Genomic DNA, 230,686 nt, shown 5'->3' with positions numbered 1-230,686 from the left:
CGGGTACTGGTGTCGGTCTCCGCCATCATCGCACCGGATATCTCGGTGCGAGCGGTGGCCCAGGAGGGTCAGCATCTGGCCTACCCCAATGAAACCTGGGCGGGCAAACCGGGTAAGGACGGTCGAGGGATGTCCGCAGTGATCGGCATCCGCACCGACCCTCAGGGGATCGTCTGGATACTCGATATGGGCGGACCGGGCCTACAGCCGCGCCTCATCGCCTGGAATGATCGAGAAGATCGCCTGCACCGCCTGATCGTGCTGCCGCAGAACGTGCTTCGCCCAAGTTCCTTCACTCAGGACTTCGTGATCGATTGGCGGCGTCAGCGCATTTACATCGCCGACATGACGATGAACCCCAGAGGTGAAAGCGACTATCCGGCCATTGTCGTGGTCGACCTCCAAACAGGTCTTTCATGGCGATCGCTTGAGTGCTACCCGGGGTTGATGCCTGGAGATGTACCGCTGATGATCGGTGGAAAAGCCCTTTCGCTGCGTACGCCAGAAGGCGAAATCATTCCTTACCGCTACGGCCTCAATCCCATCGCGATCGACCCGTTGGGCCGCTGGGTCTATTTCGGTTCGATGTCCGCTCGCAAGGTCTATCGGGTATCAACCGAAGTCCTCGCGGAACCTGCAGGCATCGCACCGCTGAGCGAGGCCGTTGAGTACTGGTGCGACAAGCCTCATTGCGACGGGTTTGATGTCGACGCAGAGGGCAACGTCTATGTGACCGACATCGCGAATAATGCGATTGGGCTAGCGTCGCCTGCCGGCTACCGCATTCTTGCACAGGACGATCAATTACTCGCCTGGCCGGACGGCGTTGAGCTCGATGCCCAGGGGGAATGGCTCTACATCACAGCCAACCAACTGCACCGCCACCCACTGCTCAATGCTGGTGAGGACGACAGCCAGCCGCCGTTCCATGTATTGCGGTTGCGGGTGGATGCACCGATGGGTTCGAGCGAAACACCATGAGCTATAGCCGTGTTGCGTTCGTTGTCATTGCACTGCTGCTCACGGCCAGCGCCATAGGCTTGGCGCTGGCCGAAGGTGACGCCGGTCTCGGCGTCTGGATATACGCCGTGGTGGCTATCGCCGCAATACCGTTTTCGCGAGCCAGGCCAGACTTTTGGCCCGGCCGCCTGTTCGAGGCGTCGAGCCCTTCACGGATTTCGCTGGCCCATCGTCTGCTGACCCAGATAGCGGCTCTGGTGTGTCTGCTGGCCGCCCATGCTTTGAGCGGGAAAGTATCGGCAATTCTCTCGGTTGCTGGCCTGCTGCTGTTCATTCATACCCTAGTGCTGGCGCGTCTGCCCCGACTTGCCCGATCACAAAGGACCCAATGACCGATGACAACAAAGACTTCGTTGTCGGAACACCCCGGAATGCGTGCCGTCCCACCATCGCCTATGCCTGGACGCCTTTCGCTGCTGATGGGACCCGGACTGTTGATTGCAGTGGGTTACATGGATCCTGGCAACTGGGCCACCGGTATCGCTGCTGGCGCTCAGTTCGGTTACAGCCTGCTATTCATGGTGGTGCTGTCGAGTCTAGCGGCCATGCTTTTGCAAACACTCGCCTTGCGTCTCGGCGTCGTCACAGGTCAGGATCTTGCCCAGACCTGTCGTCTTCGCTACGGCCGACCAGCCACACTCGCGCACTGGGCAATGGCGGAGATTGCCATCATTGCCACCGATATTGCCGAGGTCCTGGGCGCGGCGTTGGCGTTCAAATTACTATTCAACTTGCCAATGGCCCTAGGCATCGTGCTGACGGCTGTCAGCACACTGGTCATCCTGGGCTTGAAGGGTGCCGCCAATGGCCGAGTGCAGAAGATCGTCCTGGCCCTGGTGGCGACCATTGTCCTGTGCTTCGCCATTGAGCTGGCATTGATCACGCTCGATGTAAACGCCATGCTTCGGGGGTTCATTCCTTCATTGGACACGCTGGCTCAGCCAGGGGCACTGTTCATCGCGGTAGGTATCATCGGCGCCACCGTCATGCCCCACAATCTGTACCTGCATTCATCACTGGCCCGGTCCAATAGCGTCACACATGACGGAGAGCAGGTAAAACGGTCCCTGCGCCGGGGTTCCAAAGATACGATCCGCGCGCTTTCAATTGCGGCCGCCGTGCAAGTTGCCATTTTGTTGGTGGCCGCCGCCGTCTTCCACGACAGCGGGCACACTGAGATTGGCGGGATCGAGCAGGCCCATCAATTGCTGATCCCCCTGACAGGTGTGGCCAGCTCTGCCGTGCTGTTCGCCCTGGCACTGCTCGCCTCGGGCCAAAGCGCGACGTTGACCGGCACCCTCGCCGGTCAGGTCGTGCTCGAAGGGTTCTTGAAGCTCAAAGTTTCATTGTGGAAACAGCGCGTCGTCACCCGCCTGCTGGCCATGGTGCCAGCGCTGTGCGGGATTCTCTGGCTGGGCGACGCCGCGGTAGGTGATCTGTTGGTGTTTTCTCAGGTGGTGTTGTCAGTGCAACTGCCGTTTGCAGTGTATCCGTTGATTCGTTTCACCAGCGATAAAACGCTGATGGGTGATTTTGCTATCTCACGCCCGGTCGCCGTCATGGCCTGGTGTGTTTTCCTGCTGATCAGCGCCGCCAATCTCTGGTTGGTTACATCAGTCATTCTTTGATTATTGTCGAGTCGTCGAATCCACTGACTGACGACGGCACGCCGCTCACCCCCGATTCATAAACGCTTGCAGACGCGGCACCATAAAGTCGAGGAACGTTCGGATCCGCTGGGGCACATGCTGTCCTCCCTGATACAGCGCATGAACTTCCTCGCAGTCATGGCCAGTTTGCGCGAGCACCTCGATCAACCGGCCAGCGGCGAGATCCTCATCGATGTGAAAGTCTGCTAATCGGGCAATCCCCACACCCGCGATGGCCATACGTCGAACGGTCTCGCCATTGTTGGCTTGCAGGTTACCCTGGACGATTCGATCAACAATGCGGCCACTCCGATGCATGGGCCACACTGGACTAGAACGCCGAAAGTTGAAGCTCAAACAATTATGTTCGGCGAGGTCTTCGAGCGTTTTGGGGACTCCGTATTTTTCCAGATAAGCCGGGGATGCAACCATCTTACGCCGAGCAATACCGATCTTCCTCGCTCGTAGCGTTGAATCATTTAATGCACCTACCCGGAAGGCAATGTCCGTTCGATCCAGGTACATGTCGACGATGTCATCGCACAACGACAGGTTTATCTGAATGTTTGGATGGGCTTCCCAAAAGGCCGGTAAATTGGGTTCAATCGCCAGCGTGCCAAACGCTACCGATGCATTTATTCGCACTGTTCCGCGTGCTTTCTGTGCGCCTTGTGCCAACACTCTTTCGACATCATCGAGTTCTGCCAGCAAAGCGTTACTGCGTTCGTAGTAAATACGTCCTTCATCGGTCAACGACAGCTTACGTGTCGAGCGCTCCAGCAAACGGACGCCCAGACGCAACTCCAGACGAACAATCAGTTTACTGACTGTTGATGGCGTCATAAGCATCTGACGCGCCGCTTGCGAAAAGCTGCCAGCATCGACGACCCGCACAAATACCAGCATCTCGCCCGCTCTGTTATCCACGTCTTTCTCCCACTTATGATTAGTGAAAAAATATCATGAGCGGCACACGACGATGCGCATTAAAAATAGGTTTATTGGTCATTTAACCTGTGAACAAAATTCATAACCCAACAAGCTGCCGATATACTTTTTAACTTATGAAATTGCCTCACAGATCATTTTCGAGCACGTCGGATTATCATCCAGCATCAATACGCCTACCCTCTTGAGCAACATCAGGAAAGGACGGGAGCCCATGAACTCATTATTTGAACCCTGCCGAGTCGGCGCGCTTACACTGCGCAATCGCATCGCAATGGCGCCTATGACCCGGGCGCGCGCGCCGGATGGCGTTGCCAACGACCTCACTGCGCTTTACTACAGCCAACGAGCCAGCGCTGGATTGATCATTACTGAGGGCACTCCGATTTCGCGTTCGGCCGAAGGGTTTCTAGCCATCCCCGGCATTTACACCTCGCCACAGATCAATGGCTGGAGAAAAGTGACTCAGGCGGTTCACGACGCCGGCGGCGTTATCTTCACGCAGCTATGGCATGTGGGTCGAGTCTCCCATGTCAGCATTCAACCAGACGGTATTGCGCCGGTCAGTTCGACCTCTCAGATTGCCCGCAACTCCCAAGCTTGGGGCATGACTGAACGTGGCGAACCCGGGCCAGTCGATGTCTCCAAACCCCGCGCCCTCAGTACACACGAAGTCAAAGAAGTGATCCGTGACTTTGCCAAGGCAGCAGAGAACTCCATTGATGCCGGCTTCGATGGCATCGAACTGCATGGAGCTAACGGCTATCTGATCGAGCAGTTCCTCAATCCGCTGGTCAATGACCGCACGGACGAGTACCGCAGCGATACCATCGAAAACCGCTCACGCTTCTTGTTAGAAGTGGTCGATAGCGTCATTGATCGAATTGGTGCGCAACGCACGGCCATACGCCTGTCGCCCTTTGGTGGCCTGTTCGACATGGGGCTATACGAGGATGTCGAAGAGACCTACCTGTATGTCGCCGACCAACTTTCCAAGCGTGGATTGGCCTACGTCCACTTCATGGATCAGCTGTCGCGTGGCAGTTCGCCGATACCAGGCGACTTTTTGAAAAAATTTCGCAGCCACTACCATGGGATGCTGGTTCTTGCAGGGGGCATGACCAAAGAACGTGCGGAGCAATTCTTGCGCGATGGGTTGATCGATATCGCAGCGTTTGGAGAGCCCTTCATCGCGAACCCTGATCTGGTTGAACGCCTGGAAAATAACTGGCCGCTATTAAAACCAGACCGGGCACTGAGCTATGGTGGCGGAGCCAGCGGTTATACCGACTATCCTAACTACTCGATCATTTGAAGTTACTTGAGAGGTGTGCTGGATTGGTCAGCCACCTCTCGTGTCAGGAATTCGATCAGCGCCCGCGCCGTCGCCGATAATTGGCGATGGGGCGGATAAATTACCGAGAACGGTCCCCCCCCGCCCGCTGCTGGGAATCATAATGGCACACAGGCATGCGCTGCCAGATCCTCCACGCTGCGCGGTGTTCCCGGCCTGGACAGGTAATCCGGCGAGGCGACCAAGCAAAAACGGGCGTCCCCAAGTTTGCGTCCAATCAAGCCACTGTCGCCCGACTTGCCACTGACGGGTTGGTCGCCAGACATTCAGCCCCAGCGTTCAACGGGCCCGTCTCCAGCACGATGACAAAGACCTCGACGTCAGCAAGATAATCGAATCTGCGGTCCACCTTTGCCTCCGAAGAACATGTGATTTCTTCTTGAGCTAGTTTATCGCCTGACCAGGTATGAATAAAGTTGTGTCAACGGTCCGGCGCTTGCCTATCGATCACACACTCCATACGGAAATCCCATGCGTCCTATCACCAAACTCGCCCTTGCAATCACCATTTCCGCCTCGGCCTTCAACGTACAGGCAGGCAATGTATTGATTGTGCTTTCAGATTCGGACCACCTCGATCTCAAGGACCAGAAGGTCTTCGCTACCGGGTTCTACCTGAACGAATTGATGCAGCCGGTGAAACTCCTGCTCGATGCCGGGCATTCGGTGACCTTTGCGACTCCGACGGGCAAAGCGCCGACGCTGGATAAGTCGTCCACCGATAAAATGTATTTCAGCAATGACATTGCTGCGCTGCAGGAGCACAAGGCACTACTGGACCGACTAAAAATCACCTTGCCAGGCGAGTCGCCGGTTATCAGCCTGTCACGCGTCGAACAGATCGGCTACGAGCATTTCGATGCCGTCTACGTACCCGGCGGCCACGCGCCGATGGAGGATCTTCTGCATAGCGCCAACTTGGGGAAACTGCTGAACAACTTCCATGACAATGGCAAGACAACCGCCCTCGTTTGTCATGGGCCGATTGCCCTGCTGTCTACTCTGTCCGACTCGAACGCCTTCACTCGGCAACTCGAAACCGGCGGAAAAACCGCACCGCATGGCTGGACTTACGCAGGCTACAAATTCACGGTCATCAGCAATCAGGAAGAGGAACTGGCCAAGGGGTTGTTGAATGGAGGCACCATGAAATTTTATCCACAAACGGCGCTGGAACAAGCCGGGGGCGTATACAGCAGCAACACTTCACCGTGGACCAGTCATGTCGTCATCGACCGTGAACTGGTGACAGGTCAAAACCCTGGTTCAGCGCTAGACCTGGGTAAAGTGATACTCGAACGCCTCAAGACCCAAAGCCAAGCGAAAGGCTGATCGATTCAAAATCACTGCTTTGCACGGGCAGTGCATTGCAATAGGGCCTCGCTTCAGATCGCCGCTAGCGCAACGTATAGGCGGTGGTCTGAAGCGCTTCCATTTATGAATGGAGGAACAAATGAAGTGCGAGGACTAGGGCTACGCGGTCAAGCATTCATTTACCCCTAAAAAGCTTACGACTCTAAGGGCGCGTTGGCAGACAAGCGCAGCATCTCCCGGCTTTTCGTCCAAAAATAACACTGAATCTCGAGGGATAATAATGAGTACGGAATGGATTGCCAGCCTTGTCATCGCTGTAGTTGCCCTGGTTACTCTGCTGTCCAGACGCCTCAAAATTGCCGAGCCAATTCTCTTGACGGTTGCCGGTGTCGGCCTGGCGCTACTGCCTGGCTTACCGGCGATTCAAGTTGATCCGGATATTCTGCTGCTGGCGGTTTTGCCCCCTATGCTGTTCTGGCATGCCTTTATCGTGACCCCTAGAGAAATCAAAGCCAACGCTGCGGCCATCAGCCTGACGTCTGTGGTTCTGGTGGCTATCACCGCGTTCGCCGTCGCCGCTGTATTACATTGCATCACCGGGCTACCCTGGGCGGTAGCGATAGTTATTGGCGCTATTGTCGCCCCCACCGACCCCGTAGCTTTTCTAACTGTAGCCCGCCAATTGAATGTCTCCCCGCGTCTGGTGGGATTGCTCGACGGTGAAAACCTGATCAACGACTTCACGGCGCTGGTTCTTTATCTGACCGCAATTGATGCAGTGCTCCACGGTTCATTCTCGACCTTCAGCGCAGTGGGAAACTTTATGCTCACCGCAGCCGGAGGCGTGATGATTGGCTTCGCCGTGGGTCGATTGGTATCGTGGATCAACGCCCGGGTTGCTGACCCGCTGGTTGCGCCCATCATCACTTTAGCCGGTGCCTACCTTGCTTTCTTGCCAGCCGAAGCACTGCATGTATCAGCTATTCTCGCGGCGGGCGTAGCCGGCCGAGTAGTCGGTTCACGTTCTGCAATGGTTGACCGCCCACAAACCCGATTAGGCGGTTATGGGTTTTGGAACACCTGGATCTTTTTACTGTCCGCCGTGCTGTTCGTTCTTGTTGGGTTGCAACTGCCACAAGTACTGGAAAAAATATCAGCGCTACCGGGTATTGCTTATGCCTGTGCAGGTGCTATTGCGGCTGTGATGGTGACTCGTGTCCTGTTCTGCATGGGCATCGGTCTGGGCATCCCCCATATTGCGCGTCGCATGCGCATGGACGGCGCGCGCTGGCCTTGGGCTGACAGTCTGGTGGCTGGCTGGTCCGGCATGCGCGGCGGTTTGTCTCTGGTGATGGTGTTGGCGCTTCCGGAGGATTTCCCGTTTCGGGATATCGCCCTGATCGTCACGTTTTCAGTGATTCTGGTGACCCTAGTGGTTCAGGGCATCAGCATGCCATGGCTTATCAAAAACCTTCCCGTTGAACGCGATACCTTCACAAAACATGAGATTACCCAAGCCCATCGCACTGCCACTGACGCCGCCCTGAGTAAGCTGGAGGAAATTGGAGCGCTTCAAGCTATTGATGCCGAGCATCGTGCCTATCTTCAACAAGCCTATCGAATCAGATATGAGCAGATTGCCGGTGAAGAGAGGATTTCGAGGATCGAGGGCCACCTCATTGATGTTGAACGCAAGGCCATCATTGAACTGCGTCATCAAGGGACCATCAGTGATGAGGTACTGCGAGAAGTAGAACAGGCCTTGGACATGCGCGATGTACTCAGGAAAGTGTAGGGTTCAAAACCACCCGATTATTCAGAGCGTTACGTTCCTGCTCGTCTAAGCAAGATTCGAAACGCCGTACTTAAGTACCAGGCGTAGTCGCAGCCATACCCAAACACGCAGGTGGGTGATGGGGGCAATACAAACCGATGAAGGTTTCGCCAACATGGCGAGCCGCTTGATGAGCACAGGCACAACTCAGTCATGGGGTGACAGGGTTTCCCTACCTCACCACACATTCAGCAGAGAAAGGGTTCAAGACTTCATCGGCATCGACGTGGCCAAGGCACGGTGTGACGCAATGAATTTCGCAAATTTTCCTAAAAATGAGGAAGCTTTGAAGGTTTTGCTACATCACTTGGAGGTTTGGCTTGGAATAAGAGAAGGCGATCCCTTTGATTTTCAAAGGTCTTGATCCGAGTAAGGAGCATCTGACCGGGACGCGACAGCGTTTACTGCGAGGATTGCAACATCGCGCCCATCAATACCGCCGAATTGGGGCACAAGGCACGGGACCTTGGGCTGGTCGAGACTTAGAGGTGGTCAACATTACCCCTTGGCACACCAAAATGATAATAAAGAGAAGCCGTGAAGTGACGGAGCAATCCCAATGTTGCACTGGCTATATGGACAAATTTAAGGATCAGGCTTGAGCATTGCGGAGAATACCCCACCATTGCTGAATAAAACTCAACACTGCATCAATAACTTACAGGCTAATCATTAAAAGATTGAAGATTGCTCTGTAAAATATTCCTCCATACCGACAACAAAATCACCCAAGATATCGAGTAGGCATTTATTCATGCCCTTCTAGACCATCTCGCGTCGTCCATAGAAACAATAACGCCCCCTAAGCAAATACCCTATTAGGCTTTAACATCTTGCTTAACACTTTCCTTACTTAACAGCTCAGAACAAATTTATAGCTATTTTAGGACCTCCAATGAACCTTGCAAAAATTACCGCTACAATCATATTAATTACCGGACTGGCTGGCTGTGGGACTGCGCCTCCGGTGCTTGAAGATGGCGAATCCATTGTCAGACTTCACGAGCAGGTCACCGATGAAATGCTGGCCAGACGCCTGGATATGCAGCGCGCCGAGAACCTAACCTATTTCAAAGTATCGCCAGGGGCGCATACGATGGAGCTTGGGGTTGTGACGAAGGGCTACCAGGAAAGCCAAAACCGCTGTGTTGCCACCATTTCTTATGACAATTTTGTACCGAATGAACATTACACCTTGATGCAAAGCAGTGCGGGAAGAGAGGTAAAGATTCAACTTATGGACAGCAAAGGTAACACCTTGGCTCAAACTGACAAAATTCCCTGTTTGTAATCCCGCAAAGCGACTGACCGCGAGGCGCATCAAAATAAATTATTTATTACAACCTCACTAGCCGCTATAACAAAAACGCCCGACCTATCGTCGGGCGTTTTTGTTTAGTCATCGACCTCAGAGTGCTTTCACAGCTCGCTCGCTCCATCCGCCACCGAGTGCACGATACAAATTCACTTCCGATTGTAACTGTGCAAGGCGATCGTTGATCAGCCTTTGTTGGTTGCTGAATAACGAGCGTTGCGCATCCAGAAAGGTCAGGTTGCTGTCCACGCCAATTCGATAGCGACGCTCGGCAAGCCGATAGTAATCTTGGCTGGCGTTGACGAGATCATTCTGTGCCTGCAATTGATCGACGTAAGTTTTACGTGCGGTCAATCCATCGGAGACTTCCTGGAAAGCAGTCTGGATAGCTTTCTCGTAGTTGGCCACGCCGATGTCTTTCTGGATCTTCGAGTAATCCAGGCTGGCGCGTAAAGCGCCAGCGTTGAAAATTGGCAGGCTAATATTAGGGCTGAACACCCAGCTACCAGAACCACTCTTGAATAACCCATCCAGGTTCGTGCTGGAGGTGCCCGCGTTGGCCGTGAGACTGATGGTCGGGAAAAACGCTGCACGCGCGGCGCCGATGTTGGCGTTGGCGGCCATAAGCGAATGCTCGGCGGCAAGGATATCCGGGCGACGCGTGAGCAAATCACTCGGCAGACCCGCCGGCACTTTGGCGAGCAGGTCGCTGGCCAGTGACTGTGGCGCTGGCAAATCGACAGGCAGGCCTGTACCAAGGAGAAGGGCTAGCGCATTTTGATCTTCCGCGACTCGCCGCTGGTAGGTTGCTAGGCTCGCCCGCGCACCTTCCACGGAGGTACGCGACTGCGAGAGATCAAGCGCCGAAGCCACACCCACTTGGTTACTACGGGTGGTCAGACGCAGGCTTTCCTCATAGGCGACGAGGGTGTTCTCGGTAAGCTTGAGCAGTTCGCGGTCAGCCTGCCAGGTGAGGTAGGCAGTGGCTACGCTAGACACCAGACTGATCTGTGTAGAGCGACGGGCCTCAGCAGTGGACAGGTAAGTTTCCAAGGCCTGCTGGCTAAGACTTTGGATGCGTCCAAACAGATCCAACTCGTAAGAGCTGGCGCCCAGGTTAACGCCATATTGGCTAGAAATACCGGTTTGGCCAGACTGCGACAAATCGCTTAGCAGTCGCTGACGTGTTCCGTTGGCATTGGCGCCAACCGCCGGAAACAAGTCTGCCCTCTGGATACGGTATTGCGACTGATAAGCCCCAACGTTGAGGGCTGCAACCCGCAGATCGCGATTGTTGATCAAGGCTGTCTGGATCAACTGTTGCAATGCCGGATCGTGAAAGAACTCGCGCCAGCCTTGCTCGGCGGCGGCTTGGTCGGCAGCGTTGGCCGCCTGATAGGCAGAGCCTTGCGGGTATTGCGCCGCCACCGGTGCCTGTGGCCGATTGTACTCAGGAATTAGCGAGCAACCACTGACAAATGCTGCAGTGATCGCCAGACTCATAAGGGGCTTGGTCATTGGCCTGCCTCATCAGGTGAAGTCGATTCGTCCTGCTGCTTACGACTGCCTTTAAACAGGGATGAAACCGAAACGAAGAATAGCGGGACCCAAAAAATCGCCAGAACGGTGGCCGTAATCATGCCGCCGATCACGCCAGTACCGATGGCGTGCTGACTGCCTGAGCCCGCGCCGCTGGAGATGGTCAGAGGCAGCACGCCGAGGATAAATGCCAAGGATGTCATCACGATCGGACGCAGACGCATGCGGCAAGCCTCAACAGTTGCTTCAAGCAAAGGCTTACCCTTCTCGTTTAGCTCCTTGGCAAACTCGACGATTAGGATCGCGTTCTTCGCCGCCAACCCCACCGTCACTAACAGCCCCACTTGGAAGAACACGTCGTTGGACAATCCCCGCAAGGCAGTGGCCATCAACGCGCCAATAACCCCCAGCGGCACAACCAAAATGACAGCGATCGGGATTGACCAGCTTTCATACAGTGCCGCCAGGCATAGAAACACCACCAGAATTGACAATGCGTACAAGGCCGGTGCCTGCGAACCAGAAAGTCGTTCCTCATACGATAACCCGGTGAAAGAAATGCCTACACCGGGTGGCAGTTGGGCTGCGATTCGCTCGACTTCGGCCATCGCCTGGCCAGAGCTGTAACCCGGGGCGGGAGTGCCGAGAATTTGCTCGGCAGGAACGCCGTTGTAGCGCGACAGTTTTGGCGAGCCAAAGACCCACTCGGCACTCGCAAACGCCGAGAACGGGACCATCTGACCCTGGCTGTTACGCACGTACCATTTACTCAAGTCCTCTGCGGTACTGCGCGAGTCAGGCTGCCCCTGTACGTAAACCCGTTTAACCCGGCCGCGGTCAACGAAATCGTTCACATAGCTACTGCCGTATGCCACCGACAACGTGGTGTTGATATCGGTCAGAGAAATGCCCATCGCTCGCGCGCGCTCGTCGTCGATGGTTAGGTGATACTGCGGCTCGTCGGCCAAGCCATTTGGGCGAACACCGGCGAGGACCGGGCTCTGGGCGGCCAGCTCAAGAAACTTGCCACGTGCCTCCATGAGCTTTTGATGGCCCACGCTATCCTGGTCCTGCAGATAGAAGTCGAAGCCGGTGGCATTACCCAATTCCAGTACCGACGGAGGAACCACTGCGTACACCATGGCGTCGCGGTACTTCAGGAACTCTTGCTGGGCACGCTGTGCAATTTTGAACACCGTATTGTCACTGTCTCGCTCATCCCATGGCTTCAAGTTGACGAAAGCGATCCCTGAATTCTGCCCGCGGCCCGCAAAGTTGAAACCGGTAACGGTGAAAACTGTAGCAACGGCTTTACCTTCCCCTTGCTCTTTGTCCAGCAAGTATTGAGTCATGCGATCAAGCGCTTTTTGAGTGCTCTCGGCCGAGCTGTTGGCCGGCGTCTGCACCTGCGTAAAAATCAAACCTTGATCTTCATCGGGCAGGAACGAGGTCGGTATCCGGGCGAACATCCAAATCATGCCGGCGACAATTACCAGGTAAACCACGAAGCCCGGCACCTTATGCCGAATGATCTGGCCCACGCGGTATTCATATCCGTTGATGCAGGCATCGAACCTTCTGTTGAACCAGCCAAAAAAACCGCGTTTGGGCTGGCCGTGTTTTGTCGGATCGATTGGCTTGAGTAGCGTGGCGCAAAGCGCCGGGGTGAATACCAAGGCAACAAATACCGATAGCGCCATGGCCGATACGATAGTGATCGAGAACTGCCGATAGATCACGCCGGTGGAACCACCAAAGAAAGCCATAGGCAACAGCACCGCCGAGAGCACCAAGGCAATACCTACCAGTGCTCCCTGGATCTGCCCCATCGATTTGCGCGTTGCCTCCCTGGGTGACAGGTGTTCCTCCGCCATCACCCGTTCGACGTTTTCAACCACCACAATCGCATCGTCGACGAGTAGCCCAATGGCCAGAATCATGCCGAACATGGTCAAGGTATTGATAGAGAAGCCGGCCGCTGCAAGGACGCCGAAGGTACCTAACAACACAACGGGCACTGTCAAAGTCGTAATGATGGTGGCGCGCAGATTTTGCAAAAACAGCAGCATGACCAGAAAGACCAGGACCACCGCCTCGCCCAGGGTATGCAACACCCCACTGATGGATTCGGTGACCACCGGCGTCGTGTCATATGGGTACACCGCTTCAACCCCAGCCGGGAAGAAGGGTTTCAAACGGTCCACCGTGGCGCGAATCGCCTTGGCGGTATCAAGGGCGTTGGCGCCTGTGGCCAAGCGAATGGCGATACCCGAAGCAGGCTTGCCATTGGCTTGGGCATTGATGCTGTAGTTTTCGCCGCCCAAGCTTATATCAGCCACATCACTCAGGCGCACCTGAGAGCCATCGCTATTGACCTTAAGCAGAATGTCACCAAATTGCTCGGAGGTCTGCAATCGCGTCTTACCGATGATAGTTGCAGTAAACACTGTACCTTTGCGCGCCGGAAGGCCACCAATCGTGCCCGAAGCCACCTGTATGTTCTGCTCCTCAATCGCCTCGGTCACGTCGACTGGCGTCAACTGGAACTGGTTCAGTTTGGCCGGATCCAGCCATACTCGCATTGCGTATTGCGTGCCCCAAATCTGAAAGTCACCGACACCTGAAGTCCTCGAAATCGGGTCCTGAATGTTTGAGACTATGTAGTTGGATAGGTCCTCCTTGGTGTGTTTTCCATCAGTTGAAACCAGACCGATGAACATCATGAAATTCTGTTGGAATTTTGTGACGCGCAGCCCTTGCTGCTGCACTTCCCGCGGCAACAGCGGCGTGGCAAGGTTCAGCTTGTTCTGCACCTGAACCTGGGCAATATCAGGGTTGGTGCCTTGGTTGAAGGTAACAATGATTCGCATGCTGCCATCGGCGTTACTCTCCGAAGAGATATAGCGCAAATTATCGATGCCGTTCATCTGCTGCTCGATCACTTGCACTACCGTATCTTGCACTGTCTGCGCGGAAGCACCGGGATAAGAGACCTGAATCGCGACAGCGGGTGGTGCTATGTTAGGGTATTGATTGATCGGCAAATTGAAGATCGACAATGCCCCAATGAGCATGATGATCAGTGCAAGCACCCACGCGAAGATCGGTCTATCAATAAAATACTTCGACATGATCTACTCCGACTTAGCGCTGGTGTTTGCCGCTACAGGGGCGCTACTCGCCTCATCAGTCATTGCTTCCTGAGCGACCACAGTGTTCCCTGGCTTAATGAACTGAAGCCCTTCGATGATGATTTTGTCTCCGGCGCTCAAGCCGCTTTCCACCAGTACATTCGCACCGACGGTGCGGCCAACTTTGAGCTGACGTTGCTCGACTTTGTTATCAGCGGTAACGACCAGAGCGGTGGGGGTGCCTTTTAGGTCCCGGGTCACGCCAATCTGGGGTGCAAGAATGGCCTGCTCGGCAACACCCTCCTGCAATCGCGCATGTACAAAAACCCCGGGCAGCAGCACGTGATCTGGGTTGGGAAATACGGCGCGCAGGGTGACCGAGCCGGTTGCTTCGTCTACCGAAACTTCTGAAAACTCCAGCGACCCCTGCAGCGGATACTGGCTACCGTCCTCCAGTGTCAGGTTAACTCTCGCAGCCTTGTCAGCAGACTTCTGCAACTGCCCGCCTTCAAGAGCCCGACGCAGCTTGAGCACTTCGCCATAAGGCTGAGTGACATCGACATATATGGGATCGAGCTGCTGGATAATCGCAAGTGGGGTTGCCTGGCCATTAGAAACAAGCGCACCTTCGGTCACAGCAGAACGTCCAATTCGTCCACTGATGGGCGCGAACATTTTGGTATATCTCAGATTGATCTGGGCGCCCTTGACTTGTGCCTCCGCCCGCATTTGCTGAGATCGAGCGGTGTCATACTCCTGCTTGCTCACCGCCTCCTCATCTATCAGTTGCCGATACCGGGTGGTCAGCGAGCGAGATTGTTCCAAACTGGCTTGCGCAATGGCGAGTGTCACCTCGTAGGTTGATGGATCGATCTGATAGAGCTGCTGACCAGCTTTGATATCTGCGCCTTCCTTGAACAAGCGTTTCAGGACGATGCCATCTACCTGCGGCCGAACCTCGGCAAGACGGTAAGCACTGGTACGCCCGGGCAGATCGTTGGACAAGGTCACAGCCTGAGGTTTGAGGGTCACGACGCTAACTTGGGGGGCTTGCGCCGGGGTAGAAGCAGCCTGCTCCTGGTTGCACCCACTGAGCATTGTGGCGAAAGCAATGGCGGCTACCAAAGCGGGAAAGATGGGCTTGAATGGCATAAAGTCCTCGAACACAGCGCTGAGAAATGCGCGCATGAGTTTGCAAACTGCCGTATCACAGGCTGAAAACCCGTGCTGACGGGAATGGGGAAAATAGTTCGGCAAGGGACGCGCAGGGACGCGGTGCGAACATAAGCTTATAGATCGGGTTAGTCAGTCCGACAATCCAATGCGCTGCGCATTGAATTGTCATGCAGGTATGCTAACAATCGAGAAGGCCGGGGATTAGCCCAACTTCACTCAAATCACCAATGAGGAATATTCAGCAATAAAATGGTTTCAGGGTTTTTCAGAGTTGTCACAGTACTCTATATCAAAGATCTTCTAGAAGTGGCATCAAATAATTTTACTAGATCGATTTTCACCTATAACAACCTGAACTTTATATAGGTTCCAGCCAAACTGACAGACCCCAAAATTCTCTGTTTGAGTATTTTAATCCTTAGCAAAAAGCTTTACGACGCTGGTCATATTGAGTTCACCAAGACCCTGGTCGTTTGCTGCACTGAACACTCGACGCGCAGCTTCGATGGTAGGTGCAACAACTGGATCACCAGCCAAATTCATAGCGTAAGAAAAATCTTTTTCAATCAGGGAAACCGGGAACTGAGGTGCAAAATTACCCGCAACCATTGAGGTAGCACTGCGTTGAGCGGCTACGCTAAAAACCGGAGTCGCAGCTAGAGCCTCAAACGCCTTAGCCAGATTCACACCATTTGAACTGAGTATTCCAACGAGCTCGGCAAGCGTCGTTACCTGAACACCCAGCAACGCGTTAGTAGCCAGTTTGACTAACGCTCCCGCACCAAGTGAGCCTATATGATGCAGCGAGGATCCCATAGCCATCAGAACCGCTCGTGAGGACTCAACAGCTTCAGCCTCTCCACCAACCAAGAACACGAGTTCTCCGGCTTCGGCCTGTGGCCGTGAACCTGAAACTGGAGCATCAATCACGGTAAAACCTTGCTCATTCGCCAACTGGCCAAGTCTCAAAATCCACTCATACGACACCGTGGAGCATTCGATAGCAATGCTTGAAGGTCTCATTCCGCAAAGAGCTCCATGCTCAGAGTTCAGCCATACCTCACGCGACGCCGCGTCGTCTCTAACCATACTCAATACGAAATCCGCCCCATTCGCCGCCTCTTTCGGAGTCGGAGCGACCGAAGCACCCGCAGCAATAAGTTCGTCCAACCCCCTTGGGGTACGATTCCAAACAATCACGGAATGTCCTGCTCGCAAGAGATTAAACGCCATGCGTGATCCCATTGCCCCAAGACCCAATATAGCGATCGTTGTCATTACTTTTTCTCCATTCCTAGGTTCCACTCACTTGCAACATAGGATTAAAATTCGAGAGAAGAACCTGTTAGCCCAATCATCCTCTGAATAGAGCTTCACGGCTGGCGAGTTTTTTGCGTAACCTAATAACAAATTAGTAAAGGCTCGCGAAAGCATGAAAGTCATGACCCACCCTCCGCTAGAAAGGTAACTGGCAAGCGCGAATGCGCTCGCTTAAAATATATTTATATTCTCAGCGAAGATAAACTATCTTTAGCGAACAATACTTGTTCTTTGTAAGGCAAGATTGAAACATGACCCTTCCTGCCGCTGAAGTTGGGAAGACTAGCAGTTGCTGTTATCGTGAGCGTAGCGGTCAGATCCTCGAATTCCTTTTTGTGTTGGCGCTGATTGAAAACTGACCCACGTGCCGACTCAAGCCTGATCCACTTCCGGATCGGCACAAACCCAGCACAAGCAATGGTTCGCAAGGAATCAGACTGGGTGAGTGACATCTCGGCAACTGGGTCAATTTGGCGTCAGCGCTAACACAAATCAGCCTGCTTGCTGATTAACTTGGCGATGTCAGGTTTGTTACGCGCGTTTGCGACGACTTCAAGACCTGCGACTTCCACTGCTTTTTTGTATTCGGATAAACTTTTTCCGACGGCTTCAAGGCCTTGCAGTTCGAGTTGAGCAGACTGGTGCTCCTGATAAATGCTGGCCAGCTTGTCGAAGGAGAGCCAACAAAAAGGAAGCATGAACACCGTGAAAATCAGCGAAAACTTTTGGGCGTATCGTGCACGGTTCATCAAAGCCAGAACGGGTCTGAACATCACTGCTCCTACACATGTAGATCATTGATTGCGGCAATTGCACGTCAAAAGGCCAACACTCCTTGTCGGCCTTCTTCTTTTCGCTTAACCGATGGTCATCAGACTTGCGTTACCACCCGCTGCTGCGGTATTGACGCTCACTGCCCGTTCGATAACCAATCTTTCCAGTGGAATGTCAGATTCACCGGGAGACAAGCCATGAACACTGATAATTGCCCCTGACCTAGAGGCGATCAGTTGGCACAAATGCCGCAATTGATCCGAATGCCCATGATGAAGAACCGCGTCGAACTCAGCAGTCCCGCTGTTCCAGTCAGCGGCGATGCAAATAGTGCGCTGCACGGCCTCGGGAAGCTTATTGAACAGCGCCTTGGTTCGCGGACTTTCGACCCAAAGGACTTGACTGCCTACAGCAAGCACTGCCGCCAGTTGCGTCAATAGATCCGCCTCTGTATCGCCGATGCAAAGCACCCGAGCCCGGGGCAGTATCGTGTATGTATTTCGCTCTCCCGTAGGTCCAGTCAGCAAGCGTGTCGTGCCGCTTTGAGATTCGGTTTCGAATGCATTGCACAGCGCGTACAGCATGCTTTTTTGATTGGCATTTGCCCAATCGGCCAAGGACTTCAACGGTAAAAGTAAACTTTCCCGAGCACTCTTTTCTGGAATGCTTTGACCGTCAAACTCGACAAATGCCTTTGACAAGGCCTGCTCCGGTCTTGTCGACAGAAGGCGGTACATGTACAGCGGCCCGCCGGCTTTCGGGCCGGTACCCGATAACCCCTCCCCTCCGAATGGCTGCACACCCACAACCGCCCCGACGATGTTCCGGTTCACGTAGACGTTGCCTGCATGAACATTGCCAATGACTTTGGCAATGGTCTCGTCGATACGAGTGTGCACACCCAGCGTCAGCCCGTACCCTGAACCGTTGATGTGGTGGATGAGTTGATCGAGATTCTTGCGGCTGTAACGGACGACGTGGAGTACAGGACCGAAGATTTCCCGCTCGAGTTCGTCGATACTTTCCAATTCGATCAGTGTGGGCTGTACAAACGTACCTCGCCTCACATCCTCACCTGACATGATTGAGGTCTGGAAAACCGAGCGACCTTTGGCGCGCATGCTTTCAATGTGTTTGTCGATGCCGGCTTTCGCCTCTGCATCGATGACCGGCCCGATATCCACACATAGTCGGTCCGGGTTGCCTTGCCTGCATTCAGCCATCGCCCCCTTCAACATCTCGATCACTCGATCCGCCGAGTCGTCCTGAAGGCACAACACCCTCAAAGCGGAGCATCGCTGGCCAGCGCTGTCGAACGCAGAGGCCACAACGTCAATGACAACTTGTTCGGTCAGCGCGGATGAATCGACGATCATTGCGTTCTGTCCACCCGTTTCCGCAATCAACGGAACCGGACGACCTAGGGCATCGAGGCGCCCGGCGATATTTTTTTGTAATAGACGGGCGACCTCCGTCGACCCGGTAAACATGACCCCCTTGACCCGGTCATCACTGATCAGCGCGGAGCCAATCACGCTGCCACGGCCTGGCAAAAGTTGCAGTACTCCACTTGGAATACCGGCTTCGAGCAAAATGCGCACAGCTTGTGCGGCGATCAATGAGGTTTGCTCTGCCGGCTTGGCCAGCACCGGATTGCCGGCCGCCAATGCGGCAGCAACCTGTCCGGTAAAAATTGCCAGCGGGAAGTTCCAGGGGCTGATGCAGACTACCGGACCCAATGGCCGATGGGCATCGTTGGTAAAGTCCTTGCGCGCTTGCGCGGCGTAATACCGAAGAAAGTCGACCGCTTCACGCACCTCGGCAATGGCATTTGCGAAGGTTTTACCGGCCTCTCGCACCAACAGCCCCATGAGCGGTTGAATGTCAGCCTCCATCAGATCTGCTGCCCGCTCCAGTATTCGGGCCCGCTCACTGACAGGCGTTGCCTGCCAGATGGGGGCGGCGCTGATGGCATATCCAAGAGCCTGCTCGACATCCTCAAGATCAGCCGGCTGAACGTGACCGACTACATCACGCAAGTCTGAGGGATTGCAGACCGGCTTTGCCTCACCGGAGTGGGCAACTCCGCCCAACATCGGCCCGGCTTTCCACTCAGTGTTCGCGGTGGCGAGCAACGCACAGGAAAGTGAGGCCAGGCGATGTTCATTCGCCAAGTCGATCCCGGCGGAGTTGGCTCGGTCAGCACCATACAAATCCCGTGGCAACGAAATTTTTGGATGAGGCAAGCCGTAAGCTCCGTCCTCAAAAGCCATCGCATCTACCGTCAGCACTGGATCTGCTATCAATTCCTGGATGGTGATCGAATGGTCAGCAATACGATTGACGAATGAAGTGTTCGCTCCATTTTCGAGTAGGCGACGAACCAAATACGCCAAAAGCGTTTCGTGCGTGCCTACTGGGGCATAGACGCGACACGGCCGGTTCAGTTTGCCTTCGGAAATTTTGCCGACGACCTGCTCATAGAGAGGTTCGCCCATGCCGTGAAGGCATTGGAACTCGTACTGCCCCGGGTAATAGTTTTGGCCCGCAATGTGATAAATCGCTGAAAGCGTATGGGCATTATGCGTCGCAAATTGCGGATAAATGACTTCAGGGACCGCCAGTAGTTTACGTGCACACGCGATGTAGGAAACGTCGGTATACACCTTGCGTGTATAGACGGGATACCCTTCAAGTCCCTCGACTTGAGCACGCTTGATTTCACTGTCCCAGTACGCGCCTTTCACCAGACGGATCATCAGACGATGGCGGCTTCGGCGTGCCAGATCGATCACACAGTCGATCACATAGGGACAGCGTTTCTGATACGCCTGAATGACAAAACCGATGCCGTTCCAACCTGCCAATTCCGGTTCGAAGCAAAGCCGCTCAAGCAAGTCCAGCGACAGCTCCAGGCGATCGGCCTCTTCGGCGTCGATGTTCAAACCGATGTCGTAACGCTTAGCCAACAGCGTCAACGAAAGCAGGCGCGGATAAAGCTCGGCCATAACACGATCGTATTGCGCGCGGCTGTAGCGCGGATGCAGTGCTGAGAGCTTGATGGAGATGCCTGGCCCTTCGTAGATTCCCCGCCCATGAGAAGCCTTGCCGATGGCATGGATGGCTTGGGTGTAGGACGCCAGGTACTTTTGTGCGTCATGCTCGGTCAGGGCGGCTTCGCCCAGCATGTCGTAGGAATAGCGAAAACCTTTGGACTCGAATCGTGTGGCATTGGCCAACGCCTGGGCGATGGTTTCGCCGGTGACAAACTGCTCGCCCATGACCCGCATCGCCATGTCCACGCCTTTGCGAATCAACGGCTCCCCACCTTTGCCGATAATGCGCGTGAGCGTTGAAGTCATGCCGGTTTCGCTATGCGTAGAGACCAGTTTCCCGGTCAACAAAAGCCCCCACGTCGCCGCGTTCACGAACAGCGAGCCGCTTTTACCGATATGCGTCTGCCAGTTGCCATTGCTGACTTTGTCGCGGATCAACGCATCCCGCGTGCCCTTGTCCGGAATGCGCAACAGCGCTTCGGCAAGGCACATGAGGGCGACGCCTTCCTGCGATGACAGCGAAAACTCTTGAAGCAAACCTTGCACGAGTCCCGCCCGCCCGCTGGCGTTCTTTTGATTGCGCAGCTTTTCGGCAATACCAGCGGCTAGTTTGATGGTCGATGTAGCCGTTTCTGCAGGCAGTCGTGCTTGTTCAAGCAGCATCGGCACCATCTCTTCTTCAGGTCGCCGATAGGCTGAAGTGATCGCCGCTCTGAGCACTGACTGCGGATGGATGTTTTCCGCCAGATCCAGAAAAGGCTGACAGGCCGTCTCCACCACCAGTTCACCCTGTTCTTCCGGATCGCCGAGATGCGTGCCCAGCAGCTCATCCAGCGTAATGCCGCTTTCCAGCTTTTCCAGGCAATTGAAGAGCGCCTGCTTGATCAACCAGTGCGGGGTTCGATCAATCGATGCAGCGGCAGATTTGAGACGCTCACGGGTCAGGTCGTCGAGTTTCACACCGAGGGTAGTCGCCATTATTAGAGCCCAGCCAAGGAAACCATTAAAAGGAAAATGGAGCGGTCATCGACCGAGTTGAAGACGCGCAAATGCGACACTCCTGGCAACTTCGGCGTGCTCACAGGCAACGGTTGCAACCAGGTAAAATAACGCTCTACGCGCCACCACCGCGGTTACCGTATCAACCGGTAAACGCGGTGTTCGCCGCTCTCATTGCAAGAGCGCGATCTTCAGAGTACCGAGCGTAAAAAGTCTGCTGTTTCAGCTTTTTCCGGATGGTCGAAGATCTGTTCGGGCGTTCCTAACTCGTGGATCAGCCCTTTATGGAAATACGCCACACGATCCGACACCTCGCGGGCAAAGCGCATTTCATGGGTAACCACGATCATCGTCATTCCTTCATGGGACAACATGCGCAAGGTATCCAGCACCTCACCCACCAGTTGCGGGTCCAGCGCAGATGTCACCTCGTCGAACAACATGTAGTCCGGAGACATAGCCAGCGCGCGTGCGATCGCCATCCGCTGTTGTTGTCCGCCCGACAGACGCGCCGGAAACGTCGTCAGCTTTTCACCCAGGCCTACGTGCCTGAGTTTTTCGACAGCGATCGCCTCGGCTTCCTGCTTCGACTTGCCCAGGACTTTTCGCGGGGCAAGCATCACATTCTCGAGAACTGTCATATGGGGAAAGGCATTCCATTGCTGAAACACGATTCCAATCTTTTGCCGAAGTTTATTAAGGTCGGTTTTTTTCGAATGGACATGAATGCCATCGACACTGATACGACCTTGCTGGATGTCTTCCAGTCCATTGATACACATCAACATGGTCGACTTGCCGGAACCCGAGCCACCGATCATCGATAACACTTCGCCTTTATTTACGCTCAGGCTGACACCCTTGAGAACATACAAGGCGCCAAAATTTTTATGTACGTCTTCAATTTTAATCATTGTATTTGCCACCTTTTCTCAAGACGAGCGCCAAGTCTCGCAATGGGGAAGCTCATTAAGAAGTAAATCACACCGGTAATTGCCAGAATGGTCAGCGGTTCCTGGATTCGGGTTGTGACAATCTGCGAGCTGCGTAGCAGTTCGATAATGCCGATCCATAACACCAGCGATGTATCTTTCATGATGCCGAGGGCCAGACCGATCCAGCTAGGGAACACGATCCTGGTGGCAATAGGCAACGTGATCGAGACAACTTCCTGACGCCAGGTCAAACCCAGCGATCGTGCTGCGCGGCGGGTCGTCGTTGGTACTGCCGCCACCCCGCTCCTGACGATTTCGGTACACAGTGCGGCGGCATAAACCCCGAGGCAAATACACGCAACCACATAAGTTGGCCAATTCAGGCGAAACATGCTGTTGAACGAATTGAATATGACCAATTGAATCAACAGTGGCACCGAACGGAAGATATCCAGTACCCAGCCGAGGGGAGAACTTATCCACCACGCAGCACCAGCCCTGATCACACCGAACAGCGTGCCGAACAAAGTGCCTATACCGACCGCTGCCAAAGTAATAGCGATTGTGACAACAGCACCCTTCAATAAAAACAGGATGTCGCTCCACGCTAATGTCCCTTCAAAAAACATGGCGCACCTCTTAATAACGAAACAGGCGCCAAGCGAATAGCCGCGCGCAAATCGTGAATATTTTCGATATCAGGTAGTACAGGCAAGCGGCGACGAAGAAGTACTCGAATGTCCGATAAGTCATGACATTAAGTTGCTGAGTAACACCCGTCAGGTCACTCGTCAGGCCAACGATGGTTCCTAGAGACGTCATCAGAATTGACCAGACCATCTGGTTGGTCATGGCATGGAACACCGCACGCAACATCTGCGGAAGCACGATGTGCCATAGCGTCTGAACCGCCCCCATGCCTAACGAACGAGCCGCCCGAACTTGCGTTTCCGGGACGGCAGAGAAACCGCCCCGGAAAGTTTCTGCCAGGTAGCCTGCGTTGTTGAACGTAATACCGAGCAAGAGTGCATAGTACGAGTCGATACCCACTCCAATGGAGCCCAGCCCGAAATAGACCATGTAAATCTGAAACAGCGCCGGGGTGTTACGCGCCGTCTCAATCCACACACTGGCCAGACCTGAAAGGGATTTGTTACCCGATCGTTTTGCAAGCGCCAACAGGACTGCTATCACCGTACCAATTGCCATCGCAAGGGTGGCAATCTCCAAGGTGACTATCGCTCCCGACAACATCTCCGGAAGCGACTCCAGAACCGGGCGCCACTGGAAGGTATAAGACATACGATTACCTTTTTTTACGCGAAAGGTTTTTGTTTTTCCGGAACGAGTGCTCCGTCTTCCTTAACGATAGGTACCTTTGACAGTCAGATCCGGAGCCGGCCCGCCTTCTGTTCCCACCCATTTCGCATAGAGTTCGGCATATCGACCGGAGCGAACCTGGCGGTTGAGGAAAAGATTCACGTAGTTGAGCAGTCCCTGTTCCTGGCGTTGCACGAGAAATGCACAGTAGTCCGGGTCGACAGGAGCATCACCGACGATTTTCAGACCTGGGTATTTACCCGACTTGATGACGTGAGCGGCGATAGTCGCGGTGGTGTACGTCGCATCGATCTTCTTCTGGCTGAGCGCAAGGAAGCTGTCCGATTGGGATTGGAAGGTCAGCATCTTGGTTGCCGGATCATTGATCTTTTGCACCGTCTCTTTCAGAGCGGACGTTTCGTAGGCCCCTGCCGGGCCGCCCACCGTATGTCCCTTGAAATCGGCGGCGCCATTAATACCGGAGTCTTCGCGCGCAAGAATGATCGTGTTGAAGACGAAATAGGGAATCGAGAATCCGATCGTTCTCGCACGTTCAAGCGTGTCGGAAGCCACGGCGATGCCCACATCCGCACGCCCAGACAGAACCGCAGGGATACGATCCGGATCCGGGGTGTCGACGATTTCAGCCTTCACGCCAAGGGCGGCTGCCAGATCGTTGCAATAATCCACGTCAAAGCCGATCGGCTTGTTGTCCTTGTCGCGGGAGCCGTTAGGCGGAAAGTCGAGCTCCACCGCACAGCGGAGCTTGCCCGACGAAATGATGTCGTCCAACTGGTCTGCATGAACGGCGGTAGTACCCAAAGCAGCAAAGGCCGCGGCCAGGATGAGTTGGTTGATGCGCATTTTTTGTTCCCCTCGTTTGTTGGCTGAACTCAGAAACAAGATACGCTGATTTTAGCGTATCTTGGATATCGTATACGTATTATCGGGGCAGTAAAATTACAGCTGTTAGATCGTTATTGTTGGTCTCACTGCACTAGAAAGCCGTAGGTAAGAGGATCTGTCTCGTCGATGACCCAGTTGGCGTAGCCACAGATATGGGCCTTTCCGCTCACTTCAGGAATTACCGCGTCCAATGTGCCGACCTTGGATTCGCTCAGCACCCGACCTTTGAACACCGTACCGATGATGGACTCGTTGATTAATGCATCGGAAGCCGACAGTTCGCCACGCAGATAAAGTTGTGCAACTCGGCCAGCAGTGCCCGATCCAGTCGGCGACCGGTCAATTGCACGATCTGCATATACACAGCAGTTGGCTTGAGTTGACCCCTCATGGCGCGGATCCCCGTAAACCATGACGCCATACACGTCATTGAATTCTGGAATTTCAGGGTGAATGTAGGAACCCCGCGCATTAATGGCGGTTTTGATCTCATAGCCAAATTGGGTAATCGTCGACAGATCTTTCTCGCGGATGGCGATGTTGTGCGGCCTGCCATCCACGTAAAAATAAGTCGCGCCGCCATAGGCAATATCACCCGTAACGCTGCCAAAAGTCGGCGTGGTTACCGTCACGTCGCGCTCAAAGATGAATGACGCCACGTTGACGAATCGTACGACTCCTGTCCGCGTGCCATCCCACTCGACAAACGCCTCGATGAACCCGCATGGCGCGTCGATACCTACGCGAGTCTCAGGGGATTTGCGTTCAATCCAACCTAACTCTACGGCAGCCGTAGCCAACGCGATGACACCGTGACCGCAGTGGGGGCTGTAGCCCATGTTGTTGAGGAAAATGATGCCGAAATCGGCGTCTTCACTCACTGGCTCGGTGAGAAACCCACCATACAGATCTTTGTGACCACGAGGCTCAAGCATCAGAGCTCGCCGGTAATGGTCGGCGTTCTGTTGCAGCCAAGTACTGCGCTCGACGATGGTCGAACCAGGCACTCTGGGTAATCCCTGGGTAACAAGACGGAATGTCTCCCCACTCGTGTGCAGCTCAACCGTGGCAAATGATCGTTCGTACTGCATTCGTGTTCTCCATATCTCAGGGTTGCGAAAGCTAGAAATGGCTGGGACAGATCGCCATTTCAGATATGGTATACGATAAACGATACTCGTCAACTGTCAATGGGTCGTTCTTGTTACACGGAGACGACCAGAGCACACGCTCACAAAAGGGCTTCGAATGGAAGAAAAGCGCTAAGCCGCGGACTGTCAGCATCTCGTTGACATGGGCGATAAGGTATACGATATTCGATTAAAACATCAGGTAGTAGATGTATGACCCACTCAGATATCAATTCCCCGGCAGTGATCGGCTACGTAACACCGCTGAGCGCGCAGCCCGGGGAACTACTCGAATTTAAAATTTCCTCGACGGGTGATCAGGACATTCGCGCCAGAGTTGTCCGGCTGGATTGCTGCGACCCCAATCCAGAGGGCCCAGGCTTAAAAAGCCCTGAAATAGATTTCGGCCTGGTCGAAAGCTATCGCGCGACCGAGCAAAAGACTTATTTGGGATCATGCGCAATCGCCCCTTTGCCGGTTATCCCGGAAGCGCACAGCCTGAAACTGTCGCTACTGATCAAACCCACATTATTCAGCGCCACCGACCAGGTGATCTTTTCAATACAGGATGAGACTGGGACGTCCGGCTTCGCGTTAAGCCTCAACGAAGGCACGCTGATCTTAAAAGGGTTGGGGACGCACACCCGCCAGGAGCTCGACCTTCGCCCGGAGATCAACCGATGGAGTGAACTGGAAATCAGCTTCGCCTGGGATACGGTTATCCTCCACTCGACACTTTTGCGCACTGGACACACTGTCGAGTCCAACGTACCGATGATGGGGCTCCTAGACACACTCAAAAACACTAGCCACTTGTGTCTTGCAGCAACCTGGTGCGGCCATCCGGAAGATTGCTTTAACGGCTCCATCGAAGCGCCCTGCCTGAGCAGTTCCCCGCTTTCCTCCACAACTGATTCTGATGTGCTTGCGCGCTGGTCTTTCGCCAACGATGCGTACAGCCAGACGATCAAAGACGACATTGATCCCTCGCGCACTCTCACCCTGGTCAATATGCCAATGCGCGGCGTGCGCTCTTCGGGTTGGACCGGCCGCAATATGGACTGGAAAACAGCGCCTGACGAATATGCAGCTATCACTTTCCATGCCGATGACCTGAGTGACTGCCAGTGGAACACGACGCTTACGGTTCAAGTGCCTAAAGGTGTGCCATCAGGTATTTACGGACTGGTTGTCGACAACCGTTCAGGCACCGACACCATTCCGTTCTATGTTTTGCCTGGCGCAGATTCGCCTCGCCGAAAAATCCTCTTTCTGGCCCCTACATTTACCTACCAGGCCTACGCGAACCATACGCGAGGAACATTCGCGGGCGCGTTGCAGGAGCGTGTCAGAGAGTGGAATGCCTATCCGCATAATCCGGATGTCATCGGCGCCTTTGGATACTCAAACTACAACCGTCATCCCGATGGTTCCGGGATTACCCTTTCGTCCCGTCTGCGGCCAATCATGACCATGCGCCCGGCCTATCTGGTCTACCTCGATGAGCATGGTTCGGGGATGCGTGGCTTCGCTTCAGACTCGCATTTGACCGACTGGTTGAATGCCAGGGGCTTCGAGTTCGATGTCATCACCGATGAGGACCTCGATCGTGAAGGTATTGAAGCCCTGGCGCATTACGATGTCGTGATGACTGGTACTCAGCCTGAATACCACACGCGCCGTACGCTGGAAGCATTGATTGCCTATCGCGAAGGCGGCGGGAAATTGATGTACCTCGGCGGCAATGGGTTCTACTGGAAAATCGGCCGCGATCCACAGCACCCTCATATGATCGAAGTGCGTCGGGCAGAGGGCGGCATGCGTGTCTGGGCCTGCCAGCCCGGCGAGTATTACCACCAACTCGATGGCGAGTACGGGGGCTTGTGGCGCCGCAACGGCATCGCACCCCAACAAGTCGCCGGCGTGGGCTTCACCGCCGAAGGTGCGTTCGAAGGGACGTACTATGTCCGCACCCGGGAATCGTTTCACAGTGAACTAGCCTTCCTATTCGAAGGTATCCCTTCAGACCAGAAAATCGGCGACTTCGGACTTTCAGGAGGCGGCGCTGCCGGATTCGAGATTGACCAGGTCTGTTCGGACCTGGGAACTCCGGACTTCGTGACAGTAATTGCCGCCTCCGAAGGTCACGGCCCGACCTTTGAAACCACCTTCGAAGAGCTTCTGCTTCCGGGCATTTTTGACGGTGGCCCGCGACCTTACGGTGGCATCTGCTCAAACATCGTCTACGGCATAGATGAGAACGGCGGCGGTCTGTTTTCGGTTGGGTCGATCACTTTTTGCGGCAGCCTCTCGCACAACCACTACGACAACAACGTGTCGCGCCTGCTGGAAAACTGTTTGCGTAAATTTCTCGAACTCTCATACAGCTCCGATGAGCTGGTGCAAAACCTATCTCACTCCACCACCACCTCAAATGATGAATAACGCCATGACAGATAAACTTCCTGCCGTGCGCATGGACTTCGACGAGCTTGTTGTGTTGCTGAGGAAAATCTTCATCAGCTACGGGACATCCCCTTTCGTCGCCGACATCCTGGCTACCAACTGTGCAGGCTGCGAGCAAGATGGGGCACTCAGTCATGGCATCTTCCGCATGCCAGGATATGTCGCCTCACTAAAAACAGGCTGGGTGGATGGGCGAGCTGATGCGAAGGTGAGCGTTGTAAGTCCCTCGTTCATCCGTATTGATGCCTGCAACGGATTCGCCCAACCAGCGCTGGCCGCCGCTGCGGGCGCCATTGATGAGGCAATCGAACGCACCGGCGTAGCCGTCGTCGCCATCCGTAACTCCCACCATTTCAGCGCGCTCTGGCCAGACGTTGAACCGTTCGCACGCAAAGGCCTGGTCGCGATCAGCTTCGTCAACGGCCTGGCCAATGTCGTCCCGCATGGCGGACACACAGCGGTTTTCGGCACCAACCCGATTGCCTTCGCAACGCCGGTTGCCGACGCCGAACCGCTTGTGGTGGATCAGGCGACCAGCGTCATGGCCAACGGCGAAGTGCGGCTTCATGCGCTGGACAACCAACCACTTCCGCTTGGTACTGGCGTCGACAGCTCAGGCGCCGCCACTACCGACCCACATGCGGTGCTGGCTGGCGGAGCATTGAATACATTCGGCGGGTACAAGGGTTCTTCTATCGCACTCATGGTCGAACTGTTGGCTGGCGCATTGACCGGAGGGCAATTGTCGTTCGAGAACGACTTCGGCCATTGCGTTGGTGCGCAGACGCCAAAGGCCGGGCAGCTATTGATTGTTATCGACCCGGATCGCGGCGGATCGACCGACTTCAGTCAGCGCGCAGCACTTCTGTGCAAACACCTGGTGGAGGCTGGTCAAGACCGAATGCCAGGCGCCCGACGTTACATAAATCGGCACACCACACAAACCTACGGCATTCCCATTGCAAAAAAGGCCTTATCGGAGCTGCTTCAAATGGCTGCGGGCGATGCCGCACCGTCGTCTTGACCGTGATTACAGACACATTCATCCCAACTCAATGCAATATCTGGAAGAGACATGAGCAACCTATCTCGTGACACCAATAAGCTGGAACTCCATCGATCGCTGACGCCTTCGCACATCGATCAATTGGTGGAGTTGTTTCAAACCGAATGGTGGACCAAGGGACGCATCAAAGCAGATGTGGAAAAGCTGGTGCAATCAAGCGGTCCGCTCTTCGCTTTCATCGACCCACAAAATGATGAACTCGTCGCATTCGCTCGGGCGATGACCGACGGCGTCTACAAAGCGATGATCTTCGACATCATCGTCAAGGAGACGTGGCGAGGAACCGGTCTTGGCGGAGTCTTGATGAAGACCGTACTAAACGACCCGGCACTAGTCGACATTAAACATCGCGAACTTTACTGTCTGGATGACATGGTTCCCTTTTATGAGAAATGGGGCTTTGCCACCGCCGCGGCCGGTCTGAATTTCATGCGCAAGTCAGAGGGATAACCCCGGCTCCGCCGCGTTACCGTTACAGTGAAAAACGCTTGGCGCTGAAGGGTGCCAGATTCTGCACAGGCGTGCGGCCGGAAACCATTTGCGCAATGAGTCGTCCGGTCGTGGCACCCAATGTCAGGCCAAGCTGTCCATGCCCTATCGCCATGAAAACATTCGATAACCCGGTACTTCGGTCAATCACTGGCTTGGTATCGGGCAGGTAAGGACGGTACCCGACACCGTATTCGAGATTATCCAATTGCAGCCCGGGAAGGATCTTGCGCGCCTTTTCAAGAATGATTTCGGCGCGTTTGAAATTCGGCTCGGCATTGGGTCGGGCAAACTCCATGGTGCCCCCGATTTGCAGGCCCCGAGTCATGGGGCTGATGCAAAAACCGCCATCGGGAAAAATGACCGAGTGGCGAATCGTCTCTCCAGACATTGGCAGAAGTACTTGATACCCCGCAATCCCGACTAACGGAATCCGTACTCCAAGTTGATCAAAAAACTGCCGCGAACCAACGCCTGCTGCAATCACCACGTGGTCAGCCGCGATGCGTTCACCATTGGCTAGCGTGACACCGCTGGCGTGATCAGCCACCTCGTCCAACCTTTTGACCGAACCGCGCACCCGAATACCACCATGATCGATAAAACTACGCGTCAGCGCCGTGATGAAACCCTCGGTGTCGCTGACCGAACGCCAGTCAGGAAACAGCAAGCCATGACTGAATTTGCCGGCTAACGACGGTTCGAGATCGGCAATCGCGGCAGCATCGAGCTCTTCAGCCTTGAAGCCTAGGTCCGTGCGAAACGCCAAATGGGGACGTTCCTGCTCCAGCCCAATGGCGCAATCGAAAAGCTTGATCACCGGTCTATCGCGCAACAATGCCCGCTCGGTGCAGGCCTGCAACAGCGGTATGTAGTCCGCCTGGGAATGATGTGTAAGGCTGGCGATGTCTCGGGCAATTTCTTCCGTTTTCGATTGCTTGGCACATGCCAGAAACCTCAGAAACCATGGCAACATGCCTGGCAATGCGTTTGCTCTCAACGCCAAGGGGCCTTTCTGATCGAGCAACCAACCAGGAATTTTCTGCATTACCCCTGGCCTGGACAGCGGAATTACCTCTCCGATAGCTATTTGGCCGCAGCTCCATTTGGCCGTGCTGTCGCCTGCCGCGGCGGGGTCGATCAGCATCACCGCATAACCTTCGCGTTGGAGGTACAGCGCGCAACAAACTCCTACGATCCCGCCACCTACGACAACGACCCTTTCTGAAAACAAGCGAAAGTGCTCGGAAGAATGAACAGGTGTCATGTATCCCCCTTAAAAGCTGCGTTGAATCAAGGTTTTTTCAGATATGGTATACGAAGATTAATAAAAAAGTCGCCGTAGCGAGGCTACGGCGATCCACGGCCAATATCGCTTGGGTTTTACTTACGAATATTGGTCAGAAGCGACTCGCAGGCCTTAGTTATGTGCTGCCAAAGCAACTCGGCGGCCTCATCGGCATCTCCCTTGCGACACGCCGCCAGGATTTGTCGATGTTCGCGATCATCCACCCCGGTCCCCCCTGAAAGCGTCAGCTGAATTCTCAAGTAGCGCTCGATACGGTCATTGACCGAGCGGATGAGATTCATCAGAAACGGCCGATTCGCATCCTCATAAAGGCAGGAATGGAACTGCCAGTTAAGCTCCGCCCAGCGCGCTACGTTCGTCTCTTGTGCGAACTCATCGCAATATTGTTCAGCTCTTTTGAAGGTAGTTTCGGTCATCAGTGGCACGGACAGTTTCAGCGCACTGGACTCCAGCATCGCCCGAACTTCAAAAATCTGAGCAATTTCCGGCTCCGAAATACTTTTGACGACAGCACCGCGATTGCGTTGAAACTCGACCAGGCCTTCGGCTTCGAGCCGTTTAAGTGCTTCACGCACCGGAATCTTACTGACATCGAAAAGCTTGGCGACGTCGTCCTGACGAATCGGTTCGCCTTCGTCAAAGTCGCCAGTGATGATCGCTTCTCGAATGTGATTGGCAATGATATCGGACGCAGTTGGCGCGGAACCAAGTGACGGCAGATCTGCAGGACTTAGAGGCAATTGGAACTCCATGGGTGCAATCGGGAAGCCACGATCGAATAACGTATTCTATATCACATCGAGGCTTACCATCGGCCGGTCTGTCAGGTGATACAGCCTAATGAGGGTGGCTGACACCTGATATCAAATCCTAAAAACCCGTTGACATCATCTCAAGCGTATACGATATTCAATCTAGAGTTTGGCTAACCCGGTGTCAAGCGGCGTGCCTCAGGGTTTGCGCTGCATCGCTTTCAATAAAAACAACAGGAGAAGCCCTGCATGCAAAACCTGAAAAGAAAAGTCGCCCTCCGAGCGCTGGCAGGCAGAGGCTCTGGCGAATCTGCCGTCCGTCAGCGTCGCGCTCAAAAGTCGGAAAAGCATGGAGATTTCCGATCGTTTATCCGCGATCTGATGTGGATTCCCAGTTCTCCCGAACACATGCTCATTCTTTGATATGGGTATATCGCAACCCGCCTCTAAGTCGCATAGCTCGAGCACTCAGGAGAACCCGGAATGCCGTTAGTAAAAATCGAAATGCTCGCTGGACGTCCTGGTGAGAAAAAACACGAACTAGCGCGTGAAATAACCGCTGCCTTTACCAGGATCCTGGGGTCCGCTCCGAAAGACGTCACCATCACCTTTACGGATGTGGCGGCTTGCGACTGGGTGATAGCCGGAGAGCCCCTCAGTGCTTCAGTCGTTGCCCCCACGCCTGCACCCCATAGTTAAACGTCACACCAAATGGCGTTTTCGGATTGAGCGCGATCAATCCCGAAAGCGCTTTGCTTACTTTCATCCAATGTCGAGTGTTGCTCATGTATTTGAATGCCCAACAACTGGCCGATGCACTGCCTTGGGACGCCCTAATGGGTGCGTTGTCCGATATCTTCACCCGCACCGTGCACTCCCCTGTTCGTCATCACCACAAAATCGAAGTGCCAGGCGATCCCGCCGCCATGCTGCTGCTGATGCCGGCCTGGATCGAAGGTGAGTACCTGGGAGTCAAGCAAGTCACCGTGTTCCCCGGCAACAATGCGAAAGGCCAACCGGGACTCAGCAGCCACTATCTTCTGAGTTGCGCAAAAACCGGCCTGCCGCTGGGTCAGTTTGACGGGAATGAGCTGACGGCCCGACGCACGGCCGCCGCTTCTGCTCTCGCCTCTCGCTATCTATCTCGTGCCGACTCGAAACGCTTGTTGATGGTTGGGGCCGGCCGCATGAGCCGCTATCTCGTCAGTGCGCACCGTTCGGTGCGCGAACTGCAAGAGGTGCTTGTTTATGACCTCAACATTGACGCCGCAAAAGCATTCGCGAACGACATTCGCGCACAGGGACTCCAGGCAAAAGCCGTCACTCTTCAGGAACTACCCGCAGCAGCCGCGGACGCCGACATCATCAGCTGTGCAACATTAGCCACAGAACCGGTCATCCAGGGCCAGTGGCTGAAACCGGGTGTGCATCTAGATCTGGTCGGCAGCTTCACCCCAGTTATGCGCGAAGTCGATGACGATGCAGTAGCGCGCTGCAACATTTTCGTCGACACCCGTGAAGGGGCTCTCGCAGAGACCGGCGACTTGATCCAGCCGATTCGCAACGGTGTCATCGCAGCAAGCGATGTCATCGCAGAGTTCAGCGAACTCTGTGCTGGCAAACATACCGGGCGTACTGCGCTGAAGAATCCGGATCAGGCCATGACAATGTTCAAGTCGGTTGGCGCGTCAGTTGAAGACCTGGCGGCAGCGATCCTGGCTTATCAGCGGACCTCGGCTTGCCACTGATTCCTGACGCTTTCAATTTCTTGCACTTTCAATACTGCCTGGGCGGTATACGCCCATGAGATCCCGGAGGAAATAACATGCGATCATCCAAAGTCATCCACGTCGTCAGTTGCCATGCAGCGGGTGAAGTGGGAGATGTCATTGTCGGTGGCGTCGCGCCTCCTCCGGGTGAAACTATCTGGGACCAACGCCACTTCATCGAGACCGATCAGACCCTGCGCAATTTTGTCTTGAACGAACCCCGTGGTGGGGTGTTCCGGCATGTCAATTTGCTGGTGCCGCCCAAGCACCCAAAAGCACACATTGGTTGGATAATCATGGAACCGTGCGACACACCGCCGATGTCCGGGTCCAACTCGATGTGCGTGGCGACTGTACTGTTAGAGACAGGGATCATACCCATGGTCGAACCGGAAACCCGCATTTTCCTTGAACCGCCTGGAGGATTGATCGAGGTAGTTGCAACTTGCCGTAATGGCAAGGCTGAACGCATTAGCGTGCGAAACGTGCCGTCGTTCGCCGACAAGCTCGATGTCACTATTGAAGTGCCGGGGATTGGTACGCTGCTGGTCGACACGGCTTATGGCGGCGACAGTTTCGTCATCACCGATGCTAAAAAACTGGGTTTCTCCCTCACCCCGGACGAGGCCCGGGAGATTGCCGACTACGGCATGAAAATCACCCAGGCTGCCAACGAGCAGTTAGGTTTTGCTCATCCGGAAAACGATGATTGGAAGCATATTTCCTTCTGTCAGATCGCTAACCCGGTCGAGATGAAAAACGGCGTGCTGACCGCAGCCAATGCCGTGGCTATCCGCCCTGGAAAAGTCGACCGCTCTCCATGCGGCACAGGATGTTCGGCCCGCATGGCGGTACTGCTTGCCAAAGGCCAAATGAAGGTGGGTGACCGCTATATCGGTAAGTCGATTTTGGGTACCGAATTTGATTGCCGAATCGACTCAGAATTGTCAGTGGGTGGCCGGCCCGGTATCAGTCCGATCATCTCCGGCCAAGCCTGGATCACCGGCACTCATCAACACACCCTGGACCCGACAGACCCGTTCCCAGCGGGCTATCGTCTGTCCGACACTTGGCCTGTTGAGGGCCGGTGATAGCCGCATACTCAGTGATAACGGTAATCTCGCGCCCAGTTCCTGCGGCGCGGCATAACCCGCCCGGTAATCACCGCGGAATTTCATGACCAAGGATCTTGATGACCACCTCTATCGCGATCATCGGTACCGGGCTTGGCGGATTGACCCTCGCCAGGGTGCTTCATTTCCACGGCATCGCGGTAACGGTTTACGAGGCGGAAACCTCGGCCAGCTCACGTGCGCAAGGCGGCCTGCTTGAGATCCATGAAGACAGCGATCAGCTCGCGCTCAAGGCGGCCGGGTTGTTCGAGAGGTTTCTAGAGACCATCATCGTCGGTACCGATGGCAATCGAATCTGTGACAAGGACGGAAAGATCCTACTCGATTAGCCAACCACCGATGACGATGGTCGCCCGGAGGTAGAGCGGGGCGAACGGCGCAGAATCCCGCTGGAATCCCTGCCCGCCGACGCCATTCGCTGGGGTCACAAGCTGACTGCTGTTTCCTCGCTCGGCGGTGAACTGCACAGCCAGGCGTTCTCTGACGGTTCAACCGCAACTGCTGACCTTGTTGTAGGCGCCGACGGTGCCTGGTCACTCTTCGCCAGTTGTTTTTTGAGGTGAAACTTACCTGCGCCGCCAACTCTTTCATCGAAACATTTCTTTGACTCCGAACATCGGTATTCGACCAGTGCCGAAGTGATGGGAGACGGTACGCTTATGGCGGTCGTGCCTAACAAAGGCTGTTTACTGGATACCAGCCCATACCCAAGTGCGACTGTTCGCCAATGACCGCTTTTGGCCGATTCTGTTGAAAAAGTCGGATTTTCAAATGGCCTGAACTCAGGCACGACCACCACCGGAGAATCTACTCACCACATAGAGTGGTTTTTCGGCCCTTCGTTGACCTTTGCTGCTCTGTTATTGGGTTAATTTGAGGTTTTTTACTTGGTGCGGGCGCACCTATCCCGTGACCGGTGGCCCTTGAGATGAAAATTTGGCCAGCCGTCGCAGGTTCTGCACCGCGGCCGCCAGCGTGAACTCATCGGACGCGCCACTCATGCCACGTAGTCGCAAGCGATCCAGTTTCAGGATGCGCTTGAGGTGGGCAAACAACATTTCGACCTTTTTACGTTCGTGGCGAGAGCGCTGATATGCCGGCGTTGCTGCAATGCGCCGAGCCACATCGCGAGCGGCTTCATGGACGCTGCGAGCGATCTTGCGGAACGCTGTGTTCGGGCAGCACTTGGCTTTCATCGGACACGTAGCGCAGTCGGTCTGCCGGGATCGGAAGATGATGGTGTTGGCTTTGGTGACGTGCGAACGCTCGTTCTTGAAAGCTCGCCATTCGCTGCGTAATACGTTGCCGGCTGGGCAGCGGTATTCCTCAGCCTCTTCATTCCAGTGGAAATCGTTACTCGAAAAGCTGTCGTTCTTGCGCTCGGTTTTGTCCCATACCGGCACATGCGGTTCGATGTCTTTTTCCTCCACCATCCAGGCCAGCATCGGCGCTGTACCGTAAGCGGTGTCGCCAATGAGGCGTTCCGGCTTGATGTCGAACTGCGCTTCGACCCGATCGATCATCGTCTTGGTGCTCTCGACTTCTGCGGTTCGATGAGCCGGTGTGGATTCCACGTCCAAGATCACGCCGTGCTCGGTATCGATCAGATAATTCGTGGAGTAAGCGTAGAACGCTGGGCCGCCTGGAGCAGCTGTCCAGCGAGCCTGAGGATCAGTCAGTGATAAACGCTTCGGTAGCGTTTCGGCCAAAGCCTCTTCATCGAGGGCTTCAAGGTACTCACGCACGGCGCGGGTGCTCAGGGCCGGATCGCTCCAGTTGACCTGTTCATCATCCGGTACGCCGCGCTGCCGACTCGCATCCGCTTTGATGATGCTGGCGTCCACGGCGAAGCCTTCGCCCTTGACCAACCCCGCGTCCATGCAGCGGCGCAACACCTCATTGAACAACCAGCGAAACAGATCGCTGCCCCGAAAACGGCCGTGCCGATTCTTGGAAAAGGTCGAGTGATTAGGGACTTCGTCTTCAAGGCTCAACCGGCAGAACCAGCGATACGCCAAGTTCAGATGGGTTTCTTCGCACAGCCGCCGTTCTGAGCGAATGCCGTAGCAATAGCCCACGATCAGCATGCGGATCATCAGCTCAGGATCAATCGAAGGACGCCCAATTGGGCTGTAGAAGTCGGCTAGGTAATGGCGCAGGTCGCTCAGATCGAGACACCGATCAATGCTGCGCAAAAGGTGATTGGCTGGAATGTGATCTTCAAGGTTGAACGAGTAAAACAGCCGCTCCTGCCCACTCGATAACTGTCCCATCATGCTGCGTGCTTCCCTGCTGACCAATGCCGAGATTTTGCCGCAGGCCAGACAAGGGAGCTACTTTTTCAACAGAATCGGCCGTTCTCTGTCGGTCGTAAACATCCCTTTGGATATCCGCTGATACCGACGTTTTTCAAAATCTGTACCTGCCCTGGATAGGACTTCACTCGTGAGTCTGTGGCGAAATATCAGGGTAGGGAATGTGGCAGACCGGGGATTTCCAGCACCGTGTGGGTCGGGCTTAAGAGCCATTTCCGTGCCACCTCGATACCATAGGCTACGAATTCAAAATATCGCAGGCCATAGAAAAGCCCCAAACTTGGCGGGGCGTACAGAGTGGGTCAGGCCTTGTTCCAGTGTCGTTTGACTGTAGCGATGCCGATCTTCAGGACAGCTGCTACCTCTGCCTGCGTCATATTCAATGCCTTGTGATGAAACACTGCTTTTGTAGTGCCAGTCGCCTCTGGTCTTCCCAGCTTCTTCCCTTCCGCCTTAGCACGAATCAAGCCCTGTTGAGTACGCTCGATCAGCAAGTCACGCTCAAACTCCGCGACGGCACCGAGAACTTGCATGGTCATTTTGCCTGCTGCACTGGTGAGGTCCACACCGCCAAGTGCGAGACAGTGAACACGGATGCCAGCAGATGCCAAGTGTTCAACCGTTAGGCGTACATCCATCGCGTTACGGCCAAGCCTGTCCAGTTTGGTCACGATCAGGACGTCACCTGACTCCATCCGCTCCAGCAGCTTCTGGAAGCCGGGGCGTTCCTTTGCAGTGATGCTACCTGAGATTGTTTCCTCTACTACCCGGCTCGCCTGCACGTCGAAGCCAGCAGACTTCACTTCTTGCACTTGGTTTTCTGTGAACTGGCCGGATGTGCTGACGCGGCAATAAAGGAAGGTGCGGGACATGGCGGGTGACTCCACTGGTATCGCTTAAGGTGGTATCAGTGTATCAAGGCATCATCAAACGCTTAAGTCTATTTTAATGATGCCTTGCGCCGTCCGTCCGGAGGGTATCGTTTAACAGTCGTTTGTTGGTACCAAAGGGGGATAGCGGTTGAAAGGATCTGGCGTTGGCTGGGGGCTGCCATGGAAGCCGACTTTCTAGCCGGGCTCTTGCTTGAGCAATTTTGCTTACACACTGCATGGGGAATGGGTAATAGCATGGGATTTGCCCACCCATTTGCTCGTGGACATGATCGGCAGAGTACGACCCAGGCTGTGTGAAAACGCGCTAAATACGTCGGAAACTGAGAGGCGCGAGGATTGCCTATGAAATCATCGGGCGGAAGCGCGAATTACCTTAGTCAGCTACATAGACGTTCGTAATGCCGTTTGGGCCGCTTACGCGGCCCAAACGGCGACTAAAGGGCGAACCAAGTGGCTGGATTCACGCCCTGATCGCCTCAAACAGTCCTGCGATGCCGAAGATGGTCATCATTCGTTTGAGGTTGTAGGCGAGCACATGAAGGCTCATCTCAGTGCTCACCCTCGGCAGGGTTTTGGTCAGGAAGGGGTACTTCCTGAATCGCTGTTAGCTGATGCATGAGAATCGCTGCCTTCAGAAATTGTCATACTTTTTGATGTTTCCGCACTTACGGACGGCCCTATCCAATCACGGCGAACAGAGCCGAAAGAACGAGCAAGCCTTCTTTTCGTCACGAATCAAACCATTATGGTTTTATATCTACCAATATGGTTTATATTCGCCCGTGTGTGCCGAATCGCTCGCGTACACCTACCTTGACGAACACTGGAGAATCAAAACTGTGAAGGCAATTTTTGTACTTTTCTCGCTTTTACTGCTTACGGCTTGCGTTACTGATCAGTTGAATAGTGGCTTCGAGCGCATTCGGGGACAGCCGCTTTCTGCGGCTATAGACAGGCTTGGCGTGCCGAGCAACGAACGAACACTTGCCGGTCGTCACGTCTACACCTGGACGACTTCGCAGCTCGTTTCGACCTACCAGCCGACGAGTAACTTCACAACAGGGAGTATTCCTGACGGCCCCGGCAAAACCCGTTACACCGGCACCTCCGTTGGCGGCACAACTGTGCAGACGAAGGCTACCTGCAAGATCGAGATAGAGGTCGATAGCCAAGAAGTCATTAGACATGGCTCATACGACGGAGACGTCGGCGCCTGCGGCAAGTATGCGCAGGCTCTGAGCCGCTGAGCCGATCCACTGAACTGATCTGGTCTCAAAAATCCAGACGGTAATGAGTGTAGGTGTCTCAGTACGGATATCTCTTTTGGGGAAATTTCCGCGGCACCCGGTTCCGACATACAACGCAAAAGTCGCCACTTCGCAGCCTATAGCCAGGCGGCGATGTGGCGAACTCACAAGTACCTAGTACACATACAAAGCTCGGTGTCCGCCCTATACAGGCAGGGTTAAGATAGCGCCCTATCGTAAGGGTCGGAGATTTTGGGGGCTACATTTCGGTTCGCAAATTGGTAGGAGCCGACGTGTCATTTTTGCGGGTTGAGAAGAACCGCCATCGACAGAAACAAAGACAACTAATTAGACCGATTTGGACGGAACCCGCGCCTGGCGCTCCACCACAGTACTCCGACCAGGCGGTTTTTAAATTGTGAAAATATTGCCGCCTCCGCTATCCGTCATGGCGTAAAATTCTTACTCCAACAGTTGCGAATTCGGCCGACCAATCACGATACGGCACAAGTAGCGCTGAGTTTTTATCAATAAAAAAGGCCCCGCGGGGCCTTCTGTACTATATAAGCTTTATTTTTTTAGCCACGACTCCACGGTATCGGCGCCGTGTCTAGTCTTCCACTCTTTGAGAGTTTTGTTATTTTCGCTTTTAGTTTCGACACGTTCACCTGTGTGAGGATTCCTATACACCCTTACTTGGCGGCGTCTACGCAAGCCAGCTTTGGCTACGATAGCTCCAGCGCTACGAGTTCTCTGCGGGTCCAGAAGATTGATGATGTCTTTTAAGCTATAGCCATAATTTGCTAGCAAGTCACGAAGCTTAGTCTCAAACTCTATTTCTTTTTTCAGATCAGCGTCACCCTTCAAGGATTCGAGTACCAGGAGCTGTTCAGTTAAATGCTTTTCGAGTTGGCGAAATTGTGCCAGCTTGGACATTGGATACTCCTAATGGTATGAAGAATGAGTAAAAAATACTAACCGAGTCAGTTTTTCAAGCCATCTATAACTTGATTATAAAGGCTCATTTACCTATGACCGAGCGCTTCCATTGCTATCTGAGCAATATAACTGCGCCACTCCCGTTTGAGATCTAAACGTGCAGAAAGTGCCGCTGTAACCCCAAGGCCAGAAAATGCGCTCGTTACTCGAATGATTCTCTCTAAATCTACAGTCGCCAGATCGATACCTAGTGCCGCGTACATGATTAAGCCCATCTCAGTCAGAATAGGCTCGACATTCTGCTCATTTTCAGCGAGGCGATTTCCAAATGCTGCCATTCCAGGCCAATCGAGCGTGTGCTGGATCGTCGCCTCGACGACAGCCCGATCGCGTTCAATGCCTACAGGAATGTCTTCGACGCTGGCGAGAAGCGACTTCAGTTGTTCGATACTTGTACTAAGGACTTTCTCATAGATCGCCTTCTTGCTCGGGTAGTGGTGAAGCAGGCCGGCTTTGGAGTAGTTGACGGCATTTGCGATCTGCTGAAGGGAGGTATTTTCGAAACCATGCTTGGAAAAAAGCCCAGCGGCTCTATCAATGATCTCGGCGTCAATCTCAATTTTGGTCGGTCTGGGCATTATTTTGAGCTATAGATTCTAGGAAGATGCTGCCCATCTTGCGATTTTCTTAGGGATTAAGGAAGAACGGCATAAAATAAATAACCTCAATGCCTTCGTAGAAAGCTCCAATCAAAAGCATCAAAACCACCAGCGAGTAAAGGCCATAGGTTGAAAGGTAACCAGCCTTGTACCCCTCCAGGTGTGAATCGAGCCCGTATCGTCTCGGCCAAAAAAGCATCCGACCTTGAACGTACGCTGCAAATGCGGCCAGGACGTAGGCCTGCCCCTCAATCAAAAGGGTCAACGAATGAGGAATCAAAATCGCGGAATTTGGACCGACGGGAGCAAACATTACGCCCCATAGTGCAGCACGGTGGAAGACGGCAAGAATTCCCACAAACGGGATGATAAAGGATGGCAGAGTGGTCATACCCAGTGTTACGGCTAAATTGAGGAAAAAGGTGAGACTGATTGCAATCAATAAATTTTGGCTTCCGAAGGCGGAAGCGGCCATTCTTAGCAGTCCCGGTTGATTATAGGCCTGATCGATTTCCGGTTTTACATAACCTTGTAGTTCAGGATTGATCATCGTAACGAAGAAACTGAGCGCAAAAGTCCCGTAGAAGGCAAAATTAAGAGCGAGGAATACCTTACAGTGCTGCTTTATAATTGAAAAGGCGTTTCGAAAATAACTCAAAGCTATCTCCTTATTTATAATCGACGAGTAAAAAAACAGGTCAGACGTCAGAAAGCCTGGCTTTCCCGGTAACGTTGAAGGATCGTTTTTTATTCACAGATCCAAAGATTGTAAATCTGGTGACCATTTAACGTGGAAAAACAAGTTGTCCTCGGGTCCTATAATAAAAGAAAAAACGAAAACATATTCCGCTCAACAATAAAACGGGTAACAATGCTAGGTGGTTTTATCTAAATAAGCGAAGCTAGAAAAACACTTTAAGCTTACGGCCGATGCTAGCGCGCTCTTCTACTGAGGTAGCATCACTGTCGTCCTCCAACCACGGCAAATCCCCTGGCGGCCCAAAAATATACCCCCCCTGAATATAGAACTGGCCATCCTTCTTAGGACCCAATATATAAAAAGGTCCAAACTTTTTCGGATCGTAACCTAATTGCAGATAATAAACGCCACCGCGTTTTGGACCGTATATGTATCGGTTATGTATATAATACTTCCCCGACATTTTTGATCCATAAATGTACCCACTTTGGATGTAATACTGCCCTACGTTACGCTGTACCTCCTCCTCACTGCCAAAAACCGACAGACAACTGGTAAGTAGTAAAGCTGTACTCAACGTTAGTGAAGCGACTAATGACCTAAAGCGCATGCGGCCTCCATTTTTACAGGTACAAAGAGTCACGGGGCGCGCACTTTGACGTACCTGTCTCAGGTGAATCAATTTGTAGGAGGTCGATAATACACCAAATCGGTTCTATTTCTACCATTTTGGTCGTTAAATTTGTTGCAGCCATTTTTGGGCTGCTCCAATCAAGAAATGCGGACTGGGGAAACCACTGCGCCAACTGTCCGCTGAAAGCATAATGCTGCGGTGCCCAGAACGGACATACCTCACGTCAGGCTTACGAAGTAGCATCTGTCACCAGGTTACAGCTGCGAAGCTCATCCACTGACCGTATTAACTGACCAAAGCAGTCGTCAGCACAGCTCATGGCCGCGTTGGTTTAAAGCTGACCCGCCTGAGGTGAGGAGCTGATCCGATGAGGGCTTCAGTGCCGTTTCCTCGCGGACCAAAAAAGTAAGCGCTTGGACGTTTACTTTTTTTACGGCTGAGTGCTAGGAATGGGCAGCGTCCGCTAATGGCCGATTCTGTTGAAAAAGTAGCTCCCCTGTCTCGCCTGCGGCAAAATTGCTTCATTGGCCGGCGGGGGATCACACTGCATGATGGGACAGTTATCGAGTGGGCAGGAGCGACTGTTTTACTCGTTCAACCTTGAAGATCACATCCCCGCCAATCACCTTCTGCGCAGCATTGATCGGTGTCTCGATCTGAGCGATTTGCGCCATCACCTCGCCGACTTCTACAGCCCGATTGGGCGCCCGTCGATTGATCCTGAATTGATGATCCGCATGTTGATCGTGGGCTATTGCTACGGCATTCGCTCAGAGCGGCGGTTGTGCGAAGAGGCCCATTTGAACTTGGCGTATCGCTGGTTCTGCCGATTGAGCCTTGAAGATGAAGTCCCCAATCACTCGACCTTTTCCAAAAACCGACACGGCCGCTTTCGGGACAGCGATCTGTTTCGCTGGCTGTTCAATGAAGTGCTGCGTCGTTGCATGGACGCCGGCCTGGTCAAGGGCGAAGGCTTTGCCGTGGACGCCAGCATCATCAAAGCGGATGCCAGCCGGCAGCGCGGTGTACCGGGTGATGAACCGGTCAACTGGAGCGATCCGGCCCTGAGCACCCGCGCCGTGCGTGAGTATCTTGAGGCACTCGATGAAGAGGCTCTGGCCGAAACGCTACCGAAGCGTCTATCGCTGACTGATCCTCAAGCCCGCTGGACCGCAGCTCCAGGTGGCCCAGCGTTCTACGCTTACTCCACGAATTATCTGATCGATACCGAGCACGGCGTGATCATGGATGTGGAACCCACACCGGCTCATCGAACCGCAGAAGTCGAGAGCACCAAGACGATGATCGATCGGGTCGAAGCGCAGTTCGACATCAAGCCGGAACGCCTCATTGGCGACACTGCTTACGGCACCGCGCCGATGCTGGCCTGGATGGTGGAGGAAAAAGACATCGAGCCGCATGTGCCGGTGTGGGACAAAACCGAACGCAAGAACGACAGTTTTCGAGCAACGATTTCCGCTGGAATGAAGAGACTGAGGAATACTGCTGCCCGGCTGGCAATGCATTACGTAGCGAATGGCGAGCCTTCAAGAACGAGCGTTCGCACGTCACCAAAGCCAACACCATCATCTTCCGATCTAGACAGACTGACTGCGCGACGTGTCCGATGAAAGCCAAGTGCTGCCCGAACACGTCGTTTCGCAAGATCGCTCGCAGCGTTCATGAAGCCGCTCGTGATGTCTCTCGACGCATCGCGGCGACGCCGGAGTACGTGCGCTCTCGCCACGAACGTAAGAAGGTCGAAATGTTGTTTGCCCACCTCAAGCGCATCCTGAAAATGGATCGCTTGCGACTACGGGGCATGAGTGGCGCGACCGATGAGTTCACGCTGGCGGCTGCGGTACAGAGCCTGCGTCGACTGGCCAAACTTACATCTCAAGGGCCGCCTGCCCCGGTATAGGTGCGCCTGCACTAAGCCAAAAACCTCAAATTAACCCAATAACAAAGCAACAATGGTCAACGAAGGGCCGAGAAACCACTCAATGTGGTGAGTAGGTTCTCTGGTGGTGGCCGTGCCTGAGTTCAGGTGATCTGAAAATCCGACTTTTTCAACAGAATCGGCCGTTTTCTGCCTGTCGCGACGGGTGAAAAACGATACAAAGCTGCCATTCCTGTCAAACGCACATCGCCCGATGGAATGAATTACTGACCTGATTGCACACGCTATATAGCTTCGAGAAGCTGGCCGTCGAAGTATTCGGTTACATCACGTTCCTGCTCTTTCATGCGACGGGTTGCTTCTAGACATCTCCGGTCTCACCGAAACGGCTATTGATCGTTCAGGTCATCCCGTAACACGGGACCTCGACAAATGCTGAAGCCGTTTACCCTTTATGCAGTACTAGTTCTGGGTAATGGCCTTTCACCGATCATGGTTAGTATTGGCGGTTACTCGACACTTGAGCACAGGAAGGGTTCGGTCAGTCGGTCGACCCTTCGCTCTTCGAGCTGCCCGGCCAAGAGGATCTCGTTTGCAAGGGGATAATGCCGTAACAGCTGACGGGCCTGACGGCGAATGGATTCTGAAAGCGCAGAATCTGCTGCAAGCTCCACTAAAAATTCTCGAGTCTGGATGAACGCTCGTGTGCGCTCGCTCGGCATCGTCATGGTGTCCTCCTTTCACGAACCGTGCACGGTCTAGCCGCGCTGAGCCTGATTCGTGCCGAAAAAGTTTTTTGTACCATCAACCACTCAAAGCGTACACCCAAAACTAGATAGCACATCGTCACAATCATTCGGATCCGCCTTGGATTGTCGTGATCACCCCCTCTCTCTTCCTCGGCGTACCGTCGATCGCGCCTCTGTGTGCCAAAAACGCCCTGGGGTTTGAGAATCTTGCTTTCTCAAACCTGTTAAATCGCTCATTTCAAGCGCCAATCAGTCATCTTGTACAGCTGTAATAACATAGGCCGTAACTCAGTACGAAATCGTCTCCACATAGTCATTTTGACCCGCCAGGTTCGCGCCGCCAGTCACCAAAGGCTTCACCGGCGTCTACATAACGCAGGGCGCTGTGCACATCGCGCCAGCCGACATATTCCATCAAGGCTTTGGGGCTCCATTGATTGCGTGTGGCCCAGGTGGCAAAACCGCGGCGCAGCGAATGGCCGCTGTAGCGCTCGCCTGTGACGCCTGCACGCGTCAGAGCCCGGCGCACCACCCGTGCCACGCTGTATGGGTGTAGGGCCTCGCTGGACAGATGGCCCCAGCGGTCGATGCTGCAAAATACCGGTCCTTCCTGCAGTTGACTGAGGCTAAGCCACTCCTCATACGCCTGCACCGGGCACAGGCGTTTCAACGCCGGCACACTGACAGTACGACCCTGATGCTCACGGTCGGTTTTGCAACTGGAGAGAAATAGGGTCAGCCCTTCGCCGGGTACGAGTTGATTAGTTTCAATGCGCAGACGGCACAAATCGTCGCTGCGAAAGGCGCGCCAAAAGCCCAGCAACAACAAGGCCCGGTCGCGGCTGGCGCGCAGACGCACGACCTGCTCCACCGACGCTGCCTCGACTTGTAACGTGGCCACGCACTGCTCCAGCTCGCGCAGTTGCAACGGTTCGGCCTGCCGCACCTGCCGCGGGTGCAGCGCCTGAATGCCGCGCAACACGTCCCGTACCTGCGGCGCTTTGGTTGGGTCGACAAAGCCGTGGTTCAGATGCCAACGCGCCAGGGCTGCCAAGTTACCGCGCAAGGTGCTGATCGACAGGGCGTCAGCGTGCTCGGCGAGGTAACGCACAATGCTGTCACTTGAGGCTGGGAGAAATCCACCCCAACCCACCTCATAATGCGCCACGGCCTGCTGGTAGCGGCGCGTAGTGCTTTCCCGGCGCGCCGCCTGCAGATACCGCTCCGCGGCAGTGGTCATCCCCTACCCTCCTCGCCCTGAGGGCTCGTTCCAGTGCGGAATAAACAGACTGTCGTCCTGATCATTAACCAGGCAAGTCAAATGGCATGCGTCATACTGCATAAGATCCGGGAATCCTACAGGAGCTCCTGACATGGCCCGTGGCGGTATCAACAAAGCCCTGGTGCACGCTGCACGTGACGCCTTGATCGGCCGTGGACTGCATCCAAGCATAGATCTGGTCCGCGTTGAGCTGGGTAATACCGGTTCAAAGAGTACGATCCAGCGCTACCTGAAAGAACTTAGCGGCAGCCTGGCCGCCAACCACGCGTCGCCGCCCACCCTCAGTGAAAAACTGAGTACCTTCGTGAGCAGTCTAGCCGAGCAACTGAAGCAGGAGGCGCGAGAAGCCGTAGCCGACGAACAAAAGCAGCTTGAGCGGCAGCAGGCCAGCTATGCGCAGGAACGCGCTCAGCTACGCGAGCGGTTGGAGCAATCGCTAACCAGCGTCACCCACCTGACTGGCGAATTGGAACAGCAGCGGCTGTGCGAACGTATGCTGCGCGAACAGCTACAAGACAGTGAGGGTGAACGCCAGCAATTGCGACAGTTAGTGGCGGGCCAGCAACAGATCCTCGAAGAACGGGCTCAGCAGCTGCAATCACTGGAGGACAAACATCAGCATGCTCGGGAGGGACTTGAGCACTATCGACAGGAACAACTGAGCCAGCGCGGGCAAGAGCTGCGTCGACACGACGAGCAGACCAATCAGTTACGTCAGGAACTGCGGTCCTTGCAGAACGTGCAACTGGCTAAACAGGAAGAGCTGGTCCAGGTGTATCGCGAGCAGGAACGCTTGCTCAATGAGCATCGGGCACTGCAGGCGGAGTTGCGTCAACAAACCCAGACCCTACGCAGCACCCAGCAGGCCCACGACGCCTTGGCTACACAGCTGCAACTATTGAAGACTGAGCATACCGTATTACGAGAGCGGTTCAATCCGTACTTGCTGCGCCATCGCGAACATCGTCAGCAGTTGCGCGAGCAAGCACGGCAAATTGAGACACTGCAAACGCTTTTGCGTCAAATGACTCCGACTGCCTAGGCGGTGTTTGGCCAGTAAGCTGTCTCCGCATCGTCAGGCAGATAGCGCAACATTGTCGAGTCAGCCCCGGCGTCAATCAATCAGCTTAATTAAAGTTTCACTGTGTTTTGTGAGAGTTGAGCGCACACGCTGCAAAATCCCTCGCGGACAATCGTTTGGGCCTTGATCCAATCGCGAAGTAATTAACTGAAGATCTGCCATTACATGCCAGAGCATCGTCACACCAAAGGCGTCCCATTCATGTAACCAGTTTTTTCTTTCCAGAATGCCCCACAACAGTTTGTGTCGCTCCAATGCTTCGTTGAAGGCTTGCAGGTTCATCGGCCAGCGGTCCACTTTACCAAGCTGGCCGAGAAGATAGAGCTCATGCAACCGTCTATAGAGTTCTGAGCTACAGGCACAGCACGGCGTCGTCAAACACACGAGCTTTACATAACAGGAAAAATTCTTGCGCAGCCATAACCGGTGGATCAGGTATTGCATATCGCGCGTGCGCAACAGCGCAACCAGGTAAGCCAGCCGTGTCCAATCGGGGCAACCGCAAAGGGCCTCCATACCCTTTTCGCTGAAAGGAAAAAGCGGCAAGCCGTTCATACGCACCCGCTGAATGAACATGTCTGCCGTATCGGAGTCCTCCCAGGCAAGTACCGTCCATAGCGGATTGTCCTCAACGACCCTCAATGCGGGAAAGTCTTTCTTCAGGTCACGGCGCCATGGGTCGCGTGGCCAGGCTCCTTTCAATAGATCAAACCACTTGCTGTTGGGTTTGGATCGGGCCGATAGATAGGGATGTCGCGCTCGCCACCAGCGATCACACCACATGGCAAAGTCACGGTTCGACTCATATCCAGCGATGGAAAAAAGCGTATAGCCAAAGACCATCGCCTTGAGTTTCTGGATCTCACGAAGAAATGGATGGCGCATGTCACACCCTCCGACATTCCACTGGACGAGTTAAGTCCAGCTTAATTTAGTGACCTAAAACTCCCGAGTCCCCACACGCCCGGAGCGTTTACTGAAAGCATGCACAAACTTTTTCCCTCACGAAGTGCGATTCTAGAGCCATCTTAAGAATAGTTTATGACCTTCAAGCCGAACCCAATTTTTCGGTAAAAAAGCTCAATATATATCGGACTTACCACCGACCTTATTAGGTAATAACTACATTTCTACAATATATAACGATGAGCTCTAAGGCTCGTAGGAATGGCTGATTCGTAACCTTCAGGAAAACAACCGTCCTCCTCACGTATACGGGAGTGCCTGCAATGAACACGATCCATGATTTTCACCTTTGTGATCACACCATCCTTGGCGAGGGCGTGATCACTAGCGACACGCAGTTGCTGCGTTTCAAGAACAACAAAGCCTCCGCTGACCTTTCTGTGGCAATTCATACTGCTTCTAGAAATAGACTGAGCCGGAAGCTGGCGTTCCGTTCAGTGACCTCTCCACCTTTGCTACGGGCTTTCCACACTTTGAGCATCATCGAAAGGCATTTTGGCAATCGCGGCCCCAGCTACATCTTGGACGCCGGGCTGGAGATTAGGATAATCGGTGATCCGCTGAAACGTTACGGTGTGGATGTGCAATTCCGCAACTCAATGCATTACCTGCAGAAGGTACATGTTGAACGGTTTTTTAGAGAAATGAATCGATCTGAAGTAGAAGAGTTAAAGACAAGCAATACGGACCGGTCTGCGAGAGTTTCTTCGACTTTAGCTTCGCTACGTAAGCTACTCACGTACTGGTTTCAGTTCTTTCACAATCGCACCTCGTTACATCAGCCCGCCGCCAAGACATTCAATCGTCAAGTAAGCCCGCTCTCCCCTCGTAACCGGAACCGAGAATGGCTTAATAACCTTCATCTCCAAGATTGTAAACGCGCCCATCGGCAGAACGATCCGCAGCGAGGCAGGAGTTTGAAAGATGATCATTACATCCGGTGAAATGAAACTCGAAGACGGACCGGCACAGCGATCCCTTCCATGGCGTCGCCAAAAATTCATCATAGACGTTCTATCGCTGAAAATGGCCGCTCGATGGAGTGCGAGGCGGTGCTGGAGTCCGTCTACTGCATCTGGTTGGAACACGACCCTCAGGTCGAGAAGCACTACACACCGGGAGACGGATATGACTAATAGGGACGACAAAAGCAGTACTTGCTGCGACGTCTACGGGCCTCAGCAGCAATTGCATACGGTGTTATATGGATCGCACATCGGGCGACGAAGATGGCAACGACTACAAGTCATGCTGATGACAGTCGCGCTCACCTCTGATCCTGTTGAACAAGAACACCTTCCCGTCCCGGCCAATGATGCTACATGAAGTTCGAAACAAGCATGGTGATAAGCACCGGCAGAGTATGCACTTTACCTGGCACACAGCAATGGTCGGCGTACTGGAGCTGACTCTACTCGATCGCATCACGGCACGCCCAAGGAATGTGCTGCGGGACGCAGTTGCGACGGTTGTACCTTTATCTGCCGAGAGCATGAGTAGGCCCTCTTATTTAAGTTTAAAAAGTCGTCACCTGAGCTTCGATAGGTTTTCTGTCATGGAAACACGCCATGACCCGCAACGTCGGGACGCAACACCCCATTAGCCGGGACCTGCCGCGCACGGTTGTACCAGAAGCGAAGGCAGCCACTCTCGATGGAGGTACGCGATGGACCACCAAACAGCGCTGCACAGGCCAGCCGTCAATGCCGCCTTCGGCAAGCACCTGTTGTTCTTCCCTTCTCGCAAAATCCATGGACAAGTCGTCTGCCACAGTACGCTTGAAGCTGACTACTGTATTCATCTGGAGTACGACCCGGCGGTCGTCCGATATTGCAGCCAGCCCGGAGAGCTGGAGCTGCGTATTGATGGGCGGTTGCATCGCTACCATCCCGACTTTCTGGTGGAGACCTCGGAGGAGCATTACTACACCGAGGTCAAAGTCGACTTCTCGCAAATGTCCAAGCTGTGGAAGGCTAAGCTGCGCGCCGCCCAGCAGCAGCTGAGCGAAACCAACAGTTACCTGGCACGGGCCGATCTCGCCAGCATCCGCCCGCCGTCGCGCTTAAGAAATCTGAAATTTTTGTATTTCCACTCCTTCAACGTGAGCGCCGATGAGTATGGCGGCTGCCTGCGGCTGTTACCGACCCTGTCCTACCCGGTGACCCTGCGGGAGCTGCTCGCTCATCCCTCCGAGGTTCGCGAACGGGCACTCTACAAAGCGTTGTTTGATCGGCAGCTGAGTTTTGATCTGAACCAACGCTTGACCATAAACACGCCCATTGTGGGAGGCGGCCATGCACATCAGTGAACCTAAAGTCGGCGCGCAATACAAACTCGACAGCCAGGTCTACGAGATCATCAGCATTAACGCTGGATACATCGCCATGTGCTCGTTGATTCACAAGTACCGGCGCTTTCTCGATCACAACTTGTTTGCCTCCTTGGAACAACGCGGCCAGTTGGTACTGCATCAACGCGCAGCTATCGACATCAGTCCGGCGGCGCAGCTGACGTCCCTGACCGGTGCCCAGCGGAGCAAGTTTCAACACCGCCTGGCCTACGTCCAGGCGAACTTGCAGCAACTGGGTGGCAGGCTACCGCGCATCGCAGCGAAGGCCATGATTCGCCAAGTCGCGGCGAAAATTGGCGATGAACACCCACCGGGCGTCACCACCTTATGGCAGTGGAAACAACGCTACCTACGCAGCAACCATAACCCGCTGGCGCTGCTAAGGAAGCCGTTGCGCGCGCGTCGAAAACGGATGGCCGAAACCACCGAGGAGCTCATTCGGCATTACATCAAGACGGTGTACCTCCGGCGTGAGCGGCCGTCGCTTATGCACGCCTACAAACTGCTCAGAGGGCACATTGCCAAGGAAAACCAAGAGCGCCATCACTTCGATGCGCCCCCCATCAGCATGCCGTCATACGCTACCTTCCGGCGCCGGGTGTTGTGCATGGACCGCTACTATGTCGCGCGAGAGCGTGAAGGGGCCAAAGCCGCTAAACGGCTAAACAAGTTCAGCGGTCACCTGTATGTTGACGATGATCCCTACGCCTGCACCCTGTTCGACAGCCAGGAAATGGACGTAATACTCGTAGACTCCACCGGCGACCCCGCCGGTCGCCCCATCTTGTCTGCGCATTTAGTCCCCGCCGATCGGGAGTGTTCCGGCTGGGATATTGCCTTCGGGGCACCCTGCGCGGAGAAGATGATGCGCGCCACCATCCGTGCCATCGTCAAAAACGGCAAAATGGCCGGAATCGTGACGGACCGTGGTTCGGAGGTTCTCAACACCTGGGCCATTACTACGTTCGAGTCGTTGGGCATCGACCCCGATTACGTGCCCGTCGGTGATCCCGACGCCAAAGCTATAATGGAGCGTTTTTTCGGCACGGTGAACACCGGCTTTTGTCACAACCTGCCGGGCACCACCAAAAGCTCACCACGCGAGCGCGGTGACTACCCATCGATATTGCGCGCCTGCCTTACCTTGGAGCAGTTTCGTAACGCCTTTGCCCAGTGGCTGGACGCTTACCATGCCACCCGCCACGACGAACTGCACACCAGTCCTGCGGAGAAAAAAGCGCAGCTTAGCGCCCTCGCCCCGCCGGCCGAGCGGTACAGCGAAGAGGAGTTAAACCAGCGATGCCTGAGCGTCTGGCGGCTGAGGATCGACGGCGGCCGTGTGACGAAGTCGCATTTGACCTGGTTTGGCCCTGGACTACCCGAAGTTCGCCAACGGCTCGCACCCAAGCAACAAGCCCTTGTTTATTTCAACCCCTGTGACCTGGGAACCGTTTGGGTCGCGCACCCAAATACGCCACAGGATTGGCACCCAGCCATTGCAACCCGGCCTGACTACCAGAATGGCCTGTCCCTCAGCGAGCATGAACTCGTGGTGGAACAACTCAACGCTGAAAAGCGCCGATTCGATGGCGATATTGCATGCATCAAACTGTACGCGCTCAACGAATACATCGAAGCCTGCAAACAATCACACAAGGGTAAAGCGACTGCCAAACATTCCAAGGCCCACCCCGAATGCATAGCGCAGGAAGACAGCTCGGTGCTGCCCGGGCCGGAGTCGTTAGACAGCAGCGACTTCTCGACCTATTCACTCAGGTCAGGAGACGATGATGATTTCGAATAATGAGCTGAAGCTCAAGCAGTTCAAGGGCTTCACGGTGATCCATTCGCTGTACAGCGAGGCGCTGGACACACTCCACCGTTCAATCAAGGCGACGCGCATCCTGGGAGCGGACAGCGGGGCAATATTACTGGGCCTTTCAGGCACGGGAAAAACTCGCCTATGTAGCCACCTCATGTCAGAGTTCCCTGCTGCCAGCAGCATCAAGCTAGAGGACGGTATCCACGAAATAAAGCCAGTCATTTACTGTCGCGTGCCTCGGGACGCAACGGTCAAAGCCCTCACGACCCGGTTGCTGAGGGAATTCTGCGTGCTCCCCCCGCGGCAATCCCAAGAGGCCTTGGAATATCAGCTCTTTAAAGTGCTTGAAAGTTGCCAAACCGAACTTCTCGTGCTTGATGAGTGGCCGCACCTGTTCCGAAGCGGTTCGGATACTGCCATCAATAACGCAGCGAATTTCGTAAAGATCCTGACCGATGTATTCAAACAAGCAGTCCTTCTGATCGGAGACCCCGATTGTGAAGCGATCATCAACCAGCGCGCTGCTTTATCGGATCGCTTTCCCTACCGTGCACGCCTACGACCGTTCTCATTGGCTACCCCGGAAGGCTGGAACGAGTACACGCGCGTACTTCGTGCCTTTGCCACTGAGCTCAAAACCACAATGGGCTTCAACGATATACCCCCGGTGACCGATGAAAAAATGGTTCTTGCGTTCTACCTGCAGACGGAGGGGAATTTTAGAGCCTTGGCAAACACATTGTGTGCGGCGTTGGCGAATGCGCTGCAGCGCGACGATCGCCTATTGCTGCTTTCGGACTTTGTCATCGCCGCTAAGCAGGTGAAAACGTCGAAACTGGTCACCTTGAATCCCTTCGAGATGTCCACCAGCGCCTTAAAAAAAAGCCTCGCCGACGCCGCGAAGCGGAAAGAAAAGAAGAAGGAAAATGCACGATGAACAAGCTCGTCTTTTTCCCCCTACCCAAACCTAGGGAAAGTGTCATTTCTCTGCTATTTCGCTGCGCAACCGGCAATGGATTTCAGACGCTGCGCGTTTTCTCTGCGTGGACACATCTCAAGCTGCGCAATTTCGTCAATCCCCAATGTAAAGACTCCTCCGTCTGCAAGTTGCTCAGCAATCACTCTTTACTCGAACCAGATGAGAAGGCGGACCTTCTAAACAGCTTCCACCACCCCGTTCTGTATGGAACGCGCACCCATGTCGAAATTGCCGGAGTCGCCTTTCCCCAGGCAGTACTAAGAGACCGCTTGGCACTGTGTCCCGGGTGCGCCCGTGATGGGTTCCTAGACCGTCTGCATGCCTTTCGTTTTTCTGACACTTGTCCGGTACACGGCGAACGGTATCTCGAGCACTGCCCCCAATGCAGGGAACCAATCGACTGGCTTCGGTTACACGACTATCACTGTCCATGCACATTTGACTTACGGCAAGCTCCTTTGAACTTGTCGAGCAAACGCTCGAGCGAGTTACTCAGCCGCGCTTTGGACGAAGGAAACCAGGAATTTTTCCAGTTGTTGTTAGCCAGTATTCAAGCTGTGCGTTTCGGCCGCGCCCCCGAATCTTGTTCACAACTCATAGCGAGCTGCGTCAATATTGCGACCGGCAATAAGGCAGCTTTTTTTCTTGAAATGGAAAAGTTGCAAGGGCAGCTCCCGAGCCTGCACCGGCGGGCGCTTTTGGCGCCTTTTCTCTTGAGTCCGGACCCCACGTTGAGCAGGTTCGCTCAAGAGTACTTTTACAATACCTGCCAGTCCAAACCCTACAGCCATGCCGCAGACTGCCGCTGCGGAGAATTGAGATTCAGCGCCCGCGAACTCAACTTCATTTTCACCTCGGGGGAACGTGCCGCGTTGCTGCGAAGTGATCACCGTTGCATTCGCTCCCCACATCTGGATCCCACCGTGAGGCAACGGGCTTACCAATGCCCCGACCTCTGCAGATCATTATATACATTCCCGCATATCCAGTGGGAAACGGTGGATGAGCCGCCTGTACCACAACTCGAATTTGAGTTAATGAGCCACCAGAACGCTGCGGAAATACTTCAAACCACACCCCAAACCATTCGACGCCTTATTAGTACTGGGCTATTGAAAGGCTTCAAGTTCAACACTCCCGTCGGGCTCGCTACTACATTAGAATCAATCAAAGCCTTTAATGACAAGTACGTTTTGAGAGAGGAGATTGCGAGAAGAAGCGGATTAAAAAACGCCAAAAAATTGCGTAACCTGCTTTACGGCCTAGTGCACATTGTTGTACGTACAACACTCTATGCCCGCGGTTTGTTGGTATATCAACGCAAGCACCTTTCGGAAGAGCTACGCAGCCTCTTGGATAGGCAGGCGGTTTCTATCATCAAGGCAACGGGAGATTTCGGCGACCATGTGACTTTTGGGGAGGCGGCGAGACAACTAAACGTCGACGTCAAGGATGTTAGAGCCCTTCGTAACTTGGGAATACTGGAATTTGTAGTTGTACCGCCGAAGCAAATACGAAATAGCGCAGGCAGGCCATATTGCACCACCAAAAGCCTGCGGGAGGCAATCGCTTGGCGTACAGGATATGTCTCGGTTCAGGAAGTGAAGGCAGCAACTGGATGCGATACCCATTTGATACACTCGCAATTCATCAAGACCGGGTTTGTCCCAAGCGTATCGTTGTACAACACTTACGTTACTGTCGAAGCGGCCACAATTATCGACAGACATTTTAAGAAGTACACCACACTGAACCTTCTTTCTTCGACGAAGCACGTATCGGTAACCGTCATTTCAGAACTACTGGAGCTTGGGAAAATCCAGCCATTGGCAGCCGACCACCCGGACTATATTAGTGGCGTAGCAGTGGTCGAAAGAGAAGAGGGAGATAATGCGATCGCTAACTACATACGCGAACGACCTGTGAGGCTTTACCGGACCTACAGTTCTGGGATCCTTTAAACGTTGGATCTTACGAAAGCTTAACAGTTAACGCAGTGGGTTAACTATCCCATAATACAGCGTGCTTCCCTTCTGGCCGATGGAGAGATTTTGCTGCAGGCCAGACAGAGTAGGTTCTTTTTCAACAGAATTGGCCGACAGTCGTCCGTGGACACGAGTTCTATGCTACTAGTCGTAATGATAGCTATACGCGGTACTGCGTTGGGCAGCGCTTCGGTCGACGGAGAACCTACGGTGAATGCTTGCTCCGGTTGCGTAATGGGAGGTAGCGATGAAAATTACCGGAAGGGTCGAACTGGTGGCCGTCACTGACGTCCTTTGTGATGTTTGCCAATGCTCCACACGAGTGAGAAGTGACGGGCGTCAGTTTGCAACGCTTCGAGCACATTGGGGTTATGACAGCACCCACGATGGGGAGCGCTATGAGCTGCACCTATGTGAAGATTGCATCTTACAAACAGTGGCGTACCTCAAGCTGGAGCGGCGAACTCAATATTTGTTCAACGAGGATATTCATACCGCTAGAATCGACGGTAGCCTCGGCCTGGACATCAAGGACGATTATTTCGGTGCTCCGGCGATTAATAGATAATTACCTCGATTATGAAAGCTCAAAAACACTTGACCTGACGAAGTACGGCAAGTAGGTGACTTGGCCAGCCGTTTACGCTGAAAAAGAGACTCCCTGAGCAGGGCTAGAAAAAGCAGCGAAGACCCAAGCCTGGTCGACAAGATCACTGGAGGCGAGCCATTGATGGCGCTTGAGATGCAGACGTTACGCCGCTACCACGATACGCAAAAAAAGCAGCCTGCAGAGGTGGATAGGCTACGTCTCGAAGCAACGGTGTTGCTTGCATCTGTTTATGAATATCAACACCAAACCCTCGGTGGGCGTAAACCTCAGTTGCATTGAACGAAATCCCTGTACGGCAAAAACAGCAATCCTGCCTGCACATCACAATCGATGGTGGTTTATGGCCCGCCTTGCCCTACACTCCCGCAGCCCTTTTCGAGACGCCGTCCTGCAGCTTCAGTGACGTTTCGCGAATCGACATAATTGAGAAACACCGCTCTGAAAACATACTGGGACACCGGTAACATAAACCCCTGAAGTGCCAACCTTTGGGGTTATGCTTTTATTTCACCGGCTATTGTCTTAAATGCGGCTCAGCTCTTCAAGCAGCACCTTGTAAACGCGCGGAATCTACCATCCGCGGCATTACCTTTGCCTGCAAACTCGATCAACATCCCCCCGGAATCAAGTGCCTGCCTGCTTGTCTAGGACATGGCAATCGCCGATCATCGCCTTGATCTTAGTTGATGCATTGTCACTGTCGATGGCGGCAATGTCGGCAATGTCGGCAATGTCGGCAATGTCGGCATCACCGATCATCAAAACGGTTTTGGTGATTAGGTTGGGAACTCGTAGATCATTCGCTGGGTAAGGATCATGTCGGAGATGAGGTCGAGTTCCACGCCACTCGTTTGTGCCCTGGTCGCAGGTTTAGCCCGGCCAGCATGTCTATCCAACTATTGCACTCAGATTTCCAGCGACCGCCGTAATAGGTGCTCTGCTCGTACTTGCGGATACCATTGATCGTGAACTTGAGATCGAGATCGACGCTGCGCCATGGCGCACCTCCCTCCACATGCCCGAACAACTGGGTCCGGTAGGGATAAGCCTCGCATAGGCACTTTTTCTACAGGGCCTAATTCGTACTTCAGTGACCTACGCGGCTAAAATTCCTATTTCAACGACAAAAAAATCTCGGCGCTAAAGAAAAATCCTCTCTAACCCCTTATATTACCGTACCCTTAATTCAATTTTCAGAGCAATTCCACGACCCTGCACACGGCCGTTGACTGTTTTCCCATGCGCAAACTTCTGTACCTGACTTTCTCCATGGCGTTACTCGCCGCCCTGACAACCTACGCCATGTGGGCCGCAGACCGCCCGGTGGGTCATTACCTGTCGGACCTGCGGATCGACCTAGCCGTCGATCAGGGCCAGCCCGCCGACCGGGGTAACCTGCTGGGCATCCAGCCCGAGCTGTTTCCCACCGATTATCAAAGTCCCGAGCGCCTGCATCGCAAGCTCGCCGCTTATCTGCAAAAGGCCCGGGAGCAAGGTTTGCTGAACGAGAAAACTATCGTCGTGCTGCCGGAGCATGTCGGCACCTGGCTGATGGTCAGCGGTGAAAAAGACGAGTTGTACCAAGCCACCACACTCAAGGAAGCCATGAACTGGCTGGCCGTGAGCAATCCGCTGAAGTTCGTCCGTGCACTGATCGGCGCCGAAGGCGGCAGCCGTCTGGACGACGCGCACTTGCGGATGAAAGCCAAAGGCATGGCCAAGGACTACCAGGCGCTGTTCGGCGGGTTGGCGAAAGAATTCGACGTGACACTGGTGGCCGGCACCATCGTCCTTCCCGAACCGAGCATCATCGACGGCACGCTGAAAATCGGCCGCGGCGCGTTATACAACAGCAGCGTGGTATTCGGCCGCGACGGTTTGCCCATCGGTCAACCACAGCGCCAAATGCACCCGGTCTTTGAGCAACAGGACTTCATCAAGGCCAACGGCGAGCGCACGCTCAACGTCGTCGATACCCCGGCCGGGCGCTTGGGCGTGCTGATCGGCAGCGACAGCTGGTACCCGGACAACTACCGCAAACTCGACGCTGAACAGGCGCGACTGGTCGCCGTCCCCGCTTTCGTTATCGGCCGCGGCACCTGGGATCAACCGTGGCGCGGCTACACGGGCTCGTCAACACCCGGTTCCGTCAGCCTCAAGCCCGGAGAGCTGAGCGAAGGCCAGGCCTGGCACCGCCTGACCCTCACCACCCAAGCCCCTTCAAGCCAGGCCATCGCCGGTATGAGCGTGTTTTTGCGCGGTCAGTTCTGGGATCAACCCAGCGCCGGGCAAAGTTTCCTCAGCAGTAACGGCCAGCACTTCGCCGATGGCAATGCCCGCGGTGCACGCCTCCTGAACCTCTGGTTGTAAACCATGAAACCGCTGCCGATGCGTCTTGGCGATTTGTCGGTGGGCTTCGTCCATAGCCTGGCCGATGCCGTGCGCAGCCACGGCTCAGACCCGCAACCGCTACTCGAACAATACGGCCTGGACGCGGCCCGGCTGAGTGAAGCCGGTGCCCGTCTTTCGATCCCGCGCTACATGCGCCTGGGTCATGGTGCCATTCAGTTGACCGGCAACCCGGCACTCGGCCTGCGCATGGGTTTGCACAGCCGTCTGAGTCAAGCCGGGCTGGCCGGGGTTACCGCCGCTCAAGCGCCGACGGTACGCGAGGCGGCGCGCTGCCTGATTCGATTCGAAGCCCTGTATGGCTCCAACTATCGCGGGCAATCGAGCTTTCATGAGGATGCCCAAGGGGCTTGGCTGCGGTTCTACTCCATCAGCCCTTACAACGGCTACAACCGCTTCGTGGTGGATTCGATCATCGCCGGCTGGTTACAGCAATTGTCCAGCGTGAGCCCTGCCGCGCTGAAGGCCGAACGCATCGAGATTGAATTCGAAGAACCGGACTACAGCACCGCCTACCACGTGCTGGGCGACTGCCCGGTACTGTTCGGCGCCGAACACAATCAATTGCGCCTGAGCCTGGCCAGCCTCGCCCAGCGCAACCCGGAGCACTGCCCGAGCACCTGGCGTCACTTGTTGAGTTTGTGTGAACGGGAACTGGAGCAACTGACACGCACCCGCAGCCTGCGTGAACGCATCACACAGTTACTGGGGCCGTTGCTCAATGGTGGTCGGGAGCCCGACCTGGAAGAAGTGGCGGCACGCCTGAAGCTGCCTACCTGGACTTTGCGCCGCAAACTCGCTGAGGAAGGCACGCAATTTCGCGCCATTCTCAACGACACGCGCCGCGACCTGGCCATGACCTACATTCGCGATACCGAACTGGCGTTCGGAGAAATCGCCTACCTGCTGGGTTTCGCATCTGCCGAAGCGTTTCAACGCGCTTTCAAACGCTGGACCGGCCAGACACCCGGCGAGTTTCGCCGCAGTCATCGACAATCAGCGTGAAGCGTTAATCCTCAACGGTTACAGCTCGGTAGCGTCTTCAGCCGGTTCCAGCGGGTCCAGTTCAAATGCCTGGTACTCGAGCAACTCTTCTTGATAATCGTCCATTTTTGAATCCCCCACAGCCTGTTGAATAAACGTCTGATGCAGTGATCAGCGACTCTGAGGTTAAGGCGCCCGTGTGAAAGAAAAATGACGCGGGCACGACACTTCGTCGCTACTGAATAAAACGTAGCAGGGCGTCAGGAATTTATCAGCGATTTTTATGATTCAGGCCGCAGAACAGCGGCCTGGGTTGATGCGGGTCAATGTTTGCAAATATTACTGACCCGTCAAGGCATGGCTTGAATCGGCTCACTTGGTGCAGGTATGTCGCTGGGGTTGGCCGGCGGCGTGATGGTTTCCGTCGCTGGGGCAGGTTCCGACACTGGCGCTGTGGTGAACGGTGCGGCCTCAGGTGGCGGTGCGACCGGCTCAGAGGCGGCAGGCGACACTTCGGCAGGCTTTGCCGCATCTGTTGCAGGTGCCGGTGCTGCGCCAGCCTCAGGGGCCAATGGTGCCGGTGCAGCCTTGGGCTCAGGGACGCCGAGATCGGTTTTCGGTTTCTCGGTGATGTGCGCCGCTTCCTTCACTTCTTTGGGCAGGAACAGTTCGACCAGGGCGAAGAAACGCTCGTAGAACTTGGCTGAGGTAACGGTTTCGCTCGCGACCTTGACCATCGAGTCGTCCGACGAACCGATCGGCATCGACACCGAACCCAGCACACCGACACCCAGGCTGGCAGAGTTGTTGGTTTTCTTCAGGGCGTACTGGTCTTGCAAAGCGTTGGCGAACACGGTGGCGTGATGCCCAGCGCTGCCGTCTTCGGCACAGACCACACTGAAACTGATTTCCATGTGGGTCTCGCCAGTCTGCTGGAAGCTCTTGTGGCCGCTAACCAGTTTCGGATCACTGCTGGTGATGATGTAGCCCTGACTGAGCAAAGCCCGACGAGCGGCCTCGCAAGACGCCGAATCAGTCACCGGATAATTACGGGAAAACGTACCGGAATCGTCGAAGTTCTCATGCTCATAGATGGCGGTTTTCTTCGACGAACAACCGGCAGCAGCGGCCAGCAACAAAGCCAGCCCGACAACCCGCATGGGAAATGATTTAAACATTGAACATCCTGAGAGAAACGGTTCGGGGCGTATTGTGCAACAGATCGATGCTTAGCGGCGCAACGATTGTGTCTTAAAACAGTTACAGCTGTGTTGACTGCAATATTTGGCAAAAGTCCCACGCGGATGTCATTGCACCTGTAACAAAAAACCCCGGCCTTTGGGGCCGGGGTTCTTGTGACACTCAACTCAGTCGGACATCAGAAACGCTTGATGTCCGCTTCGCTTTCCAGCTGCTTGCGATAAGCGGCGAAGTCTTGCTGACCTACGCGCGACGCGAGGAAGCGACGGTATTGAGCCTTCTCTTCTTCAGTCGGCGTTGCGGCTTCGTTCACACCATTGAGGCGCACGATCACCAGGCTACCATCCGCCAGGGTCACGCTGCTGAACGTCGGCTTGTCTTTGCCTGCTGGCTTGGGCATGCGGAACAGCGCTTGCAGCACAGTCGGGTCTACACCTTCCTGAGCGCGGGTCGCCGCTTCGGTGACTTTCCAGTTCTGACCGTCAATCGCCTTGTCCAGCGGCGTCTTGCCATCGCGCAGGCTGGCAATCAACTCTTCAGCCTTTGTCTTGGCAGCAGCACTGGCGTGCTCCTTGGCCAATTGCACACGAATGGCCGCAGATACTTTCTCCAGCGGCAGTTGCGCAGGCTTGAGGTGTTCCTTGGCACGCAGGACGATCACGGTTTCCGGATCAAGCTCAATCGCGGTGCTGTTGGCACCCTCATCCAGCACTTCCGGGCTGAATGCCGCTGTGATCACGGCACGGTTGGCCGCGATGCCTTCGCCACCTTCACGGCCGAATGGCGCGGAGGTGTGAACGGTCAACTTCAAGTCCTGGGCTGGCTGAGCCAGATCGGATGCTTCAAACGAAGCGTCTTCCAGTTGCTTGGTTGCCTCGACGAAACGCTGCTCAACCTGTGCAGCCTTCAGCTCACGGGTCAGCTTGTCTTTCAGGCTGGCGAGTGTCGGCACTTCAGGCGCTTCCACGCCCAACAGCTTGATCAGGTGGAAACCGAAATCGGTACGAACCGGCTCGGAAACCTGATCCTTATTCAGCGAATACAGCGCTTTTTCGAACGCTGGATCGTAGACGCCAGGACCGGCATAACCCAGGTCACCGCCGTTGTTCGCCGACCCCGGATCCTGAGAGAACTCCTTGGCCAGGGCTTCGAACTTCTCACCCTTGTTCAGGCGTGCCTGGATCTCGTCGATCTTGGTCTTGGCCTGTGCTTCGGTGGTCTTGTCGTTCACTTCGATCAGAATGTGCGCAGCCCGGCGTTGCTCGGCCAGGTTGGCGATTTCTTTCTGATACGCCGCTTGCAGGTCTTCGTCCTTGACGCTGACCTGATCAAAGAAGGAAGCCTTCTTCAACTCCAGGTAATCGATGACCACCTGATCCGGCGTCATGAATTCCTTGGCGTGTTCGTCGTAGTAGGCTTTGACTTCATCATCAGTCAGCTTCACCGAAGTCGGGTCAGCCTTGATGTTCAGGGAGGCGAAGTCGCGGGTCTGCTTTTCCAGACGGGCGAAAGCCAGTACCTGTGCATCGGTGACGAAACCGCTGCCCGCCAGACCGGCGCGCAACTGACCAATCAGCATTTCCTGAGCCAGCATCTGGCGGAATTGCATACGGCTGTAGCCCAGTTGGCGAATGACCTGATCGAAACGCTCAGGACTGAACTTGCCATCCACCTGGAATTCAGGGGTTTGCAGGATGACCTGGTCCAGAGCCGCTTCGGAGAAAGCGAATTTGGAGTTCTGTGCGCCTTGCAGCAGCAACTTGCGATCGATCAGGCCTTTGAGAGCCGATTCGCGCAGCATTTTTTCGTCGAGCAAGGAAGCATCGAAATCCTTGCCCAGCTGTTGCATGAGTTGACGGCGTTGCATATCGACCGCCTGGCTCAGCTCGTTCTGGCTGATTTCTTCGCCATTGACCTTCGCCGCGTCATTTTTGTGCGTCGTGGCCTGAAAAATCGCGTCGAAACCGGTCAAAGCCATCAGTGCAACGATGACCCCGATAATGGTCTTGGCAATCCAGCCTTGTGAATTGTCCCTGATATTCTGCAGCATGCGTCCCCCATAAACGGTTGAACTTCAAAATTAGGCAACCGTGGAGCGTGGGTAGAATCCGGATAGAAGAAAGGCGCATCCGAGGATGCGCCTTCTCGTAACTGACGGAGCGGACCGATGACTCGAACTTGCGAGCCTCGGTGTCTCGGACCGGCGACCTGCCGACTGGACTACCGCTCCGCTGCCAGGTCAGGTATGACCCCGACCCGGATAGGCAAAAACCTGAATCGAACTTAGTTGACAGCTTCTTTCAGCGCTTTACCGGCTTTGAAACCTGGTTTTTTAGCTGCTGCGATTTCCAGTGTCTTACCGGTCTGTGGGTTACGACCGATGCGAGCTGGACGATCAGTGACGGAGAAAGTACCGAAACCAACCAGAACAACAGAGTCGCCAGCCTTGAGAGCGCCAGTGACGGATTCGATTACAGCGTCCAGCGCACGGCCAGCAGCAGCTTTCGGGATATCAGCGGATGCAGCGATAGCATCAATCAGTTCCGACTTGTTCACTCTAAGTCCCCTTATATCTATTTGAGTTTGATTCTAAGTTTTTTTGGTGAAAGCAAAAACGAGTGCTGAATGGCCTACAGACACTTAAGAGCCGCTTTATAACAAGGGCTCTAAAAAGCTGTCAAGGAAGCCCCCCAGGCAAATACGTACTAATGCGTGCTAATTCTTTCCTTAGAATCGGACTCGCGTTTTTCATCCTTCGCGACAATCTCCGGAGCTACATCCGGCAAGGGCTCCGGCGCGTATTGCAGCGCAATTTGCAGGACCTCGTCAATCCATTTAACCGGTTTAATCTGTAGATCCTGCTTGATATTGTCAGGAATTTCCTTCAAATCGCGAACATTCTCTTCAGGAATGATCACGGTCTTGATTCCGCCACGGTGAGCAGCGAGCAGTTTTTCTTTCAAACCACCGATTGCCAGCACCTGACCACGCAAGGTGATTTCACCCGTCATGGCCACATCCGCACGCACCGGAATCCCGGTCAATGCCGACACCAGTGCCGTGCACATGCCTACACCGGCGCTAGGGCCGTCTTTCGGCGTTGCCCCTTCCGGCATGTGGATGTGCGTGTCACGCTTCTCGTGGAAGTCCAGGGGAATCCCCAGGCTCTTCGCACGGCTGCGCACAACGGTCAGGGCTGCGGTGATCGATTCGACCATCACGTCCCCCAGGGAACCGGTCTTGATCAACTGGCCTTTACCCGGTACGACAGCGGCTTCGATGGTCAGCAATTCGCCGCCCACTTGCGTCCACGCCAGCCCGGTCACCTGACCGATCTGATCCTGCTGCTCTGCCAGGCCGTAGCGGAATTTACGCACGCCCAGGTAGTGTTCCAGATCGTCCGCAGTGACCTTCACCGAGAAACGTTTTTCCAGTGCATGCTCTTTGACCGCCTTGCGGCAGACCTTGGCAATCTGGCGCTCCAGCCCACGCACACCGGCTTCGCGAGTGTAGTAGCGAATGATGTCGCGGATCGCTTCTTCGTCGAATTCGAGCTCGCCTTTCTTCAAACCGTTGGCAGTGATCTGCTTCGGCGAAAGATACTTCACGGCGATATTGATCTTCTCGTCTTCGGTGTAGCCAGGCAGGCGAATCACTTCCATCCGGTCCAGCAACGCCGGCGGAATGTTCATGGAGTTCGAGGTGCACAGGAACATCACATCGGACAGGTCGTAGTCGACTTCCAGATAGTGATCGTTGAAGTTGTGGTTCTGTTCCGGATCGAGCACTTCAAGCAATGCCGAGGCCGGATCGCCACGCATGTCGCTGCCCATTTTGTCGATTTCATCGAGCAGGAACAATGGGTTGCGAACACCGACTTTCGTCATCTTTTGAATCAATCTTCCTGGCATCGAACCGATGTACGTCCGGCGATGACCACGAATTTCCGCTTCATCACGTACACCGCCCAAGGCCATGCGTACGAATTTGCGGTTGGTGGCGTGTGCAATCGACTCCGCCAGCGAGGTTTTACCCACACCCGGAGGACCGACCAGGCACAACACCGGGCCACGAATTTTCTTCACGCGTTTTTGCACGGCGAGGTATTCGAGAATCCGCTCTTTGACTTCTTCCAGACCATAGTGGTCGGCATCCAGAATGTCTTCTGCACGCGCCAGATCCAGTCGCACTTTGCTCTGGGCCTTCCAAGGCACCTGAACCAGCCAGTCGATGTACGAACGCACCACGGTCGCTTCCGCGGACATTGGCGACATTTGCTTGAGCTTGTTCAGTTCGGCCGTCGCCTTGGCGAGCGCGTCTTTCGGCAGGCCGGCGGCGTCGATACGCTTTTTCAGCTCTTCGACTTCGTTGTGCCCTTCGTCGCTGTCGCCGAGCTCTTTCTGAATGGCCTTCATCTGCTCATTCAGGTAGTACTCGCGCTGACTGCGCTCCATTTGCTTTTTGACGCGACCGCGAATGCGTTTTTCGACTTGCAGCAGATCGATCTCGGCATCCAGCAGCGCCAGAACGTGTTCGACCCGGGCCGACAAATCGATGATTTCGAGGATTTCCTGCTTCTGCTCGATTTTCAGCGCCATGTGCGCGGCCATGGTGTCGACCAGGCGCCCAGGCTCATCGATGCTGTTAAGCGAAGACAGGACTTCAGCCGGGACTTTCTTGCCCAGCTGTACATATTGTTCGAACTGCGACAGCAGGCTGCGGACAAACACTTCCGACTCGCGCTCTGGCGCATCAACTTCGTCGATCAACGAGACTTCGGCACGGCAATGGCCGTCCACTTCGCTGAAGCGCTCCACGGCGCCCCGCTGCTCGCCTTCGACCAGAACCTTGACCGTGCCATCAGGCAGCTTGAGCAGCTGCAGGACGGTAGCAATCGTACCCACGCGATAAAGCGCGTCTTCACCGGGATCGTCGTCAGCAGGGTTTCTCTGAGCCAGCAGAAGGATCTGCTTGTCGCCCGTCATCGCTGCCTCGAGAGCCTCGATGGATTTCTCGCGCCCCACGAACAGCGGGATAACCATGTGCGGATACACAACGACATCACGCAATGGCAGGAGAGGCAATTCGATGGTTGTCTTCATGATTTCGCCTCTACGGCGGCCATATGGCCGGAAACAGATGGAAGTAAGCTTGAAACCAAGATGGGGGCAGCCTTCAAAAAAAACAAGCACAAAGACTGTGTAAAAACCTGGAAAAAGCAAAGGGGCCCGAAGGCCCCTTCTTTCTACCGACTGCGTGACGCTTAAGCGTCTGGCGCGGCCTTGGCAGCAGGCTCACTGTTTTCGTAGATATACAGTGGCTTGGACTTGCCTTCTATAACGCTTTCATCGATCACTACTTTACTCACCTCAGACTGCGAGGGGATTTCATACATAGTGTCGAGCAACACACCTTCGAGAATCGAGCGCAACCCACGAGCGCCGGTCTTGCGTTCCAGCGCGCGCTTGGCAACCGACTTGAGCGCGTCGGTACGGAACTCCAGGTCTACACCTTCCATCTCGAACAGCTTGGCGTATTGCTTGGTCAGGGCATTTTTCGGCTCGGTAAGGATCTGCATCAGAGCAGCCTCATCAAGCTCGTCCAGCGTAGCCAGGACCGGCAGACGGCCAACGAATTCCGGGATCAGACCGAACTTGACCAGATCGTCAGGCTCGACTTCACGCAGGGATTCACCGACTTTCTTGCCTTCTTCCTTGCTGCGCACTTCCGCGTTGAAACCGATGCCGCCCTTGGTGGAACGGTTTTGAATAACCTTTTCCAGACCAGAGAACGCACCACCGCAGATGAACAGGATGTTACGGGTGTCGACCTGCAGGAATTCCTGCTGCGGATGCTTGCGACCACCTTGTGGCGGAACGGAAGCGACCGTGCCTTCGATCAACTTGAGCAGGGCCTGCTGCACGCCTTCACCGGAAACATCCCGGGTGATGGACGGGTTGTCAGACTTGCGCGAAATCTTGTCGATTTCATCGATGTAGACGATGCCCATCTGGGCCTTTTCCACGTCGTAATCGCACTTCTGCAACAGCTTCTGAATGATGTTCTCGACATCTTCACCCACGTAACCCGCCTCGGTGAGGGTGGTTGCGTCGGCGATGGTGAACGGAACGTTCAGCAAGCGGGCCAGTGTTTCGGCAAGCAGGGTTTTACCCGAGCCTGTCGGGCCGATCAGCAAGATGTTGCTCTTGCCGAGTTCGACGTCGTCATTCTTTTTGTCACGCTGGTTCAGGCGCTTGTAGTGGTTGTACACCGCTACGGCCAGAACCTTTTTCGCACGTTCCTGACCGATTACATACTGATCAAGGATGCCGCTGATTTCTTTAGGCGAAGGCAATTTATGCGCGCTGCTCTCTGCCTGTGCTTCCTGCACCTCCTCGCGGATGATGTCATTGCACAGGTCAACGCACTCGTCGCAGATAAAGACCGAGGGGCCGGCAATCAATTTGCGCACTTCATGCTGGCTTTTGCCACAGAAGGAGCAATAGAGCAGCTTGCCGTTGTCCTCGCCGTTGCGGGTGTCAGTCATTCGTTCGATCCAAATCCGATAGGCTTGCAACACAAGATGAAGGCTATTGCGGGCTTTTTCAAGCCCGCCGGTGATCGGACGTGCCGACCCACCTTATTTTGAGCTGCTTATTTTAAGCGGGGCGCTGGTTGATCACTTCATCGATCAGCCCGTATTCACGCGCGGCTTCTGCACTCATGAAATTGTCGCGATTGGTGTCGCGCTCGATTTCTTCAAGGGTGCGCCCGCTGTGCTTGGCCATCAACGAGTTGAGACGCTCACGAATGAAGAGGATTTCCTTGGCATGGATTTCGATATCCGAAGCCTGGCCCTGGAAACCGCCCAGTGGCTGGTGAATCATTACACGCGAGTTAGGCAGGCAGAAACGCTTGCCAGGAGCACCAGCCGTCAGCAGGAAAGCGCCCATGCTGCACGCCTGACCGATACAGGTGGTCGACACGTTGGGTTTGATGAACTGCATGGTGTCGTAGATCGACATGCCAGCCGTTACCGAACCGCCCGGGGAGTTGATATAGAGATGGATGTCCTTGTCCGGGTTTTCCGCTTCAAGGAACAGCAGTTGCGCACAGATCAGGTTGGCCATGTAGTCCTCTACCGGACCAACCAGAAAGATCACTCGCTCCTTGAGGAGACGCGAGTAGATGTCGTAGGCGCGCTCGCCACGAGCGGACTGCTCGACAACCATCGGGACCAGGCCGCCTGCGGCCTGGATATCAGAGTTCTGCTGAATATACGAATTACGGAACATGCTCTGCAGTCACTCCCAAATAGTTATGTCTTGAATACGCATAAGCCAGCTCGAGAGCTGGCTTATGGTGTGTGCTTCTTACCGCAAAAACGATCAGTCGGCTTGTGGAGCTTCTACCGGCTTGACTGCTTCTTCGTAAGAGACCGATTTGTCGGTCACGCTAGCTTTCTGCAGAACAGTATCCACAACTTGCTCTTCCAGCACAACCGAGCGAACTTCGTTCAGTTGCTGGTCGTTCTTGTAGTACCAGGACACAACCTGCTCAGGCTCTTGGTAAGCCGAAGCCATTTCCTGAATCATCTCGCGAACGCGGGTTTCGTCAGGCTTGAGGTCGAATTGCTTAACCACTTCAGCCACGATCAGACCCAGCACTACACGGCGCTTGGCTTGCTCTTCGAACAGTTCGGCCGGCAGTTGGTCAGGCTTGATGTTGCCACCGAACTGCTGAACAGCCTGCACGCGCAGACGGTCAACTTCGTTGGACAGCAGAGCCTTAGGCACTTCGATCGGGTTGGTGGCCAGCAGACCGTCCATTACCTGATTCTTGACCTTGGATTTGATCGCCTGGCGCAGTTCACGCTCCATGTTCTTGCGAACTTCGGTGCGGAAGCCTTCCAGACCGGTTTCCTTGATGCCGAATTGAGCGAAGAATTCTTCGGTCAGCTCTGGCAGTTTTGGCTCGGAAACGGTGTTTACAGTAACGGTGAACTCGGCGGTTTTGCCAGCCAGGTCCAGGTTCTGATAGTCCTCTGGGAAGGTCAGGTTCAGAACGCGCTCTTCGCCGGCCTTAGCACCAACCAGACCGTCTTCGAAACCAGGGATCATGCGGCCGGAACCCAGAACCAGCTGAGTACCTTTGGCGGAACCGCCAGCGAACACTTCACCGTCGACCTTGCCAACGAAATCGATGTTCAGCTGGTCTTCGTTCTGGGCAGCGCGATCGGCCACTTCGAAACGGGTGTTCTGCTTGCGCAGGATGTCCAGCATCTTGTCCAGATCGGCATCAGTCACGTCAGCGCTCAGGCGCTCTACGGTGATACCTTCGAAACCGGCAACGGTGAACTCAGGGAACACTTCGAATACGGCTACGTATTCCAGGTCCTTGCCTGCTTCCAGGGATTTTGGCTCGATCGAAGGCGAACCAGCCGGGTTCAGCTTTTGCTCGACAACAGCTTCGTAGAAGGAAGACTGGATTACGTCGCCTACCGCTTCCTGGCGAGCTTCAGCGCCGAAACGACGCTTGATTTCGCTCATTGGCACTTTGCCTGGACGGAAGCCAGCAATCTTGGCCTTTTGGGCAGTCTGCTGCAGACGCTTGTTGACCTGAGTCTCGATGCGCTCAGCCGGCACGGTGATGCTCATGCGGCGCTCAAGAGCAGAAGTATTTTCAACAGAAACTTGCATGGATATTCCTCGTTGCACAGACGTTAGCCGGCCGTTTCCGACCCCAGAATCAAGGGCATGCATTCTAGTGGGTCAAACTCAAGAAGTCACCCCACTGAAAACGGGTAAAAAAGCAGCAGGCAATTTATAGGTGCGAATGCACGAATGCACTTCGCCCCAGTGGCAAATACAGCCAATCACGCCAAGGCTCTGCGCCAACCCTTCCTTATATAGAAGAGGTTGCCAGGCATCCCCCTGACAGCCGATCTTGCAAGCAAGGTCGGCGGGCACTGCGGCATCATCGAGAAATACAAATACGACGAAACGCCCTGCCCTGCGACCCACAACCTGCAGCCGCTGGATACTCAAACCGCTGAAACAAAAAAGGCGCCAGACTATTAATCTGGCGCCTTTTCGAAATATGGGGTGGACGATGGGGATCGAACCCACGACAACGGGAGTCACAATCCCGTGCTCTACCAACTGAGCTACGCCCACCATATTGCGTAACAAAGAAGCCAAACAACTTCTTCGTTGAACTCCAACCTTGCCAATCGACAGGACTGAAGCTTTATTTGGTGCGGATGAAGAGACTCGAACTCTTACGCCTCGCGGCGCTGGAACCTAAATCCAGTGTGTCTACCAATTCCACCACATCCGCGGAGTGAAGCTTTTAAAGCAAAGGCGCCAGACTGTTAATCTGGCGCCTTTCGAAATATGGGGTGGACGATGGGGATCGAACCCACGACAACGGGAGTCACAATCCCGTGCTCTACCAACTGAGCTACGCCCACCATATTGCGCTACTTGTGCCAAAGCTGCCTAATGGCGCACCCGGCAGGACTCGAACCTGCGACCATCCGCTTAGAAGGCGGATGCTCTATCCAGCTGAGCTACGGGCGCCTTGTTAGCTGTACCCTTGAAGGACTACAAACTAAGTGCTTTTCAGTCTTGCAGAACCGTGATTCCGCTCGACCTTCTTAACCAGTGCTAGGCTGTGCCCGACAAGTGCGACGAATAGTATAGAGCCCCCCGGAGGTCGTCAAATCCTTTTTAAAAAAAATTCATTTAATTAAAGGGGTTAGAGGAATTTGCAGACCAAGCGCCTTTGCCCTCACCTCATGACATGCGAGAATGCGTTCTCTTTTTTCCCCCTCTCGATGGTTAATCACGCGCAATGACTGCACAACTAATCGACGGCAAATCGATCGCCGCCAGCCTGCGCCAGCAGATCGCCCAACGCGTCACCGAGCGTCGCCAGCAAGGTCTGCGCACGCCGGGCCTCGCGGTGATCCTGGTCGGCAGCGATCCTGCCTCTCAGGTTTATGTCTCGCACAAGCGTAAAGACTGTGAAGAGGTCGGCTTCCTTTCCCAAGCCTACGACCTGCCTTCCGAAACCACTCAAGAAGCGCTGGCCGATCTGATCGATCGCCTGAATGACGATCCCGCCATTGATGGCGTGCTGTTGCAGCTTCCTCTACCAGAGCATCTGGACGCGTCCAAATTGCTGGAGCGCATCCGCCCGGACAAAGACGTCGACGGTTTCCACCCTTATAACGTCGGCCGCCTGGCCCAGCGTATTCCGCTGCTGCGCCCGTGCACCCCAAAAGGCATCATGACCCTGCTGGAAAGCACCGGAGCCGATCTGTACGGAATGGATGCCGTGGTCGTTGGCGCCTCCAACATCGTTGGCCGTCCGATGGCGATGGAATTGCTGCTGGCCGGTTGCACCGTGACCGTGACCCACCGCTTCACCAAGGATCTGGCAGGCCACGTCGGTCGTGCCGACCTGGTCGTCGTTGCCGCCGGTAAACCTGGCCTGGTCAAGGGTGAATGGATCAAGGAAGGCGCGATCGTCATCGACGTCGGCATCAACCGCCAGGAAGACGGCAAGCTGGTTGGTGACGTGATCTACGAAACCGCCCTGCCCCGTGCCGGCTGGATCACTCCAGTGCCGGGCGGCGTCGGCCCGATGACCCGCGCCTGCCTGCTGGAAAACACGCTGTACGCCGCCGAAACCCTGCATGGCTGAGTGTTCACTGCGCAGGTAAAACGCGACTCAAGGAACCCCGCCCATGGCGGGGTTCTTTTTGCCCGCAACAAAGGGCGACCATCCGCCGGAAAATAACTTTTTTTTCATGTTTACCGGCACTTTCACCTGTTCATTGAACAACCATCGACAGTTATTCAGCCATACTCCAGAATGTCGCGCTTTTTAGGTAATAGCCCGTTACAAAACGGCTTATCAACACTTTATGAGTCTGCCAGCGTGAAAATCCGTCTTTCCATCCTGAGCCTAGTTTTTGCAGTTACAGGGACTTTCATCACGCCAATCGCCAGCGCTGGCGAAACCACCGCCGCGCCTCGAGACACCTCGCAACTCAAACTCGCCTCCGGCAGCTCTTTATTGCTGGATATGCAGACCAACAAAGTTATCTACGCCAGCAATCCGGACGTAGTCGTCCCCATCGCTTCGGTCAGTAAACTGATGACTGGCCTGGTCGTGGTTGAAGCCCGGCAAAACATGGATGAATACATCAACATCAACATCAGCGACACACCGGAAATGAAAGGTGTGTACTCGCGAGTAAAACTCAAGAGTGAACTGCCGCGCCGGGAAATGCTGCTGATTGCCCTGATGTCATCGGAAAACCGCGCCGCCGCGAGCCTCGCCCACCACTATCCGGGTGGCTACGCCGCGTTCATTGCAGCGATGAACGCCAAGGCTCGGGCTCTGGGCATGACCAACACCCATTTCGTCGAGCCCACGGGCCTCTCGGCGCGCAATGTTTCGACCGCTCGCGACTTGAGTAAACTGTTGATCGCCGCGCACAAGTACCCGCTGTTGACCGAATTGAGCACGACCAAGGAAAAAACCGTTACGTTCCGCAAACCCGTCTACAGCCTGGGCTTCCGCAACACCGACCACTTGGTCCGCAAGCCGGATTGGGATATCCAGCTGACAAAAACCGGTTTCACCAACGAAGCAGGTCACTGCCTGGTCCTGGTGACGCGCATGAGTAACCGTCCGGTGGCTTTGGTGATCCTTGACGCCTATGGCAAGTACACCCACTTTGCCGATGCCACGCGCATGCGTAACTGGGTAGAAAGCGGCAAGAGCGCGGATGTGCCTTCCGTAGCCTTGCAGTACAAGGCCGACAAGAACCTCAAGCAGCGCCAGAGCGGCGTGGTTGAAGCGTCGAAGTAACTTTGCTGTGAACACATGAAAAAGCCCCGAACATTCGGGGCTTTTCTGCATTGACGATCAGATCCGTCCTTTCAACATTGCCGCATTCATTCGTAGCAGCTGGCGAAGCCTGCGGCTACAGGTATCGGGTGCTGCGGAACTGGACAGCGCCGTCAGTCGTTAGGCAGAGGCATCTGGTCATCGTCGGGAATGCCATCGCCTTTGCTCGGATCACGCCAGCCCTGTGGGTGTCCGGTTGGCGTCACGGTGGGACGAGCCAACGGATCTCGCATCGGACTGTCCGGGTCCATTACCGGATCAATTTCATCTTCCGGAGTCGTGGGCACTGTTTCCGGACGTTTGTCGTTGAAACTCGAATCGGTAGACATACGCACCTCCATGAGACCTAGGGTTTCAGATCGCCAAGTGGATCGTAGGGCTTAGCGGGAGCCTTGGGGTTATCGCCCGGCTTCACGTCTTTCGGCGCCTTGGCCGGTCCGATGGGGTCGACCTGAGGGTCGGCGAGGTCCGGAGAATCGGGGTCGAACCCTAACTCATCGCCGGACGAATGCTCAGACGAGTGAGGGCCGGCGGGAGTATTGGAATGTGCCATGAACGCCTCCTGATCGCGCGATCGCGGCCCGAAATGTCCGGGCCTTGATTATCAGAGGACGCTGATGTGTGGGGGTGCCCGGCAGATGACGAACGGGCTTATTGGGCGCTCAACGCTTTTCTGGCTGTCGCGGCAGCCTGCTCCTGGCCCGCTTGGGCAAGATCGTCCGCCGCCTTGAGCCAGCGCTGCTGATCGACCTGGGCGGGCACCTGCTTCGGGTTCTGAATCAGCACCGCCCAGCCCCCGGCGTCCTTGAAGGCAGACTCGAAGGAACTGAAACCCATCAACGCGCGCTGTTCCATGCCAGCACGCAACAACACGGTCTGCTTCTGCCGGTTGTACCCTGTGAGGATGGCATAACGCGGTTCAGACCAGAGCGCCGAGCCTTCCGTGAAGCGCACCATCACCGGGTACCCGGCGGCCACTTGAGTCAACAAGGCCGGCAAGTTGCTATCCAGCGGATAAACCACCATCCCGTATTCCCGGGCGAGGCTCTGCATGTTCTGCTGCAACTGGGCTTCGGCACCTGGTAAACGCAACGGTTTGTCGAGCAAGCCCGGGGTTATCACAATGCCTTGCTGAGACAACATGCTCGCCAGCACTTGCGGCCCACTTTGATTGGCTACGCCCTTGTAGAACCGGCCACTGAGTTCGACCCGTTCCGGCAGACGCTTGATTTCAGGCGCCACGCTTCCCGCGCAACCCGCCAGACCGACGACGCAACCCACAATCAATGCCGCCGAAAGCATTCGAGAAATTACCCGCACCATCATCACTCTCTCGTTCAGACGCCGGGCTATCCGCTTCCCGGCTTGGCCGTCGATCATAGGACGCCACGCGGCGTCGGTATAGCTTTAACCGGTAGTTGTTTGCGCTGCATAGAGCGAACTGGTTGATGACAGTCGACCTTCGGTCAATAGCCTGAAACACGACAGCGGCTAGACTGTCACTTGCATAGCGTGTCTGCCCGCTGCAGGGCAAAGAGGAGGCATCGATGAGCCTGACTATGACAATCGTAATGTTGATTTCCGGCTGGCTGGCCGTCGCCGCCGCCATGTTGTGGGGCGTTCTGCGCATTACCCGTCGACACCATCACCACCCTGTTCAATCGGCAAAACCCACCGACACACCAAGTCGTCCCGTCAGCGCCCATTGACATCCGCAAATAAAAACGCCTGAACTGACTGTAGGAGCTGCCGGAGGCTGCGATCTTCTGATCTTGAATCAAAGGATCGCAGCCTTCGGCAACTCCTGCAGTTCGTTCAGGCGGCCGTTTCGTTTAGCGACGGTTAAACTTCAGCGGCAATGCGCTTCTGCCTTGCCCGACGCGACATCATGTTCAGCACTTCAATGGCAGCCGAGAACGCCATGGCGGCATAAACATAGCCTTTCGGTACGTGGGCGCCGAAGCCTTCAGCGATCAGCGTCATACCGATCATGATCAGGAAGCCCAGAGCCAACATGACCACGGTCGGGTTGTCGTTGATGAACTTGGCCAACGGATCAGCCGCCAGCAACATCACCAGTACCGACACCACCACGGCGATGATCATGATCGGCAAATGCTCGGTCATGCCGACAGCGGTAATGATGCTGTCGATGGAGAACACCATGTCCAGCATCAGGATCTGACCGATTGCAGCAGCGAAGCCGAGGGTCACAGTCGAGGTGGCCGACTTCGGATCTTCCGGGGCCGGGTCCATGCTGCCGATGGTGCTCATGGTGGTCGCCTTCCACAACAGGAACAGGCCACCGGCAATCAGGATCATGTCTTTCCAGGAGAACGCGTGGCCGAGAATCTCGATTACCGGTGCGGTCAACTGAACGATGAAGGCAATGGTGCTCAGCAAGCCCAGACGCAGGATCAACGCCATGCCGATACCAATACGGCGCGCCTTCTGCCGGTGCTGCTCGGGCAGTTTGTTGGTCAGGATCGAGATGAAGATCAGGTTATCGATGCCGAGCACGATTTCCATCACCACCAGGGTGGCCAGGGCAACCCAGGCTGTGGGGCTGGCGGCTAGCTGTAAAAGGTATTCCATGGGTCAGTCCTGACTCTTTGTAAGACGGTTTAGATTTCCTGGGAGGAAGATTCGGTTTTTTCCGAGTCTTTTTCCGATGATTCTTTTTTGCTGATCATCCCACCGGTGGCGTCACTAAGCGCTTGCTCTGCGGCTTTATGGGTATCGTCGATGGCCTGCTTTGCGCTTTCGGCGGCTTTGCCCATCAATTGCTGGGCACTTTTCTCGGCCTGGTCGCAACCGGCCAATACCAGTAAAGATGTGATCAACAATGCCGTGGCTTTAATTTTCATGATGCTTCCCTCGATATAACGAACGGGACCGAAACGATGGCCCGTTGATAGCGAGGCATTCTAGGGAAGCGGATACTTCAGGAAAATTCGTATTTTTGCCATGTATACTTCGGTTTTTACGAATGTAGGAGCTGTCGGAGGCTGCGATCTTTCGTTTTTGTTTTTAACGGGCAGATCAAAGATCGCAGCCTCGTTTCACTCGACAGCTCCTACAGGGGACCGTGTATGTTGAACTATCGGCAATTGCATTACTTTTGGGTGGTGGCCAAAACGGGCAGCATCGTGCGCGCCTGTGAACAGCTGAACCTCACGCCACAGACCATCAGCGGGCAGATTTCGCTGCTTGAACAAACCTACGGCATCGAGCTGTTTCGTCGGGTGGGTCGGCAATTGGAACTCACCGAGGCAGGTCGACAGACTTTGCCCTACGCCGAACAGATGTTTCAGCTGGGCGGTGAACTGGAACTGATGCTGCGTGCGCAACCCAATGAACAACAGATTCTGTTCCGGGTCGGTGTGGCCGATGTGGTGCCCAAATCCATCGTCTATCGCCTGATCGCACCGACCATGGAATTGAGCGAACCGCTGCGCATCACTTGTCGCGAAGACAAGCTTGAGCGTTTGTTGGCCGACCTGGCGATCCAGCGGCTGGACCTGGTGATCTCCGACAGCCCCATGCCATCGCATCTGGACATCAAGGGCTACAGCCAGAAGCTCGGTGAATGCGGGATCAGTTTTTTCGCTACGCCTGAGCTGGCGGCACGCTACGGCGAGGATTTCCCGCGCAACCTGCACGGTGCGCCGTTGCTGATTCCGGGGCCGGAAACCGTGGTGCGCAGCCGTTTGCAACGCTGGTTCGCCGAACAGCAGATCCAGCCGCAAATCGTTGGCGAGTTCGACGACAGTGCCTTGATGCAGGCTTTCGGCCAATCCGGCAGCGGGATTTTCATCGGCCCGAGCGTGATCGCCGATGAGGTGAAACGCCAATGCGGCGTGGAGGTGATTGGCCAGACCGACGCGGTGAGCGAGTCGTTCTACGCCATCTCAGTGGAACGCAAGGTCAAGCACCCCGGCATTGTCGCCATTACCGAAGGTGCCCGACGCGAGCTGTTTACAGCGCTGTGATTTCTTCGCGCGGCTTGAAGGTCATCAGGGCGATGGCCAACAGGATCGAGGCGAGAATGAAAGCCGCGGCCGCAAAGCCAAGACCTTGCAGGCCGACGCTGTCGATCACCCGACCGCCGATCATCGCGCCAAGGCCAATACCGAGGTTAGCCCCGGCGATGTTCAACGACGCGGCAAACGCCGGTGCTTCGGGTGCCGCTTTCATCAAGCGCACGTGACTGACCAAAAACAACGCCGCCTGGGTCACGCCCCAGATGCCCATCGCCGCCGCCAGACCAAGCGGCGAATGGATGTTCGGCACCAGCGCCACCAGGCCGGCAATCATGAACGCACAGAACATCATCGATGCCATTAGCGGATGACGATCCACCGCCCGGCCGCCCAACGAGTTGCCGATCAACCCAACCGCGCCGAAGCCCATCAGACACCAACCGACGACGGTGCCGTTGAAGCCGGCCAGTCGCTCAAGAATGTCCGCCAGATAGGTGTACGCGGTGAACATGCCGCTGAACACGATCACCGACAGCAAGACGTGACCAATCATCAAAGGGCTGCGCAGAATCTTGAACTGCGAGCGGAAGTTCACCTGATGCTGGTGCAGGTTGGTTTTCGGTAGATAGATAAACAGGAGCAACGCCTTGGCAAACGCGATGACCGCCAGAATCGCAAAGGCACTGCGCCAGCCGAAAGCATCGGAAATCAATGTACCTACCGGAATGCCGAACACCGTGGCGCAAACAATGCCGAAGCCGATCTTGGCGACGGCGCGCCCGGCGTAATCAGGCCCGACAATGTCAACGGCTGTTTCACTGGCCAGGGACCAGTACACCGGCAACCCCAGGGCCGGAATCAGCCGCGCGAACGCCATCACCCAAATGTTCGGCGCCATCGCTGCCAGCAAGTTGGCCAGACCGAACATGATCAACACCGAGATAAACAGCTTGCGCCGCTCAAAGCGGGCGAAATATGCGGTGAGGAATGGCCCGAATGCGGCCACAGTGAAGGCGAACAGTGTCACCAGCAAACCGGCCTGCGGGATGCTGACCTCCAGGTCCCGGGCAATCGCCGGTAACAGGCCGACGATGATGAACTCCGTGGTCAGCACCGTGAACCCGGCGGCAGACAACAGAAGAATGGGTAACAGCATGCAAAACTCCAGAAAACGAAAACACCAGCGATAGCCCGAAGGCCCACTGGCAAATATGAAAATGAGGATGGCGAATCTTAACAGAGTGTTTCCGGATGCGGTTGCACGAACCTGCAATTTGCGTTGAATACCGGGGTGTCAGTTCGTCACAGGTCTGAAAGATCGCGCCTACCCTGTGATAAAGTCCGCGCCCTGAAAAACGTACACCCAGTGGTTAATGCCAATCGGTTAATCGACAAGACCTGTGGGAGCGAGCCTGCTCGCGATGGCGGACTGTCAGACAACGCAGTGTCGACTGTGCCATCGTCATCGCGAGCAGGCTCGCTCCCACAAGGATTGCGGCGTTCTACACCCTGTGTTTCCTTCTCGGTTTCCTGCCTGCGGCCTGCCCTGTTTGTTGCTGCGCACCTGCGAAACCATGCACTTATAAAAAATCAGAGATGCCGTTTTATGACTGCTTCATCCCCTTCTCTATTGCAACGCCTTAAACGCCTGAGCCTGGTCACGCAAATCGTGATCGGCCTGCTTGCCGGTATTGCCCTGGCCCTATTCGCGCCTGACGCGGCGAAGTCCACGGCGTTCATCGGCAAAGTGTTTGTCTCGGCGCTGAAAGCCGTCGCGCCGATTCTGGTGTTCGTGCTCGTCATGGCGTCGATTGCCAACCACAAGCATGGCCAGGAAACCCATATCCGGCCGATTCTGTTCCTGTACCTGCTGGGCACTTTCGCCGCGGCCGTGGTCGCGGTGATTGCCAGCATGGCGTTCCCGTCGAGCCTGGTGCTGTCGACCCAGGACGTCGCGGTTTCGGCGCCGGGCGGGATTGGCGAAGTGTTGCAAAGCCTGTTGCTGAGCGTGGTCGATAATCCGGTCAGCGCCCTGATGAATGCCAACTTCATCGGCATCCTGGCCTGGGCCATCGGTATGGGCATCGCCATCCGCCACGCCGGCGACACCACCCGTGAAGTGCTGGGCGACCTGTCCAACGGCGTGACGGTGATCGTGCGTCTGGTGATCAGCTTCGCCCCGCTGGGCATTTTCGGCCTGGTGGCCTCGACCCTGGCCACCTCCGGTTTCGGCGCCCTGATCGGGTATGCGCACCTGCTGGCCGTATTGCTGGGCTGCATGCTGTTCGTGGCGCTGGTGATGAACCCGCTGATCGTGTTCTGGAAATTGCGTCGCAACCCGTATCCGCTAGTGCTGACCTGCCTGCGCGAAAGCGGCATCACCGCATTCTTCACCCGTAGCTCGGCGGCGAACATTCCAGTCAACCTGGAATTGAGCAAGCGTCTGGGCCTGCACGAAGACACCTACTCGGTATCGATCCCACTGGGCGCGACCATCAACATGGCCGGCGCGGCGATCACCATCACCGTGCTGACTCTGGCGGCCGTGCACACGCTGGGCATCGCCGTGGACATTCCCACCGCGATCCTGCTGAGCGTCGTCGCGGCCATCTGTGCCTGCGGTGCTTCGGGTGTGGCCGGTGGTTCGCTGTTGCTGATTCCCCTGGCGTGCAGCCTGTTCGGCATCCCGAGCGAAATCGCCATGCAGGTGGTAGCAGTCGGTTTCATCATCGGTGTGTTGCAGGACTCGGCGGAAACCGCCCTGAACTCGTCCACCGATGTGCTGTTCACCGCGGCGGCTTGCCTGGGTGAAGAGGCAAAAGCAGAACGCCTGGCCTAACGAAGATCAAAAGATCGCAGCCTGCGGCAGCTCCTACATTGGCTCGCCGTACACCCTGTAGGAGCTGCCGCAGGCTGCGATCTCTTGCTCCACCAACGAAAAAGCCCGCCAAGGCGTAAACCTTGGCGGGCTTTTTTGTACCTGGGCGGTTTAGAACGCGCCCATGTAGTCGCGCTTGCCCACTTCCACGCCGTTGTGGCGCAGCAGTGCGTAAGTGGTGGTGACGTGGAAGAAGAACTGCGGCAGGCCGTAGGTCAGCAGGTAGGACTGTCCGCTGAATCGCTTCTCTTTAGGCGTGCCCGGACGGGTCACGATCTCGATGCCTTCCTTGCCATTGATCTGCTCTGGCGTGAACTCGCCGATGTAGGCCAGAACCTTGGCGATCAATGCTTGCAGCTCGGCGAAGGTGGTTTCAGTGTCGTCGTACTTCGGCAGTTCGACTTCGGCCAGACGCGAAGAAATGCCTTTGGCGAAATCAACGGCGATCTGCACCTGGCGTACCAGCGGGAACATGTCCGGGAACAGGCGTGCTTGCAGGAAGGCGTTCGGGTCGATGTTTTTTTCGGTGGCGTGGGCTTCGGCCTTTTTCAGCACGCCGCTGAGGGCGTTGAGCATTTGCTGGAGAACAGGGATGGAAGCGTCGTACAGGGAAATGGTCATGGCAGTCTCGTGTGATGACAGGAGGAAACGTGGGGCCGATTATAGCCACCCGCGCCCTCCCGAGACCGTTCTTTTTCAGCTGCCGTAAACCTTCGCCGCCGGAATGGCCTGAGTCATCAGCTGCGCAATCGCTTCGCCCATCTCGCCAACCGCCCAGCGCCCCTGGCGATCCAGTTGCGGACCACGGCGCCAGCCGTCAGCGATCGACAACTTGCCACCCTCGACTTCGAACATCTGCCCGGTCACCCCGGCGGAAGCCTCGGAGCCCAGCCACACCACCAGCGGCGCGACGTTTTCCGGGGCGAAGTAATCGAAGCCTTCTTCAGGCTTTTTCATGGTGTCGGCGAACACTTGCTCGGTCATCCCGGTGCGCGCGGCCGGCGCCAGGGCATTGGCGGTGATCCCGTAGCGGCGCAGTTCAGCCGCCTGCACCAGCGTCAGCGAAGCAATCCCACCCTTGGCCGCCGCATAGTTGGACTGGCCGATGGAGCCCTGCAACCCGGCGCCGGAGCTGGTGTTGATGATCCGCGCATCGACCTTGGCGCCACCCTTGGCCTGCTCGCGCCAGTACTTCACGGCGTGACTGGAAATGCAGAAGTGGCCCTTCAGATGCACGGCTACCACGGCATCCCAGTCGGCTTCGGTCAGGCTGGCGAACATGCGGTCGCGGCAAATGCCGGCGTTGTTGACCACCACGTTCAGCCCACCGAAGGTTTCGATGGCCTGGCGCACGATCAGCCCTGCCGAGTCATAGCGGGTGATGTCGTCGCTGTTGGCCACGGCGCTACCGCCCTGCCCGAGGATTTCGCCGACCACGGCCAGCGCCGCTTCGCGGTTGATGTCGTTGACCAGCACTTTCGCGCCTTCAGCGGCGAAGGCCAATGCGTAGGCGCGGCCCAACCCACCGCCGGCTCCGGTGATGATCACTACGCGGTTTTCACAGATCTTCATGTTTTACATCCTTCAAATTCATGTGGGAGCTGGCCTGCCAGCGATGGGATCACTGCGGTCCGCCTGAGACACCGCGGCGCCTGCATCGCTGGCAGGCCAGCTCCCACAGGGGGTCGATGTACATCCTGGTTTACAAACGTTCGATAATCGTCACGTTGGCCTGCCCACCGCCTTCGCACATGGTCTGCATGCCGAAGCGTCCGCCGCTGCGTTCCAATTCATGCAACAAGGTGCACATCAAACGGGTGCCGGTAGCGCCCAATGGATGGCCGAGGGCAATCGCGCCGCCGTTGACGTTGGTTTGTTCATGGGGATAACCGGTCTCTTTCAACCAGGCCATGGCCACCGAGGCGAAGGCTTCGTTGATTTCCACGCGGTCGATATCTTCCAGCTTCATGCCGGCACGCTTGAGTGCGTAGGCGGTGGCCGGGATCGGCGCGGTGAGCATCCAGATCGGGTCTTCGGCGCGCACGCTCAGGTGATGGATGCGTGCCCGTGGCGTCAGGCCGTAACGCTTGAGCGCCGCTTCCGAAACGATCAGCATCGCGCTGGCCGCATCACAGGTCTGGCTCGACACCGCGGCGGTCACCCGGTCGCAGCCGAACAGGAATTCCAGCTCGGCCATTTTTTCCAGGCTGGTCTGGCGCGGGGTTTCGTCGTGCAGCACACCGGCCAGTGGCACGATCTCGCGATTGAAGCGGCCTTGCTCGATGGCCTGCAAGGCACGTCGATGGGACTCCAGCGAATAGGCTTCAAGCTGCGCCCGGGACAGGTCCCATTTTTCCGCGATCATCTGCGCCGAACGGAACTGCGTTGGCGGTTGCGCGCCATAGCGCCGCACCCAGCCTTCGGAACCGCTGAACGGATCGGTGAAGCCCAAGGGTTCGGCAGCGATCATCGCCGAGGAAATCGGGATCTGGGTCATGGTCTGCACGCCACCGGCGACGACCACGTCCTGGGTGCCGCTCATCACCGCTTGCGCCGCGAAGTGCACCGCTTGCTGGGACGAACCGCACTGGCGATCGATGGTGGTGCCCGGCACCGCTTGCGCCAGGCCGGCCGCCAGCCAGCTAGTGCGAGCGATGTCACCAGCCAGCGGGCCGATGGTGTCGACACAGCCGAAGATCACGTCGTCGTAATCCTCGTCGGGAATGGCGTTGCGCTCAACCAGCGCGCGCAATACATGGGCGCCCAGGTCGGCGGCGTGGATCTGGCTCAGACCACCCTTGCGCCGCCCGGTGGGCGTGCGCAGGGCGTCGACGATATAGGCTTCAGGCATGGTCTACCTCGGTGAAAAAATTATGATCAGGCACCGATAACCTGTGGGAGCGTGGCTTGCCCGCGATAGCGGTGGGTCAAACAACATTGATGTAGCTGACACTCCGCCATCGCGGGCAAGCCACGCTCCCACAGGAATTTCGTCACCCTTACTGACGGGTTAAAACGTACTGCCCGCACCCAGCGCGGGTGTGCCGTCAAACAGCGCCGCGCGAATCCGTCCTTTGTGCAGGCCGCGATCACCCCAGACCTTGTCCAGCGCCCAGGCGCGTTTCATGAACAGGTGCAGGTCGACTTCCCAGGTGTACCCCATGGCGCCGTGGGCCTGGATGGTGTTTTTCGCCGCGAGCATCGCCGCTTCCGCGGTCGCCAATTTGGCGTGGGACACAAACACGTCCTGCCCCGGTTGTTGCTCGGCCAGCGCATAAGCGGCGCGGTACAGCGGGCCTTTGGCGAACTCGATCTGCACCGCGACGTTGGCCATCAGATGCTTGACCGCCTGGAACGAACCCACCGGTTTGCCAAACTGCTTGCGTTCGAAGGTGTAGTCCACCGCCAGGTCGACCATGCGCTTGGCCAGCCCCAGCAGTTGCGCGGCACTGGCGAGGGCGCCACGGTTGAAGGCGGCCGCCCACAGGCGTTGGCCCTGCTCGCCGCTGGCGACGCAAGTGGCGGGGGTTGGTGTCCACTCGACCTGGAACAGCTGCCGGCTCGGGTCCACCGACTCGTTGCGCGTCAGGCGCACGGCATTACGCTCCAGCGCATGCACCTCGTCGCCATTGGCCAGCAACAGCAGATCGGCGACATGGGCATCGCTGACCAGCGGATTACCTGGCTCGGAAACCGCAAGACGCGCACGCCCCTCGGCCACTCGCGAAAGCCAATTTTGTTTGAGTGCCGTGTGTTGCTCATCCAGAGCGGCGAGCAATGGCACGCCGATCAACATGGTGTCCACCAACGGTTCGGGCAAACCGGCATAACCGCATTCCTGAGCGATCAGCACGAAGTCCAGCTCATTCATGCCCATGCCATCCTGCGCCTCGGGCACGGTCAGCGCAGTCAGGCCCAACTCCACCAGTTGCGTCCAGAGCTGATCGCTGCGGCCAGTGTCGCTCTGCCACAGTTCGCGAATGCGCTCCGGGGTGACTTCGTTGATCAGGAAGCTGCGGACGTTGTCCTGAAACAGCAGTTGGTCGCGGCTGAAACTAAAGTCCATGGTCTATTCCTCAGGCACGCGGCATGCCGAGCATGCGTTCGGCAATGATGTTGCGCTGGATCTCGTTGGTGCCGGCGTAGATCGGCCCGGCCTGGGCAAACAGGAAACCCTCCAGCCAATGGTCGACGTCACCGGCGGCCGGGGCTTGCGGCAGCAGTTCGCCACGCAATCCGAGAATGCTCATGGCGGTGTCGTGCATGCGCTGGTCAAGTTCCGACCAGAAGATCTTGTTGGTCGACGACTCCGGCCCGATCTTGCCGCCCTGCACCAGTTGCGAGGCGGTCATGTAGGTGCTCAAGGTGTAGGCCTCGGCATCGAGCCAGGCGCGCATCACCGCTTCGCCTATGGCCGGGTCGCGGTCGGCGTGCTCACGATTGGCCTGGTACAACTGCACCAGACGCTTGGCGGTTTCCTGGAAGCGCGCCGGTGAGCGCAGCAACAAACCACGTTCGAAACCAGCGGTGGACATCGCCACATGCCAGCCCATGCCTTCGCCACCGAGGGCGTTCTCTACCGGCACCTTGACGTCGTCGAAGAAAATTTCGGCGAAGCCCGGCAGACCGTTGAGCTGCGGAATCGGCCGCACCGTGATGCCCGGCGTGTCCAGCGGCAGCAGGATGAAGGTCAGGCCGTGATGACGCTGGGACTGCGCGTCGGTACGGAAAATACCGAACGCCCAATCCGCCCACACCGCGCGGGTCGACCAGGTTTTCTGGCCGTTGATCACGTAATGGTCGCCCACCCGTTCAGCCTTGGAACGGATCGCCGCCATGTCGGAACCGGCGCCCGGCTCCGACCAGGCCTGGGCCCAGATGTCTTCGCCTGTGGCCATGCGCGGCAGGAATCGCGCTTTCTGCTCTTCGCTGCCGTACTCCATCAAGGTCGGGCCGAGCAGGAAAATGCCGTTCTGGTTGACCCGTGCCGGCGCCCCGGAACGGTAGTATTCCTCTTCGAAAATCAGCCACTCGATCAGGTCGCAGCCACGGCCGCCGAGTTCGGTCGGCCAGGTGACCATGCCCCAACGGCCTTCGTTGAGCTTGGCTTCCCACGTCCGGTGCTGGGCAAAGCCTTGTTCGGTGTCGAACGATTGCAGCGGTTCACTCGGTACATTGGCCGCCAGCCAGGTCCGTGCCTCGGCACGAAAGGCCTGCTGGGCCGGGGTATAGGTCAGGTCCATGGATATGCCTTCAGCCGTTGAATCGGGCATCGCGTTTCTCGACGAACGAGTCGCGTGCTTCCTGAGAGTCCAGTGAGCGGTAAGCTTCGAGGGTGAAGCCCTGCTCCCAGCGGTATTTGTCTTCGAGATTGCCGTCTTCGATGCCGCTCAACGCCTCCTTGGCCAGGCTGATCATGCCGGGGCTCTTGGCGGCGATGGTGCGGGCGATCTGCAACGCCGCGTCGCGCAAGTCTTCGCGCTTGACCACCCGCTCCACCGCGCCCAGGCGGTAAGCCTCGGCGGCGTCGATGGCTTCGCCGGTGAAGTACATGTGGCGGACTTTCTGCACCGGGAACAGGCGCTGCAAATGCGCGCCGCCGCCCATGGCCCCGCGATCCACTTCCGGCACGCCGAAGGTGGCGCACTCGGACGCGACGATGATGTCGGCCGCGCCGCAGATACCGATGCCACCACCGAGCACGAAGCCGTGCACGGCGACGATCACCGGTTTCGGGTTGCGATGGATCGCCTTGAAGCTGTCGTAGTTGCCCTTGTTCACGGCGACGATCAGGTTGCCGTCGGCGGCCAGTTCCTTGATGTCGACACCGGCGCAGAAGCCGCGACCTTCGGCACGGATCACGATCACCCGCACGTCACTGTTGCGGCCCAGGCCCTCGATCTCGCTGGCGATATCGGCCCAGCCCTGGTTGTTGAAGGCGTTGACCGGTGGCCGGTTGAACACCAGTTCGGCAATGCCGTGTTCGATGCTGACGCTAAATGGTTTCATGTCTTTCCTCTCACGACACACGGCGGCACAGCTCGCCGAGGCGCGCTTCGGCGTCGCGGACGATCTGTTCAATCAATTGGGCGCAGCTGGGCAAGCTGTCGATGGATGCGGCGATCTGCCCGGCGGGCAACACGCCCGAGGCCGGTTGCCCGTCGACCATGGCTTTCTGGATCACCATCGGCGCATTGGCGGCCATGATGCTTTGCGCGGCGGTCAACTCTCCGGCACCGCGCATTTTCAAGGCACTGCCCAGCAACTGGATCAGGCTCGTTCCGGTATGGCGGCGGTACGCCAGACCACTCTGCACTGCCAGCAACAGGCGCTTGAGGCCGCCGCTGCTTTCCAGTTGGTTGAGCAATTCGTTGCGGATCATCCGTTGCGGCATACCGTCGATGGCGCGGCTGACGATGATCGCGGCCGGGTCTTTCACGGCCAGGTATCGGGCCAGCGTCTCTCGCGGCACCGGACTGTCGGCGCACATCAAAAAGCGTGTGCCCATGGCGATGCCTTCAGCACCGTAGGCCAGGGCCGACACCAGGCCCCTGCCATCCTTGAATCCGCCGGCCGCCACCACGGGCACCGACACGGCATTGACCACTTGATCAAGCAGCAACGAAGTCGGCACGGAACCGGTGTGTCCCCCGCCCTCGCCGCCCTGCACGGTCACCGCATCGGCGCCCATTTCCACGGCTTTCTGCGCGTGCTTGAGCGCGCCGACCGTGGGAATGCACACCACGCCGGCATCTTTCAGACGGCTGATCATTTGCTTGCCCGGCGAACGGCTGTAGCTGACCGCCCGGACTTTGTGGCGCAACACCAGCTCGACGATCTCGCCGGCATTGGCCTGGTACATATGGAAATTCACGCCGAACGGCTGATCGGTCAGGCGCCGGGTTTCGATAATCGCCGCTTCCATCTGCTGCGGTTCGATGGTCGCCCCGGCGAGAAAACCGAAACCACCGGCATTGCCCGTGGCCGCCACCAGTTTCGGGTCAGCGACCCAGCCCATGGCGGTCTGGATGATCGGGTAGCGGCACCCGAGCAACTCGGTCAAACGGGTATTCAACGAGATCGCCATGCTCACGCCTCACCCGTTTTGCGCTGGGAACTGGCCATGGCCTTGGCGTCGTAGCCGCCGAGACGGTCGCCGGACACCAGCTCATTGTGGGCATGAGCGAAGTGATGCAGGCCGAAGACCATGTCCATGGTCGCGCGCTTGCCCATCAGGTCTTCGGCGTTGTTCACCGCTTGCTTGCTCAGTTGCAGGCCCAGGCGCGGCATCTGTGCAATGCGCCCGGCGATATCGAAGGTTTGTTGCTCCAGTTCGTCACGAGCAACCACCCGGTTGAGCATGCCCATCTGATAGGCACGCGGTGCCGGCATGCGTTCGCCGAGGAACAGGAACTCCTTGGCGATGCGCGGATTGAGCTCATGCACATGGGCGAAATACTCCACACCGGGAATGCCCATGCGCACCACCGGATCGGCGAAATACGCATCCTCGCTGGCGACGATCAAGTCACAGACCCAGGCCAGCATCAAACCACCGGCAATGCACGCGCCCTGGACCATGGCGATGGTCGGCTTGGGCATCTCGCGCCAGCGACGGCACATGCCCAGATAGACTTCCTGCTCGCGGGCATACAAAAACTCGCCGCCCGGTTTGTTCACATGGTCGTACCACAGGCTGGCGCGGTCGAAGGTTTTGTCGACGTCGCGGCCCGGGGTGCCGATGTCATGCCCGGCGGAGAAATGCTTGCCGGCGCCACGCAGCACAATGACCTTCACTTCATCGTCACCGCAGGCCCGGCGAAACGCCGCATCCAGCGCATAGGTCATCTGCGAGTTCTGCGCGTTGTGGAACTCGGGGCGGTTCATGGTCACCAGCGCCACCGCGCCACGCACCTCGTACAGCACCACCTCGGCCTGATTGTTATCGTTATGTTCAGCCATCACTTTTCTCCGCAACGCGTTGCTCAGCGTTGGCCTGGCGGGTTGTCTTTGAGTTGCAGGGCGCGCAGGTTGTGCGGGTCCAGACGCTGGATCAGCTGCAACTGCTCGGCCGTCGGTGCCGCCGTGGTCGGGCAGTCATCCGGCACGTGCAGCTCGAAGCCGGTGTTGTCCTGGACTTGCGCCGCCGTCACGCCGGGGTGCAGCGAACGGATGCGCATCTGCCGCTGCGGGCCCTGGAAGTCCAGGACGCAGAGGTCGGTGATGATCAGGCGGATATCGATGTCGTCCAACGACCAGCCCCGCGCCAGGCGGGCCGGGTTGTAGCCGACCGAGGCGACCATATCGACCTCGCCTTCGACGAACACTCGGCGGTTATGGCTCGGCACGCAAAACGAGTTGGCGTGGCTGATCGAGTTGCCGGGGAAACCGCGTACGCCAAGCATCTGCGCCTTGGGTTTGGCGTAGTCGCCGATGCAGGAAATGTTGGCTTGACCGTAACGGTCGATCTGGGTCGGGCCGACCAGCGCATGGCGCTTGCCGCCCCAGACGTTGTCGAAAATCCGCGAGAAACCCATCCAGCTGTCGCGCTTGGGCTCGTAGCCCTTGCGTGCGCCCAAGGGCACCGGTTCGGCAACCATGTAGGCTTCGGAATCGGTCATCAGTAGTTGCGGGTTGCTGGTCAACATGGCCAGCGATGCCGCCAGGCGCGGGATCACGCCGATGCCGGAGGCCAATATTTCGCCGTCTTCGCGCCAGGCTTCGGAGGCCGCGCAGATCATCAACTCAGCGAGGCTGAAATCAGTAGTGCTCATCGAAAGGCTCCTTAGAAAATCGGCAATGGCAGTTCACGGATCGCAGCCAGGCCGCCGACCTTTTCCAGATACTGTTCGTGGGTGCAGTCGACGTAGTCGCGCACATAACCTTCCCAGCCATCGGCCGCCTGGACCGTGGCGTTGTAGGCTTTGAAGTGCGCAACATCGAAACCGTACAGCGGCGCGCACGACGACGGATGCGCCCCGCCCGGCACGTGGGCCACGGCGGTGGTCAGGTTGCGTTCCCAGAACACTTGATGTGCGTGGGTGCTGTCCTGATGGAAATACTCGCTGTCGACCAGTTCATCGCAGGTCACGTAGCTGTGGGTCGCGGCCCGCACGAACAGGTCGTCCATGTAGTGATCGGGACCGCTGATCTGGCACACGCCACGTTTGTCGGCGCGGTCGACATGCACCAGCGCCGCGTCGAGCTTGAGCGCCGGCATCGCCACCCAGTCCTTGCCATCGGCGTACGGCGAGGCAATCAACTTGATCTGGCGGTTGTGGCGCAGCACGTCAGTGCCCAGGCCCACCGCTGTCGGAATGAACGGCACATTCATCGCCGCCGCCCGCAGGCCGAGCAGCAGCATGCCTTCGTCGATCTCCATCACTTCCAGCGCCGCTTCCTGGCGCGCCTTGCGGAAGTACGGCTCCAGCGGAATGAAGTCCAGGGAAACGAAGGCGAACACCAGTTTCTTGATCTTGCCGGCCGCGCAGAGCATGCCGACGTCCGCACCGCCGTAGGCAACCACGGTCAGGTCCTTGAGGTCCGAACGCAGAATCTCGCGCACCAGCGCCATCGGCTTGCGGCGCGGGCCCCAGCCACCGATACCGATGGTCATGCCGTCACGCAGTTGGCCGACAATCTCGGCGGTGCTCATTTGCTTGTCCATCGTCTTGTTCCTCATTGGCGACCGACACTGAAGTCGTGGCCCCAGTGGCTGACCACGGTGCTTTCGAACGGCGTGTGGCGGTCCCAGTCGACCACCAGGCCATCGCAGCCGTATTCCAGGTCAAACCCGGACGGGGTCTTGATATAGAAAGAAATCATCTGGTCGTTGGTGTGCTGGCCGAGGGTGGCCGACAGCTTCACGCCGTTGGCATGAACGCGATCCAGGGCGCGGCCGACTTCGTCCAGCGCGTTGACCTCGACCATCATGTGCACGCAGCCGTGGGGCATCGGGCACTCGAAAATCGCCAGCGAGTGGTGGCGGCCGTTGTTGCAGTGCAGGAAGTGAATGCGCTTTTGCGGCTCGGCCGGGTCCGGGGTGAAGCGGACTTTCATCAAGTCCGACAGGCCGAAACCCATCACCTGCTCGTAGAAGTCGCGGCAGCGTTCGAAGGCCGGGGCTGGCAGTACGACGTGGCCCATGCCGAGGTCGTTGGTGACAAAACCTTTGACGCCCACCGGCGAGACAAAACGGGCGAAATCCTGCAACGGGCCCCAGAAAATTTCGTGGCGATTGCCATCTGGGTCGCTGAAGTGCACCAGTTCCTGGACCTTGCGCAGTTCCGCTTCGGCGGCGGTGCCACGGATCACTTGCACATCGGCCTGCTGCAACTCGCTGACCGCCTGCTCCAGCGCCGCCTTGCCGGCCACTTCCCAGCCGCAGGCACCGAAGCTGTTCTCGGCGTTCTTCTGCACCAGGATGCGGTAGTGGCGCTCGTCCATTTTCAGGTACAGGTGCTCGTCGTCATCGTTGCCGATGACCATCATGCCCAACACCTGGCTTGCGTAGTGGCGCCATTGCGCCAGGTCGCTGGACAGCAGGGTGACGTAACCCAGACCACGGATATCCATGGATGCACTCCTCGTTTTTTCAGGCCGTGCCGCCCTTCGGCTGGTGCCGGGGGAGACTTTATGTACGGCCTATTCAAACGGGTTCGGGGAGGGGCAACATCGTCCAATGGGACTAGCGCAAAACCGGCAGAACGCAATCCCTGTAGGAGCTGCCGCAGGCTGCGATCTTTTGATTTTGTTTTTCAGATCAAGATCAAAAGATCGCAGCCTGCGGCAGCTCCTACGGGGGATGGTCTGAAATATCTGAGGCATAAAAAAACGGGCCTTGGGGACCCGTTGGAAAGTTGGCCCGGCGTCCGTGCCTGGCCTGAAAAAATGAGGCATTGGGGCATGACACTGAACCTGTGGGAGCGGGCTTGCCCGCGATGGCGGTGTGTCAGCCAACAGAGATGTTGAATGTGAAGCCCTCATCGCTGGCAAGCCAGCTCCCACAGGTAATGAGGCGTGAGCGGGCTGTTCTTCAACCCTTGCGGAAATGCGGAATCACCTTCTCGCCAATGTTCTTCAACGTTTCCAGCTGCGCCCACTGCGGCACGGTGCCCATCTGGCAGATGAACAGGATTTCGTCGGCGCCGGCGTCGATCAGGCGTTGCACGTAGTTGATGCAATCCTCGACGGTGCCATAGGCGTGGTTCGGGTTCATCATGGCCATGGTCGGGTCGGAGAAGTCGACGCTGACTTCTTCGGAGGCGAAGCGCGACTTGATCACGCTCTGGCCGTTGCCGTCGACGAAGGTGTCGTCTTTCCACTTCTCCGGGTCCGGACGCTCGCCGCCGCCGTACCAGTAACCCAGGGATTCCATGAAGTAACGCTGGCCACGGATACCGATGCGGCGCGCTTCTGCGTTGTCGTCCAGCACGATGGCCGGGCACAGCGCGGCGATGTGACGGTTAGGACGGAAGCCCACTTGCTTCTTCACATCGCGATTATCGTAGGCCTCGTGATACACCTCGACCTTCTTGGCGATTTCTTCCGGGCCACCGAAGCCCAGCACCAGAGCGCCCATGCCACGACCGCCGGCATTCTTCAGCGACTCGGTGTTGGTGCACGCCAGGTACATCGGCGGGTGCGGATCCTGGTAAGGCTTTGGATGGATCGGGCGCTTGGGGATCTGCACGAAGTCGCCGTTGTGCTCGATCTCGTCCTGCACGAACATTTTCGGGATCAGGTACATCATCTCGTCGATCTGCGGCTGCAAGGTCGCCAGGTCGTAGCCGAAGGTGCCAGCCTCCTGCTGGGTGCCGCCCTTGCCCACGCCAAAGTGCACACGGCCCTTGGACAGCAGGTCGAGGGTGGCGATGCGCTCGGCGACTTTCACTGGATGGTTCATCGCCGGCGGCAGGCAGACCACACCGTGGCCGATGCCGATGCGCTCGGTTTTACCGGCCACGAACGCCAGCATGGTTTCCGGCGCGGACATGTGCGAGTAGTTGCTCAGCGCGGTGTGTTCCACGCACCAGAAGGTGTCGAAGCCGAGCTTGTCGGCGAGTACGGCCTGTTCAACGGTGTCTTCGAAAATCTTGCGGTCGCCTTCGCGGCTGGAGTCCACCGTCTGGGCTTCGTAAATCAGGGAAAATTTCATGGTTGATCCTTGTGCTTATTTGGATGCGCAGTCGGCGCCGTAGACCTTCGCCTTACCGTCAATGCTCGTGCATCGACGGGGCGCTCGAATCACGCAAACGGACTAGCCGATTTGATGAAAAGCGTCAGAGGAAAAAGTCGTTGCTGTCCTGGCCCATGCTCACGCCGCCAAGGTTCCAGGCGTACTTGGCCGGGCTGTTGGCAACGTGGGCGCGACCGGTGTGAATGTCGCGGAAGGCGCGGTTGATCGGATGGCTGCGGAAGATCGTCGAAGCACCGCTGTTGAACATCAGGTCGCCAACGGCCTTGGCGCACTTGTCGGCCACCAGCGCCGAGTCGTAACGCATCTTCACCCGCTCGGGCATGCTCAACGGCTCGCCCTTCTGCGCGCGCTCCAGCATCAGGGCGAAGTTGCGATGCAGCACGGTCTTGCACTCGTCGACGCAGACCATGGCATTGGCCAGTGACGTTTGCGCAGCCGGGTCCTGGACCATCTTGCGACCGTCATTGACCCCGACCCGGGCGCGGTTGTGCTCGACAAACTGATCCACCGCGCCTTGCAGGGCACCGATGGCCGAGGACGACACCGCGCGCACGAAAATCTGCCCGAACGGCAGGCGGAACAACGGTGCTGTGTTCACCTCGTTGCCCGGACTGTTCTGCATGAAACCGTCGAATGCGCGATGGGTGCGGTACTCGGGAACGAAGGCGTTTTCCACCAGGATGTCGTGGGAACCGGTGGCTTCCAGGCCCATGACGTTCCAGTTGTCGAGAATCTGGTAGTCGCTGCGCGGCACCAGGAACGTCCGGTAGTCCGGCGCCCCGCCCGCCTCTGCCGGCGGCACCAGCGCACCGAGGAACACCCAGTCGCAATGCTTGCTGCCGGAAGAAAAGCCCCAGCGGCCGCTCAACTTGAAGCCACCGTCGACCCGCTCGACCTTGCCCACCGGCATATAGGAAGAGGAGATCAGCACGCTGGAGTCGCTACCCCAGACATCCTGCGCGGCGCGGTCGTCGAACAACGCCAGTTGCCAGTTGTGGATCGCCACCACTCCCAGTACCCAGGCCGAGGACATGCAGCCTTCGGCGAGGGTCATCTGCACGTCGAAGAAGTCCTTGGGCTCCAATTCATAGCCTTCCCAGCGCGATGGCTGAAGGATGCGGAAGAACCCGGCGTCGTGGAAATCCTTCAGGGTTTCTTCAGGCAACTGGCCTGCTTGCGCAGCGTTCAGGGCGCGTTCACGCAGGATCGGCACCAACTCACGGGCACGTTGGCTCAGACGCTGGCGAATCAGGTCTTGGTTGAGCATTTTTATTGTTCTCCTTTGTTCACCCCATCCGCCGGGGCGCGCGTGCAACGGGGCGGGTGTAGCGCCCCTACACTGGCATTCAAACAATGGAGAACAGTGTGGGCATCCCTCAAACGGACCATGTGATTTTTGGGGATTAGTTACCGGGGGTACATCTGGAAGAGGTGTGTTGGCTGTCAGGCAGCCATCGCCAGCAGGCTGGCTCCCACATTGGGTCTGCGGTTTTATTTGGGATTTGTGGCCACTGAAGATCCCCTGTGGGAGCTAGCCTGCTAGCGATGGCTTTGTGTCAGCCGACGAGTATTTTGTGGGAGTACATATCCGTTTCTGCGGTAACGGCCACTCAGGGTTCCGCTCTTACAGCGGGTCACTTGGAAAAGCCCCAAGTAACCAAGGGCTCCTGCCCCTTTCATTCGGCCTCGCGAGGGTGCAAGAAGATCAAAAGCCAAAGCAAAAGCGAGGCGGCCTACCGGCCGGCCTGGTCCTTAGTTCGTTCGCATTTTTGTGTAGGAGCTGTCGAGTGCAACGAGGCTGCGATCTTTTGGCGTGAGACACCCACAAAATCAGGTCGGCTGTCAGGCAGCCATCGCCAGCAGGCTGGCTCCCACAGGGGAGCGGCGTACACCCACGCTTCTCACCACTCATCAGGCCGAGCGTTAGCTCGCCTGCAGCTTTTGATCTTGATCCACCCGCCCCCTCGGCAGGCTGAGTGGAGGCGTTTATCCGGGGGTGGGCGCGTAGCGCCGTGCGGCGAAGCCGCACACATCGAGAGGAGGTCGTCGCGAAGCAGACCGGAGGCGATGCCCCCGGATGAATGCCGGAGCGAAGGAACCCCGAGCTCTAGCGAGGGGCCGTACGTAAGGGGCGAGACCTTTTGGTTCCTTTTGTGTCGTTTGACAAAAGGGACTCGCCGTAAGGGCGAAACCATAAGCCGCCGTTACCGCAGCAACGGATATGTACTCAATCAACCCATAAGCCTGGTCGGCCCAGAGGCCGCCAAGGCCTAGTCCCCTCGGACGATGCCCCAGACCAGAGCCAGAGCAAGAATCCATCGCACTCCACCCCAACAAAAAAGGCCCAGTGCGATGAACGACGCCAACCTCAAAGCCGACATGCTCCAGGCCATGCGCCGCCTGGCCAAGTCAGTCACCATTATCAGCACCAGCAACGGCTCCGAACGCTTCGCCATGGCCGCCACCGCGGTCGACTCCCTGAGCACCGAGCCGCCATCGCTGCTGATCTGCGTCAACAAGACCGCCTCGCCCCACGCCGCACTGGCGACCGGCGCCGACTTCTGCGTCAACATCCTCGGCGTCGAACAACAAGACCTGGCCAACCTGTGCAGCGGCGCGATCAAGGGCGAAGCGCGCTTCGACCGCGGCAACTGGCTGACCAGCCCCGGCGGCATTCCTTACCTGGGTGACGCACAGTCGGCGATCCTCTGCCGCCAGGACGGCCACTTCAGCTACGGCACCCACACCGTGTTCATCGGGCGCATCCTGCAGATCCACACCACCGCCGAAATCACCCCGCTGGTCTACCTCGACGGCAGCTACACCACCACCGCCAAACCCGCACCTTCTCTCGCTGTTGCTGGCTGAGGCCCAAACATGGACAGCCTGAACCGGTTGACGGCGTTGCGAGTGAACAGCGCCGACCAGTTGCCATGGAATGACCGCTGCGACTTGCTGATCGTCGGGTTTGGCGGTGCCGGCGCCTGTGCCGCCATCGAGGCCAGCACTCGCGGTCTGTCGGTGCTCGCCCTGGATCGCTTCGAAGGCGGCGGCGCCACAGCGCTCAGTGGCGGCGTGGTGTACGCTGGTGGCGGCACGCCGTATCAACGTCAGGCTGGCTACGAAGACACCAGCGGCGCCATGTTCAACTACCTGCGCAAGGAAGTCGGCGACGCCGTCAGCCTCGAAACCTTGAAGGATTTCTGCGACGGCAGCCGCGAGCAACTGGCCTGGCTGGAGCGACAAGGCGCAGCGTTCGAGGCCAGCGTGCCACCGCACAAGACCTCGTACCCGAGTGACCAGTACTACCTCTATTACTCCGGCAACGAAGCCGTGCCGGCCTATGCCGCCAGCGCCAAGCCGGCGCCCCGTGGCCACCGCACCAAAGGCCCGGGCATGTCTGGAGCCAGCCTGTTCGCCCCGCTCAAGGCCAGCGCCTTGCGCCAAGGCGCACGCCTGCGCAGCCAGTGCGAAGTGCGGCGACTGGTGCTTGACCTCGACGACAAGGTCATCGGCGTCGAAGCCTGGCAACTACCGTCAGGTAGCCGTGCCGCCAAACAACATGCGCGTCTGTCGCGCTGGACTGCCGCCATTCATATGTACGCTCCGGCATTGGCCGACCGCTTGCGCGCCCGTCAGCGCCGCATCGAACAGACCAGCGCCATTCGCCAATTGATTCGCGCCGAACAGGCGGTGCTATTGAGCAGCGGCGGCTTCATCTTCAATCGCGATCTGGTGCGCCAACACGCGCCGCATTACCTGGCTGGTCTGCCGCTGGGCGCTACCGGGTGCAATGGCAGCGGCATCGCCCTCGGCCAGAGCGCCGGTGGCAGTGTGGCGCGGATGGACAAGGTCAGCGCCTGGCGTTTCATCAACCCGCCACTGGCCTGGGCTCGCGGGCTGATCGTCAATGCTCGCGGACAGCGTTACGCCAACGAAGAAGTCTACGGCGCGACCCTCGGCCACGCCATGGTCGAAGAACAGGAAGGTCGCGCCATTCTGATTCTCAATCGGGCGCTGGTTCGAGAAGCACTCGGTCAGGTCGGCCCCGGCAAAGTCTGGAATTTCCAGCGCCTGCCGGTGCTGCTCAACCTGCTGTTCAACGCCAAGCGCAGCAACAGCCTGGCCGGGTTGGCCAAACGCTGCAACCTGCCGCCGGAGCTGCTGCGCCAGAGTGTCGAACGCTATTCCCGAGCAGCACGCGGTGAGGTCGCCGACGAGTTCGGCAAATCCGCCGCGATGCTCGCCAACCTCGACCAAGGCCCGTGGTACGCCCTCGACCTGTCCTTCGACAGCAAACTTTTCCCCTGCCCGGTCATCACCCTGGGCGGGCTGAAGGTCTGTGAGGACAGCGGTCGGGTACTGGACCACACCGGCCAGCCAATAGACAGCCTGTACAGCGCCGGCCGCAATGCGGTCGGGGTCGCGTCCAACCTGTATGTCTCCGGCCTGTCCCTGGCCGATTGCATTTATTCCGGTCGCCGGGCTGCCGCCCATGTGGCCGACCAAGTCGCACTTCAACCCGCACGATCAGGAGAACAACAATGCAACGTGTAGAAGGCAAAGTCTGCATCATCACCGGCGCCGCCAGCGGCATCGGTCGCGAAGACGCAATGCTGCTGGCCCGTGAAGGCGCCAAAGTGGTACTGACCGATCTCAACGAAGAAGCGGGCCGTCAGGTTGCCGCCGAGATCGGCAGCAACGCGCTGTTCATCCGCCACGACATTGCCAGCGAAAGCGATTGGCAAAACGTGGTGAAAACTACTGTTGAACACTTCGGCCGTCTCGACGTGCTGGTCAACAACGCCGCGATCCTTGCCCTGGGCAGCATCGAAGACACCACGCTGGAGCTGTGGCAGAAGGTGCAGAAGATCAACGGTGACGGCTACTTCCTCGGCTGCAAGTACGCGATCCAGGCGATGAAGGAAACCGGTGGCGGCTCGATCATCAACATGTCGTCAGTCGCGGCCTTGGGCGCGATGCCGATGTTCTGCGCTTACTCGGCGTCCAAAGGCGCGGTGGCGGCGATGACCCGTTCCATTGCGCTGCACTGCAAGCAGCAGGGCTACCGCATTCGCTGCAACAGCGTGCACCCGGATGGCGTGAACACGCCGATGACCCAGGCCCTGGCCGGTGGTCAACCAATCCCGCAGGTAGCCCTCGACCAGGACCCGATGAACCGCATGGCCGCGCCGCGGGACATTGCCAACGTGGTGCTGTTCCTCGCCACCGACGAGTCGCGATTCGTCAACGGTGCCGAAATCCGCGTCGACAATGCGCAACTGATCAGCGGGCTCTGAGGCCGAGGTGAACATGGGCACGCAACAACAGAACCTGACCCCGGCCGAACACACGACGGCAAGCGTCTCATTGCAAGTGTGCGCGGTGATCGACGAGACCGCTGACGCGCGCTCGCTGGTGCTGGACATACCGCCCAATCTGCGTGAGCGCTTTCGCTACAAACCGGGCCAGTTCCTGAGTTTTCGCGTGCCCTTGGCCGGCAAACTGTTGACCCGCTGCTATTCCATGGCCAGCTCGCCCCTCGCGGACGCGCTGCCCAAGGTCACGGTGAAACGGGTCGAGGGCGGCCGGGTGTCGAACTGGATGAACGACGTCCAGGTCGGCGACTGGCTGGAAGTGCTGCCACCGGCCGGGCTGTTCTGCCTGGACCCGCAGGCGGACACCGAAAAGCCCCTGGTCCTGTTCGGGGGCGGTTCGGGCATCACTCCGGTGTTTTCCATTCTCAAATCGGTGCTGCACAGCAGTCGGCGGCCGATCAAGTTGGTCTACGCCAACCGTGATGAAGCTTCGGTGATTTTCAAGGACGAGCTGTGCCGCTTGATCAAGGCGCATCCTGATCAACTGCACGTGGTGCACGTCCTCGATTCTGTGCAGGGTTTCCTGACGGAGCATCAGGTCCGTCATCTGCTGCGCGGGTCGGCCGGCGGCGAGTACTTCATCTGCGGGCCGGGACCGTTCATGGACACCGTGGAGCGTACGCTGCTGGCACTGGGCGAAGCGGCCGAACGCATTCATGTCGAGCGTTTCGTCTCGCCACCGGACCCGGACGAGCTGCTGGCCGAAGAAGCCGTGGCACGAGCGGCGGCCATGGATTCGCAGTGCGAAGCGCTGATCGTCGAACTCGATGGCCAGCAACACGAAGTTGCCTGCCAACCCGGCGACACCCTGCTGCAAAGTTGCAAGGCCGCCGGCCTGGATGTGCCGTCGTCCTGTGAAGAAGGTTTCTGCGGCGCGTGCATGTGTGTGGTCAAGGAAGGTGAAATCCAATTGGCGCGCAACGACGTGTTGAGCGCAAAAGAACTCGCGGACGGCTGGACACTGGCCTGCCAGAGCCGACCGACCGGTGCCCGCGTACGCCTGAAATTCCCCGATTGAGGCTACACCTGCCCCTGTAGGAGCTGCCGCAGGCTGCGATCTTTTGATTTTTCAGAAGCAAGATCAAAAGATCGCAGCCTGCGGCAGCTCCTACAGGGGACGTGCGTTCATTTGCGATCAGGTCGATTGAGGCGCTCTGTCGCCATAGTCTCAACGGACGATCATGTCCGGCCCGGTCTGCGGTTAGACTCGGCCACAGCATTAGCCCACAACAATAAAGAGGTGCAGTTATGGCTCGTTTGCAGAATAAGGTCGCGGTGGTCACCGGCGGCGCTTCGGGGATCGGTCTGGCTTGCGTGCGCCGTTTCGCGGCCGAAGGTGCGCAAGTGGTCGGGCTGGACATCGGCAGCGCACCGGCAGACTTTCCCGGCCTGTTCATGACCCTGGACGTGCGCGACGAAGCGCAGGTACAGCAGGTCATGCAAGAAGTCATCAGCCACTTCGGACGCATCGACGTACTGGTCAACGCCGCCGGCGTCGCCGACCAGGGCAGCGTAACCCAGACCACCACCGCCAACTGGCAACGGGTGATGGACATCAACCTGACCGGCAGCATGCTCACCAGCAAATACGCGCTGGCGTCGATGGTTGAACAACGCAATGGCTCGATCATCAACGTCGGTTCGATCTTCGGCCTGCAAGGCTGCGACGGCAACGTGGCGTACAACGTGTCCAAGGGCGGGATCAATCAGCTGACCCGTTCGATGGCCATCGACTACGGCTATGCCAACATTCGCGTCAACGGCCTGTGCCCGGGCCTGATCGAAACGCCGATGACCAGCATGGTCCGTGACAATGACGCGTTCCACGCTTTCTTCGCCTCCCAGCACATGCTCAGCCGCTCCGGGCAGCCGGAAGAGGTGGCCAACGTCGCACTGTTCCTGGCCTCAGACGAAGCGTCCTTTGTCAGCGGCCAGATGATCGCCGTGGACGGTGGCTTCTCCGCCGGTCGCCGTTTCGCCCCGCCCGCCCAGTAATTCGTTATACGGCCGGGCGCCCTGCCCGGCCCTCTCCCTTCATTTCGTCAATGTCTTCTAACCGGGGAGGCCCCATGCCGCCTGTCGCCACCGCACTGACCATCGCTCAACTGTTCGCCAACGCTGCCCAGGCCTACGGCGACCGCCCGGCCATCGAGGACGCGGGTCACGTCATCAGCTATCGACAACTGGACCAACTGCGGCGCCAAGCTGCCCGCGCACTGCTGGCCCTTGACGTACAGGTCGGGGACCGCGTGGCGATCTGGGCGCCCAACGTGTGGGAATGGATCGTCGCCGCCAGCGCTCTGCAAAGTGTCGGCGCTGCCTTGGTGCCGCTCAATACCCGGATGAAAGGCAGCGAGGCCGGCTACATCCTGCGCGAAAGTGGCACCTGCGTACTGTTTGTCATCGGCGAATTCCTCGGCGCGGACTACCCCGGCATGCTGGCGGCGGAAGACCTGCCTGAGCTGCGCCACATCGTCAGCTTGCGCAGCGCCAACTCGGGCACCCTGGCCTGGGAACGGTTTATGGATCTGGGCGTCGACGTGCCGCACCTGGCCTTGCGCACCCGCGAACAGAACGTTGGCCCGCAGGCCCTGTCCGACGTGCTGTTCACCTCGGGCACTACCGGCAAACCCAAAGGCGTGATGACCAGCCACGGCCAGAACCTGCGCATCGTGCGCGACTGGAGCGATATCGTCGGTTTGCGCGAGGGCGATCGCTACCTGATCGTCAATCCGTTCTTCCACTCGTTCGGCTACAAGGCCGGTTGGCTGGCGGCGCTGATGCGCGGCTGCACGATCCTGCCGCAGCAAGTGTTCGATGTGCAGGCGGTACTCGAGTGTGTGCAGCGCGAGCGCGTCACCGTGCTGCCAGGGCCGCCGACGCTGTATCAATCGTTGCTGGCCCATCCGCAACGCAGTGAATTCGACCTGAGCTCATTGCGGGTAGCAGTGACCGGGGCGGCAGCGATTCCCGTGGAGATGATCCACCGCATGCGCGACGAACTGGGATTCGCCACCATCGTCACCGCGTATGGCCTGACGGAAGTCTGCGGTTTCGCCACGATCTGCCGCTCCGGTGATTCCGCGGAACTGGTCGCCAATACCAGCGGCCGGGCCATGCCTGGCGTAGAAGTGCGCTGTGTCGGCAACAACGGTCGCAGCCAGCCGGCGAACATTCCCGGTGAAGTGCAAATTCGCGGCTACAACCTGATGCAGGGTTATCTCAACAACCCCGAAGCCAGCCAGGAGATTCTTGATGCCGACGGCTGGCTGCACACCGGCGACATCGGCATGCTCGATGAACAGGGGTATTTGCGCATCACTGATCGCCTCAAGGACATGTTCATCACCGGCGGTTTCAATGTGTACCCGGCGGAGATCGAACAGTGCCTGCTGACCTATCCGGGCGTGGCCCAGGCAGCGGTGATCGGTATTCCCGATGAGCGCATGGGTGAGGTGGCGATGGCGTTCCTGTTGCCCGCGCCCGGCGTCGAGATCGAGCAGGTGCGGTTCCTTGCCTGGTGCCGTGAGCAGATGGCCAACTACAAGGTGCCGCGCCGGGTTCGGGTGTTGGAGAAGATGCCGATCAATGCGGCGGGCAAAGTGACCAAGAATGTGTTGCGCGAGTGGGCGTTGCAGCCAGTCAATTAAGACCGGGGCCTCAAAAAAGATCGCAGCCTTCGGCAGCTCCTACAGGGGTGCCGAAGGCTGCGATCTTTTGCTTGTTTCAGACCACCCGCGATGGATGCTGCTGACGCGGGTCACCTAACATGGCGCGGTGGGACGGTGGCTGGCGCCCTTCGGCTTCGCAGACGCCGTAAGCCGGTGCGATTTCGGCGGTGATCAGGGTCTGCCCGGACAACGCCATCAACTGCGGATCATTGAGCAACGCATGAATTATCCGCCCGTTGAACTGCGGGGTTTCAGCGTCGGCCAGAAACGCCTGGTACTGCTCCCCATGGACCTCACCGGCAATCTTCGTACGCTCAGTCAATTGTGGGCCGAGCCACAGCGACAACGCCGCCACTCCGTGCCCTTCGAAATCGATCGCCATGTCGGCGGCCAGCTTGTCGACGCCGGCCTTCTGCGCGCCGTACGCCGGGCCGTGCATGTAGCACCCGGCACCGAACGAAGAGGTAAAGCAAATCAGCCCCTGATCACTTTTCAGCAACAACGGTGCCGCGTAGAAACTGGCGATGTAGGCCGAGCGCAGACCGACGTCAAGAATGCGCACCAACTCCAGCGGCTTGCCCCAAAACGGCCCTGGCTCAATCAACCGGTCATGGATGAACGCCGCGTTGTTCACCAACAAATCCAGATGCCCGCACTCGGCTTCTATTCGGGCAAACAGCGTCTGAACCTGCGCATCATCGGCGTGATCACAGACCACTGCGATACCGCGCCCACCGGCAGCGGTGATTGCGGCAGCGGTGTCCTCCAGCGAACCGTTCAAGGCATGCCCGTATAAATTCGACCCACCCCGCTCCGGTGCGCGGCCGGTGATATACACCGTCATGTCCGCCGCCCCCAAGGCCAGGGCGATGCCTCGCCCTACCCCACGACTGGCGCCGGTAACGACAGCAATTTGTTGACGTGGCTGATTCATTCAACACTCCCGAACAAGGTTTTTGCCGAAGCGGTTTCGCTCTGACGCTTGATGTGATTCGCCGCCAGGTAACCGAAGGTCATGGCCGGACCAATGGTCGAACCGGCGCCCGGATAGGTACGCCCCATCATCGACGCGGCGCTGTTGCCGATGGCGTACAGCCCATTGATTGGCTCTCCGTCTTCATGCAACACACGGGCATGCACGTCGGTCAGCAAACCACCCTTGGTGCCGATGTCGCCGGCATCGATGCGCACGGCGTAGAACGGCCCCTTGAGTAGCGGCGCAAGGCACGGATTGGGTTGCACGTTCGGGTCGCCGTAGTAGCGGTCGAACAGCGACTCGCCCTTGTGGAAATCCAAGTCGGCGCCCTGCACGGCCATGCCGTTGAAGCGCTGCACGGTGCGCACCAGCCCGCCAGAGTCGACGCCGATCTTCGTCGCCAGCTCTTCCAGGCTCGACGCCTTGTGGAAGTAGTCGCGCAGGTGCTCTGGCAGTTGCCAATCGCGCTGGGCATAGCCCGGCAACAAGGCGCCGCACGGGTATTTGCGGCGAAACTCGGCGTCGAACACCATCCAGCACGGCACGCTCGCGGCACCTTCACGGTTGTTGGCGTACATCGCGTAGACGATGTCGGTATAGGGCGCGGCCTCGTTGACGAAACGCTCGCCCGCCGCGTTGACCATCACACAACCCGGCAAGGTTCGTTCGACAAACAATGCGCGCTGTTTTTCTTCGCCGCGCACGTAAGTGGTCGGCGCCCACCAGCTGTGTTCCATCAACGCAGTCCGCGCACCGATGGCCTGGCCGGCGCGAATGCCGTCGCCGGTGTTGTTTGGCGGCGTGGCGCTCCAATCCGCCTTGGACGGTTGCGGCAAATACTGCTCACGCATCGCCTGATTACGCTCGAAACCACCGGCGGCAATGATCACGCCGTAGCGTGCCTTGACGTTGAGCAACCGCCCGTTGCGATTGACCCGCGCACCACCCACACGATCACCGACCAGCAGCAGTTCTTCCAGCGCACAGTTGAGCCACAGCGACTTACCACGATCCTGCAACGAACAACGCAAGGCACCGATCAGAGCGTTGCCCAGGGTCAAATAGCGGTCGCGGCGGGACATGCGCCGCCCTTCTCGGTCCTTCCAATAACGCCACATCACCCGCAACGTCAGGCGCAGCCAACCAGGGCCACGGCACAGCAACACCTGTGCCTCTTTCATGGTCATCGCCATGCGCCCCATCATCAGGGTACCGGGAGATGGCGCACGCATGCGCAGAAACTCTTCGCCGAGTTCAGCGGCATCAAACGGCTGTGGATCCATCGAGCGATAGCCCGGTTTGCCGCCCTCGACTTCCGGGTAGTAATCGGCATAACGCGGTTGCGCTTCGAAGCGCACGCGGGTGTTTTGTTCCAGGTATTCGACCATTTCGCGGCCATGTTCGACATAGGCCTCGATGCGCCCGTCGTTGATCTCGCCATGGGTCACGGCGCGGATGTAGGCAATCGCTTCAGCCGCCGAATCACTGCCACCGATGGCGTTGATCCGGTGGTTGTTGGGGATCCAGATGCCGCCGCCGGACACCGCCGACGTGCCGCCATACTCGCCGCTTTTCTCGATCAGCAGCGCATTCAGGCCCAGGTCGTGGGCGCGCAACGCAGCGGTCATGCCCCCCGCGCCGGAGCCAATCACCAGTACATCGCAACACTCATCCCATTTGATCCCGGCAGCGTTCATGCGGTCACCCTTGTTCAGCGCCCATCAGGCAAAAACCGCCGCTGCCGGATCTTCGCCCGGTGCAGTCGGTCTCGGGATTGTTCGCCGCACGGGCCGGGTGTTCATCGTCCGATGGGACTAAGCCACAGACTGGAGCGCACTTGATCCCCTGTAGGAGCTGTCGAGTGCAACGAGGCTGCGATCTTTTGATTTTTCAAAGCAAAGTCAAAAGATCGCAGCCTTCGGCAGCTCCTACATGGATCTGGTGTTCCCGTGCAAATCGCTTAGTCCGCTTGGACGATGTTGCGCGCAAGTCGTGACTCCATAGTCGCCCACAGCACCCATAACCCCCCTGAAATGCAGGTCGGCGTGGCCTGACCTGGGCATGAGGACGACATGATAAAAACAATAATCGCCCCACACTATCTGCAGCCGCGTACACAACTGGCCATGCTGTTGCTGGCTGGCGGACTGAGCACTCAAGTCAACGCGATGAGCTTTCAGCCCAGCGATGATTTGAGCGTCGACTGGGACACGACACTGACCTACAGCCTGGCGTGGCGCACCGAATCGCGCGACCACAAGCTGGTCGCCAATGCCAATGGCAACGACGGCGACAACGCGTTCGACAGAAACAGCCTGATCAACAACCGCAGCGGTTTCCTCACCGAAGCCAACATCAAGTGGCGTGAAGACTACGGGGTGTTCGTTCGCGCCACCGGTTTCTACGACAACGTCTACGACCGGGGCAACGACAACGACACCGGCACATCGAACTGCTTCGCCGGGGGCCACTGCAACCGCTCCGACCGTTTTTCCCAGGACACCATCGATCAGCATCGCGATGAATTGCGCATGCTCGATTACTACGCCTACGGCACCTGGGACATCGGCGGCCACAACCTCAACGCGCGTCTGGGTAACCAGGTTGTGAGCTGGGGTGAGAGCCTGTTCTACCCGGGCATTTCCGCCGCCCAAAGCCCGGTGGATGCGACCAAGTCGACCACCCCGGGTGTCGAGGTCAAGGAAATCCTGCTACCGGTCGGGCAACTGTTCACCCAGTTCAGCCTCACTGACAGTCTCGATATCCAGGCCTACTACCAATACAAATGGGAGAAGACCGAACTGTTCGGTGTCGGCAGTTACTTCTCCACCACCGACTACATCGACGAGGGTGGTTTCAACGATGCCAGTGGTTTCCTCACGCGCCTGGGCGATGACAAACCAAGTGACAGCGGCCAGTACGGTGTGGCCTTCACCTATGCCGCCGAGTCGCTGAACAACACAGAGTTCGGCATCTACTACTCGCGCTACCACGACAAGACCCCGTCGCTGGACTTCCAGTCGGACCTGGGCCATTACCGTGCACGCTACTTCGACAACATCGACCTGTATGGCGCCAGTTTTTCCACTGTTATCGGCGATGTGAGCTGGGCCGGTGAAGTCAGCTACCGCGACGGTTCGCCGGTGATGGTCGACAACGGGTTTTCCAGCCCGGTGCGAGGCGAGACCCTGCAAGCGCAGACCTCGGCAATCTACGTGGTTGGCCCGACGTCCTGGGCAGACAACACCACCCTGACGGGTGAAGTCGTCTACAACACCGTGCTCAGCAACGACAAATCGACGCCGGTAACGCTGGCCCCTGGCTTCACCCTGCCGGGCACCGACAGCCTGGTCTACGACCGCGATGCCTGGGGCTACACGGTCCAGGTCAACCTTGATTACAACAACGTATTCAGCGGTTGGGACATGGCCGTGCCAGTGACTTACAGCACCGCCGCCCAGCATGACAGCGCCCTGGTGGGTTCGATCAACTCTGGCCAGGGCGACGACCGCGCGAGCATCGGCAGCTCGTGGCGTTACCTGGGCAACTTCACCGTCGAGGCCCGCTACAACGCCTACCTCGGCAATGCCAACAACAGCCCGTTGGCCGACCGCGACAACGTCGCGCTCAACTTCAAATACCGGTTCTGATTCCCCAATCGGAGGAGCACAGCATGTCCAGATTCACCCAAACACTATTAAGTACGGCGCTGAGTGTCGGTCTGCTCGGCAGCGGCCTGGCGTACGCCAAAATCAGCAACGAAGAAGCCGCCCGCCTGGGTCAGGACCTGACCCCGATGGGCGCCGAAAAGGCCGGCAACGCCGACGGCAGTATTCCGGCCTGGAGCGGTAAATGGCTCGGCTTGCCACCGGGGCTGAAATTCGCCGGCCCCGGCACGCCCTACCCGGACCCGTATGCGTCGGAAAAACCGTTGTTCGTGATCGACTCCAAGAACATGGACAAGTACGCCGACAACCTGACCGACGGCCAGAAGGCGCTGCTCAAGCGCTACCCGGACACCTTCAAGATCCCGGTCTACCCAAGCCATCGCGATTTCCGCGTCGATCCGAAACTGGTCGAGGCGGTCAAGCACAACGCCGTCAATGCCGAACTGGCCAACGACAACAACGACACCAAAAACGCCTGGGCCGGTTCGCCGTTTCCGATTCCGAAAAACGGCAGCGAGTTGATGTTCAACCACACCCTCGCCGGCCGCGCCGCTGCCGAAGAAGCCAACTATCGGCAGGCCGTGGTCTACTCGAACAAAGAGCGGGTGATCGAAGAGGTCAACTACAAGATCTTCTCGATCTGGTCCGACCCGGACAGAACCCTGGAAAGCGCCAACGGCATCCTCACCAACTTCCTGATCACCACCCTGGAACCGGTGCGCAAGAAAGGCGAGATCGTCGTTGGCCACGAGTTCATCAACCCGACAGCCTCTCCACGCCAGGCCTGGCAGTACAGCCCGGGCCAACGCCGCGTACGCCGTGCACCGACCGTGGGCTACGACTCGCCGACCGGTGCCGGTGGCTTCCGTGTCTATGACGAAGACCGTTTGTTCAACGGTGCGCCAGACCGCTACAACTGGACCATCGTCGGTAAAAAAGAAATCTACATCCCGTACCACAACTACAAGATTGACGATCCGAGTGTCAGCACCGACCAGATCCTGTCGACCACTGGCCACATCGATCCGCAGTACATGCGCTATGAAAAGCACCGCGTCTGGGTGCTGCAAGCGACCCTCAAGGAAGGTGCCCGGCACATCTACGCCAAACGCGTGATGTACCTGGACGAAGACACCTGGGCGGCCACCCTCGCCGACAACTACGACAGCCGCGGGCAATTGTGGCGCACCAACATGCAGACCTCGATCTATGCGTACGAAATGCAGCGTTACCACGCTCGCCTCGGCATTTACCACGACCTGATCGCCGGCTCGTATCTGGTTGACCGGATGCTGATCGATCAGAAACCGGCCAAGCTCAACGCCACCGCCTTCACCGAAGACGAATTCACCCCTGGCAACTTGCGCAAACTCGGCACCCGCTAAACCCACCGCGCCCCGACCGATTTATTCGGTCGGGGCGTTGTGCTTTTCTATACCTGCCCTTTTACGGAAAACTCCCCATGAACAAACTGCTCACTGGCGTTATCGCCGTGGCCAGCGTCGGCCTGTCGATGCAGGCCAACGCCCTGAACATCCTGCTGACCAACGACGATGGCTGCCGCGCGCCCGGCATTGATGCGATGTATCGCGCGCTGACGGCGGCCGGGCACAAGGTCACTTTGGTCGGCCCGCTGAATGACAGCAGTGGCATCAGCGCTGCGAGCGTGGTGGTGCCTGGCCAGGCTTTGGCGGTGACGGAACTGGCGCCGGGCAAATTCTGCGTCGGCCCGCCGCAGGGCTATGCCGCACCTGCCGGCAAGACTTCCGCCATCGGCACGCCGGTGGATGCAGTCAATGTCGGGCTCGATGTGGTCCTCAAGGATTCGCCACCAGACCTGGTGGTCTCGGGCAGCAACTTTGGCGAAAACGTCGGCCCGCTGACGCAGATGTCCGGCACCCTCAATGCTGCCGTGCGTGCAATGTTCAAAGGGATTCCGGCGGTGGCAGTGTCCACGGCCATCGACATGGACCTGATCATTCGCGATCAACAGGCCGGCTATCGCAAGACCCTCGGCGCCATGGACGACACGGCGCAGTTTGCGGTGAAGGTCATTGAGCAGGCGAGCCTTGCCGGCGCTGAGGCCAAACAGGCGTGTGCGAAGAACAAACACGGCTGCGACCTGAACGTGCTCGGTCTGCCAGGTGTCAACGGCCTGAACCTCAACTACCCGCCGCTCAAGCCTGAAGAGGTCAAAGGCGTGAGCTTTGCCCCGATCGGTAATTGGGACCGCGTGAACTTCACTTCACAACGCGGCACCGACGGCGTGGTCCACGTCAACCTCGCCCCACCATCGACCCCGACCGCCACCCAGCAAAAGGCCGATGCCTATCAACTGTGGCAAGGGCACGCGGTGATCACCGTGATCGACGGCAACATGACCGCCCCCGAAGCGGAGCAGGATCTGGCGAGGAAGATGTTGCGGGGGATCAAGCCTTAAGGCAGAAACAAAAGATCGCAGCCTGCGGCAGCTCCTCCATCGACCGTGTGAAAACCCGATCCTGTAGGAGCTGCCGCGGGCTGCGATCTGTCAGGTCTAACTCAATTCACCGATTGGAACGGTATGAATTCCGTCACTTCCAGATCAAACCCGGACACGGCCTTGTACGGCACTGGCGAACTCATCAGGCGCATTTTGCGCACGTTCTGGTCGCGCAGGATTTGTGCGCCAACACCCAACGTCCGTTGCGGAAATTGCGGTGTACGCGGCTTGCCGCCGCTGCGTTGACGCAACTGTTCCAGCACACCATCGGCCGTTTCTTTTTGCGCCAGCAGCACCAGCACACCAGAACCGGCCGCGGCAATGCTTGCCAGCGAACGCTCCAGCGTCCACTGCTGTGGCCCGGCTTCGCTTTCGCAGCCCAGCGCATCGCGCAAGGTCTCGATGCTTTGCACCCGCACCAGCACTGGCTGCGTGCTGTCGATCCGGCCTTTGACCAGCGCCAGGTGCAGTGCACCTTGATAAGTGTCCTGATAGGCCGTCACCCGGAATTCGCCATGCCGAGTGTGTAGTGGATATTCGTCACCGCGCTCAATCGTGCCTTCATGCAGGATGCGGTAGTGGATCAGGTCGGCGATGCTGCCGATCCGCAGGCCATGGCGATGGGCGAAGTCGTGCAACTCAACACCCCGCGCCAGTTCGCCGTCCTCGTTGAGAATCCCCACCAGCGTGGCCGCCGGTTGCAGGCCCGCCAGACGCGTCAGGTCGCACGCGGCCTCGACATGCCCGGCACGCTGCATGACCCCGCCGGGCAAGGCTTGCACCGGAAAGATATGCCCCGGCTGCACCAGGTCTGCCGGACCACTGGCCGGGTCGACCGCCACTTGAATCGAACGCGCGCGGTCTGCCGCCGAAATGCCGGTGGACACCCCGGTCGCCGCTTCGATCGAACGGGTAAACCCCACGCCGTGCTGCGCTCGGGAATTGGGCACCATCAAATCCAGCCCCAATGCGCGGCAACGTGGCTCGGTCAGCGCCAGGCAAATCAACCCGCGTGCCTGCACGGCCATGAAGGTGACCGCTGCGGCCCCGGCCTGTTCGGCGGCCATCAACAGCGAGCCTTCACCGTTGTGTTCGTCGTCGGTAATCACCACCATTTGCCCGGCCGCGATGGCATCGATCAACTGCGGCACGCTGTCGAACGCAAGGTTCGCCGCGCCGTTCAATTGAATGCCCTGCGCAGGTCGGCTGCCGCGTCGGCCAGCGCCACTGCGGCGCGTTCGACAAAGGGCGCCATGCTGATGAAGCCATGCGTCATGCCCTCGCAGCGTTGCAGCCGCACCGACACGCCAGCCTGAAGCAGACGGCGGGCAAACGCCTCGCCTTCATCGCGCAAGGGGTCGAATTCTGCCGTGATCAACGTCGTTGGCGGCATATCGGCCAGTGCTTCGGCACGCAGCGGTGAAGCCAAGGGATCATCACCCTGCCCGGTGTCCTGCAGATATTGCTGCCAGAACCAGTACATCATCGCGCTGCTGAGCAGATAGCCTTCGGCGAAATCTTCGTAGGACTGGCTGTCACAACGCGCATCGGTCACCGGATAAAACAGGCATTGGTAACTGATCTTCGGCCCCTTTCGTTGCGCCGCCAATTGGCTGACCGCCAGTGCCAGGTTGCCGCCTGCACTGTCGCCGGCCAGCGCCAGTCGGCGACCATCGACACCCAGCGCCGCAGCGTTTTCCACCAGCCAGCAAGTGGCGGCGTAACAATCGAGCGGGGCCGCCGGAAAATGATTCTCCGGCGCCAACCGGTAAGCGACAGACACCACCACCGCCTCAGCCTGGCGCGCCAGTGAGCGGCAAAGGTTGTCATGGGTATCGAGGTTGCCGATGACAAAACCACCGCCGTGGAAAAACACCAGCAGCGGCAAGTTGCTCTCGTCCAGAGGCCGATACAGCCGCGCATCCAGCTCCCCCGCTGCGCCGGCTACCCGCAGCTCACGCACTTCAATCATCGGATCGCCAGGAATGGCCGGCAGCAAGTTATCGGAAAACTGCCGGTATTGGACGGCATCGACCTGGCTGAAATCGGGTTCGGGAATGTCGCGAAACTGCTGGAGCACCCCAGCGATCTGTTTATCGAGTGGCATGGGTGTCTCCTTCTACATCGGTCATTTGGAAGTGCGGATTGGTCTCGTGCAGGATGCTTTGCAGCCGCCGTTCAAGCGCCGGTTTGAAGCCTTTGTGGGGCAGGATCCAGAAGCGTTGTTCGGCGACGGCGGCGAACACCTGCGCCGCCAGTTCGGCCGGTGTCATGCCTTGGCGAATGGTGCTGTCGAGCAACTGACTGAAGTCCGAACCAGCGCTGTCCACCACTTGATTGGAGGCCATGATCTCGCTGGCGACCGGTCCCGGGCACAGCACCGAAACCGACACCGGCGCGCCCAGCATGGCCAGTTCGTAATGCAGGGTTTCCGAGAGTGCGACCACCGCTTGCTTGGTCACGTTGTACGGCGCCATCAACGGGCTGCTGACCAACCCGGCAAGCGACGCGGTGTTGATGACATGCGCCGCTCGGCCCTGCCGCAACAAAAGCGGCACGAAACTGCGAATGCCGTTGATCACGCCGCTCAGGTTCACGTCGAGCATGCGCTGCCATTGCGCGCCGGTGATTTCCCAGCTGAAACCGGTTTGCATGACCCCGGCATTGTTGAACAGATAATCCACACCGCCGAATTGCTCGACGGCGCGGTCACGCAAGCGTTCGACCTGCGCCACATCGCCAACATCGGTGACACAGGCAATCGCTTGTGCACCACCCACCGTTAATTCATCACACAGGCTTTGCAGCCCCGCCGCATCACGATCCGCCAGCACCAGGCGCATGCCCAGCGTCGCCGCGTGTTCGGCCAGACCGCGGCCAATACCACTGGCGGCCCCGGTAATCACCGCTACCGGCCCTTGTTCATTACTCATCGCCAACTCCTGCCATGGGTCCAATGGCGCCAGTAGAGCGGGCCTACTTAACGCAGCCATCGTCCATTCAGACGATGCCGGCTTTTACAGGGGCGGCAGAATCCGTTACATGCGCCAAACCCGTGATCCCTTGGGAGAATAATAAGATGAGTACCCTGCACCGCATCGAAGCCAAACTGCTCGAAGACCGCTACGCCCGTGGCTGGCATTGCCTGGGCCTGGCCGCGCAATACCGTGACGGCAAGGCCCATCGCCTGGAGGTGTTCGGCACCCGCTTGGTGGCGTTCCAGGGTGAAGACGGCGACCTGCATATTCTCGATGGCTACTGCCCGCACATGGGCGCCGACCTGAGTACCGGTTGCGTCGAAGGCAACTCGATCCGCTGCCCATTCCACGCCTGGCGCTGGGGTGCCGACGGCGTTTGCGATGACATCCCTTATGCCAAGCGCATCCCGCCACGGGCCAAGATCAAGAGCTGGCCGATCATGGAAGAAAACCAGCTTCTGTTCGTCTGGAACGATCCCGAAGGCAACCCGCCGCTGCCAGAACAACGCATTCCGCGCATCGACGCCTGCTACAGCGACGAATGGGCGGCGTGGGAAGTGGCTGAGTTGCAGATCGGCACCAACTGCCGTGAACTGATCGACAACATCGCCGACATGGCACATTTCGGCACCGTCCACGGCGCGCCGGTCGACGAGTTCATCAACGTGTTCGAAGGCCACTTGGCCACGCAAATCATGCGCGCCCGCAGCGAGCGTCTGTCCGGTGATAGCGTGTTGAGCACCGAAGCGACCTACTTCGGCCCGGCGTATCAGATCACTGATATGAAAGGTGCGATGAACGGCCAGCCGATCCATTCGATCCTGCTCAACTGCCATGTGCCGATCGACCTGGACAGTTTCACCCTGCGCTACGGCGTGCTGGTGAAAAAGATCCCGAGCTTGAGCGAAGAGCAGAACCAGGCGATGGCCAAGGCCTACGTGGCGCAGGCGCAGGCCGCCTTCTACGAAGACGTGGCGATCTGGCACAGCAAGACCCGCGTCGACAACCCGCTGCTGTGCGATGGCGACGGTCCGGTCTATCAGTTGCGGCGTTGGTACGAGCAGTTCTACACCGACGTCGAAGCGCTGTCGGCGGACGTTGCCGAGCATAAGAAATATGTTGTGCGCGCCAGCGAAACCGTCTGACGCCAGCGACTTTTCGCCCGCCCCGGGCCTAACTGGCAGCCGCCGGTCAGGCCCTGAGCCCGAGCGTTGCAAGGAGTCGATACCGGCGCTTATTCTCGGCCACCGCCAACGCTAATAATAAAAACGGTTTTTCCTTATGCAGCAGAGCCTCAGCCTCGATACGTTCAGTGATTTGCTCGGCAACCTTTATCAAGGACCGCTGGAAACCATTCCCTGGGCGACTTTTCTCAATCAGCTCAATGTGCATCTGAACAGCAAGTACGTGACCTTCATCCTGCGTCCGCCCAGCGCTCACGTGGACGGCCTGATGGTCAACACCACCGGCACCTCGACCGAGGCGACCGCGTCGTACAACAAACATTTTTTCAGCCTCGATCCGTTTGTAGACCTGCCTAACCGCCAGGTCGTGACCCTCGCCGAATTCGTCTCCAACGATGATTGGCAGAATTCCGAGTTCTACAAGAACTTCCTCGAACCGGTGGACGTGTTCCACATCCTCGGCGCCGACATCAACACCGTCGACGGCGCCCAGTGCCGCATTCGCATCAGTCGCGGACGTGACGACAAGCCTTTCGGCAATGAAGAAAAGGCCATGCTCACGCATTTCATTCCACACCTGGAACGTTCGATCAAGATCCATATGCAGCTCAACCGCATCGAAGCCGAGCGCAACCTGTACGCGGGCGCGGTGAACCAGATGGCGGTCGGCACGATCATCCTCGACGAGTCCGGCAAGGTGCTGCAGACCAACCAGGTCGCCGACCGGCTGATCCAGGAAAAGGACGGGATCAAACTGGTCAACGATGGCTTGCAGGTCGGTACGGCCCGGGATACCCAGGAATTCCGCCGACTGGTCAAGCAGTCGCTGCTGTCGCAAAAGAGCGGTAATCCATCAGTGGTTGAGGCCCTGCGCGTGCAGCGGCCGTCCGGCAAAGCGGACCTGGGGATCATCGTGCGCTCGGTGCCCTTGAGCGACTGGAGCGAAGGCAAGCAGTGTCCGACCGTGGTGATTTTCATCAGCGACCCGGAGCAGCAATCCACCGCGCCGCAGGATATCGTTCGCGCGCTGTTCGACTTCACCCCGGCGGAAACTCAACTGGCGATGTTGCTGGCCAACGGCTTGACCCTCGACGAAGCGTCGGAAGAGCTAGGCATCAGCCGCAACACCTCGCGGGCCCACTTGCGCTCGACGTTCTCCAAGACCGGCGTGACCCGCCAGACCATGTTGGTTCGTCTGATCCTGCGTAGCGTGGCGACGCTCGGTTAACGTCCTTTACCGCCCTCGTCCGCTTGGACGATGGCGGCCCTTGCGGTGCGGCGCACAGTGTCTTCATCCCAAACAGGGGCCAGACCCATGCGCAACTCTCCGACGATCCTCAAGACTGAATTGCTCGCGCAAAGCGGCCACTTTCAGATCGAAGCCCTGCACCTGCAATTCAGCAACGGCCAGCAGCGGGTTTACGAGCGATTGCGCGGTACCGGCTATCGTTCGGTGATGCTGGTGGCGATGCCTGATCCAGCGCATGTGTTGCTGGTGCGCGAATACGCGGTCGGTGTGGAGAAAACCATACTCGGATTGCCCAAGGGCGGTGCCGAGCCCGATGAAGATTATTTGCAGGCGGCGCAGCGTGAGTTGAGTGAAGAAGTTGGACTGCGTGCCGCGCACCTCACTGAGCTGGGCGAGCTGACATTGGCACCGGGGCATTTGTGCCATCGCTACCGGGTGGTGCTGGCCGAACACCTGAGCCCCTGCCAACTGGTCGGCGATGAGCCCGAGCCCCTGGAATGCCTGAGCGTGCCACTGGCGCAAATCCCCGAACTCGTGGCCCGCGGCGACCTGCATGAAGCCCGGGCGATTGCGGCGCTGTTCATGGCCATGGGCGCCATAGCACGCCGTGGCTGATGCGCAAATTTTGTAGGAGCTGCCGCAGGCTGCGATCTCTTGACCTTGCTCTAAAAATCAAAAGATCGCAGCCTCGTTGCACTCGGCAGCTCCTACAGGGGATTTTGGCCAGGCACAGATCCCTAGTCCATTCGGACGAAGCCGCTCGCCCTCCACCGCCATAACCTGTCTCTACAACAATAAAACCGTGTCGAGACTCATCATGCGCAAATCCACTTGTGCTTTGTTCATCATCCTCTGTGCCGGTGCTTCCACCAGCCTCTGCCAACTGTTCAAGAACGAAGCCTATCGACCGGCCACGGCGTATTTCAGTTGTGCGAACACGGCCATCAACTGCTATCCGCCGCTGGTTCGCAACCTGTTGCCCTGAGCACACGATGTCACCGGCCATAAAAAAACCACCGAATTATCGGTGGCTTTTTCGTTGCTTCAAGGGTCAGGTCGGCAACACGCCCCGAGCCCGCGACAAGGTCAATGCCAGGTCTTCGATCATGTCCTCCTGACCGCCCACCGTACCGCGTCGACCCAACTCGACCAGCAGCTCACGGGCTGCAATCCCGTACTTCTGCTCGGCACGCTTGGCGAACAACAGGAACGAGCTGTAGACCCCGGCATAACCCAGCGTCAGCGCATCGCGGTCGAGACGGATCGGCTGGCACATCATTGGCACCACAAGGTCTTCGGCCACGTCCATAATCTTGTACAGATCCACGCCGCTGTTGACACCCATCCGCTCCAACACCGCGACGAACACTTCCAGCGGCGTATTGCCCGCCCCCGCGCCAAGGCCCGCCACCGAACCGTCGATGCGCGCAGCACCGGCCTCGATGGCGGCCAGGGAGTTGGCGATGGCCATGCCCATGTTGTGGTGGCCGTGGAAACCGACTTCGGTCCCGGCGTTCAGCCCTGCGCGCAAAGCACCAATCTTTTGCGTCACTTCATCGGGCAACATGTAGCCGGCCGAATCGGTGCAGTAAATGCAATTGGCGCCGTAGCTTTCCATCAATCGCGCCTGCTCCAGCAGTTTCTCCGGGCTGACCATGTGCGCCATCATCAGGAAGCCGACGGTGTCCAGGCCCATTTTGGCCGACATGCCGATGTGCTGGCCGGACACGTCCGCCTCGGTGCAGTGGGTCGCTACACGAATGGTCGACACGCCATGTTCGTGTGCCATTTTCAGGTGATCGAGGGTGCCGATCCCCGGCAACAGCAGGGCCGAAACCTTGGCCTGCTTCATCTGCGGGATCACGGCGGCGAAGTATTCCTCGTCGCTGTGAGCGGGAAACCCGTAGTTCAGCGAAGCACCGCCCAGGCCATCGCCGTGGGTGATTTCGATCAGCGGCACACCGGCCGCATCTAGACCGGTCGCCACCGAAACCATTTGTTCGATACTGATCTGATGCTGTTTGGCGTGCATGCCGTCGCGCAGGCTCATGTCATGCAGACGGACGCTCTTACCTTGCAAATTCATCGGGATTCTCCACTCAACGGGCAGGCAGTTGCAGGGTGCCCTTGTGGGCTTCTTCGGCGAACATCTCGGCCGTGCGCAAACCGGCGGCGGTCATGATGTCGAGGTTGCCGGCGGACTTGGGGAGGAAATCGCCGAGGCCTTCGACCTCGATGAAAATCGACACCTTGCGCCCGTCGAACACCGGCCCGTTGATCAGCTTGTAGCCGGGCACATAACGCTGAACTTCACGAACCATTTCCAGCACCGAGGTACGGATCGCGTCCTGGTTCGGCTCGTCATCGGTCAGGCAATGGATGGTGTCGCGCATCATCAACGGCGGCTCGGCCGGGTTGATCACGATGATGGCTTTACCGCGTCGGGCGCCGCCGATCTGTTCCACTGCGCCAGCGGTGGTGCGGGTGAATTCGTCGATGTTCTGCCGAGTGCCCGGGCCGACCGAACCGGAAGAAACCGTCGCGACGATCTCGCCGTAGCTCACCGGCTGCACCCGCGACACCGCTGCCACCATCGGGATAGTCGCCTGGCCACCGCAGGTGACCATGTTGACGTTCATCGCCAGGCTCGACGCATGCTCCTTGAGGTTGACCGGCGGCACGCAGAACGGGCCGATGGCCGCCGGCGTGAGATCGATCATGATCACCCCCAGTTCGTTGAGCTTGCGGCTGTTTTCCGCATGCACGTAGGCCGAGGTGGCATCGAAGGCAATGCGAATGTCATCGTCGAGGACGTGGGGCAGCAAGCCGTCGACACCACCGGCGGTGGTTTTGATGCCCATTTCCCGAGCACGTTTCAGGCCTTCGGATTCAGGGTCGACACCCACCATCCACACTGGCTCGATCCATTCCGATCGGCACATTTTCATCAGCAGATCGGTGCCGATGTTGCCCGGGCCGATAATGGCCGCTCTGAGTTTTTTGCTCATTAGGTTAAAGCTCCAAAAGTCAGGCGCAGAAAGACACCCGGGCACTGCCCAGGCCATCAATGGTCAGTTCAAAACGGTCGCCGGCACGGGCCGGTTCCAGCGGTACCAGCGAGCCGGACAGGATGATTTCCCCGGCCTTGAACGGAATGCCGAAGGCGCCCAAGGTATTGGCCAGCCAGGCCACGGCCGTCAGCGGGTTGCCCTGCACTGCCGAGCCCAGACCTTCACTCAGCGGCTCACCATTCTTGAACACACGCATGCGCAAGTTCGGCAGGTCCAGTTCGCGGGGATCGACCTTGCTGTCACCCAAGACGAACACGCCGCAAGAAGCGTTGTCGGCAACGGTGTCCTGAATACGGATGCGCCATTCGTGAATCCGCGAGTCGACGATCTCAAAGCACGGCATCACGTACTCGGTGGCGGCCAGCACGTCGGCTTCGGTGATACCGGGGCCGACCAGGTCATGCTTGAGCTTGAACGCGATCTCGCCCTCAGCCCGGGGCTGGATCAGTTTGTTGGCGGACAGGGAAATTTGCGCATCGTCATCGAACGACATCTGCCGCGTGATGAAGCCGAAATCCGGCTGATGCACGTTGAGCATCTGCTGCACGGCCGCCGAGGTCACACCGATTTTTTTTCCCACGATTTCATCGCCGGCAGCTACGCGGCGCTCAATGGCGTACAGGGAAATGTGGTAGGCATCTTCGATACTGATCGACGGCCAGCGCTCGGTCAGCGGCGCCAGGGTGGAGCCACTGAGCAGCGCCTGATAAAGCTCTTCGCCGAACTCACGGCGCAATTGCACGCTCATCCGCGGGCCTCCTGAAGAAACGCCAGGCACTGGCGGTTGAAAAAGTCACGGTGCTCGACCTGGACCCAATGCCCACACTCGCTGAGCATTACGAAGCGGATATTGGTGCAGTGTTCGAGCATGGTTTGGGCGCCCGAGGACGGGCAGAACTTGTCGTTCATGCCCCAGAAGCCGAGGATCGGGCATTGCAGCTCGGCGAGGCGCGACGTCATGTTCGGCACTTGCATCGTCGACAGCACACACACGGGTTGCTGTTGCACCACGGCCACGCGCTCGTTGACCGTTTCGTCGCTGATCAGGCTTTCATCGAACAATTGCAGGGCCAGCAAACGACGCATGCCCGCCGCATCGTTCAGCTCACCTTTGGCAAAAGCCGCGCCCATTTTCTGGATGCCTTCCATCTGCAGGTAATACTGTTCCTTTTCCATCAACCCACCGGGGGCCATCAGCACCAGACGGCTGACACGCTGCGGTTGGTCCAGGGCCAGTTTGATGGCGATCGCACCGCCCAGGGAGTTGCCGACCAGCACGCAATGCTGGATGTCGAGGGCATCGAGTAAACCGCTTAGCGCGGCGACGAAGAAGTCCAGGGTGTAGAGGGTGTCGGGTTTGTCTGAGGCGCCGTAGCCCGGAAGGTCCGGCACGATGACGCGATAACCGGCGTCGGCGAACACCGGATGGTTCTGCTTGAAATTACTGTGACCGCTGGCGCCCGGCCCGCTGCCATGGATGAAGATCACGGGTTCGCCGTTGCCGTCATCACGATAATGCAGCTGCAAACCATCCGGCAGCGTAACGAAGTGCCCTTGCGCTGAAGCGCCCATAAGGTGTCCTCCCGGCCTGTTGTTGTAGCGGGATTATTCCGAGGGCCCGGGAGATCAACATCGTCCGACAAGACTACGGCGCCGTAGGAGCTGCCGAAGGCTGCGATCTTTTGATCTTGCTTCAAAAACAAAATCAAAAGATCGCAGCCTTCGGCAGCTCCTACAGTCTCTAGTCTTATCGGACGTTGGATTGCAGGAACCACAGACCTAGCATCGACGGCATTCCCGAGCGAAAAAAAGAGAATTCCCATGCTTGATCCGATGGACTTTCGCGGCAAAGTGGTACTGGTCACCGGCGGTGGCAAGGGTGTCGGACGCGGCATTACTCAGCGCTTTCTGGACGGCGGCGCCAATGTGGTCATTTGCGGTCGCGAAGCCCCGCCAACCCTGCCGGCCAGCGCCGGGCGCGAGGCGCTGTTCCTGCCCTGCGACCTGCGGGATGTCGAGCAATCCGGGCGATTGATCGCACAGATCGTTGAGCGCTTCGGCCGTCTCGATGTGCTGGTAAACAACGCCGGCGGCTCGCCGAATGCAGATGCGGCCACGGCTTCACCGCGTTTCAGTGAAGCGATCATTCGCTTGAACCTGATCGCCCCGCTCAACCTGTGCCAGCAGGCCAATCAGGTGATGCAGGCCCAGAACGATGGCGGCGCAATCATTAACATCTGCAGCGTCAGCGCCACCCGCCCTTCTCCCGGCACCGCCGCTTATGGCGCGGCGAAGGCCGGACTGCTGAACCTGACCACCTCGCTGGCGGTGGAATGGGCGCCGAAGGTGCGGGTCAACGCGGTGACTGCCGGGCTGATTCTCACCGAGCAGGCTGCCATGCATTATGGTGACGATGCGGGCATCGCCCGGGTGGCGGCGACCATTCCCTTGCAACGTCTGGCGACTCCGGAAGACATTGGCGACACCTGCCTGTACCTGGCCTCGACGTTGGCCCGTTACGTCAGCGGCGCGGACATCGCGGTGCATGGCGCCGGTGAACGACCGGCGTTTCTTGATGCAGCCCAACCCTAAGAGATCGCAGCCTCGTTTTACTCGGACAGCTCCTACAGGGATTGAAGTTCAACTGTAGGAGCTGTCGAGTGAAACGAGGCTGCGATCTTTCAAGCATTCCAATAACAAGAGGACTCCCGACATGCCCGCAATCGCCCGCCACAGTGTTTTGCTCGACCTCACACAACAAGAGGCCTGGGCCAAACTGCGCGACCTCAGCCTGGCCCCGCATTACGTGCCGGGACTGACCGGTTGTCAGTTTCATCCCGGTGCACAGGAAGGCGTTGGCGCCAGCCGTCGGGTGTTTCGCAAGGGTGGTCAGTATCTGGATGAAAGCGTGGTGAGTTGGCAGGAGGGTGTCGGCTTTGTGCTGCTGCTGCACAAGGGCAGCAATGGCTCGCCCTTTCCGTTTCGCGAGGCAAGTTTCAGTTATGCCTTACACGCTGAAGGGGACGCGACTCGCATCACCCTGCAAATGAGCTACAGCCTGCGCGGTGGCAGGCTGATGGAATTGCTACTGGGAAAAGCCTTCAACAACGTCGTGCGGCAGATTGCCGAGAACCTCAAGGCTTACTACGAAACCGGCCGGACGCAGAACTCCGACCTGCTGCAACCGGCCCTGTAGCAGCTGCCGAGCCTGCGAGGCTGCGTTCGGCGGCGAAGCCGTCGTCGAACGGTGCAATGCGTAGTGCCAGTCAAACCGCGTGCATAGACATTGCGAGGACTGCGTCCTCGAACGCAGCCTCGCAGGCTCGGCAGCTGCTACGAGGGATTGGCGATGATGTTTATTTCGCTCCAAAAAGCCTTCATCGAGCGGATCTTGCCTTCGGCGTCGAACTCCATCACGTCGATCACATGCAGCGAACACGGTTGCCCGCCCCATTCCATGTCGACCCGGAACGGCATCGCCCCGCAGCCGTTCGAGGTGGCGCGTACTGGGCCGGTTTGGGTCGCCGAGACTTTCATCGCACCCAGGCCCTGGCGGTAGAAACGGCCGATGGCGTCGATGCCTTGCAAGGGTGCCTGGCCGACCGGGTCTTCGACGGTCGCGTCCTCGGCGTAGAGCGCGAGGATGGCGTTAATGTCGCCGGCATCCACCAGCTCCACGTAATGCGCCATGGTCGCCTGAATCCGTTGTGCGTCGATCATTCAGACCACCTCGAACAAAGCAGCAGCGCCCATGCCGCCACCGATGCACATGCTCACCACCACGTAACGCAAACCGCGGCGCTGACCTTCGATCAATGCATGGCCGACCATCCGCGCACCGGACATGCCGAATGGATGGCCAATGGAAATCGCCCCGCCGTTGACGTTCAAACGCTCTGCCGGAATGCCCAAGGTGTCGCGGCAATACAGCACCTGACAGGCGAACGCTTCGTTCAATTCCCAGAGACCGATGTGGTCCATGGTCAGGCCGTTACGCTTGAGCAGTTTCGGAATGGCATACACCGGACCGATGCCCATCTCGTCGCTATTGCAGCCGGCGACGGCCATGCCGCGATAAATCCCCAGCGGTTCGAGGCCCCGTTTTTCAGCGAGTTTGGCACTCATCAACACCGAGGCCGAAGCGCCGTCGGACAACTGTGAGGCATTGCCGGCGGTGATGAAGCGGCCCTTGTCGCTCCACTGACCGCCCGACCACACCGGCTCCAGTGCACTCAGGCTTTCAAGGGTAGTGTCGACGCGGTTGCACTCGTCGCGTTGCAAGGTGACGAGTTCGTAACGGGTTTCGCCGCTGGACTTGTCGAAGATCGCCTGGCGGCTGGTCAGTGCTGCCAGCTCACGGTCGAAGCGTCCGTCACGCTGGGCCTGAGCGGTGCGCATCTGGCTCTGATAGCTGTATTCGTCCTGTTCTTCACGGGAAATACCATAGCGTGCCGAGACGATTTCGGCGGTTTCGATCATCGGGATGTAGGCGTGTGGATCGAGCTCGATCACCGAACTCGACTGGTTGCGGTAGAGATTCTTGTGTTTGTTCTGCACCAGGGAAATCGATTCCAGTCCACCGGCCACAGCGATGTCGATCTCGTCGCACATGATGCCTTTGGCGGCCATGGCGATGCTCATCAGGCCCGACGAACACTGACGCTCGACGGCCATGCCGGCAACGGAAGTCGGCAAGCCACCGGCAATCGCGCACAGGCGTCCGAGGTTGTAGGACTGGGTGCCCTGCTGCGCCGCGGCGCCGATGATCACGTCGTCCACTTCGCCCGGCTCGATGCCAGCACGACGCACGGCTTCGCGCACCACGTGGCCGCCCAGTTGCGGCGCTTCGGTGTCGTTGAATGCGCCGCGAAAGGCTTTGCCGATCGGGGTGCGGGCGGTGGAAACGATGACGGCTTCTTTCATGCTGGATTCCTCGAAAATTCTGCAGACTGATTCAGGCGGGGTAATAGCGGCTGATGGTGTCGACCACGCAGCCGGGGCGTTCCTCGCCCTCGATCACGACGCTGACGCGGATGGTCGCCTGCACGCCACCCTTCACTTCCTCGACCGCGATCAATTGCGCGCTGCCGCGCACTCGCGAACCGACGCGCACCACCGAGGGAAACCGCACGCGCTCACAGCCGTAATTGACACCCATGGCCAGGCCACGGACTTCGACGATTTGCGGCAGGAACAAATTGACCAGCGACAGGCTCAGGTAGCCATGGGCGATGCAGATACCAAACGGGCCGCTGGCTGCCTTGACCGGGTCGACGTGGATCCACTGGTGATCACCGGTGGCATCGGCAAACAGATTGATCCGGTCCTGATCCAGCAGCAGCCAATCGCTGACACCGAGCGCCTGGCCCACAGCGTCGAACAAGGCCATCGGTGTGTCGAAAATACGTGGCATGGTCACGCCCTCTGGCTCGACACCGACAACACTTCGCCGGTCATGTAGGAGCTGTAGTCGCTGGCCAAAAACATCATCACGTTGGCCACTTCCCACACCTCCGCGGCACGGCCAAAGGCTTCGTTGGCAGCCAGTTGATCGAGCACGGCTTGAGGTGCGGATTTGCGCAGGAAATCGTGCAGGGCAATGCTCGGGCTGACTGCGTTGATGCGGATGCCGTAGTCGGCGGCCTCGACCGCTGCGCAACGGGTCAGCGCCATCACGCCAGCCTTGGCGGCGGCGTAGTGCGCCTGCTCTTTCTGCGCACGCCAACCGAGGACCGAGGCGTTGTTGACGATGACACCGGCACGTCGCTCCATCATCTTCGGCAGCATGGCGCGGGTCATGCGCATGGTGCCGGTGAGCGTCACGTCGATGACCCGATTCCACTCTTCGTCGGCCATGTCCACCAGCAACCGCGAGCCGCCAAGCCCGGCGTTGTTGATCAGCACATCGACGCCTTGCAGGTCACGCTCGGCGCAGATGATCAGCTGTTGCACCTGGGCTTCGTCGGCGACGTTGCAGACCTGGCCGAACACCTGTTGCAGCCCGGTGGTTTCGCGGATTTTCAGCACCGCTTCGGCCAACCGGCCTTCGTGGATATCGCTGATCATCAGCGCGCGACAGCCTTCTTCGGCGGCGCGCACGGCGGCGGAAAAACCGATCCCGGCACCCGCCGCTGCGGTAATCAGTACCGACTTGCCGCGCAACAGGCCGCGACCTTCAACATATTGAGGTACAGACATGAACTCTCTCCTTTCAGGTGCGCGGGCGCGGCTCTTTGGGCATGCCCAAGGCACGCTCGGCGATGATGTTGCGCTGGATTTCGTTGCTGCCGCCGTAGAGCGTGTCGGCGCGGCTGAACAGGTACAGCGACTGCAATCGAGTCAGTTGATAAGGCGCGGCTTCGAGCAATTCCGCTTCGGCGCCGAGGACATCCATCGCCAACTTGCCGAGGCTGGCGTGCCAGGTCGACCAGAACAGCTTGTAGATGGTCGCCTCTTTGCGCAGTGAACCGTCCTGGCTACCGGAGAGCATGCGCAGCGAGTTGTAGCGCATGATCCGCAGTCCGCTCCAGGCCTCGGCCAGGCGCTGCCGCAGGATCGGGTCGCGGTCGGCGCCATTGGCCTTGGCGATCGCGATGATTTCGTTGAGTTCGTTCTGGAACTGCATCTGCTGGCCGAGGGTCGAGACACCGCGCTCGAAACCGAGCAGCGCCATGGCAATCTTCCAGCCTTCGCCCGGCGCACCAATGATGTTGGCCGCGTCGGTGCGGGCATCGTCGAAGAACACTTCGTTGAATTCCGACGTGCCGGTCAGTTGCTCGATCGGTCGTACGGTGATTTCCGCTTGGGCCATCGGCACCAGCAGGAACGACAAACCGCGATGGCCGACGCTGCCCGGTTCCGTGCGGGCAATGACAAAGCACCAGTCCGACTCGTGGGCCAGGGAGGTCCAGACTTTCTGGCCATTGATCAGCCATTGACCGGTTGCTTCATCCAGCGTGGCGCGAGTCTTGACGTTAGCCAGATCGGAACCGGCACTCGGCTCTGAATAGCCTTGGCACCAGAACGACGTACCACTGACGATCCCCGGCAAAAAGCGCTGTTGCTGCTCGACCGTGCCGAACGCAGCGATGGTCGGCCCGGCCAGGCCTTCGCCGATGTGGCCCATGCGACCAGGGCCACCGGCGCGGGCGTATTCTTCGTTGAAGATCACTTGCTGGGTGATCGACAGGCCGCGTCCGCCATGCTCCGGCGCCCAGCCGACGCAGGTCCAGCCACCTTCGGCGAGCTTGCGTTCCCAGGCTTTGCGCTCCTCGGGAAACATGTGCTCGTCGCCCGGGCCGCCGCGAAAGCGCAAGGCTTCGAACTCGCCGCAGAGGTTGGCGCTCATCCAGTCGGCGACTTCCCGACGGAAGCATTCATCCTGCTCGCTGAAACTGATTTTCATGGCTGCTCTCCCAGAATCACCGAAGCAATGCGCTCGCGATGCCAGGCCGGTAGCCCGAGGAAACTCTCGCTGGCGCGAGCGCGCTTGAAGTAGAGGTGCGGGTCGTATTCCCAGGTGAAACCGACACCGCCATGCAACTGGATCGATTCGGATGCGCAGTGGAAATAGGTTTCCGAGCACTGCGCCTTGGCCAACGCGGCGGCGAGCGGCAGTTCGGCAGCGACTTGCGCATCGCCCTGCGGATCAAGAATCTCCTGGGCCACGCATGCCGCGTAGTAACTGGCTGAACGGGCGCATTCGACTTGCAGCATCATGTCGGCGGCGCGGTGTTTGAGGGCCTGGAAACTGGCGATGGGGCGACCGAACTGCTGGCGTTCCTGCATGTACGCCACGCTCAAGTCGAGCACTTGCTGCGCGCCACCGGTTTGCTCGGCGGCGAGGCCGATGCAGGCCAGTTGCAGAACTTTCTCCAGTTGCGCCCAGCCTTGGCCGAACTCCCCGAGCAACGCATCGGCTTCAAGGTACAAGCCCTTGAGCTGAATCCGTGCCTGGCGTCGGGTCTGGTCCATGGTCGGCAACATCTGCCGCTCGATGCCCGCCCGCACGGCGTTCACGGCAAACAGGCTGATGCCCGTCTCTGCGGTGGTTCCGGGTTGGCGGGCGGCGATGATCAACAGGTCGGCGCCATGGCCGTCGAGCACATGCTTGAGGGTGCCGTCGAGGACAAACCCGTCGCCTTCGGCCACCACCGTTGCCTGCACATCGTCCGCTGACCAGCCATTGGCGCTGCTGAAACCCAGGGTCGCGGTGACGCTGCCGTCGGCAATCGACGGCAACCAGCGCAGTTTTTGCTCATCATTGGCGGCCAATAACAACGCGGGTGTGGCCATGCAGGCGGTGGCGAAAAACGGCGAGCACAGCAACCGCCGGCCCATCTGTTCCAGCAGGATCGCCAGTTCGACAAAGCCCAGGCCAAGACCGCCATAGGCTTCGGGAATATGAATGGCCGGCCAGTACATCTCCTGGCACAGCCGCTGCCACAGGGCTTCATCGAACCCCCGCTCGCTGACCATCGCCGCGCGCACGGCGGCCGAATCCGAAACGTCGGCGAGGAAGCCCTCAGCCGATTCGCGGATCATTTCCTGTTCGTCGCTGAATGCAAACTCCATCGCGGCGCCTTCTGCTCGTTTGGCGGGGCGCGCGTGGCGCAACACCCCTTTGAGCATGAAGTTTGGCGCCGGCCGGTGGCGGCAGAATCGTTAGCCTTGCCTAGTCCGAACGGGCGATGTCAAAGTGCACTTACGCACGTGAAAAACATGAATCAGCTAAGGATGCAGAACCATGAGCATTGAGCAAGAAACAACGTTCGACGAGCCACGGCTCAACAGCACGGAAATCCGCATTCTCGGTTCGTTGATCGAAAAGCAGGCCACCAGCCCGGAAACCTATCCGCTGACGCTCAATGCCCTGGTGATTGCCTGCAACCAGAAAACCAGCCGCGAGCCGGTGATGAATCTCACTCCTGGTCAGGTTGGGCAGAGTTTGCGTGCACTGGAAGGACGTGGTTTCACCAAACTGGTGATGGGCAGTCGTGCCGATCGCTGGGAGCACAAGGTCGACAAGGCGCTGGAACTGGTGCCGGCGCAGGTGATTCTGACGGGGCTGATGTTTTTGCGCGGCCCGCAGACGGTCAACGAATTGCTGACCCGCAGCGGGCGCATGCATGAGTTTGAAGATGCCGAACAGGTGGTGCATCAGCTGGAGCGGTTGATTGCGCGCGGGCTGGCGGTGTTGATTGGGCGACAGGCCGGGCAGCGTGAGGACCGCTATACCCATGCAATGGGTGATCCGGCGGATATTGAAGCGATCCTGGCGGCACGGCAAAACCCGTCTGAACGAGGTGCCGGCAGCGGTGTTTCGGTGGAACGTATCGAAGAGCTGGAAGCGCGGATTGCGGCGCTGGAAGAACGCTTGGCGCGCCTCGAATAAAACACACTGCCCGTAGCAGCTGTCGAGCTGGCTCGGCAGCTGCTACAGATCCAATAATCCGCCCATCCTGTTTCTGGCTACCTGGCTTTAGCTGCGGGCAAATGCCACCGCTTTCTGAAACTGCTCTTCCGTCGGCCGCACGCCGGTGTACAGCACAAATTGCTCCAGCGCCTGGATCGCGATGACTTCCAGGCCGGTAATGACTTTCTTGCCCTCGGCACGCCCTAGCACGATCAGCGGCGTTTCCGACGGAATCGCCACCACATCAAAGACGATGTCCGCCGCTTTGACCACGACGGTATCGAACGCCAATTGCCCGGCCTCAGGCCCGCCATCCATGCCCACCGGGGTCACATTCACCAGCATCTGCGGGCGTCGGGCGCCAAGTTCCGCTTGCCATTCGTAACCCAGGGAGTCGGCCAATGTCCGGCCGGCACGCTCGTTTCGGGCCACGATCACGCCGTTTTTGTAGCCGCCGTCGCGCAAGGCGCTGGCCACGGCTTTGCCCATGCCGCCGCTGCCGCGCAGGGCAAACGTGGTGTCTTTGGGCACAGCGTGGGTTTCCAGCAATTGGGCAATGGCAATGTAATCGGTGTTGTAGGCCTTGAGATGTCCATCGGTGTTGACGATGGTGTTGATCGATTGAATGGCCGCGGCCGATGCATCCAGTTCATCGACTAGCGCAATGCAGGCTTCCTTGAATGGCATGGAGACCCCGCAACCACGGATGCCCAAAGCGCGGATACCGCCCACGGCGCCCGGCAAATCCTGACTGCTGAACGCCTTGTAGTAGAAATTCAGCCCCAGTTGTTCATACAGATGATTGTGAAATCGCAAGCCAAAGTTCCCCGGACGCCCGGAGAGCGACATGCACAGCTTGGTATCTCGATTGGGGTTCATCTGCATGTGTATCTCCTTCTAACGCACTTTCAGATGGACGGGATTAGCCAGCCCATGGGTTCTGATCAATGATATTCGCGTACCTGCCGACGGCTTCGAATGACCGTAAGCAAACCGGTACAGACCTTACACAAAATTTACCCAGCGGCTGTGCTGATTTTCAAAAAAACGCTGTCTTAGAAGTATCCCCGCGACAATCCTTGAGTCTATTGCAGACGCAAGCGCCGGGTCGAAGAACCGAGGAACTATCATGATCCGTAAAATCCCCACAATCGCCCTGCTGATCGGCGCGCTCGCTCTCACAGGTCAGGCGCAAGCCCATGGTGGTGGCAACGACGCGGCGGTATTTGGAGCGATCGTCGGTACGGCCATCGTTGGCTCGGCTCTGATCAACGCCAACCGGCCCGTCTACGTAGCGCCGCAACCGGTCTACGCGCAGCCGGCACCGGTTTATTACGCGCCGCCACCGCCACCGGTTTATTACCAGCCGGCGCCGGTCTACGTGCAACAGCCGATCTACTACCGCCCGGCACCGGTCTACTACGGCCCCCCTCGCGGCTATTACGGTCCGCCGCGTGGCTACTACGGCCCTCCCCACGGTTATGGCCGTTGGTGAGTTTTTTCATCAAGGCCCCGCCCGACAGCGGGGCTTTTTTATGGCCGTCTGTCGGCGAAGGTCTGGATAAATCTCGCCAAGGTCGCTCTCGGAACAGTATCTACGCTTGAAGTTGGCAAGATTGACTCGCCCTACCGTATGTCAAACGGTCATATTTATGTCACGTCAGGTCCGCAAGCTTGGGCCTGTCCGCCCACTACAGGTTAATAACAACAAGGACGACCCCATGCCAACGCAAAATCCGCATCGCATTGTCGGCCTGTGCACCTCCAGCAAGGTGTACAACGCACTGACTGAGCTCAAGCACCTGGAAGGCCATCGCAGCGCCAAGTTCCTTTCGCTGCTGACGCAAAACCTGGTGCGCAAAGGCCTGCTCAACGAGCAGGAAGTGGTGCACATGCTCGATCAGGTGGTCGACTGACCGACAGACGGTCAAATGGCCTCAACAGCATCAATGACCACTATCGAAAACGGTGATTGTCGGAAATTTGGCCCGCCCCGTAAGGTAGCTCCATAGATTGATGGAGGTACTTATGATGTCCCAGGTTCAGATCATGTCCGTTATTGGCAGCGCCGTTCCCGCCCCGCTCAGAGCGCTAGGCATGCTCGCCTGCTGGTATCTGGTCCAGGATGGCGAACAAATCAGCGGCCCGCTCACTTCACTTCCCGACGCCAAGGCCTTGTCGCAGCAGATCAGCGCCGGTCAGCTGGGCAAACTTAACGCCTAAGGCAACTGCACCCGGGGTTTGGTTTCGATGAATATTGCCCAGCTCGACATGAACAACGCGGCAATCAACGGGCCGATGACAAAGCCGTTCAAGCCGAAAATCGCCAGGCCACCCAACGTCGAAATCAGGATCATGTAGTCGGGCATCTTGGTGTCCTTGCCCACCAGGATCGGGCGCAGCACGTTATCCACAAGACCAATCACGAATACACCGAACAAGGCCAGGGTCACCCCTTGCCAGATCGCCCCGGTAAACAGGAAGAACGCCGCCACCGGCGCCCAGATAATTCCCGCCCCCACTGCCGGCAACAGTGACAGAAACGCCATCAGCACCGCCCAGATCAATGCACTGGGGATATCCAGAAACCAGAAAATCAAACCGCCCAACGCGCCCTGCGTGATCGCCACCACCAGGTTGCCCTTCACGGTGGCTCGTACCACCCGGTTGAACTTGAGTTGCAAACGACGCTTCTGGTTTTCCTCCAGCGGCACGGCCATGCGCACCTTGCGCGCAAGCTCCGCACCGTCGCGCAGGAAGAAAAACAGCAAGTACATCATGATGAAAAAACTGACAATGAACTCGAATGTCCCCTGACCAAAACTGAACGCCTGGGTGGCGACGAACTCATTGCCGGTCATCGCGCTCTTGATGATTTTCTCCCGCAGCCCGTTCAACTCGCCCATGCCGAAGCGGTCGAGCAAGTGCTGGAGGTACGACGGCAGGCTGTGCTTGAACTGCGCCACATACCCCGCGATGTCCAACTCGCCACTTTCGATATTCCTGTAGACCGCGGTCCCCTCCTGGACGAGGAAGATGCTCAGGATGATCACCGGCAGAATCGCAATCAACAGGCAGATGCTCAGGGTGAGCAGCGAAATAAGGTTGCGCTGCCAGCCGAGCTTCAATTGCAGTCGACGTTGCAGAGGAGCAAACAGGATCCCGAGGATCACTGCCCAGAACACGGCGCCGTAAAACGGCAGCAGAATCCAGATGAACGCAATGCTGACCAGTGCCAACAGAATCGCCAGCGATTTGTCTTTCAGGGTTTCTTCGTTCATATCCGTTCCATGCCAGTCTGCCTGGACGCAACGGTGCGTCCTGATGCTTAGGCCGCCACGGCTCGCACGAGTGCCATCCGTTAGTGAATAAAGCATAGATCCAGATCAATAAACCCTCGGGCCAAGACGTTTACCCTGCGCGGCTTTTGCGATCGACTCCCCATGAACCTCATTGCTCCGCAACTGCTCGCCCCCGCCGGCACCCTGAAAAACATGCGTTATGCCTTCGCCTACGGCGCCGATGCGGTGTACGCCGGCCAACCACGCTACAGCTTGCGGGTGCGCAACAACGAATTCGATCACGCCCACCTGGCCATCGGCATTCGCGAAGCACAGGCGCAGGGCAAGCGTTTTTACGTGGTAGTGAACATCGCGCCGCACAACGCCAAGCTCAAGACCTTCCTCAAGGACTTGGCGCCCATCATCGCCATGGCGCCAGACGCGCTGATCATGTCCGACCCCGGCCTGATCATGCTGGTGCGCCGACACTACCCGCAGATGCCGATTCATCTCTCGGTTCAGGCCAACACGGTCAACTGGGCCAGTGTCGAGTTTTGGCAGCAGCAGGGCTTGAGCCGGATCATCCTGTCGCGGGAATTGTCCCTGGAGGAAATCGGTGAAATTCGCCAACAGGTTCCGGCCATGGAGCTGGAGGTGTTCGTGCATGGTGCGCTGTGCATGGCCTATTCCGGGCGCTGCCTGCTGTCGGGCTACATGAACAAGCGTGACGCCAATCAGGGCAGCTGCACCAACGCCTGCCGCTGGAAGTACTCGGCGCAACCGGCCACGGAAAACCTCCTCGGGGAGATCGTCCAGCACGTTGAGCCTCAACCGACATTGGGCATCGGCGCACCCACCGAACAGCTGTTCCTGCTGCAGGAAGCCAATCGTCCCGACGAACAGATGCCCGCCTTCGAAGACGAACACGGCACTTACATCATGAACGCCAAAGACCTGCGTGCCGTGCAGCATGTCGAGCGCCTGACACAGATGGGCGTGCATTCATTGAAAATCGAAGGCCGGACCAAATCACACTTCTATTGCGCGCGAACCACCCAGGTTTACCGCCGGGCCATCGACGATGCCGTGGCTGGCCGGGCGTTCGACCGCGGCTTGATGACCGACCTGGAATCCCTCGCCCAGCGCGGTTACACCGAAGGCTTTTTGCGACGGCATGTGCATGACGAATACCAGAATTATCAGAACGGCAGCTCGGTGTCGGAACGCCAGCAATTTGTTGGCGAACTGACTGGCGAACGGCGAGATCGGTTGGCCGAGGTGAAAGTGAAAAACCGATTTGCCCTGGGCGACCACATGGAATTGATGACGCCCAAGGGCAACTTTCACTTTGATTTGCACCAGTTGCAGAACAGCAAAGGCGAGCCCATCGAAGTGGCGCCCGGCGATGGGCACACGGTGTACTTGCCGATTCCGGACGCGGTGGACCTCAGCTACGGTCTGCTGATGCGCGATATCAGCGCACCGTAATCGCGCTGTAGGAGCTGCCGAAGGCTGCGATCTTTTGATTTTGCTTTTTAAGATCAAAAGATCGCAGCCTTCGGCAGCTCCTACACAGGTGGAATGCCTAAGCAAATTCCTCGCGCAGCATCGCCACGAACGCTTCCCGCGCCGGATGAACTCCGGCGTTTTCATGCCAGTAGAACAGGCTCTCGATGGCGGTCAGTTCAGGAAACTCAAACGCCACGCACCCGGCACCCTTGGCGTATTGATCGAAAACCCCTTTAGTCACCAGCGCCACGCCGGCCCCGGCGCTGACGCAACCGACAATTGCGCCATAGCTGGCCAGGCTGACAATCGGCAACGACAATCCGTTGCGCAATAACCAATGTTCCATCGCCGCACGGTAGGGGCAGCCTTGCGGCCAAAGGAACATGGTCTTGTCGTGCAGGTCCGCTACGTCGCGCAGCGGTCCGAGGGAGGTTGAGGCGATCACCAGCAACTCTTCTCGGTACATCGGCGTGCGCTTGAGCTGCGAGCGTTCGACGTCGACCGCGACAATTGCACCGTCGAGCTTGTGATTGAACGTGTCGTCGAGCAACTGGGCCCAAGTGCCGGTGGTCAGTTCCAGCGCCACCTGCGGGAAACGCTTGTGGAATTTCGCCAGCAAACGCGGCAAGCGCCCGGTGGCAGAAGACTCGATAGCACCAATACGCAGCGGCCCGGACGGCTCAGCCGAAGGGTCCACCGCGCGTTTGGCCTCGGCGGTGAGGGCCAGAATTTTCGAGGCGTAGGCCAGAAACGTCTGGCCCGAGGGGCTGATGCGCAAACCGCGCCCTTCACGCATGAACAACGCAACGCCCAACTCCGCCTCCAGCGACTTGATCCGTGCGGTGATGTTGGACGGCACGCAATGCAGCAGTTCAGCGGCACGGGCGATGCTGCCCACCTCGGCAACGGTCTTGAACATGCGAATCTGCGCCAGCTCCATACATCACCCAAAGTGAACGTTTCGCGCATTATAAGTCAGTTGTGGAGAATGATCCGGATTCTGATACTCGGGGCATCTCCCACCGGTGCACGACCATGAATCCGCTCACGCCCTCCCCTTTGAAAATCATTCTGGCCATGGCGTTTGTCGTGGTCTGTTGGGGTTATTCCCCGACCGGTATCCACATCGGTTTGTTGGCCTACGATCCGGTGCACCTGGCGCTGCTGCGCTTTCTGATCGCGTCGGTGTTCATGGCCGTGGTCGCGGTGGTACGGGGCATTCATTTGCCGAAACTGCGGGATCTGCCGCTGTTGTTCGCGCTGGGTTTCTTTGCGGTGAGCCTGCATCACGTATCGATCAATTTCGGTCAACAAGGCGTCAGCGCTGGCGCATCGAGTGTACTGGCGCAGACCACGCCACTGTTCAGCACGTTGCTGGCGCGCTTTGTGTTCAAGGATCGGGTGAGCGTCTGGCGTTGGGGTTGCGTGATGCTGGGATTGGTCGGCGTGGTGATTGTGGTGGCGGGTGATCATGGTTTCGGCAGCATCGATGCCCATGGTTTGCTGATCCTGTTGGCGGCGCTGTCCTGGAGTCTCTACTTCGGCCTGCAAAAGCATCACACCGGTCGTTACGACGGCCTGACATTGGTGTGTTACACGGTCTGGTCAGGGACCGCACTGCTGTTGATTTTCCTGCCGGGGCTGGCGGATCAGGTGGTCAATGCGCCGCTGCGCGTGCAGTGGGCGGTGTTTGCCTTGGGGATTTTTCCGAGTGCGCTGGCGTATCTGGCCTGGGCCTATGTGTTGGCCCACGTGGACCTGAGCCGGGCGACGATGACGCTGTATCTGGTGCCGCCGACGGCGATGCTGATTGCTTCTTTTGCGCTCGGCGAGAGACCGACGCTGATGGTGGGAGTGGGGGCGGTGGTGGTGTTGATCAGTGTGTTGGCGTTGAACCTGGAGCGCAGATCGGTGGTTCAGGTAGCGCGGGCTTGATCGACGATTTGTGTTGAAACGTCTGACGCCATCGCGGGCGAGCCCGCTCCCACAGGGTCCTATGGTGTTCATGGAATCCTTGTGGGAGCGGGCTTGCCCGCGATGAACGATCACTCGGTATCGCTGACCCTCAGCTAGGCGAAAACCGGTCCCGGCTGTTGGTCAAATGCAACCACATTGCCGCCCGCGCCGCGTCCGGGTCCTGGCGCTTGATGGCGTTGAGGATCGCCTCGTGTTCAAGATTGGCCAGTTGCCCAAGCTTGCTCAAATCCACCGCCCCGCGCTCTGCCGCGTTGACCCGGGTTCGCGGGATCATGGCGCTGCCAAGGTGCTGCATGATTTCGCTGAAACACACATTGCCGGTGGCTTCGGCAATCAGCAGATGAAAGCGCCGATCGGCCTCGACGCAACTGTCATTGTTGGCCAACAGATTCTGATAATCGTCGAGCGCTTCGCGCATCTGCGCCAGTTGCTGATCGGTGCGGCGCATCGCGGCCAGCGCCGCCGCCTGGGTTTCCAGACCCATGCGCAATTCCAGAATGCTGCGCACACCCAACGCGGTATCGACATTGAGCCGCAACCCCTGCTCCGGCGCACGCTCCAGCACAAACGTGCCGATGCCGTGACGTGTTTCCACCAGCCCCGAAGCCTGCAACTTCGAAATCGCCTCGCGCACCACCGTGCGACTGACGCCGTGCTCCTGAACAATGCTGTTCTCGGAGGGCAACTTGTCGCCGGGTACCATCTGCCCGAGCAGGATGCTCTGGGTCAACTTGGCCACCAGGTCGTGGGCCAGATTGTGGCTGCGCTTGCGGGCAGGTGCGTCGAGGTCTTCTTGCATGGCGGCGTCCGAAAAACATGGCTGTCGAATCGTAGCATCGCGTTTGTCGGGAATCGCCAGAAAAATCGCAGTCAACTTGTATGACAACACTCAACAAAATCAGCTTTTTAGCCTCGAATACAGCTTTCAAAAATCAATAGAAGAATACCAACTCCGAAAATAATCGCCATTTTGTTGGGTTAACCCTGTTGCAGGACGAAAAAACCTAGTTGTATGATGTCTATCAACAACGCAGCACCGTCACACCCCGCATAAAAATAACGAGTGGGAGAAAACGCAGTGAATACATCCATCTCCGGGATGAACGACGACGCCAGTTCCGTGCTGAAGTCCGCCATCTCCAAAGTCAAACGTCACGTCCTGCCGCTGTTCGTCATCATGTTCATCGTCAATTACATTGACCGCGTGAACATCGGCTTCGTCCGCGCCCACATGGAACACGACCTGGGCATCGGCGCTGCCGCCTACGGCCTCGGGGCCGGTCTGTTCTTCATTGGTTACGCACTGTTCGAAGTGCCCTCCAACATCCTTCTGCAAAAAGTCGGCGCACGTATCTGGCTGACCCGCATCATGCTGACCTGGGGCCTTGTCGCTGCCGGCATGGCATTCATTCAGAACGAAACTCACTTCTACATCCTGCGATTTCTGCTGGGCGTTGCAGAAGCCGGGTTCTTTCCCGGGGTGATCTACTACTTCACCCGCTGGTTGCCCGGCGTGGAGCGCGGCAAGGCGATCGCGATTTTCCTGAGTGGCTCGGCGATTGCCTCGCTGATCTCCGGCCCGCTGTCCGGCCTGCTCCTGCAAATCAGCGGCCTGGGCATGCACGGCTGGCAATGGATGTACTTCATCGAGGGCATGTTCTCGGTGGGCCTGTGCGCCTTCGTCTGGTTCTGGCTGGATTCCAAACCCCACGACGCCAAATGGCTGACCCGCGATGAACAAGACGCGTTGGTCAAGGCCATCGACGACGAACAACTGGCCCGCGAAGCCGCGACGCCGATCAAACCGTCGCTGGGCAAACTGCTCAAGGACCGCCAGATCATCCTGTTCTGCGTGATCTACTTCTTCATCCAGCTGACCATCTACGCCGCCACCTTCTGGCTGCCGAGCATCATCAAGAAGATGGGCGACCTCAGCGACTTCCAGGTCGGTATGTTCAACTCGATTCCGTGGTTGCTGTCGATCATCGGCATGTACGCCTTCGCGTCGCTGTCGGCTAAATGGAAACACCAGCAAGCCTGGGTTGCCGTCGCGTTGTTGATCGCTGCGGCCGGGATGTTCATGTCCACCACGGGCGGGCCGATCTTCGCGTTCGTGGCGATCTGCTTTGCGGCGCTGGGCTTCAAATCGGCATCTTCACTGTTCTGGCCGATTCCCCAGGCCTATCTCGATGCACGCATCGCTGCGGGTGTCATCGCGTTGATCAACTCGGTGGGCAACCTCGGTGGCTTCGTCGCGCCGACCACCTTCGGCCTGCTTGAAGAGCGCACCGGTTCGATTCAGGGCGGGCTGTATGGCCTGGCCGCGACCTCGATCATCGCTGCAATCATCGTCTTCGCCGCACGCAATAAACCGAAAACCATACCCGCCACCGCCTCGGCCGAAGCCGCGCCACGTCACGCCTGAAAGGACAAAAAAATGATCGCACAAGACACCGCCAAAGCCCCGATCATCACCAGCATGCAAGTTGTTCCGGTGGCCGGTCACGATGGCATGCTGCTCAACCTGAGCGGCGCCCACGGCCCGTTTTTCACCCGCAACATCGTCATCCTCAAGGACAACGCCGGCCACACCGGCGTCGGCGAAGTGCCCGGTGGCGAGCGCATTCGCCAGACCCTTGAAGACGCACGCAGCCTGGTGGTCGGCAGCCCGATCGGCACTTATCAGAAGATTCTCAACCAGGTTCGCCAGACCTTCGCCGACCGCGATGCCGGTGGCCGTGGTTTGCAGACCTTCGACCTGCGCATCACCATTCACGCAGTGACTGGCCTGGAAGCCGCGCTGCTCGATTTGCTCGGTCAGCATCTGGATGTACCGGTGGCGGCCCTGCTCGGTGAAGGCCAGCAGCGCGATGAAGTAAAAATGCTCGGCTATCTGTTTTATGTCGGTGACCGCAACGAAACTGACCTCGCCTACCGCAGCGAACCGGAGGCCGACAACGACTGGTTCCGCGTGCGGCACGAGAAAGCCATGACCGCCGATGCCGTGGTGCGCCTGGCTGAGGCGGCTCACGCCAAATATGGCTTCAAGGACTTCAAGCTCAAGGGCGGCGTGCTCAGTGGCGATGCCGAAATCGAAGCGGTCACGGCCCTCGCCGAGCGCTTCCCCGATGCGCGCATCACCCTCGACCCGAACGGTGCCTGGTCGTTGAAGGAAGCAATCCGTTTGTGCCGCGATCAGCACAACGTTCTGGCTTACGCCGAAGACCCGTGCGGCGCGGAAAACGGTTACTCGGGCCGCGAGGTCATGGCCGAGTTCCGCCGTGCCACGGGCCTGAAAACCGCGACCAACATGATCGCCACCGACTGGCGGGAAATGGGCCACGCGATCCAGTTGCAGTCGGTCGACATTCCCCTGGCCGACCCGCACTTCTGGACCATGCAAGGCTCGGTGCGCGTGGCGCAGATGTGCCACGAATGGGGCCTGACCTGGGGTTCGCACTCCAACAACCACTTCGACATTTCCCTGGCGATGTTCACCCACGTTGCGGCGGCTGCACCGGGCGAGATCACCGCCATCGACACCCACTGGATCTGGCAGGACGGCCAGCGCCTGACCAAGGCGCCGCTGCAAATCGTCGACGGTTGCGTGCAGGTCCCGCAGAAACCTGGACTGGGCGTCGAGCTGGACATGGATCAAGTGAATAAGGCCCACGAACTGTACAAAGGCATGGGCCTGGGCGCGCGCGACGACAGCGTGGCCATGCAGTTTTTGATTCCGGGCTGGAAGTTCGATAACAAGCGGCCGTGCCTGGTGCGTTGATTCACCGTTAGTGCGCCCATCGTCATAAACCCGAGCCACCCATCAACGGCTCGGGTTTAACGATCGGGGTTTTACCGCCTAGAATGGCGCGCACCTGAATCAACTACGGACAACATCAACATGGATCGCCTGAAAACGCTCGCGGTTTGCCTGGGACTGCTGACCGCAGGCCAGTGCGTCGCACAGGATCCCATCGAGTCGGTGGTGAATGCCGCTGTTAAACCGGTCCTGCAGAAAGAAGGCATTGCCGGAATGGCCGTGGCCGTCACCGTCAACGGCAAACAGCACTTCTTCAACTACGGCGTGGCGTCGAAAGAAACCGCCAAACCGGTCACCGAAAACACCCTGTTCGAGATCGGCTCGGTCAGCAAAACCTACACCGCCACCCTCGCCGCCTACGCCCAGGCCAGCGGCAAACTGTCCTTGTCCGACAAGGCCAGTCACATCCTGCCAGCCTTGCGCGGCAGCGCCTTCGACAACATCAGCGTCTTGCAACTCGGCACCTACAGTGCTGGGGGCTTGCCTCTGCAATTCCCTGCTGAATTCGATTCACCCGACAAAATGCTCAGCTACTACCAGCAATGGAAACCACTCTTCCCTGCCGGTAGCCATCGACTGTATTCGAACCCCAGCCTTGGCTTGTTCGGCTACCTGGCCGCGCACAGCCTGGGCCAGCCATTCGATGAAGCGATGACAAACACTCTGCTGCCCAAACTTGGCCTGAAACACACTTACCTGAAAGTGCCGCAGGACCAAATGGGGCTTTATGCCCAAGGCTACAACAAGGACGATAAACCGGTGCGAGTCGGGCCGGGGGCGCTGGACGCCGAAGCGTACGGGGTGAAGACCAGTGCCACGGACCTGATCGCTTATGTCGAAGCAAACATGAAACCGTCACGCCTGGAAAAACCGTTGCAGCAGGCCATCGCCCTGACCCACAGCGGTTATTACACCGTCGACAACATGACCCAGGGCCTTGGGTGGGAGTTGTATCGCTACCCGATCACCCTCGATCAACTGCTGGCAGGCAACTCGACGCCCATGGCGATGGAGCCGCACAAGGTCCAGTGGCTGAACCCGCCACAGCCGCCAATGGAAAACCTGTTGATCAACAAAACCGGCTCCACCGGTGGGTTTGGGGCTTACGTCGCATTCGTGCCGTCCAAAGACATCGGCATCGTGATTCTGGCGAATAAGAATTATCCAAACGCCGAGCGAATCAAGATCGCCCATCACGTATTGAGTGCGCTTATCTCGCTGTAGCAGCTGCCGAGCCCGCGAGGCTGCGTCCGGCTGCGCAGCCGTCGCAATCCGACACATGCGGTGCGCCTGAAAGAATGGGGTTGCAGGTTTTACGACTGCTTCGCAGCCGGACGCAGCCTCGCGGGCTCGGCAGCTGCTACAGGATCAGTCGTCCGGCATTTCAGGGGGTTTGGTCGGTTTGGCCGGCTTGCTGCTTTTGGTGTTTTTGGCGCCTTTGGCGGCGGGTTCGGGTTCGGCGGCGGGGGTCGCCACAGTGGGCGCCGGGGTTTCTTTCTCGGCTGCCGGCAGTTGGTCGACGGCGGCGAAAATCTCTTCCAGCTTGACGGTGTCGGCTTGCTCGAATTTCTTTTCGCCGTCCTTGCCGACCAGGATCACCTTGGTCTTGGCGCCGGCCCCCAGCTTGAGCGAACGGATCAACGCGGCCGTGTCCTGCGGCCCCAGGTCTTTGCCTTCGCGCTGGCCCATCAGGTTGAGCACGGTGTACAGCACCATGTTGCGATCAGTGAAGCCCTTGCGATTGGCCGGTTCATCCAGCGACTTTTTCAGGCTGATCCACGTCGGATCAACCGTGCTCGGCGCAATGACAATCAGTGGCCGTGCCCTGCCCTTGTCCATGTCCAGCGGTGAGTCGCCATCAGCGGCGAACAGGGGGCCGGCGACAGCCAGCAGGGTAGCCAGGGTCAGTGACCTGATGAGCATGCGCATCTCCTTTTGATATCCACGCTCTAATGATTGCGCATCGCGGCGTTCGTTCCGGTGACGCTGGGCAAATATGCGTTGCCTTGACCCAAGCTTAGGTCAGGGTGGTCATTGCGCAACAGGCCGCAGGGATCTCAAACCATTACAAAGCGCTACCTGGAGGGGACAGCGCTTTCAGGAAATCAATGAAAATGCGGGGAGGACGGCGGGTGGCTTTCGATGACCCGGACGGGCATCGGCTGGAAATATTCACCCGCACTGGAATCTGGCTTGACGCGTTGAATCAGAACGCCAGTTTGTAACCGATCAGCACCAGCATCGTCGCCAGGCAAGGACGCAGCACTTCATCGGAGATGCGCCCGGTCAGGTGGCTGCCCAGGTAGATCCCCGGCAGCGAACCGACCAGCAAGAAACCCAGCACCTGCCAATCCATGTTGCCCATGCTCGCATGGCCCAGACCGGCGACCAGCGTCAACGGGACGGCGTGCGCGATCTCGGTACCGACCAGGCGGCGGGTCGGCAGCAGCGGGTAGAGGATGAACAGTGCCACCGTGCCCAGCGCGCCGGCGCCGATGGACGTCAGTGCGACCATGGTGCCAAGGACGAGGCCGGTGATGACGGTCAGCACATTGAGGCGCGGGCCGCTCGGGTTGTAGTTGCCGCCGGCGCGTTTGTGGGCGAAGTCGAGCAGACGCTTCTTGAACAGAATCGCCAGCGCCGTGGCGAACAAAACAAAGCCCAGGGCTTGCTTGATGATCGCGTTCATTGCGTCGGGGCTGGAATGCAACGTGCTGAGGAACCACAACGTCAGCATCACCGCCGGCACGCTGCCCAGGGTCAGCCAACCGGTAATCTTCCAATCGATGTTGTTGTTCTTCTTATGAACAAGCACGCCACTGGATTTGGTGATGGCCGCGTACAACAGATCAGTGCCGACGGCGGTTGCCGGGTTGATGCCAAACCAGAGCAGGATCGGGGTCATCAACGACCCGCCACCCACGCCCGTCATGCCGACGATGAAGCCGACGACCAACCCGGCTACAACCAACCCGATGTTCACTAAATCCATTGATACGTCCACATAGACTGCAGGGAAAATCTGGCCCGCAGCATAGCGACATTTGTTATAACCAGTTATATCGATACGATCTATCTTTATGCCTTAACGCACACCCCTGTAGGAGCTGTCGAGTGCAACGAGGCTGCGATCTTTGAACAGCAAGATCAAAAGCTCGCAGCCTTCGGCAGCGCCTACAGGGAGATGCAGTGGTGTGGAGGATTCACTGCACGGGCAGGAAATTCAGGAACAGCAGGCTCTGGGCATAATTCAGGCCGATGCGTCGGTAGCGCTCGTCGAGCATCTGCGTCAGCAGGTCCAGCCGCGCGACGATCTTGCCGAACTCCACGGCAAAACTCAGGTTACTGCCCTCCTCCGAAATTTCGTTGGAGAACAGCATGGGTTGGCCATCCTTGTTCTGCCGCTGGCTGAGGATCCAGGTGGCGATTTCGATGTTGCGCGCGGCGTTGCTGACGAACGTCGGGTTGATCGCGTCCGTCATGTAGAACTCCAGGCGATTGCCATGAGCGGTGACCAGCATGCTGCCGATGGCATAGATGAACGCCCCGACCCGGTCGCCGAGAAACTCCGGGCTCATGGCAAAGCGCAATGCCGCCAGGTCTTTTTTACCGCCCAGGGTGGGTAACGGCTGTTGCTGCTCGATGGCCATGCGCACTTGTTTGCCGGCGGTGCGGGCGTCAAGGAAGCCGGACTTTTTCAACTCTTCGGGATTACGCAGATACAGTTTGCTCATCAACAGGTAGAGGCTGTCGAGGTTGTCACGCATGGCCAGCGTGGCCATGCGATCGACGCTGGTTTGCAGAAATTCCTGGGGTTTTCCGTCGCGAATCTGGGTAAACAAATCGTTGCCGGGCTGGTGGCTGCAACCGCTGGCGCAAAGCAGCAACAGGCCGGCCAGCAGGCGAACGCGGATAAGGTTAAAGGGCAACACTCGAACCATAAGGGATTGGACTGGTACGTTCCTGTGCGGCGGGATTCGCCGCAACGGCTATGGATAGAGCCGGTCAATCGAAAAAAGTGCAGTGTCGGGGTTGGACAATCGATCACCGGCACTCCGGCTGCTTACCCCTGTAGGAGCTGTCCAGTGCAACGAGGCTGTGATCTTTTGATTTTATTTTCAAGATCAAAATCAAAGATCGCAGCCTTCGGCAGCGCCTACTAAAGGAACCCTGCAGCTATCCTGATGCCAACCACAGTAACGCAGCAAAAAAAGGAAACAGGCATGCGCACGCTACAACTGGCCGGCACCCACGTGCCCGTCATCGGTCAAGGCACCTGGCAAATGGGCGAAGACCACTCGCGACACAAGGAAGAAGTCACCGCACTGCGCCAAGGCATCGATTTGGGCATGACCCTGATCGACACCGCAGAGATGTACGCCGAAGGTGGTGCAGAGCAAGTGGTGGGCGAAGCCATCGCCGGCCAGCGCGACGAGGTTTTCCTGGTCAGCAAGGTTTACCCGCACAACGCCAGCCACAAAGGCGTCCCCGAAGCGTGCGAGCGTAGCCTGCGCAGGCTCAAGACCGATCATATCGATTTATACCTGCTGCACTGGCGCGGTCAGTATCCACTGGAAGAAACCGTCGACGCCTTCGAGCGCCTGTGCGAATCGGGCAAAATCGGCCGCTGGGGTGTGTCCAATTTCGACGTCGACGATCTACTCGAACTGGACAACACGGCCTGCGCCACCAATCAGGTGCTCTACAACCTGGAGGAACGCGGCATAGAATTTGATCTATTACCCTGGTGCCAACAACAGCGGATGCCGGTGATGGCCTACTGTCCCATCGGCCAGGGTGGAAAAATGCTCGCCAATGCCGCACTCAAGCAGGTAGCTGCCCGCCACGGCGTGACGCCTGCACAGGTGTCGCTGGCATGGCTGCTGCGCCAGGACGGCGTAATCGCGATCCCCAAGGCTGTGCGACCGGAACATGTGCGGCTCAACGCACAAGCGGCGCAGTTGCAACTGGACGCTGGGGACCTGGCGGCGCTGGACCAAGCGTTTCACGCGCCTAAACGCAAGCAGCGGCTGGCCATGGTCTGAGCCAGCGCGCTGTCAGAGGGCTTCGACATGAGAAGCACTGATCAACCGGACGATTTCAACCTGCAACGCTTTATCCAGGCGCAAGAGCCGGTGTTCGACCGGGTCCAGGCCGAACTGAGTGCCGGGCACAAACGCAGCCACTGGATGTGGTTCGTCTTTCCGCAGTTTGCCGGGCTCGGCGGCAGCGAGATGTCGCGTCATTTCGCGATTCGCTCCCGCGAAGAAGCGCAGGCTTACCTTGATCACCCCTTGCTGGGCGCGCGCTTGCGAATTTGCACCCAGGAGGTGCTGAACATCCAGCAACGTTCGGTGGCGTCGATTTTCGGTCACCCCGATGACCTGAAGTTTCATTCGTCGATGACCCTGTTCGCCCAGGTTGCAGCGCAAGGCAGTCCCTTTCACCAAGCCTTGAACCAGTTCTTCCACGGCATTCTGGATGACTGGACCTTATCGCTGCTGGACTCAAAACAGGCCCAGTTGCCCACCAATCAAGGTTGAGAAATCGTCATCGACAAACGGCAGGATCGCGTCCGCCACCGGCTGCAGTTGCCGGGTGATGTAGTGATCGTAATCGATGGGCGCGCTGCGGATCTCCAGCGGCTCTGGCCCGGCGACGGTGATCACGTAGCTGATCCAGCCACCGTTCTGGTACTGCCTTGGCCGCCCCTGCCGGTCGTTGTATTCGTCGGCGATACGCGCCGCCCGGACATGCGGCGGCACATTGCGCTGGTAGTCGTCGAGGGTGCGACGCAGGCGTTTGCGGTAGATCAGGCGATCATCGAATTCACCGGCCAGGGTCTTGCGCACGTAGTCGCGCACGTAGTCCTGATACGGCTTACGGAGGAAAATCATGGAATACAGCTCCTGCTGGAATTGCCGAGCCAGCAGTGACCAGTCGGTGCGCACGGTTTCCAGGCCTTTGTAGACCATCTCGTCCGTTCCGTCGGCACGGGTGACCAACCCCGCGTAACGCTTCTTGCTGCCCTCTTCTGCGCCGCGAATGGTCGGCATCAGAAAGCGTTTGTAATGGGTTTCGTACTGCAACTCCAGGGCGCTTTCCAGCCCGTACTCCTGCCGCACGTGTTCGCGCCACCACTGATTGACGTGGTCGACCAACGCCCGACCAATCTGCGCGGCTTCCTGTTGGCCGTGGGCGCGACGCAGCCAGACGAAAGTCGAGTCGGTGTCGCCGTAGATCACCGTGTGGCCCTGGGCTTCGATCAACTGGCGCGTGCGCAGCATGATTTCGTGGCCGCGCAAGGTGATGGAAGACGCCAGGCGCGTATCGAAAAAGCGGCAACCACTGGAGCCGAGCACGCCGTAGAAGGCGTTCATGATGATCTTCAGCGCCTGGGACAGCGGCGCATTGTGTTCGCGTTTGGCGGTTTCCCGGCCTTCGGCGACGCGTGCGACGATGGAGGGCAGGCAATGTCGGGTACGGGAAAATCGCGCCCCGCGAAACCCCGGCACCGAGTCGGCATCATCAGGATGCTTGAGCCCTTCGATCAGCCCCACCGGGTCAATCAGGAACGTGCGGATGATCGAGGGGTAAAGGCTTTTGTAATCGAACACCAGCACCGATTCGTACAGCCCCGGTTGCGAATCCATGACAAAACCACCAGGGCTGGCCTGCGCAGGCTTGCTGCCCAGATTCGGCGCCACAAATCCCTGGCGGTGCATCAACGGCATGTACAGGTGCGTGAACGCCGCCACCGAACCGCCCATGCGATCCGCCGGCAAACCGGTGACGCTGGCCCGCTCCAGCAGAAACGTCAGCAATTCGGTTTTGGCGAAAATCCGCGTGACCAGTTCGCAGTCCTTGAGGTTGTACTTGGCCAGCGCCGGTTTGTCCTCGGCGAACATGCGGTTGATTTCGTCCATGCGCTGGTACGGATTGTCGATGGACTTGCCTTCGCCCAGCAGGGTTTGCGCGACGTTCTCCAGGCTGAACGAGGGGAAGCTCCAGGTCGCCGAGCGCAGGGCTTCGATGCCGTCGATGATCAACCGGCCGGCGGCGGACGCGAAGTAATGATTGCCGTTGCCATGCTCGCGCCATTGCATTTCCTCGCCGCCGCGCCCCAGTCTCAGCGGCACCGCCAGACGCCGGGCGTGTTCGTGCAGCACCCGCATATCGAACTGCACGACGTTCCAGCCGATGATCGCGTCGGGGTCATGGCGAGCGAACCAGTCGTTGAGCTTTTTCAGCAGCAGCGTGCGCGACTCGCAGTATTCGAGCTGGAAGTCGACCTCGCTGTCGTCGCCATTGGGCGGGCCGAGCATGTACACCTGACGCTCGCCACAGCCTTCCAGGGCGATGGAATACAAATCTCCCTGCGCAGTGGTTTCGATGTCCAACGAGACCAGCCTCAGACTTGGTCGATAGCCCGGGTCGGGCTTCATCTGCGCATCGAGCAACAACCCGTCAGCGCCCGGTGTGCCGCCAAAGCGCACCGGCGCGGTGATGAAACGCTCCATCATGTAGCGTTCCGGTGGGCGCACGTCGGCCTCGAACACCTCAACGTCTGCTCTGCGCAACGCGGTTTCCAGGCGCATCAGTTGCCCATGCTGGCGGCAATACAGGCCGAGCACCGGTCGATGTTCGAAATCCAGCAGGGCCAGAGGTTTGAGTTCGACATGTTTCTCGTCGTGCAGCAGCGCCTCGACTCGCGCGCGTTGGCTGGCCGGCAGGAACGCCACCGACGTCTGATGAGGCAGGCGAATGCGCCGGGGACCGCTATCGGTCGCCAGCCAGAACTCGACTTCCGTACCCGCGGGGGTATCGCGCCAATGCCGGGTCAGGACGAAGCCCTGCGGTAAATCCACCACTGCAACCTCAAATCTGATTCAGGCGAATGATTCTACGCGTCATCGCCGACGATAGCGCCCGGATCCTTTGTAGCAGCTGCCGAGCCTGCGAGGCTGCGTCCGGCTGCGCAGCAGTCGCAAAACCGGCGAACGCGTTTTGCCTGACACACCACAGCGCCTGACTTAACGACTGCTGCGCAGCCGGACGCAGCCTCGCAGGCTCGGCAGCTGCTACAGAAAAGGGGGTGTTCTGGGGAAAAAACCGCCGAATGACGTTTTTTGAGTGTTATCTGCCGCTTTCGCCCTTGCCCTCAGCGCTTGGGTCTACGATTCTTCAAGAACAACGACAACACCCGAGAAACCACCATGAAAACCGTCGCCCAACTGCTCAAGTTGAAAGATCAGAAAAATCAGGAAGTGCACCAGATCAAACCGGATCATATGGTGCTCGAAGCGCTGATGAAGATGGCCGAGAAGAATGTCGGCGCCTTGCTGGTGGTGGAGAACGATGAAGTGCTGGGCATCATCAGTGAACGTGATTACGCACGCAAACTGGTGCTGCATGGCCGTTCTTCGGTGGGTACGCCCGTGCGTGACATCATGGTGTCGCCGGTGATCACCGTGAACACTCACCAGACGGTCGATACATGCCTGGGCATCATGTCCGACAAGCGCCTGCGTCACTTGCCGGTGGTGGAAGACGGCAAACTGATCGGGTTGCTGTCGATTGGCGACCTGGTCAAGGAAGCCATCGCCGAACAGGCTGAACTGATTCGGCAGCTGGAGCAGTACATTCGCGGCGAATGACACCGAATCTCCGCATGTCCCTGTAGGAGCAAGCCTGCTCGCTCCTACAGGGACATGCGGTGTGTTTCACCCCGGCCAATGCCGGGCAAACACCGGTGCCAGTGTCGGATGCCGGTCAATGCGCTCCAGCCACGCGAAAAAACCCGGTCGGGTGCTGCGCAAATGCTCCCGGCTCCCCGCCCATCGCGTCACCACCGCAGCCAGCACGTCCAGAGCGCCGGGTTTTTCATCCCCCAGATACAACTCAGCGGAAAACTCATCGGCAAACACTTCCCAACTCCAATGCAGCCGCGTTCGGGCGCCGGCTATCAGGTTTTGCCTCGAGCTTTCATCGGCCTCGGCCAGCCAGCGCTCGGGGTAATCGATGATGCCGATGGCTGCATAACAATTGCTGACGATGTACGCCAGCCCGCGAATGACCTGGTCCCGTTTCGCGGCTTCATACGGCAACAGCTTCGATCGGGGAAACGTCAGCCCGAGATGAATCAGGATCGCCGCACTTTCGCTGAGGATGCTGCCGTCGGGCAGTTGCAGTGTCGGAATCTGCTTGAGCGGGTTGAGTTTCTCCAGCGCCTGCGCGGCTTCCGTGGACGCCTCGACATCGATGAAGCGATACGCAATCTCGCACAGTTCCAGCGCGGCCTCGACCGCCGCCGCGCCCGAGTTCTGGTGACCATAGAGCTGATACATACACACCTCCTTGGGATGCTCTCCAGCAGCTGACTGTTGTGGCGATGAAAAATTTCTTCGAGGCACTGCATCCAGAATGCCTTGCCAAGGGTAGTACCTGTAGCAGCTCCTGTTGCTGCCCACTTTCGGAGAGCCATAGATGAACGCCAAACAGCTGATTTGCCTTCTCGGTTTGTTCACCACCATACCGGCGGCCTACGCCCAGACCGGTCTGCCCGACAGCATCAAGGTGCCGGACGGGCACAAAGTGGCCATGGAAACCACCGGGGTCGGCGAAATCACCTACGAATGCCGGGACAAGGCCAATGCCGCCGGCCAGACCGAATGGACCTTCGTCGGCCCCAAAGCCGTGCTCAATGATCGCAGCGGCAAGCAGGTGGGCACCTATTTCGGACCGCCGGCCACCTGGCAAGCCAAGGACGGCTCGAAAGTCACCGGCACGCAACTGGCCGTGGCGCCGTCGAGCCCGGGCAACCTACCCTATCAACTGGTCAAAGCCAACCCGGCCGAAGGCAAAGGCGCCATGAGCGGCGTCAGTTACATCCAGCGAGTCGCCCTCAAGGGTGGCGTCGCGCCCAGCAGCGAATGTTCGACGGCCAACAAGGGCAAGCAGGAAGTGGTGAAGTATCAGGCGGATTACATTTTCTGGGCAGCCAGTTGAGGCCCGGTATCTGACAGATTGCCTGCACGGGCAGCCTTGCGCCTACAAGGCTGCCGATTGTTTGCTAGATTGCATTCGACCTTTCAACCCACTGCCGGCCGAGAACAGTGTCCTTGCCCGAAACCCTTTTCGACTACGAACACCACTTGGCCGCCTGCGCGCGCGGTGAGCGTCAGGCCCTGCGCGATTTGTACGTGCAGGAGAGCCCGCGGCTGTTGGGGGTGGCCAAGCGTCTGGTGCGGGATACGGCGCTGGCCGAAGACATCGTCCACGATGCGTTCCTGAAGATCTGGACTGGCGCCGGGCGTTTTGACCCGGCGCGTGGTTCGGCCAGGGGCTGGATGTACAGTGTGACCCGGCACCTGGCGCTCAATTACCTGCGCGATCACAGCCGCGAAGTTCAAGACGATGTCGACGTGCAGGACAACAGCGCGAACACCTTCGATTTCCAGGAGCATTCGGCACGCATCCATGGGTGCCTGGAGCAACTGGAGCCGGCACGACGCAACTGCATCGTGCACGCGTACGTCGACGGTTTTACCCACGCGCAAATTTCACACAAACTCGGCACCCCGCTGGGCACCGTCAAAGCCTGGATCAAGCGGAGCCTGACGGCATTGCGGGAGTGCATGGGATGATCACCAGACCGACCGACGAAACCCCGGAAGCGCTCGACGAGTTGGCCAGCGAGTACGTGCTGGGGACGCTGTCGGCCGAGCAACGCGCCGAGGTTCAGCAACGCCTGCGCAGTGATGTCGGCTTGCGCAGCGCCATAGACTCCTGGGAGCGGCGTTTGCTGGGTTTGACCGAACTGGCCGAACCGCTCACGCCATCGGCGCATCTGTGGCAGCGCATCGAACGCAGCGTGAATGCCCTTTATCGCCAGCCATCGACGTCCCGCGCGATGCCGCCCGCGACCTGGTGGAACCGCCTGCCTTTGTGGCGAGGCCTGGCCGGCGCCGGGCTGGCCGCGACCCTGTTGCTGGGGGCCATGCTGTTGACGCAAACCACGGTCAAGCCGACGTATCTGGTGGTGCTGGTCGCTCCGCAAGACAAGGCGCCTGGGTGGGTGATTCAAGCCAGCAACCCCAGGGAAATCCAGCTGATCCCGCTGGGCGTCGTGGAAGTGCCGGCAGACAAGGCCCTGGAGTTCTGGACCAAGGCCGAAGGCTGGCAGGGGCCGGTGTCCCTCGGCCTGGTGAAACCGGGGCAAACGCTGTCGGTGCCGCTGGACAAACTGCCGCCTCTGGAGCCGAACCAGTTGTTCGAACTGACCCTGGAAAACCCCAATGGCTCGCCAATCGGCAAGCCGACCGGGCCGATTCAGTTCATCGGTCGCGCCGTGAAGGTGCTCTGAGCGTCATCATCAGCCTCACGACAGGTAGTACACGCCCAACATCAATACTGTCGATGTTCACCATCACGTCAATGAAGTTCTCTTAAAAAATCCGCGGCGTAACATCAGCTCCATACCAACCCATTACACCCCGGAGCACACGATCATGAAACGCCAAACTCTCCTCAGCATCGCTTTCTCGGTTTTCGCAGTTAACGCTTTTGCCGCTACCTCTGCTCAACCTGTCGTCGCTGAAGGCGGCGCGGATCGTCTGATCGAAAGCCGTGTGGCTGAAGGGGGTTCTGACCGTCTGCAACAGAATCGTGTTGCTGAAGGTGGCGCTGAACGCCTGCTGGAAAAACGTAACGCGGTCGCTGCCGATGGTTCGGATCGTTTGAAAGGCAACGAAGTGGCTGCTGATGGCTCGGATCGCCTGAAAGGCAACGAAGTGGCTGCTGATGGTTCGGATCGCCTGAAAGGCAACGAAGTGGCTGCTGATGGTTCGGATCGCCTGAAAGGCAACGAAGTGGCTGCTGATGGTTCGGATCGCCTGCAAGGCAACACCGTCGCCTAAACAAATCGCTACACCGCTACACCCACAAAAAGCCCGGCCTGATCAGCCGGGCTTTTTCACGAGCGTGTAGATGCTCTGTTCCCTTCAATTACGCGCCATGCAACGCTGATAACGCTCATCAACCCGTTTGGCAAACCACGCCGTGGTGAGTTTGCGGGTGATTTTCGGGCTTTGCAGGACAATCCCCGGCAACACCGCACGAGGCAGCGACCGCCCTTCAGCTTGTTCGGCCAACGCGAAGACCCGCTGATAGAGTTTGCTGTTCTCGAAGGCCAGGCTGTTGCCCTCCTCCAACTGATCCCGGATGGTTGGATTACGCATGTCCAACTGCTTTCCGAGGGTGCGCACCGCCAGCTCCGTACTGCCGGGCATGATCGAACCGTAGCGGACCAGATCCCCGTCCAGCGCTAATGGAATACCCGAGGCCCGACTGACGGCATTCTGGAACGCCGCATTGCGGCTGGCGTACCAACCGGCGTTGAAGTCGGCAAAACGATACAGCGGCTGTTCGTAGCTCACCGGGTAACCCAGCAAATGGGCGATGCCGAAATACATGCCGCCCCGACGGCTGAACACCTCACGACGAATCGAGCCATCCACCGGATAGGGATAACCCTTGGCGTGCTGTTCGGCAAAATCGATGCTGACCTGCATCGGCCCGCCGGTGTGCACCGGGTTGAAACCGGCGAACAACGTCTGTCCCATGGGCACCATGCCGATGAAATCATCGAAAATCGCACTCAGTTCTTTCTCACTGCGCGCTGCATTCAGACGGTCGCTATAGGTTTTGCCGGTAGGCGAACTCACCCGCAAGGCACCACTGACCAATAGCCCGGGAATGTGTGCCTTGCTCGCTCGGCGATCGATTTCCTCGCGGGCGATCTTGCCCAGTCCGGGCACCGGCGGGTCGACCTGGAACGTCGATTCCTGCTCGGTAACCGCCAGCACCGCACACAGGTTTTGCGTGGTGGGTGCAATGCTCTGCGCAGCAAACGCGGCGTAGATGTCCGTCGCCCAGCCCTCACGATCCACGGTTTTCGCCGGCAGCAACCGTACGATTTGCGCCTTGACCTCGGCAGGCTTGCGCACCGGGGCTTCTTGAGTCCGCTGACTGCTGCAACCGGCCAGCACCAGCAACGCGGCGACACTCATGATCAATCGTTGGGCTTGCATGTTGCTCCAGGGAGTCCATTGAACCGGGTTAACCATACGACCATTCGCATGGCGCAGGCTATGACCCTCCCCCGCCAAGCTGCGTTCCCTCCAGCAACTCCATCCTCCGTAGCAGCTGCCGAGCCTGCGAGGTTGCGTTCGGCTGCGAAGCAGTCGTGAAACCAGGCACTCGCGCTTTTCGGTAAATCGCATTCATCGGGTTTACGACGGCTGCGCCGCCGAACGCAACCTCGCAGGCTCGGCAGCTGCTACGGATGGCTACCTGTAGCAGTGAAGACAAAAAAATCGTGCGATGTGACTGGGAACCCCTATCATTTGTATCTGGAGTCGCATTTGCGCATGGAGAATTGCGCCGTCACTTCCTTCTCTACAGGAACGAAACATGCCTACTCCAGCCCTCGGCGCTCCCTTTCGCCCGACGTTTCTCGCCTTGTTTTGCTCTCTGTCCATGACTGCCTATGCGGCTACGCCTGAGCCCACCGACGGCAAACCGTTGGTGCTGGGCGATGTCAACATCAATGCCGATGCCCCGGTGCCACCCGATCTCCCCCCGGTATATGCCGGTGGTCAGGTCGCACGCGGCGGTCAACTCGGCGTGCTGGGCAATCAGGACATGATGGACGTGCCGTTCAGCGTGACGTCCTATACCGAACAACTGATCCGCGACCAGCAGGCCGAAAACGTCGGCGATGTGCTGCTCAACGATTCATCGGTGCGCCAGGCGTCCGGGTTTTCCAACCAGGCCCAGACCTTCATGATCCGTGGCCTGCCGCTTAACGGCGACGATATTTCCTTCAATGGCCTGTACGGCATCCTGCCGCGGCAGATCGTTTCCACCGACGCGCTGGAGCGTGTGGAAGTATTCAAAGGCCCTAACGCCTTCATCAACGGCGTGACCCCGAGCGGCTCCGGCATCGGTGGCGGCGTCAACCTGCAACCCAAACGCGCCGGCGACGTGCCGCTGCGCCGTTTCAGCACCGACATCAGCGACGATGGGCGCATCGGTGAGCACCTGGATGTCGGCCAGCGCTTCGGCGAGGACAATCGCTTCGGCGCGCGGATCAACCTCTCGCAACGCGAAGGCGACACCGCCATCGACGATGAAAACCAGCGCTCCAAACTGTTCGCCATCGGCCTCGACTATCGCGGCGATGCCCTGCGGATTTCCGCTGACTTCGTCTACTCGAAGGAACGCATCAACGGCGGACGCAGCTCGGTCAACCTCGGCACCGCCACGCACATTCCGGATGCGCCTTCGGCCGACACCAACTACGCACAGAAATGGGGGTTCACCCAGATCGAAGACACCTTCGGCATGCTGCGCGCCGAGTACGACCTGAACGAAAGCTGGACCGCCTACGCCGCCGCCGGCGCCAAGCACACCCGCGAAGTGGGCAACTACGATGGCACCACCCTGGTCGGAAATGACGGCAGCTCAACCACGTCCGGCTCGTTCATTCCCCACGACGAAGACAACACCAGCGCCATGGCCGGCCTCAACGGCAAATTCGCCACGGGCCCGGTCAGTCACCAGCTCAACTTCGGCCTGGCAGGAATCTGGACCCAGCAGCGCAACGCCTTCGATTTCGACCTGACCCAATACCCGAACAACATCTATCACCCAGTCGACGTTCCGGCGCCACAGGGCGGTTTCTCCGGCGGTGACCTGCATGACCCGGGCATCACTGGCAAGACTTTCGTGCGCAGCGGCGCGGTGTCCGACACCCTGGGTTTCTTCGATGACCGCCTGCTGGTGACCGTCGGTGTGCGTCGCCAACAACTGGTAGTCCAGGGCTACGCCTACGGCACCGGGACACGCACCTCCAATTACGACGAGTCGATCACCACGCCGGTTTACGGCATCGTATTCAAGCCGTGGGAGCATGTGTCGTTCTATGCCAACCGCATCGAAGGCCTGGCGCAAGGGCCAACCTCCCCAACAACGTCCGGCTCGCGGGTCGTGGTCAACGGCAATGAAGCCTTTGCCCCGGCCCGTTCGAAGCAGATCGAAGCCGGTGTGAAAGTCGACATGGGCACCTATGGCGCCACCCTCGGTGTCTATCGAATCGAGCAGCCTGCCGATGGCTACACCGAAGTCATCGACGACACCACCGCACGCTTCGTGAACGACGGCGAGCAAGTCAATAAAGGCGTGGAACTCAACGTCTTCGGCGAACCCATCGATGGCCTGCGCCTGCTCAGCGGCGTCACGGTGATGGACACCGAACTGAAGAAAACCCAGGGCGGTCTCAACGATGGCAACCATGCCATCGGCGTACCGACCTTTCAGTTCAACGCCAGCGTCGATTGGGATGTGCCGGGCTTGCCAGGCGTCGCGCTCAACGGGCGGATGTTACGCACCGGTGGCCAGTACGCCGACGCCGCCAACAACCTCAGCCTGCCGACCTGGAACCGCTTCGATGCCGGCGCCCGCTACGCCTTCAAGGTCCAGGAAAAGGACGTGACCGTGCGCTTCAACGTCGAGAACGTCGCCAACAACGAGTACTGGGAATCCGCCCAGGGCGGTTTCCTGACCCAGGGCGAGCCGCGGGTGGCGAAGCTGTCGGGCACCATCGACTTCTAACCGCCAAACGCCTCCTCGTAGGCGCTGCCGCAGGCTGCGATCTTTTGATTTTTGAAAATCAAAAGATCGCAGCCATTTCCGTTGAGCAGTCAGCCTGGCCGCCTTGCGTCTGTGGACCATACTTGAACCACTTGGCGAAGAGGACTGGTTCATGCACCGCAGCGACGTGTTGATCATCGGCGCCGGCCCGACCGGGCTGGTATTGGCTCTGTGGTTGAGCAAACTGGGGGTGCGTGCACGGATCATCGACAAGGCCAGCGCCCCCGGCACCACGTCGCGGGCGCTGGCCGTTCAGGCGCGGACGCTGGAGTTATACCGCCAGCTCGGCCTTGCAGAGGCGATCGTGCAGCGCGGCCATCGTGTGGCTGCCGCCAATTTCTGGGTCAAGGGCGAGGCCGTGGCACGCTTGCCGCTGAGCCGTGTCGGCGAAGGTTTGACGCCTTACGCGTTTCTCGAAATTTTTCCGCAGGATGAGCACGAACGGCTGCTGATCGAGCGCCTGGAAACCTTCGGCGTCAGCGTCGAACGCAACACCGAGTTGCTGGGCTTCGAGGAAAACGGCGACGGCATCACCGCCACCCTGCGCCTGGCCGACGGGCAACAGGAAACCTGCCAGGCATGCTACCTGGCCGGCTGCGACGGCGCCCGTTCAATCGTGCGCAAATCCCTCGACACCGGCTTTCCCGGCGGCACTTATCAACAGATTTTCTATGTCGCCGACGTGCAGGCCAGCGGTCCGGCATTCAACGGCGAACTGCACGTGGATCTCGACGAAGCAGACTTCCTTGCGGTGTTTCCGTTGGCCGCCGAAGGCCGTGCGCGATTGATCGGCACCGTGCGCGACGAACGCGCCGAGCAGGCCGAAACCCTGCGCTTCGAAGACGTCAGCAGCCGGGCCATCGAACACATGCAGGTGAAGATCGAACAACTCAACTGGTTCTCCACTTACCGCGTGCATCATCGGGTGGCTGACCACTTTCGCACCGGTCGTGCTTTTTTACTGGGCGACGCCGCCCATGTGCATAGCCCTGCCGGTGGCCAGGGGATGAACACCGGCATCGGCGATGCGATCAACCTGGCCTGGAAACTCGCGGCTGTGCTGAGTGGCGGCGCCGAGGCCCGATTGCTCGACACCTATGAAAGCGAGCGCATCGCCTTCGCCCGCAAACTGGTGGCTACCACCGACCGGGTGTTCACCTTCGTCACCGCCGAAGGGCGCATGGCTGATCTGTTGCGCACCCGCCTGGCGCCCTTCTTGATTCCAAAAATGGCGTCGTACGAAACCTCCCGCGAGTTCCTGTTTCGCACGGTGTCGCAAATCACCCTGAACTATCGCGGGATGGCCCTGAGCAACGGCGTGGCCGGCCACGTACACGGTGGCGATCGCCTTCCTTGGGCACACGACGGTGAGGGTGACAATTTTGAATCGTTGAAGTGTCTGACCTGGCAGGTGCACGTGTATGGCGACACCAGCGACGAGATGATCGCGTGGTGCCACGAGCACCATTTACCGTTGCAGGTGTTCGACTGGCGACCGGCGTTTGAAGAGGCTGGGTTGGGGCGCAACGGCTTTTATCTGTTACGTCCCGACACCTACGTGGCGATTGCCGAGACGTGTTCCGATCCGAAGGTGATTGAGCGGTATTTTCACGATCACGGGATTCGGCCGTTTTTCAGCGTTCCCTGAAGACACCATTGCCCCCTGTGGGAGCGGGCTTGCCCGCGATGGCGGCGGCACATCCAGCATCTATGTGTCTGACATACCTCTATCGCGGGCAAGCCCGCTCCCACAGGGTTTTGCTGTGTTTATCAGATCCCCGCCAACGCCAGGTCCATCGCAAAGTAAGTGAAGATCAGGTCCGCACCGGCCCGCTTGATCGCGCCGAGGCTTTCGCGCACCACGCGATCTTCATCGATGGCACCCGCCTGAGCAGCAAACTTGATCATCGCGTACTCGCCACTGACCTGATACGCCGACAACGGCAGGCGCGAGGCTTCGCGGATATCGCGGATGATGTCCAGATACGCACCAGCCGGCTTGACCATCAGCGCATCGGCGCCTTCCTGCTCGTCCAGCAGCGACTCACGCACCGCTTCACGACGGTTCATCGGGTTCATTTGATAGCTTTTGCGGTCACCCTTGAGCGCGCTGCCGCCGGCTTCGCGGAACGGGCCATACAGCGCCGAAGCGAACTTGGTCGAATAGGCCATGATCGCCGTCTGGGTGAAACCGGCTTCATCCAGCGCCCGGCGAATCGCCTGGACCTGCCCGTCCATCGCAGCAGACGGCGCGATGACATCGGCACCGGCACGGGCTGCGGCGACCGCTTGTTTGCCCAGGTTCAGCAGGGTCTGGTCGTTGTCGACTTCATGGTTGTGCAGCACGCCGCAGTGGCCATGATCGGTGTACTCGCAGAAACAGGTGTCGGACATGACGATCATTTCCGGCACCGCGTCCTTGGCAATGCGCGACATGCGCGACACCAGGCCATCCTCGCGCCAGGTATCGCTGCCATTGCCGTCCAGATGATGGGACACGCCGAACGTCATCACCGACTTGATCCCGGCCCGGGCATAACGCTCGATCTCGCCGGCCAGCTTCGACTCTGGAATGCGCATCACGCCCGGCATGCTATTGATCGGGACGAAGTCATCGATTTCTTCTTCGACGAAAATCGGCAACACCAGGTCGTTCAGGCTGAATTCGGTTTCCTGGAACAGACTGCGCAGGCTCGCATTGCGGCGCAGACGGCGTGGGCGTGCTTCGGGGAACTGACTGGACATGGGTATTCCTGAAAATCGGGGGACAAAAATGTAGGAGCGAGCAGGCTCGCTCCTACAGGGGGTTATGGGTTTTCAGTTGGTGATGGGTTTCGGGATTTCCAGACCGCGTTTCACCGCCGGCCGTGCGAGGAATTTTTCCAGCACGCGGTTGACGTTCGGGAAGTTCTGAATGCCGACCAGATCGCCCGCTTCATAGAAACCGATCAAGTTGCGGATCCACGGGAACGTGGCGATATCGGCGATGGTGTAGCGCTCGCCCATGATCCAGTCCCGGCCCTCCAGACGCTTATCGAGGACACTGAGCAGGCGTCGGCTTTCTTCGACATAGCGGTCACGGGGACGCTTGTCTTCGTAATCCTTGCCAGCGAATTTGTTGAAGAACCCGAGCTGACCGAACATCGGACCGATTCCGCCCATCTGAAACATCAGCCACTGAATGGTTTCGTAACGGCTAGCCCCTTCCTGCGCCAGCAGTTGACCGCTCTTGTCGGCCAGGTAAATCAGGATCGCGCCGGATTCGAACAACGGCAGTGGCTGACCGCCAGGACCGTGGGGGTCGAGGATCGCCGGGATCTTGTTGTTGGGGTTCAACGACAGGAACTCAGGGGACATCTGATCGCTGGTTTCGAAACCGACGCGATGCGGTTCATACGGCAGGCCAATCTCTTCCAGCATGATCGAGACCTTGACACCGTTGGGGGTCGGCAAGGAGTACAGCTGAATCCACTCCGGATACTGGGCCGGCCATTTTTCAGTGATGGGGAACGCAGACAAATCGGTCATGGGTTGGATCCACGAAAAAATTGAGAATACCGATCATAAAGGAGATCACGCGGGTTGAGAGCGTTGAAACCATCAATAACGCTGATGGTCGAGATCAATGCGGATCACAGCGTGATCGCAAGCCTTGGGGTGTAGGGTGTCCATAAATCCGCAACATCATGTCGATAACCTTCGCTGCAGCCCGTTGAAGGTTCCCGGTATCTTGCTGCGCTCTCGGCCGGAATCGAACCAATGGGCTTCAGAGGACTCTGAGCACTGCCCCTTTGAAACGGACCGGCTTCACGACATGGAAAACACCCGACGCTGGAAAGTCGCGGTGTAAAGGTTTGTCAGCCTTAACCCAATGCGCTGAAGAACCCTTTTTTCCATGAAGAATTTTCTGAAACTCGCCAATCGCTTCAAACATCGCGCCTATATATTTCTGCCTGCCCTGGTGGCGGCCAGCGCGTTGTTCATGTTGCTCGAGTCCCGCGAAAGCCGCGCCCAAACGGTGGACGGCACTCAGACGCTGGTGTTCCTGCGCCACGCGGAAAAACCCACTGGTGGCCTGGGGCAGCTCAACTGCCAGGGCTTGAACCGTGCAATCGACCTGGCGACCCTGTTGCCGGAAAAATTCGGCAAGGCCGACTACGTGTTTGCCGCCAACCCGACGCGCAATGTCGAGGAAGGCGAACTGGACAACTCCTACAGCTACATCCGCCCATTGATGACGATCAGCCCCAGCGCGATCAAGCTCGGCCTGCCGGTGAACATCAATTTCTCGGCCAACGACACCAGCGACCTGGCCGATGAGCTGCTGCATGACAAGTATCACAATTCGGTGATCTACACCGCCTGGTCCCACGGCTATCTGCCGGAGTTGATCAACAAGGTCGCCGGAGAAGCGGTCGGCAAGAAGCAGAAGATTACCGAGGATTGGGAATCGAACGACTATGACTCGCTGTATGTCCTGACCCTGACCTGGCACAACGGCAAGGCCAGCCTGCAAAGCCAGACCTACAAGCAGGGGCTGGATAACGGGCAGGAGACTTGCCCGACCTGAGTGTTGCGTGGCCGGTTCGGCCCTCATCGCTGGCAAGCCAGCTCCCACAGGGGTCTTGTGTGACCACAAAATCCGGGAGTAACCAAGCACATTGTGGGAGCTGGCTTGCCAGCGATGCGGTCGTTGAATCCACCCTCAACCCCGTTGATTCACCCGCTCCCGCAAATACTCCAATACCGCCCGCTGCTCCCCCGCAAACTCAATCCGTGCGCCCTTCTTTTCCCGCTGAAAGGCATACATCGGATCGTAATACTCAACCAGCAACCCTTCGATCCAGCCCCGGTGCAAATCCACCGCACCACTGCGACCCTGCTCGAGCAACGCTTGCTCCATCAGGATCAGCATCCGCTGATGGCGTTCGCCCCCCAGGCGTTTCTGCACGTTGTTCAGGCTTTCCAGCAAGCGTTCGGAGAACAGCGCAAAGCCTTCATCGCCATGCACGGCGATGAACTCGGCACACAAATCCACCACGTAATCACGCAAGATCCGCTCGACCCTCCCTTGCAGGCTGTCTTCCAGCCAGACCATGGGAAACCGTTGCATGCCCTGGTACAGCGGCAATGGCAGCGCACAACTACCCACCGCGCGGCTCTCGTCTTCGAGTACGAATTGCTCCAGACCGCGGGCTCGCTTTTTCAGCACATCCACTGCCAGGCGATTCTCGAAGTCGATGTTCGATGGCTGGCCCGTGGCGCGTTTGCCGAAACTGGAACCGCGATGATTGGCGTAACCCTCAAGGTCCAGGCCGTTGCTCAGTTGCGTCAGGACTTCGGTTTTGCCGGTGCCGGTCATGCCACCCAACAGCACGAAATCGCACTGGGCGACGGCTTGATCGACGGTCTCCAGCAGGAAGGTGCGCATGGCCTTGTAGCCGCCGCCAACTCGTGGATAGTCGATGCCCGCCTCGTTCTTGAGCCATTGCTGAACGATCTGCGAACGCAGGCCGCCGCGAAAACAATACAAAAGACCATCGGGATGCGCCCGGGCGAACTCCGCCCAGGCCTGGATGCGCTCGGCCTTGACGTCACCGGACACCAGTTGATGGCCCAGTTCGATGGCCGCTTGCTGGCCATGTTGCTTGTAACAGGTGCCGATGCGCTGCCGCTCGTGATCGTTCATCAGCGGCAGGTTGATCACGCCGGGAAATGAGCCCTTGGAAAATTCGATCGGCGCACGGGCGTCCATCATCGGCCGGTCGTTGAGAAAGATGTCGCGGTAATCGGTGTAGTCGACAGACATCAAGACACCTCGACCGCGTTGCTCTGTCGCTCGACCAGTTCGCCGATCGGCACCAGATCGAGGCCCAGCTCACCAGCGACCTTGAGGAATTCAGCATTGCCCGCAGGCGTGACGGCAATCAACAGGCCGCCGCTGGTCTGCGGATCGCACAGCACCCGTTTGTGCAGCTCTTGCAGGCGTCCAAGTTTGCTGGCGTAGCTGTCGAAATTGCGCAAGGTGCCGCCGGGCACGCAACCTTGTTCGAGGTAATACTCGACGCCCGGCAAACGCGGTACCCGGTCGTATTCGATACGCGCGGTCAGGTGGCTGCCATCAGCCATTTCCACCAGATGCCCGAGCAGGCCGAAACCGGTGACGTCGGTCATCGCGGTGACGCCTTCGAGTTTACCGAAGCGGCTGCCGGGTTTGTTCAGGGTGCACATCCAGTCGCGGGCCAGGCCAACGTCGGCACTGCGCAACTTGCCCTTTTTTTCCGCCGTGGTAAGGATGCCGATGCCCAGCGGTTTGGTCAGGTACAGCAAGCAACCGGCGGTGGCGGTGTCGTTGCGCTTCATGTGGCGTTTTTCCAACAGCCCGGTCACGGCCAGGCCGAAGATCGGCTCTGGCGCATCGATGGAGTGACCACCGGCCAGTGGAATGCCGGCCTCATCGCACACCGAGCGCCCGCCACGAATGACTTCACGGGCAATTTCCGGCGCCAGCACGTTGACTGGCCAGCCGAGGATCGCGATCGCCATCAACGGATCGCCGCCCATGGCGTAGATATCGCTGATGGCATTGGTGGCAGCAATGCGACCGAAATCGAACGGATCATCGACGATCGGCATGAAAAAATCAGTGGTCGATACCACGCCGCGCTCTTCATCGATGGAATAGACCGCAGCATCATCGCGCGAGGCGTTGCCGACCCACAGTTTCGGGTCCAGATTCTGCGCACCGCTGCCGGCCAGAATCACTTCCAGTACTTGTGGGGAAATCTTGCAACCGCACCCAGCGCCATGGCTGTACTGGGTCAGGCGGATCGGCTCGCTCATCATGGGCACCTCGTTGGGTCAATGGCGCCGATTCTAGCAGAGCAAGGCATGGCTGAACCCGAGGCAAAAAAAACCGCCCTTGCGGGCGGTCAAGCATTGCAGAAGCGAATCAGAACCCGAGGCTGAAACTGATGGTCATCGCATGGTCGTTGCTGTCGCCGGAGACTTGCCCTGAATAACCGATGCCGAGTTTGCCAGTCGGGCTGATCTGGAAATCCACCCCGGCTTCAAGCACGGCGCTGTCCTCGGCAATCGGCACACCCTGCACGGTGTACGAGGCACCGCCGTCGATGAAGGTCATGTCCGCGTCGGGTTTGGTGTCACCGAAGGCGTGACGCCAGCCAATGGCGGCACGCGGGGTGAACTGTCCACCGTTGGCCAGGGTGATGCGTTTGCCGGCGCGCAGGCCGAGAGTGGAGAACGTGATGTCCTGATCGGATTCAGCCGACAGGCGCCCCACCCCGCCTTTCTCCTTGGCCTTGTCGCTGTCGTAGTTGACGTAGGCCAGGCCGGCGAATGGCTCAAGCGCGATACCCGCGGCTTCGACGGTGTAACCGACTTCGCCAAATACCTGGGCGCTGCGCGCGTCGTAGTTGGCTTCCAGGCGATCGTTGTAGGCACCGACACTGACGTCGCGTTTGCTTTCGATGTCGTGCCAGCTGTACGCCGCGCCAAGGCGCACGGCCAGCGCATCGAACTGCGAGTTCAGGTATGCCGCCAGGTGGTAGCTCTCCACCGTGGCGTCCGAACGCCGGTCATGTGCGTCAATATCGCTGCGGGTGTAGCCGGCGACCATCCCAACACGCCACTGATCGTCAAGTTGCTTGTCGGTGCCGAGCATGAAACCGCTGAGGTTGCGATCCAGCTTCGCGCTGTTGCTGTCGCCATCCGACTCACCCCACGCCCCCAAGGCACGCACCCAACCGACCATCTCGCCGTGGCAACCGTTGCTGCTCAACTGATTGTCGCTGGGTGCGAGGGCATTGCGCGGATCATCCGCTGCGCTGCACGACGGCTGGCGCATGCGGTCGTTGACGGCGTCGCGCACGTAGCGCGAATCCTCAAGGATTGCACTGGCGGTACTCGCATGGATTTCCCCGGACAAGCTGTCGAAGGCGTTGCGTGCCTCGGCGACACTGAGGTTGAGGATTTCGTTTTGCAACGTTGCCCCGGCCGGCCCGTTGTTGGTCAACGCCGTAGCGGTGTTGAACTGGTTGCCGGTTGCGGCCACGTCGGCGAACGAGTTGCCGTTGCGGCTGACCGCCAGGTTCACCGCGTTCGCATCGTAAATCAGCGCGGTGTTGAGGAACGCGTATTGCGGCAGATCGGTTGTACTGAATGTTCCCGACACGCCGCCAGCACTGATCAGTGAATAGATGGTGTTGCCGGTGAACGGTGCGAGGCTCGTCACTTGCAGGCCGCCACCGAGGACTGCAGTGCCGCCGACGACCAGTGGTGTGGCGGTTGGCGAGCTGACCGTGAGTGCCAGCACACCATCGGCGGCGTTGGTCAGGTTACCGCTTACACTCAAGGTGCCATCAGCCCCGCCGGATGCCACGACGCCGTGGTTGTCCACCGCGCCGACACTGCCGTTACCGCTCAGGCCAGCGCCATTGGCCACGGTGATCTGTCCAGCGAGCGACGCGCGGGCCGCAAGGCTGCCGACTTGCAACACGCCCTGATCCACCGAGACGCTGCCGCTGAACGGCTGATTACCGGTCAGCAACAAACGTCCAGCACCGCGTTTGGCCAGCCGGCCGCTGCCACTGAGCGTGCCGTTGAACTGACCGGCGACGTTCTGCTGGAACACCAATTGTGCATTGTTGAGGATGTTGCCTTGCAGGCTGGTGGTGTTACCGATCAGCGTACCGCCGCTGACGGTGGTGCCGCCGCTGTAGGTGTTGGCCGCACTGAGCAACAGGGTGCCGGAATCAAGTTTTTCGATGCCGCCACTGCCCACCAACGGTACTGAAATTTCCGTGGTCGCCCCCGCGTTAACCCGCACTGGCGCGAGACTGCCACCCGCGCCGTTCACCGGTGTCAGCGTGCCGCCCGCACCGGGCGCCAGGCTGTAACCGCTGCCGAGGAACTGCAACCCGGTGAAGCTCTGGTTGCCGAGCACCGTCACGGTGCCGCCCTGCCCGCCGAATACCGCGAACTGGCCGTTGGCGCCCAGCGCCTGAGTGCCGCTTGGATCGGTCCAATTGGTCCCCGGTCCCCACACACCGCTGCCGCCACCGATGCTGCCGTCAGGGTTGGTTTTACCGCCGTTCCAGAACTGCACCTCACCCGGCGTGCCTTGCACCAGCAGGTTGATTTGATTGGCCAGCGCCGTTTGCAGGGTCAGGTTCGCCGCCGACACCGGCAGGCTGCCGTAGTCCAGGCCGTTGTCGGTCAAGCTGCCGCCGTAGCTGAACAGTTGATAGACGCCGATGCCGAATCCGCCGGCATTGCTGATGTTCAACGTGCCGTCGAGGGTCAGGTTACCGGCGACGTTGACGACGGTGGTCGAACTGGTCGCCGAGCCGAGGCTGAAATCCAGATTGCTACCCGAGGACAATGTCAGCGCCCCCACAGACAACGGCGTTGTCGTGTCGCCACCGACCAGCGTTGCCCCGCTGGCCAGTTGCACGTCGCCGCCGAGCTGACCGCTGCCGCCGATCTTCGCCCCGCTGGCGACGTTGACGTTGGCACTGTTGAGCACGCCATTGACGATCAGGCTGCCGGCTTGCACCGAGGTGTTGCCGGTGAGGCCGTTGTTGCCGCTGAGCAGTAACTGGCCGGTGCCGGTTTTGTTCAGTGTGCCGGTGCCGGTGAGGTTGCCGGTGTAACTGCCGTCGGCGTTTTGCTCGAAGGTCAGGGTCGCGTTGTTGACGATTGCGCCTTGCAGGCTGCTGGTGTCGCCACGGGTGCTGCCAGCGCTGAGCGTGGTGCCGCCGCTGTAGGTGTTGGCGCCGCTGAGCGCCAGGTCACCCGCGCCGTTTTTCACCAGGCTGCCGCTGCCGGTGATCGCGCCGATCAGGCTGGTGTTTTGATTGCCGGCGAGGGTCAATTGCGCGCCGAGGTTGATGGCATTGGCCAGTTGCAGCGCCGACGTGCTGTCGAGTGTGCCGTTGCCGAGCACACTCAGGGCGCCACTGCTGATCGCGCTGTTGTTGCCGAGGATCAGCGTCCCGTCGGAAAGCTGGGTGCCGCCGCTGTAGGTGTTACTGCCGTTGAGGGTCAGGCTCGAAGCGCCGGTCTTGATCAGACTGCCACTGCCGCTGACGTCACCGTCGAGGGTCAAGGCGTTGGAGCCGGCAACGTTCAAGCCGCCATTGAGCACCACATCGTTGGCCAGGGTAACCGCGCTGTTGCTGTCCAGCGCCGTGCCGGCAGCGGCAGTCAAAACGCCGGTGCCGAGGGCGGCGTTGTTGCCGACCACGATCTTGCCGCCATTGAGCGCGGTGCCCCCGGTGTAGCCGTTGGCGGCATTGAGCACCAGGGTGCCGGTGTCGTACTTGCCGAGGGTGCCGGCACCGTTGAGCGCTACGCCGATGGTCGCCGTCGCGTTCGGATCGACACGCACCGTGGCGTTGCCCAGCGAACCGTTGACCAGGTTCAGCGAACCCGCCGTGCCGTTTTGCAGGCTGTAGCCATCGGTGACGAACTGCATCCCAGTGATGGTTTGCGCGCCATTCACGGTGACGGTACCTGCCGCTCCCTGGAACACTGCGAAGTTATTGGCCCAGCCTTGGTTGGTGGTGCCGTTGACGTCGGTCCAGTTGGTGGTGCCGGTACCCCAGGTGCCGCTGCCACCATCGACCGAACCGTTGGCGACCAGTTGGTTGCCGTCCCAGAACTGCACGGTGACACCCGGTGCCGTCACCAGCAGGTTGATCTGATTGGCCAGCGCGGTTTGCAGTTGCAGGTCACCCGGCGTGACGCTGCCCGGCAGCGTGCCGAGCAGCATGCCGTTGTCGGTCAGGCCGCCGGTGTAGTCGATCAGCCGATAAACGCCGCTGCCGAAACCGCCGATGTCACTGACATTGAGCGTACCGTCGAGGGTCAGGTTGCCGCCGACGCTGACCAACGCATTGCCGCCACCGGACACCGGTGTGCCGAGGCCAACATCGAAGTTGGAGTTGCCGTTGAACATCAGCGAACCGACGGACAATGTGCTGCCGGTCACGCCCGCCAGATGACCGCCATCGGCCACCGTCACCGCGCCGTCCAGCGTACCGCTACCGCCCAGGGTGCCGCCGTTGTTGACCAGCACAATGTCGCTGCCGAGCGAGCCGTTGACTTGCAGGGTGCCGGCGTTGACGTTGGTGTCGCCGGTGAGGGTGTTGTTGCCGGTCAGTGTCAATGTGCCGCTGCCCAGTTTGGTCAGCCCGCCCCGGTCGATGCCGTCCAGCAGAGCGCCGTCGAATGTGCTGCTCTGATTGTTGCCACCAATGCTCAGGATGTCGAAGTCACCGATAAAAACCCTGCCGCCGCCGGTCAGGCTGCCGATGCTGGTCGAATCACCGATGCCGAGCGAGGTACCGGCGGCGAGATTGACGGTGGCGTTATCGCCCAGGGCGGAGCTGCCAACGGTGTTAACGCCGCCGGCCAAAATATCGATCAGTCCGTTGAAGGTGTTGTTGCCGGTAAGAATCAGTATCGCCGAGCCATCCTGGGTCAACGTACCGCTGCCGCTGATCACGCCATCAAGCTTAAAGGCAAGGTTATTGGCGATGGTCAGATTGGCATTGGTATTGACGTTGATGTTGTTGGCCAGCGCCAGTGACGTGTTATCAGTAATGGTTGCATCGCCAGTGACCGTCAGCGCGCCACTGCCCAATGCGGCGTTACTGCCGAGGGTTAGCGTACCGGCATTCAGTGTGGTGCCACCGGACCAGGTGTTGACGCCGTTAAGGGTCAGGTTCGACGCGCCGTTCTTGATCAGTCCGCCGGCGCCGCTGATGACGCCAGCGAGGGTCAGGTTGTTGGTACCGGTGTTGCTCAGGTTGGCGTTGAGCACCACGTTGTTGCCCAGGCTCAGCGCGCTGTTGCTGTCCAGCGCCGAGGCCCCTGCCACGGTCAGGTTGCCCAGGCCCAGCGCCGAGTTGCTGCCAGCGGTCAGGGTGCCGGCGTTCAGAGTGGTGCCGCCGAGGAAGTTGTTATTGCCGCTCAGGGTCAGGTTGGCTGCGCCGTTTTTGCTCAGGCTGCCGGCGCCGTTGACGGTGCCGGCCAGCGTCAGATCCGCCGTGCCGACGATGCCAAGGTTGCCCGCCAGGTTGACCGCGTTGTTCAGCGAAACCCCGGTGCTGGCATCCAGCGTGGTGCCGCCAGCGGCATTCAGGGTGCCGGAGCCGAGCGCCGAATTCGACGCCAAAACCAAGCCGCCCGCGTTCAAAGCGACCGGGCCGAGGAAGGCGTTGTTGCCGCCCAGTGTCAGGTTCGCCGCGCCGCTCTTGATCAGGCCGCCCGTGCCGCCAATCACACCGTTGAGGGTCAGCGCATTGCTGCCAACAATGGTGAGGTTGCCGTTGAGTGTCGCCGCGTTGGCCAGTGTCACCGCCGCGTTGCTATCCAGTTGCGTGCCGGCGTTCGCCGTCAACGTGCCAGTGCCGAGTGCGGTGTTGCTGCCGACGATGATCTTGCCGCCGTCCAGTTGCGTGCCGCCGGTATAGGCGTTGGCACCGCCGAGCACCAAGGTGCCTGCGTCGAGTTTATTGAGGATGCCGCTGCCATCGATATTGGCATTGATGGTCGCGGTCACGCCCGGATCGACGCGCAACGAAGTGGTGCCGCCGGTGCCGTTGACCGCCATGAGTTGTCCCGCCGCACCGTTGACCACGTTGTAGCCGTCGGTAAGGAATTGCATACCCGTGAACGCTTGCGTGCCATTCACCGTCACAGTGCCGGCGGTGCCCTGGAACACCGCGAAATCGCCGGCCCACGGTTGATTGACCAAACCGTTGGCATCGGTCCAGTTGGTGCCGACCGCATTCCATGTGCCGCTGCCGCCATCAACGACGCCGTTGGCAATGGTCTGGCTGCCGTCCCAGTAACGGATATTGACGTTCGGCGCCGACACTTGAATGTTGATCTGATTGGCCACGCCGGTTTGCACCACCAGGTCGCCGAGGCCGTAACCGACCGGCACGCCGGCGACATCGAGACCCAGGTTGGTCAGGGCACCGGTGTAGTTGAACAGGCGATACACGCCAACGCCAAAACCGCCGGCATCGGTGACGTTGAGGTTACCGTTGAGGGTGAGGTTGCCGCCGACGTTCATCAGCGAGGTGGTCGACGGTGTGCCCAACGCCACATCGACGTTGCTGCCGGCAGCCAGGGTCAGAGCACTGGCGGACAGTTGGTTGCCCGACGACAACGCCAGATGGCCACCGCTATTGACGTTGACGCTACCAATCGCCGAACCGGTGCCGGTCAGCGTACCGCCAGTGTTGACGTTGATCTGAGCACTGGCCAGCGAACCGCTGAGATCGACGGTACCGCCATTGATCGCGGTGTTGCCGGTGATGCCGTTGATCCCGGTGAGGTTCAGGGTGCCGGTGCCGACTTTGACCAGACCGCCGCTGCCGCTGAGGTCGCCGTCAAACGTGCTGGTGACGTTGCCGCCACCGACGGTCAGCGTGTTGCTGCCGGTGAGTTGCACACTGCCGCTGCCGGTCAGCGCGCCGAGGCTGGCGTCGCTGCCCAGGTTCAGGCCGGCACCGGCGCTGATGTTGACGCCGGAGGTGTTGCCCAAGGCGTTGGTGTTGAGGGTGGTGACGCTGCCCGAGACGATATTCAGCGCGCCGGTGAAGGTGTTGTTGCCCGCGAGGGTCAGGTCCGACAGACCGTTTTTGGTCAGGCTGCCAGCACCGCTGAGGACGCCGTTCAAACTCAAATCATTGTTGCCCGCAACCGTCAGCCCGGCGTTCAGCGTGATCGCATTACCGATGCCGAACGACGCGCTGTTATCCAGCGTTGCCGCACCACCGACGACCAATGCCCCGCTGCCCAGACCGCTGGCATTGCCCAGGGTCAGCGTGCCGGCGTTAAGCGTGGTGCCGCCGCTGAAGGTGTTGTTGCCATTGAGGGTGAGGTTGGCAGCGCCGTTCTTGATCAACTGGCCAGTGCCACTGGTGACGCCGCCAAGGGTGAGGTTCTGCGTGCCGCCCACGGTCAGCGCGGCATTCAATGCGATCGCGTTGTTGAGGCTGACCAGCGGCGAGTTGCTGTCCAGTGTCGCCGCGCCGGCAACGGTCAATGCACCGGAGCCCAGCGCCGAACTGTTGCCAACGGTCAGTGTGCCGGCGTTCAGCGTGGTGCCGCCGAGGTAGTTGTTGGCGGCGTTGAGAATCAGATTGGCCGCGCCGTTTTTCACCAGACTGCCAGCGCCGCTGACCAGACTGGTCAGGGTCATATTCGCCGTGCCGCCGATGTTCAAGGCACCGGCCAGCGCCACCGCATTGTTCAGGCTGACGGCCGTGTTGGCGTCCAGCGTCGTGTTGACCGCCGCGTTCAACGTACCGGAACCCAGCGCGGTGTTGCTGCCGACGGTCAGTTTGCCGGTGTTCAACACGGTGTTGCCAAAATAAGTGTTGGCGCCGTTGAGGGTCAGATTGGCAGCGCCGTTCTTGGTCAGTCCACCGATACCGGCAACCACGCCGCCGAGGGTCAGTGCATTGGTGCCGCCCAAGGTCAGTGTGCCCGCGAGGTTGACGTTGTTCGCCAGGGCGGCGGCAGTGCCGGCATCCAGCGTGGTGCCGTTCGACGCGTTCAGCGTACCGGTGCCGAGGGCGGAATTGGAGCCGACGACCAGCGAACCGGCATTCAGCGCAGTGGTGCCGGTGTAGGTGTTATTGCCATTGAGCGTCAGGCTCGATGCGCCGGTCTTGATCAAACCGTTGCCGCCACTGATCACCCCGCCGAGGGTCAGCGCGTTGGCGCCGCCGGCGGTGAGGTTGGCATTGAGAATGACGTTGTTGTTCAGTGCCACGGCCGAACTGCTGTTGAGCGTGCCCGCCCCTTCTACCGTCAAGGCGCCGGTGCCCAGTGCCGCGCCGTTCCCGACGGTCAGGCTGCCGGCATTCAACGTGGTGCCGCCGCTGTAGGTGTTGGTGCCGTTGAGCGTGAGATTGGCGGCGCCGTTTTTCACCAGCTGGCTGGCCCCGCTGATCACGCCACCGAGAGTCAGGGCATTGCTGCCGCCGATCCCTAGACTGTTGTTGAGAATGATGCTGTTGTTGAGCGTCACCGCCGCATTGCTGTCGAGGGTTGCCACGCCGCCCACGGTGATATTGCCGCTGCCAAGCGTCGCGTTGGCACCCGCCGTGATCGTCCCCGCGTTCAACGCGACGGCACCAAGGAAGGTGTTGGCGCCGTTGAGAATCAGGTTGGCCGCGCCGTTTTTGGTCAACCCGCCGCTGCCGCTGACAATCCCGCCCAGGGTCAGGTTGGCGCTGCCACCAATGTTCAGGTTGCCGCCGAGGGAGACCGCGTTGGTCAGCGCAACCGCGGTGCTGGCGTCGAGGGTGGTGCCTGCCGCAGTGGTCAAGGCACCGGTACCCAGCGCCGTATTGGAACCGACAATCAGCGTGCCTGCATTGAGCGCGGTACCGCCGGAGAAAGTGTTGTTGCCGCTAAGACTCAGGTTGGCGCTGCCGTTCTTGATCAGATTGCCCGCACCGCTGACGACGCCACTCAGGCCCAATGCCTGCGTGCCGCCAAGGGTCAGCCCCCCGGTCACTGCGACGGCGTTGGCCAAGGTCACCGCCGCAGTCGCATCCAGTGTGGTCCCGGCGGCGGTATTCAGTGCGCCCGTGCCCAGCGCGGTGTTGCTGCCGACGAACAGGCTGCCGGCATTGAGCAATGTGTTGCCGCTGTTGCTGTTGTTGCCGGTCAGCGTGAGGCTGGCGCTGCCGGATTTGGTGATCCCGCCAGTGCCCGCCAGCACGCCGCCGAGGGTCAGGGCATTGCTGCCGAGCACGTTCAGCGCGCCGGTCATGCCAATGTTATTGGCCAGCGTCACATTGGCGGTGCTGTCCAGACTGGTGCCAGCGGCGGTGTTCAGAGCACCACTGCCCAGCGAATTGTTATTGGTCACCAGTAAGCTGCCGGCGCTGAGGGTGGTGGTGCCGCTGTAACCGGTGTTGGCGCCGCTGACGGTCAGGCTGCCGGTTCCGGTCTTGGTCAGGCCGCTGCTGCCGCTGATCAAGCCGCTGAGGGTCAGGGCTCCGGTGCCGCCGGCCGTCAACGTGCCACCGAGGCTGATCGCGTTGTTCAGGCTGATCGTGCCCGGTGCGCTCAACGTTGTCGCGCCAGTGACATTGACGGTGCCGGTACTGAACGCCTGATTGTTGCTCACCTGCACCGTACCGCCGTTGAGCGTGGTATTGCCCAGGTAGGTGTTGGCGGCGCTGAGGTTCAATTGGCTTGCACCGAGCTTGGTCAGGCCACCGCTGCCGGAGATCACCCCGCTCAACGTGGAGGCGTTGTTGCCTTGCACCGTCACGCCGCCCGCGCCGAGGGAAATCAGGTTGCTGATGTTCAACCCGGCATTGCTGGCCTCCAGAACCCCGCCGTTGGACGTGATCACGCCGCTACCGAACGTGGCGTTGTTGTTGAACTGGGCAATACCGCCATTGAGCGTGGTCGCGCCGCTGACCAATGGCCCCTGCAACGTCCAGGTGCCGCTGTTGAGGGTCAGGTTGCTGAAGTTGACGTAGGTGGCGCTCGACGCCGTGCCAGTCTCGGCGATACCGCCGCCGACCCCGCTGGTGTTTTGCAGGATCAGGCTGTTAGTCCCCCCCGCACCGCCATCCACCGTACCAGTCGGGGCGAAAGTAAGGTTGATATTGACCAGACCACCAAGGCCGACGCTGATCTGCACGCCGTCACCGACGCTGACGCTGGAGCCGGTCACGGCCGTGAAGGTGTTGGTGCTCCCCGCGCCCATCGACACACCGCCGGTAATCGCACCGGCGTTGGTGAAGGTGTTGCCCGCCGCCGAGGTTTCGAAGGCAATCCGGCCGTTGATGACACCGGTGTTGCTGTTGGTCATGTTGACCTGCGAGCCACCGTAGACGCCGATCACCGGGGTGTCGGCCAGGGTGATGCCGCCGATCGACAAACCGGTCGAGGTAATGGTGCCGTTGTTGGTAATGCTGGTGGTGCCGGCGGCAGCGTTGTTCACGCCAATCGCCAGGCCGTTGATGCTGGTCAGGTTGAGCCCGAGCAACATGCCGGTGCCGCGCATGATCGCGCCGGCATTGTTGAGCACGTTGACCGCACTGGTGGCGCCGCTACCGATGAATGCACCGCCGCTCAACACCGACACCAGGTCGAGGACTGCCGGATCGATGATGCCGGAGTTGTTCAGGGAGATATTCACCCCGGTCAGGTCCATGACATGGCCGCCGAGGGTCGCATTCATCTGCGCCCCGCTGTTGACGTTGACCGTCAAGCCACTGGTGGCGCTGGAGAAGTTGTTGAGAAACAGCGGCAGCGACGGCACGCCGGTACAGGTCACGGTGGAGCCTGCCGTAGAGCAGGTCGCCAACGCCGGTGCGCTCACCCCGCCGAACAGCAGTCCCGCGACGCTCAGATGCACAGCAAGGGAAAGTGGGGAAAAACGTGAAACGAGGGCGACACCAAACCTTGCTTCCACGGGGAACTCCTTTCGTGGCGAAACCACTCCAATCCATGAAGGGCGTGTAGCAATGACGATGAAATGTTAAGCACTGTCAGAACTGCTACGACCCAAAAACCGTATCACTCCTGACACACGTTAGTAGAAGCTCCCGGATGAACACCTATCAAATAGTGCTATCACTTTTGTGTTAGTCACAGGAATCGCGCCCATTACAAATGCATGTCCTGTAGGAGCTGACGAGTGCAACGAGGCTGCGATCTTTTGAATTTACCAACGCAAAAACAAAAGATCGCAGCCGTCGGCAGCGCCTACGGGGCGATACCCTCAAGGCAACAAAATGACTTTCTCACCTCGCCCCTGATTGACCTCCGCATAACGCTCAACCCCGTCAGCCAATGGCGAGTCGAACAACCCCGTGGGCAACGGCAGCAAATCCTGATCGAAGAACTGGCCGAACTGATCGAGCATCGCCGCACACGCCTGAACGCCGTATAGCAGCGAGTTAATGCCTACCACTGAGCCTCCCTTGCGATATAACGCCAGTGCCGGTAACTGCACCATGCCATCCACCGGCGCGGCGATGATCGCGATACGGCCAAAGGTGGCCAACGCCGCAACGGATGCCGGCAACCAAAAGCCGGTGGTGTCGAAAATCACGTCAGCGCCACCGGTGAATACGGCATTGACTTGTGCGCCGAGATCTTCGGGTTTATCCAATTGCAGGGTCTGATAACCCTGGGACTGCAAGTCCTTGACCTGCTCCGGCCGCCGCGCGGCCGCCAGCACCTGAGCGCCACGCACCTTGGCCAACGCCAACGCCGCACTGCCCACTGCCCCGCCACCGATCACCAGCAAACGGGTTTGCGCGGTCACCAGGCTGCGCTCCAGTGCATCCCATGCGGTGGTGTAAGGCACGCCGAGGCTGGCGGCCTGGGCGAAACTCAAGTGCGTCGGTTTAAGTGCCACGCCATTGGCCGGCAGTTTGACGAATTGCGCATGGGAGCCATCGGCAAAGAACCCCAGCTCGCGCCCCGTGCCCCAGACCTCCTGACCGAGCAGCGCCTGCGGCCCCTCGACGACGACCCCGGCGAAATCACGACCGGGAATGCGCGGCAGCGTCGTGTAGGGAAAACGCCCCAGAACATTCTTCACATCGCTGGGGTTGAGGCCGGCGGCCTTGATCTCCACCAGCACCTCATCGGCACCGGGAACAGGGGTCGCCACGTCAACGTAGCGCAGGGCCGAAAGGTCGCCGGTTTTATCGAACTGCAATGCTTTCATCAGGGTATCCATCAAGTGGACGAAGGGGGTTCAGGAAATCCAGCCAGCCACCAGCTGTCGGCCCATCGGCCAGATTTTTTCGCCGGCAAGCATGCCGAGCAACCCGACCAGCGCAATGGCCGGTGGCGCGGGCGAACGAAAATCCAGAGCGCCGTACAGAAGGCCGACACCCAGACCGATAACCAGAGAAATGAGATAGCTCATGGCAGACTCCGAGGGCCGTTGAGGTAAGCCTGAAGTCTAGAGAGGGCTGACCGCGAACATCGGCCAAGTGCTTCTGATTTTCGGCCAAACCATGCCGGACGCTGCCTTCGGCAGCTGCTACAGGGCTTTCCGTTATGGCTGGGGTTGGCTCGCTGAATATTGCGAAGGCGCGACACCCAGCGCCCGGCGGAACATGTCGCTGAAACTGCTGGGTGAATAGCCCAACTCGCGGGCAATCGCACTGACGGGCACGCCCTGAATCAACTCGGCCACCGCTGTCGCCAACTGCACCTGCCGCCGCCACTCGGCGAAGCCCATGCCCAAACCGTCCTTGAACAACCGCGCCAGCGTGCGCACGCTGGCGCCGGCGTTTTCCGCGTGCTGTTCGAAAGGAATATCCAGCGACGGCGCGGCCATCACTGCCTGGCACAGATTCATCAGGCGCCGGTCGGAATCGTCCGGCAAGGGGATTTTCAACAACGACCGCCTGGCCCGCTTGAGCTCCAGCAACGCCAACCCGACCAGCGCCTCGTAGTAGTCGGGGGCTCCCTCATCGCCCTGCTCCACCAGACTGACGATCAGCTCGCGCAGCAGCCCGCCAACCTCTATCACCTGCACTCTTTCATCAAGCGTGGCTGCCAGCGACGGGCGCAGGTAGATATTGCGCATTTGCAGATCCGACACCACCCGAATCCCGTGGGGCACCCCCGGCGGCAACCACACCGCCCGCTGCGGTGGAACCACCAAGGCCTCGTGGGGCGTCTCGACCCACATCACCCCGCTCATGGCATACAACAACTGCCCCCAAACATGCTCATGGGGCTCGATGAACAACCCACGCGGATACGTCCGCGCCAGCGGTTGCACGGGCACATCGGTATCGGTCAGATCTGGTGGGGCAGCGAGGGCCATGATCAACGTTCATTGGGGTTGGCGAAGGCTTCATGGTAACGAGGCCCCCCACTCACCGCCAGCGATCGTCACCGTCCGCCAATCCGAATGAATTTTCCGAGAGGCGTGCGATCCCTCTAATACAACAGGGAGGATCTAGGGCTTTATGAACAACGCAAAACTTTTCGTCATCGAGTACACCCTTCATGGCGCACCCAAGTCTTTCATTATCCGTTTGGAAAAGATGGATAACGCCGAAGCCTGGCATTGGGCAAGCTGCGACGCCGGCGTCGGACGAATCCCGCGCTTCGGCCGCGAAAAAGTGCAAAAGACCAGCAAACCGATGGCGGAGAAATTCGGCGTGGAAAACGTCAAATGGCGACCGGCGAATTAGCATCCGACTGAAACGTGGAGCCCGACCAGGCTCCACTTTTCCGTGTGCAGAACAGTATCGTCAGTGAGCGCACTTGCAGCCTTGATGACTGCATTCTTCACCGTGTTCGTGATGCTTGGCGCAGGCCTCACAACAATAGTGCTTACCGTGACGCACGATCGGATGCTCGCCGAGCTTGCAATTGCATTTCGGACAGTCACAGGTACGGTCATCGGACATGGAGCTGACTCCTTTTTTGGTGGACGTCGGGGGCTCGTTAGAAGCCCGTTTAACCAGTGTAGGAGTTGATGGAGGGGAGAGCTGGGAGATATTGATAGCCATCGCCAGCAGGCTGGCACAGTTGGAATGGGGGCATCAGGGAGAGATTGGTCGGCTACAAGGCCGCCATCGCCAGCAGGCTGGCTCCCACAGAAGAGCAAAAGCAGAGCAGCCCACACCGCGCCGCTTCTCACCACTCAACAGGCCGAGCGTTAGCTCGCCTGCCGCTTTTGATCCACCCGCCCCCTCGGCAGGCTGAGTGGAGGCGTTTATCCGGGGGTGGGCGCGTAGCGCCGTGCGGCGAAGCCGCACACATCGAGAGGAGGTTGAAGCGAAGCCAACCGGAGGCGATGCCCCCGGATGAACGCCGGAGCGAAGGAACACCGAGCCTAAGCGAGGGGCCGAACGTAAGGGGCAAGCGTTTTTTGCTTACTTTTTTAGGCGCTTGTAAAAAAGTGAGTCGCCGTAAGGGCGAAACCCTAAGCCGCCGTTACCGCAGCAACGGATATGTACTCCAACAACCAAGAGCCTGGTCGGCCCAGAGGCCGCCAAGGTCACCCAGCCACAGCAGGACGACAACTACTGCGATACATGAACACCAGGGCCAACCCCAAAAGCCCCATCGCCACCACCCGACTCCCCGACAACTCAATCGCCGGATTCCCCAGCCAGCCAAAATTATCGATCAGCATCCCCATCCCCAACTGCCCGACAATCACCGCCACCGTCGCCACCGCCGTACCCACCCGCGGCACCGCCCCGACCATGACCATCATGTAGACCACGCCAAACAACGCCCCGCTGAGCTGCCACTTCGGCATATCCAGCAACCCCACCGCATGAGCCGGTTCAAAAAATACAATCAACAACCCCGTCACCACGGTCCCCACCACAAACGTCAGCAGACTGCTGCGCAACACGCCGACCGTTTCACCCAGACGCCCATTGATCGCCGCCTGCACACTCAACACCGCACCGGCCGCCACGACCACCACCAACAAAATAATCAGACTCATCATTACCCCCGAGCAATCAGAACAAGTGCCGCAACAATCAGCAGCAAGGCCAACCAGCGTTCAGCGTTAACCTTTTTACGTGGCGCGCCGAACCAGCCGAAATGGTCGATCAGCACACTTTTACCGACCTGCCCCGACAGGATCGCGATCATCGTCATCGCAATACCAATGTGCGGCGTCGCCAGCGTCAGCACCACCACATAAATCGGCCCGAGAAAACCACCCACCAATTGCCAGCGCGGCAGCTCGCTCAGGGCAGGGCCCTTTTGCGGCCCACTGAGCAGCAACAGCAAAAACAGAATGGCCGAGCCGACCCCGAAAATGCTCAGGGTTGCCGACAAATGCCCCACCTGCACACCCAGCGGCCCGAGCAAACCGGCCTCCACGGAAAGGCCCATGCCGGCCAGAATCACCAGTGGCAGCAGCAACAACCGCAACCCTGGCCGAGTCGGTGCCGCCACTGCGCCAACATTATCGAGAGAGGAAGACTGCATCAGAAAAACTCCGTTCAAGGAAACATGGCGCGCATTATCGGTTGGCAAAGCTGTGCGATAAATGGGAGCATCCGGACAACACTTTTGCGAAACTCGCACAGCAGGATTCACCATGCACGGCCTTAACGAATTGGGATTCAAGGCGCTTCGGCTGTTTGTCGCGGTGCTCGACCACGGCAGTTTTTCCGAAGTCGCGCGCCGCGAAGGTGTGGCGCCCTCTTCGATTTCCCGCCAGATCCAATTGATGGAACAAGCCCTCAGCCAGCAATTGCTCTACCGCCATACCCGCGCCGTCACGCCCACTGAAGCAGGTCGATTGCTGGGAGATCACGCGCGGCTGGTGCTGGTGCAACTGGAAGAAGCCGAACAAGCGTTGCAAGAACAGCAAAGCGAACCGAGTGGGCTGGTGCGTATCAATGCGCCGGTGGTCTTCGGCCAGCGGCACCTGACGCCATGGCTGGGGCAACTGTGCGCGCGCTATCCGAAGCTGCAACTGGATATCCAGCAAACCGACAGCTACGTCGCACCGTTACAGGAAGGTGCGGACCTGCTGTTTCGCATCGGCCCGCTGCACGACTCCAGCATGCAAGCGCGGATTCTCGCGCCCCAACGTTTTCAGGTCGCCGCAAGCCCGGCCTACCTGGAGCGGCACGGCACGCCGCAGCACCCTGACGACCTCGCCAAACACCAGTGCCTGGCCTACAAAGGCGTGTCCGGCCTGCAACGCTGGTTTTTCCGCAAAGGCACGCAGCCGTGGGTGCCGTATTCGGTGAAGGGACCGATCACCGGCAATCACGCCGACACCCTGACGCAAGCCGCCGAACAGGGCTTGGGCCTGGTGATGTTTCCGTCATGGTTGATTGGTGAGGCGGTGCGCAACGGCTCGCTGGTGCCGGTGCTGGGCAGCTATCAGGTGTCCAACAGCCTGGAGCCGCAACAGATTGCCGTGCTCTGGCCCGGCAGCCGGCGCCTGTCAGTGAAGGTCAGGACGGTGATCGACTACTTTGTCGAGTGTTTCGGCGAAGTGCCGTACTGGGACAGACCCTGACCCACGGCCCCTGTAGCAGCTGGCGCAGCCGAACGCAGGCTGCGCCAGCTGCTACAAGAAATGCACTGCGCGTCAGATTCGGAATTGTCCGACCAGCCCACCCAACCGCTGCCCCAGGTCTGCCAGGCTGCGTGAGGTTTGCGCACCCAGTTGGGTTTCATCGGCAACGTTATCCACCGCCACCGCAATCTGATGCACGCTTCGGTTGATCTCTTCAGCCACCGCTGTTTGCTCCTCGGCAGCGCTGGCGATCTGCGCGTTCATCGAATTGATGGTGGCGATCAACTGCGCCATGGTGTCGAGCGAGGCGCCCGCCTCGTTGGCCTGCGCCGACGTACCGTCGCCGGCCTCGCTGGAACGACGCATGGCTTCCACCGCCGACTGGGTGCCGGCCTGCAAACGGTCGATCATGCCCTGGATTTCCTGAGTGCTGATCTGCGTACGGCTGGCCAGTGCCCGCACTTCGTCGGCCACCACCGCAAAGCCACGCCCGGCCTCGCCTGCACGGGCCGCTTCGATGGCGGCGTTGAGCGCCAACAGGTTGGTCTGCTCGGCAATCGAGCGGATCACCCCAAGCACGCTGACAATCGACGACACGTCTTTTTGCAGGCTATCGAGCGACACACCGCTGCTGCGAATGTCGTCCACCAAGGCATGAATCTTGACGATACTGCCGGCCACCACACGCTTGGCGGCTTGGCCTTCTTCGTCGGTCTGCTGGGCGGCCACTGCGGCATTTTGCGCACTCTTGGCCACTTCCTGAGCGGCGGCGGACATCTCGTTGATCGCCGTGGCGACCTGATCGGTCTCGTGACGCTGGCGCTCCATGGCCTGGTCCGAACGGTTGGCCTGTTCAGACACCTGAGTCACCAGCCCGGTCAATTGCGAAGTCATTTCAGTGATCTGGCGCACCAGGCCATGAATCTTGTCGACGAAGCGGTTGAACGACCCAGCCAGTTCGCCCAGCTCATCCTGGCTGGTGATGGTCAGGCGACGGGTCAGGTCACCCTCGCCCGCCGCGATGTCGTCGAGGTTGGCTTTCATCAGGTTCAGCGGACGCAGAATCGTGTTGGCCAGCAGCATCCCGGCTGCCGCGATCAGCAACAGCACCACCACGGCCACACCGACGATGCTCAGCACCACGCCTTGCATGCGCTCCTGGACCTTGGCCTCGACCACCGCCACTTGCGCCTCGATGCCGTCGAGGTTGACCGACGTACCGACCGCCATGTCCCACTTTGGCAGGTACTCGGTGTAGCCGAGCTTGGGCACCAGCACTTGATTGTTGCCTGGCAACGGCGAGCTGTATTGCAGGTAGTGCGTACCGTCCTGGGCGACTTTCACCAGGTCGCGGTTGACGTAGACGCCGTTCGGATCACGGTTGTCCTTGAAGCTTTTGCCCACGCCTTCCGGGTCTTTGGCCTTGAACAGGCGCACGGTGTTGGAGTCGTAGCCGAAGAAGTAGCCGTCCTTGCCGTAGGTGATGTTCGACAGCAACTTGATCGCCTGCGCCCGCGCCGCGTCATCGCCTTGCGCGGCGGCATCGTACAGCGGCTTGATGGAGGTCATGGCCACGGCAACGTAACTTTGCAGGGTGGCCTTGGCATCGCTGAGCAGGCGCTCGCGGGTTTCCACGACCTCCTGGCGGGCCTGGCCTTGCAGGATGAACAACGTGGTCAGGCTGATGACCAGCGCGAAGAGCAACACCGGGAGGACGGCAAGGGACAGGACTTTGGCCTTCAGGCTCATGCGCATGACGTTCACTCTTTTGATTTTGTTGGCGTGGGTAAAGCCTTTAACGGCACGCCGGGTCAAAAGTTGAATACGTTGCACGAACCTGTAGCAGCTGCCGCAGGCGGCGTTCGGCCGAGCAGCAGTCGTAAACCCTGAACGCACGGTTTTGCTGATACTCAGCGTGTTCTGGTTTCACGACTGCTGCGCAGCCGAACGCAGGCTTCGCCAGCTGCTACGGGGGCGTCTTTAAATCAGAGGACCATCGCGGCCACCCAGCCAAACGCCAGCAACGGCAGGTTGTAGTGCAGGAAGGTCGGGACCACGGTGTCCCAGATGTGGTGGTGCTGGCCGTCGATGTTCAGGCCGGAGGTTGGGCCGAGGGTCGAGTCCGAGGCTGGCGAACCGGCGTCACCCAGGGCGCCGGCGGTGCCGACGATGCACACGATGGCGATCGGGCTGAAGCCCAGTTGCACGCACAGCGGCACAAAAATCGCCGCCAGGATCGGCACCGTGGAGAACGACGAGCCGATGCCCATGGTCACCAGCAAGCCCACCAGCAACATCAACAAGGCACCGATGCCCTTGCTGTGATCGATGTACGCCGCCGACGATTCGACCAGCGTTTGCACCTCACCGGTGGCCTTCATCACTTCGGCAAACCCGGACGCGGCGATCATGATGAAGCCGATCATCGCCATCATCTTCATGCCTTCGGTGAACAGGTCGTCGGTGTCACGCCATTTGACGATGCCCGACACCGAGAAAATCAGGAAGCCCACCAGCGCACCGATGATCATCGAGTCCAGCAGCAACTGAACGATGAACGCCGCCGCAATCGCCACACCCGCCACCAGCAGGCTCATCGGGTTGTATTGCACCGCCACCTGCTCGACCTGCTCGATTTTTGTCAGGTCGTAGACACGCTTCTTGCGGTAGCTGATGAACGCGATCAGCAAACCCGCGACCATGCCCAGCGCCGGAATGCCCATGGCATGGGTGACGTTGATGCCGCTGATGTCCACGCCGCTGCGCGCCACGTTGGCCAGCAGGATTTCATTGAGGAAGATGTTGCCGAAACCCACGGGCAGGAACATGTACGGGGTGATCAGGCCGAAGGTGATGACGCAAGCGATCAACCGGCGATCCAGTTGCAACTTGGTCAGTACATAAAGAAGCGGTGGCACCAGCAAGGGAATGAAGGCGATATGTATCGGCAAGATGTTCTGCGAGGCGATGGCCACCACCCACAGCAGGCCGATCAACAGCCACTTGACCTGGCCACCGCCGGTGGCGTGCTGGCGATCGACCATTGCCAAGGCCTTGTCGGCCAGGGCGTGGGCCATGCCGGACTTGGCAATCGCCACTGCGAATGCGCCGAGCAGCGCGTAGGACAACGCCACGGTCGCCCCGCCGCCGAGGCCGCTGTTGAAGGCTTTGAGGGTCGCGTCAATACCCAGACCGCCGGTCAAACCACCCACCAGCGCACCGACGATCAGCGCGATCACCACATGCACGCGGGACAGGCTGAGTATCAGCATGATGCCGACCGCGGCAATTACTGCATTCATTTCGTTACTCCAGACAAGCGAAAAGAGTCCGGCCGGGCGCCTGCATCAGCCGCCAGCGGATTGAAGAATGGGTCTTATTAGAAGGGCGCGCACTTTGCCGGACCGCTGCCGCCTTGTCAAAGCCAACACTTGCCCACGTAGGAGCTGCCGAAGGCTGCGATCTCTTGATCTTCAACGCCGCTGAGGACGTAAAAATCAAAAAATCGCAGCCTTCGGCAGCTCCTACAGGGGGGATTCGATATTTTGGGGGGCGCGTAAAGAAAGCCAGATGGCAGCCGTTACAGTGCAAAGTCTCAGATATTTATCGAATAAGGACGTCCCCATGTCGCTCAGACAACTTTCCATTCAATGGAAAATCACCCTGCTGGCCGGGCTGTGCCTGGCGGGCATCGTGACCCTGCTGGTGGGTCTTTCGCTGTACCGCATGGAGCACAGCTCCGCGTTGGTGAAAGCCTCGAGCATGGAGATGCTGAATGAAGCGGCGCAGGCGCGGATCGAGTCCCAGGGTGAAAACCAGGCACTGGTCATTCGCCAGCAGTTCATGGACGCCTATCAATACGGCCATGGATTTTCCCGTCAGGTGCTATTCCTGCGTGACCAGGCCGAGAAGCGCTTTCTTGATGCCTTCGACTTGCGCGAAGACCTGACCCGCCAGGTCAAATCGGCCCTGCAAGCCAATCCGGAATTGCTCGGTCTGTCCCTGGTATTTGAACCCAACGGGCTGGACGGCAAGGATGAACTGTTCAGCGGGCAAGCCGAACTGGGCAGTAACGATAAGGGCCGTTTCGCCCTGTACTGGTCGCAGCCGACGCCGGGCAAAGTGACGTCGATGGCGCTCCCGGAAAGCGACATGACCGACACCCGCACCGGCCCCAGCGGGGAACCCGCCAACGCCTGGTTCACTTGCCCGCGCACCAGCCTCAAGCCCTGCGTGATCGAACCCTACTTCTACGTGATCGACGGCCAGAAGGTGCTGATGACCAGCATCGTTTTCCCGCTGATGGTCAACGGAAAAGTGATCGCTTCGCTATCGGTGGACATCAACCTCAACAGCCTGCAGACGATAAGCCAGAGCGCCAGCAAGAAACTCTACGACGGCCAGACCAGCGTCAGCATTGTCAGCCCCGCCGGCCTGCTCGCCGGTTACAGCCCGGACGCTGGCAAACTCAGCCAGCGCCTGGAAGCACTCGACCCGGCCAACGGCGCCGAGTTGATGCGCACGCTCGCCACCAGCAGCAAGACCGCCAGCCTGCACAGCCAACAGCAACTCAAGGTGTTGTCGCCCTTCCAGCCGATTCCCGGTGGCAAATCCTGGGGCGTCTTGCTCGATGTTCCGGAAAAGGTGTTGGTCGGCCCTGCCGAAGCCCTGAAAAAGCAACTGGATGACAGCAACACCGCCGGCACCCTGACCGAGCTGGGGCTGGGTGTGCTTGCCGCTTTGATCGGGCTGGTGCTGGTGTGGCTGATGGCGCGCAGCGTGACCAAACCGATCCTTGGCGTGGCGCACATGCTCGAAGACATCGCCAGCGGCGAAGGTGACCTGACCCGCCGCCTGGCCTACGACAAAAAGGATGAGCTGGGCCAATTGGCGGGCTGGTTCAACCGCTTCCTCGATAAGTTGCAACCGATCATCGCCGAAGTGAAACGCTCGGTGCAGGACGCCCGCAGCACGGCGGACCAATCGTCCGCCATCGCGACTCAGACCAGCGCCGGCATGGAGCAGCAATACCGTCAGGTGGATCAAGTGGCGACCGCGTCCCACGAAATGAGCGCCACCGCTCAGGACGTAGCCCGCAGCGCCGCTCAAGCTGCACAAGCGGCGCGGGATGCCGATCAGGCGACCCGTCAAGGCTTGACCGTGATCGACCGCACCACCGCCAGCATCGACAATCTTGCTGCCGACATGAGCGCGGCGATGGTCCAGGTCGAAGGCCTGGCCGCCAACAGCGAGAAGATCGGTTCGGTGCTCGAAGTGATCCGCGCCATCGCTGAACAGACCAACCTGTTGGCGCTCAACGCCGCTATCGAAGCAGCCCGTGCCGGTGAGGCCGGGCGTGGTTTTGCGGTGGTCGCCGATGAAGTGCGTAACCTGGCGCGGCGCACTCAGGAGTCCGTCGAGGAAACCCGCCTGGTGATCGAGCAATTGCAAACCGGCACCCAGGACGTGGTCAGCTCGATGGGCAACAGCCATCGCCAGGCCCAGGGCAGTGTCGAACAGGTTGGGCAGGCCGTGACGGCGCTGCGGCAGATCGGCGACGCAGTGACCGTGATCAGCGACATGAACCTGCAAATCGCCAGCGCGGCCGAAGAGCAAAGCGCGGTGGCCGAGGAGATCAACAACAACGTGGCGACTATCCGCGACGTGACCGAGTCGCTGTCGGGGCAGGCCAATGAATCGGCACGGGTCAGCCAGTCGCTTAACTGCCTGGCCAACCATCAGCAGGGGTTGATGGACCAGTTCCGCGTTTAACTCCCACTGATCCCCTGTGGGAGTCAGGCTGCTGGCGATGGCGGTGACACATTCAGTATCAAATGTGTCTGATACAGCGCTATCGCAAGCAGGCTCGCTCCTACCGTTCTTTAATGTCCATCGCTGCCAGACTTAATGATGGCGAGTGGATATCTACCCAAAGCCGATTATGCTTCATGAAACCTTGCAGCGATGCGAGGCCGTCAGTCTGTGTCCCAGGGCCCGGGTACGGCAAAAATTGAGAGGTGCTCCGGCCTAAAACAAGAACAACGGAGAAAACTCATGGCGGCAATCGACAACACAACCACGGGCAGCGCGCCCAACCACGGGATCACCAAGGAGGAGCGCAAGGTCATCTTTGCCTCGTCGTTGGGCACCGTCTTCGAGTGGTACGACTTTTACCTGTATGGCTCCCTCGCCGCGATCATCGCCAAGCACTTCTTCGCCGGCGTCAACGAAACCACGTCCTTCATCTTCGCTTTGCTCGCCTTCGCCGCAGGCTTTGCCGTGCGGCCGTTCGGAGCGATTGTGTTTGGCCGATTGGGCGACATGATCGGGCGCAAACACACCTTCCTCATCACCATTGTGATCATGGGTGTCTCCACCGCGGTGGTGGGTTTCCTGCCCGGGTACGCGACTATTGGGGTGGCGGCGCCGATCATTCTGATCACCCTGCGCCTGTTGCAAGGCCTGGCCCTGGGCGGTGAGTACGGCGGTGCGGCAACCTATGTGGCCGAACATGCACCGAAAGGCAGACGCGGTTTCTTCACCTCGTGGATTCAGACGACCGCGACCCTCGGCCTGTTTCTGTCGCTGCTGGTGATCCTCGCCTGCCGCACCATCCTGGGCACTGAAGCCTTCGAAGCCTGGGGCTGGCGGATTCCGTTCCTGCTGTCGATCCTGCTGCTGATCGTCTCGGTGTACATCCGCCTGCAACTCAGCGAGTCGCCGGTGTTCCTGAAAATGAAGGCTGAAGGCAAGTCGTCCAAGGCACCTCTAACTGAATCCTTCGCCCGCTGGGACAACCTGAAAATCGTGATCATGGCCCTGCTCGGCGGTACAGCCGGCCAGGCTGTGGTTTGGTACACCGGGCAGTTCTATGCGCTGTTCTTCCTTCTGCAAACGCTGAAAATCGACGCTCAGACCGCCAACCTGCTGATTGCCGGCTCGCTGCTGATCGGCACACCGTTCTTCGTCATCTTCGGCAGCCTGTCGGACCGCATCGGCCGCAAAGGGATCATCATGGCCGGCTGCATCCTGGCGGCGCTGACCTACTTCCCGATCTTCCATGCACTGACGCAGTACGGTAACCCCGACGTGTTCATTGCCCAGGAGAAAAACCCGGTCACTGTGGTCGCCAATCCTGACCAGTGCTCGTTCCAGTTCGACCCGGTGGGCAAGGCCAAATTCACCAGTTCCTGTGACCTGGCCAAGACCGTGCTGGCCAAACGGGCGATCCCCTACAAAAACGAGAAAGCCGAGCCTGGCACCGTGGCGCAAGTGCGCATTGGTAACAAAGTCATCCAGAGCTTCGAAGGCACCGGCATGCCGGCCGCCGACTTCAAGGCTCAGAACGACGCCTTCACCGCCACCCTAGCTACCGCACTGAAAGAGGCCGGTTACCCCGAGAAGGCAGACCCGGCCAAGACCAACTATCCGATGGTGCTGCTGCTCCTGACCATCCTGGTGATCTACGTGACCATGGTGTATGGCCCGATCGCCGCTTGGCTGGTTGAACTGTTCCCGGCGCGCATCCGCTATACCTCGATGTCACTGCCCTATCACATCGGCAACGGCTGGTTCGGCGGCTTCCTGCCGACGGTGGCCTTCGCTATGGTCGCGGCCACGGGGGATATCTATTACGGGTTGTGGTATCCGATTGTGATCGCGGTCATGACGGCGGTCCTGGGGATTTTCTTCATGCCGGAAACCAAGGATCGGGAGATTCATCACACCTGAATCGGGCACAACACAAACCAATGTAGGAGTGAGCCTGCTCGCTCCTACAGGTTTTTGTGGTGTGGTTTTAGCTGCGTTTTGGTAGTTCGATCAGCACGTTCAGCCCGCCCCACTCGCTTTCTTCCAAGCGCAAAACCCCGCCCCAGGTGTCGACGATATCGCGCACGATGCCCAGGCCCAGACCATGCCCATCGGTCTGTTCATCCAAACGTGTGCCGCGACTGAACACCTGATCACGGCGGTCTTCGGGAATGCCCGGCCCGTCATCTTCGACGCTAAGCTCAAAGCTATCGGCGGTTTCCACCACGCTCAACCGAACTTCGGCATCCGCCCATTTGCAGGCGTTATCCAGCAGGTTGCCGAGCAGCTCCAGCAGGTCCTCACGATCCCACGGCAGTTGCAGCCCCGACGGGGCGCGATAGCTCAAGTTCAGGTGCTCGCCGTGAATCATGTTCAACGTTGCCAACAACCCCGGCAGTTCGGCGTCGCAATCAAACAACGCACCCGGCAGTGCATCGCCGGACAAACGTGCCCGATTAAGTTCGCGATTGAGCCGCTGCTGCACCTGCTCCAGCTGCTCCTTGAGCACCTTGCGCAGTTGCGGGTGCGCGTCGAGTTGCTCGCTCGAGGCCAGGCTCAACAGCACCGCCAGCGGAGTTTTCAAAGCGTGGCCGAGATTGCCCAGCGCATTGCGCGAGCGCTTGAGACTGTCTTCGGTGTGGGCCAGCAGGTGGTTGATCTGGGCCACCAGCGGCTCCAGTTCCACCGGTACCTGCTCATCAAGTTGCGAGCGCTGGCCCTGTTGCAGTTGCGCGATTTGCTCGCGGGCCTTTTCCAGTGGACGCAAGGCGCGGCGCACGGTGATCCGTTGCAACAACAGAATCAGCAACAACCCCGCCAGCCCCAATCCGAGCCCCACCTGCTGCATGCGCTGGAAGCTTTCGCGCACGGGCGTGTAATCCTGGGCCACGCTGATGGAGATCGACTGACCGAGGCGCCGATAGTCCGAACGCAGCACCAGCAACTGCTGCCCTTCCGGCCCCAATTGCAGATTGCTGTGCAGGCCGGGATGGTCGAGGCGCGGCAGTTCCTGGTCCCACAACGAACGGGAACGCCAATGGCTGTCGGCAAAATCAATACGGAAATAGTGCCCGGAAAACGGCCGCTGATAGGCCGGTGATAGGCGTCGTTCATCCAGCTGCAAGCCCTGCGGGCCACGCACCAGCGCCACCAGCAGGTTCTCGCTGTCGTTGCGCAACCCGGCTTCGAGGTAGCGCTGCAAACCCATTTCGAATAACCACAGACTGGTTTGCGCCAGGATCAGGCCGACAATCACCATCACGCTGATCAGGCCCAGGCTCAAGCGCCGCTGGATCGACCTCACCGCGCTTGCCCGCCGAACAGGTAACCCTGGCCGCGACGGGTTTCGATGACTGTCTTGCCAAGCTTGCGCCGCAGGTGGTTGACGTGGACTTCCAGCACGTTGGAGTCGCGCTCGGTTTCACCATCGTAGAGGTGTTCGGCGAGGTGGCTTTTGGAGAGGATTTGCTCGGGGTGCAGCATGAAATAACGCAGCAAGCGGAACTCGGCGGCAGTGAGCTGGATCTCGGTACCGTCGCGGATCACGCATTGGCGCCCTTCATCCAGATGCAACCCTGCGGCCTTGAGCGTCGGTTGATTGGCCTGGCCATGGGAGCGGCGCAACAACGCCTGAATGCGCAGGTGCAGCTCTTCGGGATGGAACGGTTTGGTCAGGTAATCGTCGGCACCGGCCTTCAAGCCTTCGATGCGTTCGGCCCACGAGCCGCGTGCGGTGAGGATCAGCACGGGCGTGGCCAGTCCGCCGGCGCGCCATTGAGCCAGCACCTCAAGCCCCGGCACCCCCGGCAAACCGAGGTCGAGAATGATCAGGTCATAGGGCTCGGTGCTGCCTTGATGCACCGCGTCGCGACCATCGGCCAGCCAGTCCACCGCATATCCTTGGCGATTGAGGCCGGCCAACAGTTCGTCGGCCAGGGGCACGTGGTCTTCCACCAGAAGCAAACGCATCGATCAATCTTCCTTGTCTTTCAATAAACGGCCGGTGGCGGCTTCAAGGTCGAGCTCGCGCACCACGCCTTCGGTGGTAAGCAACTCGACTTCATAAATATAGGTGTCGTGCTTCTCTTCGAGCTCGGCTTCCAGCAGTTTGGCGCCGGGATAGCGGTCCAGCGCCTGCTGCAATAACTGCTCAAGCGGCAGGATCACACCTTGTTGGCGCAGGCGCAGCGCCTCGTCCTGATCCAGGTCGCGGGCCATGACCACCGAGCAAAAAACCAATAGCGCCAGCCCGAGTCGACGGCTGGCGCGCCGTTTTGTAAACGAAAGCAGTGTCATTACGAATCCTGATGATCCTTGAGAACCTGCCCGCTGACCGCGTCTAATTCCAGATCCCACTCGATGCCCTGCGGGTCGCGCAGTTCAATCTGGTAGATGTACTTGCCGTACTCTTCTTCCAGCTCGGTTTCGGTGACGGTGGAGCCCGGGTGTTTGGCCAGTGCGGTGGCATTGAGCTTCTCGAAAGACACAATGGTACCAGCGTCGCGCAGCCTCAAGGCTTCATCCGGCCCCAGATCGCGCGCGTGGGCGATGCTGGCGGTGAGGGTGATGATGGACGCAGTGAACAGGGCAGTCAGGGTTTTCATGGGTGTCTCCGTATTCTTTTAGGTATTGCCTACGGGGGCCACCATAGCGATATGAACTTAATTGAAACTGAATTGCCATCATTGGCCACAGAATAGAACCCCACTGTAGGAGCTGCCGAAGGCGGCGATCTTTTGATCTTGATTTTGGGCGTCCATGAAGCTGCCGAAGATCAAAAGATCGCAGCCTTCGGCAGCTCCTACATTGAATGCTTCGGCCGCGATTATAATTCCCCGCTCACCAGACACAGAGACCGGTATGACCGCCATCCACATCAAATTCCCCTCGCTGACGCTCAAGGCCGGGCCGCGTGCTCTGGCGCGCATTCGTGAAAACGGTTTGCACGCCGCCGACGTTGGCACCTTGCCTGGTGCTGCGGGTGGCCCGAAGGCGTTGGGGATTCAGGGGCTGGATCTGGCGTTGTTCGGCGAATGGCTGCCGACGGCGCCCCGGGAGCGCTCACTGATCGGTGCCTCGGTGGGCTCCTGGCGCTTCGCCAGTGCCTGCCTGCCGGACGCCGCCGAAGGCATTCGCCGACTCGGCCACCTCTACACCGAGCAGAACTTCGCCAAGGGTGTGACCATGGCGCAGATCAGCCAGAGCTCGCGGCGCATGCTCGATGATTTGCTCGACGGTCGCGATGCCGCCCTGCTCGACAACGCCCATTACCGCCTGAACATCATGGTGGTCAAAAGCCACGGCTTGCTCGCCGATGACCATCGCGGGCGCCTGGGCCTGGGCCTGTCGTCGGTGATCGCCGATAACCTGCGCGGCCGCGCCCGGCTGTCGAGGCACTTCGAGCGCCTGATCATCCACGACCCGCGCCTGGCACCGCCGGTCAATGCCCTGAACGACTTTCCGTCGCGTTTTATCGCCCTGGACGCCGGCAATCTGCGCCAAGCCCTGCTCGCCTCGGGGTCGATCCCGATGGTGATGGAAGGCGTGCGCGACCTGCCTGGTGCTGGCGCCGGGACGTTCCGCGACGGTGGCCTGCTGGACTATCACCTCGATCTGCCCTATAGCGGCGATGACATCGTGCTCTATCCGCACTTCACCGACCGGGTGATTCCCGGCTGGTTCGACAAAACCCTGCCGTGGCGCCGCGCCTGCCCGGCACGCCTGCAGAATGTGCTGCTGGTGGCGCCATCCAGGGAATATCTGGCGCGCCTGCCCTACGGCAAACTGCCGGATCGAAACGACTTCAAACGCTTCATGGGCGATGCTCCGAGCCGGCAAAAATACTGGCGTGCAGCGATGGATGAAAGCCGGCGCATGGGCGATGAATTCCTCGAACTGGCCGCCAACGGTCGCCTTGGCGAGCGCTTGCTGACCCTTTAGTCAGGACAAACTGTTAAACTCGCCGCCTGCCCGAATCGCTGCGGCGAACGCCACCTGAACAGAGCTGATAACACTGTGGAAATTTTCAAAGAGTTTACCTTCGAATCCGCCCACCGCCTGCCCCACGTCCCGGACGGCCACAAATGCGGACGCCTGCACGGTCACTCGTTCAAAGTGGCGATTCACCTGAGCGGCGATCTTGATCCGCACACTGGCTGGATCCGCGATTTCTCGGAGATCAAGGCGATCTTCAAGCCGTTGTACGAGCGTCTGGATCACAACTACCTGAACGACATTCCCGGCCTGGAAAACCCGACCAGCGAAGTGCTGGCCAAATTCATCTGGCAGGAACTGAAGCCTCTGCTGCCGGAACTCAGCGCGATCCGCATCCACGAGACGTGCACCAGCGGTTGCATCTATCGCGGCGAGTGATCCAGTTAAAACGAACGCCTCCGTAGGAGCTGCCGCAGGCTGCGATCTTTTGATCTTCTAGGCCAAAAGATCAAAATCAAAGATCGCAGCCTGCGGCAGCTCCTACATTAGGGACGTGCGTTTCGTCAGTGATACAGAAAACAGCCTTCAACGGCTGTTTTTTTATGCCTATGCTTTTTGGCTCGCACCCGCCAAGAGGACACGCGCATGACTGACTGGCCATTACCGCAAACCTATCGCTTCAACGGACACTCCGTTCGCTATGCCGTACGCGGTGATGGTCCGCCGCTGGTGTTCGTGCACGGCACGCCCTTCTCTTCTTATGTATGGCACCGGATTGCGCCGCACTTCATCACCACGCACCGCATTCACTACTTCGACCTGCTCGGCTACGGGCTGTCCGAGAAAATCGATGGCGATGTCTCGCTGGGGGTGCAGAACGAGTTGTTGGCGCAGCTGCTGGATCACTGGGGTCTGGCCTGCCCCGATGTGGTCGCCCATGACTTTGGCGGCGCGACCGCCCTGCGTGCGCACCTGCTCAACGGCAAGAATTACCGCAGTCTGACGCTGATCGACCCGGTGGCGCTGACGCCCTGGGGCTCGCCGTTCGTGCAGCATGTGCGTCAGCATGAAGCGGCGTTCAGCGGCTTGCCCGACTACATTCAGCGGGCCATCGTGCCGACTTATATTCGCGGGGCAATCAAACGCGAAATCCCCGACGAAGAACTCGCGCCCTACGTGCAACCCTGGCTGGGCGATCCCGGGCAAGCGGCGTTCTATCGGCAGATCGCGCAGATGGACGAACGCTACACCCGTGAGGCAGAGGGCCTGTACCCGACGATTCGTTGCCCGGTGCAGATTCTGTGGGGCGAAGACGATCAGTGGATCCCCATCGAACGCGGGCGCGCCTTGCAGCAACTGATTCCCGGCGCGCAATTCCACCCGGTCCCCAACGCCGGGCACCTGGTGCAGGAAGATGCGCCTGAGGCCATTGTCGCTGCGCTTCTGAGATTCTTGCCGCTCTAAACATCAAAAAATCGCAGCCTGCGGCAGCGCCTACGCCGGTCCCTGTAGGAGCTGCCGAAGGCTGCGATCTTTTTTCTGTAACGCTGCCCAATGCCGCTGGCAGAAATTGCCCCCATCGCGCTAACGTAGAGTCACTGTCTATCGAAAAGGACGCTCCTGATGCACATCATCAACGCCCGGTTGCGCAACCAGGAAGGCCTGCATGAGTTGCACCTGGAAAACGGCCTGATCAGCAATATTGCTCGCCAGACCGAGGCACCGACCCTGGGGCCGGACGATCTGGATGCCGGCGGCAACCTGGTGATCCCGCCCTTCGTCGAGCCGCATATCCATCTCGACGCCACCCTGACGGCGGGTGAGCCGCGCTGGAACATGAGCGGCACGCTGTTCGAAGGCATCGAGTGCTGGGGCGAGCGCAAGGCAACCATCACTCTCGAAGACACCAAGACCCGGGCCAAAAAAACCATCCAGGACCTGGCCGCCCACGGCATCCAGCACGTGCGCACCCATGTCGACGTCACCGACCCGCAACTGACCGCCCTCAAAGCGATGCTCGAAGTGCGCGAGGAAAGCCGACACCTGGTGGACATGCAAATCGTCGCGTTCCCCCAGGAAGGCATCGAGTCCTATCGCAACGGCCGGGACTTGATGGAGGAAGCAATCCACATGGGCGCCGACGTGGTCGGCGGCATTCCGCATTTCGAGTACACCCGCGATCAGGGCGTCAGTTCGGTTAAATTCCTGATGGACCTGGCCGAGCGCACCGGGTGCCTGGTGGATGTGCACTGCGATGAAACCGATGACCCGCATTCACGCTTTCTCGAAGTGCTGGCCGAAGAAGCCCGCAGCCGCGACATGGGCTCACGCGTCACCGCCAGCCACACCACGGCCATGGGCTCTTACGACAATGCCTACTGCGCCAAACTGTTTCGTCTGCTCGGGCATTCGGGCATCAGTTTCGTTTCATGCCCTACCGAGAGCATCCACCTGCAGGGCCGGTTCGATAACTTCCCGAAACGCCGAGGCGTGACCCGAGTCAACGAGCTGCTCGAAGCCGGCATGAACGTGTGTTTCGGCCAGGACTCGATCGTCGACCCGTGGTATCCACTGGGCAACGGCAACATCTTGCGGGTACTCGAAGCGGGTTTGCACATCTGTCACATGCTCGGTTACCGCAACCTGCAAAGTGCGCTGGACCTGGTCACCGACAACAGCGCCAAGGCCTTGGCCTTGGGTGATCGCTACGGACTGGAACCGGGACGGCCGGCGAACCTGCTGATTCTTTCCGCCGAAAATGACTACGAGGTGATTCGCAGCCAGGGATTGCCGCTGTATTCGGTGCGCGGGGGCAAGGTGTTGATGAAGCGGACGATGCCGGTGGTGGCGTTCTCCGGGCTGGATTGATCTTTCGGTTTAAATGTATTTGCAACTTGGTCATCGCTCGTCGATTCGTTGTCGGTTATGTACCGTGGCGTCAAACTGGCGATAACCAAATGTAAAAATCACACAAAAAAAGCCAAAGAACGAACATTGCAAAAAACAACAAACCTCCCGCAATCCAAGGTGCTAACAGCCTTCGTTTAAGGTAAGGAGGCAAATTGGATAATTCGTTTTTTTCTATAAGACCACGCCTCTCGCAGAATTTAGGAATCAAGAATACTCATGCTATGGAGCAGTTCCTGATAACCATCCCAATTAATCCCGCACTTTCAAATACGGTTCGATTATGTTGCACAAATTTACTATCACTTAGATAACCCTCTATTAGCTCCGTAAATCGATAACAAGATAAAAACAACCAGCACATCACTACAAACATGGCAACCATGATAAATGTCGAAATAATCGCAAACGCAATATCACTCATTCTGACAGTAACTCACAAAAATTTCCGCCCCTTCCCCCATATTTAAATCAATCCCTCCAGTGATCCATCCACTTGACCACCCTTGAACCTAGAGCCTGAGGACCAGAGAACAAACCATCAAACATAAAAAAATCGAATAACGAGCATTGCAAAAAATGACACCCCTCCCATGACATAAGGAATTATCAACATTCGCTTAAGGTTTGGCGGCAAACTTAACAACTCATCCTTTTCTATAAGACCACGTTTTTCGCATAACCGAGGGATCAGAAACATTGTTGCTACCGATCCATTCCTGAGTACTTTTCCAATCAGACCCAAACCAGAAAATGCCTCACGATTATTCGCTACAAATCGACTTTTACTTAAACACTCCTCAATCAACTCCGTGTACCTATAAGAAAATATCAACATCCAAAAAATAGCTACAAATGCCATGAAAAATATGAACAGCATTATTAACAGAAGCACTGAATCACTCATTTTAGTGAGTGCTCGTACAACAGCTCGCCACTCAACTCACCAAAAGATTCACCAGATTCGCCTCCAATCAAACCTCCGATCCCACCCCCGATCACGCCACACGCCAGAGCGCCGGGACCGCCGGTAGAGATCCCGAAAACGAGGGCACATGCTAGCGCAGCTCCATAACCACCAGCTGCCCCTCCCAAAGCTCCGAAGAAAAGCCCCCCGGACAACTTCCCTCCTTCTACATATTTAGCTTTCCTGCATTGATCCTCACGCCCAGTCGTGCATGCATTATAAATTGAGGCACCTGTCGCAGTGACACTCAGACCGACTCCAAGATATGTACCTTTTTTCATGAGGCTCGAAGCTTTCGCCACGCCATTAATGGTTTCAGCGTAGCCGGCTATGGTTCCTGTATGCAGGTAGCTTTTGGTGGAGATACCCAGCATGTCCTTGATCGAGCCTTGGTTACGTAAACCGGACCCAAATCGGGCAAAGCTTTTTAATTGAGCATCAAGCTTCTCAAATAGTGTCTTACGCTTTGCATAAAAAGCGTCTCGACTGCCAGCGCCACCACTTCCGGGAAGTTCACCATGAGCGGCTTCAATATTTTCGAGGGTATTCTTGATGCCATCAAGGTGCTTGCTCCAGGCACCCCCCACCGCGCCTATCCCTATAGATGAATAACCGAGAATCCTTGTCAAAAGCTCGTGATTCTCAACTAAAAAACCATCACCCTGCATTCCATTAGTCATAATCGCCAAATGGACTTCCAACGCTTTGCGCATATAAAACGCTTCTTCGGCGGTACAGATCAACACTGAATCATCACCAACAATGATTATTTCACCGGGCAACACCACCGTATTGACAACGTGCGAGTTCAGCACATCAAACTTGACACTGGATTTCTTTCCAAGATTCAAGTTCGACTTTAAATATGAATATGGCTGCACATGCTCATTGATAAAAATGTAGGCCTTTGACATCAGCTAAACCTCACGAGCATTTTTTATTTGCAATACGATCCCACCCACCCGCCACGTTTCCGCCGCCCCCGCCGTCCGTACGCTTTTGCTGGGTGTAGATGGTTTTTATGCGCCCGTAATCAAGACTGATCGTTTCAGTAGGGACTCCATCATTTGCAACTTGCGAATAACTGGAGATGATTACCTCTTCCAGCTGAATCTCGAAGTACTTGAGTTTCTCGCCTCCCGCGCGGTGCAACTTCAATACAACATCTTTCAGGTGGTCACCTGCGCAACTGGCTTCCAGGAGCTTGCTACTGGATTTATCGAGGGTTTTTGTGAACGTAAAATCGGAAACGGTGGTACGCCCAGAAGAAGCACCACCCGCAGAACTGGCCGTCGCTGAAGTGCCCTGTCGGGTGCCGAAACGGTAGCCGGTAATTTCGATCCAATCCCTGTGTTGTTCATCAAGCGCTTCACCCGGGATACCATTGATTTTCAAAAAAGCATCAAATGCCATGCCACCGTTCCTTGGCAGTGGAGTTGGAAGTCAACTCCGTCATGAGCAAATCTAGAACTTTCTCTATAAAGAATGATTTGGCTTACACCTCCTGAATACAGTGAAAAAGACCTTTCCTATGTCGCTCTGCCAAATTCCTGTAGGACATGTCCTCAGATGCCGGGTTTACTTGGCGGCGATCCGATAACGGCGACATCAAACCAACCGAGCCGTACCAAACAGACTGACCCGACTCAATTCCCCCCGCTCTTGCTCCAGCAAGATTGGCGCCGTACCACCGGGCATGGTCACCCTCACCTCCCCGGCAGTCACCCAACCCACCCGCCAGGCTGCACACGCCACCGCCGTGGCACTGGTGCCCGATGACGCCGTCGGCCCTTCGCCCCGTTCGAAGACCCGTGCGATCACTCGCTGCCCGCCGTCATGCATCGCCCATTGCAGATTGATTCCCGCCGGGCACGGCTGTCCTGCACCGGTGGGTATGGCGAAAGCAATTCGCGTCAGCCCTTCGCCCAACGCCGGCTCACGCATCTGTTCATTGCTCGGCAACGCATCCGCGTGGTCCACCAGCGTCACGCAATGCGGATTACCCACCCGCGCAAATTGACTGTGCGCCCACGCGTCATTCAACGCTGCCAACGGCTGCACATGGCTCAGCTCACGACCATTGAACGTCACGCTTTCAACGCCATGCGCGCTCACCGCCTGCGGGCCGAAAGCCGGTTGCCCCAGATCCAGCCAAAACCCCTGCACACCTTCGACCTGCGCCGCTTTCACCAAGGTTTCGCCCGGTGAAACCACGTCGGCCTTGTCGTGATGTACCCGTAACAAACACGCTTCGTCGCCGGGCAATAATCCCAGGTCGCTCAGCGCCTGAGAAAAAATCGTCAGCCCGTTGCCACTGCGTTCGGCAAACGTGCCATCGGTGTTGACGATCAACAGATCAAACGGTGGCGATGCCTGAAACGGACCGACCAGCAAACCATCGCTGCTATGGTCCTTACTGCCGGGCGGCTGCTCGCCCGGCGCCCAGGAACAGCACGCCTCGATAGCCGCCAATGCCCAGCTCTCGCGGGTTTGCGCAGCCTGGCTGGCTTGATCCGGCAAATCTATGCCTTGGCTGCGCAGCGCTTGCGGCGCCACAACCATGTAGATATTGCCCCGTGCATCGTACATCCGCGCCATGGCGGTCTCCCTGCTGGAATGATCAGTCGGGTTCACTATCGCGAAACACGCATCGGCTGTGCAAGGATGTCAGTCTGTCGGAACGCAAAACCTGGCGGACGCTGATCGAAACCTCGCCGCACGATCACTGTCCCTTGGAGACGCGACGTTTTTTGCCAAGGATTGATATGACCAACCTCAACACCCAGACCTCATTCGTTCCCGGACGCCTGGAACAAATGTCCACGCGCGTCGCCTTTTTCATCGCCGGGGTCGGCATCGCCGCGTGGGCGCCGTTGGTGCCGTATGCCAAGGCGCGGGCCGGGCTGGATGAAGGCACGCTGGGGCTGTTGCTGTTGTGCCTGGGGGTGGGTTCGATTCTGGCTATGCCGATGGCCGGGTTGTTGGCCACGCGTTTTGGTTGTCGCCGGGTGTTGAGTGGCGGGACATTGTTGATCTGCCTGGCGCTGCCCTTGTTGGCGACGGTGTCTTCGATTCCCGCGTTGATCGCGACTCTGTTTCTGTTCGGCGCAGGCTTGGGCACGGTGGACTCGACGGTCAACCTGCAAGCGGTGATCGTCGAGCGGGCCAGCGGCAAAACCATGATGTCGGGCTTCCATGGTTTGTTCAGCCTCGGCGGAATCGTCGGCGCGGCTGGCGTCAGTGGCCTGCTGGGCCTGGGCCTGTCGCCGTTGGGCGCCATGCTGGTGGTGATCGTGCTGTTGGTGATCGCCTTGCTCAAGGCCGCGCCGCACCTGCTGCCCTATGGCAGCGAGAGTTCCGGCCCGGCGTTTGCGGTGCCTCATGGCATCGTGCTGTTCATCGGTGGCATGTGCTTCATTGTGTTCCTCGCCGAAGGCGCCGCACTGGACTGGAGCGCGGTGTTCCTGGCGCAAGAACGTGGAATCGACAAAGCCTATGCCGGGCTCGGATATGCGGCGTTTGCACTGACCATGACCGCTGGGCGCTTGACCGGTGATTCAATCGTGCGACGTCTGGGCGCCACGCGGGTGATTGTTTTTGGTGGGCTGACCGCAGCGGCCGGCCTGTTCCTGGCGACATTCGCCCCAAGCTGGGAAGCGGCGCTGGCCGGTTATGCGTTGCTCGGCGCCGGTTGCTCGAACATTGTCCCGGTGCTGTACACCGCCGTGGGCAAGCAGACCGTGATGCCGGAAAGCATTGCCGTGCCGGCCATTACCACCCTGGGCTATGCCGGGATTCTTGCGGGGCCTGCGGTGATCGGTTTTGTCGCGCATGCTGCCAGTTTGAGCTTTGCCTTTGGCCTGATGGCGCTATTGCTGGTGGCGGTGGCGATTGGTGGGAAGGTGTTGAAGGTCTAAAGCGAAAAGATCGCAGCCTTCGGCAGCTCCTACAGGACGGAAGACGTCCGAATGTAGGAGCTGCCGAAGGCTGCGATCTTTTGATCTTAAGATTTTAGAACCCCACGCTGGCCTGCACAAAGAAGGTACGCGGCGCACCAACGTACATGCCCGAGTTGTTGTCGCTGGAGCGGGTGAAGTACTGCTTGTCGAAGACGTTTTTCACCCCCGCGCCCAGTTTCAGGTTCGACACCTGTGGACCGAAATCATAGCCGCCACGTACGTTCCAGGTGACGTAACCCGGGATGTCGCCGTACTGACCATCGGCGGTGCCTTCGGTGATGTAGTTGTTGGTGAAGCTGCCGTCGGCGTTCACAGCCACGCCCGGCGAGCGCTGTTTGGACTGGGCAAAGGCATCGACGTTATAGGTCCAGCGATCGATGTCGTAGCGCAGGCCGGCGGTAGCCACCTGACGCGAGTAGAACGGCAGGTCACGCCCCTTGAAGCCCGGAATCTCGCCCTCATACACCGCGCGGGTGTAGGTGAAGCCGGCGTTGGCGGTCAGGCCCTCCAGGCGCGGGTCCAAGGCGGCCATGTCGTAGTGTACCGACGCTTCGATACCCTGGTGAGTGGTCGCGCCCAGGTTGGTCCAGCCCGCATCGTTGCTGATGTACTGCAACTCTTTATCGAAGTCGATGTAGAACAGCGTCACTTCGCCGCCCCACACGTCATCGTTGTAGCGCGTGCCGACCTCGTAGGTCTTGGCTTTCTCCGGCTCCAGGCCATTGGCGGTGCTGTCACCCGTACCGCCCTGACCGAGCTGGAAATATTGCAGGCTGCCGAACGAAGTTTCGTAGTTGGCGAACAGTTTCCAGGCATCGGACAGGTGATACATCACGCTCAGCGCCGGCAGCGGCTCGTTGCTTTCGATGCTGCGGTTCTTTTCCGGAACCGGGCGGCCGGCCGTGTCGAGTACCGGGCGGTCGTGCCAGTCGGTGCTGATGTGTTCAAAACGGATGCCCGGCGTGATGGTCCAGTTGCCGACGTCGATTTTGTTGTCGACGTACACCGAGTTGGCTTCGGTGCCACCGGTACGGTCCTGATAAACGTGCCCGTCGGACCCCGGACGCACCACCGGCTCGTTGGCGCTGTTGAGTGCCAGACGGCTGGCCTGTTCGTGCATGGCTTCTTTCAAATAGCGATAACCGACGCTGACTTCCTGGGTGGTCGGGCCGACGTCGAACACATGGGACACCCGCGGCTCGATGCCGAAGGTGTAGTAAGTGCGCGGGAACGAGCCGATGGTTTTCTGATCGCGGGCGGCGATGTTGCTGCCACGAAAACTGTCGGTGTAGTACGTCAGCACTTCGGCCTGAGTGCGGTCGTCGAGTTGGCGAATCCACTTGAACGACACGTCCTTGCGACGGCCGCTGAAGTTGTCGTTGTTGCGGTCGGACTGGAACGGATCAGCGTCGTACTGCGCCTGGGTCAGGCCGCCGGGCATGTCGGCGCTGGCATCGTAGTAATGGAAATTGAGGCTGAAATCGTCGTAATCCGTCGGTGCCCAATGGGTCTTGAGGATCACGTCATCGATGTCGTTGCCGTTGTTGCGCTCACGGTAGCCATCGCCGTTTACCCCCGAGTACAACAGCGCCACGCCCATGCCGTTGTCGGCGGTGCCGCCAGCAAAAAATGTGTCGATGTGCTTCCAGCCGCCGTGCTGGGAAGTTTCCAGGGTGGTGCCGATTTCCGCCGAGGCTTTTTCCGGGATCGCGCGGGTCACGAAGTTGATCACACCGCCCACGTTCTGTGGTCCATAACGTACCGAACCGGCGCCGCGCACTACGTCGATGCTGTCGAGGTTGCCGGAGGAAATCGGTGCCATGGACAGCTGCGGCTGGCCGTAAGGCGCGAACGCCGCCGGCACGCCATCGATCAGCACGGTGGAGCGTGGCGACAGGCGCGACGTCAGGCCGCGAACGCCGACGTTCAGGGAAATGTCGCTGCCACCGGTACCGTTGGCGTCCTGCACTTGCACACCCGGTACGCGCTTCAACACGTCGCCGACGTTCATGGCGCCCTGCTCGACCATCGCTTCGCGGCGGATCACGGTCCGCGCACCCGGGTGGTTCTGCACCACGGCGGCATCGGCGTCGCCGAGCCAGTCGCCGACCACTTTGATGTCGGTCACGCCCAGCTCCAGCGGACCGTTTGCCGCCGCAGCCGGCGCTGGCAACAAGGTCACCGAGCCCTCATCGATCTGGTATTGCAGACCGCTGCCCTGCAACAACTGACGCAGCGCCTCTTCCGGAGAAATATTGCCGTCCACCGCTGGCGCCTGCTTGCCGGCCACCAGTTCAGGGCTGAAAAAAACCTGCAACGACGTTTGCTGGCCCAGCTCACTCAAGGCTTGACCCAATGGCTGCGCCGGAATGCGAATGGCGTCGGCCGCAAAAGCCTGGGGCATCGCAACATTGACCGCCAGCGCGAGGGCCAGCGGCAACCAAGGGAGTTTATTGTTTTTAGCGGTGGATGTTTTCACGTCGAACGTAGTCCTGTGGATCGCAAGAGTGTGCGCTTGTTAATGCAAACCAGTTGCAGTTGAACAGGAAGACGATGAACTCGAAAAAAACCTGAATTTTATTTTGAAATTATTTCCTGACTGCCGTCATCGAGGGTACGCACCGCCACCGGAAGGATGTTCGGCAGGGCCTTGAGCAGTGCATCGGTGTTGTCGGATTTGAACACGCTGGTCAGGCGCAGATTGCCCACGGCGGGGTTGCCGACCTTGAGCGGCTTCTCCCGATAGCGCGAGACTTGCTCGGCGACGTCGGCCAGGCTGGCGTTGTTGAACACCAGTTTGCCGTTGCGCCAGGCCGTCAGCTCAGCGGGATTGACCGCATAGGCCGCCGCCACTTTGCCATGCGCATCGACATGCGTGCCCAGGCCAGCCGTGAGGCTGATGAAATCATCATCGGCGGCGTCGTGTCCTTGCACCTTGACGGTGCCCTGCTCCACCACGACCCGGGTTTCGGTGACGCCCCGGCGCACATCGAAACGGGTGCCGGTGACCGTGACCTTGCCGCTGCCGGCGTCGACGATGAAGGGCCGGCGGGTGTCATGCTGGACGTTGAACATGGCCTCGCCTTCGGCCAGTTCGATGCTGCGACGGTCTTTCTCGAAGTGCACCTGAATGCGACTGCGGCTGTCCAGATCGACCACCGAGCCATCCGGCAACGCCACATGCCGACGTTCGCCGAGCGCCGTGGAAAATTCGGCGGTGTATGGCGTCGGGCGGTTCAACCCACTGAACAGCCCCAACCCGAGCGCCACCGCCAGCACACTGGCGGCCACCGCATAACGCATCACCGGGCGACGCTTGTTGCGCGCCGGCGCCTCCTGACACAGCGCTTGCAGGCGCGCGGCAGGCAGCAGGTCGGCGGCTTTCCACAGTCCCTGGAGCAATTCGAATTCGTTACGGTGTTGAGGGTGTTCGTCCAGCCAGGCCTCGAAGCGGACTTGCTCATCGGCATCGACGACGGGGTCCTGCAAACGCACAAACCACCGCGCCGCGTCATCGCGAACCGTTGTTTGCCCGCACGCACAAGCACGAGTATCCATCATGGAATTTCCTGTTTGGCTGGGGATGGAAATTGACGCCGCGCCCTGGCGTAGGAGCTGCCGCAGGCTGCGATCTTTTGGCTGCTTTGAGACCGCTGAAGATCAAAAGATCGCAGCCTTCGGCAGCTCCTACGCAAGCCACCGCACCTCATGGTTGCAGTCCTTCAAGGCGGTCACGCAGATGCCGCAGCGTGCGGATCATATACTTTTCCACCATGTTCTTGGACAGTCCCAGCCGTTCGGCGATTTCAGCCTGGGTCAGGCCCTCGATTTTCTGCCAGACAAACACCTTGCGGCAGTTGACTGGCAGTTCGGTGAGCGCGCGTTCGATGGAATCGGCCAATTGGATCGCATGCATGAAATGCTCCGGGTCGTCGGTCGACGACACACTGAGATCAATCGCCTCTGACTCCATGGCGCCCCGCCGGTCCTCACGCCGATAACCGTCCACCGCGATGTTGCGTGCGGTCTGGTGCAGGTAGGCCCGAGGTTGCTCCACCGCCGCCGAATCCGACTCAAGCACCCGCACAAAGGTATCGTGGGCCAGATCCTCAGCCTGAGAGCGGTTTCTCAGGCGACGGGTCCAGGTGCCAACCAACTCTTCGTAATGCTCGAAGAAGCCGTGTCTGCGGGGCAGCTTGGGGATCATTTCGCTGTGCTGTGGAGTCGGGGGCGTGAATAGTAATGCTTCCTATTAACCCAAGGCAATGATTTGCAGCTCAGCGGCCGGACATCCCCTCTCCACTAGCGTTATCCGGCATTTGCGCGACGCGTACCCGGCAGCTCCAGGCACGCCACCAGCCCCCCGCCGTTGCGATTTTTTAGGGTTAACTCCCCGCCCTGCTCACGAACGATTGCTCGCGCCGCCGACAAACCAAGCCCGACACCACCGGTATCACGGTTGCGTGAGGTTTCCAGCCGGTAAAAAGGGTCGAACACCCGGTCCAGCGCGGCCTCGGGAATGCCTGGGCCTTCGTCGCTGACTTCGATGCGCACCCGATGCTCGTTCCCCATCAGCTCGATGCTCGGCTGGCGGGCATACTTCACCGCGTTCTCCAGAAGGTTGACGATCACCCGTTTGATCCCCAGCGGACGGCCGTCGTACACCAGGTGGGCCGGGCCGGTAAAACCGATCTCGATGCCTTGATCGCGGAAATCATCGACGATCGTTTGCAGCAGTTCCGAGAGGTCAAAAGCAGTCGTTGTCTCCCTGTGGGTTTCTTCTCGGAAAAACCCCAGCGCCGCGTTGATCATCGTTTGCATTTCTTCGATGTCACGCACCATTTTGCGCTGATGCTCCAGGTCGTCCATGAACTCGCTGCGCAGGCGCATCCGCGTCAGGGGCGCGCGCAAGTCGTGGGAGATGGCCGCGAGCATTTGCGTGCGCTCGCTGAGAAAGTGCCGGATCTGCGCCTGCATGGTATTGAAAGCGATGATGGCCTGGCGAATTTCGTGGGGGCCTTCGATTTTGATCGGTGGCGCGCGCAAGTCACCGCCAAAACGCCGCGCGGCGCTGGCAAAGCGTTGCAGCGGATTGGCCAGCTGACGGGTGGCAACCCAGGCGACCAGCAGGGTTGCAATCAACCCCAGCACAATGATGATCGGGATCCGCACGTTTGTGTCCAGCCCCCAACTGCGTTCCGGGGGCGTGAACGTCAACCAGCTGCCATCGCGTAACTGAATGAGCGCGACGTAATGCGCCTGAGGGCTGTCGTCCGGCCAGTCGCTGGGGTTGAAGACTTCAATGTTGCGAGGGCTGTCGCCGAGCAATTGCTGCAACGGCGAACCATCCGGTGGCACCGGCGTCCCGCCCGAGGGCAGATGAAAATCGGACCGCTGCGGGTTCCAGCGCACCTCCAGCATCGGACTGCTCGCTGCGGCGGCCAAGTGCGAACGCAACGCCGCAGGCGCCGCTTCGATCACCCGGACATTCGCGGCCATCTGCTCCAGCAACCCGGTGCGCTCAATGGGCGGCCGCCCCCAGGTGCCGGCCACCTGAACGAACAAACCATTGAGCGCCAGCGAAGCGATCATTGCCGCAACAATCGTCAGCGCGATCCGGCTTCTGAGGGTGTCGCGTGGGGCGATTCGAATGTTCACGAGCGGGTCACCCGGGCAGAGAACATATAGCCGCCATTGCGCACCGTGCGAATGAGATCCGGGCGCTTGCTGTCCGGCTCGATCTTGCGGCGCAGGCGGCTGACCTGCACATCGATGCTGCGGTCATAGGCGTCATAGCCCTGGCCGCGTGCCAGGTCGATCAATTGTTCGCGAGTGAGAATGCGCTGTGGATGTTCGAGAAAAACCAGCAGCAAATCGAACTCGCCCGCCGACAACGGAATCATCACGCCCTGGGGTGAGCGCAGTTCACGACAGGTGATATCCAGCTGCCAATCGGCAAAGGTGATCACTGGCCGCATCGGCTCTTGCCCTGGGCTGTTCTCACCCGCGCGACGCTGCACCGCGCGCAGGCGAGCCAGCAATTCCCGAGGGTCGAACGGCTTGGTCAGGTAATCATCGGCGCCCAGTTCCAGGCCGACGATGCGGTCGCTCAACTCGCCCATGGCGGTCAACATGATGATCGGGATGCTCGTTCTGGCCCGCAACTTCTGGCACAGGCTCAGGCCTCCTTCGCCGGGCAGCATCAGGTCGAGAATGATGATGTCCGGCCGGTTTTTTTCTATCACCGCCCACATGGCCTCACCGTGGGTGGCCAAATCCACCTCGTAGGCATGCTGAACAAAGAACTTCCTCAGCAGGTCCAGGATTTCCACATCGTCGTCGACGATCAGCAGTCTGCTCACGTTCAGGGGTCCACGGGTCGAAAAAAGAGCGTATCTAAAACCATTCCGCGGCCAGGGTCATATATTTCAATCAAGCAACATTTCTACACCGCGGACATCATCCGGACATACGGCCGCAATCGCCCTGCGGCACCCTGCGCGGCTTCCAACCCATGAGGTCTTCCATGCAGGGATCGAACAGCACCTACCCGGTCGAGGCGAGCGATAGCGCTCACAGCGTGATCCTCAATCAGCGCACCAGCGCGCCGGGGCACGACGAACCGATTCTATTCCAGCAGGCGTGCCTGGGCCTGACCGACGATCGGACCCACGTGGTGCTGCGCCGCTACTTCGAGCGCTACAGCCCGGCCACCAGTCATTGGGTGGAGTACGTCCACTCGGTGCCCATTGCCGAATTTACCCAATGGATCATGGCCCATGGCGGCCTGCGCATCGACAGTTCGGAAGAATTGCCGGGCGACCGATGACCCGCCGCACGCGCGCTCTTTAACCAATCCACCCAGGAATTCCTCGATGAGAAAACACTTCTCGCTGTCGCTATTGGCTGCCGCAACCATTGCCCTCTCGGCGTGCAGCAACAAAAAAGTCGCGCCCGAGGCCTACAGCGGTTTTTTGCCCGATTACAGCGTTTTGACCGAACACCAATCATCGTCCGGGCAAACCGTGCTGAGCTGGGTGAGCCCGGCACTCAAGGTCGAGCGTTACACGCAGGTGTATTTCGAACCGAGCCAGTTCTACCCAAAGAGGCTGCCGACTCAACGCATACCGCAAACCACACTTTCCGACACGACCTGGTATTACGATGCCGCGCTGCAGTATGAGCTGGGAAAGGTCTTGACCGTGGTGACCACCCCAGGTCCCAAAACCCTGATCGTCCGGCCGGCAATCACCGGCGTGACGGCCAGCACCCAAAGCCTGCGCTATTATGAATGGTTGCCGATTACCCTGGTTGCAGCGGGCGTCAGCACGGCCACCGGGATCCGCGATCAGGACAGTGAAATTGCCACCGAAGTGGTGTTTCTCGACGGTGAAACCCGAACCGTGGTCGCTGAAGTGGTGCGCAAAGGCACGGGTGTGCCGCTGGAAAACGACCAGCAAGTCATCACCACGGCAGACGTAAAAAGCGTGCTCGATGGCTGGGCAAGCGACCTGCGCAATGCCTACGTGGCCCTGCGCCCGTAGAAGCCGGCGCCTACAAAGGCAGGCAACCAAAGTAATCTGGCAGCAATTCCAATGCAGCCGGCGACAGTCTGTAGCAAAGTGCAAGCATGCCAGTCACCGGCTTTTCCCAGGAATGCACACATGTCCAGCACCAAAACTTCGTCCAAACGATCACCGCTTGCCCGGCTCGCCCTGGCCATCTCCCTGAGCGCCCTCGGCCTGCCCTTCTGGGCCGGCAATGCCCAGGCCCACGGCGGCCACGCTGAAATGGTGCCCCTGCAAGCAGGTCTGGAAGAGTTTGGCGCCACGGTCAAGTGGGACGACTATTCGAACCTGTTCACCATTGCCAAGGACGGGGTCTACCTCAAGGTCAAGCCCGACAGCAAAGTGGCCATGCTCAACGGCAAGCGCATCGAACTGACGGTGCCGGTGGTGTTCAAGAACCATACCGCGTTCATGTCCAAGGACTTCATTAACCAGGTCTTCCAGTCCGGCCTGGACAAGACCTTCGTCGTCGAAACCCGCCCCAGCCCGCTCAACCCGCTGAGCGCCGCTGAAATCACGGCGGCGGTGGACATCGTCAAGCAATCGGAAAATTACAAACCGGGTTTTCGCTTCACCGAAGTCTCGGTGAAGGAGCCACCGAAGGATCAAGTGTGGAACTTCATCTTCACCGGGCAAAACGTCACTCAGCCGCGCCAGGCCTCCATCGTGGTGCTGGACGGCAAGCATGTGATCGAAGCGCTGGTGGATCTGGACAGCAAACAACTCAAATCCTGGAAACCGGTGCAAGGCGCCCATGGCATGGTGCTACTGGATGACTTCGCGACCGTGCAAACCGCCGTCGAGACCAGCCCGGAATACGCGCAAGCCTTGGCCAAGCGTGGTATCACCGATGTGAAAAAAGTCGTGGCCACGCCACTGACCGTCGGTTATTTCGACGGCAAGGACGGCCTGGCGCAGGACAAGCGACTGCTGAAAATCGTCAGTTACCTGAATGTCGATGACGGTAACTACTGGGCGCACCCGATTGAAGGCCTGGTGGCGATTGTCGACCTGGAACAGAAAAAACTGATCAAGATCGAAGACGAAGCGCTGATTCCGGTGCCGATGAAACCGACGCCGTATGACGGCCGTGGACGCCAGGGCGTGGCGGTCAAACCGCTGGAAATCATCGAGCCCGAGGGCAAGAACTACACCATCAGCGGCAACAGCATTCACTGGCAGAACTGGGACTTCCACGTTCGTCTCGACTCGCGGGTCGGGCCGATCCTGTCCACCGTCACTTACGACGACAAGGGCAAGAAACGCAAAATCATGTACGAAGGCTCGCTGGGTGGCATGATCGTGCCTTACGGCGACCCGGATGTTGGCTGGTACTTCAAGGCTTACCTCGATTCCGGTGACTACGGCATGGGCACCCTGACTTCACCGATCGCCCGAGGCAAAGACGCCCCGCAAAACGCCGTGTTGCTGGACGCCACCATCGCCGACTACACCGGCGCACCGACCGCGATTCCACGTGCCATCGCCGTGTTCGAGCGCTACGCCGGGCCGGAGTACAAACACCAGGAAATGGGCCAGCCCAACCTCAGCACCGAGCGTCGTGAACTGGTGGTGCGCTGGATCAGTACCGTGGGCAACTACGACTACATTTTCGACTGGGTCTTCCAGCAGAACGGCACCATCGGCATCGACGCCGGCGCCACCGGCATCGAAGCGGTCAAGGGCGTGAAGTCCAAAACCATGCACGAAGACACTGCCAAGGAAGACACCCGCTACGGCACCCTGCTGGACCACAACATCGTCGGCACCACGCACCAGCACATCTACAACTTCCGCCTCGATATGGACGTGGATGGCGAGCAAAACTCGCTGGTGGAAGTGAACCCGGTGGTGCTGCCCAACGACCGTGGCGGCCCGCGCACCAGTACCATGCAGACCGAGACCAAAGTGGTCACCAGCGAACAACAGGCGGCGCAGAAATTCGACCCGTCGACCGTGCGCCTGCTGACCAACTTCAGCAAGGAAAACAAGGTTGGCAATCCGGTGTCCTACCAGTTGATTCCGTATGCCGGCGGCACGCACCCGGTGGCCAAGGGCGCCAACTTCGGCAAGGACGAATGGCTGTATCACCGCCTGAGTTTCATGGACAAGCAACTGTGGGTGACGCAATACAACCCGGAAGAAAAATACCCCGAAGGCAAGTACCCGAACCGCTCGGACAAAGACTCGGGGCTGGGGCAGTTCACCCAGGATAACCAGTCCATCGAGAACACCGACGATGTGGTCTGGCTGACCACCGGCACCACCCACATTGCACGGGCCGAAGAGTGGCCGATCATGCCGACCGAGTGGGTGCACGTGCTGCTCAAACCGTGGAACTTCTTCGGTGAAACGCCGACGTTGAACCTCAACTCAACGAAGTAAGCAAAAAAAATCGCAGCCTTCGGCAGCTCCTACATTGACGGTGTGAAAACCCGATCCTGTAGGAGCTGCCGAAGGCTGCGATCTTTTTGAGCTTCACGCGTACTGCTTGCGATACTCCCCCGGCGCAATGCCGAAGCGCGATTTGAACGCCGTGGAGAAGTAGCTCGAATCGGAAAACCCCCACGAATACCCCAGCACCGACAACTTCTGTTCCTTGCCCGATTGGCGCAAGGATTCGGCGCACAAGTCCAGCCGGCGGTTCTTGATGTAGCGCGCCACCACCAGGCCTTTCTTGGCAAACATCCGGTACAGGCCGCGGGTCGACATGCCGACTTCCCGCGCCAGCCATTCCGGGCACAGTTCTTCGGAACGAATGTTCGCGTCGATGAAACTCAAGGTCTTGCGGAAGATGCGCTCGTGCGGGTCGGTGCAATCGTCGGTCTGGCTGATGACAGGGCGCAACAGGCTGACAATCGCTTCCAGGGTCGCTTCACTTTCTTGCCGGGTCAGGTGCTGTTGACGCGTGGCATCGAGGATCAGCCGGTGCGACAGCATGGCGATCGGTGAAGTGGCGGCAATCCGGTGGCCGCATTTGACCTGGTTGAAACGCAGGGTTTGCTCCACCAGTTGATAAGGCAGGATCAGCGACAACTGCCGGGAGTTTTCGCTGTAGGTGAAGTCGCTGGGGCGCGAAGCATCGATCAGTGTGATGTCGCCGGCGGACAACAGCACCTTGTCGTCGCCCTGGGCCATGCCCGCCGTGCCATCGAGCTGGAACACCGCGAAGTACTTGCCGTCCTCGCCCGCCGCCACCTGTTGTGGCGTGCGGTAAAGCCGCGCCTGGCAGGCATCGACGAAGCTGAGCTTGAGGGCATCGCTGCGGTACTCGCGGATCTGCCCGGCAAAGTCGCTGCCCAGGGGTTGTGCGTTGAAGGCGCCGCAGATCTGGTTGATCTGATGGATCCACTGATCGAACCCATCCTGGCGCTGTGCGGTTGTAGAAATCATGTCAGGCCTCACGCAGGCTTATTTTTATTGTCTACGCCAATCCACACGACATCGGGATGCTTCAAGTCTCCTGAACCGCACCACTCCCTGAACAATGACGTGCTACTTCAGTCCGCCAAAACGTCGATAGAAGCTTTCACCGACATCGGGCAACGGACCATCGGCCGTCTCCAGTGCGCTGTTCAGCCACTGTTCAGCCTTGGCGTAAATCAAACGGTAAATATTGCGGCACAACTGCCGGGCCGCACGCCCTTCCCAATCACCGGGCAACAATTCGTCCGGCAGTTGCGGGTCACGCAGCAGCAATTTGCGGTACTCGTGAATAAGCAGGATCCGCGCCAGAAAGCAATCGGCCGGTTGCAGGTTTTCCTGCTCGCGAAGCGCTTGCCAGAGCGGTCGGAACAATTGGATGAACTCGCTGTAGTGAGTCGCCAGTTCCTCGATGTTCCAACTCTCGCGCACTTGCAGGCGCAGGGCCTTGGAGGCCAGCACATCCTGGGCGGTGGTTTCGAAGACGATGGTGTCTTCCTGTGCACCGAGGTCGAGCAAGGTTGCGTTGACATCCGAGCGATCGCTGCGCGGGCACGCCAGGACCATCGGCGAAATCGCACCAAAACCTTGCCATTCCAACTCTTCGCGCACTTGTTTGCGCTTGTCCTGGGTCAGTTGCGAGAGCATCACCAGGCACCAGGAACCATCCCACGCGGGCATCGTGGTGCTGTAGACCCGCTTGAAGGCCTTGTCGAAACGCCGGCGACCGGTGCCGGTCAAGCTGTAATAGCTGCGGCGACCGACTTTCTCGGCGGTCAGCCAGCCTTCCTTGGTCAAACGGAAAATCGAAGTGCGGATCAGCCGTTCATTGATGCCGATCGGTTCGAGTAATTGAATCAGGCTGCCCAGCCACACGGTGCCGCCATGGGGCTCGATGGCATCACCGTACAAGGTGATGATCAGGGAACTGGCGCGAATCGGCGTCTGCTCCTGGAAGCGCGTAATCAGGTGGTTCAAGGGTGTCAGGGACGACATGGGCGTACCGAGCGAAAAAAGAAAAGGAATATACCGAAACTCCGTAGGAGCTGCCGAAGGCTGCGATCTTTTGATTTTGTTTTTTGAAAGATCAAGATCAAAAGATCGCAGCCTTCGGCAGCTCCTACAGGGGTGGTGTTCATGCGCTACTGCCCTTGGGCCGCAACCCGCTGTCGCTGATCCGTGGGCGATCCGGCTCCGGTTCGCTCAACGGTTCGCACACCTGCATCTGCTCAAGGCACCGCTGGGCCAGTTGCTGATACTCGCGGGTCCCCGCCTGTTTCCACGCCACTTCCTGATCGCTGAGGCTGCGCTTGACGCTGGCCGGTGCACCCATCACCAGCGACTGCTCCGGGCACTCGAACCCGGCCTTGACGAACGCCGCCGCCGAAACGAAAGAGCGCGGGCCGATCCGGGCGTTATCCATCACCACCGCATTCATGCCCACCAACGCGTCAGCGCCGATGCGGCAACCGTGCAGTACGGCGCCATGGCCGATGTGTCCGTTGCGTTCGACCACGGTGTCGCTGTCCGGGAAGCCATGCATCACGCAGGTGTCCTGCAGATTGGCGCCCTCTTCCAGCACGATGCGCCCGAAATCGCCGCGCAGGCTGGCCAACGGGCCGACATAACAATGCGGGCCGATGATCACGTCACCAATCAATACGGCAGACGGGTGCACATACGCGCTCGGGTCAACTACCGGGGTCAAGCCATCAAGGCTGTAGCAGGTCATGGAAGGTGTCCTTCACAAAGCGATGCAAATAGTGGCTCATTTTGTATCACATCATTTTTGCAATCACAAAGACAAAAAAGCGTATCACTTGACAGACGCCTTTCCGACGAATGCCCGCGAGGCCGAAAAATCAGCCATAAACCCAATAAAATAGGGTTAGAACCCATTACAAGTTGCTCGACCCCACACACAAAACAAATCCAACCTACCACCAATAAGACACATTAAATCTAATTCAGTATTGCATTTACGTATCACGTTATAGCTATACTTGGGCAAAACCGGCCCCTGCGGCCGATCCAATAACGAGCCGGCACCTTGCCGAGCGTGCACCGTGAGAGCATCTGCCATGCCTCTAACCCTTGCCGTCGAGTTGATCGAGCCTAGCGTCCGCCTGATTACCCTGCAGCGCCCGCAAGCATTGAATGCCTTGAACACCGAGCTGCTGGGTGAACTGGCCGAGGAACTGCGCATCGCCCAAGCCGATCCCGACACCCGCGCCGTGGTCCTCACCGGCAGCCGCAAGGCCTTCGCCGCCGGTGCCGACATCAAGGAAATGGCCGAGCGCGACCTGGTCGGCATCCTCGACGATCCGCGCCAGGCGTCCTGGCAAGCCATCACTCGCTTCAGCAAACCGCTGATCGCCGCAGTCAACGGCTTCGCCCTCGGCGGTGGCTGTGAACTGGCGATGCACGCCGACATCATCATTGCCGGTGAAGACGCCCGCTTCGGCCAGCCGGAAATCAACCTCGGGATCATGCCCGGCGCCGGTGGCACCCAGCGCCTGCTGCGCGCCGTCGGCAAATCCATGGCCATGCAAATGGTCCTGACCGGCGAGCCGATTGACGCTCGCCAGGCCCAGCGTGCGGGCCTGGTCAGCGAAGTCACGCAACCGGAATTCACCGTCGAGCGCGCCCTGCAAGTCGCCCGCAACATCGCTGCCAAGGCACCGCTAGCGGTGCGCCTGGCCAAGGAGTCGTTGCTCAAGGCGATGGACACCGACCTCGCCAGCGGCCTGCGTTTCGAGCGCCACGCTTTCACCGTGCTGGCCGGCACCCGCGACCGCGACGAAGGCATCGCCGCCTTTCAGGAAAAGCGCACGCCGACCTTCACCGGCCAGTAATCCGTACCGAATCAGATCGACCTCCAAGAGAGCGCCAAGACCATGAACTTCGAACACATCCTGTTTTCCATCGAGGCCGGCGTCGCCCTGCTGAGCCTCAATCGCCCGGACCAGCTCAACAGCTTCAACACCCAGATGCATGGCGAAGTGAAAGAAGCGCTCAAGCAAGTGCGGCAGAACCCGGACGTGCGCGTGTTGCTGCTGACCGGCGAAGGCCGCGGCTTCTGCGCCGGGCAGGATCTGAGCGATCGCAATGTCGCACCGGGCAGCGCCGTGCCGGATCTTGGCGAGTCCATCGAGAAGTTCTACAACCCGCTGATCCGCCAATTGCGCGACCTGCCGCTGCCGGTGATCTGCGCGGTCAACGGCGTGGCCGCAGGGGCCGGCGCCAACATTCCGCTGGCCTGCGATCTGGTTTTGGCGGCGCGTTCGGCAAGCTTTATTCAGGCGTTCTGCAAGATCGGCCTGATCCCCGACTCCGGCGGCACCTGGACCCTGCCGCGCCTGGTCGGCATGGCTCGAGCCAAGGCCTTGGCACTGCTGGGCAACCGCCTGAGCGCCGAACAAGCCGAGCAATGGGGCTTGATCTACCAGTGTGTGGACGATGCCGATTTGCGCGACGAAGCACTGAAACTCGCTCGCCACCTGGCGACCCAGCCGACCTACGGCCTGGCGCTGATCAAACGCAGTCTCAACGCCAGCCTGAGCAACAGCTTCGACGAACAACTCGAACTGGAGCGCGACCTGCAACGCCTGGCCGGGCGCAGTGAGGATTACCGCGAAGGCGTTGGTGCCTTCATGGAAAAACGCACCCCCGTGTTCAAGGGGCGCTGAGTCATGACTGCACTGAACACCAACGCACGCATCGCCGTGATCGGCGCCGGGGCCATGGGTGCCGGTATCGCCCAGGTCGCGGCGCAAGCCGGTCATCCGGTGCTGCTGCTGGACAATCGTCCCGGCGCTGCCACTCAGGCCATTGAAGGCATCGACCGGCAACTGGGCAAGCGAGTCGAGAACGGCAAGCTGGCCGCCGAATCGCGCAGCGCAACCATCGCTCGCCTGCAAGCGGTGGAAGCCATCGAAGCGCTGGCCGATTGCGAACTGATCATCGAGGCCATCGTCGAAAACCTTGAGGTCAAGCGCGCGCTGTTCCGCCAACTCGAAGGCATTTGCGGCAAGCATTGCATCCTCGCCAGCAACACCTCGTCGCTGTCGATCACCAGCATCGCCGCACAGCTTGAGCATCCAGAGCGCCTGCTCGGCCTGCACTTCTTCAACCCGGCACCGGTGATGGCGCTGGTGGAAATCGTCTCCGGCCTGGCCAGCGATCCGGCACTCGCCGAGTGTCTGTACGACACCGCCAAGGCCTGGGGCAAAAAACCGGTGCATACCCGCTCCACACCGGGCTTCATCGTCAACCGCGTGGCGCGGCCGTTCTATGCCGAGAGCCTGCGCCTGCTGCAGGAAGGCGCTGCCGATTGCCCGACGCTCGATGCGTTGATGCGCGAGGCCGGCGGCTTTGCCATGGGCGCGTTCGAACTGACGGACCTGATCGGCCACGACGTCAACTACGCCGTGACCTGCTCGGTGTTCGACGCCTATTACCAGGACACGCGTTTCCTGCCGTCGCTGATCCAGAAAGAGCTGGTGGATGGCGGGCGTTTGGGGCGTAAAAGCGGTCGGGGTTTCTACAGCTATGCCCAAGGCGCGGAACGACCGCTCGCTGCTGAAACCAGCAGCGCTGTGACGGTCGAGGTGTGTGCCGTGGAAGGTGACCTCGGTATCGCTCAAGGTTTGCTCGCTCGCCTGCATGAACAAGGCGTCGAGATCATCCGGCGTGACGGTCAGGGTTTGCTGCGGGTCGGTGATGCCGTACTGGCCTTGAGCGACGGGCGCATGGCCTGTCAGCGGGCTCGTGAAGACGGGCTGCGCAACTTGATCCTGCTGGATCTGGCGTTCGATTACAGCAGTGCCAAACGCATCGCCATCAGCCATGCGGCGGGCATTGATCCGCTAGCGCTCGAACAAGGCGTTGCCCTGCTGCAGCGGGCCGGCCTCAAGGTCAGCCTGCTCAGCGACAGCCCGGCCCTCGCCGTCCTGCGCACCGTGGCCATGCTTGCCAACGAAGCCGCCGACGCCCTACTGCAAGGCGTTGCCTCGTCCGCCGACATCGATCTGGCCATGCGCGCCGGGGTCAATTATCCGCAAGGGCCGCTGGCCTGGGCCGATGCCATTGGCCTGTCGCACATCCTGAAAACCCTGGAAAACCTGCAAACCAGTTATGGCGAAGAACGCTACCGGCCGTCGCTGTTGCTGCGCCGTCGCGTTGCCGAAGGGAGACACTTCCATGACTAACCACGAAGCGATGACGCTGGCCAGCGAATGCGCCCAGTCCCTGTTCCAGCGTGACGCCGCCAGCCAGGCAATGGGCATGCGCCTGCTCTCGGCCGGCCCCGGTTGCGCCCGCGTCGGCATGACCGTGCGCGCCGACATGCTGCAGGGCCACGGCACGTGCCACGGCGGCTACTTGTTCGCCCTCGCCGATTCGGCGTTCGCCTTTGCCTGCAACAGCTACAACGAAGCCACCGTGGCCATCGGTTGCAGCATCGACTACATCGCCCCGGCACGCCTGGGTGACACGCTGAATGCTGACTGCACCGAGCAGAGCCGTTCCGGGCGCACCGGCAACTACGACGTACGCATTGAAAACCAGCAGGGCCAGTTGATCGCCCTGTTCCATGGCAAATCCTACAAAGTGCGCGGCCCGGTGCTGACGCAGGAGAACCCGAATGAATGATGCACTGATCATCGACGCCGTCCGAACCCCGATTGGCCGTTACGCCGGCGTGCTGAGCGGCGTGCGCGCCGACGACCTCGGCGCGGTGCCGCTGCGCGAACTGCTGCGCCGTCACCCGCAAGTCGACTGGAGCACAGTCGACGACGTGATCTACGGCTGCGCCAACCAGGCCGGTGAAGACAACCGCAACGTCGCACGCATGTCGGCGCTGCTGGCCGGGTTGCCGGTGAGCGTGCCGGGCACCACCCTCAATCGCCTCTGCGGTTCCGGGCTGGATGCCATCGGCACCGCCGCCCGCGCCATTCGCAGTGGCGAAACCGGGCTGATGCTGGTCGGCGGCGTCGAATCCATGTCCCGCGCACCTTTGGTGATGGGCAAGGCTGAACAGGCGTTTTCCCGCTCGGCGGAGATTTTCGACACCACCATCGGCTGGCGCTTCGTTAATCCGCTGATGAAAAAGGCTTACGGTATCGATTCCATGCCGGAAACGGCGGAGAACGTCGCCGAACAATTCAACATTTCCCGCGCCGACCAGGATGCCTTTGCCCTGCGCAGCCAGCAGCGTGCAGCGGCCGCCCAGGCCAATGGGCGCCTGGCCAAGGAAATCGTCGCGGTGGAAATTCCCCAGCGCAAAGGCCCGGCCAAAGTGGTCGAGCACGACGAACACCCTCGCGGCGACACCACCCTTGAACAGCTGGCCAAACTCGGCACGCCGTTCCGCGAAGGCGGCAGCATCACCGCCGGCAACGCCTCCGGGGTCAACGACGGTGCTTGCGCCCTGTTGCTGGCCAGCCCGGAAGTCGCCAAACGCCACGGCCTGACCGCCCGCGGCCGCGTTGTGGCAATGGCCACCGCTGGCGTCGAACCACGGATCATGGGCATCGGCCCGGTCCCGGCCACGCGCAAAGTGCTGGAAGTGGCCAACCTGAGCCTGGCCGACATGGACGTGATCGAACTCAACGAAGCCTTCGCCGCCCAGGGCCTGGCGGTGTTGCGCGAACTGGGCCTGAGCGACACCGACCCACGGGTCAACCCGAACGGCGGCGCCATCGCCCTCGGCCATCCGTTGGGCATGAGTGGTGCACGCCTGGTCACCACCGCCCTGCACGAACTGGAAGAACGTAACGGCCGCTACGCCCTGTGCACCATGTGCATCGGTGTCGGCCAGGGGATCGCGTTGATCATCGAACGTCTATCCCACTAAAGAATCGCGATTCCCGAGGAGCCGAGAGGTATCCTTGGGGCATGCACTCAAAGCCCCTGCGTGCGGGGGCTGGAACACAAAAACAATTCGAGTGAACACATGAACATGCCAATTGCCCAAGCCGTGTTGAATCCTGTGCTGGACCCGCTGGAAACCGCCAGCGTCGACGAACTGCGCCAGCATCAACTGGAGCGCCTGCGCTGGAGCCTGAATCACGCCTACAACAACGTGCCGCTGTACCGTCAGCGCTTCGATGCGCTGGGCGTGCACCCGGACGACATCAAGTCCCTCGACGATCTGGCGAAATTCCCTTTCACCACCAAGTCCGACCTGCGCGACAACTACCCGTATGGCATGTTTGCCGTGCCGATGAACGACATCGTGCGCCTGCACGCGTCCAGCGGCACCACCGGCAAACCGACCGTCGTCGGCTACACCCAGAACGACATCGACACCTGGGCCAACGTGGTCGCACGCTCGATCCGCGCCGCCGGTGGCCGTCGTGGCGACAAAGTGCACATTTCCTATGGCTACGGCCTGTTCACCGGCGGCCTCGGCGCGCACTACGGCGCCGAACGCCTGGGTTGTACGGTGATCCCGATGTCTGGCGGCCAGACCGAAAAACAAGTGCAGTTGATCAAGGATTTCCAGCCGGACATCATCATGGTCACGCCGTCCTACATGCTCAACATCGCCGACGAAATCGAGCGCCAGGGCATCGACCCGCACAAACTGGCCCTGCGCCTGGGCATCTTCGGCGCCGAGCCGTGGACCGCCGAACTACGTAGCGCCATCGAGGCACGCCTGGGCATCACTGCCCTGGACATCTACGGTCTGTCGGAAATCATGGGGCCAGGTGTCGCCATGGAATGCGCCGAAACCAAGGATGGCCCGACCATCTGGGAAGACCACTTCTACCCGGAAATCATCGACCCGGTCACCGGCGAAGTGCTGCCGGACGGGCAGATGGGCGAACTGGTGTTCACCTCATTGAGCAAAGAAGCCCTGCCAATGATCCGCTACCGCACCCGCGACCTGACCCGCCTGCTGCCGGGCACCGCACGCCCGATGCGCCGCATCGACAAGATCACCGGGCGCAGCGACGACATGCTGATCATCCGCGGCGTCAACGTGTTCCCGACACAGATCGAAGAGCAGGTGCTCAAAGTTAAACAACTTGCCGAGTGCTACGAGATCCATCTGTATCGCAATGGCAACCTGGACAGCGTTGATGTGCATGTCGAGCTCAAGGCCGAGCACCAGCACCTGACCGATGAACAGCAAAAGGCTGTTTGCGGGGAGTTGAGCAAGCACATCAAGACGTACATCGGGATCAGTTCACGAATCGTTTTGCAGCCGTTTCATTCGATCAAGCGGTCGGAGGGCAAGGCTTGCCACGTGTTGGATAAACGTCCGAAGGCATGACCTCTAAAGCATGACTGCTGCACCCCTTATGGCCCCGCTTTTGCGGGGCTTTTTTTTGGGTTTTGGGAGGTAGGTGGGGCCTGGGTGTTTTTCGCGAGCTGGCTGGCGGTTACAGATTGAATGGGGGCATCTGGGAGGGATTGGGTGGCTGTCCGGGCGTCATCGCCAGCAGGCTGGCTCCCACAATTGGAATGGGTGTATCGGGGAGAGATTGGGTGGCTGTTAGGGCGCCATCGCCAGCAGGCTGGCTCCCACAATTGGAATGGGTGTATCGGGGAGAGATTGGGTGGCTGTTAGGGCGTCATCGCCCAGCAGGCTGGCTCCCACAGAAGAGCAAAGCGGCGTACACCTGAGCTCTTCACCACTCAACAGGCCGAGCGTTAGCTCGCCTGCAGCTCTTGATCTTGATCCACCCGCCCCCTCGGAAGGCTGAGCGGAGGCGTTCATCCGGGGATTGGCGCGCAGCGCCGTTCGACGCAGTCGAACACATTGCATGTAGGTGCAGCGAAGCAAACCGGAGGGCAATGCCCCCGGATGAATGCCGCAGCGAAGGAACGCCGAGCCTTAGCGAGGGGCCGAACGTTCGGGGCGAGACCTTTTGGTTCCTTTTGGGGCGTTTGCCAAAAGGGACTCGCCGTAAGGGCGAAACCATAAGCGGCCGTTACCGCAGGAATGGATATGTACACCGACCATCCTGCCCCCAAAAAGCGACCACCCATCCAAAGCGATACAAAAAACAAATACGACACGTCATTTTGTGTTTGATATTAAATTCTGTATCGCTTATAAAGTTCTCCATGCCCCAGAACAGATTCAAGGCGGGAGAACAAAAATGTACGCACAGCTCGTAGAAACAGGCGTCAAGCGCATCAAGGACCTCTCGGAGATGTCCGAACAGGAACGCGCCTTCCAGGAAAAAATCGATTCAGAAATCAAGATCGAAGCCAAGAACTGGATGCCAGATGCCTATCGCCAGACCCTGATCCGGCAGATTTCCCAGCACGCCCACTCCGAAATCGTCGGCATGCTGCCCGAAGGCAACTGGGTCACCCGCGCGCCAAGCCTCAAACGCAAACTGCAACTGATGGCCAAGATCCAGGACGAAGCCGGCCACGGCCTGTACCTTTACAGCGCGATGGAAACCCTGGGCGCCGATCGCGATGAAGAAATCGCCAAGCTGCACAGCGGCAAGGCCAAGTATTCGAGCATCTTCAATTACCCGACGCTGAACTGGGCCGACATGGGCGCGGTGGGCTGGCTGGTGGATGGTGCGGCGATCGTCAATCAGGTGGTATTGCAGCGCACCTCCTACGGCCCCTACTCCCGGGCCATGGTGCGCATCTGCAAGGAAGAGAGCTTCCACCAGCGCCAGGGCTACGAAATTCTCCTGACCATGATGCGCCACGGTACTCAAGCGCAAAAAGACATGGTCCAGGACGCGATCAACCGCCTGTGGTGGCCATCGCTGATGATGTTTGGCCCAAGCGACGAACACTCGCCGAACAGCGCGCAATCGATGGCCTGGAAAATCAAGCGCCAGAGCAACGACGAACTGCGCCAGCGCTTCATCGACCAGACCATTCCACAACTGGAATTGCTGGGCTGCACCTGCCCCGACCCGGACCTGAAGTGGAACGCCGAGCGCGGCCATTACGACTTCGGCGAAATCCAGTGGAGCGAATTCTACGAAGTGCTCAAAGGCAACGGTCCGTGCAACCAGGAACGCGTCGCCACCCGCCGCAAGGCGATTGAAGACGGTGCCTGGGTTCGTGAGGCCGCCGTCGCCCACGCCCGCAAAAAACAAAACAAGAACGCCGCATAAGGCAATCCGCCCCCCTGTAGGAGCTGCCGAAGGCTGCGATCTTTTGATCTTGATCTTCAGCGGTTTCGAAGCCGCCAAAAGATCGCAGCCTGCGGCAGCTCCTACAGAAGCAATCGATGTGGAGTAACTGAAATGTCCGAGTGGACCCTCTTCGAAGTTTTCGTGCGCAGCAAGCACGGCCTCAACCATAAGCACGTCGGCAGCGTGCATGCCGCCGACACCACCATGGCCATCGAGAACGCGCGCGAACTCTACACCCGTCGCAGCGAAGGCGTGAGCCTGTGGGTAGTGCCGTCGGCATTGATCACCGCGTCGTCGCCGGATGAAAAAGACCCGCTGTTCGATCCATCGGACGACAAGGTCTACCGCCACGCCAGCTTCTACGAGCTGCCGGCCGAAGTCGGGCACATGTGAGGTCGACCATGAATAACAAGACCGATCTGATCGAATACCTGCTGCGCCTCGGCGACAGCGCCCTGATCCAGGGCCAGCGCCTGTGCCAATGGTGCGGCAAGGCTCCGGCGCTGGAAGAAGAACTGGCGCTGATGAACGTCGGCCTCGACCTAGTGGGTCAGGCGCGCAACTGGCTGGAATACGCTGCCGAACTGCTGGCCGACGGCCGCGACGCCGATCACCTGGCGTTCCGCCGTGACGAGCGCGCTTATCGCAACCTGCTGCTGGTGGAACAACCCAACGGCGACTTCGCGGTGACCATGCTCAAGCAGTTCCTCTATGACGCCTGGCACTTGCCGGTGTTGCAGGGCCTGAGCCAGTCCAGTGACGAGCGCATTGCCTGGATCGCCGCCAAAGCCGTGAAGGAAGTGACCTATCACCTGCGCCGCTCCGGCGAGTGGATCGAGCGGATGGGCGACGGCACTGAAGAAAGCCACCAGCGCATGCTCGCGGCCATCCCTGAAGTCTGGCGCTTCACCATTGAACTGATCGCGGCCGATGACAGCGAACAGCGCCTGTGCAACGCCGGCATCACCCCGGACAGCGCCAGCGTGGCTGCGCAATGGCAAGCCAAGGTCGAGCAGATTTTCACCAGCGCCACCCTGCCCGTTCCTGCGGCCGCGAACTACTTCTACCTGAATGCGCGCAAGGGTCTGCACACCGAACACCTGGGCATCCTGTTGGCCGAAATGCAGTTCCTGCCACGAGCGTACCCCGATGCAACCTGGTGAGCTGATCGCCAGCGACCTCGGTGCCCGGCCGGCTCAACCAACCGACCTGGCCGACGCGTGGGCGATTCTGGCAGAGGTCATGGACCCGGAAGTGCCGGTGGTCAGCGTCGTCGACCTGGGCATCGTCCGGGACCTGGACTGGCAGGCCGGTCACCTTCACGTGGTGGTTACGCCGACCTACTCCGGTTGCCCGGCCACCGAAGTGATCGAAAGCGACATCCGCGAAGCGCTGGAACTGGCCGGATTCAAGGCGCCGCAGCTTGAGCGCAAGTTGACCCCGGCCTGGACCACCGACTGGATCAGCGCCGGCGGCCGCGAGCGACTGCGCGCCTACGGTATCGCGCCGCCCGAGGGCAGCACCAGCAAGCGCAGCCTGCTCGGCGAAAACCCGCACGTTGTGTGCCCGCAATGCGGCAGCGCCCACACCGAGGTCCTCAGCGAGTTCGGCTCCACCGCCTGCAAGGCGCTGTACCGCTGCATCGATTGCCGGGAACCGTTCGACTATTTCAAGTGCATCTGAGCGGCGAATCGGCCGTCCCAGCTGGAGAACAACAATGAGCAAATTTCACAGCCTGACCATCAAGGACGTGCGCGCCGAGACCCGTGACGCGGTGTCCATCGCCTTCGAGATTCCGCAAGAACTGCAAGACAGCTTTCACTACACCCAGGGCCAGCACCTAGTGATGCGCACGCACATGGACGGCGAAGAAGTGCGCCGCTCTTACTCGATCTGCACAGGCGTCAACGACGGTGAACTGCGTGTCGCCATCAAACGCGTGGCCGGTGGGCGCTTCTCGGCGTTTGCCAACGAACACCTGAAAGCCGGGCACACCCTCGAAGTGATGCCACCGGCCGGGCACTTCTGCGTCGAGCTCGTCCCGGCACGCCATGGCAATTACCTGGCCGTGGCGGCGGGCAGCGGCATCACGCCGATCCTGTCGATCATCAAGACCACCCTGCAAACCGAGCCCCACAGCCGCGTCACCCTGCTGTATGGCAACCGCTCCAGCTCCGGCGCGCTATTCCGTGAGCAACTTGAAGATTTGAAGAACCGCTACCTGCAACGCCTGAACCTGATCTTCGTGTTCAGCCGCGAGCAGCAGGATGTCGACCTGTACAACGGCCGGATCAACGCCGATAAGTGCGAGCAACTGTTCAGCCGCTGGCTCGACGTCAAGGCCCTCGACGCCGCGTTCATCTGCGGCCCGCAGGAAATGACCGAAACCGTGCGCGACAGCCTCAAGGCCAAGGGCATGCAACCTGAGCGCATCCATTTCGAACTGTTCGCCGCCGCCGGCAGCGAGCAAAAACGCGAAGCCCGTGAGGCGGCGCGTCAGGTGGATTCCGCGGTCAGCCAGATCACCGTCATCAGCGACGGCCGCGCCCTTGCGTTCGACCTGCCGCGTAACAGCCAGAGCATCCTCGATGCGGGCAATGCCCAAGGCGCCGAACTGCCCTACTCGTGCAAGGCCGGCGTGTGCTCGACCTGCAAGTGCAAGGTCATCGAAGGCGAAGTGGAAATGGACAGCAACCACGCGCTGGAAGATTACGAAGTGGCAGCCGGTTACGTGCTGTCGTGCCAAGCCTTCCCGATCAGCGACAAAGTGGTGCTGGATTTCGATCAACTCTGAAAGATCGCAGCCTTCGGCAGCTCCTACAGGGGATGTGCTTGCCCGGATGCCTGTGTAGGAGCTGCCGCAGGCTGCGATCTTTTCAACCGTTTCACCCAAAACAAAAACAACAAAGGAGCGCGCGTCATGACACCCCAGGAAATAGAACTCATCCGCCAGCACCCGGATTTCATCCAGCTGGTTCGTCGCAAACAGAAGCTGTACTGGTCATTAAGCCTGGCCATGCTGGTGATCTATTACGGCTTTGTGCTGCTGGTGGCTTTTTCCCCTTCGACCCTCGGCCAATCCCTGAGCGGCGGTGTGACCACCGTGGGCATGCTGGTGGGTGTGGTGATCGTGTTCCTGGCCTTCGCGCTGACGGGTTTCTATGTCTATCGCGCCAACAACGTGATCGACCCGCTGAATGAAAAACTCAAGCAGGAGTGCGCCCGATGAGCCGTCTTCTCGCGTTGTTCCTGCTGCCGCTGGCGGTGGTGACTGATATTGCGGTGGCCGCCGACGGCGCATCCCGCCCACTGAACTGGAACGCCATCGGCATGTTCCTGGTGTTCGTGTTGTTCACCCTCGGCGTGACGCGCTGGGCGGCCTTGCGCACCCGCTCGGCCAGTGATTTCTACACCGCTGGCGGCGGCATGACCGGTTTCCAGAACGGCCTGGCGATTGCCGGTGACATGATCTCGGCGGCCTCGTTCCTCGGCATTTCCGCGATGATGTTCCTCAATGGCTACGACGGTTTGCTCTACGCCTTGGGCGTGCTGGCCGGCTGGCCGATCATCCTGTTCCTGATTGCCGAACGCCTGCGTAACCTGGGCAAATACACCTTTGCCGACGTGGTTTCCTATCGTTTGGAACAAACCCCAGTGCGCCTGACTTCGGCCTTCGGCACTTTGACCGTGGCGCTGATGTACCTGGTGGCGCAGATGGTCGGCGCCGGCAAACTGATCGAACTGCTGTTCGGCATCGACTACCTCTATGCGGTGATGCTGGTCGGCGTGTTGATGGTGTTCTACGTCACCTTCGGCGGCATGCTTGCCACCACCTGGGTGCAGATCATCAAAGCGGTGATGCTGTTGTTCGGCACCAGCTTCATGGCGTTCATGGTGCTCAAGCATTTCGGTTTCAGCACCGAAGCAATGTTTGCCGGCGCCACGGCCGTGCATGCCAAGGGCGGCGCTATCATGGCCCCTGGCGGCTTGCTGTCCAACCCGATCGACGCGATTTCCTTAGGGCTGGGCATGATGTTCGGCACCGCCGGTTTGCCGCACATCCTGATGCGGTTCTTCACCGTCAGCGATGCCAAGGAAGCGCGTAAAAGTGTGTTCTACGCCACCGGCTTCATCGGCTACTTCTACTTGCTGCTGATCATCGTCGGCTTCGGCGCCATCGTCATGGTCGGCACCGATCCAGCGTTCCGCGATGCCAGCGGCGCGATCATCGGCGGCGGCAACATGGTCGCTGTGCACCTGGCCCAGGCCGTGGGCGGCAACCTGTTCCTCGGCTTCATCTCGGCGGTCGCTTTCGCCACCATTCTGGCGGTGGTGGCCGGGCTGGCCTTGTCCGGCGCCTCGGCGGTGTCCCACGACCTGTATGCCTGCGTGATGCGCAAAGGTCAGGCCACCGAACAGCAGGAGATCCGCGTATCGCGCATCGCCACCCTGTGCATCGGAGTGCTCGCGATCATCCTCGGCCTGCTGTTCGAGTCGCAGAACATTGCCTTCCTCTCGGGCCTGGTGCTGGCCATCGCCGCGTCGGTGAATTTCCCGGTGCTGTTCCTTTCGATGTACTGGAAAGGCCTGACCACCCGCGGCGCCGTCATCGGCAGCCTGTCCGGCCTGGTCTCGGCGATTGTCTTGCTGGTGCTGAGCCCGGCGGTGTGGGTCAACGTGATGCATCACGACAAGGCGCTGTTCCCCTACTCCAACCCGGCGCTGTTTTCCATGAGCCTGGCGTTCTTCAGTGCATGGCTGTTTTCCGTCACTGACACCTCGCCACGTGCAGCCCTTGAGCGCGGTCGTTATCTGGCGCAGTTCATCCGTTCGATGACCGGCATTGGCGCCTCCAGCGCCAGCAAACACTAAACGACGAACGATCGGTTGGCAGGGAATAAAAATAATGAAACCCGCACGTACTGCACCTTACGAATCACTGTTTTCGCTGGCCGCCGCATTGAGTCTGCCCATGATCGCGCCTAGCGCCATGGCCGACTTCATTGGCGACAGCAAGGCCCGTATCGAAATGCGTAACCACTACATCAATCGCGATTTCCGTCAGGACAACGCCCCGCAATCCAAGGCCGAAGAATGGGCCCAGGGTTTTACTGCGCGGGTCGAATCCGGGTTTACCGACGGCACCTTCGGTTTCGGTCTGGATGCGTTGGGCGAATTGGGGCTGAAACTCGACTCCAGCGCGGATCGCCGTGGCACCGGTCTGCTGCCGTTTGGCCCGCAGAGCCACGAGCCCGACGACGATTACAGCGAGCTGGGCCTGACCGGCAAACTACGGGTGTCCAAGAGCGTATTGAAACTCGGCACCCTGCAACCCTTGCTGCCAGTGGCGACCTACAACGACACCCGCCTGCTGGGTTCCACCTTCAAGGGCGGCTTGCTAACCAGCCAGGAAATCGATGGCCTGACCGTGAACGCCGGGCGTCTGACCAAGGCCAATCTGCGCGACTCTTCCAGCAACGATGACATCGGCTACGGCGCCGCCAGCAGCGATCACTTCGATTTTGGCGGCGGCAACTACGCCTTCAGCCCGCAGCTGAACCTGAGCTACTACTACGGCAAGCTTGAACAGATCTATCGCCAGCAATTCGTCGGCCTGGTGCACTCGCAACCGCTGGGCAGCGGCTTCAACCTGCGCAGCGACATCCGCTATTTCGACAGTCGCGGCGACGGTGCCGAGCGCGCCGGACGCATCGATAACCGCAACTTCAACAGCATGTTCACGCTGGCCCACGGCGCCCACAAAGTAAGCGCCACTTACCAGCAATTGTCCGGCGACAGCGCCTTTCCGTTCCTCAACGGTGGCGATCCGTACGTGGTCAACCTGGTGACCTACAACACCTACACCCGTGCCGACGAGGATTCCTGGCAGCTGCGTTACGACTATGACTTCGCGGCGCAAGGCATTCCCGGCCTGACCTTCATGACCCGCTACACCGACGGCCGCCACGTCAAAGCCGGCACCGTCGACAACGGGCGCGAATGGGAACGCGACACCGATATCAGCTACGTCATCCAGAGCGGTGTGTTGAAGAACGTCAGCCTGCGCTGGCGCAACGTGACCTTCCGCTCGGGCAATGGCTTGACGACCGCGCTCGATGAAAACCGGCTGATCGTCGGTTACACCCTGGCGCTTTGGTAATTCCGAAAGGCGCGGTCCGCGACCGCGTCACTACCCTTCACAATCAGGAGCAATCGTGATGTCCTCCTCACCTACACTGCATGCCCCTACCCTGCAGAGTTTCATCGCCGGTCGCTGGATCGGCCAACACGGCGCGCAGGTCCTGCGCAGTGCCATCGACGGCCATGAAATCGCCCGCACCCACGAAGAGCGCCCGGACTTTGCCGAGGCCATCGAGCACGGCCGTCGCCAAGGCATCAGTGGCTTGATGGCGCTGGACTTCCAGCAACGCGCCCAGCGCCTCAAGGCCCTGGCCTTGTACCTGAGCGAGCGCAAGGAACAGCTCTACGCGATTTCCCACCACAGCGGTGCGACCCGCGCCGACAGCTGGATCGACATCGAAGGCGGCAACAGCACACTGTTCACCTACGCCAGCCTTGGCTCACGTGAACTGCCGTCAGGCAACGTCGTCCATGAAGGCCCGGCGATGCAGCTGAGCAAGATGGGCACCTTCGCCGGCACCCACATCCTGGTGCCTCGCGGTGGCCTGGCGGTGCACATCAATGCGTTCAACTTCCCGATCTGGGGCATGCTGGAAAAGTTCGCCCCGAGCTTCCTCGCGGGCATGCCATGCATCGTCAAACCGGCCAGCGCCACCAGCTACCTGACTGAAGCCGTGGTGCGCCTGATGGATGAATCCGGTCTGTTGCCGGCGGGTAGCCTGCAACTGATCATCGGCGGCACTGGCGACCTGCTTGACCGCCTGCAAGGCCAGGACGTGGTGACCTTCACCGGTTCCGCCGACACCGCGGCCAAGCTGCGGGTCAACCCGAACCTGATCCGCAATTCGGTGCCGTTCAACGCCGAAGCCGACTCGCTGAACTGCGCCATTCTCGCCCCGGACGTGACCCCGGATGATGAAGAGTTCGAACTGTTCATCAAGGAAGTCGCCCGGGAAATGACCACCAAGGCCGGCCAGAAATGCACCGCCATCCGCCGCGCCATTGTGCCGGCCAAACACATCGATGCCGTGGCTACCCGCCTGCGTGATCGCTTGGCCAAAGTGGTGGTCGGCGACCCGTCGGTGGAAGGCGTGCGCATGGGTGCGCTGGCGTCCCACGATCAGCAGAAAGACGTGACCGAGCGTCTGGAAGCGCTGTTACAGAGCAGCGACATGCTGTTCGGTGCACGCGACGGTTTCGAACCGCGCGGTGCCAATGTCGACAAAGGTGCGTTCTTCGCCCCGACCCTGTTGCAGGCCCGCGATCCGCATGCCGAAGGTGGCGCCCACGACATCGAAGCGTTCGGTCCGGTCAGCACCCTGATGGCCTATGACGATCTGGACGAAGCACTGGCGTTGGCCGCGCGCGGCAAAGGCAGCCTCGTGGCCAGCCTGATCACCAAAGACCCGCAAATCGCCGCCAAAGCCATTCCGGTTGCCGCTGCATTGCATGGCCGCTTGCTGGTGCTGGACCGTGAATCCGCCGGTGAATCCACCGGTCACGGTTCGCCGCTGCCGCAACTCAAGCACGGAGGCCCGGGTCGTGCCGGCGGTGGTGAAGAGCTCGGCGGCCTGCGCGCGGTGAAGCACTACCTGCAACGCGCGGCGGTGCAAGGTTCGCCGACTATGCTGGCGGCGGTTACCGGCGAGTACGTGCGGGGTGCCAAGGTCATCGAGACCGAGGTGCATCCGTTCCGTCGCTACTTCCAGGACCTGCAGATCGGCGAATCGCTGCTGACCCACCGTCGCACCGTCACCGAAGCGGATCTGGTGAACTTCGGCTGCCTGTCGGGCGACCACTTCTACATGCACTTCGACGACATTGCGGCCAAGGAATCGCAGTTCGGCAAGCGTATTGCCCATGGTTACTTCGTGCTGTCGGCGGCGGCTGGCCTGTTCGTCTCCCCTGGCGTCGGCCCGGTGCTGGCCAACTACGGCCTGGACACCTTGCGCTTCATCAACCCGGTGGGCATCGGCGACACCATCCAGGCGCGCCTGACCTGCAAACGCAAGATCGACCAGGGCAAGAAGAGCCCACAGGGCATCCCGCAAGGGGTGGTGGCGTGGGATGTTGAAGTGACCAACCAGCTCGGTGAACTGGTGGCGAGTTATGACATTTTGACGTTGGTGGTCAAGCGTGAGGACTAATCCTTAAAGTCAAAAGATCGCAGCCTGCGGCAGCTCCTAAAGGGATTGGGTACATTCGCGAAATGGCGGTTGTACCGGATCGGTGTAGGAGCTGCCGCAGGCTGCGATCTTTTGCTTGTTAATGCCTGCGCAACCACTCGATAAACAGCGCAAACAACTCAGACTGCGACCCCACTTCCAGTTTCAGATACAGGTTCTTGCGGTGCATGCGCACGGTTTCCGGTGAGATGGTCATCTGGCTGGCCGTGGATTTCACCGAATGCCCGCGCAGGATCATGTGCGCCACCTGCCGCTCACGCTCGGTGAGCAAATCACTGCCGAAATGCTCGAACGCCGACTGCACCCGGTGCTTGAGATCATCGCGCATGCCCTGGTCTTGATCGCACTGGATCTCGCGACTGCGCAGCATCCCGCGCTGACTGAACTCACTGATGAACTCGCGCACCAAGGGTTCCACGGCGCGCAGCAGATTCAGCTGATCGGCGCTCAGGCATTCACCGCCGAAACCCTGATAGAGGCTGACCGAAATTTTCGTGTCATTGCCGGTATCGACGATGTAATAGCTGTCTTCCGAACAGCCCGCATTCAGGTAGTAAGTCTTGTAATAGTCACTGTCGAAGAAGCTGTCCGGGGCAATTTCTTCCAGGTGATAGAAGCCTTGCGCCAACCCCTGCTCCACCGCCAGACAGAACGGATCGAGCAAATAGCCCCCGGCAAAATAGCGCTGCAGAATCGAGACCTGATATTCCTGTGCGATGCCGCGCTGATGCAGCAACTGCGGTGCGCGGTCCTTGCGCTCCAGGCTGATCATCATCGACTCGACGGACACCAGTTGCGCCAACGCTGACGCCAAATGTTGCAGGGCGTCAGGCTCATCGATATGAGCGAATGCCTCGCGCATTCCCCCATGCCATTTGTGCAATGCCCCGAAGGGCATCGCGATCAGCGTATCGTCGTTTGGTTTGCTCATGCCCCGCAGTCTAGCGGCTGAGCAAGCCCTTGGTAACAGCCTGACTGACGAAATCATTGGCCGGCGTACTGTCCGCTCGCTTCAAGCTCAGCGGCCACTTCCAGGATGCATACCCGCAGGATCTCGACGATCTCATCGACCTGTGCATAAGTCAGAATCAACGGTGGCGACATGACGTTGAGGTGCATGATCGGCCGCACCAGCAAGCCCCGCGCCTGTGCCCGCACGTGGATTTTCTCGCCAATATTGACCTCGTCGGCGAACAACGCCTTGGTACGTTTATCCGCGACAAACTCCACGCACGCCATCAGTTTCAGGCAGCGCACATCACCCACCAGCGGCAAGTCGCGCAGCGTGGCCAGACGTTGCTCCAGATACCCGCCGACGTCGTCGACATGGGCCAGCAGGTTTTCCCGCTCGATGATTTCGATGTTCTTCAGCGCCGCCGTGCAGCACACCGGATGGCCGCTGTAGGTGAAGCCGTGGGTAAAGCAGCGGCCCTTGCCCGGCTCGGCAATGACTTTCCAGATGCGGTCGGAAAAAATGCACGCGCCCAGCGGCAGGTAGGCGGAGGTCAGGCCCTTGGCGGTGGTGATAATGTCGGGCTGCACGTCGAACACATCGAGGGAAGCGAAGAACTTGCCCAACCGCCCGAAAGACGTCACCACTTCGTCGGCGACAAACAGAATGTCGTAGCGCTGGCAGACTTCCCACATGCGCTTGAGATAGCCCTTGGGCGGAATGATCACCCCACCCGAACCCATCACCGGTTCGGCGAAAAAGCCTGCGACCTTGTCGGCGCCAATCGACTGGATCTTGTCTTCGAACTCCTTGACCAGAAACTCGAGGAACTGCGCCTCGTCCATGCCGTCCGGTGCGCGGTACGGGTTGGGATTGGAGACGTGATGGATCAGTGGGTTGGCGTAATCGAACTCTGGCACCCGATCGGCAGCCTTGTTGCCGATCGACATGGTCAGCGTGGTGGAGCCGTGATACGCGTTGAAGCGCGCGATGACGTGCTTCTTTTCCGGTTTGCCACGGCAGTTCTGGTAGTACTGGATCAGCCGGTACGCGGTGTCCACAGCGGTCGAGCCACCGGTGGTCAGGAACACATGATCGAGGTCGCCGGGAGCGAGGCTGGCGAGTTTCTCGCACAGCTGAATCGCCACGTTGTTCGACATGTCGGAAAACGGATTCGAATAAGCCAGCTGACGAACCTGGTCAGCGATGGCCTCGGCCATTTCCTCACGGCCCAAACCGATGTTGGTGCACCACATGCCGCCCACCGCATCGAGGAAACGGTTGCCCTGGGTGTCGTAGATGTAGGCGCCGTCGCCTGCGACGATGTTCAGCGAACCTTGTTCGGCGTGCTCGTCGAACACGTGGTAGCCGTGCATATGGTGAGCCTTGTCGGCCTTGACCAGCCGGGACTCGTCCGCAGGGGAAAAAACGGTGCGTGTTGGCGTCGCCATAAATAAACCTCTAACCGAATTGACTAACGTTCGTACCCATCAGATACCGCTCTTGACGGTGCTCCAGACCCGGGTCATGGCCCGCATTGCCTTGGCGTCCTGGGTCTTCTGTGGAAACAGGCGCTCGCGGGTTTGTGCATCGGGGTAAATCGCCGGGTTGTCGCGCACCGCGGCATCGAGCAACGGAGTGGCGGCGGCATTGCTATTGGCGTAGTTGATGTAATCGCTCACATCGGCCATCACCTGCGGTTGCATCAAGTACTCAAGAAACTTGTGGGCGTTGGCCACGTGCGGGGCGTCGGCCGGGATGTACATGTTGTCGAACCAGATCAGCGAGCCTTCCTTGGGAATGAAGTAAGCCAGGTTGATCGCTTTCTTGGCTTCTGCGGCGCGGGCCATGGCGGTGGCGTAATCGCCGGACCAGGTCATGGCCATGCACACATCGCCATTGGGCAGGCTGGTCAGGTAATTGACCGAGTCGAACTTGCGGATATACGGCCGCACCGACAGCAGCAACGCCTGGGCCGCTTTCAGGTCTTCCGGCGCGGCGCTACGCGGGTCGCGGCCCAGGTAGGTCAAGGCCATGGGAATGACTTCGGTGGGTGCATCGAGCAGGGTCACGCCGCAGTCGGCAAACTTCGAGACGATCTTCGGATCGAAAATCATCGCCAGCGAGCCGATCGGCGCGTCCGGCATGCGTTCCTTGATCTTGTCGACGTTGAAGGTGACGCCGTTGCTGCCCCACGTGTAGGGCGCCGAGTAGGTGGTGCCCGGGTCGAACCCTTGCAGGTCCTGCAAGATTTTCGGGTCAAGGTTGGTCCAGCTCGGCAGCAGTTTCTTGTCCAGCGGCTGGAACACTTTGGCCTGGATCAGCGGTGGCGCGAGGGACGCGTTCAACACGATCAGGTCATAACCGGAATGCCCGGTGAGCAACTTGGCCTGCACCGTTTCGTAGGCATCGAAGGTGTCGTAGATGACTTTGATGCCACTGGCTTTTTCGAAATCGGCCAGGGTCTTTTCACCAATGTAATCCGCCCAGTTATAGAGCCGCAGCGTGTTGCTGTCGTTTACCTCGGCGGCGTAGGCGTTCAGGGTGAGCGGTACAACAAACAGACTGGAAATCACCTTAAGCAGTGTCTTGCCCATAGCAAATGCACCTTATCAAGCGAGTTCGGCTCTGGATGAGCGGATGTCCCTACTATTGGTGGATTCGCAGGAAGGCACCATACCCCGAATGGGTGTGAGCGCCCGATGGGCGGGCGACATGGCAAAAAGCATCAGTCCGGTTGACCCGTTTTGGCATAGCAGCGGGGTTTGCCTGACGCTTAAAGTGCGCAGTGAACCGACTCGGCAAGAGCCCGCCATGACCGACCTGATCAAACAAACACATCGCGATGGCGTGCTGACGCTGACCATCGACCGCCCGGACAAGCTCAACGCGCTGACCAACAGCATGTACACGCGCCTGGCCGACCTGTTGTTTGCCGCTGAAGAAGACGACACCGTGCGCGTGGTCATCGTGACCGGCGGCCCCAGCTGTTTTACCAGCGGCAACGACCTGGTGGACTTCCTGCAAGACCCGCCGACCCACCTCGACAGCCCGGCCTTCCGCCTGATGCGCGCCGTGACGCACCTGCAAAAGCCATTGATTGCAGCGGTTTGCGGAGCAGCCATCGGCATCGGCACCACCCTGCTGCTGCATTGCGACCAGGTCTTGGTCACCCGCAACGCCAAGCTGCGCACGCCGTTCGTCAACCTGGGCCTGTGCCCGGAGTTCGGCGCCAGCCTGCTGTTGCCTCGCCTGCTCGGTCAGGCCCGCGCTGCACGCCTGTTGTTATTGGGCGACAGCCTCGATGGCAACACGGCGGTGGCGTGGGGTTTGGCCAACGAAGCTTTCGATGACGGCGAGCAATGCCTGGCCGCGGCGGAAAAGATCGCCCAGCGTTTTTTGGCGATGCCCCGGCAAGCCTTGCGCCAATCCCGGCAATTGATGAAGCAGCCCGGCATGGAAGAACTGCAAGCCACCCTGCGCGAAGAAAACACGCTGTTCATCCAGCGCCTCAACAGCGATGAGGCAAAAACAGCCTTGAACGCCCTGCTCAATCGCAGTACAGATAAGAATCCACCGAAAGGAGCCCAGTCATGAACACCCCGGAAATCTACGTAGTCAGCGCCGCCCGTACCGCCATCGGTACCTTCGGCGGCTCGCTCAAGGACGTGCCACTGGCCGATCTCGCGACCACCGCCGTGAAAGCCGCCCTGGAACGCGCCGCCGTGGACCCGGCGCTGGTCGGCCATCTGGTGATGGGCAACGTGATCCCGACGGAAACCCGTGACGCCTACATTTCCCGCGTGGCCGCGATGAACGCCGGCATCCCCAAGGAAACCCCGGCCTACAACGTCAACCGCCTGTGCGGTTCGGGCCTGCAAGCGATCATCAATGCCGCGCAAACCCTGCTGCTGGGCGATGCCGACATCGTCGTCGGTGCCGGCGCCGAATCCATGAGCCGCGGCCCGTACCTGATGCCGTCCGCCCGCTGGGGTTCGCGCATGGGCAACGCCCAGGTCTTCGACTACATGCTCGGCATCCTGCATGACCCGTTCCATGGCATCCACATGGGCATCACGGCCGAGAACGTCGCCGCGCGCAACGGCATCACCCGCGAAATGCAGGACGCCCTGGCCTTTGAAGACCAGAAACGCGCCGCCCATGCGATCGCCAACGGCTACTTCAGCGAACAGATCGCCACGGTGGAAATCCAGGATCGCAAGGGCACCAAGCTGTTCAACGTCGACGAGCACCCACGCGCCACCTCCCTGGAACAACTGGCCGGTATGAAGCCTGCGTTCAAGAAGGACGGTTCGGTCACCGCCGGCAACGCTTCGGGCCTCAACGACGGCGCCGCCGCGCTGGTCATGGCCACTGGCACCGCGGTGCAGGTCAACAACTTGAAACCACTCGCCCGCCTGGTCAGCTATGCCCACGCCGGCGTCGAGCCGGAACTGATGGGCTTGGGTCCGATCCCCGCTACGCGCCTGGCGCTCAAACGCGCCGGCCTGACTGTCGCCGACCTCGACGTGATCGAAGCCAACATCGCTTTCGCTGCCCAAGCCTGCGCAGTCAGCCAGGAACTGGACCTCGACCCGGCCAAGGTCAACCCGAACGGTTCGGGCATCGCCCTGGGTCACCCGGTCGGCGCGACCGGCGCAATCATTGCCACCAAAGCCATCCACGAACTGCATCGCACCGGCGGCCGTTACGCGCTAGTGACCATGTGCATCGGTGGTGGCCAAGGGATTGCGGCGATTTTTGAACGCGTCTAAGCAATGACGAAGGCCGCTGATCGAACAGATCAGCGGCCTTTTTTTGCCTGAAAAAAACGACAGACGAGATGCGGCTCGTCCGCCCGCCAACACGGCAAATCTTCAATACAGTTGTGTGTGTGCACGCGATTGTCCGCCGGCAGCTCAGCTGTCCTGAGGCACCAATCGCGGACCTTTGCGCGTCACTGACTGGCCCGGCTCAAAGCGGGCATTGGGCGAACGCACGGTGCTGACTTCACCCTGGCTGTCTTTGACTTCGTACGCGGTCTCGGTAAGGCCGGCCGACTCCTGCACCGCACCCCCGGCAAAGAAACCAGCCCCCGCACCAATCAACGCCCCCACCGGCCCGCCGACTGCGCCGACCATCAAACCGGTCAGCGCACCAAAACCTTTGCCAGCAGTGGTGTCGGGCACTTCGCGGACCACTTGATCGGCCATGCAGAGGGGAGAGAACAACAGGCAGAGGGTAAAGCTGAAGGGGATGGAACGGGGCATGGTGATTTCCTGCTTCGGTTGCGATGCCTTAAGCGATTCACGAAGCATGCCAATTATTAAATCAATGCATATCAATAAGTTAATAACATCAAATGTCATAATGACAACGCTACAAAATAGTCATAACGACAACGCAGCAGTCATATCGACTCAGAGATTGCAGGATCTCTGGCTGTCAAAAAAACAAAGAAATACACCTCATTTCAGACATCCCACTTATACCGCCTGCCCCCCAACCACATATTTCTTGAACAACGACCTTGCTCCATAGGCCGGAAGCACATTGAAAACAGCAAAACACATTTTTATCGCTATCTGTATATAAACTATCTTCAGGATATCGCCGTTTTCCATCGTGCCGTAAAACGCTATAAAACAAAAAATGAAGCTGTCTATTATCACTGCAAAAAAAGTACTGAAGAACACCCGTAAAAACAGGAATCTCGAATTTGTAAGCTCTTTGATTCTACAAAGCAGGTATGAATTCACGTACTCAGAAAATAGAAAAGAAATAGATGAGGCCACCAACGCAGATGAGACATGACTGATTACGGCACTATAGGGTGCATCAAGCTTCCAGCCAGGCAACCCGGGAAGATATCCAGTAACGCTCAGCAAA

The 230,686-nt window shown here is 59.0% G+C and carries 201 protein-coding genes, 5 tRNA genes and 4 pseudogenes (2 of these 210 only partly in view); 96 read left to right on the top strand and 114 right to left on the bottom strand.

The window, feature by feature from the left end; genetic code table 11:
• The 3 genes in view from KVG88_RS13865 to KVG88_RS13855 are tightly spaced (at most 39 nt apart) and all read left to right on the top strand, a layout consistent with a single transcriptional unit that may run on beyond the window.
• Nucleotides 1–981, top strand: partial view of an L-dopachrome tautomerase-related protein gene (locus KVG88_RS13865; protein ID WP_217871764.1) — the 3' portion only. Its footprint begins 78 nt before the window's first position; the window shows 981 of its 1,059 coding nt (coding positions 79–1,059); its start codon lies beyond the left edge, outside the window; its stop codon occupies nt 979–981.
• The gene (locus KVG88_RS13860; protein ID WP_217871763.1) at nt 978–1,352 is read left to right on the top strand and encodes a hypothetical protein; all 375 of its coding nucleotides are present in this window, start codon (nt 978–980) and stop codon (nt 1,350–1,352) included. The genes KVG88_RS13865 and KVG88_RS13860 overlap by 4 nt, the downstream gene beginning before the upstream one ends.
• 39 nt (nt 1,353–1,391) lie before the next feature.
• Nucleotides 1,392–2,648 carry an Nramp family divalent metal transporter gene (locus KVG88_RS13855; protein ID WP_225933983.1) on the top strand — a complete coding sequence of 419 codons (1,257 nt, stop codon included), beginning with the start codon at nt 1,392–1,394 and terminating at the stop codon, nt 2,646–2,648.
• A gap of 45 nt (nt 2,649–2,693) precedes the next feature.
• Here the strand turns inward: KVG88_RS13855 and KVG88_RS13850 are convergent, their stop codons facing one another.
• A complete protein-coding gene (locus KVG88_RS13850; RefSeq protein ID WP_217871761.1) occupies nt 2,694–3,596 on the bottom strand; it encodes a LysR family transcriptional regulator in 903 nt (300 codons plus the stop codon).
• Between the two features lie 235 nt (nt 3,597–3,831).
• Between KVG88_RS13850 and KVG88_RS13845 the strand changes: the two genes are divergently transcribed.
• On the top strand, nt 3,832–4,932 hold the full coding sequence (locus tag KVG88_RS13845; RefSeq protein WP_217871760.1) for an alkene reductase: 1,101 nt from the start codon (nt 3,832–3,834) through the stop codon (nt 4,930–4,932).
• Nucleotides 4,933–4,934: 2 nt separating this feature from the next.
• Here the strand turns inward: KVG88_RS13845 and KVG88_RS13840 are convergent.
• Nucleotides 4,935–5,213: pseudogene (locus KVG88_RS13840) on the bottom strand (LysR substrate-binding domain-containing protein); the annotation flags it as partial.
• A 229-nt stretch (nt 5,214–5,442) separates the two neighbouring features.
• Here KVG88_RS13840 and KVG88_RS13835 point away from each other — a divergent pair.
• From KVG88_RS13835 to KVG88_RS13825, 3 genes are all read left to right on the top strand, one after another.
• Nucleotides 5,443–6,303 carry a type 1 glutamine amidotransferase domain-containing protein gene (locus tag KVG88_RS13835; protein ID WP_217871759.1) on the top strand — a complete coding sequence of 287 codons (861 nt, stop codon included), beginning with the start codon at nt 5,443–5,445 and terminating at the stop codon, nt 6,301–6,303.
• A gap of 262 nt (nt 6,304–6,565) precedes the next feature.
• On the top strand, nt 6,566–8,080 hold the full coding sequence (locus tag KVG88_RS13830) for a cation:proton antiporter (protein WP_217871758.1): 1,515 nt from the start codon (nt 6,566–6,568) through the stop codon (nt 8,078–8,080).
• Between the two features lie 934 nt (nt 8,081–9,014).
• Nucleotides 9,015–9,410, top strand: coding sequence for a PA0061/PA0062 family lipoprotein (locus tag KVG88_RS13825; RefSeq protein ID WP_217871757.1), 396 nt, complete (start codon nt 9,015–9,017; stop codon nt 9,408–9,410).
• A 117-nt stretch (nt 9,411–9,527) separates the two neighbouring features.
• Here the strand turns inward: KVG88_RS13825 and adeC are convergent, their stop codons facing one another.
• From adeC to lhpH, 11 genes are all read right to left on the bottom strand, one after another.
• Nucleotides 9,528–10,952, bottom strand: a complete 1,425-nt coding sequence (gene adeC, locus KVG88_RS13820) for an AdeC/AdeK/OprM family multidrug efflux complex outer membrane factor (protein WP_217871756.1) — start codon at nt 10,950–10,952, stop codon at nt 9,528–9,530.
• On the bottom strand, nt 10,949–14,104 hold the full coding sequence (locus KVG88_RS13815) for an efflux RND transporter permease subunit (RefSeq protein ID WP_217871755.1): 3,156 nt from the start codon (nt 14,102–14,104) through the stop codon (nt 10,949–10,951). The genes adeC and KVG88_RS13815 overlap by 4 nt, the downstream gene beginning before the upstream one ends.
• A 3-nt stretch (nt 14,105–14,107) precedes the next feature.
• Entirely contained in the window at nt 14,108–15,256 is a 1,149-nt protein-coding gene (locus tag KVG88_RS13810; protein ID WP_217871841.1) for an efflux RND transporter periplasmic adaptor subunit, read from the bottom strand.
• A 435-nt stretch (nt 15,257–15,691) separates the two neighbouring features.
• Nucleotides 15,692–16,558, bottom strand: coding sequence for an NAD(P)-dependent oxidoreductase (locus KVG88_RS13805; RefSeq protein ID WP_217871754.1), 867 nt, complete (start codon nt 16,556–16,558; stop codon nt 15,692–15,694).
• Between the two features lie 524 nt (nt 16,559–17,082).
• Complete coding sequence (locus KVG88_RS13800; protein ID WP_225933982.1) at nt 17,083–17,373, bottom strand: hypothetical protein; 291 nt, start codon at nt 17,371–17,373, stop codon at nt 17,083–17,085.
• An 84-nt stretch (nt 17,374–17,457) separates the two neighbouring features.
• Nucleotides 17,458–21,411, bottom strand: a complete 3,954-nt coding sequence (gene putA, locus KVG88_RS13795) for a trifunctional transcriptional regulator/proline dehydrogenase/L-glutamate gamma-semialdehyde dehydrogenase (protein ID WP_217871840.1) — start codon at nt 21,409–21,411, stop codon at nt 17,458–17,460.
• Nucleotides 21,412–21,620: 209 nt separating this feature from the next.
• Complete coding sequence (locus tag KVG88_RS13790; RefSeq protein WP_217871753.1) at nt 21,621–22,343, bottom strand: amino acid ABC transporter ATP-binding protein; 723 nt, start codon at nt 22,341–22,343, stop codon at nt 21,621–21,623.
• On the bottom strand, nt 22,340–22,993 hold the full coding sequence (locus tag KVG88_RS13785; protein WP_096512185.1) for an amino acid ABC transporter permease: 654 nt from the start codon (nt 22,991–22,993) through the stop codon (nt 22,340–22,342). The genes KVG88_RS13790 and KVG88_RS13785 overlap by 4 nt, the downstream gene beginning before the upstream one ends.
• Nucleotides 22,994–23,003: 10 nt before the next feature.
• Nucleotides 23,004–23,666: an amino acid ABC transporter permease gene (locus tag KVG88_RS13780; RefSeq protein WP_217871752.1), complete on the bottom strand. Its 663-nt coding sequence runs from the start codon at nt 23,664–23,666 to the stop codon at nt 23,004–23,006.
• A 60-nt stretch (nt 23,667–23,726) separates the two neighbouring features.
• Complete coding sequence (locus KVG88_RS13775) at nt 23,727–24,548, bottom strand: transporter substrate-binding domain-containing protein (protein ID WP_217871751.1); 822 nt, start codon at nt 24,546–24,548, stop codon at nt 23,727–23,729.
• 125 nt (nt 24,549–24,673) lie between these two features.
• Nucleotides 24,674–25,681, bottom strand: a complete 1,008-nt coding sequence (gene lhpH, locus KVG88_RS13770; protein WP_217871750.1) for a trans-3-hydroxy-L-proline dehydratase — start codon at nt 25,679–25,681, stop codon at nt 24,674–24,676.
• A 252-nt stretch (nt 25,682–25,933) separates the two neighbouring features.
• Between lhpH and KVG88_RS13765 the strand changes: the two genes are divergently transcribed.
• From KVG88_RS13765 to KVG88_RS13755, 3 genes are read left to right on the top strand one after another with little or no spacing between them, the layout of a single operon-like run.
• Nucleotides 25,934–28,165 carry a N,N-dimethylformamidase beta subunit family domain-containing protein gene (locus KVG88_RS13765; RefSeq protein WP_217871749.1) on the top strand — a complete coding sequence of 744 codons (2,232 nt, stop codon included), beginning with the start codon at nt 25,934–25,936 and terminating at the stop codon, nt 28,163–28,165.
• A gap of 4 nt (nt 28,166–28,169) precedes the next feature.
• Nucleotides 28,170–29,210, top strand: a complete 1,041-nt coding sequence (locus KVG88_RS13760) for an Ldh family oxidoreductase (protein WP_225933980.1) — start codon at nt 28,170–28,172, stop codon at nt 29,208–29,210.
• Between the two features lie 51 nt (nt 29,211–29,261).
• Nucleotides 29,262–29,702 (top strand): GNAT family N-acetyltransferase, encoded by a 441-nt coding sequence (locus tag KVG88_RS13755; RefSeq protein WP_217871748.1) that lies wholly within the window; start codon nt 29,262–29,264, stop codon nt 29,700–29,702.
• Nucleotides 29,703–29,724: 22 nt separating this feature from the next.
• Here the strand turns inward: KVG88_RS13755 and KVG88_RS13750 are convergent, their stop codons facing one another.
• Both KVG88_RS13750 and KVG88_RS13745 read right to left on the bottom strand, forming a co-directional pair.
• Nucleotides 29,725–31,008 carry an NAD(P)/FAD-dependent oxidoreductase gene (locus KVG88_RS13750; RefSeq protein WP_217871747.1) on the bottom strand — a complete coding sequence of 428 codons (1,284 nt, stop codon included), beginning with the start codon at nt 31,006–31,008 and terminating at the stop codon, nt 29,725–29,727.
• A gap of 116 nt (nt 31,009–31,124) precedes the next feature.
• Nucleotides 31,125–31,802, bottom strand: coding sequence for a GntR family transcriptional regulator (locus KVG88_RS13745; RefSeq protein WP_225933979.1), 678 nt, complete (start codon nt 31,800–31,802; stop codon nt 31,125–31,127).
• A gap of 249 nt (nt 31,803–32,051) precedes the next feature.
• Between KVG88_RS13745 and KVG88_RS13740 the strand changes: the two genes are divergently transcribed.
• The 5 genes from KVG88_RS13740 (at nt 32,052) to KVG88_RS13720 (ending at nt 35,033) form a co-directional block, all read left to right on the top strand.
• Complete coding sequence (locus KVG88_RS13740; protein ID WP_217871746.1) at nt 32,052–32,225, top strand: hypothetical protein; 174 nt, start codon at nt 32,052–32,054, stop codon at nt 32,223–32,225.
• A 60-nt stretch (nt 32,226–32,285) separates the two neighbouring features.
• On the top strand, nt 32,286–32,501 hold the full coding sequence (locus KVG88_RS13735; RefSeq protein WP_217871745.1) for a tautomerase family protein: 216 nt from the start codon (nt 32,286–32,288) through the stop codon (nt 32,499–32,501).
• A 26-nt stretch (nt 32,502–32,527) separates the two neighbouring features.
• Nucleotides 32,528–33,550 carry a bifunctional Delta(1)-pyrroline-2-carboxylate/Delta(1)-piperideine-2-carboxylate reductase gene (gene lhpI, locus KVG88_RS13730; protein WP_225933978.1) on the top strand — a complete coding sequence of 341 codons (1,023 nt, stop codon included), beginning with the start codon at nt 32,528–32,530 and terminating at the stop codon, nt 33,548–33,550.
• Between the two features lie 77 nt (nt 33,551–33,627).
• The gene (locus tag KVG88_RS13725) at nt 33,628–34,662 is read left to right on the top strand and encodes a trans-3-hydroxy-L-proline dehydratase (RefSeq protein ID WP_217871744.1); all 1,035 of its coding nucleotides are present in this window, start codon (nt 33,628–33,630) and stop codon (nt 34,660–34,662) included.
• Between the two features lie 101 nt (nt 34,663–34,763).
• Nucleotides 34,764–35,033, top strand: a complete 270-nt coding sequence (locus tag KVG88_RS13720; protein WP_217871743.1) for an FAD-dependent oxidoreductase — start codon at nt 34,764–34,766, stop codon at nt 35,031–35,033.
• 573 nt (nt 35,034–35,606) lie between these two features.
• Here the strand turns inward: KVG88_RS13720 and KVG88_RS13715 are convergent.
• From KVG88_RS13715 to KVG88_RS31350, 3 genes and pseudogenes are all read right to left on the bottom strand, one after another.
• Nucleotides 35,607–36,980 carry a transposase gene (locus KVG88_RS13715; RefSeq protein WP_217871742.1) on the bottom strand — a complete coding sequence of 458 codons (1,374 nt, stop codon included), beginning with the start codon at nt 36,978–36,980 and terminating at the stop codon, nt 35,607–35,609.
• A 341-nt stretch (nt 36,981–37,321) separates the two neighbouring features.
• On the bottom strand, nt 37,322–37,891 hold the full coding sequence (locus KVG88_RS13710; protein WP_217871741.1) for a recombinase family protein: 570 nt from the start codon (nt 37,889–37,891) through the stop codon (nt 37,322–37,324).
• 481 nt (nt 37,892–38,372) lie between these two features.
• Nucleotides 38,373–38,495 (bottom strand): annotated as a pseudogene (locus KVG88_RS31350) (hypothetical protein); the annotation flags it as partial.
• A gap of 28 nt (nt 38,496–38,523) precedes the next feature.
• Between KVG88_RS31350 and KVG88_RS13705 the strand changes: the two are divergent.
• Nucleotides 38,524–39,159 (top strand): hypothetical protein, encoded by a 636-nt coding sequence (locus KVG88_RS13705; protein WP_217871740.1) that lies wholly within the window; start codon nt 38,524–38,526, stop codon nt 39,157–39,159.
• A gap of 570 nt (nt 39,160–39,729) precedes the next feature.
• Here KVG88_RS13705 and KVG88_RS13700 read toward each other — a convergent pair.
• From KVG88_RS13700 to KVG88_RS13690, 3 genes are all read right to left on the bottom strand, one after another.
• Nucleotides 39,730–40,095, bottom strand: a complete 366-nt coding sequence (locus KVG88_RS13700) for a histone-like nucleoid-structuring protein, MvaT/MvaU family (protein ID WP_217871739.1) — start codon at nt 40,093–40,095, stop codon at nt 39,730–39,732.
• An 89-nt stretch (nt 40,096–40,184) separates the two neighbouring features.
• Nucleotides 40,185–40,736 (bottom strand): TetR/AcrR family transcriptional regulator, encoded by a 552-nt coding sequence (locus KVG88_RS13695; protein WP_217871738.1) that lies wholly within the window; start codon nt 40,734–40,736, stop codon nt 40,185–40,187.
• Between the two features lie 49 nt (nt 40,737–40,785).
• Complete coding sequence (locus KVG88_RS13690; RefSeq protein ID WP_217871737.1) at nt 40,786–41,415, bottom strand: hypothetical protein; 630 nt, start codon at nt 41,413–41,415, stop codon at nt 40,786–40,788.
• 1,224 nt (nt 41,416–42,639) lie between these two features.
• Between KVG88_RS13690 and KVG88_RS13685 the strand changes: the two are divergent.
• Nucleotides 42,640–44,012, top strand: a pseudogene (locus KVG88_RS13685) (transposase).
• A gap of 488 nt (nt 44,013–44,500) precedes the next feature.
• Here the strand turns inward: KVG88_RS13685 and KVG88_RS13680 are convergent.
• Together KVG88_RS13680 and KVG88_RS13675 are read right to left on the bottom strand one after the other, a co-directional pair.
• Nucleotides 44,501–44,719, bottom strand: a complete 219-nt coding sequence (locus tag KVG88_RS13680) for a BPSL0761 family protein (protein WP_217871736.1) — start codon at nt 44,717–44,719, stop codon at nt 44,501–44,503.
• A gap of 334 nt (nt 44,720–45,053) precedes the next feature.
• A complete protein-coding gene (locus KVG88_RS13675; protein WP_217871735.1) occupies nt 45,054–45,980 on the bottom strand; it encodes a site-specific integrase in 927 nt (308 codons plus the stop codon).
• A gap of 133 nt (nt 45,981–46,113) precedes the next feature.
• Here KVG88_RS13675 and KVG88_RS13670 point away from each other — a divergent pair, with 133 nt between their 5' ends.
• Entirely contained in the window at nt 46,114–47,064 is a 951-nt protein-coding gene (locus KVG88_RS13670) for a DNA-binding protein (protein ID WP_217871734.1), read from the top strand.
• 72 nt (nt 47,065–47,136) lie between these two features.
• On the opposite strand, the gene KVG88_RS13665 is transcribed toward KVG88_RS13670, so the two are convergent.
• Nucleotides 47,137–47,988 carry a hypothetical protein gene (locus KVG88_RS13665; RefSeq protein ID WP_217871733.1) on the bottom strand — a complete coding sequence of 284 codons (852 nt, stop codon included), beginning with the start codon at nt 47,986–47,988 and terminating at the stop codon, nt 47,137–47,139.
• Between the two features lie 344 nt (nt 47,989–48,332).
• Here KVG88_RS13665 and KVG88_RS13660 point away from each other — a divergent pair, with 344 nt between their 5' ends.
• From KVG88_RS13660 to KVG88_RS13630, 7 genes are all read left to right on the top strand, one after another.
• Nucleotides 48,333–49,013 (top strand): hypothetical protein, encoded by a 681-nt coding sequence (locus KVG88_RS13660; protein ID WP_217871732.1) that lies wholly within the window; start codon nt 48,333–48,335, stop codon nt 49,011–49,013.
• A 722-nt stretch (nt 49,014–49,735) separates the two neighbouring features.
• Complete coding sequence (locus KVG88_RS13655; protein ID WP_217871731.1) at nt 49,736–50,377, top strand: hypothetical protein; 642 nt, start codon at nt 49,736–49,738, stop codon at nt 50,375–50,377.
• Nucleotides 50,364–52,223, top strand: a complete 1,860-nt coding sequence (locus KVG88_RS13650) for a TnsB C-terminal domain-containing protein (protein ID WP_217871730.1) — start codon at nt 50,364–50,366, stop codon at nt 52,221–52,223. The genes KVG88_RS13655 and KVG88_RS13650 overlap by 14 nt, the downstream gene beginning before the upstream one ends.
• Complete coding sequence (locus KVG88_RS13645) at nt 52,210–53,178, top strand: TniB family NTP-binding protein (RefSeq protein ID WP_217871729.1); 969 nt, start codon at nt 52,210–52,212, stop codon at nt 53,176–53,178. The genes KVG88_RS13650 and KVG88_RS13645 overlap by 14 nt, the downstream gene beginning before the upstream one ends.
• Nucleotides 53,175–55,181 carry a TniQ family protein gene (locus tag KVG88_RS13640; RefSeq protein ID WP_217871728.1) on the top strand — a complete coding sequence of 669 codons (2,007 nt, stop codon included), beginning with the start codon at nt 53,175–53,177 and terminating at the stop codon, nt 55,179–55,181. Before KVG88_RS13645 ends, KVG88_RS13640 begins: the two co-directional genes overlap by 4 nt.
• Before the next feature lie 271 nt (nt 55,182–55,452).
• Nucleotides 55,453–55,773 (top strand): hypothetical protein, encoded by a 321-nt coding sequence (locus KVG88_RS13635; protein WP_217871727.1) that lies wholly within the window; start codon nt 55,453–55,455, stop codon nt 55,771–55,773.
• A gap of 162 nt (nt 55,774–55,935) precedes the next feature.
• Nucleotides 55,936–56,094: a hypothetical protein gene (locus KVG88_RS13630; RefSeq protein ID WP_225933977.1), complete on the top strand. Its 159-nt coding sequence runs from the start codon at nt 55,936–55,938 to the stop codon at nt 56,092–56,094.
• A 345-nt stretch (nt 56,095–56,439) separates the two neighbouring features.
• Here the strand turns inward: KVG88_RS13630 and KVG88_RS31345 are convergent, their stop codons facing one another.
• The gene (locus KVG88_RS31345) at nt 56,440–56,574 is read right to left on the bottom strand and encodes a hypothetical protein (RefSeq protein ID WP_437179943.1); all 135 of its coding nucleotides are present in this window, start codon (nt 56,572–56,574) and stop codon (nt 56,440–56,442) included.
• 480 nt (nt 56,575–57,054) lie between these two features.
• Between KVG88_RS31345 and KVG88_RS13625 the strand changes: the two genes are divergently transcribed.
• Together KVG88_RS13625 and KVG88_RS13620 are read left to right on the top strand one after the other, a co-directional pair.
• Entirely contained in the window at nt 57,055–58,185 is a 1,131-nt protein-coding gene (locus KVG88_RS13625; RefSeq protein ID WP_217871726.1) for a nitrilase-related carbon-nitrogen hydrolase, read from the top strand.
• Between the two features lie 3 nt (nt 58,186–58,188).
• A complete protein-coding gene (locus KVG88_RS13620; protein WP_217871725.1) occupies nt 58,189–59,229 on the top strand; it encodes an AraC family transcriptional regulator in 1,041 nt (346 codons plus the stop codon).
• A gap of 329 nt (nt 59,230–59,558) precedes the next feature.
• Here the strand turns inward: KVG88_RS13620 and KVG88_RS13615 are convergent, their stop codons facing one another.
• From KVG88_RS13615 to KVG88_RS13560, 12 genes are all read right to left on the bottom strand, one after another.
• Complete coding sequence (locus tag KVG88_RS13615; RefSeq protein WP_217871724.1) at nt 59,559–60,386, bottom strand: DUF2242 domain-containing protein; 828 nt, start codon at nt 60,384–60,386, stop codon at nt 59,559–59,561.
• A 200-nt stretch (nt 60,387–60,586) separates the two neighbouring features.
• Nucleotides 60,587–62,458, bottom strand: a complete 1,872-nt coding sequence (locus KVG88_RS13610; RefSeq protein ID WP_150701225.1) for a SurA N-terminal domain-containing protein — start codon at nt 62,456–62,458, stop codon at nt 60,587–60,589.
• A gap of 105 nt (nt 62,459–62,563) precedes the next feature.
• Nucleotides 62,564–62,638 (bottom strand) — tRNA-Leu (locus KVG88_RS13605).
• 53 nt (nt 62,639–62,691) lie between these two features.
• Nucleotides 62,692–62,964 carry an HU family DNA-binding protein gene (locus KVG88_RS13600; RefSeq protein ID WP_002552737.1) on the bottom strand — a complete coding sequence of 91 codons (273 nt, stop codon included), beginning with the start codon at nt 62,962–62,964 and terminating at the stop codon, nt 62,692–62,694.
• Between the two features lie 149 nt (nt 62,965–63,113).
• Nucleotides 63,114–65,510, bottom strand: a complete 2,397-nt coding sequence (lon, locus tag KVG88_RS13595) for an endopeptidase La (RefSeq protein ID WP_150701224.1) — start codon at nt 65,508–65,510, stop codon at nt 63,114–63,116.
• Nucleotides 65,511–65,671: 161 nt separating this feature from the next.
• On the bottom strand, nt 65,672–66,955 hold the full coding sequence (gene clpX, locus KVG88_RS13590) for an ATP-dependent Clp protease ATP-binding subunit ClpX (RefSeq protein WP_046032565.1): 1,284 nt from the start codon (nt 66,953–66,955) through the stop codon (nt 65,672–65,674).
• Nucleotides 66,956–67,067: 112 nt separating this feature from the next.
• On the bottom strand, nt 67,068–67,703 hold the full coding sequence (gene clpP, locus KVG88_RS13585; RefSeq protein ID WP_150701223.1) for an ATP-dependent Clp endopeptidase proteolytic subunit ClpP: 636 nt from the start codon (nt 67,701–67,703) through the stop codon (nt 67,068–67,070).
• A 93-nt stretch (nt 67,704–67,796) separates the two neighbouring features.
• Nucleotides 67,797–69,107, bottom strand: coding sequence for a trigger factor (gene tig, locus KVG88_RS13580; RefSeq protein WP_150701222.1), 1,311 nt, complete (start codon nt 69,105–69,107; stop codon nt 67,797–67,799).
• Nucleotides 69,108–69,508: 401 nt separating this feature from the next.
• Nucleotides 69,509–69,584: transfer RNA gene (locus tag KVG88_RS13575), tRNA-His, on the bottom strand.
• 78 nt (nt 69,585–69,662) lie between these two features.
• Nucleotides 69,663–69,747 (bottom strand) — tRNA-Leu (locus tag KVG88_RS13570).
• A gap of 57 nt (nt 69,748–69,804) precedes the next feature.
• A tRNA-His gene (locus KVG88_RS13565) sits at nt 69,805–69,880 on the bottom strand.
• Nucleotides 69,881–69,912: 32 nt separating this feature from the next.
• Nucleotides 69,913–69,989 (bottom strand) — tRNA-Arg (locus tag KVG88_RS13560).
• A 274-nt stretch (nt 69,990–70,263) separates the two neighbouring features.
• Between KVG88_RS13560 and folD the strand changes: the two genes are divergently transcribed.
• Nucleotides 70,264–71,118, top strand: a complete 855-nt coding sequence (gene folD, locus KVG88_RS13555; protein ID WP_150705454.1) for a bifunctional methylenetetrahydrofolate dehydrogenase/methenyltetrahydrofolate cyclohydrolase FolD — start codon at nt 70,264–70,266, stop codon at nt 71,116–71,118.
• A gap of 237 nt (nt 71,119–71,355) precedes the next feature.
• Nucleotides 71,356–72,294: a D-alanyl-D-alanine endopeptidase gene (gene pbpG / locus KVG88_RS13550; protein ID WP_150705453.1), complete on the top strand. Its 939-nt coding sequence runs from the start codon at nt 71,356–71,358 to the stop codon at nt 72,292–72,294.
• A gap of 152 nt (nt 72,295–72,446) precedes the next feature.
• Here pbpG and KVG88_RS13545 read toward each other — a convergent pair whose 3' ends face one another.
• The 3 genes from KVG88_RS13545 to KVG88_RS13535 form a co-directional block, all read right to left on the bottom strand.
• On the bottom strand, nt 72,447–72,662 hold the full coding sequence (locus KVG88_RS13545) for a hypothetical protein (protein ID WP_217871723.1): 216 nt from the start codon (nt 72,660–72,662) through the stop codon (nt 72,447–72,449).
• 17 nt (nt 72,663–72,679) lie between these two features.
• Nucleotides 72,680–72,886: a DUF6021 family protein gene (locus KVG88_RS13540; RefSeq protein WP_150705451.1), complete on the bottom strand. Its 207-nt coding sequence runs from the start codon at nt 72,884–72,886 to the stop codon at nt 72,680–72,682.
• A gap of 98 nt (nt 72,887–72,984) precedes the next feature.
• Nucleotides 72,985–73,713: a C39 family peptidase gene (locus KVG88_RS13535; protein ID WP_150705450.1), complete on the bottom strand. Its 729-nt coding sequence runs from the start codon at nt 73,711–73,713 to the stop codon at nt 72,985–72,987.
• Nucleotides 73,714–73,892: 179 nt separating this feature from the next.
• On the opposite strand from KVG88_RS13535, the gene KVG88_RS13530 reads away from it, so the two are divergent.
• On the top strand, nt 73,893–74,042 hold the full coding sequence (locus tag KVG88_RS13530) for a hypothetical protein (RefSeq protein WP_191630593.1): 150 nt from the start codon (nt 73,893–73,895) through the stop codon (nt 74,040–74,042).
• A 133-nt stretch (nt 74,043–74,175) separates the two neighbouring features.
• Here KVG88_RS13530 and KVG88_RS13525 read toward each other — a convergent pair whose 3' ends face one another.
• The gene (locus tag KVG88_RS13525; RefSeq protein ID WP_217871722.1) at nt 74,176–74,928 is read right to left on the bottom strand and encodes a TerC family protein; all 753 of its coding nucleotides are present in this window, start codon (nt 74,926–74,928) and stop codon (nt 74,176–74,178) included.
• A 29-nt stretch (nt 74,929–74,957) separates the two neighbouring features.
• Nucleotides 74,958–75,200, bottom strand: a complete 243-nt coding sequence (locus KVG88_RS13520) for a hypothetical protein (protein WP_150705448.1) — start codon at nt 75,198–75,200, stop codon at nt 74,958–74,960.
• 225 nt (nt 75,201–75,425) lie between these two features.
• On the opposite strand from KVG88_RS13520, the gene nhaR reads away from it, so the two are divergent.
• The gene (nhaR, locus tag KVG88_RS13515; protein WP_150705447.1) at nt 75,426–76,325 is read left to right on the top strand and encodes a transcriptional activator NhaR; all 900 of its coding nucleotides are present in this window, start codon (nt 75,426–75,428) and stop codon (nt 76,323–76,325) included.
• On the opposite strand, the gene KVG88_RS13510 is transcribed toward nhaR, so the two are convergent.
• Nucleotides 76,312–77,472 (bottom strand): MFS transporter, encoded by a 1,161-nt coding sequence (locus tag KVG88_RS13510; protein WP_217871721.1) that lies wholly within the window; start codon nt 77,470–77,472, stop codon nt 76,312–76,314. The two genes, nhaR and KVG88_RS13510, sit on opposite strands and share 14 nt — an antisense overlap.
• Before the next feature lie 450 nt (nt 77,473–77,922).
• Between KVG88_RS13510 and sstT the strand changes: the two genes are divergently transcribed.
• On the top strand, nt 77,923–79,155 hold the full coding sequence (gene sstT, locus KVG88_RS13505) for a serine/threonine transporter SstT (protein WP_217871720.1): 1,233 nt from the start codon (nt 77,923–77,925) through the stop codon (nt 79,153–79,155).
• Between the two features lie 150 nt (nt 79,156–79,305).
• On the opposite strand, the gene KVG88_RS13500 is transcribed toward sstT, so the two are convergent.
• From KVG88_RS13500 to KVG88_RS13440, 13 genes are all read right to left on the bottom strand, one after another.
• Nucleotides 79,306–79,815, bottom strand: coding sequence for a DUF1993 domain-containing protein (locus KVG88_RS13500; RefSeq protein ID WP_056722346.1), 510 nt, complete (start codon nt 79,813–79,815; stop codon nt 79,306–79,308).
• Between the two features lie 75 nt (nt 79,816–79,890).
• Nucleotides 79,891–80,766 carry an SDR family oxidoreductase gene (locus KVG88_RS13495; RefSeq protein WP_217871719.1) on the bottom strand — a complete coding sequence of 292 codons (876 nt, stop codon included), beginning with the start codon at nt 80,764–80,766 and terminating at the stop codon, nt 79,891–79,893.
• Nucleotides 80,767–80,896: 130 nt separating this feature from the next.
• Nucleotides 80,897–82,045: an acetyl-CoA C-acetyltransferase gene (locus tag KVG88_RS13490; RefSeq protein WP_217871718.1), complete on the bottom strand. Its 1,149-nt coding sequence runs from the start codon at nt 82,043–82,045 to the stop codon at nt 80,897–80,899.
• A 159-nt stretch (nt 82,046–82,204) separates the two neighbouring features.
• Complete coding sequence (locus KVG88_RS13485; RefSeq protein ID WP_217871717.1) at nt 82,205–83,260, bottom strand: acyl-CoA dehydrogenase family protein; 1,056 nt, start codon at nt 83,258–83,260, stop codon at nt 82,205–82,207.
• 10 nt (nt 83,261–83,270) lie between these two features.
• Nucleotides 83,271–84,437, bottom strand: coding sequence for an acyl-CoA dehydrogenase family protein (locus KVG88_RS13480; RefSeq protein WP_217871835.1), 1,167 nt, complete (start codon nt 84,435–84,437; stop codon nt 83,271–83,273).
• 10 nt (nt 84,438–84,447) lie between these two features.
• Nucleotides 84,448–85,203 (bottom strand): enoyl-CoA hydratase family protein, encoded by a 756-nt coding sequence (locus tag KVG88_RS13475; RefSeq protein ID WP_217871716.1) that lies wholly within the window; start codon nt 85,201–85,203, stop codon nt 84,448–84,450.
• A gap of 10 nt (nt 85,204–85,213) precedes the next feature.
• Nucleotides 85,214–86,281, bottom strand: coding sequence for an NAD(P)H-dependent flavin oxidoreductase (locus KVG88_RS13470; protein ID WP_217871715.1), 1,068 nt, complete (start codon nt 86,279–86,281; stop codon nt 85,214–85,216).
• A 2-nt stretch (nt 86,282–86,283) separates the two neighbouring features.
• Nucleotides 86,284–87,156 carry an enoyl-CoA hydratase gene (locus KVG88_RS13465; RefSeq protein ID WP_217871714.1) on the bottom strand — a complete coding sequence of 291 codons (873 nt, stop codon included), beginning with the start codon at nt 87,154–87,156 and terminating at the stop codon, nt 86,284–86,286.
• Between the two features lie 23 nt (nt 87,157–87,179).
• Nucleotides 87,180–87,968 (bottom strand): CoA-transferase subunit beta, encoded by a 789-nt coding sequence (locus KVG88_RS13460; RefSeq protein ID WP_217871713.1) that lies wholly within the window; start codon nt 87,966–87,968, stop codon nt 87,180–87,182.
• A gap of 11 nt (nt 87,969–87,979) precedes the next feature.
• A complete protein-coding gene (locus KVG88_RS13455; protein ID WP_217871712.1) occupies nt 87,980–88,861 on the bottom strand; it encodes a CoA transferase subunit A in 882 nt (293 codons plus the stop codon).
• Between the two features lie 11 nt (nt 88,862–88,872).
• Entirely contained in the window at nt 88,873–89,769 is an 897-nt protein-coding gene (locus tag KVG88_RS13450; RefSeq protein ID WP_217871711.1) for a VOC family protein, read from the bottom strand.
• 460 nt (nt 89,770–90,229) lie between these two features.
• Nucleotides 90,230–91,351, bottom strand: coding sequence for an LLM class flavin-dependent oxidoreductase (locus KVG88_RS13445; RefSeq protein WP_217871710.1), 1,122 nt, complete (start codon nt 91,349–91,351; stop codon nt 90,230–90,232).
• A 124-nt stretch (nt 91,352–91,475) separates the two neighbouring features.
• Entirely contained in the window at nt 91,476–92,660 is a 1,185-nt protein-coding gene (locus KVG88_RS13440) for an acyl-CoA dehydrogenase family protein (RefSeq protein WP_217871709.1), read from the bottom strand.
• Nucleotides 92,661–93,745: 1,085 nt separating this feature from the next.
• Here KVG88_RS13440 and KVG88_RS13435 point away from each other — a divergent pair.
• From KVG88_RS13435 to KVG88_RS13410, 6 genes are all read left to right on the top strand, one after another.
• On the top strand, nt 93,746–94,261 hold the full coding sequence (locus tag KVG88_RS13435; RefSeq protein ID WP_217871708.1) for a flavin reductase family protein: 516 nt from the start codon (nt 93,746–93,748) through the stop codon (nt 94,259–94,261).
• Between the two features lie 9 nt (nt 94,262–94,270).
• Entirely contained in the window at nt 94,271–95,950 is a 1,680-nt protein-coding gene (locus tag KVG88_RS13430; protein WP_217871707.1) for an FAD-binding protein, read from the top strand.
• Entirely contained in the window at nt 95,938–96,693 is a 756-nt protein-coding gene (locus tag KVG88_RS13425; protein WP_217871706.1) for a glucose 1-dehydrogenase, read from the top strand. The genes KVG88_RS13430 and KVG88_RS13425 overlap by 13 nt, the downstream gene beginning before the upstream one ends.
• Nucleotides 96,694–96,706: 13 nt before the next feature.
• The gene (locus KVG88_RS13420) at nt 96,707–97,789 is read left to right on the top strand and encodes a ferredoxin--NADP reductase (RefSeq protein WP_217871705.1); all 1,083 of its coding nucleotides are present in this window, start codon (nt 96,707–96,709) and stop codon (nt 97,787–97,789) included.
• A gap of 230 nt (nt 97,790–98,019) precedes the next feature.
• On the top strand, nt 98,020–98,766 hold the full coding sequence (locus KVG88_RS13415; RefSeq protein WP_217871704.1) for an SDR family NAD(P)-dependent oxidoreductase: 747 nt from the start codon (nt 98,020–98,022) through the stop codon (nt 98,764–98,766).
• Nucleotides 98,767–98,840: 74 nt separating this feature from the next.
• Nucleotides 98,841–100,421, top strand: a complete 1,581-nt coding sequence (locus tag KVG88_RS13410; protein ID WP_217871703.1) for a FadD3 family acyl-CoA ligase — start codon at nt 98,841–98,843, stop codon at nt 100,419–100,421.
• Nucleotides 100,422–100,497: 76 nt separating this feature from the next.
• Here the strand turns inward: KVG88_RS13410 and KVG88_RS13405 are convergent, their stop codons facing one another.
• Together KVG88_RS13405 and KVG88_RS13400 are read right to left on the bottom strand one after the other, a co-directional pair.
• Complete coding sequence (locus KVG88_RS13405) at nt 100,498–101,376, bottom strand: SDR family NAD(P)-dependent oxidoreductase (RefSeq protein WP_217871702.1); 879 nt, start codon at nt 101,374–101,376, stop codon at nt 100,498–100,500.
• The gene (locus tag KVG88_RS13400) at nt 101,373–103,115 is read right to left on the bottom strand and encodes an FAD-binding protein (protein ID WP_217871701.1); all 1,743 of its coding nucleotides are present in this window, start codon (nt 103,113–103,115) and stop codon (nt 101,373–101,375) included. Before KVG88_RS13400 ends, KVG88_RS13405 begins: the two co-directional genes overlap by 4 nt.
• Before the next feature lie 375 nt (nt 103,116–103,490).
• Here KVG88_RS13400 and KVG88_RS13395 point away from each other — a divergent pair, with 375 nt between their 5' ends.
• The 3 genes from KVG88_RS13395 to surE all read left to right on the top strand — a co-directional run bounded on the left by KVG88_RS13395 (nt 103,491) and on the right by surE (nt 107,526).
• The gene (locus KVG88_RS13395) at nt 103,491–105,068 is read left to right on the top strand and encodes a DUF1302 domain-containing protein (RefSeq protein ID WP_217871700.1); all 1,578 of its coding nucleotides are present in this window, start codon (nt 103,491–103,493) and stop codon (nt 105,066–105,068) included.
• Between the two features lie 23 nt (nt 105,069–105,091).
• Nucleotides 105,092–106,471, top strand: a complete 1,380-nt coding sequence (locus KVG88_RS13390) for a DUF1329 domain-containing protein (protein ID WP_217871699.1) — start codon at nt 105,092–105,094, stop codon at nt 106,469–106,471.
• A gap of 77 nt (nt 106,472–106,548) precedes the next feature.
• Nucleotides 106,549–107,526, top strand: a complete 978-nt coding sequence (gene surE / locus KVG88_RS13385) for a 5'/3'-nucleotidase SurE (RefSeq protein ID WP_217871698.1) — start codon at nt 106,549–106,551, stop codon at nt 107,524–107,526.
• Nucleotides 107,527–107,627: 101 nt separating this feature from the next.
• Here surE and KVG88_RS13380 read toward each other — a convergent pair whose 3' ends face one another.
• Genes KVG88_RS13380 through KVG88_RS13370 form a run of 3 tightly spaced genes read right to left on the bottom strand, consistent with a single transcriptional unit; the run spans nt 107,628 to nt 110,501 of the window.
• Nucleotides 107,628–108,752, bottom strand: a complete 1,125-nt coding sequence (locus tag KVG88_RS13380; protein ID WP_225933975.1) for a 3,4-dihydroxy-2-butanone-4-phosphate synthase — start codon at nt 108,750–108,752, stop codon at nt 107,628–107,630.
• Entirely contained in the window at nt 108,749–109,675 is a 927-nt protein-coding gene (lipP1, locus tag KVG88_RS13375; protein ID WP_217871697.1) for a LipP1 family hormone-sensitive lipase, read from the bottom strand. Before lipP1 ends, KVG88_RS13380 begins: the two co-directional genes overlap by 4 nt.
• Nucleotides 109,662–110,501 (bottom strand): SDR family NAD(P)-dependent oxidoreductase, encoded by an 840-nt coding sequence (locus KVG88_RS13370; protein ID WP_217871696.1) that lies wholly within the window; start codon nt 110,499–110,501, stop codon nt 109,662–109,664. The genes lipP1 and KVG88_RS13370 overlap by 14 nt, the downstream gene beginning before the upstream one ends.
• Nucleotides 110,502–110,647: 146 nt before the next feature.
• On the opposite strand from KVG88_RS13370, the gene KVG88_RS13365 reads away from it, so the two are divergent.
• From KVG88_RS13365 to KVG88_RS13350, 4 genes are all read left to right on the top strand, one after another.
• Nucleotides 110,648–111,691: a 3-ketosteroid-9-alpha-monooxygenase, oxygenase component gene (locus tag KVG88_RS13365; protein WP_217871695.1), complete on the top strand. Its 1,044-nt coding sequence runs from the start codon at nt 110,648–110,650 to the stop codon at nt 111,689–111,691.
• A 136-nt stretch (nt 111,692–111,827) separates the two neighbouring features.
• The gene (locus KVG88_RS13360) at nt 111,828–112,958 is read left to right on the top strand and encodes a helix-turn-helix transcriptional regulator (RefSeq protein WP_056722410.1); all 1,131 of its coding nucleotides are present in this window, start codon (nt 111,828–111,830) and stop codon (nt 112,956–112,958) included.
• Between the two features lie 87 nt (nt 112,959–113,045).
• Nucleotides 113,046–113,594 (top strand): ADP compounds hydrolase NudE, encoded by a 549-nt coding sequence (gene nudE, locus KVG88_RS13355; protein ID WP_217871694.1) that lies wholly within the window; start codon nt 113,046–113,048, stop codon nt 113,592–113,594.
• Nucleotides 113,595–113,796: 202 nt separating this feature from the next.
• Nucleotides 113,797–113,964: a hypothetical protein gene (locus KVG88_RS13350; RefSeq protein WP_217871693.1), complete on the top strand. Its 168-nt coding sequence runs from the start codon at nt 113,797–113,799 to the stop codon at nt 113,962–113,964.
• A 66-nt stretch (nt 113,965–114,030) separates the two neighbouring features.
• Here KVG88_RS13350 and dmpG read toward each other — a convergent pair whose 3' ends face one another.
• The 4 genes from dmpG to KVG88_RS13330 are packed head-to-tail and all read right to left on the bottom strand — an operon-like array spanning nt 114,031 to nt 117,622.
• Entirely contained in the window at nt 114,031–115,065 is a 1,035-nt protein-coding gene (gene dmpG, locus KVG88_RS13345; RefSeq protein ID WP_217871692.1) for a 4-hydroxy-2-oxovalerate aldolase, read from the bottom strand.
• A 13-nt stretch (nt 115,066–115,078) separates the two neighbouring features.
• A complete protein-coding gene (locus KVG88_RS13340; protein WP_217871691.1) occupies nt 115,079–115,987 on the bottom strand; it encodes an acetaldehyde dehydrogenase (acetylating) in 909 nt (302 codons plus the stop codon).
• Between the two features lie 19 nt (nt 115,988–116,006).
• Complete coding sequence (locus KVG88_RS13335; RefSeq protein WP_217871690.1) at nt 116,007–116,798, bottom strand: fumarylacetoacetate hydrolase family protein; 792 nt, start codon at nt 116,796–116,798, stop codon at nt 116,007–116,009.
• Nucleotides 116,795–117,622: an alpha/beta fold hydrolase gene (locus tag KVG88_RS13330; RefSeq protein WP_217871689.1), complete on the bottom strand. Its 828-nt coding sequence runs from the start codon at nt 117,620–117,622 to the stop codon at nt 116,795–116,797. The genes KVG88_RS13335 and KVG88_RS13330 overlap by 4 nt, the downstream gene beginning before the upstream one ends.
• 249 nt (nt 117,623–117,871) lie before the next feature.
• Between KVG88_RS13330 and KVG88_RS13325 the strand changes: the two genes are divergently transcribed.
• Both KVG88_RS13325 and KVG88_RS13320 read left to right on the top strand, forming a co-directional pair.
• Nucleotides 117,872–118,642, top strand: coding sequence for an SDR family oxidoreductase (locus tag KVG88_RS13325; RefSeq protein ID WP_217871688.1), 771 nt, complete (start codon nt 117,872–117,874; stop codon nt 118,640–118,642).
• Nucleotides 118,643–118,763: 121 nt separating this feature from the next.
• Complete coding sequence (locus KVG88_RS13320; RefSeq protein ID WP_217871687.1) at nt 118,764–119,246, top strand: SRPBCC family protein; 483 nt, start codon at nt 118,764–118,766, stop codon at nt 119,244–119,246.
• A gap of 137 nt (nt 119,247–119,383) precedes the next feature.
• Here KVG88_RS13320 and KVG88_RS13315 read toward each other — a convergent pair whose 3' ends face one another.
• The 6 genes from KVG88_RS13315 to KVG88_RS13290 are packed head-to-tail and all read right to left on the bottom strand — an operon-like array spanning nt 119,384 to nt 124,624.
• A complete protein-coding gene (locus KVG88_RS13315) occupies nt 119,384–119,770 on the bottom strand; it encodes a steroid Delta-isomerase (RefSeq protein ID WP_217871686.1) in 387 nt (128 codons plus the stop codon).
• Nucleotides 119,771–120,973, bottom strand: coding sequence for an acetyl-CoA C-acyltransferase (locus KVG88_RS13310; protein WP_217871685.1), 1,203 nt, complete (start codon nt 120,971–120,973; stop codon nt 119,771–119,773).
• A 31-nt stretch (nt 120,974–121,004) separates the two neighbouring features.
• Nucleotides 121,005–121,463, bottom strand: coding sequence for a MaoC family dehydratase (locus KVG88_RS13305; RefSeq protein WP_217871684.1), 459 nt, complete (start codon nt 121,461–121,463; stop codon nt 121,005–121,007).
• A 2-nt stretch (nt 121,464–121,465) separates the two neighbouring features.
• A complete protein-coding gene (locus KVG88_RS13300; protein ID WP_217871683.1) occupies nt 121,466–122,248 on the bottom strand; it encodes an SDR family oxidoreductase in 783 nt (260 codons plus the stop codon).
• Nucleotides 122,249–122,261: 13 nt separating this feature from the next.
• Nucleotides 122,262–123,455 (bottom strand): acyl-CoA dehydrogenase family protein, encoded by a 1,194-nt coding sequence (locus KVG88_RS13295; protein WP_217871682.1) that lies wholly within the window; start codon nt 123,453–123,455, stop codon nt 122,262–122,264.
• Entirely contained in the window at nt 123,452–124,624 is a 1,173-nt protein-coding gene (locus KVG88_RS13290) for an acyl-CoA dehydrogenase family protein (RefSeq protein ID WP_217871681.1), read from the bottom strand. Before KVG88_RS13290 ends, KVG88_RS13295 begins: the two co-directional genes overlap by 4 nt.
• A 172-nt stretch (nt 124,625–124,796) precedes the next feature.
• On the opposite strand from KVG88_RS13290, the gene KVG88_RS13285 reads away from it, so the two are divergent.
• Nucleotides 124,797–125,444, top strand: a complete 648-nt coding sequence (locus tag KVG88_RS13285) for a YceH family protein (protein ID WP_150705443.1) — start codon at nt 124,797–124,799, stop codon at nt 125,442–125,444.
• Between the two features lie 87 nt (nt 125,445–125,531).
• Here KVG88_RS13285 and KVG88_RS13280 read toward each other — a convergent pair whose 3' ends face one another.
• Nucleotides 125,532–126,350 carry a shikimate 5-dehydrogenase gene (locus tag KVG88_RS13280; protein WP_217871680.1) on the bottom strand — a complete coding sequence of 273 codons (819 nt, stop codon included), beginning with the start codon at nt 126,348–126,350 and terminating at the stop codon, nt 125,532–125,534.
• 244 nt (nt 126,351–126,594) lie between these two features.
• On the opposite strand from KVG88_RS13280, the gene KVG88_RS13275 reads away from it, so the two are divergent.
• The 3 genes from KVG88_RS13275 to KVG88_RS13265 all read left to right on the top strand — a co-directional run bounded on the left by KVG88_RS13275 (nt 126,595) and on the right by KVG88_RS13265 (nt 127,688).
• Complete coding sequence (locus tag KVG88_RS13275) at nt 126,595–126,960, top strand: hypothetical protein (protein WP_150705441.1); 366 nt, start codon at nt 126,595–126,597, stop codon at nt 126,958–126,960.
• Between the two features lie 226 nt (nt 126,961–127,186).
• On the top strand, nt 127,187–127,381 hold the full coding sequence (locus KVG88_RS13270) for a hypothetical protein (RefSeq protein WP_034149937.1): 195 nt from the start codon (nt 127,187–127,189) through the stop codon (nt 127,379–127,381).
• 115 nt (nt 127,382–127,496) lie between these two features.
• Nucleotides 127,497–127,688 (top strand): hypothetical protein, encoded by a 192-nt coding sequence (locus KVG88_RS13265; protein ID WP_150705424.1) that lies wholly within the window; start codon nt 127,497–127,499, stop codon nt 127,686–127,688.
• Here KVG88_RS13265 and KVG88_RS13260 read toward each other — a convergent pair.
• On the bottom strand, nt 127,685–128,746 hold the full coding sequence (locus KVG88_RS13260) for an AI-2E family transporter (RefSeq protein WP_150705425.1): 1,062 nt from the start codon (nt 128,744–128,746) through the stop codon (nt 127,685–127,687). The two genes, KVG88_RS13265 and KVG88_RS13260, sit on opposite strands and share 4 nt — an antisense overlap.
• Nucleotides 128,747–128,908: 162 nt before the next feature.
• Here KVG88_RS13260 and trhP point away from each other — a divergent pair, with 162 nt between their 5' ends.
• Complete coding sequence (gene trhP, locus KVG88_RS13255) at nt 128,909–130,234, top strand: prephenate-dependent tRNA uridine(34) hydroxylase TrhP (RefSeq protein ID WP_217871679.1); 1,326 nt, start codon at nt 128,909–128,911, stop codon at nt 130,232–130,234.
• A gap of 97 nt (nt 130,235–130,331) precedes the next feature.
• Here trhP and KVG88_RS13250 read toward each other — a convergent pair whose 3' ends face one another.
• Nucleotides 130,332–131,195, bottom strand: coding sequence for a LysR family transcriptional regulator (locus KVG88_RS13250; protein ID WP_150705427.1), 864 nt, complete (start codon nt 131,193–131,195; stop codon nt 130,332–130,334).
• Nucleotides 131,196–131,290: 95 nt separating this feature from the next.
• Between KVG88_RS13250 and KVG88_RS13245 the strand changes: the two genes are divergently transcribed.
• Complete coding sequence (locus KVG88_RS13245) at nt 131,291–132,190, top strand: DMT family transporter (protein WP_217871678.1); 900 nt, start codon at nt 131,291–131,293, stop codon at nt 132,188–132,190.
• 130 nt (nt 132,191–132,320) lie between these two features.
• Here KVG88_RS13245 and KVG88_RS13240 read toward each other — a convergent pair whose 3' ends face one another.
• Nucleotides 132,321–133,031 (bottom strand): FadR/GntR family transcriptional regulator, encoded by a 711-nt coding sequence (locus tag KVG88_RS13240; protein ID WP_150705429.1) that lies wholly within the window; start codon nt 133,029–133,031, stop codon nt 132,321–132,323.
• A gap of 279 nt (nt 133,032–133,310) precedes the next feature.
• On the opposite strand from KVG88_RS13240, the gene KVG88_RS13235 reads away from it, so the two are divergent.
• The 3 genes from KVG88_RS13235 (at nt 133,311) to ampC (ending at nt 137,276) form a co-directional block, all read left to right on the top strand.
• On the top strand, nt 133,311–134,657 hold the full coding sequence (locus KVG88_RS13235) for an MFS transporter (RefSeq protein WP_217871677.1): 1,347 nt from the start codon (nt 133,311–133,313) through the stop codon (nt 134,655–134,657).
• A 12-nt stretch (nt 134,658–134,669) separates the two neighbouring features.
• The gene (gudD, locus tag KVG88_RS13230) at nt 134,670–136,013 is read left to right on the top strand and encodes a glucarate dehydratase (RefSeq protein WP_217871676.1); all 1,344 of its coding nucleotides are present in this window, start codon (nt 134,670–134,672) and stop codon (nt 136,011–136,013) included.
• A 120-nt stretch (nt 136,014–136,133) separates the two neighbouring features.
• Nucleotides 136,134–137,276 (top strand): class C beta-lactamase, encoded by a 1,143-nt coding sequence (ampC, locus tag KVG88_RS13225; RefSeq protein ID WP_217871675.1) that lies wholly within the window; start codon nt 136,134–136,136, stop codon nt 137,274–137,276.
• Nucleotides 137,277–137,420: 144 nt separating this feature from the next.
• Here ampC and KVG88_RS13220 read toward each other — a convergent pair whose 3' ends face one another.
• The 3 genes from KVG88_RS13220 to KVG88_RS13210 all read right to left on the bottom strand — a co-directional run bounded on the left by KVG88_RS13220 (nt 137,421) and on the right by KVG88_RS13210 (nt 139,993).
• Nucleotides 137,421–137,975: a DUF4174 domain-containing protein gene (locus KVG88_RS13220; RefSeq protein ID WP_150705433.1), complete on the bottom strand. Its 555-nt coding sequence runs from the start codon at nt 137,973–137,975 to the stop codon at nt 137,421–137,423.
• A 283-nt stretch (nt 137,976–138,258) separates the two neighbouring features.
• Entirely contained in the window at nt 138,259–139,044 is a 786-nt protein-coding gene (locus KVG88_RS13215) for a sulfite exporter TauE/SafE family protein (protein ID WP_150705434.1), read from the bottom strand.
• A gap of 211 nt (nt 139,045–139,255) precedes the next feature.
• On the bottom strand, nt 139,256–139,993 hold the full coding sequence (locus tag KVG88_RS13210; RefSeq protein ID WP_150705435.1) for a hypothetical protein: 738 nt from the start codon (nt 139,991–139,993) through the stop codon (nt 139,256–139,258).
• A 282-nt stretch (nt 139,994–140,275) separates the two neighbouring features.
• On the opposite strand from KVG88_RS13210, the gene KVG88_RS13205 reads away from it, so the two are divergent.
• Nucleotides 140,276–141,097 carry an aldo/keto reductase gene (locus KVG88_RS13205; protein ID WP_217871674.1) on the top strand — a complete coding sequence of 274 codons (822 nt, stop codon included), beginning with the start codon at nt 140,276–140,278 and terminating at the stop codon, nt 141,095–141,097.
• 27 nt (nt 141,098–141,124) lie between these two features.
• Nucleotides 141,125–141,595, top strand: coding sequence for a DUF1810 domain-containing protein (locus KVG88_RS13200; protein WP_150705437.1), 471 nt, complete (start codon nt 141,125–141,127; stop codon nt 141,593–141,595).
• Here KVG88_RS13200 and KVG88_RS13195 read toward each other — a convergent pair.
• On the bottom strand, nt 141,560–143,920 hold the full coding sequence (locus KVG88_RS13195) for a DNA polymerase II (RefSeq protein WP_217871673.1): 2,361 nt from the start codon (nt 143,918–143,920) through the stop codon (nt 141,560–141,562). The genes KVG88_RS13200 and KVG88_RS13195 overlap by 36 nt on opposite strands.
• A gap of 348 nt (nt 143,921–144,268) precedes the next feature.
• Here KVG88_RS13195 and KVG88_RS13190 point away from each other — a divergent pair, with 348 nt between their 5' ends.
• Nucleotides 144,269–144,709 (top strand): CBS domain-containing protein, encoded by a 441-nt coding sequence (locus KVG88_RS13190; protein ID WP_150703234.1) that lies wholly within the window; start codon nt 144,269–144,271, stop codon nt 144,707–144,709.
• Nucleotides 144,710–144,775: 66 nt separating this feature from the next.
• On the opposite strand, the gene KVG88_RS13185 is transcribed toward KVG88_RS13190, so the two are convergent.
• The gene (locus KVG88_RS13185) at nt 144,776–145,399 is read right to left on the bottom strand and encodes a glutathione S-transferase N-terminal domain-containing protein (RefSeq protein WP_150703233.1); all 624 of its coding nucleotides are present in this window, start codon (nt 145,397–145,399) and stop codon (nt 144,776–144,778) included.
• 139 nt (nt 145,400–145,538) lie between these two features.
• Between KVG88_RS13185 and KVG88_RS13180 the strand changes: the two genes are divergently transcribed.
• The 4 genes from KVG88_RS13180 to KVG88_RS13165 all read left to right on the top strand — a co-directional run bounded on the left by KVG88_RS13180 (nt 145,539) and on the right by KVG88_RS13165 (nt 147,970).
• Nucleotides 145,539–146,060, top strand: coding sequence for a DUF3455 domain-containing protein (locus KVG88_RS13180; RefSeq protein ID WP_217871672.1), 522 nt, complete (start codon nt 145,539–145,541; stop codon nt 146,058–146,060).
• Between the two features lie 107 nt (nt 146,061–146,167).
• A complete protein-coding gene (locus KVG88_RS13175) occupies nt 146,168–146,698 on the top strand; it encodes a sigma-70 family RNA polymerase sigma factor (protein WP_150703231.1) in 531 nt (176 codons plus the stop codon).
• A complete protein-coding gene (locus tag KVG88_RS13170; protein WP_217871671.1) occupies nt 146,695–147,417 on the top strand; it encodes an anti-sigma factor in 723 nt (240 codons plus the stop codon). Before KVG88_RS13175 ends, KVG88_RS13170 begins: the two co-directional genes overlap by 4 nt.
• 145 nt (nt 147,418–147,562) lie before the next feature.
• Nucleotides 147,563–147,970 carry a hypothetical protein gene (locus KVG88_RS13165; RefSeq protein WP_150703229.1) on the top strand — a complete coding sequence of 136 codons (408 nt, stop codon included), beginning with the start codon at nt 147,563–147,565 and terminating at the stop codon, nt 147,968–147,970.
• 84 nt (nt 147,971–148,054) lie between these two features.
• Here the strand turns inward: KVG88_RS13165 and KVG88_RS13160 are convergent, their stop codons facing one another.
• Nucleotides 148,055–149,143, bottom strand: a complete 1,089-nt coding sequence (locus tag KVG88_RS13160) for a DUF1615 domain-containing protein (protein WP_217871670.1) — start codon at nt 149,141–149,143, stop codon at nt 148,055–148,057.
• 382 nt (nt 149,144–149,525) lie between these two features.
• Between KVG88_RS13160 and KVG88_RS13155 the strand changes: the two genes are divergently transcribed.
• Both KVG88_RS13155 and KVG88_RS13150 read left to right on the top strand, forming a co-directional pair.
• On the top strand, nt 149,526–151,727 hold the full coding sequence (locus KVG88_RS13155) for a TonB-dependent receptor (RefSeq protein ID WP_217871669.1): 2,202 nt from the start codon (nt 149,526–149,528) through the stop codon (nt 151,725–151,727).
• Between the two features lie 151 nt (nt 151,728–151,878).
• Nucleotides 151,879–153,414, top strand: a complete 1,536-nt coding sequence (locus KVG88_RS13150; protein WP_217871668.1) for an FAD-dependent monooxygenase — start codon at nt 151,879–151,881, stop codon at nt 153,412–153,414.
• A 122-nt stretch (nt 153,415–153,536) separates the two neighbouring features.
• Here the strand turns inward: KVG88_RS13150 and hemB are convergent, their stop codons facing one another.
• Together hemB and KVG88_RS13140 are read right to left on the bottom strand one after the other, a co-directional pair.
• Entirely contained in the window at nt 153,537–154,511 is a 975-nt protein-coding gene (gene hemB / locus KVG88_RS13145) for a porphobilinogen synthase (protein ID WP_150703225.1), read from the bottom strand.
• A gap of 72 nt (nt 154,512–154,583) precedes the next feature.
• Nucleotides 154,584–155,294, bottom strand: a complete 711-nt coding sequence (locus KVG88_RS13140; protein ID WP_217871667.1) for a glutathione binding-like protein — start codon at nt 155,292–155,294, stop codon at nt 154,584–154,586.
• 367 nt (nt 155,295–155,661) lie between these two features.
• Here KVG88_RS13140 and KVG88_RS13135 point away from each other — a divergent pair, with 367 nt between their 5' ends.
• Nucleotides 155,662–156,336 carry a histidine phosphatase family protein gene (locus KVG88_RS13135; RefSeq protein WP_217871666.1) on the top strand — a complete coding sequence of 225 codons (675 nt, stop codon included), beginning with the start codon at nt 155,662–155,664 and terminating at the stop codon, nt 156,334–156,336.
• Between the two features lie 135 nt (nt 156,337–156,471).
• Here KVG88_RS13135 and mnmH read toward each other — a convergent pair whose 3' ends face one another.
• From mnmH to KVG88_RS13105, 6 genes are all read right to left on the bottom strand, one after another.
• Nucleotides 156,472–157,575, bottom strand: coding sequence for a tRNA 2-selenouridine(34) synthase MnmH (gene mnmH / locus KVG88_RS13130; protein WP_217871665.1), 1,104 nt, complete (start codon nt 157,573–157,575; stop codon nt 156,472–156,474).
• Nucleotides 157,575–158,609, bottom strand: a complete 1,035-nt coding sequence (gene selD / locus KVG88_RS13125) for a selenide, water dikinase SelD (protein ID WP_217871664.1) — start codon at nt 158,607–158,609, stop codon at nt 157,575–157,577. The genes mnmH and selD overlap by 1 nt, the downstream gene beginning before the upstream one ends.
• 109 nt (nt 158,610–158,718) lie before the next feature.
• Nucleotides 158,719–169,254 (bottom strand): autotransporter-associated beta strand repeat-containing protein, encoded by a 10,536-nt coding sequence (locus tag KVG88_RS13120; protein ID WP_217871663.1) that lies wholly within the window; start codon nt 169,252–169,254, stop codon nt 158,719–158,721.
• 309 nt (nt 169,255–169,563) lie between these two features.
• On the bottom strand, nt 169,564–170,520 hold the full coding sequence (locus tag KVG88_RS13115) for a quinone oxidoreductase family protein (RefSeq protein ID WP_217871662.1): 957 nt from the start codon (nt 170,518–170,520) through the stop codon (nt 169,564–169,566).
• Nucleotides 170,521–170,550: 30 nt separating this feature from the next.
• The gene (locus KVG88_RS13110) at nt 170,551–170,724 is read right to left on the bottom strand and encodes a DUF1427 family protein (protein ID WP_075948275.1); all 174 of its coding nucleotides are present in this window, start codon (nt 170,722–170,724) and stop codon (nt 170,551–170,553) included.
• 132 nt (nt 170,725–170,856) lie between these two features.
• A complete protein-coding gene (locus tag KVG88_RS13105; protein ID WP_150703218.1) occupies nt 170,857–171,636 on the bottom strand; it encodes an AraC family transcriptional regulator in 780 nt (259 codons plus the stop codon).
• 145 nt (nt 171,637–171,781) lie between these two features.
• On the opposite strand from KVG88_RS13105, the gene KVG88_RS13100 reads away from it, so the two are divergent.
• On the top strand, nt 171,782–172,009 hold the full coding sequence (locus tag KVG88_RS13100) for a DUF6555 family protein (RefSeq protein ID WP_064678785.1): 228 nt from the start codon (nt 171,782–171,784) through the stop codon (nt 172,007–172,009).
• Between the two features lie 60 nt (nt 172,010–172,069).
• Here KVG88_RS13100 and KVG88_RS13095 read toward each other — a convergent pair whose 3' ends face one another.
• The 3 genes from KVG88_RS13095 to KVG88_RS13085 all read right to left on the bottom strand — a co-directional run bounded on the left by KVG88_RS13095 (nt 172,070) and on the right by KVG88_RS13085 (nt 173,777).
• Nucleotides 172,070–172,228, bottom strand: coding sequence for a metallothionein (locus KVG88_RS13095; RefSeq protein ID WP_150703217.1), 159 nt, complete (start codon nt 172,226–172,228; stop codon nt 172,070–172,072).
• Nucleotides 172,229–172,821: 593 nt separating this feature from the next.
• A complete protein-coding gene (locus tag KVG88_RS13090) occupies nt 172,822–173,286 on the bottom strand; it encodes a DMT family transporter (RefSeq protein WP_150703216.1) in 465 nt (154 codons plus the stop codon).
• Nucleotides 173,286–173,777, bottom strand: a complete 492-nt coding sequence (locus KVG88_RS13085) for a DMT family transporter (protein WP_217871661.1) — start codon at nt 173,775–173,777, stop codon at nt 173,286–173,288. Before KVG88_RS13085 ends, KVG88_RS13090 begins: the two co-directional genes overlap by 1 nt.
• 112 nt (nt 173,778–173,889) lie before the next feature.
• On the opposite strand from KVG88_RS13085, the gene KVG88_RS13080 reads away from it, so the two are divergent.
• On the top strand, nt 173,890–174,825 hold the full coding sequence (locus KVG88_RS13080) for a LysR family transcriptional regulator (RefSeq protein ID WP_217871660.1): 936 nt from the start codon (nt 173,890–173,892) through the stop codon (nt 174,823–174,825).
• Nucleotides 174,826–174,897: 72 nt separating this feature from the next.
• On the opposite strand, the gene ctpM is transcribed toward KVG88_RS13080, so the two are convergent.
• Complete coding sequence (gene ctpM / locus KVG88_RS31465) at nt 174,898–176,574, bottom strand: methyl-accepting chemotaxis protein CtpM (RefSeq protein WP_496197685.1); 1,677 nt, start codon at nt 176,572–176,574, stop codon at nt 174,898–174,900.
• 236 nt (nt 176,575–176,810) lie between these two features.
• Nucleotides 176,811–178,127: a Na+/H+ antiporter family protein gene (locus tag KVG88_RS13070; protein ID WP_150703212.1), complete on the bottom strand. Its 1,317-nt coding sequence runs from the start codon at nt 178,125–178,127 to the stop codon at nt 176,811–176,813.
• 268 nt (nt 178,128–178,395) lie between these two features.
• Between KVG88_RS13070 and KVG88_RS31330 the strand changes: the two are divergent.
• The 3 genes and pseudogenes from KVG88_RS31330 to KVG88_RS13060 form a co-directional block, all read left to right on the top strand.
• A pseudogene (locus KVG88_RS31330) lies at nt 178,396–179,739 on the top strand (methyl-accepting chemotaxis protein); the annotation flags it as partial.
• A 102-nt stretch (nt 179,740–179,841) separates the two neighbouring features.
• Nucleotides 179,842–180,597, top strand: a complete 756-nt coding sequence (locus tag KVG88_RS31325; protein WP_412071282.1) for a methyl-accepting chemotaxis protein — start codon at nt 179,842–179,844, stop codon at nt 180,595–180,597.
• 282 nt (nt 180,598–180,879) lie between these two features.
• Nucleotides 180,880–182,556: an MFS transporter gene (locus KVG88_RS13060; RefSeq protein ID WP_217871657.1), complete on the top strand. Its 1,677-nt coding sequence runs from the start codon at nt 180,880–180,882 to the stop codon at nt 182,554–182,556.
• Nucleotides 182,557–182,623: 67 nt separating this feature from the next.
• Here the strand turns inward: KVG88_RS13060 and KVG88_RS13055 are convergent, their stop codons facing one another.
• Genes KVG88_RS13055 through KVG88_RS13040 form a run of 4 tightly spaced genes read right to left on the bottom strand, consistent with a single transcriptional unit; the run spans nt 182,624 to nt 185,240 of the window.
• Nucleotides 182,624–183,940: a sensor histidine kinase gene (locus KVG88_RS13055; protein ID WP_217871656.1), complete on the bottom strand. Its 1,317-nt coding sequence runs from the start codon at nt 183,938–183,940 to the stop codon at nt 182,624–182,626.
• Nucleotides 183,937–184,605 (bottom strand): response regulator transcription factor, encoded by a 669-nt coding sequence (locus KVG88_RS13050; protein WP_150703208.1) that lies wholly within the window; start codon nt 184,603–184,605, stop codon nt 183,937–183,939. The genes KVG88_RS13055 and KVG88_RS13050 overlap by 4 nt, the downstream gene beginning before the upstream one ends.
• Nucleotides 184,606–184,608: 3 nt before the next feature.
• Complete coding sequence (locus KVG88_RS13045) at nt 184,609–184,932, bottom strand: PepSY domain-containing protein (protein WP_150703207.1); 324 nt, start codon at nt 184,930–184,932, stop codon at nt 184,609–184,611.
• Nucleotides 184,932–185,240 (bottom strand): PepSY domain-containing protein, encoded by a 309-nt coding sequence (locus KVG88_RS13040; protein ID WP_150703206.1) that lies wholly within the window; start codon nt 185,238–185,240, stop codon nt 184,932–184,934. The genes KVG88_RS13045 and KVG88_RS13040 overlap by 1 nt, the downstream gene beginning before the upstream one ends.
• Before the next feature lie 256 nt (nt 185,241–185,496).
• Here KVG88_RS13040 and KVG88_RS13035 point away from each other — a divergent pair, with 256 nt between their 5' ends.
• From KVG88_RS13035 to codA, 4 genes are all read left to right on the top strand, one after another.
• Nucleotides 185,497–186,576, top strand: a complete 1,080-nt coding sequence (locus KVG88_RS13035; RefSeq protein ID WP_217871655.1) for a patatin-like phospholipase family protein — start codon at nt 185,497–185,499, stop codon at nt 186,574–186,576.
• A 75-nt stretch (nt 186,577–186,651) separates the two neighbouring features.
• Complete coding sequence (gene queD, locus KVG88_RS13030) at nt 186,652–187,008, top strand: 6-carboxytetrahydropterin synthase QueD (RefSeq protein ID WP_046042818.1); 357 nt, start codon at nt 186,652–186,654, stop codon at nt 187,006–187,008.
• A gap of 207 nt (nt 187,009–187,215) precedes the next feature.
• Nucleotides 187,216–188,034 carry an alpha/beta fold hydrolase gene (locus tag KVG88_RS13025; RefSeq protein WP_217871654.1) on the top strand — a complete coding sequence of 273 codons (819 nt, stop codon included), beginning with the start codon at nt 187,216–187,218 and terminating at the stop codon, nt 188,032–188,034.
• 159 nt (nt 188,035–188,193) lie between these two features.
• On the top strand, nt 188,194–189,438 hold the full coding sequence (gene codA, locus KVG88_RS13020; RefSeq protein ID WP_217871653.1) for a cytosine deaminase: 1,245 nt from the start codon (nt 188,194–188,196) through the stop codon (nt 189,436–189,438).
• Between the two features lie 942 nt (nt 189,439–190,380).
• On the opposite strand, the gene KVG88_RS13015 is transcribed toward codA, so the two are convergent.
• The 3 genes from KVG88_RS13015 to KVG88_RS13005 form a co-directional block, all read right to left on the bottom strand.
• A complete protein-coding gene (locus tag KVG88_RS13015) occupies nt 190,381–191,358 on the bottom strand; it encodes a hypothetical protein (RefSeq protein WP_217871652.1) in 978 nt (325 codons plus the stop codon).
• A gap of 10 nt (nt 191,359–191,368) precedes the next feature.
• Nucleotides 191,369–191,857, bottom strand: coding sequence for an Hcp family type VI secretion system effector (locus tag KVG88_RS13010; RefSeq protein WP_217871651.1), 489 nt, complete (start codon nt 191,855–191,857; stop codon nt 191,369–191,371).
• Nucleotides 191,858–192,052: 195 nt separating this feature from the next.
• Nucleotides 192,053–193,042, bottom strand: coding sequence for a diaminopimelate epimerase (locus KVG88_RS13005; RefSeq protein ID WP_217871650.1), 990 nt, complete (start codon nt 193,040–193,042; stop codon nt 192,053–192,055).
• 167 nt (nt 193,043–193,209) lie between these two features.
• Here KVG88_RS13005 and KVG88_RS13000 point away from each other — a divergent pair, with 167 nt between their 5' ends.
• Entirely contained in the window at nt 193,210–194,361 is a 1,152-nt protein-coding gene (locus tag KVG88_RS13000) for an MFS transporter (RefSeq protein WP_217871649.1), read from the top strand.
• A 94-nt stretch (nt 194,362–194,455) separates the two neighbouring features.
• Here KVG88_RS13000 and KVG88_RS12995 read toward each other — a convergent pair whose 3' ends face one another.
• The 5 genes from KVG88_RS12995 to KVG88_RS12975 form a co-directional block, all read right to left on the bottom strand.
• Nucleotides 194,456–196,882 carry a TonB-dependent siderophore receptor gene (locus KVG88_RS12995; RefSeq protein WP_217871648.1) on the bottom strand — a complete coding sequence of 809 codons (2,427 nt, stop codon included), beginning with the start codon at nt 196,880–196,882 and terminating at the stop codon, nt 194,456–194,458.
• A gap of 98 nt (nt 196,883–196,980) precedes the next feature.
• On the bottom strand, nt 196,981–197,964 hold the full coding sequence (locus KVG88_RS12990; RefSeq protein ID WP_150703194.1) for a FecR family protein: 984 nt from the start codon (nt 197,962–197,964) through the stop codon (nt 196,981–196,983).
• A 145-nt stretch (nt 197,965–198,109) separates the two neighbouring features.
• On the bottom strand, nt 198,110–198,610 hold the full coding sequence (locus KVG88_RS12985) for a sigma-70 family RNA polymerase sigma factor (RefSeq protein WP_150703193.1): 501 nt from the start codon (nt 198,608–198,610) through the stop codon (nt 198,110–198,112).
• A gap of 101 nt (nt 198,611–198,711) precedes the next feature.
• Nucleotides 198,712–200,061 carry an ATP-binding protein gene (locus KVG88_RS12980; protein ID WP_150703192.1) on the bottom strand — a complete coding sequence of 450 codons (1,350 nt, stop codon included), beginning with the start codon at nt 200,059–200,061 and terminating at the stop codon, nt 198,712–198,714.
• Complete coding sequence (locus KVG88_RS12975; protein WP_217871647.1) at nt 200,058–200,765, bottom strand: response regulator; 708 nt, start codon at nt 200,763–200,765, stop codon at nt 200,058–200,060. Before KVG88_RS12975 ends, KVG88_RS12980 begins: the two co-directional genes overlap by 4 nt.
• A gap of 164 nt (nt 200,766–200,929) precedes the next feature.
• On the opposite strand from KVG88_RS12975, the gene KVG88_RS12970 reads away from it, so the two are divergent.
• From KVG88_RS12970 to tynA, 3 genes are all read left to right on the top strand, one after another.
• Nucleotides 200,930–201,232 carry a hypothetical protein gene (locus KVG88_RS12970; RefSeq protein ID WP_150703190.1) on the top strand — a complete coding sequence of 101 codons (303 nt, stop codon included), beginning with the start codon at nt 200,930–200,932 and terminating at the stop codon, nt 201,230–201,232.
• 46 nt (nt 201,233–201,278) lie between these two features.
• The gene (locus KVG88_RS12965; protein WP_217871646.1) at nt 201,279–201,947 is read left to right on the top strand and encodes a DUF3313 domain-containing protein; all 669 of its coding nucleotides are present in this window, start codon (nt 201,279–201,281) and stop codon (nt 201,945–201,947) included.
• Between the two features lie 120 nt (nt 201,948–202,067).
• A complete protein-coding gene (gene tynA, locus KVG88_RS12960) occupies nt 202,068–204,356 on the top strand; it encodes a primary-amine oxidase (protein WP_217871645.1) in 2,289 nt (762 codons plus the stop codon).
• Nucleotides 204,357–204,449: 93 nt separating this feature from the next.
• Here the strand turns inward: tynA and feaR are convergent, their stop codons facing one another.
• The 3 genes from feaR to paaY form a co-directional block, all read right to left on the bottom strand.
• Nucleotides 204,450–205,364 (bottom strand): transcriptional regulator FeaR, encoded by a 915-nt coding sequence (feaR, locus tag KVG88_RS12955; RefSeq protein WP_217871644.1) that lies wholly within the window; start codon nt 205,362–205,364, stop codon nt 204,450–204,452.
• Nucleotides 205,365–205,466: 102 nt separating this feature from the next.
• Nucleotides 205,467–206,390, bottom strand: coding sequence for a phenylacetic acid degradation operon negative regulatory protein PaaX (gene paaX / locus KVG88_RS12950; protein WP_217871643.1), 924 nt, complete (start codon nt 206,388–206,390; stop codon nt 205,467–205,469).
• Nucleotides 206,391–206,529: 139 nt separating this feature from the next.
• Nucleotides 206,530–207,126, bottom strand: a complete 597-nt coding sequence (gene paaY / locus KVG88_RS12945; protein WP_217871642.1) for a phenylacetic acid degradation protein PaaY — start codon at nt 207,124–207,126, stop codon at nt 206,530–206,532.
• Nucleotides 207,127–207,475: 349 nt separating this feature from the next.
• Between paaY and paaF the strand changes: the two genes are divergently transcribed.
• The 15 genes from paaF to paaZ all read left to right on the top strand — a co-directional run bounded on the left by paaF (nt 207,476) and on the right by paaZ (nt 223,806).
• The gene (gene paaF, locus KVG88_RS12940; protein WP_217871641.1) at nt 207,476–208,249 is read left to right on the top strand and encodes a 2,3-dehydroadipyl-CoA hydratase PaaF; all 774 of its coding nucleotides are present in this window, start codon (nt 207,476–207,478) and stop codon (nt 208,247–208,249) included.
• Nucleotides 208,250–208,291: 42 nt separating this feature from the next.
• A complete protein-coding gene (paaG, locus tag KVG88_RS12935; protein ID WP_217871640.1) occupies nt 208,292–209,083 on the top strand; it encodes a 2-(1,2-epoxy-1,2-dihydrophenyl)acetyl-CoA isomerase PaaG in 792 nt (263 codons plus the stop codon).
• 3 nt (nt 209,084–209,086) lie between these two features.
• A complete protein-coding gene (paaH, locus tag KVG88_RS12930) occupies nt 209,087–210,604 on the top strand; it encodes a 3-hydroxyacyl-CoA dehydrogenase PaaH (RefSeq protein WP_217871639.1) in 1,518 nt (505 codons plus the stop codon).
• Nucleotides 210,597–211,046, top strand: a complete 450-nt coding sequence (gene paaI, locus KVG88_RS12925) for a hydroxyphenylacetyl-CoA thioesterase PaaI (RefSeq protein ID WP_150703181.1) — start codon at nt 210,597–210,599, stop codon at nt 211,044–211,046. The genes paaH and paaI overlap by 8 nt, the downstream gene beginning before the upstream one ends.
• A complete protein-coding gene (gene pcaF / locus KVG88_RS12920; protein ID WP_150703180.1) occupies nt 211,039–212,250 on the top strand; it encodes a 3-oxoadipyl-CoA thiolase in 1,212 nt (403 codons plus the stop codon). The genes paaI and pcaF overlap by 8 nt, the downstream gene beginning before the upstream one ends.
• 99 nt (nt 212,251–212,349) lie before the next feature.
• Entirely contained in the window at nt 212,350–213,675 is a 1,326-nt protein-coding gene (paaK, locus tag KVG88_RS12915; protein ID WP_150703179.1) for a phenylacetate--CoA ligase PaaK, read from the top strand.
• 832 nt (nt 213,676–214,507) lie between these two features.
• Nucleotides 214,508–215,497 carry a 1,2-phenylacetyl-CoA epoxidase subunit PaaA gene (gene paaA / locus KVG88_RS12910; RefSeq protein WP_150703178.1) on the top strand — a complete coding sequence of 330 codons (990 nt, stop codon included), beginning with the start codon at nt 214,508–214,510 and terminating at the stop codon, nt 215,495–215,497.
• A gap of 132 nt (nt 215,498–215,629) precedes the next feature.
• The gene (paaB, locus tag KVG88_RS12905) at nt 215,630–215,911 is read left to right on the top strand and encodes a 1,2-phenylacetyl-CoA epoxidase subunit PaaB (protein ID WP_007943393.1); all 282 of its coding nucleotides are present in this window, start codon (nt 215,630–215,632) and stop codon (nt 215,909–215,911) included.
• An 8-nt stretch (nt 215,912–215,919) separates the two neighbouring features.
• Entirely contained in the window at nt 215,920–216,681 is a 762-nt protein-coding gene (gene paaC / locus KVG88_RS12900) for a 1,2-phenylacetyl-CoA epoxidase subunit PaaC (RefSeq protein ID WP_217871638.1), read from the top strand.
• Entirely contained in the window at nt 216,668–217,201 is a 534-nt protein-coding gene (gene paaD, locus KVG88_RS12895) for a 1,2-phenylacetyl-CoA epoxidase subunit PaaD (protein WP_217871637.1), read from the top strand. Before paaC ends, paaD begins: the two co-directional genes overlap by 14 nt.
• 34 nt (nt 217,202–217,235) lie before the next feature.
• Nucleotides 217,236–218,312, top strand: a complete 1,077-nt coding sequence (gene paaE, locus KVG88_RS12890; protein WP_217871636.1) for a 1,2-phenylacetyl-CoA epoxidase subunit PaaE — start codon at nt 217,236–217,238, stop codon at nt 218,310–218,312.
• Nucleotides 218,313–218,438: 126 nt separating this feature from the next.
• Entirely contained in the window at nt 218,439–218,747 is a 309-nt protein-coding gene (locus tag KVG88_RS12885; RefSeq protein ID WP_150703174.1) for a DUF485 domain-containing protein, read from the top strand.
• Complete coding sequence (locus KVG88_RS12880) at nt 218,744–220,390, top strand: cation acetate symporter (RefSeq protein ID WP_217871635.1); 1,647 nt, start codon at nt 218,744–218,746, stop codon at nt 220,388–220,390. The genes KVG88_RS12885 and KVG88_RS12880 overlap by 4 nt, the downstream gene beginning before the upstream one ends.
• Before the next feature lie 34 nt (nt 220,391–220,424).
• Complete coding sequence (locus tag KVG88_RS12875) at nt 220,425–221,678, top strand: OprD family porin (RefSeq protein WP_217871634.1); 1,254 nt, start codon at nt 220,425–220,427, stop codon at nt 221,676–221,678.
• 58 nt (nt 221,679–221,736) lie between these two features.
• Nucleotides 221,737–223,806, top strand: a complete 2,070-nt coding sequence (gene paaZ, locus KVG88_RS12870; protein WP_217871633.1) for a phenylacetic acid degradation bifunctional protein PaaZ — start codon at nt 221,737–221,739, stop codon at nt 223,804–223,806.
• Nucleotides 223,807–223,924: 118 nt separating this feature from the next.
• On the opposite strand, the gene KVG88_RS12865 is transcribed toward paaZ, so the two are convergent.
• Genes KVG88_RS12865 through KVG88_RS12855 form a run of 3 tightly spaced genes read right to left on the bottom strand, consistent with a single transcriptional unit; the run spans nt 223,925 to nt 227,394 of the window.
• A complete protein-coding gene (locus tag KVG88_RS12865; protein WP_217871632.1) occupies nt 223,925–224,833 on the bottom strand; it encodes a helix-turn-helix domain-containing protein in 909 nt (302 codons plus the stop codon).
• A complete protein-coding gene (locus KVG88_RS12860) occupies nt 224,830–226,248 on the bottom strand; it encodes an aminotransferase (protein ID WP_217871631.1) in 1,419 nt (472 codons plus the stop codon). Before KVG88_RS12860 ends, KVG88_RS12865 begins: the two co-directional genes overlap by 4 nt.
• 39 nt (nt 226,249–226,287) lie before the next feature.
• Nucleotides 226,288–227,394 carry a polyamine ABC transporter substrate-binding protein gene (locus KVG88_RS12855; protein WP_217871630.1) on the bottom strand — a complete coding sequence of 369 codons (1,107 nt, stop codon included), beginning with the start codon at nt 227,392–227,394 and terminating at the stop codon, nt 226,288–226,290.
• 217 nt (nt 227,395–227,611) lie between these two features.
• Between KVG88_RS12855 and KVG88_RS12850 the strand changes: the two genes are divergently transcribed.
• Both KVG88_RS12850 and KVG88_RS12845 read left to right on the top strand, forming a co-directional pair.
• A complete protein-coding gene (locus tag KVG88_RS12850; protein WP_150703236.1) occupies nt 227,612–228,394 on the top strand; it encodes an enoyl-CoA hydratase-related protein in 783 nt (260 codons plus the stop codon).
• The gene (locus KVG88_RS12845; protein WP_217871629.1) at nt 228,391–229,572 is read left to right on the top strand and encodes an acetyl-CoA C-acyltransferase family protein; all 1,182 of its coding nucleotides are present in this window, start codon (nt 228,391–228,393) and stop codon (nt 229,570–229,572) included. The genes KVG88_RS12850 and KVG88_RS12845 overlap by 4 nt, the downstream gene beginning before the upstream one ends.
• Before the next feature lie 144 nt (nt 229,573–229,716).
• Here KVG88_RS12845 and KVG88_RS12840 read toward each other — a convergent pair whose 3' ends face one another.
• Complete coding sequence (locus KVG88_RS12840) at nt 229,717–230,067, bottom strand: YMGG-like glycine zipper-containing protein (RefSeq protein ID WP_217871628.1); 351 nt, start codon at nt 230,065–230,067, stop codon at nt 229,717–229,719.
• Between the two features lie 216 nt (nt 230,068–230,283).
• Nucleotides 230,284–230,686, bottom strand: partial view of a queuosine precursor transporter gene (locus KVG88_RS12835; RefSeq protein ID WP_217871627.1) — the end only. The gene runs 470 nt beyond the window's last position; 403 of the gene's 873 nt are visible here — the last part of the coding sequence; its start codon lies off the right edge, out of view — the gene reads right to left on this strand; it ends in the stop codon at nt 230,284–230,286.

Source organism: Pseudomonas azerbaijanoccidentalis (assembly GCF_019145495.1).
Classification (GTDB): Bacteria; Pseudomonadota; Gammaproteobacteria; order Pseudomonadales; family Pseudomonadaceae; genus Aquipseudomonas; species Aquipseudomonas azerbaijanoccidentalis.
Note: the sequence above shows the minus strand (reverse complement) of the source record. Positions and strands in the feature narration are given on the sequence as shown.

What these genes read in the sequence shown, in the direction of transcription:
- KVG88_RS13675 (WP_217871735.1), bottom strand. Translation starts at nt 45,980, where the DNA reads ATGACCACTGCCGCGGAGCGGTATCTGCAGGCGGCGCGCCGGGAAAGC.
- KVG88_RS12840 (WP_217871628.1), bottom strand. Translation starts at nt 230,067, where the DNA reads ATGCCCCGTTCCATCCCCTTCAGCTTTACCCTCTGCCTGTTGTTCTCT.
- KVG88_RS13640 (WP_217871728.1), top strand. Translation starts at nt 53,175, where the DNA reads ATGAACAAGCTCGTCTTTTTCCCCCTACCCAAACCTAGGGAAAGTGTC.
- selD (WP_217871664.1), bottom strand. Translation starts at nt 158,609, where the DNA reads ATGAGCGAGCCGATCCGCCTGACCCAGTACAGCCATGGCGCTGGGTGC.
- dmpG (WP_217871692.1), bottom strand. Translation starts at nt 115,065, where the DNA reads ATGAATTTGCAAGGTAAGAGCGTCCGTCTGCATGACATGAGCCTGCGC.
- KVG88_RS31325 (WP_412071282.1), top strand. Translation starts at nt 179,842, where the DNA reads ATGGAGCAGCAATACCGTCAGGTGGATCAAGTGGCGACCGCGTCCCAC.
- KVG88_RS13465 (WP_217871714.1), bottom strand. Translation starts at nt 87,156, where the DNA reads ATGGCTGAACATAACGATAACAATCAGGCCGAGGTGGTGCTGTACGAG.
- paaY (WP_217871642.1), bottom strand. Translation starts at nt 207,126, where the DNA reads ATGACCTGCTACAGCCTTGATGGCTTGACCCCGGTAGTTGACCCGAGC.
- KVG88_RS13500 (WP_056722346.1), bottom strand. Translation starts at nt 79,815, where the DNA reads ATGACCATTTCCCTGTACGACGCTTCCATCCCTGTTCTCCAGCAAATG.
- KVG88_RS13210 (WP_150705435.1), bottom strand. Translation starts at nt 139,993, where the DNA reads ATGGTTCGAGTGTTGCCCTTTAACCTTATCCGCGTTCGCCTGCTGGCC.
- KVG88_RS13705 (WP_217871740.1), top strand. Translation starts at nt 38,524, where the DNA reads ATGCATGAGAATCGCTGCCTTCAGAAATTGTCATACTTTTTGATGTTT.
- KVG88_RS13460 (WP_217871713.1), bottom strand. Translation starts at nt 87,968, where the DNA reads ATGAGCACTACTGATTTCAGCCTCGCTGAGTTGATGATCTGCGCGGCC.
- KVG88_RS13645 (WP_217871729.1), top strand. Translation starts at nt 52,210, where the DNA reads ATGATTTCGAATAATGAGCTGAAGCTCAAGCAGTTCAAGGGCTTCACG.
- feaR (WP_217871644.1), bottom strand. Translation starts at nt 205,364, where the DNA reads ATGATTTCTACAACCGCACAGCGCCAGGATGGGTTCGATCAGTGGATC.
- KVG88_RS13410 (WP_217871703.1), top strand. Translation starts at nt 98,841, where the DNA reads ATGCCGCCTGTCGCCACCGCACTGACCATCGCTCAACTGTTCGCCAAC.
- KVG88_RS13285 (WP_150705443.1), top strand. Translation starts at nt 124,797, where the DNA reads ATGAGCATTGAGCAAGAAACAACGTTCGACGAGCCACGGCTCAACAGC.
- KVG88_RS13700 (WP_217871739.1), bottom strand. Translation starts at nt 40,095, where the DNA reads ATGTCCAAGCTGGCACAATTTCGCCAACTCGAAAAGCATTTAACTGAA.
- KVG88_RS12885 (WP_150703174.1), top strand. Translation starts at nt 218,439, where the DNA reads ATGACACCCCAGGAAATAGAACTCATCCGCCAGCACCCGGATTTCATC.
- KVG88_RS12970 (WP_150703190.1), top strand. Translation starts at nt 200,930, where the DNA reads ATGCAGGGATCGAACAGCACCTACCCGGTCGAGGCGAGCGATAGCGCT.
- nudE (WP_217871694.1), top strand. Translation starts at nt 113,046, where the DNA reads ATGCGCAACTCTCCGACGATCCTCAAGACTGAATTGCTCGCGCAAAGC.
- KVG88_RS13480 (WP_217871835.1), bottom strand. Translation starts at nt 84,437, where the DNA reads ATGGACCTGACCTATACCCCGGCCCAGCAGGCCTTTCGTGCCGAGGCA.
- KVG88_RS13830 (WP_217871758.1), top strand. Translation starts at nt 6,566, where the DNA reads ATGAGTACGGAATGGATTGCCAGCCTTGTCATCGCTGTAGTTGCCCTG.
- KVG88_RS13735 (WP_217871745.1), top strand. Translation starts at nt 32,286, where the DNA reads ATGCCGTTAGTAAAAATCGAAATGCTCGCTGGACGTCCTGGTGAGAAA.
- KVG88_RS13275 (WP_150705441.1), top strand. Translation starts at nt 126,595, where the DNA reads ATGATCCGTAAAATCCCCACAATCGCCCTGCTGATCGGCGCGCTCGCT.
- clpX (WP_046032565.1), bottom strand. Translation starts at nt 66,955, where the DNA reads ATGACTGACACCCGCAACGGCGAGGACAACGGCAAGCTGCTCTATTGC.
- KVG88_RS12990 (WP_150703194.1), bottom strand. Translation starts at nt 197,964, where the DNA reads ATGATGGATACTCGTGCTTGTGCGTGCGGGCAAACAACGGTTCGCGAT.
- KVG88_RS13220 (WP_150705433.1), bottom strand. Translation starts at nt 137,975, where the DNA reads ATGCTCATCAGGTCACTGACCCTGGCTACCCTGCTGGCTGTCGCCGGC.
- KVG88_RS13390 (WP_217871699.1), top strand. Translation starts at nt 105,092, where the DNA reads ATGTCCAGATTCACCCAAACACTATTAAGTACGGCGCTGAGTGTCGGT.
- KVG88_RS13190 (WP_150703234.1), top strand. Translation starts at nt 144,269, where the DNA reads ATGAAAACCGTCGCCCAACTGCTCAAGTTGAAAGATCAGAAAAATCAG.
- KVG88_RS12845 (WP_217871629.1), top strand. Translation starts at nt 228,391, where the DNA reads ATGAACACCCCGGAAATCTACGTAGTCAGCGCCGCCCGTACCGCCATC.
- pcaF (WP_150703180.1), top strand. Translation starts at nt 211,039, where the DNA reads ATGAATGATGCACTGATCATCGACGCCGTCCGAACCCCGATTGGCCGT.
- paaE (WP_217871636.1), top strand. Translation starts at nt 217,236, where the DNA reads ATGAGCAAATTTCACAGCCTGACCATCAAGGACGTGCGCGCCGAGACC.
- ampC (WP_217871675.1), top strand. Translation starts at nt 136,134, where the DNA reads ATGGATCGCCTGAAAACGCTCGCGGTTTGCCTGGGACTGCTGACCGCA.
- KVG88_RS12875 (WP_217871634.1), top strand. Translation starts at nt 220,425, where the DNA reads ATGAAACCCGCACGTACTGCACCTTACGAATCACTGTTTTCGCTGGCC.
- KVG88_RS13765 (WP_217871749.1), top strand. Translation starts at nt 25,934, where the DNA reads ATGACCCACTCAGATATCAATTCCCCGGCAGTGATCGGCTACGTAACA.
- folD (WP_150705454.1), top strand. Translation starts at nt 70,264, where the DNA reads ATGACTGCACAACTAATCGACGGCAAATCGATCGCCGCCAGCCTGCGC.
- KVG88_RS13425 (WP_217871706.1), top strand. Translation starts at nt 95,938, where the DNA reads ATGCAACGTGTAGAAGGCAAAGTCTGCATCATCACCGGCGCCGCCAGC.
- paaK (WP_150703179.1), top strand. Translation starts at nt 212,350, where the DNA reads ATGAACATGCCAATTGCCCAAGCCGTGTTGAATCCTGTGCTGGACCCG.
- hemB (WP_150703225.1), bottom strand. Translation starts at nt 154,511, where the DNA reads ATGTCCAGTCAGTTCCCCGAAGCACGCCCACGCCGTCTGCGCCGCAAT.
- KVG88_RS13670 (WP_217871734.1), top strand. Translation starts at nt 46,114, where the DNA reads ATGGCCCGTGGCGGTATCAACAAAGCCCTGGTGCACGCTGCACGTGAC.
- KVG88_RS13780 (WP_217871752.1), bottom strand. Translation starts at nt 23,666, where the DNA reads ATGTCTTATACCTTCCAGTGGCGCCCGGTTCTGGAGTCGCTTCCGGAG.
- KVG88_RS13035 (WP_217871655.1), top strand. Translation starts at nt 185,497, where the DNA reads ATGACCGCCATCCACATCAAATTCCCCTCGCTGACGCTCAAGGCCGGG.
- KVG88_RS13325 (WP_217871688.1), top strand. Translation starts at nt 117,872, where the DNA reads ATGCTTGATCCGATGGACTTTCGCGGCAAAGTGGTACTGGTCACCGGC.
- KVG88_RS13660 (WP_217871732.1), top strand. Translation starts at nt 48,333, where the DNA reads ATGAACACGATCCATGATTTTCACCTTTGTGATCACACCATCCTTGGC.
- KVG88_RS13650 (WP_217871730.1), top strand. Translation starts at nt 50,364, where the DNA reads ATGCACATCAGTGAACCTAAAGTCGGCGCGCAATACAAACTCGACAGC.
- KVG88_RS13070 (WP_150703212.1), bottom strand. Translation starts at nt 178,127, where the DNA reads ATGAATGCAGTAATTGCCGCGGTCGGCATCATGCTGATACTCAGCCTG.
- KVG88_RS13150 (WP_217871668.1), top strand. Translation starts at nt 151,879, where the DNA reads ATGCACCGCAGCGACGTGTTGATCATCGGCGCCGGCCCGACCGGGCTG.
- KVG88_RS13290 (WP_217871681.1), bottom strand. Translation starts at nt 124,624, where the DNA reads ATGGAGTTTGCATTCAGCGACGAACAGGAAATGATCCGCGAATCGGCT.
- KVG88_RS13200 (WP_150705437.1), top strand. Translation starts at nt 141,125, where the DNA reads ATGAGAAGCACTGATCAACCGGACGATTTCAACCTGCAACGCTTTATC.
- KVG88_RS13300 (WP_217871683.1), bottom strand. Translation starts at nt 122,248, where the DNA reads ATGTCTGTACCTCAATATGTTGAAGGTCGCGGCCTGTTGCGCGGCAAG.
- paaC (WP_217871638.1), top strand. Translation starts at nt 215,920, where the DNA reads ATGAATAACAAGACCGATCTGATCGAATACCTGCTGCGCCTCGGCGAC.
- KVG88_RS13135 (WP_217871666.1), top strand. Translation starts at nt 155,662, where the DNA reads ATGAAGAATTTTCTGAAACTCGCCAATCGCTTCAAACATCGCGCCTAT.
- KVG88_RS13370 (WP_217871696.1), bottom strand. Translation starts at nt 110,501, where the DNA reads ATGAGTAATGAACAAGGGCCGGTAGCGGTGATTACCGGGGCCGCCAGT.
- KVG88_RS13545 (WP_217871723.1), bottom strand. Translation starts at nt 72,662, where the DNA reads ATGTCTACCGATTCGAGTTTCAACGACAAACGTCCGGAAACAGTGCCC.
- KVG88_RS13785 (WP_096512185.1), bottom strand. Translation starts at nt 22,993, where the DNA reads ATGTTTTTTGAAGGGACATTAGCGTGGAGCGACATCCTGTTTTTATTG.
- KVG88_RS13025 (WP_217871654.1), top strand. Translation starts at nt 187,216, where the DNA reads ATGACTGACTGGCCATTACCGCAAACCTATCGCTTCAACGGACACTCC.
- KVG88_RS13680 (WP_217871736.1), bottom strand. Translation starts at nt 44,719, where the DNA reads ATGACGATGCCGAGCGAGCGCACACGAGCGTTCATCCAGACTCGAGAA.
- adeC (WP_217871756.1), bottom strand. Translation starts at nt 10,952, where the DNA reads ATGACCAAGCCCCTTATGAGTCTGGCGATCACTGCAGCATTTGTCAGT.
- gudD (WP_217871676.1), top strand. Translation starts at nt 134,670, where the DNA reads ATGATCGCACAAGACACCGCCAAAGCCCCGATCATCACCAGCATGCAA.
- KVG88_RS13625 (WP_217871726.1), top strand. Translation starts at nt 57,055, where the DNA reads ATGCGCAAACTTCTGTACCTGACTTTCTCCATGGCGTTACTCGCCGCC.
- KVG88_RS13170 (WP_217871671.1), top strand. Translation starts at nt 146,695, where the DNA reads ATGATCACCAGACCGACCGACGAAACCCCGGAAGCGCTCGACGAGTTG.
- KVG88_RS13695 (WP_217871738.1), bottom strand. Translation starts at nt 40,736, where the DNA reads ATGCCCAGACCGACCAAAATTGAGATTGACGCCGAGATCATTGATAGA.
- KVG88_RS13040 (WP_150703206.1), bottom strand. Translation starts at nt 185,240, where the DNA reads ATGAAAACCCTGACTGCCCTGTTCACTGCGTCCATCATCACCCTCACC.
- KVG88_RS13395 (WP_217871700.1), top strand. Translation starts at nt 103,491, where the DNA reads ATGATAAAAACAATAATCGCCCCACACTATCTGCAGCCGCGTACACAA.
- paaD (WP_217871637.1), top strand. Translation starts at nt 216,668, where the DNA reads ATGCAACCTGGTGAGCTGATCGCCAGCGACCTCGGTGCCCGGCCGGCT.
- KVG88_RS13860 (WP_217871763.1), top strand. Translation starts at nt 978, where the DNA reads ATGAGCTATAGCCGTGTTGCGTTCGTTGTCATTGCACTGCTGCTCACG.
- KVG88_RS13310 (WP_217871685.1), bottom strand. Translation starts at nt 120,973, where the DNA reads ATGAAAGAAGCCGTCATCGTTTCCACCGCCCGCACCCCGATCGGCAAA.
- KVG88_RS13435 (WP_217871708.1), top strand. Translation starts at nt 93,746, where the DNA reads ATGAACGACGCCAACCTCAAAGCCGACATGCTCCAGGCCATGCGCCGC.
- KVG88_RS13430 (WP_217871707.1), top strand. Translation starts at nt 94,271, where the DNA reads ATGGACAGCCTGAACCGGTTGACGGCGTTGCGAGTGAACAGCGCCGAC.
- KVG88_RS12865 (WP_217871632.1), bottom strand. Translation starts at nt 224,833, where the DNA reads ATGATTTCGTCAGTCAGGCTGTTACCAAGGGCTTGCTCAGCCGCTAGA.
- paaA (WP_150703178.1), top strand. Translation starts at nt 214,508, where the DNA reads ATGTACGCACAGCTCGTAGAAACAGGCGTCAAGCGCATCAAGGACCTC.
- KVG88_RS13265 (WP_150705424.1), top strand. Translation starts at nt 127,497, where the DNA reads ATGTCCCAGGTTCAGATCATGTCCGTTATTGGCAGCGCCGTTCCCGCC.
- KVG88_RS13475 (WP_217871716.1), bottom strand. Translation starts at nt 85,203, where the DNA reads ATGAAACCATTTAGCGTCAGCATCGAACACGGCATTGCCGAACTGGTG.
- KVG88_RS13260 (WP_150705425.1), bottom strand. Translation starts at nt 128,746, where the DNA reads ATGAACGAAGAAACCCTGAAAGACAAATCGCTGGCGATTCTGTTGGCA.
- KVG88_RS13720 (WP_217871743.1), top strand. Translation starts at nt 34,764, where the DNA reads ATGACCACCTCTATCGCGATCATCGGTACCGGGCTTGGCGGATTGACC.
- sstT (WP_217871720.1), top strand. Translation starts at nt 77,923, where the DNA reads ATGACTGCTTCATCCCCTTCTCTATTGCAACGCCTTAAACGCCTGAGC.
- KVG88_RS31345 (WP_437179943.1), bottom strand. Translation starts at nt 56,574, where the DNA reads ATGATCGGTGATGCCGACATTGCCGACATTGCCGACATTGCCGACATT.
- KVG88_RS13495 (WP_217871719.1), bottom strand. Translation starts at nt 80,766, where the DNA reads ATGAAGATCTGTGAAAACCGCGTAGTGATCATCACCGGAGCCGGCGGT.
- KVG88_RS13110 (WP_075948275.1), bottom strand. Translation starts at nt 170,724, where the DNA reads ATGAGCTATCTCATTTCTCTGGTTATCGGTCTGGGTGTCGGCCTTCTG.
- KVG88_RS13655 (WP_217871731.1), top strand. Translation starts at nt 49,736, where the DNA reads ATGGACCACCAAACAGCGCTGCACAGGCCAGCCGTCAATGCCGCCTTC.
- KVG88_RS13315 (WP_217871686.1), bottom strand. Translation starts at nt 119,770, where the DNA reads ATGATCGACGCACAACGGATTCAGGCGACCATGGCGCATTACGTGGAG.
- paaX (WP_217871643.1), bottom strand. Translation starts at nt 206,390, where the DNA reads ATGTCGTCCCTGACACCCTTGAACCACCTGATTACGCGCTTCCAGGAG.
- KVG88_RS13725 (WP_217871744.1), top strand. Translation starts at nt 33,628, where the DNA reads ATGCGATCATCCAAAGTCATCCACGTCGTCAGTTGCCATGCAGCGGGT.
- KVG88_RS13800 (WP_225933982.1), bottom strand. Translation starts at nt 17,373, where the DNA reads ATGTTCAGACCCGTTCTGGCTTTGATGAACCGTGCACGATACGCCCAA.
- KVG88_RS13520 (WP_150705448.1), bottom strand. Translation starts at nt 75,200, where the DNA reads ATGAAAATTAAAGCCACGGCATTGTTGATCACATCTTTACTGGTATTG.
- KVG88_RS13485 (WP_217871717.1), bottom strand. Translation starts at nt 83,260, where the DNA reads ATGGACTTTAGTTTCAGCCGCGACCAACTGCTGTTTCAGGACAACGTC.
- KVG88_RS13445 (WP_217871710.1), bottom strand. Translation starts at nt 91,351, where the DNA reads ATGAAATTTTCCCTGATTTACGAAGCCCAGACGGTGGACTCCAGCCGC.
- clpP (WP_150701223.1), bottom strand. Translation starts at nt 67,703, where the DNA reads ATGTTCCGTAATTCGTATATTCAGCAGAACTCTGATATCCAGGCCGCA.
- KVG88_RS13215 (WP_150705434.1), bottom strand. Translation starts at nt 139,044, where the DNA reads ATGGATTTAGTGAACATCGGGTTGGTTGTAGCCGGGTTGGTCGTCGGC.
- KVG88_RS13835 (WP_217871759.1), top strand. Translation starts at nt 5,443, where the DNA reads ATGCGTCCTATCACCAAACTCGCCCTTGCAATCACCATTTCCGCCTCG.
- KVG88_RS13775 (WP_217871751.1), bottom strand. Translation starts at nt 24,548, where the DNA reads ATGCGCATCAACCAACTCATCCTGGCCGCGGCCTTTGCTGCTTTGGGT.
- KVG88_RS13000 (WP_217871649.1), top strand. Translation starts at nt 193,210, where the DNA reads ATGACCAACCTCAACACCCAGACCTCATTCGTTCCCGGACGCCTGGAA.
- KVG88_RS12985 (WP_150703193.1), bottom strand. Translation starts at nt 198,610, where the DNA reads ATGATCCCCAAGCTGCCCCGCAGACACGGCTTCTTCGAGCATTACGAA.
- KVG88_RS13535 (WP_150705450.1), bottom strand. Translation starts at nt 73,713, where the DNA reads ATGATCGACGGCCAAGCCGGGAAGCGGATAGCCCGGCGTCTGAACGAG.
- KVG88_RS13045 (WP_150703207.1), bottom strand. Translation starts at nt 184,932, where the DNA reads ATGACACTGCTTTCGTTTACAAAACGGCGCGCCAGCCGTCGACTCGGG.
- KVG88_RS13140 (WP_217871667.1), bottom strand. Translation starts at nt 155,294, where the DNA reads ATGACCGATTTGTCTGCGTTCCCCATCACTGAAAAATGGCCGGCCCAG.
- KVG88_RS13610 (WP_150701225.1), bottom strand. Translation starts at nt 62,458, where the DNA reads ATGCTGCAGAATATCAGGGACAATTCACAAGGCTGGATTGCCAAGACC.
- paaI (WP_150703181.1), top strand. Translation starts at nt 210,597, where the DNA reads ATGACTAACCACGAAGCGATGACGCTGGCCAGCGAATGCGCCCAGTCC.
- KVG88_RS13250 (WP_150705427.1), bottom strand. Translation starts at nt 131,195, where the DNA reads ATGGAGCTGGCGCAGATTCGCATGTTCAAGACCGTTGCCGAGGTGGGC.
- lhpH (WP_217871750.1), bottom strand. Translation starts at nt 25,681, where the DNA reads ATGCAGTACGAACGATCATTTGCCACGGTTGAGCTGCACACGAGTGGG.
- KVG88_RS13365 (WP_217871695.1), top strand. Translation starts at nt 110,648, where the DNA reads ATGAGTACCCTGCACCGCATCGAAGCCAAACTGCTCGAAGACCGCTAC.
- KVG88_RS13825 (WP_217871757.1), top strand. Translation starts at nt 9,015, where the DNA reads ATGAACCTTGCAAAAATTACCGCTACAATCATATTAATTACCGGACTG.
- KVG88_RS13855 (WP_225933983.1), top strand. Translation starts at nt 1,392, where the DNA reads ATGCGTGCCGTCCCACCATCGCCTATGCCTGGACGCCTTTCGCTGCTG.
- KVG88_RS13090 (WP_150703216.1), bottom strand. Translation starts at nt 173,286, where the DNA reads ATGATGAGTCTGATTATTTTGTTGGTGGTGGTCGTGGCGGCCGGTGCG.
- KVG88_RS13740 (WP_217871746.1), top strand. Translation starts at nt 32,052, where the DNA reads ATGCAAAACCTGAAAAGAAAAGTCGCCCTCCGAGCGCTGGCAGGCAGA.
- KVG88_RS13525 (WP_217871722.1), bottom strand. Translation starts at nt 74,928, where the DNA reads ATGGAATACCTTTTACAGCTAGCCGCCAGCCCCACAGCCTGGGTTGCC.
- KVG88_RS13335 (WP_217871690.1), bottom strand. Translation starts at nt 116,798, where the DNA reads ATGAGCGTGCAATTGCGCCGTGAGTTCGGCGAAGAGCTTTATCAGGCG.
- paaB (WP_007943393.1), top strand. Translation starts at nt 215,630, where the DNA reads ATGTCCGAGTGGACCCTCTTCGAAGTTTTCGTGCGCAGCAAGCACGGC.
- KVG88_RS13805 (WP_217871754.1), bottom strand. Translation starts at nt 16,558, where the DNA reads ATGACAACGATCGCTATATTGGGTCTTGGGGCAATGGGATCACGCATG.
- KVG88_RS13450 (WP_217871711.1), bottom strand. Translation starts at nt 89,769, where the DNA reads ATGGATATCCGTGGTCTGGGTTACGTCACCCTGCTGTCCAGCGACCTG.
- paaF (WP_217871641.1), top strand. Translation starts at nt 207,476, where the DNA reads ATGCCTCTAACCCTTGCCGTCGAGTTGATCGAGCCTAGCGTCCGCCTG.
- KVG88_RS13160 (WP_217871670.1), bottom strand. Translation starts at nt 149,143, where the DNA reads ATGCAAGCCCAACGATTGATCATGAGTGTCGCCGCGTTGCTGGTGCTG.
- KVG88_RS13240 (WP_150705429.1), bottom strand. Translation starts at nt 133,031, where the DNA reads ATGCAAGAAGACCTCGACGCACCTGCCCGCAAGCGCAGCCACAATCTG.
- KVG88_RS13115 (WP_217871662.1), bottom strand. Translation starts at nt 170,520, where the DNA reads ATGAAAGCATTGCAGTTCGATAAAACCGGCGACCTTTCGGCCCTGCGC.
- KVG88_RS13400 (WP_217871701.1), bottom strand. Translation starts at nt 103,115, where the DNA reads ATGAACGCTGCCGGGATCAAATGGGATGAGTGTTGCGATGTACTGGTG.
- paaZ (WP_217871633.1), top strand. Translation starts at nt 221,737, where the DNA reads ATGTCCTCCTCACCTACACTGCATGCCCCTACCCTGCAGAGTTTCATC.
- KVG88_RS13815 (WP_217871755.1), bottom strand. Translation starts at nt 14,104, where the DNA reads ATGTCGAAGTATTTTATTGATAGACCGATCTTCGCGTGGGTGCTTGCA.
- KVG88_RS12860 (WP_217871631.1), bottom strand. Translation starts at nt 226,248, where the DNA reads ATGGCGACGCCAACACGCACCGTTTTTTCCCCTGCGGACGAGTCCCGG.
- KVG88_RS13095 (WP_150703217.1), bottom strand. Translation starts at nt 172,228, where the DNA reads ATGTCCGATGACCGTACCTGTGACTGTCCGAAATGCAATTGCAAGCTC.
- KVG88_RS13165 (WP_150703229.1), top strand. Translation starts at nt 147,563, where the DNA reads ATGAAACGCCAAACTCTCCTCAGCATCGCTTTCTCGGTTTTCGCAGTT.
- KVG88_RS13745 (WP_225933979.1), bottom strand. Translation starts at nt 31,802, where the DNA reads ATGGAGTTCCAATTGCCTCTAAGTCCTGCAGATCTGCCGTCACTTGGT.
- KVG88_RS13155 (WP_217871669.1), top strand. Translation starts at nt 149,526, where the DNA reads ATGCCTACTCCAGCCCTCGGCGCTCCCTTTCGCCCGACGTTTCTCGCC.
- KVG88_RS13050 (WP_150703208.1), bottom strand. Translation starts at nt 184,605, where the DNA reads ATGCGTTTGCTTCTGGTGGAAGACCACGTGCCCCTGGCCGACGAACTG.
- KVG88_RS13270 (WP_034149937.1), top strand. Translation starts at nt 127,187, where the DNA reads ATGCCAACGCAAAATCCGCATCGCATTGTCGGCCTGTGCACCTCCAGC.
- KVG88_RS13105 (WP_150703218.1), bottom strand. Translation starts at nt 171,636, where the DNA reads ATGGCCCTCGCTGCCCCACCAGATCTGACCGATACCGATGTGCCCGTG.
- mnmH (WP_217871665.1), bottom strand. Translation starts at nt 157,575, where the DNA reads ATGTCTGTCGACTACACCGATTACCGCGACATCTTTCTCAACGACCGG.
- paaG (WP_217871640.1), top strand. Translation starts at nt 208,292, where the DNA reads ATGAACTTCGAACACATCCTGTTTTCCATCGAGGCCGGCGTCGCCCTG.
- ctpM (WP_496197685.1), bottom strand. Translation starts at nt 176,574, where the DNA reads ATGAGCCTGAAGGCCAAAGTCCTGTCCCTTGCCGTCCTCCCGGTGTTG.
- surE (WP_217871698.1), top strand. Translation starts at nt 106,549, where the DNA reads ATGAACAAACTGCTCACTGGCGTTATCGCCGTGGCCAGCGTCGGCCTG.
- KVG88_RS13760 (WP_225933980.1), top strand. Translation starts at nt 28,170, where the DNA reads ATGACAGATAAACTTCCTGCCGTGCGCATGGACTTCGACGAGCTTGTT.
- KVG88_RS13100 (WP_064678785.1), top strand. Translation starts at nt 171,782, where the DNA reads ATGAACAACGCAAAACTTTTCGTCATCGAGTACACCCTTCATGGCGCA.
- KVG88_RS13530 (WP_191630593.1), top strand. Translation starts at nt 73,893, where the DNA reads ATGACAATCGTAATGTTGATTTCCGGCTGGCTGGCCGTCGCCGCCGCC.
- KVG88_RS13845 (WP_217871760.1), top strand. Translation starts at nt 3,832, where the DNA reads ATGAACTCATTATTTGAACCCTGCCGAGTCGGCGCGCTTACACTGCGC.
- KVG88_RS13010 (WP_217871651.1), bottom strand. Translation starts at nt 191,857, where the DNA reads ATGGCATTTGATGCTTTTTTGAAAATCAATGGTATCCCGGGTGAAGCG.
- KVG88_RS13320 (WP_217871687.1), top strand. Translation starts at nt 118,764, where the DNA reads ATGCCCGCAATCGCCCGCCACAGTGTTTTGCTCGACCTCACACAACAA.
- KVG88_RS13245 (WP_217871678.1), top strand. Translation starts at nt 131,291, where the DNA reads ATGAATCCGCTCACGCCCTCCCCTTTGAAAATCATTCTGGCCATGGCG.
- KVG88_RS13185 (WP_150703233.1), bottom strand. Translation starts at nt 145,399, where the DNA reads ATGTATCAGCTCTATGGTCACCAGAACTCGGGCGCGGCGGCGGTCGAG.
- KVG88_RS13015 (WP_217871652.1), bottom strand. Translation starts at nt 191,358, where the DNA reads ATGTCAAAGGCCTACATTTTTATCAATGAGCATGTGCAGCCATATTCA.
- KVG88_RS12850 (WP_150703236.1), top strand. Translation starts at nt 227,612, where the DNA reads ATGACCGACCTGATCAAACAAACACATCGCGATGGCGTGCTGACGCTG.
- KVG88_RS13510 (WP_217871721.1), bottom strand. Translation starts at nt 77,472, where the DNA reads ATGCTGTTACCCATTCTTCTGTTGTCTGCCGCCGGGTTCACGGTGCTG.
- codA (WP_217871653.1), top strand. Translation starts at nt 188,194, where the DNA reads ATGCACATCATCAACGCCCGGTTGCGCAACCAGGAAGGCCTGCATGAG.
- KVG88_RS13180 (WP_217871672.1), top strand. Translation starts at nt 145,539, where the DNA reads ATGAACGCCAAACAGCTGATTTGCCTTCTCGGTTTGTTCACCACCATA.
- KVG88_RS13635 (WP_217871727.1), top strand. Translation starts at nt 55,453, where the DNA reads ATGAAAATTACCGGAAGGGTCGAACTGGTGGCCGTCACTGACGTCCTT.
- KVG88_RS13360 (WP_056722410.1), top strand. Translation starts at nt 111,828, where the DNA reads ATGCAGCAGAGCCTCAGCCTCGATACGTTCAGTGATTTGCTCGGCAAC.
- KVG88_RS12855 (WP_217871630.1), bottom strand. Translation starts at nt 227,394, where the DNA reads ATGGGCAAGACACTGCTTAAGGTGATTTCCAGTCTGTTTGTTGTACCG.
- tynA (WP_217871645.1), top strand. Translation starts at nt 202,068, where the DNA reads ATGTCCAGCACCAAAACTTCGTCCAAACGATCACCGCTTGCCCGGCTC.
- KVG88_RS13340 (WP_217871691.1), bottom strand. Translation starts at nt 115,987, where the DNA reads ATGAGCAAAAAACTCAGAGCGGCCATTATCGGCCCGGGCAACATCGGC.
- KVG88_RS13295 (WP_217871682.1), bottom strand. Translation starts at nt 123,455, where the DNA reads ATGAAAATCAGTTTCAGCGAGCAGGATGAATGCTTCCGTCGGGAAGTC.
- KVG88_RS13750 (WP_217871747.1), bottom strand. Translation starts at nt 31,008, where the DNA reads ATGACACCTGTTCATTCTTCCGAGCACTTTCGCTTGTTTTCAGAAAGG.
- KVG88_RS13665 (WP_217871733.1), bottom strand. Translation starts at nt 47,988, where the DNA reads ATGCGCCATCCATTTCTTCGTGAGATCCAGAAACTCAAGGCGATGGTC.
- KVG88_RS12965 (WP_217871646.1), top strand. Translation starts at nt 201,279, where the DNA reads ATGAGAAAACACTTCTCGCTGTCGCTATTGGCTGCCGCAACCATTGCC.
- KVG88_RS13715 (WP_217871742.1), bottom strand. Translation starts at nt 36,980, where the DNA reads ATGATGGGACAGTTATCGAGTGGGCAGGAGCGGCTGTTTTACTCGTTC.
- trhP (WP_217871679.1), top strand. Translation starts at nt 128,909, where the DNA reads ATGAACCTCATTGCTCCGCAACTGCTCGCCCCCGCCGGCACCCTGAAA.
- KVG88_RS13080 (WP_217871660.1), top strand. Translation starts at nt 173,890, where the DNA reads ATGCACGGCCTTAACGAATTGGGATTCAAGGCGCTTCGGCTGTTTGTC.
- KVG88_RS13420 (WP_217871705.1), top strand. Translation starts at nt 96,707, where the DNA reads ATGGGCACGCAACAACAGAACCTGACCCCGGCCGAACACACGACGGCA.
- KVG88_RS13540 (WP_150705451.1), bottom strand. Translation starts at nt 72,886, where the DNA reads ATGGCACATTCCAATACTCCCGCCGGCCCTCACTCGTCTGAGCATTCG.
- KVG88_RS13440 (WP_217871709.1), bottom strand. Translation starts at nt 92,660, where the DNA reads ATGCTCAACCAAGACCTGATTCGCCAGCGTCTGAGCCAACGTGCCCGT.
- KVG88_RS13350 (WP_217871693.1), top strand. Translation starts at nt 113,797, where the DNA reads ATGCGCAAATCCACTTGTGCTTTGTTCATCATCCTCTGTGCCGGTGCT.
- KVG88_RS13620 (WP_217871725.1), top strand. Translation starts at nt 58,189, where the DNA reads ATGAAACCGCTGCCGATGCGTCTTGGCGATTTGTCGGTGGGCTTCGTC.
- KVG88_RS13470 (WP_217871715.1), bottom strand. Translation starts at nt 86,281, where the DNA reads ATGGCGATCTCGTTGAATACCCGTTTGACCGAGTTGCTCGGGTGCCGC.
- KVG88_RS13085 (WP_217871661.1), bottom strand. Translation starts at nt 173,777, where the DNA reads ATGCAGTCTTCCTCTCTCGATAATGTTGGCGCAGTGGCGGCACCGACT.
- KVG88_RS13060 (WP_217871657.1), top strand. Translation starts at nt 180,880, where the DNA reads ATGGCGGCAATCGACAACACAACCACGGGCAGCGCGCCCAACCACGGG.
- KVG88_RS13415 (WP_217871704.1), top strand. Translation starts at nt 98,020, where the DNA reads ATGGCTCGTTTGCAGAATAAGGTCGCGGTGGTCACCGGCGGCGCTTCG.
- KVG88_RS12880 (WP_217871635.1), top strand. Translation starts at nt 218,744, where the DNA reads ATGAGCCGTCTTCTCGCGTTGTTCCTGCTGCCGCTGGCGGTGGTGACT.
- nhaR (WP_150705447.1), top strand. Translation starts at nt 75,426, where the DNA reads ATGTTGAACTATCGGCAATTGCATTACTTTTGGGTGGTGGCCAAAACG.
- lon (WP_150701224.1), bottom strand. Translation starts at nt 65,510, where the DNA reads ATGAAGACAACCATCGAATTGCCTCTCCTGCCATTGCGTGATGTCGTT.
- KVG88_RS13490 (WP_217871718.1), bottom strand. Translation starts at nt 82,045, where the DNA reads ATGCCTGAAGCCTATATCGTCGACGCCCTGCGCACGCCCACCGGGCGG.
- KVG88_RS13330 (WP_217871689.1), bottom strand. Translation starts at nt 117,622, where the DNA reads ATGGGCGCTTCAGCGCAAGGGCACTTCGTTACGCTGCCGGATGGTTTG.
- KVG88_RS13755 (WP_217871748.1), top strand. Translation starts at nt 29,262, where the DNA reads ATGAGCAACCTATCTCGTGACACCAATAAGCTGGAACTCCATCGATCG.
- KVG88_RS13710 (WP_217871741.1), bottom strand. Translation starts at nt 37,891, where the DNA reads ATGTCCCGCACCTTCCTTTATTGCCGCGTCAGCACATCCGGCCAGTTC.
- KVG88_RS13790 (WP_217871753.1), bottom strand. Translation starts at nt 22,343, where the DNA reads ATGATTAAAATTGAAGACGTACATAAAAATTTTGGCGCCTTGTATGTT.
- KVG88_RS13280 (WP_217871680.1), bottom strand. Translation starts at nt 126,350, where the DNA reads ATGCAGATGAACCCCAATCGAGATACCAAGCTGTGCATGTCGCTCTCC.
- KVG88_RS13305 (WP_217871684.1), bottom strand. Translation starts at nt 121,463, where the DNA reads ATGCCACGTATTTTCGACACACCGATGGCCTTGTTCGACGCTGTGGGC.
- KVG88_RS13615 (WP_217871724.1), bottom strand. Translation starts at nt 60,386, where the DNA reads ATGTTTAAATCATTTCCCATGCGGGTTGTCGGGCTGGCTTTGTTGCTG.
- tig (WP_150701222.1), bottom strand. Translation starts at nt 69,107, where the DNA reads ATGCAAGTTTCTGTTGAAAATACTTCTGCTCTTGAGCGCCGCATGAGC.
- KVG88_RS13630 (WP_225933977.1), top strand. Translation starts at nt 55,936, where the DNA reads ATGGCGCTTGAGATGCAGACGTTACGCCGCTACCACGATACGCAAAAA.
- KVG88_RS13005 (WP_217871650.1), bottom strand. Translation starts at nt 193,042, where the DNA reads ATGGCGCGGATGTACGATGCACGGGGCAATATCTACATGGTTGTGGCG.
- KVG88_RS13455 (WP_217871712.1), bottom strand. Translation starts at nt 88,861, where the DNA reads ATGGACAAGCAAATGAGCACCGCCGAGATTGTCGGCCAACTGCGTGAC.
- KVG88_RS13810 (WP_217871841.1), bottom strand. Translation starts at nt 15,256, where the DNA reads ATGCCATTCAAGCCCATCTTTCCCGCTTTGGTAGCCGCCATTGCTTTC.
- KVG88_RS13405 (WP_217871702.1), bottom strand. Translation starts at nt 101,376, where the DNA reads ATGAATCAGCCACGTCAACAAATTGCTGTCGTTACCGGCGCCAGTCGT.
- KVG88_RS13205 (WP_217871674.1), top strand. Translation starts at nt 140,276, where the DNA reads ATGCGCACGCTACAACTGGCCGGCACCCACGTGCCCGTCATCGGTCAA.
- paaH (WP_217871639.1), top strand. Translation starts at nt 209,087, where the DNA reads ATGACTGCACTGAACACCAACGCACGCATCGCCGTGATCGGCGCCGGG.
- lipP1 (WP_217871697.1), bottom strand. Translation starts at nt 109,675, where the DNA reads ATGCCACTCGATAAACAGATCGCTGGGGTGCTCCAGCAGTTTCGCGAC.